A 230,686-nucleotide genomic window follows, 5' to 3' on the forward strand; every position below is an offset into this window, starting at 1 on the left:
ACTGTTGAATCACCTCAACCCGCTCATTCGATTGAGAGAGGTTGGATTCAATTTCGGGGTTAGGCTCAAATTCTAGAAGTGGGTTTTCTTCAGCCGCTTTAGCCAGTTCCTGTTCCAGCTCAGAGTTAGAGAGCTGCAAAAGCTTGATGGATTGCTGTAATTGCGGGGTAAGGCTAACCGTCTGGCTGACTCGGGTATTGAGTGAGATAGCCATAACTTATAGAGCGCTCAAGAGGGTGAGGAAAAAGCAGTAGTTCACAGAATGAGTGTAATTGCCAAAGTACTGTAAAAACCCCTAAGTGGGAACGGCAAAACAAGGCGCTGGATCGCAACAATGTTGCCGTAGTCTTTGTCGTCGTAACTTTTAGGTTTGGGTATCTCCATGTTTTTCTTGTTTTATTGAAAAGAGAAGTATTCATCATATAAATAAAATCTATATAAATCAATGATATAGATAAATATTGATGCCAAATTCCCCTTGGGAATGTATAAAATAGGTAATCAATCGGCGAGATTTGTCCGTTTACAGTTACCCTGTCACTGAAAAAGAGGGATTTCACATTATGGAATATCCTGTTATTACTGAGCATCGAATCCGAGGTGAGCGTTTCTACACCATCGAAAAAAGCAACAAAATTGCTTTTTATACAACCAATATTGCTGCCGCTCGTTATTGGGTAAAGCATGTGGTTGATGGCGAGAATGTCGCAATTCCCCAAGCTGATTCCATCGCCAACGAAGTCCAAACCTCTTCATAGACTCCCGTTACAAGACCTCGAATTTTGTAAGGTCTTGGTAGGCTTTAATCTGGGCTTTTAACGCCCCTCAAATCAGAGGGTTGCGAAGATTTTAAGCAGCGTTTAGAGGGCTATAAACGCAGGATATCCGTATAATGACCCATTTAATGTGGGTTAGTTGCATGAGCCGCTTCCTTTTCCGAATTACCACTTTTATTGTGCTTTTTGCCACATTTGGCAGTGGTTTCGCATTGGCTCAAGCAAATGAAGATTTGGTGACTGTGATCGATGGTCGCCAGTACAGCGTCTCTTATTACAAGAGCTCAATTAAAAATTTACCCCCTGACTGGAAAAAAGTTTGGACTATTACCAATCGCAAGCAAGAACCTGGCGCTGCACCAGAGCGAATTCAATCTATTCGCCGAAATATTTTGTTCAATTGCGCACGTAATACTTACTCCACTCTAGCTACCGTTAATTATTCTGAGCCAAATGCAATGGGCAAACCCAATTTGCAGACAGAAACTGGCTTTGAATTAAATGACGATCCAGTTCCGGAGGGCACTCCGATAGCCATTATTTATTCACAAGTTTGCGGTTCTTAATTTATTGATATGAGATTTAATATTTTTCCACCTGAGGGGCTAAGCAGTATTGAGCCTAAGTTTCATGTTGATACTCGACTGATTCAAAAAACCATTGAGCGTGAATTAGGTAAAAAACCATTAGCTGGTTTGTATTCCATTGATGGTGTTGGTGCGCCAATTCCAGTTAGTCTCTTAGATGTAGTCAAGGGCTTGTTGGTGATGAAGCCTGAAACTAAACCAGAGGGTGGCTTTACGAGTTTGATTGGCGGTCAGCGGATTGTGGTGATGTGTGGTGAGAGCGGCAAGATGCAGTTCTTAGCTGCAAACTTACGCTTGAACGAAGAGGGTAATCTGGTGTGCCCATTGCCCGCAGATTTAATTCTGATTCAACGTCGTAAAGAATTTAGAACGCTAGGTCCTGCAGATGACGATTTAAATTTCGTACTTTGCTTGGGCGCTGGTCAAGAGTTGCTTACTAAAGTCATTGATATATCAGACCACGGTATTTTGTTGGATATTCGTTTGGGTGCGACCGAAGTAGAGGTGGGTCGCTATTGGCACTCTGGTTATTTTGAGCGTCTCAGATCTCGTTCCACAACCATTGACCTCGTGATTAAAAACGTACGCCCAGGAGCCGACATTGATCGCATTCGTGCTGGGTGCGAGTTATACGAACCTAAAAAGCAAACACTGAAAGAGTTCGAAAGCACGCGTAGCGCAATTGAAAATGCTCGTGTGCAAGGCCGCTTAAATCGTTGGTACCTTGGAGCCTCTTGGTATGAGTAATTTATCTTTGCAGCAATTAGCGAAATTGGCGAATTAAGCGTTTTGATATTGATATGAACTTCTTCGCATCATTTACTACTGGAAAATTGATCATGATCGTGAGCTTGCTCATGTTCATCGCCTTGGTCTATTTTTTCATCCGCGATTTTTACGGCAAAGTAGTTGATGAGGTTAAGGAAAATCAAGCTAAGCCGATTGAGCCAGTTGCGGTAGCGAGCCTGCAAAAAACACACCAGCTTGAAGAAGTGATTAATCAAAAGATTGCCAACATGAAGTTGGATCTGATGGCTGAGCGCCTACGAATTACTTCTACCGCTGAAGTCTTGAAAAACTTGGCTAATGAAAGACATCTGCCAGAGACGCTGTATCAGATTTATTTTGAGACCCGCGCTTTTCCTAAAAAGAGTTTAGAGGCGCAACAGACAGATTTAGAGTGGCATGCGCAAGCAGGGATCACCGACCTCAAAGTAGAGCCAATGCCACTTGATGATGGCACGCAGATTTACTTCACACTACATAACTACCCATACAAGCTCACCGCAGTGAACCACCGGTTTGCAAGAACCTACTTTGTGGAACTGACCTTGCGTGATGTGGATGATGTCCGTTTGTTTGTTGTGAGAGTCAAGGCAAGCGAGACAAATGGTCGCGATATTTTAGAAACCGCCATCATTGAAATGAAATCAGGTGATTGGATTGATGACATTGCAAGTTGCCGACTGCTTATGGATAAGCGCAAAACTGAAGTCCAGCTGATGGCTGAGCATCGTGAGGTGGAATTGCTCAAGCAGCGATTCATCTTGAATCAAGGCGGCAATAAGTTTATCGGTAGCAAAACGGATAACGGTTTAAAGAAAAAGTAAAAATACCGTGCTAAAAATTCAGTTTCCTCGTACGCAAAAAGGCATTTATTTCTGGTTTTTAGCCTTCTCAAGCTTTTTGCTCTTCGTTTCTTTGGCGACCCTATTAGCAGCCGCTGGTGAATTGTCTAGCTCTTCTTCAGATTTAAAAAATCTAAAAGTAGTTATGCCAAATTTAGAAGAGTACGTTAGCTATCAAGCGATTGATTTTCGGTTGAACAATACGACTCTCAATACACGCCGCTTAAAGCCAAGCGATATTCCTAAGTTGGCTGATGATGCAATTGTTCCAGTTGGTTTAGATGATGCGGTTAATCGCGCATTTCAATACTTCGCCGAATTTGAAAACAAGCGTTCTGGCCCAATTCTGACTGTGACGCCACCCACTGTTGAGTCAGTTGAGGCCGGTTCCTTTGCTGACCAAGCAGGTGTAAAGCCAGGAGATCTGGTGCAGTATGTCAGCTCGATCAAGATCGAGTCAGTGATGGGTTACTACCAGGCTTTGAATGAGAAGTTAGCACCCGAGATCAGTTTGAAGTTACTGCGAAATAAGCAAAACACGATTACGGTTGCGATGAAAAATCCTGCGCGTACTCCAATCACGGGCAGTAATAGTGGCATTACCTTTGCTATTCCACCTGAGGCGGTGTACTTGACCGAGCAAGATAGTAAGCGCATGGCTGATCAATATCGCCGTGAAATGCTGCCTGCTATCTCGGTAGATTGGCGCACAGAAGCTGCTAACAATTTGATGCAAAGCGCAAAACGCCTCAATTTAATTTCTAAAAGTGTGATTGATCCTAATGGACCATCCTCTGCCAAGATTCGTGCTAAAGACGTACTGAATTGGCAGCATAAAAAAGTTTTAGAGGCGATTGATTCTTACTTTTCTCAAAGAAGAAAAATTGAAAATAAAAATGCCTTCTATCTAACGGGTATGGGTGATGCAGTCGTTGGTTTTGTTTGCAGTCTGGTAATTTTTGTTATTGCTGGCGCTCTGTATTGGTATCAACGTCGGATTGCGGGTAAAAAGTCATGAGCTCACTCGAGAATCAAGAGTACTGGCTTGGATTGCGTATCAACGGCGAGCGTTATGCCTTGCCAGCATCTTTGGTGCATTCGGTATTTCTTTGTCCTGAAGTAGAGCAGTCGATTAAAGATTTAAAAATCAGCGGCGTGGTAGTGCATGAGGGCGAGCCCGTTTATTTGCGCAATCATTTTCAGTTACTCAAAAGCAGTCTTAGCGCCAATGGCATGGCTGATTGGCAGCAGGTTTTAAAGAGAGACCAGGCTCCATGGGTGGTTGTGCTTAAAGATGGCGCGGATAAGGGTTTGGGATTTCGAGTAAATAACATTGTTGGACCGTTTCATTCATCCACTTTTCCTGAGGCGGCGTTTTTGCATTACAACGGGTCAGATTTTCATTTGGTAGAGGTTTTATAAAGTTGCTGGGCATGCCACGAAACCTTATAGTTAGAAATTAAATATGCGCAAAATATATAACAATCACGTCTTTCAACGCTCGACCAAGCCTTGGCAGTGGTTGGTCACCATTTCTTTTGCGATTGCATTGCTAGCTAGCATTGGCGCTTATTTATCTGCCCGCAGCTGGTTGACTGATGGGCGTTATCTCCAATCCCTTGATATTGAACAAATCGAGGTATTACGCCTGATTCCCGCGCTCAAAGATCTACAGCAGCAAGTTACTGGCACCCATACGCTTGATTCTGATTTTTTCAACAATATGAAAAAAGCGGACAGACTACTCAGGTCTATGACCGATGATGTGAAGATGCCTGCAGATGGCGTTATTGGGGCAAGCTCTGCAAATTCACAAAAAACAACTTCTACAGCTAACGCTAGCAAGAGTGTTGCAGCAAGTAAAAATGTATCTGAAGGGCCTGTCGCCACGCTTTCAGATAATCCAGCCTTAGCTTTTTTCCAGAAGCTCGATGCAAAAATTATGAAGCTGTTATTTGGTAAGCCAGATAAATATGCTGAACTAGAAAAGGAAGAAGATGTTCCTGCGAGTCCTACAGTAGCAGAGCAAAAAACCATTAATGCGGTAGATATTCAGGATGTATTAATTGGGGCTAAAACTGCTGAGCAATCGATTGTATTAGTGCTTGCTCAAGAGAAAGGTTTAGCAGGCTTGGATATTTTGGCTAAATCTGCTGAGACATTGATTTCTTCTAAAGGTCCGCTTGAGTTAGACAAAATTGCCACAGATTCTCCTGCAAGAAAGTATGCTGAAAGCTTAGCTGAATACATTAAAGCCAATGCAGCATGGCAAAAAAATATCACTAGTGCATCTGCATCAGCAGATCTGCAAAAAGCATTAGGTGCAGTAATTGATCAAAAAGTCTTAATTGAAATCGAGGCAGGCAAGAAGACTGCTGGTAAATCCACTTTGAGTCTCACGCAGGCGATGCCTAAGGTGCATCAAAGTCCTTGGCATACTAAATTGCCACAAGAAAGCGCTTCAGCACTCAAGGCGTATGTCAATAACATTCAGGTTGTGCGTGAATTTGCTTCAGACCACGAAGCATTAAGAGTGGTAGCTCAGAAAAATTCAGACGGCCTTCGTCTCTTTGACTTTGCAGCTGCGGGTGGATTCTTAGGGCTCACTTTGGTCAGCATCATCGGCTTGGTCTGTGCTGGATTAGGCGGTTTGATGTTATTGAAAAATACTCGTGTTCCTGAGGTTGAAGATAAGCGCACCACTAAGCTTGCAGCCCAGGCAGATGAGTTGTTGGGTTCAATTGATCTAGCGCTGAATAAATCTGGAAGTGTCAAAGCTCAGGATGCAAAAACCGCATCCGAGTCCAAATCGAAAGCCTCAGATTCAATTAAAGAGGATATTGATCGTAGAGATTTGGCTGACGCAAGTAAGTCAGAGCTCAAAACAGTTGTTAATGTCATCACTGAACTTAGCCATGACTTAAAAGACAAAGTAGTTGGCATTGAGTCACGCATGAAGACGTTGAGCCAACTCGGTAATAAATTGCGTCACTCAGTCAACACTTTGCAAGATAAAAGCGCCCAAATGCGCTCTGGCTCTAATGGGCAGTCTGATGGAGCATATGGGTCAGGCGCTAATCCAAATCGTGGTGGCCCTTTAGAGCAATTGCAGGACGCATTCTTTGCGCTCAAGCAACAAGGCGTGCGTTTGTACTTGGCTATTTTGGATAATCACTCGAGCAAGCAGTTGGCTATCGAAACCGAGCAATTGAATTTGCTAGTTGAGCGTGTCGAATCAACCGTTTCTAAAATGCGTACTTCATTAGCGCAGGCCCTAGATCAAGCTGCTGATGCACAAGCTTCTGCCCCTCAGGTTTCAGCAGAAGTCATTGAGCTCATTAGCATGGATGCAAAGCAGGTGATGCGCGATTTAGATTTGTGGCAAGAGGAATTTGATGGACTAAATCGCGCTTTTGGTGACCTTAAGCGTGAAATCAAAGAGTGATGAAGCGTAACGTCGACTAAGCACAACTGAACATGGCTGAAGAAAAACCCCTATTTCTAATAGACGTTGATCGAGCAATCGAAGGATTGCTATCAGCCACACCTAAAAACGCATCCAGCCCAATTCAGGTTGAGTCGATTGTGATGCATTGCATTGATCTAGCTAATGCACTTGACGGCGCTGGACTTGAAGATCTCTCTGGATTTGCACAAGAGCTGGCAGGGCAATTTAAGCAAAATCAAGCGCAGTCTCTATTGCTCGTAAACGACTTTGTTGCATTAACAAATGCGGGAGTTACTCAAATTCATCCTGGTGAAGCAACTCACTTAGTTGTCACCGATGAGGTGTTAAATGCTGCTAAGACAAGCTTTGCTAATAAATTGACTCAGTTAAAAGCAGGCAAGCCAATTTCTGCTGAGCCTATCGCGGTAGCTAGCCAGCCCGCGCAAGCAGAGCAAAACACGACCCCAGCTGCAACCCAAACAAAGCCTGCTGAAGAAGTGATTGAAGATGCTTTTCCAAATCAAGAGTTCTCACCCGAACTCTTCCGCGCTTTACAAACTAAAAAAGCAGAAGCTGAAGATCAGCCTTCGGCGCAAGCTCCGGGCCAAGCTCAGGCGCAAGCACAAACTCAAAGCCCAGAGCAAACTACAGCACCAGTCTCTCCCGAGCCAATCTCACGTGAGCAGGCATTGGAGCAAACATTAGATCGCGCTGTGAGCGAGCTCAATCATTTGTTTGCACCTAGAAAAGAATCGCCTCCAGTCTTATTTACCCCGCCAGAGCCTAAGCCATTTGTATTGCCAGAGAATTTAACAAAGCCAATTGATCGTGAAAGTGCTTTTGAATATTCAAGCAAGGCGCGCTATCTCGATAAACATTACACATTAGATCGCTCTACCAACTTAAATCGCATGCAAAAAGCTCGCAGCTTAGTGGGTAAGGGCGATAACTGGAGTGGAGTAGAGGTAGACTTTTTACTAGGTCGCGAACAAGATGAATTAGTGCGCTCAGGCCAGCAATCATTGCGCCACATCTTTGAGAACCTCACGGATGAATTGCTGATTGATGAGGTATATGCCGATCCAGATATTGCTCAGCAGCTTTTAACGATTCTTAGCATTCTGCCGCCATGCCCAAGTATTTTTGCGGTTCAGCAAGAGTTGATGATTTTTGTCGATTTGGATCACGTAACCTTGTCTAACGAGCATCTTTTGGCTGTGAGCAATATGATGGCCGAGATTGGCGGATCGCTGGAGATTCATCACGATGGCGTACGTTTATCTTGTCCATCTAGCTTGCTGCGTATGCCTATGGCTTTCTTTACTCGCCATGGTGAGCAATATGCAGTCTCAGCCATTCAGTATCTTGGCGAAGAGCCGCTGAGCAAAGCTGTGGATTCTAAGGTGGACTTTCTGGGGGAGATCATTCACCCAGCGCGCAATATTTATGTACGGGCAGGTAATCATGATTATGTGATTCATGCTCATGAATTCTTGGGCGTTCAAAATATGAATGTCCATCAAAATATTCCACGCTCCTTAGATCGACCTTATTGGATGGCAGGCGTTGCTCTTGATGGTGCTAATAATGTTTATTCTTGGATAGCTTTGGACCGGTACACTAGATAATGCGTTTTATTGGAGTCATCATAGTTGCCTATTTATTAGGCACAAATGCTCAAGCAGCATTGACGCCTGATCTTGATAAAGAAATCACGCGTTTTATTCAATCAAGCCCAACTGTTAATGGTTTACGAGTTCAGCCAGAGTTAGTTGACCCCAATATCACCGTACCCGCCTGCGTGGGAGGCAATATTGAAATCAGTACACAGCCTGGGGCGCGTATTTGGGGTAGAACAACCCTTCAGTTGCGGTGCGCCAAGGCAGGTTGGATGGTGAATGTTCCCTTCAATATACGGGTATTTGGTAGTTATGTCGTTGCCAGCCAGTACCTTGCCGCTGGTCAAAAAATTGAGCCAACTGACATTCGGGTGATTGACGGGGAGTTAAGTGCCTTGCCCGATGATGTCTTGAGGACCCCAAAAGCGGCATATGACCGTATTTTAAGTAGACCCCTTCAAATGGGGTCCCCAGTTGGGCTAAACGATTTAAGAGAATCATCCGTAATCAAGTCAGGGGATCCCGTAAGACTTGTTCTAAAAGGCAAGGATTTTGAGGTCTCTGGAGAAGGTGTGGCCCAATCCGCAGGCATGATTGGCGATATGGTCCGAGTCCGGATAGCCGATGGTCAGGTCTTGCAAGGAAAGGTTTTAAGGCCGTCAGTAGTTGTAGTGACGGTTGAGTAACGGTGGAGCAAAGGATGTAAAAACCCAGTTTTTGGGTTAGAGTAATAGATATAGGCATTAGTCACCAGATTGGTGCCAAGGGTAGTAAAATGCTGCTAGTACAGAGGAGAAAGCGATGAAAGTAAACGAGAATGGGGCGCTCATTACGCCAAATACAGGAGTTAATAAAACTAACTCTGGCTCGAACTCGACTTCTGTAAACCCAGGCGCAAATAAAGTTGCTACTGACGCAGTTGCTGGCCCAGCAGTCAATTTGGATATCAGCTTGACAGCCAAGTTGGCTGAAGTGCAAAGTGATTCCAAGGCGAACAAGGTTACTGATGAGGCTTTGATTGAGAAGCTTCGCAATCAAGTTGCCAATGGCGAATTTAAGATTGATTACAAAAAGATTTCACAGGCAATGCTCAAAGATGTCGTTGCCGCGATTGGCCAAAAACCAAAGCAGGCCTAAGCAATCCTAAGTTCATCTTAGGATTGTATTAATCCCAGTAATTTCATCTAGTTTATGTCAGGTCAATCCCCATCAATGTCATTTGATGGGATGCAAGCTTTCTTACAAAAAATTGCTGGCGCCGTTTTAGATTTACGCAGTGCGCTAGAAGCAAACGACATGGATCGACTGCCAGCAGCGCTAGATCTAACTAATGTGGCGCTAGATGCAATCAATCAATATCCTGGTGGTGCTGAACAACTCAAAGCCGATATCGGGCAGTTCCCTGAAGAGCAAAAGAAAAGTCTCATGAGTTTGTTAGATGAGGCATCCATTAATCATCAAATTAATGGTGATCTTATTCGCTTGGCTATGCAACGTAGCGCCGCAATGCAATCGTTTATTGCGCAACAAGCGCCTAGCGCGACCTATGATAGTGAGGGCGGTGTCCCAGGCTCTGTTGGTGGAGTTCTATCCCGTAAGGTCTAGATTTAGCTTCGCCTCTAGCACCGGCCGTATTCCATCCCCAAAAATTAACTTCAAGAATGTTTCAGTAATTTTGTTCATAATAGAGACGTTCGCTAATTAGCGGCTAAACATTTTTATTCATTTCGGAAGTTATGCAATTTTTTGATAATGCTCGCCTAGATATTGCTAGGCAAAACTTAAACCGCGGTCGTTATCAAGCAGCCTTTGAGATTTTTTACGAATTAGCTGTCCATGATTTGGACGAAGAGGCGCAGTTTGCGCTCACCAAAATGTGCTTTGATGGGCATTTGGATGCCGAGCAAATTACTAAGCTCTTTGAATGGGTAAATTCCAATAGTAGCCTTGGCAATGGTTATGCTCACTTCAATGTTGCCCTAATGCATGAACGAGGCATGGGTGAGATTAAGCAGGACTATAAAACCGCAATTGAGTATTACGAGAAGGCAATTAAAGAAGACGTTGTCGATGCCTATTGCAATCTCGGTAATATCTACGCATTAGGATTGGCTGAAGAGCAGGGCATTCCTCGTGATATGTACAAGGGTATTCAGTATCTTGCCAAAGGTGCGGAAGAGGGCAGTCGTCAGGCTGCATACACTCTTGGATGCCTTTACGAAAAAGGGGAATACATCTCCCAAAATCACAGCAAAGCTTGTTACTACTTGGTATTGGCGACCTTAGCGGGTCATGAGCAAGCGCATCGGGTTTTAATTATTTTTCAGCACACCAATAAAGGTAACTACAACAAAGAGTTTGACGAGGCTGAGCTGCAGTATGGAAGAATTAAAAATATGCGTAGGCTCTATAAATGTCTATGAGAGCCTATAAATAAAAATAGAGCCAATGCTTACTGAATTTTGAGTTTGGCACGAATTCGGATCATGCCCTGAGTATGAATTTGGCTAATGCGCCCTGGTGTGATATTCATCACTTGGGCGATTTCTCGATAAGACAAATCTTCTTGGTAGTGAAGCGCAAATACTAATTGCTCGTTTTCAGGCAGACCTTCTAAGATGGTTGCAATGCGTTCAGCCAACTGACTCATTGCCACAGCTCTCATGGGGTCTGATGAGTCAGTATCAGAGGGTAAGAGGTCATCTGATAAATCATCAAGCGGCATGAGGTGAACCATATTGGCCATGATGGCGTGGTAAGCCTCAATCGTCATTTCTGCGCTTGCAGCAATCTCTCTTTCAGAGGGGTGACGACCTAAATTTTGTTCGAGCTTGCGGGTAACTTTCTCAAGTCCCTCAAGTTCATCGCGTTGATTACGTGGCAGGATATCGTTTTTGCGGCAAGCATCATAAATGGCCCCGCGAATCCTGGTGCGAGCGTAGACCTCAAAGTTTAAATTCGCTTGAGGCTCATATCGAGTTAAGGCGTCCAATAAACCCGTTAAGCCCTCTTGAATTAAATCGTCTACCTCTACATTAGGCGGCAGGCGCGAGCAGATTTGATGGGCAATACGCTTAACTAGAGGAAGATGTTCTTTGATGGCGAGATCAATATCAACGGACTGGGTATAGCTAGAAGGTTTCAATCACAACTCGCGAGTAAGGACATCAATTGGAATTCAGGCAATTGTATCAAGCCGTGATTTTGGCAGATATTGCTTTAAAGAAATTATGCGGCAGAACAAATTCGTGGCGTGTACCGCGACTAACTGGATTAAAGCTCATGTCATCCAGATCAATTTCAACTCTTTGGGCGGTAAAGGCTTGTATCCAGCCCAAAGACTCAATGTTTTGCTCTAGAGCTCTTTGCGCTGCATCTTGTAACTTTTCAAAAGCAGCAGTTCCTGCTGCCTCATCATGACCGCCAACAATTAATACGGAAAGGGGTTCATCAAGTTGCAATTCAGCCATCTGACGAATCATCACCATCGCTCTTTTTAAGCATGCTTCTTCAGTAGAGGCAACCAAAATGCGTTTGATATTGCTGCCAAAGTAGGCAACCAGATTAGCTTGTGGATCAATCGTTGGGAAAACAACATAATCAATATTGATTTCGTGCTTTATCAAGCGCTCATCTAACTTGGGATATTTTGCGAAGCGGCTAGTGATCTCTTGGCGCAACTTAGCACTGGTGGCGTACCAAAAGTTCTCATCAATTTGCTTAATGGTTCTTAATAAATCAATCGAGTTGGCAAAAACTTGGCCAAGGTCGTAGCGCACTGGGTATAAAAATCCTGACATGGTCTTACGGTCGGCCAAAGGGACTTCATCAATTAGCAGTACGCTGTGACCAAGTTGTTTGATATTGTGGGCAGTGCCATGACCTAGATGAATCGTAGAGTCCGGATCTAGCGTGCTTGCAATACAGATGACACGGCACAACTCGGAGCCAAAAATATCGCGTAAACCTGCGGCCTGGTCTGCGCCGCTAGCAGTGCTTGCCGTATTCATTGATTTACTTTACGAATCCAGTCGCCCAAATGATCAGAAAGTAGGGCTGGAACTTGTTCATCAGTCAAAGAGAATGTCTCAGCAAAGGCGCGCATTGCCATAGCGCGATGGCTTAAATAATTGACATCAGGCTGACTTAAATCTTCAGGCACCCGCTGACCATTAGAGACAAACAAAATAGACAAATCATGGCGGATGACACTGTCAATGACTGGAGCCAAATGAGCGGCTTCATCAATCTTGGTAATGATTACTGAATCTAATTTTTCACCATTGGTGTTTTGCATGGCTTGATTATGCAAATTGATCACTTCTTCTTGGGTGCGCAAATCTGTAGTTGAGCTCATAACCAAAATACGACGCGCCTTACTGGAGCCATGCTCTAGCAAGTGAGATTGTTCAACCATTAAGGTATCTCGCTGGCTCACTCCAGCAGTATCTAGCAAAATAATCTTGCGATTGGAAAAATCTTTAATCTTGGCTGCTAGGTCTTCACTATCACGAACTGCAGTAACCGACAGGCCTAATATTTTGGCAAAAGTCTTGAGCTGTTCTTGAGCGCCAATACGATAGGTATCCGTAGTGAGTAATGCAACTTGATTACGACCGTAGCGCAATACACAACGCGCTGCAATTTTGGCAACAGTTGTGGTCTTGCCAACCCCAGTTGGGCCGATAAAAGCAAAAACACCACCACGATCAAAAATATCAAATGCGCGAGAAGTTTTAAGCATGCATTTCACTTGCTCACGGGCATTTTTGAGTAAATGCAATACGCTTAAATTCTCAGGCAGGTTTTGGGCGATCTCTGCAACCAGTTTTGGTGAGAAGCCGCTATTGAGAAGGTGTTTTACAACCTCAGTGATTTGCGCATTACCTTGCTGAATGTTGCCCCAAAAGCTGCCAGCAACATGGGACTGCAATAGATTTTTAACTTCACTGATTTCAGAAAGCAGTTTTTCTACCTTAGGAGAGCTCTCCGCTTGGGCTATAACGCTAGGAGCAGTGTTACTTGTTGAATTATTGGATAAGCTGCCTGACAAGTTATTGGTTGACTCGACTTGAGCGCTCGGTGCGCGTACTTTTTGAGCGGCGCTTTGTGCGGCACTTTTTAGAGCATTTAATGCTGCAACTTCCTGGGCTGCTTTAGTGTTGGCTGCAAGACTGGCGCTAAAGATAGCATCGTTATTGGACGGGTTAACAACGTTGGCAGAGCCTCTAGGGATACGTTCAGCATTATTAAATGAGGTAGGTAAAAAAGCCTCGGCACCAGGTGCGCGAATCGGGCGTTCTACTCTAGCTGGATTGCGACGCAAAATGCCATTGGGGACATCAGGATGCACTCTGGGTTTAGCGGATTCGCTGGAAGCAGAAGAGGTAGATGGTGCGCGCCGTGCTATGGCATTGGCGAACTTATCAGAAAGGCCGGACTGTTTTAGTGAGCGCTCTGAAAAAGCACCAGCTTCACCAAACTGTGGGTCTAAAGCTTCGGAGCGTGCAGAAAGGTTTGCTAAATCACCAGAGGTAATCGCCATGACCTCCACGCCTTGGTCTGTATCTTTTGTAGAGAGCACCATGGCATCCGGACCCATCTCAGCGCGGATGAGTTTTAGGGCATCAGCGGTATTGGCTGCTATAAATTTTTGGGGGCCCATGCGTTAACTCCGAATCATTCTCTTTAGTAGTGATTTTAGGGGTTTTTGCCCGTCTGGGAACAAAGAACCTTGTAAAAAGCTAGATTTGCAGTGGGGGGCAGCTCGCTGAGGGCCAAAATGATTGCCTGAGGGCAAACCCGACGGGCGATTCTGGAAATCGTCGCTCTAGTGCGCGTACCACTCACAATCACAGGGGGTAGGTTTTCATTTTCCATTTCCTGAACCCCTTGGATCACTTCTTCGCCAAACATGCGTGCTAAAGAAGGCTCAATTAAGCCATCGGGCGCGATAGCGCCAGCTCCAATAGACTGCTCAATCAGGCGCTCAAATTCGGGTTGGATACCAAGGACTTTGAAATTATTGCCATCGCCTAATGAGTCTTGGACGATGGTGCGACGCAGGGCATAACGAATGTGCGGCAGGATTTCCAGTGGATCATTTAACTTGCCTGCGTATTCACTAGAGACTTCCAAAATAGTGCGCAGGTCTTTAATCGGCACATTTTCTTCTAAGAGTAACTGCAAGATGCGCTGTAATTGCGCAACGGTCACAATCTTCGGAATGACATCTTCAACCAATTTTGGATAACTCATCTTGAAGTGATCGAGTAAGTCTTGAGTCTCTTGACGGCCTAAGAGTTCAGCGGCGTGCTGATGAATCAGGTGATCTAAGTGCGTCGTGATCACTACGGCTGGTTCAACAACGGTGTAGCCTTTAGCGATTGCTTCATCACGTTGACGACGTTCAATCCAAACAGCAGGCATGCCAAAGGTTGGATCTTTAACTTCAATACCTGGAATTTTTTCAGTACCACTTTGCTGAATTGCCAACAAGCGATCTGGCAAGCATTGGCCGCGACCAATCTCAGCGCCGTAGAGCAAGACTCGATAACTCTCTGCAGATAGTTGTAAGTTATCGCGAATATGAACCGATGGAATCAGAAAGCCAACTTGCGTGACAAACTTACGACGAATCGCTTTGATGCGCTTGATTAAGTCGCTATCGTCGCCTTTATCTACCAAAGGAATGAGGCGATAGGCAAGCTCTAAGCAAAGCGGCTCAACAATTGGAACATCTTTCCATTCAAGCTCTTCATTGGCAACTGGTTGCGCAGCAGCGATCTTCGCTTCAGCAGCTTCCTTTTTAATGCGCTGATGCGTCATGTAGGCAAGCGTGCCAAAGAGGGTTGCAAAAGCTAGGAAGATGAAGTGTGGCATGCCAGGCAGTACACCCAGAATGCCTAGAACAGCAGCCACAACCCCTAGCGCATTACTGTTAGCTTCAAACTGTTTAGAGACCTGACCAGAAAAGTCATCTTCAGTCGCAACGCGGGTAACCAAAATACCAGCTGCAGTAGAAATGACTAGCGCTGGAATTTGCGCAACCAAGCCGTCACCAATAGTTAATGATGCAAAGGTAGCAAGCGCTTTGCCAAAATCCATGCCGTGTTGCAATACGCCAATCATCAAACCACCAATGAGGTTGATGACCAAAATCATGATGCCGGCCATTGCATCGCCACGCACAAACTTGGAAGCACCGTCCATGGAGCCAAAGAAGTCTGCTTCTTGCGCTACATCAGCGCGGCGCGCTTTTGCTTCATCTTGCTGAATGAGTCCTGCATTCAGATCCGCGTCAATTGCCATTTGTTTACCTGGCATAGAATCCAAGGCAAAGCGAGCAGAAACTTCAGCAACGCGACCAGAACCTTTGGTGATCACCACAAAGTTAATGATGGTGATCACAATAAAGATCACGATACCGACTGCAAAGTTACCGCCAATCAAAAACACACCAAAGGCCTCAATCACCTTACCTGCGGCATCGGTTCCCTTATAGCCATCTAATAAAACGATACGGGTTGAGGCAACGTTTAGCGATAGGCGCAGTAAGGTGGTCAGCAGCAGAACCGTTGGAAAAGCAACAAAGTCCTTAAAGCTTTTGATATTGATCGCCGTAAAGAGCACGATGATCGATAGCGCAATATTGAAGGTAAACAGAATATCGAGAATGATGGCTGGCAAAGGCACCAGCATCATGATCAAAACTAGCAGAACCAGAATCGGGATGGCGCCTTGTGCCGAGGGACTTGGCAGCTTAGAGGTGTCAAAACCCAGAATTTTCATGCGTATAGGTCTTTTGCCCGAAAAATGATCAAAAAAAGCTCAAAATATCTCAAAAACAGCCTTCATTTCGTTAGCAACCATTCACAAGAGGGCTAAATCACCATATCTAGTGGTTGGCGCTAAAAACACCCCTAAATATACTTGATTTCATAGCCAAAAACACCAAAATTGGCAAAATTTGCCGCCTAAATTCGATCTTTTGGGGCACCTTTTACCTATTTGGACTTCTTACGGGGATAAAGTTGCCCAAAAAATGGCTGCCCCCAATAAATATGAGCCCAATATTTTGTATAAGCCCTTGTTTTTATTGGACATATTACATATCTATAAAATAAATATAAAAAGTACTAAACACTTTCAAAATTAATTCCGTAGGTAACGATAAGGAAAGAATTCTTTGGGGGTAAGCCTCCTTGAAAGCTTTATTTAACAGTTTCATGTATTGATCGTTTATCGGATAAGAGAGCGTTTTATGGCTATTTCAGCAATTGCAAATTCAGGGCCTCAGCCACCAACATTGGCTAGCCTGTTGCAAATCAATCGGATTAATCCGATTGCAGGGCGCGACTCTGATGATGCCGATAGCGCATCCAGCGTAGTCTTGCCAAAAGCAGGGGCAAAGCAAGCAGTTGCTCCAAAATTGGTTCAAGATGTCATCAAAACTTTGAGTCAAATGGGCGCAAGTCTGTCTGATAGCAAGGCTGAAGGAGCGCAAGCTAAGGATATTAAAAAGTCGGCTATTGACTTTTTGTCTTCGGTTATTTCTGCGGTGAATCCCCAAGCAAATGAATCTGGGAATAAGGTGGCAAGCCCATTGGAGCAGTTAAAAGCGGGTGTGGCCAAAATGATTAATGAAGTAGCAGGCGGTACATCGGTAGATGCTGCCGTGAGCGAGGCTGCAAATCAGCTATTTAAGGCATCTGGCGTGCCAAGTAATTCAAATACATTGAGTGGATTGCTAGAAGGCGTGCAAAAATCCTTGATGGATGACTCGGGTAGTGGCAGTTTAATTAACCTTTCGGCATAATTTATTTAGGAACAAGCTTAGAAATGAGCAATACGATCAACAGTGCAAACGGAGCAGGAGCGCAATTCGCTAGTAGCGTATTGCCAGCCCCAACTCCGCCTGTTGCTTCTAGCGCTCCTAAGGTCAATATTCCAAGTGATGCCGAGGTTGTATCCAGGGTAATTAGCACCGAAATTAAGCCATCTAATGTGAATGAGATGGCACAGTCAACTCGCATTGCTGTTGAGAAAGCAGCGCAAGAGCTCGAGAGCTTTGTTCATGAAATGGGTCGTAGTATTAGCATCTCCGTAGATGGCAATACTGGATACCATGTAGTCACTGTTACCAATCCAGAAACAGGTGAAGTAATTCGTCAAATGCCCTCTCCAGAGCTGTTAAAAATTGCGCAGAGTTTGCCTAAATTCGATGGATTATTTTTAAATCGTAAGGCTTAAAGCACAGTACTTGATGGGCGCAAACTGAAGACGCACGAACATCATAGGTAATTTTTTGATTTGCTTCTAAGGTATTTGTAATTCACAAATAGAGCGCAACAATTTGAGTGCTTATTAAAAGAACTTTAGAACTATCTTGCATCATATGAAGTTTCAATGCGTCATTATTCCCGTGCTTAACAAGCAAGACCAATCAGTAATGAGGTTCTTCATCTAGCGCTGATAGCAATATTTTTATTATGCTCTCGCAAAATAGCACATAGCGCTTTCATGTTTGATAGCTTGGGCGCAAGCTGTTTATTTTTTATATAAGTGGCTTTTTCTGATCTGATGATGAGTTTAGGTTGATTGTTAATCATGTCGCATAGGGAGTTCACCACTTCTTTAGCGATATGTGGGTGGCTTTGAAGTAATACGGCAAATCCTACGGTTGGCATAAAAATCACTTCTCCAGCCTCAAGCACCTTTACTGATGCGGAGCGATTTTGACCGTCTAAAAGACCCATCTCGCCAACGTACTGGCCGGGATTGAGCTCTGCTAGTACTTTGGGTGGACCACCTGCAAATCCACTGAATACATAAACCTGTAATTTTCCAGACAGCAGGATATAAAGACCATCAGAGGGGTCATTTTCGCTAAATAGGGTTTCGCCTGCTTCAATCGCTCTAGTTGTTGTGATTCCTAAAATTGCCATTAAGTCAGATGCGGGCAGACTTTTAAAAAAAGGAATGCTCGCAATCGAGGCTTCTTTAGAATTTTCCGACATGGATTATCCCTTTAGTAGTTCTATAGAGTGTTTGCGAATGTCTTCCATCCCTAGCATGATGGCATATGGGCTAACAAAGCGAATATTTTGTAAAAATTTTAGGCGCCCTTGATCACTCGCAACTGATACTGCAGCCTTAGGATTGTGGTTAGTCCATTCTTGGCCTAATAAAGTGCCCAAAATTTTGCCGTAGTCCGGTAAGGTGCTTGCAAGTAGGTCAGCCTCGACCATGAGCATACTCAAGCAGTCGGTCTTGGTGGGGTTTGCATTGGGCCCGGTAAATTTGGCTAATAGCGTATTTAAATCGGCTGGGTCGGTTGCCAGAATGATCGGCTCTATTGTTGATTGAAGATCATTTTGCAAGGCAGGATTGGCTGAGTGCTGGCGCAAAAAGAGGCGCGCTTTCTCAATACTGATTTTTTCCAATTCACAAGGCCTTGTATTGGTTAGGCCCGTATGTCCAAAATCATGGGCAATAGCGCAAAAGAGTAAAAGCCAGGCATCCTCACGTGACATCTGCCATAGGTCATTTGTTGGGCGCGCTGCTGAAATTTCTTGAGCTAATAAGACGGTCATTGCAGTGCAGACATCTTGAAAGTGTTTGCGTGAGTGGTAGGCGGGCTCTGAAGGTGCCAATGCGCGGTTATGGATATCAATCGATGAGGCTAAGCCAAGGCAAAGTGCGGGATAGGGATTATTTAAGTAATCTTGCAACTGCCAAAAACTGGTTTTAAGGAGTTCTCCTAGAAAATCCTCAAAATTGCCAATATAGTTACGAGACCAATTAAACAGGGACTCAAGGATAAGTAAGGGTTTCCCCGATGAACTGGATAAGTCCGTGATCTTGAGTTTGGCTAATGCCTCGTTAAGGGGCGATTGGGGCATAAAGGGTAAAGAAATTTGTTAGTATCTACGGACAGTTAGCCATAGCTTAAACCGATTTTATGCGGGCTTAACAAAAATAATTCCTATTGGACAACATAACATGAGCTTAATGAATTCTTTTGTCAGATTAAATCTACGAGCCAAATTGGTAATAGGCTTTACCTTAATCATTTTTTGTACATTGATTATTGCAGTTTCCGCTTACATTGGACTTGTTGATCTTGGCAACTACAACAAAAGGCTTTATGAAAAGAACTTAATTGGCATTAGTTTGATATCTAGCGCTGAAAATGAGCTTAATAAGATTGGCCGTTATACGAATCGAGTAGTTTTGGGAGCTATTGCTGGAAATGATGAGGCAATAAAAAAGGATATTTCTAAAATTGCCAAAGTAAAAAGTCATCTACTCAGTAATCTTGAAAAATCAAAAGCAACTATTGTCATACCCGAACAAAAAGCAAAAATGGATGGCGAGGTTAGCAGGTCTGTGGAGGAAACATTAGCTGCCATTGATAACATTTTGAACGTTGCTAGTGGCAAAGGTGGCGGCTCCGCTGCCTATAAAATGGTTGACTCCAAGGAGTTTCGTGAACTTTTCGATAAAGCAAATGGTGCAATCGAACAAATGGTGGCAGCAAGGCTTGAGACTGCTGAAAAGTTAATGGAGTCAGCCAATTCAGAGGCTACCAAATTAGAGTTAATGATGCTTGTTTTGGTATTGCTGATGATTTTATTTTCAATACTTGTGATTAGTTTGGTAAACAAGTCTATTAATGAGCCAATTAATAACCTTAAAAATGCCTTAGCTGACCTGGCTTCTGCAAAATTAGATACCGAGGTTAAGAATACCGATTACACCAATGAGATTGGGCAGATGGCAAAAGCAGTAGCTGAGTTGCAGATTAGTTTGCAAAAGGCTGAAAAATTGGCAATTGCCGACCGTGAAAATAATCGCAGAGCACAAGAAACCACTAAGCAAATTGGAGAAATTATTTCTGCTGCAGCTGGCGGAGACTTCACGGCTACTGTGCCCTTGCAAGGTAAGGATGGATTTTTCTTAGAAATTTCAAATCAAGTTAACAAATTGATTGAAACTTCGCGCAATGCCTTTATAGCAATTTCTAAAAATGCAACCAGCCTAGCTGCCGCCTCAGAAGAGTTATCTGCTGTTAGCGTGCAAATGAGCTCAAATGCTGAAGAGACTAATGCGCAAGCAGGTTCAGCAGCCACTGCCGCTACTCAAGTGAGTAGCAATATGCAGAGTGTTGCAACGGGTGTAGAGGAGTTAAGTGTCAGTATTCGTGAAATTTCTTCAAATGCAATTGAAGCATCTGCAGTTGCAACCCAAGCCGTAAATGAGGCGCGTGCTACAGGCGATACCATGGGCAAACTTGGTGTAAGCAGCCAAGAAATTGGTAGCGTGCTTAAAGTAATCTCTTCCATTGCAGAGCAAACAAACCTGTTGGCACTGAATGCCACCATTGAGGCTGCTAGGGCGGGGGAGCTTGGTAAGGGATTTGCCGTTGTGGCAAATGAAGTCAAAGAGCTCGCTGGCCAAACATCAAAAGCTACTGAAGAAATTAGCGAGAAAGTGAACAACATCCAAAATGATGTTCAGGGTGCGATTGACTCCATTGCATCTATTTCTGGAATTATTAATAAGATTAATGATATTTCAGGCATTATCGCTAGCGCTGTTGAAGAGCAGGCGGCAACGGCTAATGAGATTGGAAGAACGGTTGCTGAAGCAGCGTCGGGAAGTGTGGAGATTGCTAAAAATGTGGATTCTGTCTCAACAGTTTCTCGCAACACCACTGAAGGTGCGAATAATTCACAACAAGCTGCGCGTGAACTTTCTCAAATGGCAACCGAGCTGCAAAATCTTGTCAATAAATTTAAGGTTGATGCTTAACGGTTCGCTAGCTAATCATTAACAGTCAATATCTAATTTAGAGATATGGACAATAACGATCAGATCCTTGATGAGTTTCTTTTAGAAGCTCAGGAGATATTTGACCAACTAGATCTGGATTTTGTTGCCTTAGAGCAAAATCCAGATGATAAAAAGTTGGTGGGAAATATTTTTAGGGCAATGCACACTCTAAAGGGAAGTAGTGGGTTTTTTGCATTTCATCGCCTAGAAAAAGTTGCGCACGCGGGCGAGTCTTTGTTGAGCAAAGTTCGCGATGGTGCGTTGGCCTTGAATGAAGAAATTACAGATGCGCTATTAGGAACCTCGGATCGACTGCGCGAAATTGTTGCCAATATCCAAAAACAGCGCACAGAATTGGCTGGAGATGATTCTGAGCTCATTGAGTGGCTTCAATTTTTAACTGACGGTGACAAGGAATTTCCAAGGTCAACCAAGCAAAGCGCCATTACATCATCACCGCCTCCTGCAGTTGAGGCGGTGGTTGATGCTAAAGAAGTGCCGCAAGAGTTTAGAGTTGAGTCATCAATTGTTTCGGAAATTTCGCAAGATCTTGGTTCGCTCCCCACAATAGATGCACCCGAATCAATAGAGGCTAAAGAGGGTGCTGAGCCTGAGCGTTCAACAGAAGTTGCCGCTCCCATTAAGGTCAGTGTTGAGCTATTAGATAAGCTCATGAATCTAGTGAGTGAGATGGTTTTGGCTCGCAATCGATTGTTGTCATTCGCTAGGACAAGCGGCGATATGGCCTTTAACAATACCGTTAGAAGAATTGATACCGTCACGCTTGAATTACAAGAGCGCATGATGAAAACGCGCATGCAACCGATTAGCCAAGTATGGACAAAGTTCCCAAGGTTGGTGAGAGATATTGCACAAGAAACTGGCAAAAAGGTCGAGTTAATTCAAAATGGATCTGAAACTGAGCTTGATCGTACTTTGCTTGAAGGCATTCGAGATCCTTTAGTTCACATTATTCGCAATAGCGTGGATCATGGTATCGAGTCCCCAGCAGAGCGTATCGCTAAAGGTAAGCCAGAGTTAGGTAGCGTGAAGCTGCGCGCTTTTCACGAAAACGGCATGGTAGTAATTGAGATTGCGGATGATGGAGCTGGTATCAATGTCCCGCTGGTTGCCAAAAAGGCCGTTGAAAAGGGCCTTGTAACAGCTGAGCGTGTAGCAAAGCTTACCGAGCGCGAAATTATTGATTTTATCTATCTACCAGGTTTTTCAACTAAAGACCAAATTAGCAATTTATCTGGTCGAGGTGTTGGTATGGATGTGGTTAGAACCAACATCCAAGAGATTGGCGGTAATGTTGATATTGCTACTTCAAGTCAGGGCACCCGTCTACGTTTAAGTATTCCATTGACTTTGGCAATCATGCCCGCAGTTTTTGTGCGGTGTAAAAAACACAGTTATGCCATTCCTCAGGTAAATGTTTTTGAAATGCTGCGTTACGAACCCAAAGAAGGTGTTCCTGGGGTTGAAGATTTTTATGGGGTTCCAGTATTTCGTTTGCGCGATAAGCTTATTCCATTGGTGTTTTTAAATCATGAGCTCAAGCTTGATGCCCATTTGCCGCCGCTGGATCAGCCTTTAAATATTGTGATTGTGCAGGCTGCTGGGATTCGTTTTGGAATAGTGGTTGATGAAGTGCTGTATATGCAAGAGGTGGTAGTCAAATCTGTTGGTCCACTCTTAAAGGGAACTCCTGTTTACAGTGGCAGCACGATTTTAGGGGATGGGCGGGTGGCTTTGATTTTTGATATTGCTGCGATTGCAGTGCGCTCTGGAATCATCGCTAAATTAGCTGACAATCAATTTGAGCAAGATATTGCTACGGCAATTGGTGCAAATACAGACGAGCAACAAATGCTGCTATTTGATTTGCTTGGATTAGAGCGATTGGTTATGCCGCTTGACGCGGTAGATCGCTTAGAAATGATTGCTGCCTCTAAAATTGACCGACGTGGCAATGAGGCGGTAGTGCTCTATGGCAATAAGATCATGAAGCTCATTCCGCTAACGCATTATGTAGAGGGCGCTACTCACAAAAGCTTATATGGAGATGAGACCGTTCCAGTCATTGTTCATTATCACAAAGGTCAGCCAGTCGGATTTATTGTGAAGAAGGTTCATAATATTGTGAACGTTCCCACCCAGGCAGTCATGATTTCTCAGCCGCAGCGCGGCATTATGGGCAGTGTGATTGTCAATGATTCGGTGATGAGTATTTTAAATGTTCAAGAAGTGCTCAGTTTGAGCGGTATGGGAAATTTTGATGACCCTGCTTTTGTACACGAAGAAGAAAGTACAAAAGGGGCCCTTTCAATGGATCAGGGGCTTAAATGAATCGCTCGGGAGCCTACGCTACTTTTTATGTCGGCAATCTTTTTTTCGGAATACCGATTGCCATTGGTGTTGAGGTGACTAAAGGGCAAGAGGTCACCCCTGTCCCATTAGGACCTAAGGAAGTTGCGGGTTTTTTTAATTTGCGTGGCCACATCGTTACAGCAATTGATATGCGCGTTCGACTTGGTCTTGAGGCAAGTGCCGAGGGGCCTGATGTGGTGAGTATCTTTTTTCAAGACCAGGAATCTTTGTTTGCCCTGATGGTTGACCGAGTTGGCGATTTTACTCAGGTAACTGAAGCAACCTTTGAAGAGACTCCCAGCAATTTAGATCCTAATGCTAGAGATTTGATTGTTGGTGTTCATAAATTGGCTGATAAATTACTGCTGATACTGGATACGCAAAAAATAGTCTCCGGCATTTCTTTGGTACAGCACTAAGCATTCTTCATTGGGTCGTTTTGGATAAAGTACGCGTTCTGATTGTTGACGATTCTGCGGTAATGCGCAAAATCATCGCAAGCGCTTTACAAAAAGATCCGTCAATTGAGGTGGTTGGCTTTGCCGCCAATGGTTTGCAAGCTATCGAAGCTATCAAGACATATTCCCCTGATGTGATGACCTTAGACATTGAAATGCCAGAAATGGATGGTCTCACTGCGCTACGTGAAATTCGAAAAACTAATAAATATTTACCAATTATTATGTTTAGCTCCCTAACGCACAAAGGAGCTCAAGCTGCAGTAATGGCCTTAACTGCGGGAGCCAGTGATTACGTTGGTAAGCCTGCAACATCTGCTGGTAGCGTTGATGGGGCTTTTAAGGTTTTAGAAACCGAGTTGATACCAAAAATTATTGGCCTTGCTAAACGCGTTAAATCCAGACAGGCAAGAGAAACTGAAGAGGCGCGCGAGATAAATAGTAGCCAGACAAAATCACTTGGCGCCCAATTCAAGCCGCAAGCCGTCTCTGCAGTAGATGCTCTGCCCACTAAAGCTAAGACTGTAGAGTCGAGAACTTTGCAATCAATCATTCCAGTTAAACCGGTGCAAGCAGTATGTATTGGTGTATCTACTGGCGGTCCTATGGCTCTGATGCAGGTGTTCAGCCAAATCACAACGGCTTTGACAGTGCCGATATTTATCGTTCAGCATATGCCACCTTCATTTACGGCTCTACTGGCAGCGCGATTAAGCGCCGCTGGTGTGATGACGGTAAAGGAGGCTGAGGAAGGCGAGGTGGCTCTGTCAGGAAATGGTTATATAGCTCCTGGCGGCTTTCATATGACGCTGGAGCGATCTGGCACTAAAACAATTATTCATTTAAATACAGAACCTCCGGAAAATTCTTGTCGCCCTGCAGTAGATGTCTTATTTAGAGCAGCGGCCGAGGTATACGGTGGCGGTGTATTGGCGGTCATTCTCACAGGTATGGGGTATGACGGCCTCAAAGGATGTCAGGCGATTGCTGTCAAGGGTGGTCAAGTCATTGCCCAGGATGAGGCAACGAGTGTCATTTGGGGGATGCCAGGTGCGGTAGTTCAAGCTGGCTTAGCAAATTCGATTCTGCCAATCGAAAAAATATCAGAAGAAATTGTTTTTCGCTCAAGAAAAATAACTCCCCAAAAATAGATGAGCAAAGAATATCTTCCGCAGTTTTATGCCATGCTTGAAGAGCATATTGGCATTTCTTTAGATGATACAAAACAGTATTTAATTGAGTCGCGCCTGATGCCATTAAGTCAAAAAAGAGGGCATGCTGAAGTTTATGCCTTTGTAAAAGAGCTTGTGCAAACGCCATTAGGCGCGATGCATTGGCAGGCTTTTGAAGCACTCACCACAAATGAAACTTCTTTTTTCCGTGACAAGCATGTGTTTGATGCTCTTAAAAATCAGATATTACCTATGCTCATTAGCAATCGTAGAAAAGAAAAAGCACTGTGTATTTGGAGCTCTGCGGTCTCAGCTGGTCAGGAAGCCTATAGCATTGCCATCCTCATCCGTGAGCATTTTCCTGAGTTACACGATTGGAATATTTTGATTCAAGCTACGGACATATCCGAGGCAATCTTAGATAAAGCTAGGGCTGGAATCTATAGCTCGTCTGAAGTTAAGCGTGGCTTAGACGATCGTTATTTGCAAAAATACTTCCGCGAACAAGGGGATGGCTACCAAATTCATTCGTCGATACGCAGTATGGTGAATTTTTTGCCGCACAACTTAGTAGCAAGCTGGCCGTTTTATCCCAAGTTTGACTTAATTTTGCTGCGCAATGTTTTAATTTATTTTAATCAGGCTACTAAGAATAAGGTTTTAGAAAAAATGCATCGCCAGCTAAATGGTAAAGAAGGCATTTTAATTTTAGGCGCCTCTGAATCAATCTATATGAATGAGTTATTCAAAACCATTCCGCTGGAAAAAATTTCATACTATCAATCTAGTTAATTATTAAGGACATGCGATGGAGCAGAATAACAATACTAGCGAGTCAAAAGTAATTGCAGAAAAAACGATTGATCCTTCATTTGCATCTTTTTGCATTCTCGTGGTCGATGACAGTCGTACACTTAGGCGAATTTTGATTCGAGAGCTCAACACGCTAGGTTTTCAAAATATTCTTGAGGCGGCTGATGGGCTAGAGGCAATTGAAACCGTTAAATCGAAACCAGTCGATTTGATGTTACTGGACATGGAGATGCCGGAGCTTGATGGTTTAGGTGTTCTTGAATCATTAAAGTCTGATGATGTTTATAAATCTTTGCCAATTATTGTTATCTCAGGTGCCGACCAGTTTGATAAGACCATTAAGTGTATTGAGATTGGTGCAGAAGATTATCTGCCTAAGCCATTTGACCCTATTTTGCTGCGGGCTCGTATTTTTTCTTCTCTTGAAAAAAAGCGTTTACGAGATTTGGACAAGAAGCATATGGAAATGCTCAACCAAGAAAAGGAATTACTTGAAGTAGAGCAATTAAAAACCGAAAAATTAATGCTCAACATTCTTCCAAGGCCAATTGCTGAGCGATTAAAGCGAGGTGAAAAGAATATCTCAGGCAGCTATCCAGAGGTCACAATTTTATTTAGTGATCTAGTTGGATTTACCAAAATGTCTTCCCAGACAAGCGCTACAGATCTGGTCAAGCTATTGAACGATCTTTTTACTCGTTTTGATAAAAGAGCTGAGGCTTTGGGCGTGGAGAAAATTAAAACCATCGGTGATGCTTATATGGCAGTTGCTGGGCTTCCCATTCCAAGGCCAGATCATGCGCAATTATGTGCCGAGCTAGCTTTAGGAATGTTTGAGGATCTCAAGGCATTTAATCAAGAAAATGACAAAGAGCTTAATATGAGAATTGGCTTAAATTCTGGGCCTGTTGTGGCTGGAGTAATTGGCTTTACTAAGTTTTCGTATGACCTGTGGGGAAATACAGTTAATACAGCGAGTAGGATGGAGTCGACCTCTCAGCCTGGCAGGGTTCAGGTATCTCCTGCAACCTATGAGGCAATTAAAAATGACTACATTTTGGAAGACGGGGGTCTGATGGAATGCAAAGGCTTAGGCGAAATTTTGACTCACTTACTGGTTTCTAAAAAATAAAGTGCAGCATTAAAAACCCATTTCAAATTTTTGATCTCCATTTTCGTAGTTCAATGAACTTTAAGAGCGCCACTCATCAGGTATCCACCGGATTGATTGTGGGTTTAAGCTCTATTGTTTACGCTATTTCTCATGGTGCTCTCTTATTTTCAGCGGGCGCACCCAATCTAATCGCCGTGGGCATGACGTCTGCGCTAGTTACCGCATTCATTTGTTCTATTAGCAGTTATTTTTTTAAAGAGAAAACATTTGTCATGGGTACGGATTCGAGCACGGTATCTGTTATGGCTGGAATGGTATTTGTATTGGGCTCCTACGCCATTTCTCCTGCAGCGACTCAGGCAACGACACTGACAGCAATATTTTTATTGTCCTGCATTTCCGGCGCCGCCTTTTATTTGGTGGCCCGATTGCATTTGGCTAATTTTGTTCGCTTTGTTCCTTTCTCAGTGATGGCTGGACTATTAGCTTCTACAGGATGGTTAATGTGTAGCGGTGCGTTGATGATTATCTCGAAAATCTCCCTGAGTGCGAAAGGAGTCGAGGGGGTTATTGATAACCCCTATCGACCAGAGTTGCTAGTGGGAATTTTCGTGGCATTTTTATTGCAAAGTTTTTCTAAAAAAATATCTAGTGCGGTATTAATACCGTTAGTCATCATTTTTCTCTCAGTCGTTGTTCATCTATTTATCGCTAGCTCTTATTGTGCTGTGTTTGGCGATATTTGTTCGGCTGATAAATGGCTTTTTTCATTTAGCTCTCACAATGCATGGATTCCATCCTGGCAAATTGATGCTGCGAATATTGATTTTGGAGCATTAGCTCGAGCTCTCCCATCGATGTTTGTTGTTGCGTTTGTTGGTGTTATTACGATTCTTCTGGCTGTAGCCAGTCTAGAGCTTTCTTATAAGAAAGAATTTAACTTAAATCAAGCGCTTAAAGTGCACGCGGGCTCTACATTGATTTCTGCCTTCTTCGGAGGATTTTTGGGGATCATTTCAACAGGTAGAACAACGCTGAATCGAATAGGAAATGGCGGAGTAATCTCCGCCATCATTGCTGCCTTGTTATGTCTTTTAATGTTAGTTGGCGGTGGTGGCCTTTTGGGATATATTCCGCGAGCTGCAATGGGTGGCGTGATTTTATTTTTGGGTATATCAATGCTCAAGAATTGGGTATGGGATCAACGAAAAGTCTTGGAGCGTGGCGAGTTAGTTGAAATTGGTTTAATTTTGATTGTGGTTGCCAATTTTGGATACCTTGCCGGCTTTGGCTTGGGTATCGCGATGGCCTGCATTGCTTTTGTAATTGCTTGCAGCAAAAATCCATTAGTTAGTTTCAAGACCGATTTATCTATATTTTCGAGTTCAGTAGTTCGTCATGAGCGACATCGCGAGCTGATTTGTAGGGAAGGCTCTCAGTCGCTGATTTTTAAGCTGCGAGGCTATATTTTTTTTGGATCGGCTAGTAATTTAGAGCTGATGTTTCACGAAATTGAAAAAAGTGATGTTCAGAATATTCTGATGGATTTTTCAGAGATACTCGGAATTGACCGCTCAGCCGTTGGAGTATTTCATCGTATTTTGCGGCGGGAGAAAATTTCTGGGGCGAATTTTTATTTTGTTTATTCTGAAAAAAATCAAAAAATAGTTCGGTCTTTGTATCCTAATCCAGCTAGCTCTGAAAGATTTGGTTTTTACCCAACCCTAGATCTGGGTGTTGAAGCAATTGAAGAGCAAATTCTTGCAGTGAATCAGGGCAGCGGTACTGCTCATAGTTGTTTTGATTTTCTCAATAACTCGGCTGAAGAGAACGCCTTAATTGAGTTATGTGATTTGAAATCCTTTGTTGCAGGTGAGGATTTATGCAAAGAGGGTGATCATTCTTCAGAAATTTATTTCATCAAAGAAGGTTTTTTGGAGGTCATAAAGGAAGTTAATGGTACAGAGATGCGTCTTACCAAGCTAAGCAATGGTGCCATGTCTGGAGAAATGGCCTTTTACAGCGGTGAACCTCGCTCTGCAACAATTCGCGCAAGCTCACCCTCTTTGGTATACATTCTAAGTGGAGAAGCATTACGCACACTAAGACAATCAAATCCTGTATTGGCTGGCAAATTTGATTTGTATGTTATTAAGAAATTAGCAAGTACCTTAACTAGGGCTAATAAGTTAATTGCATCCCTAAGGTGACCGATCAAATTCAATTACGACTTAATATCGTCCCATAATTTCATCAGTGTTCTGACTACACTAGGCATTTCATTGGCAACCTGATTGGCTTTAGTGGCAGAGTATTCGCGAATAAACCCTTTTCCTAGATTGCCAGCTTCTGCTGCCATATTGGTGTCGATTAAATCCGATTTAGACTTTTTCAGGTTAACACTTTGAGATTGAAGGTTGCTATTGATTTCACTTACCCGATTCATTTGGGATCCGATGATGGCACGCTCACTCGCAATGAAATCAACCGCTTTATCTGATTGAGTGGAGATCGAGTTAAAGGTGCTACGCCAAAGCTCATTTGAGGTATTGGCGTTAAATCCTTTGAGGTTTTGAATCGATTGTGATAACGCAACTAAGCTTGAATTGTTTAGTGCAAGGGCTTCGGCGGGGGTTCCCACGACTATTTTGGCAGACTGAGTTGCATCCCATGGCTGAGTTTTAGTTGTGATATTAAACGCTAAACCAGTTGCGGTGTCGGTAAAGATATTGGTGTCGTTCGTAATGCGCCGACCATTGATGGTGAGATTAGCATCCCTAGCAATATCAATTCCGGCGACAGAATTTTTTAACACTAAATTCGAGGTAAAGTTGGCGTTCCAATTGGCTGAACCATATTGATAAGCAGCACTAGGTGGTTGATCGCGTACCCCTAGATTTTGGAGTTGGTAGTATGGATTTGGTGTGACACCATTTGCTAAAAATTGACTGGTTCTATCGAGCGTTTGGTCATAGAGTGTAGAGTAGGCATTAGCAAAAGGGTAGTAAGGAACATAAGCGGGATTTGGGGTGAGTTCGTTATTTATCACGAGCGTGCCATCTGCTTGCTTGACTCCCGTAGCTACTGCAGAGTAATTGGTATTGAGATACTCCTGACCAGCTGCACCGGTGTAGCTCAGATACTGTCCATTATCTCCCTCAAAAGCCGTAATTCCACCTGTGTAAGAAACCAAAGGCTCGCCTGCGGTGGGACTTTTAACGGAATAATTGAATGTTGTTTGTAAGCGACCATCACTTAGTAAATTCACTGTTCCAGTCACATCTGTGCCGGTCAAAGTATTGTCGGCTACCACCAGAGTCATGCCTTGAAAGGAGACAGCATTTGCGGCGCCAGATTTACCGCCATTGATTTTGATAGCGTATTGTCCGCTGCTAGGTTGGTATAGCCGAGCGGATACGTTGTTGTCATTTAAGCTATTTATCCAATTGGTTAAGTTGCTCAAATTAATGTTAAAGCCGGCAGCGTTGTAGCCCGTCATAGCACTAACTGCGCCAGCGGTTGTTACTCCGCCAGTCACTTTGTCGCCGTTGGCTTTATAGGTGTTAGTGCCTACTGTGAATGAAAAATTGCTATTAATGCCGACTGTATTGTTGGCCGAAGTAAAGTTGGTAAGGTCAAATTCAGTTGCAGCAGCAGATTCATTGATGGTGATGTTATAAGTTCCCTGTGGCGTGCTAGGGGCAGCAAGAACTTGTACCGCGGCAGGGTTTGTATTTGAGATGCCATTTAAGTTTGGTGCGCCAACAATTTCACCATCAGCTTTAGCGGTATTGGTTAAGTTGATTGGACTATAGGCAATTAGGTCGGTATTTTTTGGCCCAGCACCAAATTTAATGGTAGGACCTTCTTGCACAATAATGGGCTTGAAAATATTGCTTAAATTTTTGGCCATCTCTTCGCCGCTATCTGTTAAACCATTGATGCCAACAGTGCTACTATCAAGGCGCATCCAAATGCCAAAATCTCCAAAGTTAAGAACTTGGGACGCTTTGCTGCCACTTAAAGTACCAAGCGTAATGGTTTGTGAGCCAAGTTCGTTATCGTTCCAGTCGGTCTTGGTCATAGTTAAAGCTGGGCCGTTACTAGAAAGCTTATAGATTCCTGGGCGAGCATCATTAACCGCCAGTGTTGTCACAATCGTGTTGTCAAGTGTGCCGATGTTAGTACTTCCAGCTTTAATGCCCGAGTTTGAATCCAGCACACCATAATTGGTTAGCAAGGCTTGATTATTAAAACTTGTGCGATTGATGGTATTTTTAATCTCATTATTTAGGTCGCTTAATTCTTTTGCAATATCAACCTTTTGGGTATTACTAAGCCCATCATTGCCCCCTTGAACTGCTAATTGTTTTACGCGCAATAGAATATCTCCGATTGAGCTTAAGCCCGTGTCGGCAGTTTGTAAAAGGCTAGTTGCTTGGTTTAGATTGACTACAGATTGGTTAACCGCATTGAGTTGACTCACCATGTTTTGAGAGATTGCTAGGCTGGCAGCATCATCTTGAGCTCCATTAACTCGTTGACCAGTCGAAAGTTTTTGTACGGTTGTCGATAATGCTTTTTGGGCCTCCATGAGGCCTTGCTGCGCATATAAAGAAGCTTGATCGATTGTGTTTGACATTTGGCCCGCCTAAAAAATGTATTTGTCCAAAACTGGATACGGCAAAACCAAGAAATGTGTTTAGTGATATTTTGGGGTTAGTTACGGTTTTCATGACCAGGTCATCTGGACTTATCTTTTTCTTAAGTGACTTTTAGTTGGCGTAGGCCCCATTTAACCAATCGCCAACCTCACACATTGCTGTAATGCCCTATGGCGTAGCATCCTTCTGGGCATCTTTTGCCACATATCATTACTGTTGCGTACCTCTACAAAATACTCCCTAACGCTAATGGGCATAATCCGATCCCGTCTATATATTGAGCATTCCATCCATTCAGGTACACCTTCAACTAAGGTATCTGCCTGATTAAAGACTAGACCATTAAATTGAGTATGTTCATTCAGTAACTTAGAGCATCCATCAATACTGATAAATACCTGCCAATTACCATCTTCATATTGAGCAAAGCCTATTTCTTCTTTAAGGGGATCTAGGTGCCAATATTGCATGGTTCGCAGTAAAGCCAAAATCGTCTTTGCTGGCACCTCAATCTGTAAATCAATCCAGGCTTTGAGCTCCAGCTCATTAATCTCTAATGCAGATGCTGCGCTAGCAATCTCTTTTGTAATGAGTTCATGAAAGATCCCAATAGCCTCAGATATATTTTTCGCGGGCTCCACTCGCAAGACCGGTTCATCACCACCAAACTGAACGGTTCTAATATTGACTGTTTGGCTATCAGCCTCAAATGGAAGATCTTCACTAATCTCAATTAGATTGGTTTTCTGCTTTTCTAGTAACTCCTTTAAGACATTACTACGTTTACTGGATCTATTAGCATTCGCTTTACTAGTAGCGGTTTTCATAGTTGTCTCCTAGATTTCAGTTGGCTTGCTTAAGAATTGAATGACTTAATTACCAAGCGCCGACTGTTCTGCACTTGTACTTTGTAGTTGCTCGTGATCTCTGGATGATCGAGTTCTAAGCGTTTGCTATCTAACCTAAATGACGGTTTAGGTGCTTTCCAAGTGGCCAGAACCTTTCCTTGGTGGGTGAGTGTCTCTGCTTCTTGCATCTGATTCATGATGTTTTGCTTGATGGAGGAGATCTCTTCCTCGCGAACTTCGATTTCGCTATTCAGTAGCTGTAATCGATTAGTAAGTTCTAAGGTACCCGTTTTGGCTTCAATGCTTTTACCTGGATCACCTTTGCCAAAGAGGGCATGACAGTCTGACTCGCTTATGGCTGGCGGCGGAATATCCTTGAGAACATGCTCTTGCCAAAAGGTAGTTGCTTTTTGAATCACCATTCTTTCCAGTTCTTGATCTCTAGTGATCTCGTAAATCCGAAAATCACTATTGCCAAATAGAACGGCTAGATCAACTCTATCTATGTTAGTAATAGCCATATACCAAATACATTGGCATAGATAACTCATGGGCACTTCGTCTGAACCTACCTCTCCCCATTCACTACTAGTAAAGAGAGTAAAAGGATTGGCTGTTTTACATTCCAAGATTCGAGAAGGAGTAGATCCACCCTCCAGAACAAAACGATCAACATGGGCACACATATAAGAGTGCTCCGGATGAATATGGATGGATTCATCGTGCAAAAGCTCAAAGCCAGTAGCGCGGGCATATTCAGAAGCGACAAACTCTTCGGCAAAAGATCCAAAGCGTAGGGGCAGTGAATCTAGTTGCCGAGCTTCCTTGCCAGTCTTTTCCATCCAGACCTCTAAAGGCGATCTAAAGCGAGAGAGTCCCAGAATGGCGCCAATGTCTGAACCACCTATATATTTAGTGCGATCTGGGCTAAAATCTTGATTAATAAGCATTTTTGAACTCCTTTTGTTCAATTTAATAAATAATTAATTCGAAAAAGAACTAATTTAGTTCATTATAGGACATAAATAGTTTGATTACAAGCGCCCAGATTCGTGCTGCTCGCGCCATGTTGGATTGGTCTAGGGACATGCTCTCGACAGAAGCAGGGGTAGGCATTTCTGCATTAATGCGCTTGGAGTCCGCGGATGGTGTTCCCTCTGGAAATATCAAGACATTTGAGGCCGTTCAGAAAGCATTTGAAAACGCCGGAATTGAATTCATTGGCACACCCGAGAGTGGGGCGGGTGTGAGATGGAAAACTTAGTAAGATTGCAAAACAAAATCAGAATTTATTAATAAATTCAATGAGTTGCATGTTTCAGTAGCCTCTCTTGGCTAACAAAGACAAATTATCCTAAACAACTTTGGCGGGGCATCCGTTAAAGAGAATACTGGGGAAACAAAACCATGTTGGTTACTCCCTTAACAGAATTAGGAGATTTTAATGGCTACCGTTATTAACACCAACTTGGCTTCTTTGTTTGCTCAAAATAGCCTTTCTAACGCCCAAAACAACTTGGCTCAGTCTGTACAACGTCTTTCGTCAGGCTTGCGCATTAATAGTGCCAAGGATGATGCAGCTGGCTTGGCTATTTCTCAAAATATGCAAAGCCAAATTAATGGCACGAATCAGTCTGTTCGTAATTTAAGTGACGCGACAAATTTGTTGCAGACTGCAGATACATCACTATCTACTATTCATGACATGCTATTGCGTTTAAAGCAGTTGGCTACTCAAGGTTACGATGGTTCACTATCAACAAGCCAAAAACTTGATATTGTTCAAGAAATGAAAGATCTGAATAATGAGATTAATGCAACAGCACAACGCACTCAATTCAATGGCATTAACCTGCTAACTACTGGTTCAAGCATTGACCAAGTGAACTCAGACCTCTACAAAGGCGCAACCCTTACAAATTCAAGTACCAAAGTTGACGTATCAGCTAATACCAAGACTGGCTACTATGCAACTGGCGGCGCTGGTGCTACTACTGGCTTGGGTGATTCTGCTCAAACGGGTGGTTACAACACCACATTCGCTGTTATTCTGGATCCAGCAAAATCAGCAAAAGCCGTAGGTGACTTTACGCTTACAGCTAATGGTGCAAACTTAACATTGACTGGCACATACAACGGGACGCCACAGTCACAGACAGTAACAATAGCGGATGTGGTTGGTGATGCGACATCTACGCGAACACAGGCTCAAACGCTTGACTTTAGTAATTTTGGTATCAGCTTGGCATTAACAACCAAGGTTGGTGCTGGCGTTACTCAAACAGGTATTAACATGGCGGCGAAACTGAGTGATTCAAGTCGTGCGGCCCTCTCTATTACTGGCCAAAATGGTGTAGTAAGTGATGTAAATTTATCTGGAGTTGCCGCTGGTACTTATACATTATCAGCTGCAAACTCTGTGACTGGTGCATTGGCATCTGCTGCCGCCAACGCTGCTCTTGTTACTGGTGCCACAGCCGGAACTTACACTGTGCGTCTTGGTGGCGGAACTGGTGGTGGTGCTACGGCTTCAGTTGTAATCACTAATGCCACTACTGTAGGATCTGTCACATTGAGCGGTGGCGGCGGTTACACTGCTGGGGATACGCTCACAATCGAGGCTGGTTTGTTGGGATCTGGTTCATCTGCGGTTACTTTAGGTGCGTTGTTGGCTGGGAATATTGGAAATTCAGGCACTTCCGGAACATTAACGTTGTCCGGAACTGTGAATGGTATTTCAACTACACAAAGCGTATTATTGGCAGACAACGCCTCAATTAATGCAAAACAATCAGTAAGTTTTGATAGTTTCGGCGTATCGTTTGATGTAACCAGTTACCAAACGCAGGATAAAAAGCAATTAGCTGGTTTGCTTGCTGGATTGAGCAGCGGAGTTAATGCAACCAAAGGTGAGATTATTGTTGCACAAGGCGCAAATAGTGCATTGAAGTTCCAAAGCGGTCCAAATTCTGGTCAATTTATTCAAATTGATACACTAAATGTCCAAACCGGAACTAGTGGCACAACGGCTGGTCAATCATCAGAAATGATGACTATGGGAACCCGAATCTCTCAATCTGGTGTTGGAAATTTGGGAAGCTTGGGCAATTTGGATTCAATTGACACATGGCAGACAGCTTTCAAAAATGCTGCCGCAGCAGTAGATAATGCGATTGAATATATTTCTACAAAACGTGCGACATTTGGCTCGCAAATGAATCGCCTTAGCTACATTTCTACTAACTTGCAATCTCAGAGCACTAACTTGCAAAATTCACGTTCTGCGATTATGGACACTGACTTTGCTGCAGAAACTGCAAAATTGACTAAGGGTCAGATTATGCAACAGGCTGCAACCGCAATGTTAGCCCAGGCTAATCAAATGCCTAACGTGATCTTGTCATTGTTGAAATAAGCATTAATCTAGGTTAAGCACAAAAATCAGGGTAACCTGATTTTTGTGCTCCTAAAGCAGGAATTAGTAGTTCATTGGAGGTAGGATATGAGTCAAGTCACCGCATTAAATTCGGCGCCACAGGTGGTGGTAAATCCGGGAGTGATGCCATCGGCTGGTTCAGTTCCTGAGCGTGCCGTTATACAGCAGCCAGTTCGTACTGATGCTGAGGTTGTTGCAAAGGCCGCAAGCACTGAATTCAAGCCGTCAGGAGTCAATGAAGCATCTGCACCCACTAGAGAGGTGGTAGCAAAAGCTGCTCAGCAAATTCAAAGTTTTGTGCAATCAATGGGTCGTAATCTTAGTTTTTCTGTAGACAGTACTACTGGATACCATATTGTTCGGGTTACCAACCCCGAAACTGGCGAGGTAGTTCGTCAATTACCTACAGAGGAACTCATACGCATTGCTCAGAGCTTCGAGCAGCTAAATGCAGCTCTGATACATCAAAAAGCATGATATTTACGTGCCAAATCAAAGATTTGGCACGTATATTGCTTCATTTTATTTGCCCCTGATAAATTTTGGGGAGATAAATGGTTAAAGTAGTGTTTCACAAGACGGAAAATCTAAATCATGGCGGTTTCATCATCTAGTACAAGCACCTCGGCAAGTACAGGTACAGCATCAATTGATGTTGCAAGCATTGTTGCCCAATTGATGACGGTAGAAAACAAGCCGCTTGATGCCATTAATACCAAGATCACACAGCAACAAGTGGTTATTAGCGACCTGGGTACAGTTAAAAGTAAGGTTTCCGCCTTGGGCGATGCCCTGAAAGCGTTTCAAGACCCTAATTCTTACAATAGCGCGGTTGTTAATACAACTGACGCTACGGTTGTGCAGGCTACCGCGGCTAATGGTGCCCTCATTGGAAGTTATAGCGTTACAGTTGGAGCAACAGCGCAAGCCTCAAAATTTACAATATCAGGATACTCTTCGAGTGCAGATTTAGCATCAATTGACGCACTTGCTGGTTTCTCAATAACAATTGGATCTAAAACTTATAGCACGCTTGGAACGCCTGCTGGAACGCCGGCTTTATCCTCTAATGCTACTGTTAATGAATTGAAGAATTGGATTAATTCGCTTGGTGTTAATGTCAACGCTAGTCTAGTGCAAACAATAGATAGTTCGCATTTTGCATTAATGATTCAAGGAACGCAAACGGGCTTGGCCAATGCTGTTTCTTATTCCGGCATATCTCCATCAGCGTCTCCTGTAATTACGATAACGGCTGGTTCAGCGGCCACTCATTCGGATGATGTGATTGCTTTTTCGGCAATGTCCAGTGGAGATAGCGTTACTGTTAATGGTTTGACCTATACCGCTTCAGCAGCTTTAACGGCTGCCGATGTAGCGGCTAAATTTACTAGTGGTGCAATTTTAGCTGGCGGTTCAGACTATTCGGGTGCCTGGAATGCAGCGTATACAGCCGCCGCAAGTGTTACTAATACAAATCAGATTGAGTTAATAGCAGTCGCTACTGGCGCGGTTGCTGCGCCAGTCTTGTCGGCAACTCCTCGTGCTGCTACTAATTCTGTGGATACGATCTCATTTACTAGTATGGTTAATGGAGATAGCGTTACTGTTAATGGTTTGACCTATACCGCTTCAGCAGCTTTAACGGCTGCCGATGTAGCGGCTAAATTTACTAGTGGTGCAATTTTAGCTGGCGGTTCAGACTATTCGGGTGCCTGGAATGCAGCTTATACAGCCGCCGCAAGTGTTACTAATACAAATAAGGTAGTACTTACTGCTGCAACAGCAGGTGCAGTAGCAGCACCTGCTATCAGCGTTGTTGGAGCAGTTGTTAATCCAAGTAGTAATTTTGTAATTGGGTTAACGGCCGGCGTGGTTTCCGCACCAAGCCCATCTTTTATTGCTGGAACGGCAAATGTCACTGAGTCAGCAGACGTAGCTTTTCATGACTTAACTGCCGGTCAATCCATTACGATGGGCGGACTGACCTTCACGGCTGGCGCTCTTGGGGCTCATGCATCAGATGTGGCTAGTGCGTTTGCGAGCATCTCAGTTGGCACTGTGGCAGCTACCATCAACACTACAAAATCATTAAATGATGCGCGCGGTGGAACTTTTACTGCTGGCAGTATGACAGGTTGGGCAACCGGCGGGGTTAACGGCGGTGCTGGTGTAACTTTTGCTAGTGCCACGGCTAATCAAGACGTCGCTAACTTAACCAGTTCAGGCTCTGCTGGGGGATTGGTCATTACTACCGTCAGCAATGCTCGTGATGCCTCATTTAATGTAAATGGCACTGACTTTACTCGTTCATCTAATGCGGTTAGTGATGTGATAGGTGGCGTTACATTAAATTTAGTCAAATCTTCAGGTGCAGCCCAGGTAGTTAATGTCACACGTGGTGCAGATAATTCACAAAAAACGATAACTAGTTTAATCGCAGCGTATAACGATTTAATCGGTACTTACAAGACCATGACGGCAAACTCAAATAACTCGACCTCCTCAAAGGTGGGAACGTTTGCCAATTCTCCAACAACCTTATCTTTTATTAATGATATTAAGAGTAAGTTTGCGATTGGCGCGACTTACGGCAGCGCTGATCCTGTCACGGGTAAATTTAGCACCCTCAGTATGAATGCGATGGGCATGGATTTGCAATTAGATGGCACTATTAAATTTAATGCCGCTGCCTATTCATTAGCCAGTAGCAAAGGTTTACAAGATATTTTGGCTGCTGGGGTCAGAGTTGGGGGGAGTAGTGCCATCCCGTCTACAGCCCCTTCCATTACAACTACACAAGGTAGTGCTTTAGCTACCGAGACAGCCCAAGTTGTGTTTGCTTCAATGATGCCAGGTCAAACTTTGACGATGGCGGGTTTGACTTTTAAAGCTGGCGGTCAAGGCGCCACTGCGGCTCAGGTTGCAACCGCGTTCTCTAGTATTAATGCAGCTGGCTTAACCGCGGGTTCATTGAACGTCAGTAAATCTCTTGGGGATGGGTCTGGCGGCTCATTTACATCTGGTACATCAACGGCATGGACAACAGCTGCACCAGTAGGTAACTCAGTGATATTTACTAGTACAACGGTCAATACCGATGTTGCTGATTTGGTTGTTACCCAAACTGCTGGAGTAACTGATTTGCTAGCATTTGTAAATGCGCAGATTGGGGCTAATGGCGCCATTAATAGTCAGATCAAAAATGAAGTGACCGAAGGAAATGAGTTGACTAAACGCCAAGCTCAACTTACTGAGCGCCTTAATGTAATCCAAAATAATTTCATCGCTCAATATTCAGCATTAAACGCATTGCTATACCAGCTAAGCTCAACTAGCACCGCCCTCACAAGTGCACTGACTGCTTTAACTAATAGTCAAAGCAGTAAAAATTAATAGGATTTGACATGATCTACAAATCAGCTAAGGCTTATGCAGCAAACGAAGTATTGACTGGGGTACATGGTTCAGATCCTGGTCAGCTGATTATTTTGGTGTATGAGCGTGTATTTGATCATTTGAAGCTAGCAAAACAAGCTTTGGAAAATGGGGATTATGGGATTGAGCCATTTACAAAAGCGCATGATCTTATCCAGCAAGGTTTATTGGCATGCTTAGACTATGAGGGTGGCGGGGAAGTGGCCTTAAGCCTTGGCGCAGTCTATGAATGGGTTTTGCGAGAAATGTTGAGCGCAAGATTAACCAAGTCACCAGAAAAAATTCAGGCTATCTTAGATATCCTGACTCCACTTTACGAAGCCTGGTTAGCGCTATCGCCAAAAGAAATGATTAATCATTTATCCGCTGATGCATCGATGGCGGATGGTAAAACTGAAAGACGGGTCGCCAACTCATAAAGCTGGCATATTTGGATTATGGCAATTCCAATCCCCCCTAATTTGCCGATTAATCCATTAGTTGATTTTCATCGCAACGATTTAATTTCCCCGCCATCTGCACCTGCAGTGGTTGAAAGTTTGGCCGCAATTGATCCTCGAGTGGCGCTCAATATGCCCTTGCCAGTAGTTGATTCTTCTGCAGGAGGATCTTTACAAGATGCTTTGCAAAGTGCTGTGGGACGCGGTCAACAAAGTTCAGTCCTCACTGAGCCTGAAGTAGACCAAGCGGTATTACTGGAAATCTCAAGTCTGACGGCCGATCAAGCTGAGGCTAGCGCGCATCCATCCCAAACACGTATAGATAGTTTGTTGTCGCAAAGTTTGAGTCGAATGGATAACTTGGGTGGCGCAGCTCTGGGTCAATTACTTTCTGACATCTTAGCGGTAGATGTTCCGGAGTTGGGACAAGCGGTAAATTCACAGAATAAAAATTCCGCGCAAGGTGTGGTTGTGAATTGGCCAGGCTCATCTAATACGGGAGCAAACGCCGTTGTCGCAAATACCGCTGACCCCAAAGTGGCCATGAATGTTCTGTATCAAAACTTACAGACATCAGGCATCTTTGCTGCTGACCAATTAAAAAAAGTCTTGTTTCCTGCTAGTGAAGACGGTGATATGCAGGCAAGCGGTATTACTGATGTGCCAGCCGAAGCGCAAAAGCTGGTCTCACAGCTAAGTACCAATGCCCCGCTAGTTCAGGATTCAGTGAAGTTGTTATTGCGTGGTGATTTACTTTGGCAAGGCCAATTAATGCCAAATGTTCAGGGCCGGCTATATAGGGAAGATGCCTGGGAAGCTGATCCGCAAGATCCTAGTCAAATGCAAAAGGGTAGCAAAATCACCATGGAAGTGACTCTCCCAAATTTGGGACCCTTTAAGGTAGTGGGTACGCAATTTGGCGATAGTGTGCATGTTGCAATTGAGGCGTCCCCTGATGCGCAATCTACTCTTGCTAATTCATTTGCGCAGCTATTAGAACAAATGCGGTCTCAGGTTGACCCTGATGCAAAAGTTAGCCTTAAGGGTGAGGCAAGTTCGTAATGGATGATAAAAAGATTCGTAAAGCAGTTGCTCTAGCCTATGAAACCAATAGCGCTGCACCGCGTATCACTGGCCAAGGCGAGGGGTTTGTGGCCGATGCTATTTTGGCCAAAGCAAAAGAGTTTGGTATTCCCACTAGAACCGAGCCTGAGCTAGTGGAGTTTCTCATGCAACTCAAGCTCAATGAATTGGTGCCTCCAAAACTCTATGCTGCAGTTGCTGAAGTGTTAGCGTGGGCATATGAGATTGATGGCAAAACCATCCCTAATCCGAATAACGTCAATATCGGGCGTTAAAGTCACCGGAAGTGATTTTAGGCAAATTCAATTTAGCAAAATGTAAAAAGCAAAAAGCCCGATGACTCGGGCTTTTTAATTATTCAGCGGCAAGAAATTAAACCTGTAAATTGGTCACCTCTTTATAGGCGTCTACTAGGCGGTTACGCACTGCAATCATGCCTTGCAATGAGAGATTAGCTTTTTGCAAAGAGACGATAACATCTTCTAAGGAGGTATCGGAGGCGCCAGTAGAGAAAGACTGGGCTTTTGCCTGAGCACTATTTTGAGCGGTATTGACGTTTTCAATAGCGTTTTTCAGTACAGCAGAGAAGTCGACGCCATTAGCAGCTTGGTTATCGCTAGCAACAGGTTTCCCGCTGGCTGCAGCGGCCAAGGCCTGCATCCGGGTAATCATGGAATCAACGTTGCTTGTACTCATGTGCCTAATTATCTATCAAAAACAGTCAAATTACTTATTCATTTAAAAAGCCAGCATCTTTATAGGATTTGAGCTTGTAGCGCAGGGCCCTTGCTGAAATGCCTAATATCTCTACGGCTTTTGTTCTATTTCCATTTACTTCAGCCAAAACCTTGAGGATGTGTTCACGCTCTACTGACTCAATATCCTGGCTTTCACTTCTGTTTAAAGCAATATCTGTGCCATTTTGCCCAGTTTTGGGGCTTAAATTTGGGTTTTCTGCCGTCTCGGGCGCAGGGGCAGGCTGTCCTTGGGTTGGACTGATTTGGCTGATTTGAGACTCATCTAACTCCAGATCTTGAGCGGAGATTTGATCTCCATCAGCAAGTAACACCGCACGCTGAATAATGTTTTCTAACTCTCGAACATTTCCAGGCCAAGAATATTGTTGGAGCAATGTTTTTGCTGGACCACTAAGAGTCAAAGAATCTCGCCCAATATTCACGCTATAGCGTTTGAGGAAAAATTCAGCCAAAGGAATGATGTCTAGTGGACGATTGCGAAGCTCTGGAACATGGATTGGGAAAACGTTCAAACGAAAGTACAAGTCCTCCCTAAACTTGCCCGCTTTAACTTGGTCTTGAAGATTGAGATTAGTGGCGGCGATGATGCGCACATCCGCTTGAATCGAATCGGTCGAGCCAATACGCTCCACTTTTTTATCTTGCAAGACTCTGAGTAATTTGGTTTGTAACGCTGCAGGCATCTCTCCAATTTTATCTAAAAATAGTGTGCCTTTATTCGCCTGTTCAAACTTACCTGCTTGTGCTTTGGTAGCGCCAGTAAACGATCCTTTTTCATGACCAAACAAAATGGATTCGAGTAGGGTGTCTGGAATTGCTGCGCAGTTAATCGCAATATAAGGGCCGTTTACTCGCTTCGATGTTTTATGAATATGTTGCGCAACCACCTCTTTGCCTGCACCAGATTCGCCGGTTACTAAAACACTTGTATCAGTACCGGCAACTCTCTCGCAACGAGAAAATATTGCAACAGTTTGTGGGTCGACCGCAATGACATTGTGGTCGGCAGATCGAATTTCTGAACCGACAACTTCAGCTTTTTTAGTTTCTGCTGCAGGGGCGCTTGACGTGTTGTCTGCATTTATTGAGCTTGCAGGGCTGCTATCGGATATGGGGTCAGATGAGCGATAACGCGAAATGATTTCAATCAATTGCTGAGGAACAAAAGGCTTAATTAAGAAGTCGCGTGCGCCAGCTTTCAGTGCTTCAACTGCAAGCTTGGCATCAGCAAATGCTGTCATGATCACCACTGGCAAGTCTGGGCATTCTTTTTGCGCAATCTTGAGCAGATCAATGCCAGTCATGCCTGGTAGCTTATAGTCAGTCACTAATACTGTCTTAAGGTCAGGGCGCAACAGAGGCACAACAGTCTCAGCACGTTGGTGTGTGACAAAGTCGATACCCTTCATGCGAAGCGTAACTGCAATGGCTTCTCTGAGGTCTTCGTCATCCTCAACAAGGATGACGGGAAAGCGTTCGTTTACAAGCTCAGTCATAATTTACTCAGACGTAATGGGTAAGGTAATTTTAAAAATAGCACCATGAGGAGAGTTTTCAACGTTAATCGTTCCGCGGTGCGCCTCAATCGTATTTTTGGCAATCGATAAACCAAGGCCAGTACCGTTCGCGCTGGTTGTAGAAAATGGCTCAAACAAAGAATCAATAATCGTTGATGCAATACCAGGGCCTTGATCTTCGATCGTGATCATCAGCTTTTTTGCATCAACTTGCGCTTGTAAAATCACCTTGTCTTTTGGTTTAGAAACACTTAAAGCATTTTCTAAAATCGCTACTAATGCATTGGGTATCGATTTGGGTTCAACCAATAGCATGCTTGATGCAGGAATATCGCTTTGTACATTCAAACCAACATCATTGCTTTCAAAGAGGGCTTGAATACTTGCTTGTGCTTCATCAATGATTTGCTGCGCGCTAACCAACATCGTTTTCGTTGGTCGATTTGAAATAAAGCGCAGCATGTCTTGCGACAATTTTTCAAGATCAAGTAATTGCTTGCGAAGACGATTGGCAAATTCTTTCGACATGTCTGGAGCAAGATTGTCGTCACAAAGGTGAGATGAGTAGAGCAGGGCAGTTGCCAATGGCGTACGAAATTGATGCGCAATGCCTGCCGCCATTTTTCCCATGGCAGTGAGGCGATTTTCTCTTTGGGTCTCTTGATGCAAAGAAATATTGGCAGTGATGTCTTGGATTTGAATAAAGCTGCGACTGCCTTCATCAATACGAATGACCTGCACCGTTTTTTGGGGTTTTGAACTCGATGTTTCCGTATTGCCAATTAAGCCAATTACATATTCCCCAGGGGCAATCGAGGGCTGCCAGTCACTCGGAATCTCAAAGGACTGACCAGCGCTCAGCCCGGGTAGAAAGTGCAAGACTGCAGGGTTGTGCAAAAGCACAATATTGTTTTCAAGCAGGATTACGCCGGCGGGAATGGCATTCATGAGGATGCCTAGCCGTTGGTTGGACTTTTGTAGCTCATCACTTAGCTGATCAATCTTGTCCTGCAGGGCGATTTGCTGAGCCTCTAACTTTTGGGATTCGGCATAAAAAATCGCAAATGCTTCCTCTAGACCCTTAGCATCTAGGCTGGGGCTGCCGGGACTTGCACTTTGTGTGCTTGCGGGTATAGTGGTTTCAGGCTTGGTCAATGGGTATTTGGGGTTATATGTGCAGTTAGTGAGGGTGGCAAATTTTGCCTCTTTTTTCACAATATGGGCATAGGATATCAATATTTAGAGAAAATGGGCAAAAAGGTTCTATATTTAGTGCTATTATCTTTTTTAGAATTTTTGCCTGATTTGACGGAAATGAGCGATTGAGCGAAGAAGCACAGCCCGGAATACAGGAAAGCGAAAAGGACGCGGCAGTAGTCAATATTGGCTCTAAGCCGGCAGCCTCTGCTGTTCCAGCATCAGCCCCGAGAGAGGGCAAGGTAAAACTCCCCTCAAAATTAGGTGAACTCCAAATGCGCTATCAAGCGCTAGGAATGCAACAACGCCTCATTGTTGCCGCTGCCTTGTTTTTATTTATCTCAGCCCTCGTTTTTGTCACGGTCTCGGGCCGTAGCAAGGATGATTATCGGGTTCTGTTCTCTAGTGTGAATGAGCGTGATGGGGCGGCTATTGTGGCGGCCTTGCAGCAAATGAACGTGCCGTACAAGTTCACCGAGGGCGGTGCAGCGATTTTGGTGCCTGAGTCATCGGTTTATGAGACCCGTCTGCGATTGGCCGGACAAGGTTTGCCTAAGGCAGGTAACGTTGGTTTTGAATTGCTGGAAAACCAAAAGATGGGTACTAGCCAATTTGTGGAGCAGGTGAACTATCAGCGTGGTCTTGAAGGTGAGTTAGCGCGCAGCATCAGCTCTTTGGCGCAAGTTAAATCCGCGCGTGTGATGCTGGCCATTCCTAAGCAAACCGCCTTTATGCGTGAGCAAGAAAAACCAACCGCATCAGTTGTGGTCACCATGCACCCAGGCCGCTTTTTGGATTCCCAGCAAGTTGCCGCTATTACTAATTTAGTGGGATCTTCTGTTCCAAATCTAGGCCCTGCCAATGTCACTATTGTTGATGCAGAAGGAAGCTTGCTTGCCCCCAACGCGCAGCGCTTAATGGGTCTAGATAGCAATCAACTCAAATATGTTGCTGAGTTAGAAGGCGCACTCTCAAAACGCGTGCAAGCTATTTTGGAACCGGTAACCGGTAAAGAAAACGTACGCGCACAAGTGACGGTGGATATGGATTTTGGTGAGCTTGAGCGCACCGAAGAAACATTTGGTCGTAACTCACCCCCTAATCAATCATCCATTCGTAGTCAACAATCCAATGAGGCTGCAACGCCGAGTTCATCAGCATCCGGTGTTCCTGGTGCATTGACCAATCAACCTCCAGGCGGTGGGCAAGCCCCGATTAATGCTGCTGGCGGTGCTGCAGGCAATACAGGTCCACAAAATCTCAATGCGCCACCATCAAGCTCAAGCTCAACTGCTAGCAACATTAAAAAAGATTTAACGGTGAACTACGAGTTAGATCGTGCGATTGAGCGTATCAAGTCGGAAAAAGGTAAGGTAAGAAGAGTTTCTGCTGCGGTAGTGGTGAACTACAAACAGCCTACAGGGGTTGATAAAGATGGCAAGCCATTAAAGCCCGTACCGTTTAGCGCTAAAGAGCTTGATCAGATTAATAATCTTGCCCGCGATGCAGTGGGTTACACAGAGAAGCGCGGAGATAGCGTAAGCGTTGCCAACATTCCGTTTAAGTTAGAGGTGCCTGAAGAGCTGGCGTTTTACAAACAGCCTGGCGTCATTGAGCTTAGTAAAGAATTCTTTAAATTTGCCATCATCTTAGGATCTTTGGGCATTATGTTCTTTGGCGTAGTGAAGCCATTGCTCTTTCCCAAGAAAGTCGACGATGCTTTGGAAGAGCAGCGTATTGAGGAAGAGTTTGATGAGAAGATCAAAGCTGAGATGGCGCAGATGGATCCAAAACTTCGCGAGAAGCGACGGATGGAGATGGAGCTGCTAAAGGAGCGTCAGCGTATTGCTGAAGAGGAAGAGCGTCAGCGGGTTGAGGAAGAAAGAAAACGCATGGAAGAGGAGCGTCTTCGCTTGGAAGAAGAGAAAAAGAACGAGTATGAGTCGCTTCTCAAGTACGCAACTGATTTTGTGGCTGAAAATCCGAAGGTGGTATCCGGCATCTTTAAAGAATGGCTCGCTGCTGATGCTGAGAAAACTAATTCAGCAAATGCTGCTGCCGCTGCCGCAGGTTGAGATAAAGAGTAGATAACATGGCTGATGAAGAAGTCGAAGCACCGAAAAGCCTCTCGATAGCAGAGGCACTTAAAGAAGGCGTTAAGGGCGCTACCCAAACTGGTGCCCTAACCTTCGAAGAGCTCGATGGTGCTTCACGCGCCGCGGTGATTCTGCTCGCCGTTGGTGCTGAGTCAGCGGCAAATGTGCTCCGCACGATGACTCCATTTGAAGTGCAAAGACTATCTGGAAAGATGGCGGTGGTGCGCTCACTCAGTCGTGATTTGGTATTGCAAGTGCTACGGCAGTTTAAAGATGTCACTGAGAATAACTCTCAAGTGGCATTCGATACTGATGACTTCATGCAGAACATGCTGACAAAAGCGATGGGTGCAGAGGGCGCATCTGATTTGCTCGGCCGTCTCGAATCAACGCTAGACATGTCTGGTATTGAAACGCTCAAGCGGATGGAGCCTGATGTACTCTATGAGATGATTAAAGGTGAACATCCACAGATTGTCGCAACCGTGATGGTGTTCTTGGAGCCTGGTCAAGCAGCTTCGGTATTAAAGCTCTTCCCAGACGATTTGCGTAACGAACTGATTTTGCGTATCGCCTTGTTAGAAAAAGTCCAACCTGCCGCTCTGAAGGAATTGAACGAAGTCATGTCACGTTCTGCTGGTCCGGATGCGGACTTCCGCAGAAGTACTGTTGGTGGCGTAGTGCCTACGGCTGAGATTCTGAATATGCTTTCTGGCGGTCTTGATAAGCAAGCGCTTAAAACCATTCATGACTTCAATGCTGAGTTGGCGGATGCTATTCAAGAGAAGATGTTCGTGTTCGAAGACTTCAACGATATCGAAGATCGTTCTTTGCAAACCTTGCTCTTGGAAGTTCCACAAGAAACCTTGGTTATGGCACTCAAGGGCGCAAGCCCAAAGCTACGCGAAAAGCTCTTCAAGAATATGGCCAAGCGCGCCGCCGATGGCGTACGCGAAGATCTCGAGACACGCCCACCAGTCAAGGTGCAAGAAGTCGAAGAGATGCAAAAAGAAGTTATTCGTATCGCACGTACTCTGGCAGAAGAAGGCCGCATGATTATGGAAAGGGGCAAGTCAGCCGATGCCTTCCTCTGATGAGGACTCTCTGCTGACGAGGTGGGAGCCACCCTCCTTTGATCCTCCAAAGCCCCCTAAACCTCCCAAGGTTCCGCCCGTCCTTTACCCTACGGTTGAAGAAGTAGAAGCTATTCGTGAGAGTGCCTACAAAGAGGCTTATGAGTTAGGCAACAACCAAGGCTTTGTGGAAGGCCGTGATGCTGGATACAAAGAAGGTAAAGAATCTGGTTATCGCGAAGGTTACGAGCGAGGTTATGCAGATGCCGATCAAGAAACGAGGCGTCTGCAAGATGCCCTTGGTCAATTACTGGAGGCGCTAAGGGGAATGCCCGAAGCCATTGCGCAACCCCTGATTGAATTTACTTATGAAACCGCATCACGCCTAACTGCTAATGTTTCAATGGAGCGCGCACCATTTGTAGCAGCAGTTCAAGAAGCGCTGATGCGCTTGCCACGTCCTGGTGAAAATCTGTATCTGCGTCTGAATGCAGAAGAAGTTGAGACCTGGAAAAAAATAGTGGATGATCCTGGCCTGCCATTTAATTGCACGATATTAGTAGATGCCGATGTCAACCCAGGACACGCATATGTTGAAGTGAGTGGTGCACGCATTGACGTAGGTGAGCAGGCACGCATTGCATTAGTAAGAGCTGCGCTTGGTTTGGATCGTGATTCAATTGAGCAAGATTTAAGCGTCCAGAATTTAAGCGAACAAATGTTTAATAATCAAGAAAATGAAGCGGCTCTTGGTTATCAAGATGTTGAGAGTAGTTATCAAGATGACTCTGCTGCAGGCGATGAGGTAAAACCAGAGTGAGTCATTTGCAGCCGGCTGAATTGGCAAATCAGTTAGAGATGCGTAAGCAGCACTTACTCGAAACGCCATTATCCATTCGTGAAGGGAAGTTAAAACGCGTTTCAGGCATCGTGCTTGAGGTAGAGGGTTTGCCGATGAGTATTGGTGCGGGCGCCACCATCCTCTCCGAGTTAGGTGGCAAAACCTATGATGCTGAGTGCATTGGTTTTAATGGCGCCATTACTTATCTCATGCCAATCGATGCGATGGAGGGGATTTCTCCAGGCGCACTTGTTTATCCAACCAATACCCCATTTAACTCGGGTAGTGGTTACACCTCAAATAGCATTGGTGATCCTTTGCCAATTGGTGAGGATTTATTGGGAAGAGTGGTTGATGGCTTAGGTCGTCCAATCGATGGTAAAGGTTATGGTGAAAAACAACTCACGCCTTATATTCAGAGAACGTTAAACCCGCTAGATAGAACGCCGATTCACGAACCCTTGGATGTAGGTATTCAGGCGGTCAATGGATTGCTAACAGTTGGTCGCGGTCAGCGCGTTGGAATTTTTGCTGGTTCTGGTGTTGGTAAGAGTGTTCTTCTAGGAATGCTCGCACGCAATTGCGTTGCTGATGTGATCGTGATCGGACTTGTTGGTGAGCGTGGTCGTGAGGTTAGAGAGTTTTGTGAAGATACTCTAGGACCAGAATCATTTAAGAGATCAGTTGTAGTAGCGGCTCCAGCTGATGCTTCGCCACTTGCTAGATCAAAAGGCGCTTCCTATGCGACTGACGTAGCTATTTGGTTTCGCGATCAAGGCAAGCACGTGGTGTTGATCGTGGATTCATTGACACGTTATGCCATGTCTTTGCGAGAAATTGGCCTAAGCTTGGGTGAGGCGCCAGTTGCTCGTGGTTATCCGCCAAGCGTATTTGCCAGAATGCCAGAGTTGGTTGAACGTGTTGGTAATGGCGCCAATCCTAATGGATCAATCACAGCGTTTTATACCGTTCTCTTGGAGGGAGACGATACAAATGATCCGGTGGCTGATACTGCTCGCGGCATTTTGGATGGCCACTTTTTCCTTTCTAGGGAATTGGCTGATAGTGGCCACTACCCAGCAATCGATGTGGAGAAGTCTATTTCTCGCGTCATGCCTAAAGTTGTTTCAAAAGAACACTTACTATCAGCTCGTCGCTTAAAGCAACTTTACAGCCGCTATATGCGAGGCAGGGATCTAGTTTCTATGGGGGCATATATCGCTGGTACTGACCCAGATTTGGATGCCGCTCTAGCTGCTTGGCCCAAAATTCAGGCCTTTTTACAGCAAGATGCTGAAGTGACGATTCCAATCGATCAAACCGAAAGGTTGCTATTCGAGATTGCTCCGCCAACAAGCCAGTAATTTAATTCCAAGTTAATTTCCTTTAAATGTCCGCCATTGAGCTTCTACTCCGCTTAGCAAAAATCCGTGAGGATCAGGCAATGGCTAGAGCCAAAAGGGCGGCTGGTCAGGTAAATCAGACAAAAGCCTTTAAAAATCAGGTACTTGAATACGCTAAAGATTATGAAATTCAAATGTTGGCAGCTTCTAATGGGAGTGTTCCAGTATCTTTTGTGCAAGATGCAAATGCGTTCAGAGAAAAGCTTATACAAAGCTCTGTAGAGATGGATGGGCAGATTCAGGGGCTCTCAAAAGCCTCTGAGGAGACATTAATGACCGCAACCCAGGCCAGAATGCGCACCCGCGGACTAACAAAATTGGTCGAGAAAAAGCGGCACGAAGCCAGGCAGAAAAGGGCTAAGGCGGAGATGAACCAGTTTGAGGATAACTACGCCGCCAGACTGAATGTGAATTCTGGCACGAAAGATGCATAGTAAGAAGTGTTCCTTTTGGAGAGGCTATGCCAACAGTAAGTCAAATTCGGATGCAAGCAGTAGCTAATAGCGTAAATAACGCTATGGCGAAGCCTGGCGTTACGCCCGGTGGTTCTGCTACGCCCGGTGGCTTTGAGGCTTTCTTAGCTGCACTAGATCAAACTCAAATGTCCCGTCTTAATGCAAGGGCTGATTCTGGAGTCTCGGGAAGCCAAAATACATTGCCTGTTGCTTCTAGAGGGCAAAATTTGCCGCTTTCAGTTCAAAACACGGAAGATACTGCAAAAAATTCCGATCCACTTCAGCTTTTAATGGCTCAATTGGCGGCACAGAGCTTGGCAGCCCAAAATGCAGCTGTGCAAGCATTTGATGCAAAAAATCAGGTAACGCCTGGTATCGCTTCAAATCAGTCTATGAGTGTTGAGGCTTTGATGGCTAACCTCAATGGAAAGGCAAATGGCTCAACTCAGGATTTGGCTGCCTTAATGGGGCAACAAATTGATTCCAAGCAGGCTGCATTAATCAGTCAGGCATTAACCAAGGCATTAAAGGCTAATGGCCAGGCGCCAGATGCTCAGATCCAAAGTCAGGTTGCAAGCCTACTTCAAGCTTTGCAAGCTAGTGGAGCGCAAAATCAAGCTTTTGGTCAGTCTGGCGCACAGAGCCCTGCTCAAATTGCTAGTGCTATTCAGGCTTTTGCGCAAAAGAATGGAATTAATTTGCCCCCAGAGGTTCAAACCCAATTAACGAGCTTGATTAACCAAGGCAATGATCAGTCCTCCGGCATCAAGTTGCTTGGCGTTCAAACTGACGCCACCCTTCAGGCTGGAGCAGTTGACCCCACTAAAGCAACAACGATTCAGAATCTCACTGAGGGTAAGCAGACTCCAGTGATGACAACTGCCGCTGATAAATTACCAAAAGCTAAAACTGCAGATGGTCCGCTCTCTGTTAATACGATTAATGATAAGAATCACGGAGTTAAACCTGGTTCATTAATTGATGATGCTGTATCAGCAATGGCCAAAAATCAGGGTGAGTCTGCGAAGTCTGATCAGGTTGATCAACTGACTTCTCAAAATCTTAAAGATCAGCCTGATTTGAATGCGCTGTCAGCTAATAACAGTGGTCTTGCAAGGATTGAGGGTCATTCATCTGCTGCTCAAAAGATGGAGTTAAAAGCGTCTGAAGTCTCCTTGGCCTCAGGCCCATTGCATTCCGAAGTCATGAGCGCAGCTAAGTCAGGTGGCGGCAGAATTATGTTGGAATTAACCCCTCCTGAGCAGGGCACTATTCGCATTGATTTGCGCATTAATTCCGCTGGGCAAGCCCACTTAATTGTTGAGGGTGCTAGCGATGCAACCAAGTCCCGTTTAGATCAGGGCGGTCAAAACCTGAAAAATGAATTTGCTCAGATGGGCCTAAATTTATCCCTGGATTTAAGACAGGGCGGGCAGTCACAGCAAATGCGCGACCAAGCCTCTTTTGGCGGGCGTCAGCCTGGTTACAACAGTATTTCCTCAAACCCACAATCTTTAAGCCCTTCAATCTCAGTCAATTCCATCGGTTCAGGTGATAATAGGGGCAATAGCAGTGCAGTTCACCTGTATGCTTGATACTATTTAGTAAAGAGGATGAGTAATGGCTGAAGAAGAGCGCGTTGAACCGACCTTAGATCCAAACGCAGCTGCCCCACAGGCAGCTGTTGCTGCTCCTGCAGGTGGTCATGATTCCGAAGAAGAAGCGCCCAAACCAAAAGGTAAAGGCAAACTATTAATCATCGTTGCTTTAGTAGTTTTGATAGCAGGTGGTGTTGGCGGTTACATGTATATGAAACATTCTGCCGAAGAAAAGCACCGTCTCGAAGAAGAAGCTAAGCGCCCAGAGAATATTCTCAAAAAACAACTAATGGAGCGCAAAGAAAACGCGCCTCCAATCTACATTCCTTTGGAAGAAATGGTGGTGAACTTGCCTGGTCGTGGCGGTGAGCACTATTTACAAACCAAAATTGTTCTGCGTACTAATGATTCTTCAACTGAAGGCAAGATTAAAAATTTCATGCCTGTGATTCGTGACAAGATCATTACCGTTTTGTCTTCACGTCAAATGCAAGAATTGGCAACGGTTGAGGGTAAAGTGATGATGGCTCGTGAGATCGCCTTAGTCATTAATTCCATCATTGCGCCACAGCTCACTGCTATTTATGTATTGCAGCAGCAACCGGGCACAGCCGATATGCAAAATCTAGAGCGTATTGGCGCAGTACCTAAAGAAACTTCATCAGGTCAAAAGATTACTGGTGAAGCTGCTAGAGCGGCTGCAGAGTTTTGGAATGTGACTGAAATGGATTTGCCAGTACAGGCAGTGTTGTTTAGTTCTTTTGTGATGCAGTAATCAACCACTTTAGAAAGTCCATTTAGGAAATCATGGCGGCAGAGGAAATAAATGTCGAGATGAATATTGACGCTGAAGATCAGCGTGCAATGTTTGACAAATCGAAAATTATTGCTCGGCGCCGCATGCCGACTTTGGAGCTTATCCATGAGCGCTTTAGTCGTGCGGTTCGCTTAACACTCTTTAATATGATTCGCGCACCGATTGAGGTGCAAATGCATCTTCCGATCGTGAAGAGCTATCAAAAATTCGTAGATGAATTTCCTGAGCGTACCAACATTAATATTGTTGGTATTCGTCCATTACGGGGTGTGGGTTGTTGGATTGTTGATCCAGGTGTTGTTTACATTGCCATTGACAATATGTTCGGCGGTGAGGGGCGTTTAGCGCCACGCTTAAACCTGCGTGAATACACTGCCACAGAGCTACGGATTATTCGCCGCTTGGTTGATGCCTTTTTGAATGAATACGAAAAGGCATGGAAGTCAGTCTATGAAATCAAGTTTGACTTCATGCGCCAAGAGACAAACTTTGGTTTTGCAAAAATTACCTCACCTGGTGAGATGGTGTTGCACTCTAAATTCACGATTGAAATTAATGGTCGCCCAGGTGACATTGATCTGTGTATTCCATTTTGGGTGCTAGAGCCAGTTAAAAGTATTTTGTACAACAATATGCAAGGCTTTGCGACTGAGCCCGATCAGCATTGGACCGATCTACTCAATGATCAAGTTCACGAAGCTCCCGTTACCGCGGTAGCGGTTCTTGCTCGCAAGCAAATGCTTCTGCGCGAAGTTACCTCGTTATCGGTGGGCGACATTATTCCGATTGAAATTAATGATCCAGTTACTGTTTATGTTGATGGCTTGCCAGTGATCAAGGGGCAATATGGCACTAAGGATGGGCGCTACTCTGTAAAAGTGGGCACTATTCAACACCCTGCTGAGTTCCTGAAGAGCCCATTAGAGAGTGCTCGTTTGGGTCCCAGCATGATGCGTAGCGCTGAAAAGGGTGAGCTTTATGAGCAGTTACCTGAAGGCAGTCAAAGTCACCCAGAAAATTTAGGCTCTATGCCTGCTGGAGATACAATTAGCACCATTGCTGATGGCTTAATGCCAGACGGCCCTAACGCATAAAGAAGGCGAAGAATAAGAGGATTACGATGGCTGAAAATGACAATGATTTAGCAAAATCGCTTACCAGCACCGACGTATCCGGATCATTACGTAAAGCCACCTTTAATAATTTAGAGGATGGCGCTAAGGCAGGCGCTGATTTCAACGAAATTGATTTAGTGATGGATGTGCCAGTTCAGGTCACGGTTGAACTGGGTCGCGCCAAAATGCAAATTCGTAATTTGCTCAACCTGACTTATGGATCGGTAATCGAACTCGATATCTTGGCAGGCGAACCACTCGAAGTAGTGGTCAATGGTTGCTTGGTGGCTCAGGGTGAGGTGGTGATTGTCAACGATCGCTACGGTATTCGTTTAACCGATATCGTTACGCCTGCTGAACGCCTCCGCAAAATCAACCGCTAATTAGCATGGGCTCCTCGGTGGGAGGTATGTTGCTCTTTTCCTTTATTTGGCTTGCCCTTGCTGCAGCGCTCATTTGGGTCGTTGCGTATTTGGTGAAGCGCGATTCAGCAATGCGTGCTAGTAATCCCCATGTCAAGATTTTGGCGCAGCAAGCCTTAGGTCCGAGAGAGCGTGTAGTGGTTCTCAATGTATTGAATCGAATTTTAGTTGTGGGTCATACACCATCGCAAATTTCACTGATTACTGAGTTAGAGCCAGAGGATGTGGCTAATCTAAAACCACAAACTGCTAGCGTTGATTTTGCAAATAATTTGCGACAGTTTGTTAAAAGGAAATTGGGTTGAAACGCAAAATATTCTGGTGGTCGTTTGCAATCACAGCCCTTATCGGGCTGTTTCCTTTAGTTGCATGGAGTCAAACACTGCCTTTGGTGACTGCCAAGCAGGGCGGCGGCGGCACCATTTATGCAGTTCCAGTTGAAACCGTTTTAGCATTAACGGCTCTCAGCTTTTTGCCAGCTGCACTTGTCTTAATGACAAGCTTTACTCGGATTCTGATTGTGTTTTCATTGTTGCGTCAGGCTCTGGGTTTAACAACCATGCCTCCCAATATTGTCTTGATCGGACTCTCATTCTTCCTAACGCTGTTCATCATGAACCCAGTGTTTGAGTCTATTTATAAGAACGCATATCAACCATACTCTGCTGGCAAGATGGGATTTCCTCAGGCGGTAGAAGTGGGTGCTAAGCCATTAAAAGAATTCATGCTCAAGCAAACGCGCCGAGATGATCTGAATTTATTTGCTAAGCTTTATGGAAAAGAAATCGAGGCGCGTGAAGATGTGCCTTTTACTGTTTTGATTCCTGCATTCGCTATCTCAGAAATCAAAACGGGATTTTTAATTGGCTTTGTTATTTACTTGCCATTTTTGGTTATTGACTTTGCAGTGGCTAGTATTCTGACTTCACTTGGTATGGTGATGGTCTCGCCGATGATGTTTTCTTTGCCGCTGAAGTTGATTGTTTTTGCATTGGCTGATGGCTGGGCTCTATTATCTACTTCTCTCGTGCAAAGCTACATTAACTAAGCGCTATGGAAAGCGGAGTCATTATCGATTTGGTGTATCAAGCTCTGCGCATGGCAGCAGTGTTGGCGGGCCCAATCCTAATGGCGCTCTTGGTGATTGGTTTGGTGATTGGTATTTTGCAGGCTGCTACATCTGTGAATGAATCAACCGTGGCTTTTGTACCTAAGTTAATTGTTTTTGGCGTTGTCATTTTACTCATCGGCCCAGTGACTCTTTCATTATTCACTGATTACATAAAAGAGCTTTTTGCTCGCATACCGGGTTTGGTGAACTAAATCATGCTGACCATCACGGGTCTGCAGATTGAGCAGTACATGGCAATCTTTATGTTTGCCTCGCTACGTGTGTTCGGCATGTTTCTCACTACCCCGATGTTTGCTTTTAGAACATTTCCGATGCAATTTCGATTATTGATTGCATTGTCATTTGCTTTTTATGTCATGCCTTTGGTTGGGGGCGAAAAGATCCCCAGTCCTGGCAGCATTACCTTCTTTGCATCGATGATTGAATTGGCCATTGGCGCGTTTATTGGCTTTGTGATTCGGATAGGCTTTATGGTGGTTGATGTGGCCGCAGAGGTGCTGTCTTTTCAGGCTGGATTTAGTTTTGCTTCAACCTACTTTCGTGATCCCACGCTTGACTCTGGTTTGGTCGGGCAATTTTTAGGATTGATTGTGATTGCTTTGGCATTTGCTTTAAACATTCACTTGATATTGATTGACATTATTTTGCAAAGCTTTAAAACAATTCCTGTTGGGGTGTGGCCAAGTGCTTGGTCATCAAAAGGCGTAGTGGACTTGGTGTCGGCATCGTTTCGATTGGGCTTAATTTTGTCTATGCCCATCTTGTTGGTCTATATGATGTTTAACTTGACGCAGGCTTTTTTAGGAAGAACCAGTCCACAGATGAATTTGTTCTCTGTAGGCTTTGCTGTTAGCATTCCTCTAGCATTCTTAGTTATATTTATGATTCTTCCAGATTTGCAAATTGTTTTGGAGCGTTCCCTTGAAAACCCTATGCAACTTATTCGCCAAGGCGTAGAGACTCCTTATGCAAAATAAATCTTTATCTCATCTATTGTCTGTCAGTCTATTTTGTTTGGCTACAAGCATTAGTGCATTAGTACATGCGCAGGCGAACTCGGAAGTACCGTTGAATGGATCGGTGGAAGAGGGGCTTACAGCCGCACAAAAAAATAAGTTGAATCAGAATTCATTAGATCAAGCGCCAACTGGTCCCGAGGACTGTGAATTAAAGTATCCATTTCCACCATCTACCTCAAATAATCCTTATGCTGAAAACGGTAGCGATATCTGTAAAAAGCTAGAAATTCGTGGCAAAAGAATGATTTGTGAGATCAATGCATTAGTTGCAGAAAAGCCATCAGGGGGAAGCACAACCGGGTCCAAAATCGAGTTAGCGGCTTGGGCTCGATGTAACTCCAGTGTTGCCAATATTTTGGTCGATGGCTATTACATGGCAGCCAGTGAAATTGAGCGCCGCCTACAAATCTGTAGTTCAAACTTTTATGCCGATCCAGGAAGAATGCCAAAGCAGGGCTGGTACCAGCGTTTTCTGAGATGGGCTACGAGTAATGATCTAACCCCACCACCATCAGACGAAGCTTTGGAGATAGCGTTAAAGCAGTCCACCCCACTGGAAAGTAAGCAAGATATCGCAGGGCTGATGAAATGCGAGTGGATGTTTTCTCGGAGTCGATCACCCGTAATTGATGTGCTGCCTGGAGGTAGCGCGATGGACGCTGGCTCAGCTCCTGCTGTAGCGCCTATTAAAAAGACCGCCCCTAAGAAGCCCGCCAATAAACAGCCCTAATAACAAGCCTTAAGTATGGGATTAAATTAAGCCAAAAAATTGGCTTAAGCATTGATTTATATGGCAATATAAACATTATTAATACAAAAGCCGTTAGCGAACTTATGAAAACTAATAATCTACACCCCCGTTTGATCGCCTTGGTAGGTGCTTTGTCAGCCACGTTGATTGCAGGTAACGCGCAATCAAGCGACTCACATGACGCTCCTGCAGCGGCGCCAGCTGCGGCTGCACCGGCAGCCCCAAAAGCAAAGCCGGCAGTGCCAGCTGCTTCAGGTGATGATCAAATGAGTAAAGCCTTATTTGACAAGATCAGTAAGGGATCGGGCGACATTGTTATTCGTACGGGTGATTTGCCAGCGGGTGCAGCCCTAAGTGAGACCAAGCCAGCCGATAAGCCAAAAGTTGCTAAAGCAGGAAAGCCTGCTGAAAAAGAAGCCCATCATGACGTGCATTGGTCTTATTTTGATGGTCCTGGCGGCCCTGAAAACTGGGGTAGCCTTAGTAAAGCTAATTTGGCATGTTCTTCAGGCAAGACCCAATCGCCAATCAACATTAACGTGGATCGGGCGGTAAAGGCAGAACTTCCTCCTTTAGAGTTCCTCTACAGACCATCACCTTTATCGATTGTGGATAACGGTCACACCGTAATGGTCAATTATGGCGAAGGCAGTAATTTATTAGTCGACGGTCGCCAATATCGCCTTGTTCAGTTCCACTTCCATAAGCCTAGCGAAGAAGCCATTAACGGTGAGCGCACCGATATGGTGGTGCACCTAGTACATCAACACTACGATGGTAGCTTGGCGGTAGTAGGTGTTTTAATGAACACCAAAACACTTGGCTCAGCCAAAAAGTCATGGTTTGGCAGTGAGGCTGGCAAAGAAAACCCAATGATTCAGACCCTCTGGAATAACGTTCCATTGGTAAAAGGCAAGACAGAAACCCCTGGAGTGATGATTGATGTAAATCAGCTTCTACCAAATGACAGAAGTTATTTCACCTACATGGGCTCTCTAACAACCCCTCCATGTAGTGAAAACGTACTGTGGTTTGTAATGAAGAACCCCATTTACGTAAGCGAAGAGCAGGTGAAGAACTTTGATCGCATCTACCCGATGAATGCTCGCCCATTGCAGCCTAAGGGCGATCGTCTGATCAAGGAAACCAAGGGTAGCTAGTAAAACACCCCAAGCCTTGTTTGGCAGCTTTTGCCCGATAGGTTGGTGGTTGATTCTGATAAAACGGCAAAATTTGCCACCCTCAGTAAAAAAGCCCTAAAAATAGGGCTTTTTTACTATTTAGCCTTGCTATTTTGCTTTTAGGCTTGTGATTAACCAAACCCTCGAGAGTTGTCTCCGGGATATAAATCCATAAATTGCTAAATCTGGCACGGTCTTTGCATATTCATACCTGAGGACTTTCCCCTCAGGTTTTTTCGTCCCCGTATAGGGAGGAGATTAGATGAACGCAGTGCCGCAGTACGACCCACTTACTTTTGGCGAAACCGCATTTAAATTGCGGACTTTCCGTCAACAAGTGCTGGGTAACAATTTGGCAAATTCTGATACCCCAGGGTTTAAGGCTCGGGATATCAAGTTTGCTGACGTGCTGAAGGCCCAGTTAGCGGGTGTTGCACCTTCTAATGCGATTAGTTTGGCCAATACTCATTCAGCGCACATTCCAGGGAAAGTGCCACAAGAAGATCCTCGCTTGCTCTATCGCATCCCGAATCAACCATCCATGGACGGCAATACGGTTGATGGAGATATTGAGCTAAGTGAATTTACTAAGAACTCTGTATTTACTGAGTCTGCATTAAATATGTTGGGTAGCACGATCCGCGCGCGGATGTCAGCGATTACAGGACAAGCCTCATGAGTTTATTGGGCGCCTTTGATATCGGGTCTACTGGGCTGACAGCGCAATCCATGCGTATGAATACCACCGCATCCAATATTGCCAACGTCGAGAGCGTGTCGGGTCCTGATGGTCGTCCTTATCGCGCACGTCAGGTTGAGTTTAGTTCTGTATACAAAGCAGGGCAGCCGGGTGCAGGTGTTGAGGTCAGCAAAATTATTGAGAGCAATGCTCCGATGCGCATTGAATATCGCCCTGGACACCCAAAAGCGAACGCGGCTGGTTATGTAGAGATGCCAAACGTCAATCCAGTTGAGGAGATGGTGAACATGATTTCAGCATCACGCTCATACCAGATGAACGTTGAAGCAATGAATGTCTCGCGTCAGTTGATGTTAAAGACTTTGGATTTAGGTAAGTAATCAGTAGCGCCTGAAAAGTAAGAGATAAGAGGAAATTATGGCAACAAACCCATTAAGTGGAATTAGAGTTTATGACCCAGCAACGGCGAATAAGCCTGCTGATGCTACGACAAACTCCACTACAGGTGGAACTGCTGCTGAGCAAACACAAAACTTTTTAAAGTTATTGATTGCGCAAATTCAGAATCAAGACCCTATGGCGCCGATGGATGCCTCAACAATGACATCACAGATGTCTCAGCTCAACATGGTGAGCAGTATGGGCAATATGAATACATCCATGACTGCAATGCTTGCGCAAATGCAAAGTGTGAACTTTATTAATCAGGCCGCATTGATTGGCCATAGCCCGTTAGTTGCTGGTAGCGGTATTGCATTTGATGGAACCAATCAGGTGATGTTAGGGGCTAATGCAACAAATCCACTTACCTCAGCAGTTGCAACTATTACTGACTCTAGTGGAAATGTAGTTAATAGCGTTGACCTCGGTGCGTTAAATGCTGGCATTTCAAACTTTATCTGGAACGGTAAGGATGCCAATGGAGATACAGTTCCCGCAGGAATGTATTACTTAAACCTCTCCGGAAAAAATGCTGATAACGCCACAGAGAATCCAACTGCATATGTCGCATCTGCGGTAGCTTCTGTCACAAAGAGCTCAACAGGTGATGCGATATTGAATTTATTGGACGGTAGAACTGTGAAGTCATCAGAAGTACAGCAGTGGATTAGTTAAAAGTTATACAAATTAGCAGCGATCAATTAACAGAAAAAGACAAAGTTAGACAAAGGAAACAAAATGGGATACGGAATCGGACTATCAGGTTTAATGTCAGCCTCACAGGCAATTGACGTAACCAGTAATAACATCTCGAATGCACAGACCATTGGTTACAAGTCTGGCGAGTATGTTTTTTCTGATCAGTTTTTTAGAGCACAAGATCCCCAATCGGTAGATCGAGCTGGTATGGGTGCGTACCGAATGGTTATCCGCCGTCCCGGAAACTATGGAACGGTGGTTGCCTCGCAAAATGCATTAGATATGGCAATTACTGGCCCTGGTATGTTTATGTTGGCAAAAACTGTAGACGGCACTGTTCCAACAGAAAATCCGACCAAGTTTCAATACACCAGAAACGGACAGTTTGCAGTTGATAGCAAAAATAGGATTGTTAATGAGAATGGAATGTTCCTTGTTGGATATCCCGCTGACTCATCAGGGAAAATCATTTCCAGCTCAAAATCAGTGTTGATTTTGGATCAAACCCCGTTGGCCCAACAGGCAACACAGAATTCAACAATCAATCTCAACCTTGATAACCGTGTAGCCCCAGCAACAGGAAATCCATTTAACAAGACTGAGCCAACAAGTTACAGTCAATCAACATCACAAACGGTTTATGACGATAAGGGTACGGCTCATACCTTATCTATGTATTACAAAAAAACCAACTCCGCTAATTTGGAGTTGACTGGTGACGGAAGTGGTACCACTTTTACATTTAACCCACAGCAAGATTTAAAAACTACTTTGCAGGGTGAGCAAACAAATTTAATTGCTACAAGTTCTAAGCCATTGGCAACGCCTGCGCCTACATCTGAGACCATCTCCAATGCAACCCTTACCTATGTTAGCGGTGGAAGTGAGTTATTGGATACCGAAATTGCCACATTAGGTGGGATTACTGGCGGCAGTAACTATACCACTGGTGTCTATAACGGAGTAGCGCTAAGTGGCGGCTCTGGCACTGGGGCAACAGCAAACGTGACAGTTAATAACGCTGGCGTAGTAACAGGCGTGACAATTGTTAATCCTGGTGTGGGATACAAGGCTGGAGATTATTTAACTGCGGTTCCTAATGTAATCGGTGGAACTGGGGCTGGATTTTCTGTGCCAATTGCCACATTAATGACAAATCGTATTGGCACTACTGGGACCGTTACCGGTGGAGCTGGATATGCGAATGGCGTTTATAACAACGTACCATTAACAGGTGGATCTGGAGCTGGTGCAACAGCTACTGTTACGGTAGCGGGTGGAGTAGTAACAACGGTGGCAATTGCTAATCCAGGTTCTGGTTATAAAGTAGGTGACTCATTATCGGCGGCTGTGGCCAATATTGGTGGGGGTGCAGGTGCAGGGTTTAGTGTCCCTGTCTCCACGCTCCGTGCAGGCGTAAAAACATTGGGTGCAATTACAGCTGGTAGCGGTTATGCAGATGGTATTTATACAAATGTACCCTTTACGAGCGGGACTAATACTGGCACAGGCGCTAAGGGAACCGTCACGATTTCCAATGGGGCCATCACAAATGTCACATTGACTGATGGCGGCTCAGGATATCTAGCAACAGATACATTGAGTGCGACAGCTAATTCAATTGGCGGAACTGGAGCAGGCTTTTCTGTAGCCATTGGTTCTGTGTACTCTCAAATTGCTGGAGGAAGCGGTACTAAGGGCTCAACATACGTCATGAAGTTGAAAGATGGAACTAATTTATCGGTCACTCAAACTAGTGAAGCAGGTAATGGAACGCCAAAATATTCAGTGAACGTTGACCGCTATTCAGTTTTTGCAACATTAGATGGTAATGCGGTTGGTCAAAGTGCTACTGGTTCGGGTATTACCAAGGTAAAAATTGGTGGCGTATTAACGGATGAACAAACTTCACTTGGAACTGTGGCCTTTGTAGGCGGCAAGAATTTAGATTCATTGGCCCGTGACCAATTTAATACACCACAATTTGATACCCAATTTAAGATTGATGCTAGTGGTGGCAAGGGTACTGGATGGGGCACAACTACTAATGGTGGTGTAGTGCAATTTACCCTTAAGAGCACAGATATGACCGCATACTCTTCTGCCGGTCAAACCTATGCCAACAATCAGGACGGATCTGCTACCTCTCAATTAGCTTCCTACAATATTGATAATAGTGGCAGGCTTGTTGCTCAGTATGACAATGGAAAGTCGGTAGTTAAGGGCCAGGTGATTCTTGCAAACTTCAATAATCTAGAAGGTCTGATTCCAAATGGCAACAATACATTTGAAGCATCATCAGCCTCCGGCGATCCTCTTCTAAGTTTTCCCGGGGATGGTACTTTGGGTGCAATCCGCTCTAAGGCGCTTGAGCAGTCAAACGTTGAGCTTACTTCGGAGTTAGTGAAATTGATGGTATTGCAACGCCAATACTCCGCTGTCTCACAGGCAACTAAAGTAATGGCAGCAACCTTGATTGACGATGCAATCAACATCGGACGTTAATCGAAAAATAGTTAGACATGATTAACCGATACGCTTACACCTCAATGACCGGCGCTACTTCTGCTACGCAGCAGTTGGCTGTGACTTCGAATAACCTGGCTAATTCATTAACACCAGGTTTTCGTGAGGTAATTAGCGCGTTTCGCGCGGTGCCCCTAAAAGGCGATGGCGAACCTTTTACGGGTAATGGTGCTGACACTCGTGTTTTTGTTGCTGACACAACACCAGGTAGTAATTTCACTCAAGGTCAAATACAGACAACGGGAAATTCTTTGGATGTTGCGATTAAAGGTGATGGGATGTTTGCGGTGCGTCGCCCAGATGGCCAGGAAGCGTATACCCGAGCTGGAAAATTTATGACCAATGAGCAGGGAATATTGATGATTGGTAAAGATATTCCAGTGGTCGGAGCTGGCGGAACAATTACGATTCCAGTTGGTGCTTCCGTGCAAATTGCAGAAGATGGATCTGTATATACACAGATTCCTGGTAATCAGTACCTCAATCAGGCGGGTAAATTAAAGCTGGTAAATCCAAATACCAATAGTTTGGTACGCGCTGCAGATGGATTATTTGACATTCCAGGTGAGCAGGCCGCAGCTGATCCAACGGTTCGGGTGGTGCAGGGCGCTTTTGAAATGAGTAATAACAACCCAGCATTGGCAATGGTGCAAATGATTGACCAGAGCCGTATGTTTGACCTTAATACCAGATCCATTACATATGCTGATCAAAATGCAAGATCAGCCACTACATTACTTTCCTTGTCGCGCGTCTAATAACTAAAAGAAAAAAGAGAAAACATGTTACGTTCATTGTGGATCGCAAAAACTGGGATGGATGCAGAGCAATTCAACCTAGATGTCATAACCAATAACTTATCAAATTCACAAACGACTGCATTTAAGCGTGTGCAGCCGATGTTTCAGGATTTACTTTATACAACCTTGCGCTCTGCAGGCTCTGCAGCAAATGCACAAAACCTTTTGCCAACTGGCTTACAAATTGGCGCGGGTGCCGCGGTAACTTCAACTGAACGCAACAATATTCAAGGCACTTTGGTGCAAACTGGTAATCAGTTGGATGTTGCGATTCAAGGTAACGGGTTTTTTCAAATTCAGTTGGCTGATGGTACATTGGCCTACACTAGAAATGGTCAATTTAGCAAAAGCGCAACTGGCCAAATCGTAACCCAGGCAGGTAACGTTGTTGCTGGTGCGGGTGTTATTCCAGCCAACGCAACATCTATTACGATTAATCAAGCAGGCGTTGTTCAATATACCTTGCAGGGAAATCAAACAGCGATACAGGCTGGCCAAATTACGATGGCTAACTTCGTCAACCCGGCTGGTTTATTTGCTCTTGGCGGCGGCAACTTTATTCCAACCCCAGCCTCTGGAACAGCGCAAAATAACATTGCCGGTACAAACGGCATGGGAACGACAAATCAGTACTATATTGAACAGTCAAACGTAAACGTAGCTGAAGAATTGGTTAATTTGATTGCGGCGCAACGTGCGTATGAAATCAATACTAGAGCGGTGACCGCATCCGATCAGATTTTGCAACGTGTTAGCAATATGGGTCAGTAATGCTGCGCTTAATTAGAAACCATCGTCATTTGCTTGTGCTCAGTTTGAGTGCAATCGTACTTTTTGGTTGTGCAAGCGCTGATCGCCCTACCTTATTAACTACACCTGTTACTGCAAGACCTCGTCCTATCCAAGAGACTTCGGCCAATATGGGCAGCTTATATCCAGCTAACTCTGGTGGACCATATGTCAATGCTGTGAGTCACCGGCCCCTGTTTGAAGATCGCCGTGCGCGCAATGTTGGCGATACGCTTACCGTGCTTTTAAATGAAACCACTAGCGCTGCTAAAAATACTGGTATGTCAGCTGCACGAAAAGCCAATGCTGCATCTACATTCTCTAATCAATCCCCAACCTTTAACGGCGCCTACTTTAGCCTGGCCAATGCTGCCAATATTGTTGGAACAGGCGATATTAAGAGTGAAGGTACGGGTGCTAGCGCAGCAAGCAATACTTTTGCAGGTACGATTACCGTGACAGTTGTTGAAGTTCTCTCCAATGGCAATTTAGTTGTTGCAGGAGAAAAGCAAGTTGCCGTTAGTAATGAAGAAGAAATTATTCGATTTGGCGGCGTTGTCAATCCGAATACCCTTGTATTTAACCAAGTTTCATCTCAGCAAGTAGCTGATGCACGTATTGAGTATCGCGGTAGAGGTGCAACAGATGATTCACAAGGCACGGGTTGGTTTACCAGGCTCATGTTAAAGCTGGCTCCTTTCTAATTTCATGATGAAGCCATTTGCCTCTTCGCTCAAAAAAGGCTTGCTATCACTAGTAAGTCTTGCGGTCCTTTCAAGCAATTGTTTTGCAGATCGCATTAAGGATTTTGCAGATATTGCCGGTCAGCGCTCAAACCAATTGGTTGGCTATGGCTTGGTAGTCGGTTTGGATGGAACCGGTGACCAAACAACCCAAACCCCATTTACATTGCAAAGCGTATTGCAGATGATTGGTGTTCTGGGGGTTACTATTCCACAGGGCGGTGGCCAAACTCAGTTGCGTAATACCGCGGCGGTAATGGTTACAGCTGAATTTCCAGCATTAGCGCGCCCAGGTCAGCAAATTGACATCACTGTATCTTCTTTGGGTAATGCCACCAGCTTGAAAGGTGGAACATTGGTCATGACCCCTTTAAAGGCAGCTGATGGCCAAGTATACGCTCAGGGTCAAGGAAATATTGTAATCGGTGGATCAAGGGCTGCAACAGGTGGCGCTGCCACATCGGTGAATCATCTTAATGCCGGGCGAATTCCTTCAGGCGGTTTGATTGAAAAAGCAGTCCCATCACTACTGGCGGATGAGTTTATACAGCTTGACTTGCATAGAGCAGATTTTTCCTTAATGCAAAGGACGGCAGAAACAATCGGCAAGCGTTTTGGATTGGGAACTGCGTTGCCGGTTGATGCTAGAACTCTAAATGTACGCGTGCCAGTTGAGCCACTAAGACGTACTGCATTTATGGCAGCTCTGCAAGACTTGGATGTGCCAATGGTAAGTGGTCCAGCTAGGGTGATTTTGAACTCTAGAACAGGATCGGTGGTAATGAACCAAGCGGTCCAATTATCGCCATCAGCGGTAGCCCACGGAAACCTTACTGTAAAAGTTCAGCAAACCCCCACAACCAGTCAGCCACTTCCATTTAGTCGTGGACAAACTACTGTGACAACGCAAGATACCGCAACAATTAGTGATAGCGGCAAAGAAAATAGCTTGATATCAGTACCCTCAGGCGCTTCATTGGACCAGGTGGTGAAGGCCTTAAATATGATGGGCGCCACGCCGCAAGACTTAATTTCAATTTTGCAATCATTAAAGTCTGCTGGCGCCCTTAGAGCAGAGTTAGAGGTTATCTAATGTCTGCAATTAATCCTATTTCCTCACCGGTGGATCAGAGTAGTTTGCGGCTTGTTACGTCCAATAAAATTGATTTGCCAACATCGAGCAATGAAGAGAAGCTAAAAAAAGCCGCCCAAGGTTTTGAGCGCACGCTAATTCGCCAAATGTTAAGCACAGTCCGAAGCACCAATTTGCGCGGAACTGATGAAGCGAGCAATACATCAAAGTCCTATTTAGAAATCATGGATGATCATGTGGCCGATATGCTTTCTAAGGGCAATGGTATTGGTTTTGCAAACAAGATGGCTGAGCAATTAATTCAACAAGCCAATGCAGGAAAACTAATCGGATCGCCAGAAATAGCCGTTAAACCTTTAAATGCACCAAGAGAAGCTACGGTGTCCGCTGAAACTCTAAATGCCCTGAAAAGACCAGATGGTTTTATGGGTCCAGCGAAATAAGTAAGGAAGCAAATGGGTATCTATTCCATCACTGAATCGGCAATGGCTGGCTTGAATATTGCTCAAGCTGGGATTCTGACGACCTCGCAAAACGTAGCAGGCACTTCGGTTGAAGGATATTCTCGTCGCAATGCAAATGCATTAATGGATGCGCTTGCACCAAATTCATTGATGTTAAATGGTTCTAGTTTTGCGGTAGAGGGATTTACACGTCAATACTCATCTTTAATTGGGTCTCAATTATTGAGTCAGCAGGCAAAGTCGAGTTACTCTGACACCTTGGTTCAGTACACTAATTCCGTTGATAGTTTGGTTGCTGATAAATCTGCCGGTTTAAATACGGCTATCAGTGATTTTTTTAATGCTATGGGTGCCTATGCAGCCGACCCAACCAATAAGGCTATGGCTGGTGCAATAACTGGAGCAGCAAATGCGGTTGCTCAGCGCATGACTGGTATGAGTAATTTGGTGAGTCAAATAAAAAGCGATGCTCGAAGTGCGCTTGCAGATACTGTTGCTCAGGTGAATACGCTTTTGCCATCGTTGGCCAGTGTTAATCAAAAAATTGTAGAGGGAAACAATCCAGGCGTTAGCGCGCCTTCTGCGGATTTATTAGATGAGCGAGATCGATTGCTGTCTCAACTTCAGCAATTAGTTGGCGGTCAAAGTCTGATTAACTCGGATGGAACTGCAACTCAATTGGTTGCTGGCATGCCTTTGGTTGAGCGAGCAGTTGCCAATAAGGTAACTGTCAATACTGATCAGCAGCATGTTGCCCTAACATTTAATTTACAAAATGGGCCAACTAAAGGTGTGCTGCAAACTGTACAGACTTTAGATGGTGGACAGGCGGGTGCCTTGCTGGAGCTTGCTAATAATTTTGTGCCATCTGTCCAAAAGCGTTTAGATACCATTGCAATGGGTTTAGTTAAAGTTGCCAACAGCGCCGCCCAAAGTGGGTCTGGAATTGCAACTAATTTGGCAATCTTTGGGTTTAAAGTTTCTGATAAAACATATTCCAGTCTTGCTACTAACGACCTTACGGGGCAGTTGCCAACAATCAGTAATGAAAATGATTTGCTTGACTTGTATAGCAGTCTTGGCAATGCGATTGCCTCAGATAGTGGGGTTAAAGTAGCAAATAGTATTGGAACCTACACCAAAGTTAGTTCGCTTACTGCTTCAACAACAACACTGGCTGGCGACTACACTTTAACCAAAGTTGGAACAGATCAGTTGCAATTGTCGGATGCTTTTGGAAAGTCGCAAATTGTTTCACTAATTAACAGCGTATCTGGGGGCTTGCAGACTGTAGACTTTAATCAGATGGGCATTACGATGCAATTGGCTAATATTAGCCCATCACTCAGTGCCATCAGTACTGCAAGTGTGATTAAAAATAATGCCACCTTGCCTATTGGTGGCCCTGCAACACAAACGATCACTGAAGTGGTGGTGCAAAATAATGTTCAGCCCGGGGAACTTAACTTCACTAGTGTAGGCGATAAGCTAACCCTGACAGCTGCTAACGGCGGAAGTCAAACGATTACGGTTCAACCGGGCGCTGCTGCTGGGCAGGTTTTTAACTTTGACCAAATTGGCGTTTCATTTAAGGTTACAGATACTGGTAATCCTGTAAAAACTGCAAGTGACATTGCAAGTTACTTTAGCAACATTCGAGTTTCTACTGGCGACATCAAATCCGGAACAACGTTACCAAGCCCAGGTCCAACGCAGACCATATCGAATGTGTCGGTTTTGGGGGGTGTAAAAGCAGGGGATTACACCTTTACTGTTAATGGGGCAGATTTAACTTTGACTGGAAACGGAAAGGCGCAAACTCTTACTGTGGGCGCTGGATTGGCGGCAGGTCAAACACTGAACTTTAATCAACTGGGCATTTCTTTTGTTGTATCCGATACAAGTGCTCCGCTTGCAGTTCAAACCGCAGCAACCATTGCTGGTTATTTTACGAATAAAAAGATACAAGTATCCGCAGGAATCACTTTAGATAGCGCTCAAGATACAAAAGAAAGCATCGCTACAGCACTGAATGGGCAAAAAATTCGAGTCAGCGGGATTTCAAATCCGCTGGTGAACTATGGCCTAAATGCGTCAAACTTTATCTCATTGGCGCCTAGCAATTTTGCAAGTTACTTTAATGGCAATACCCCGCTGATTAGTTCTGATAAAGCAAACGCAACCCAACAGATGGGTTCGATATTTGGTACTTCTGTTTCAAATCTCGTAAATGAGGTTGGAGTGCGAGTTGCCACATGGAAAAATAATCAAAAAGCAGATTCTGTCGTGCTTTCAAATTTGAAAGCGCAGCGGGATTCAGTATCTGGCGTAAATTTAGACGAAGAGGCTGCTAATCTTTTAAAGTATCAGCAGTTGTATACAGCCTCAACAAAAGTCCTGCAAGCAGGCAATCAAATGTTCAACACCCTTTTATCAATCATGAACTAAGGAGTAAATGATGACTGTACGATTTAGTTCAAATCAAGTGGTTGATGCAGGTGTTCAGGGTATGGACAATGCTTTGGCAGATGCAATGTCATGGAATCAAAAGGTTACTTCAGGCAAGCAATATAGCAAGGCCTCGGATAATGCTTATGCGGTCTCCAGGGGGGTGCGCTTAGATTTTGATATTTCTCGCCTAGATATGTTTAAGGCCAATCAAAATTTTGTTACCAGCAGTCATGCCAATGCCCAAACCCAAATGGATAGCATGATTAATGAAATGAATAGCTTAAAACAGCTATTTGTGCAGTCCCAAAGTGGTGCGTTAAATAAGTCCAATTTTGCCGCCCTAAAGGTTCAGGCTGAGCAGATTCGCGATACGATCAAAAGCCAAATGACCGCCAGGGATGCCACTGGAAACCCCATTTTTAATAATGATGCAGAAATAAATAAAGTTCAAATTGAGCCCAATGTCATGGTGGAGTCTGGGGTAAGTTTTCAAAAAGCCTTTGGTTCAGATGGTAACTTGACTTATCCGGAAAGCTCCTCTTTGTACAAAAATATCAATAATTTTGTGACCTATTTGGGTGAAATGGCTTCCGGAACAATGCCAACTAAGGCGGCCACAGTCGTTTCTGACGGCCTAAATGCCTCTTTTGACCAGTTAACCATGGCCGAACAGCGCAGTGGTGGGGTTTCATCCCAGGTCGATAACGCCAGAAACGCCATGACCGCCTTTGGCACCCAAATGGCTGCTTCACAGTCCGCCCTTTTGGATACCGACATGGCGGCAGCCACAGCGTCTTATACTAGAGCTCAGACCTTACTTAATGCAGCCCAGGCAATGTTTGCTAGACTGCAGCAAAGTAACTTATTTTCAAAACTATAAAAACTGAGTTGATCGAAGTATGAATATTCCTTTAGGGTGGATTATTGCGCTTGCTTGTGCCCTGGGAGGCTATGCCTTGCACGGCGGCCATATCATGGTTTTATGGCAGCCAACTGAGGTTCTAACCATTGTGGGTGCCGCAGTTGGAACAATGATTGCTTCAAACAGCATGATTAACCTAAAGAAGACGCTCTCTGCTTTGGGTGGTGCATTTAAATCAAAAAGCAATATCAAGCAGATGCACTTGGATTTGCTCTGTTTGATGTTCGAGATTTTGCAAAAGATTAAGCGTGATGGCTTGATGTCCTTAGAAGGTGACATAGAGGAACCAGAGGCCAGCCCTCTGTTTGAAAAATATCCCCTGATCATGAAAGACCACCACTTGGTCGATTTCATTACCGATTACCTGCGCATGATGTTAGGCGGCTCCTTGGATGTGATTCAGATTGAGAGCTTGATGGAACAAGAATTAGACGTGCACCATCAAGAAACTCATATTCCAGTGGCGTCAGTTACGAACGTCGGTGATGGTTTGCCGGCTTTCGGTATTGTGGCGGCGGTTATGGGTGTGGTTCACACCATGGGATCTATTGGTTTGCCACCGGCTGAATTGGGTAAGTTAATTGGTGCAGCGCTCGTGGGTACCTTCTTGGGTATTTTGCTCGCTTATGCGATTGTTTCTCCAGTGGCGAAAGTATTGGAGCAAAACGCAGAAGCCGATAGCCGTGCATATATGGCGGTTAAAGCGATTTTGATCGCAAGCTTGAACAATTTCCCTCCTGCAGCAGCAGTTGAGTTTGGTCGCAAAGTGCTCTTTAGCTATCAACGTCCAACATTTGCTGAGCTTGATGAGGGTACCAAAGCCGTTAAAGGGAAATAAGCAGTATGGCTAAGAACGACGCGCCCATTATTGTCATTAAGCGCGTTAAGAAGGGCGGTCATGGACATCACGGTGGCGCCTGGAAAATCGCTTACGCTGACTTCGTAACGGCGATGATGGCCTTCTTCCTGTTGATGTGGGTTCTTGGATCTACAACCGCAGGTGACTTGGCTGGTATTTCTGCTTACTTTCAGAACCCATTACGTGTCTCCTTGTCTGGTGGACAGGGTTCTGGCGATGCCACCCGCATCATCAGGGGTGGTGGCGACAACATTACTAAAACCGTTGGTGAAGAATCCCGCGCTGATGCCGATACTGAACAGCGCCGTATCAGTGATTCATCGGTAACCGATGTTGAGAACGCTCGTAAAGATAAAACCAAGAACGAACAAGTCAAAGAAGATATTCAGAAAAAGATTGAGGCTGATGCTGAGCTAAAAAATGCTAAGGGCCAAGTCTTCATGGATATTAATAGCGAAGGCTTGCGCATTCAGGTTGTGGATGAAAAAGGTAAACCGCTCTTTAGTAGCGGCGGTACTGTTCCGAGTGTTTCAGCGCGCAGACTATTACGCATTATCGGCAAATCGATTCAGATGGCCCCGGGCCCTGTCCGAATTGAGGGGCACTCTGATGGCGCCAAGTTTGGCAATGGCGAGACTGGTTATACCAACTGGGAGCTTTCTACAGATCGTGCCAACGTAGCGCGTCGTGAGTTGATCGCGGGCGGTCTTGATCCTGCTTTAATTGTTCAAGTTATTGGCTTTGCTAATACCGTTCCACTTAATCCTGAGGATTTGAATGACCCCTTGAATCGTCGTATCTCAATAACTTTGCTCAATAAGAAGCCTAAGCAAGAAGAGAAAAAATCGGTTGTTCGTCCAGTTGAAAAAGTGCCTGAAACGATTGAAAAAGGCGCTCAGGAAATACCGCCGAACTTGCGTGCACCGGCTCAGTTCCTGTCAAAAGACAATGCACCTAAAGCGCCAGTAATGGAGATTCCTTCGAAGTTAAGCCCGCCTGCGGATAAGCCTGCGAGGTAAAGCCTTGTCCACAATCTCCAGGTTTGGCTTATTTCTGATAATCGCTTTAATTTGCAAGACGAGCTTTGCAAGTGACGCTCACTCGCCAGCAGAAGCGCCCCATGGAGAAACCTCTAAAGCCAGCTCATCCAATAACGGCGAGCCATTCGTAGGCCCTTCATCTGAAGCAAAAAAACTCTACAAGCGCTATAAAAAAGCGACTGATAAAGCCATCATGGCAATTGCTTGTGTTCGTAGTCCTAAGTGCGTTGAGCCAGAGGATGAGGTTTTGCGCTACAGCAAGGAAGCCTTGCGAATCTTACAAAAGCTTGATGAGTTATCCGCCGAAGGAGATATTCAGGCAAATTACTATCGCGGCTTAATCGCTTATGAGCGCGGTATTTATTATGATTCTCAAGCTGAGATCATTACGCACCCTGATTTTATTTTGACAGCCACAGTGTATCGTCGCTATGCCAAGCAGCAGTTTTTGCTAGCCGAGAAATATTTGGCAGTACCTGCTAAAGAAAAGAACCCCTTTGCCTGCCAGTACATGGGCAATATTTATAGCTCAGATATTCTAGGGCCACCACGCAAAGATAAGGCAACCAATTACTATTACACTGCTGCAATTGAGTTTATTAATCAAGGCAATAAGATTGAGGGCGCTAAGATGTATAACGCCATGAAAGAGAATGCCAATCCAGCGGATTCTCGTATTGTTCAGGTTTATGCAAAACTGCATAATGAGGAACCGATTGCCTCTTGGAGAAAATTGCCTAGTGATCTAGTACAAAAGCCTGCAAGTAAAAAAACACAACAGCATTAATACTGAATACTTTGGAGATTGCATAGCATGAATGAAAAACTAGAACGTATTGTTGGCCTTCTTAAAAAACTCCTGCTATGGTTCATTTTGCCTTTAGTGCTACTCATTTTTTGCTTTATCTTGGGCGAGCAATTTGAGGTAGGTAGACTTTCTGCAATCGCTAGTTGCGAAGGTGCGATGAATAACGCTGCATGTATTCGCAGTAAAGGTTATTTGGCAACTGCACCTTACTATCCTGATCTCAGTCGTCGTTATTTTGGTGCCTATGCCAGAATGATTGGCGGTGATCTTGGGGCGAGCTATCGTGTTGAGCCACCAGCACCCGCTCTGAATTTGAAGGCTGCTGATGCACCTGCAGAGGATGAGGAAGATTTGGAAGATACCAAGCCTGCTGCAGCTAAAGACAAGCAGGCTCCTGCTAAAAAATAATTTCGGGTTTTATGAGATTGGTAAATTGGCACTCCGTGATACGAGTGCCGTTTGTTTTCTTGCTGGCGACTTTATTGATTGCCTGCTCGGATTATCGTAAAGCTAGATCAGCTTACGAGGCTGGTGAATACACAAAAGCCTTACATATCTTTGAGCAGCTATCTAATGCCGGCGATAGTCAAGCGCAATACGACTTGTCGCAAATGTATCTGCAAGGTATAGGTACAAGCAAAAATCTAGAAAAAGGGTGGATCTGGATGAATCGAGCTGCTAATGGCGGCAATGTTCAGGCTATGCTGGAGTTGGCAGTTCGCTATCAAAAAAGCCCCTCCTTAGAAAATTCTGAGCAGATGGCATTTATGTGGTTTCAGAAGGCGGCAATGGCCGGCAGTGCGGCTGGTCAATACAACTTGGCGCATCTGTATGAAGATGGTAATCAGACCCCAGTCGATTTAACGCAGGCTTATGTTTGGATGGTGCTATCTCACAATTCTGGCAATCCAATGGCCGCTTCAGAGGCCAAGCAATTAAAGATGAAATTAAGCCCGGCAGAGCTGGATAAAGCCGACGCAATGATTTCTAAGCTCAAGAAGGCTTTACCTTAGGTCTTTAGTTTCAAATCGTTTATCCTCTACTGGAAACGTATTCTTGAAGAGGTAAGAATTGGCTGAAGGCGGAGATAACGCTCAAGAACGGGAACTAGAGCCGAGTGAACGGCGAATACTACGTGCCCGTGAACAAGGCCAGCTTCCACAGTCCAGAGATATAGCCACCTTTGCGCTATTGACAGTTTTCATTATCTTTTTAATTGCTGCTGGCCCATTGCTCTTACAGCAGTTGGTTTTGATGACTAAGTCTAGTTTTGTTTTTTCTAAGCCAGTAGAGCTTTTGGATCATATTCGTGAGTGGTTGGGTGGCTCATTCCTGGTGGTCTTACTGTTACTGAGTTTGATTTTCTTGCCGATTTGGCTGGTAGCTGTGTTTGCGCCCTTATCTTTAGTCAATTTTCGCGCTTACTTTGCGCCCAAATTTGATATGAGTCGATTGGATTTTATTTCTGGGCTGGGCAGGATGGTTTCCTTAAATGCTTTAACCGAGCTCATTAAAAATATCCTAAAAACGACCCTAGTTCTGGGAATAGGAATGGCCTATTTATCTGGGTTGTTTGTTTATATTAGATCTATTGTTAGCCAAGATTTTGATGCTGCGCTTTTACATACCTCTTATTTCATATTAAATGGCTTCTTGCTATTGATGGTGCCCTTGCTATTGATTGCTGTTGGTGATGGTTGGTTGCAATGGTTTAACTTTCGCAAGCAAATTCGGATGAGTCCAGAAGAGATGAAGCAAGAGATGAAGGAGTCAGAGGGCTCGCCTGAGATTAAGCAGCGACTGCGTCAACGACAACGTCAAATTGCTTCGTCACGCATGATGGCTGCTATTGAACGTGCTGATGTGGTTCTAGCCAACCCAGACCACTACTCCGTTGCATTGCGTTATGACATGGAGAAAATGTCAGCACCAATTGTGGTGGCTAAAGGTATGGACTTGGTTGCGCTACGTATTCAGGAAGTGGCTAGAGAGCATGATGTACCCGTCGCGCAAATACCGCCATTGGCTCGTTACCTATACAGTCAGTTGGAGATCGGTGAGGCTATTCCAATGTCACTCTTTGAAGCCGTTGCAAGGATCCTTGCGTGGGCCTATGAAGTAAAAGAGTCGGGCGGAGTTCAGGGCGAAATACCCGAAGTCAGCTTTATTCCAGAACAACTCAGGCCAAACAGGCCACTACTTTAATTCATCACGCTTTTAGCAAAAGTAGTTCCAACATCTTCTGGAAAGAAGTAAACCAGCATGAGTTCATTGCGATTATTTAGACTACGTCCAATCTGAAAAGCAACTTGACCGCCACCAAACACATAGGTCTTTGATTTACGAATGCCCGCAGCAAATGCGCTCTCTTGTCCCTCGGAAGGGGTGTAGTCAAGACCATATTTAATGGTGAAGCGCTCAATAATCGTATCGGCAACTTGCTTGTTGTAGTAACCCAATTCTTTTTTCATCAGAACCAGACGACCAGCCTCGTTGTAAATGAGCCAAATTGCTTCTTCTTTATCGTCTACCTTTACCTTGCAGCTAAATGACAGTTCATACGCCGTGCAATTGAATTTTTCTTTAGCTTCTTCACGGGTGGTATTAAATGGAATCCCAGCATAGTCATCCATGGGCATTTTGACTACTTTGGTATCTGGCAGCCAAATCTCTGCTTTTGCCTGCTCTTCCTTATTGCCGCAGGCGGCAAGGGAGAGCACTAATCCAGTAGCGAATATGAGGTAAATCCAGGGTTTAATAATTGTCATGGCAGTCTCGGCTCGGTTGACAGGGGTAACGAAGGTTAGGGTTAAGCAGGGTTTAGGCGGGAATGGGTTAAACGCGTACAAATGACTTTATGTTCTGATAATCATACCCCAGTAAATCTGAAAATTTGCTTAATATGCAAAGAGGCTTTGGTGCCAAATTTCCCCCTTTAATCGAGATAATCCATGGGATTATTTGTTAATATAGTCCTTAATTCACTTTATTCTGCGGCGTTCCTTGGATAAATTAAATCTACAGGCTCAGTATTTAAATACCTCTTCTCAGAAGAGCGGGGGCACCATTCACGAGCGCCAAACGACTATTCCTAGGGCCGCTGTGAGTAGATCTCACCCAGCCCCCCAAGATTTAAAAGTGGCTGAGCCAGGACCGTCACTAAAATCAGTCAATCTAGATATAAAGGTAAATAGTCCCAATCCCTTGGATACCATCCCCATGAGTGCTGATAGGCGAATCAGCGCTTACCAAAGAATCACGAAGTTGCTTTAGGCTAAAACACACAGACGCCCATGCGGCACAAAGGAGTGGAGATGGACGATCTGGTGTACACAAAATATAAAAAGCCACGGCCAAGTCCTAGCGACGATTCAATACCAAGCTTGGCGCAGCTCCAGGAAAAGCAAGAAAGAGAGCTGATTGATATTGCCCAAGTGCGTTTTGGTATTAAGGGTGGTAGCGTGAGCATCAATCTGACCCCGTTGCAATTCAATATCAGTATGAGTGAGGCGGAAGTTTTTAAAGTATTACTAGGTGCGCCCGAGCATGAAAGGGCAGATCAGGTGCTCTATGGATTGGCTAAAGGCAATTTAGCTGGGTCAATGGCTAATAAAATTTTAGCCAGCCTAGCGCTATTGGGTAAGTTTAAAAAGATGAAGGTTGATTAAAGCTAAATGCCTAAATAGGGCCTTTAATGCTGAGCCTCTTTAAGCCAATTGAAAACTACCTAAGACCTAGCTAAGAACTGATTAAAAATAACCAAGCAATAACTAAGCACCTTTATCTTCGGCTTTGTTTTCTGCTGTAGTGCCTTGTTTTGAGCCTTGGGTAGTGTTTTTTTCGTGCTCAGCAAGCTTTTGCATTATCCTCTGAGCCATTGGGGATAATTCATTTTGGGCAGAAGAGGCGGTAGGTTTTGGTGCACTTTCAACCTTTTTTCTTTTCCGCAGAAGGGTTTGAATGACTGTTTGAATAAACATGGGTAATTCCAAAAAAGTTGCAAGGTATTTCAATTAAATATACAGCAATTAAAAGCGGCATGATAGCTGCAAAAATAAGTAGAGTTTTGGGAGATTGGTTTGAGTAAAAAAAGCTATGGAATATTTCGGGGAATGCGATATTCCGATTTTTTATTCCTATGGGTGTTGTTCGCAAATTTACTCTTGGTTGCATACCTTGGGGTTGGTGACCATCAAAAAGCACTCAAGATTGCTTATACCCAAACTAGTGGAGAGCAAATCATTGCTTGGTTTGAGGGGTTTAATCAAAAACTTCAAGAGAAAGAGTCGGTAGCAGAACAAGCCTGCGTTCCCTTTCAAGAGGGTGCGGCAAGCCCCGAAGGTTCTCAGGTAAACACCTGGAAAGACTGTATTGGTACTCTATTTGCAACTAGCGGCCCCTTTCACGAGTACACCAATTTGCTGATGCCCGAAGATCCTCCTTATGCAAATAAATGTGACAAGCATGAGCTTGGCACGAGTGGCGCCTTCATTTTTGAAAAAATGACAATGAATCCAGCCGGACCTCCATCAGTGAGTCCAATAGAGCCAGGCGAAAAGTTGGTTAGCGGTATGAATATTCGCTTGAGCGTTTGTGACACAGGCTACTACCTAGTCAAAATCGGGGAGTTCAAATTATGAGCATCAAGATCCCCTTGTTTTCCAGTTTGAATTTGCGTTTGCGCAAGAAGGTATATGACTTACTCTTTAACGCCCATTTAAAAAATAATTATCACCATCAGTTTGAGCATTTCATTACTTACATGATTGTGCTCAATATGGCAGGTCTGGTGCTTGAGCATATTCCAGTCATTTACGAATCTCGCCAACACCTTTTTCACCTTTTTGATGTCTTTTCTCTAGGTGTCTTCACGGTAGAGTATGCATTGCGTCTATATGTTGCCCCTGAGGATCCTGCTTTTAAATCGGCAAAAGTTCCGCGCTTTGCATTCTTTAAAAGCCCGTTTGCTTTAATCGACTTGATCTCGATACTGCCGTTTTACCTTGGCGCATTCTTTGAGGCTGACCTGCGCGTTCTACGGGCATTACGACTTCTTCGTTTATTCAAGTTATTCAGAGCGGTTGCGCCAGCGGTGAGGGATTTTCTGGAACAGAACAAAGACAAATCATTTCGCTACAAAATTTACGCCTTAGTAAACGAAACCCCAACAAGCGGTGAGCTCCATCACGTATTTGATCTCACGATTGTGATTTGGGTGATCATTTCTGTGTTGTGCGTGATTTTGGAATCAGTGCATAGCGTTAACTACTATTTGCATTCTGAGTTTGTGATTCTAGACATCATGGCTGTCGCAGTATTTTCAACCGAATACTTGATGCGACTATATAGTTGTCCTGAAGATCCGCGATATAAAGCTTGGTTTACGGGGCGCCTTAAAAATGCGACCAGCCCAACAAGCATTATTGATTTGTTAGCGATCTTGCCCTTTTATTTAGAGAGCCTACTGCACCACTTATTTGATTTGCGATTCTTGCGAGTCTTTAGATTGATGCGATTACTCAAGCTTGCCCGCTACTCAGGGGCTACGCAATCCCTCTTTGTGGTGATCAAGCGCGAGTGGCCAGTGATGAAGGCTTCAGCATTCATCATGATTTTGTTAGTGATGCTAGCGGCATGTTTGGGTTATTTGTTTGAACACGAAGCGCAGCCTGATAAGTTTGAGAACATTCCGCAATCTATTTACTGGGCAGTTGTAACGCTAGCCAGTGTTGGCTATGGAGATATCTCGCCAGTAACGCCTGCGGGTCGTGCGATGACTATCGTACTCGCTCTCTTGGGTATTGGTATCTTTGCAATTCCTGCGGCGATTCTGTCATCTGCGTTGAGTGATCAGTTGCGTATTGAGCGCGAAAAGATGATGAACGAGCTCTATCACATGCTAGAAGATGGTGTGATTTCTGCAGAAGAGCAAGAGCTGATTGAGGCTGAAGCGAAGCGATTGCATCTATCCAAAAGCGAGTTAGATCGCTTGCTTGAAAAAGCGAGGGTGCAAATGGGTGTGGAGCATGCGAGTAATAATGGCGCTCATGGAAAATTTCATGAAATTAACCTCAGCTTTTTATCGAAGCATCCAACGGTGGCTGCTGAAGAACTCAAGATTGCCATCTCTAAGTTGCAGCAAATAATGAGTGTAAGTAATGCTGATGAATTGGTGAAATACTTCTCTGATCCAAATAATGCAACGCCATTACAAGCTGAGTTGATCAATCTCTTATTAGAAAACGCACACAAGCAAAAACTTAATTAGGCAAAGGACTTAAGCGTAATCCTTGCTGAATCTTTACCAGTAAGCAGAGGGTGGTGCGTAAACCAGAATTTTTGCTGGGTTTAAGTAGCTATTGTTTTGATGAATTTCGTAATGCAAATGCGGGCCAGTGGAACGACCAGTAGAGCCAGAGTTCGCAATGAGTTGACCGCGAGTAATGGTTTGACCAGGCTTTACAAATATCTTGCTGTTGTGGGCGTATTTGGAAACGAAGCCATCGCCGTGAGCAATCTCAATAAAGTTGCCATAGGCAGGATCGGAGCCAGCCTTGATAACAGTGCCATCGCCGGTTGCCACAATCGGGGTGCCTGAAGGCGTGACAAAGTCGATACCAGAGTGCTGAGCAAGCTGTTTGGTAAATGGATCAACCCGAACACCGAAGTTACTTGTCATCCCTAGGCGCGCATCAATGGGTGGCCCAATTGGTAGGGTGCGCAACCATTGATATTGTTTTTCCCACTCAGGTTCAGATTTCTCAAAAATCTGCGCCATTTCAGTGGACTTAGAAACAAAGTCCTCGAAATTCTCAACTAAGGTTTTGGTGGGATCCACTTTAAAGCTCAGTGGCTTGAGAGGCCCGCCAACGCTACTAGCCTCATTGAATTTGTTTTTGATGGTGTAGGGAGTTGAGATAGCGAGGTAACGGTCTTTAATAGACTTGAGCTCATTAAATTGCATCGAAGCTCTAGCAAGCTGATCTTGAATAGACTTCAATTGTTTTGCGTACTTGTTATCTAGTGCCATGCGCTCTTTAACGGTCACGACGCCGCTAACTTCTCTCGCAAAGTCTGGGCTAACCTCAAGGGCAATATGAATACCAGTAGAAAAGATCAATATTCCCAAGAGCAGGAATGAAGCACCCGTAATCACCGCAACGCGAGTGAGGCGCTCTTTGGTGATATTGATTTGCTTAATGGCCCCTGTAGAGCCTGATACCCAAAATAATTGCATTTAGTGAGTATAAGTGCCTGATCTATATAAATTATTTACTAAGTTTTGGTCTCTTAAAGGACCTATAATTGCTAGCTTGAATCTGACTGCGCATGTGATTTTAGCCTTAATATAGCCCTGTGAACAAATTAAAGACCCTTTTGGGTATGTATAAATCCTCTTTTTGGCTATTTGCCCCCCTCTTGATGGCAGTCGTTTTGCCTGTAAAAGCCGCCATCATTGGCCAAATGCCCTCTTTTAGCGAGGTTTTGTACATTACTTCCGAGCCTTGCACATCAGAAACGGGCAGGGTGGAGCCCAATTGGTACTTTTCTTATTCGGTCAACGCGGTGGGCACCGTTACTCGCAGTTGTTACGTGCGCTACAACGACCAAATATGGCTCAAAGGCCCATATGGCTCGGAATCCACGTTTCCGATGAGTTATTTCACTAAACCTGCTGAAGCCAGCAAAACGGATGCCCCTGCAGAGGTCAAGCAGTAGGGGATTTCACCCCATTAGCTTGGAATATTGGGTGGTTTGCAGAAAAACTTGTAGAGCACATAGCTCATGGTGTCGGGTATGACCCTTTCCCAGTTCGAGTTTGAGGTATCGACTTGATCAACGCTCACGCCAGACCCTTGTGGACCAGAGTAATAACCAATATAGAACTGCTTATAGCTCTCATAGCCCACCCTGCAGTAATACGAGACGTCCTGAATTACTGACTGGGTAGGCTCGCCATTGGGCGCGGTCAGGGTTTCGGTATAGCTGATGAGCTGCCATGTGCTGACCTGCTCATTCCCTGGGTCATTTACTGTCTTGCTATCGTCGTAGTAGTAGGTATTTCCGACATTGTCGTTAGATAAAAACACCCATTTGGCATGGCTGGGGGTAACCGGATTGAGCAAAAATGCCGTTATGCCTATCAGGGTCAGATTTTTGAAAAATGGCAGTATTTTTAGGCGCATAACGAATACAGGGTTTTATTGGTAATTTGTGCATTTTAAAGCCCAAAAACGAAGATCAACTGATAGAATTGCCTAAATCTTTATTAATGACATTGCGCGCTAAGGAGTGCTAAGTATGGCTGAAGTAAATCAACAAGGTTGCCTATTTGTAGGTGAGGGCGTAGTTCTCAAGGGTAACTTTGAGGTACCTGATATCGCGTCAATTTCTGGAACTGTTGAAGGTGAGCTCACCGCTAAACAAGTTTTAATTGAAGCCACTGGTACTGTGCGCGGCAAACTCACTGGTGAGTCAATCGATATTCGTGGCGAAGTGAACGAGTATGTTTCCTCATCACGTAGCTTAATCATTCGATCTACAGGCAAAGTGACTGGTTCTATTAATTACTCTGAAATTGAAATTGAGAAGGGCGGTCACCTGCATGGTGATTTGCATAACCTCAATCCGCATTCTTAATATTTTTCATTCATTTCAACCTATTAATTTCATTACCTAATACATCACGATGTCTATCTTTTCAAAAAATACTCCTGCTACAGAAAACGAGTCAACCAGCAATCAAGAAGCTGCTGAAGAGCATATTGCATCTGAAGAGCTTGCATCCAGCGCAAGCGTTTCTGAGCAAGTAACAAGACTCGACTCGTCAGCTCGATCAAGCGTATTGACTAAGCCATCCATCATTAGTGAAGGCTTTACATTTGAAGGCACAATTACTTCAGATGGTGTTCTTAATATCGCCGGTACGGTGCGCGGCAAAATTACTGCTAAGTCTGTATTGATTGATTCCAGTGGTCAGGTTGATGGTGAGCTTAATTCAGAGCAGTTGGTAATTAAAGGTCAGCTCAAGGGTGACGTCAATTGCGATGACCTCAATGTTGGGCCACTGGCTCACGTAGATGGCAACATTAGTTATAAATACATTCATATTCAGCGCGGTGGTAGAGTGGCTGGAAAATTTATTAAAAACTAACATCCAAATCTCATGGCCATCAGACAAAGTCATGCGATTCGAGTATTAGATCCCTCAAGGGAAACATTTGGTTCAATCATTGGATCAGATTTAGAGATTTCTGGCCGCATTGTTGCAACTAAGAGTCTGCGTATTGATGGCACCATTATTGGCGATGTTGTAACCAAGCAAGGCGCAGATGTGTGTGTGGCGCTTGGTAAGACCGGCCTAGTTCAAGGCAATATATCTGCAGGGCGAGTATTGGTGGCGGGGCGCGTTGAAGGTAATGTTCGCGCCACCGAAAGAGTGGAATTGCATAGTGGCGCTGACGTGCATGGCGACATTATTTATGCCCAAATCGGCATTGAGCAAGGCGCTCGTTTAAGTGGGCTGTTATCAAAGATTACCGAGCAGGATATTTTGCTCGATGATCATTCAGATCGTTAATTTTCATACTAGAAAAATATGACATCTAGCGAACCGATCAAGATACTAGTCACCAATCAAAAGGGTGGCGTTGGCAAAAGCACCATCTCAGCAAATCTAGCTGCCTATTTTGCTTTGCAAGAAGGTTTACAAGTTTCGCTCGTTGATTTTGATAAGCAAGCATCTTCATCACGTTGGACTAAAAAAGCGCCAGATGTTGGCATTCGGGTCAGTCAAGTAGAGATTAATTATCAAAGCGCTGGTATGGCATTGCTTAGCGCTCGCGCTGGGGTTCGCAAGTATTCATCTGGCGTGGATATCAGCATCTGCGACTTTACTTGGACTCCTGCAATGTCAGAAGACTTTATGTCTGATTTTGATATTGTCCTGATTCCAAGCTCTAGCGCCAAGTTTGAAATGGCTAGCACTGAAATTTTCATTTTGGAGTACGTGCAAAAGAGAATGGCTCGTTTGGCAGCAAGCAAACAAAGTTTGATTGTGGTTCCAAGTAGGGTCGATCCAGGCTATGCAGCAGTTGGTGCGTTTACCAATTTAGATTTTTTGGCAAATTGCCATATCGCCCCACCGATACATCGTACGCCCCAAGTCGATAGTTACGTGTACGAGGATTTCTTCTGTGTTTGCCCTGATAAGGCGGTAGCTGATAATTTTTGTGCCTTTGGTAAATATATTGCCAACAAAATTGCAGAGCGTCGTGAGACCAAAAAGACCTTATCGATTAACGGTCAGTCGGTGAATCGCGAGATTGCAAAAAAAGTCAGCGTATTAGACGACTACCGTAAACGTGCTCACAATCTTGGTTTTTATGGTGGCGCCGCAATGGCTGAAGTAAAGCCAGTAGCAAACCAAACAGTAAGCCCTGAGGCCCCTCAGGAAGCGCCACTCAGTCGCTCAATTGGAGAGCGCTTCATTCCGAGCTTTTTGCGAAAGTCTACTGAGCAGGATTAAAGACTGCTTGGCAAGGCTAGTAAAGCCGTTTGCAAGTGCCCCAAGATGACTTTGCTCATCTGAATAATCAGCATCAATACCAACGCTGACAAATCAAGCCCTGAAATTCTAGGACTGATTTTTCTTAAGGGTTTCAAAAGAGGTTCAACCATTTGGACAAACAATTCTTGTGTGGGAGAGTATGTTTGTACCCAACTGAAAATGACATAAACCAATAGCAGGCCAATTAAACCTGATAGCGCTAAGTCAAATAGATCAAATAGCGCGATCACTAGTATTTGCACATTGAGATGCCCTGGGTTTGATAAAGCCTGAAGCAAGAGCACTTTGACTAAAACAAGCAAGTAGCTAGCAAACAAAGAATTGATATCAATGCGGGCGCCAAAAGGAATGATTTTGCTCAAGGGGCGAATCAGCCAGTTAGTGAGCGGGTACAAAATATGGCTAAAGGGATTGCCCGAGGTGGGTGAGAAATTGATTTTTAAATAATGCAAATAAAAACGCAAAAGGCATGCTGCTACCAAAATGGTGGTGCAAGCTTCAATGCAAAGTGAAAATAGTTCGAAAAACATGGCTGTGATTGGCCCTCTCATTTTCTATATTAAGTCCCATATTAAGCTCTTTAAGCCTTAATTGACATTTCAGTTCAGGCCATCGAAAATGATTTGACTGTGAGATAGAAGGGCGATACTAGACCTTCTTCAATCTAAAACTGAGTTAGGGCTAGGATGAGCGATCCCCAAAGACACGATATTTTTGAAGACGAAAATGGCACTCGCGTAGCTGTTAGGCAGATATTTCCTCCAAATGCGATGGGAATTGCTTATATCGAGTACAAGAATCTTTCAGACTCCAATCTTCGTTTTTTGCCGCATGCAGAGTTTCTAGAAAAATTTAAGTGGGTGGATAACTTTGGGGCAACGGATACTTTTGCCAAAACAAACGTTCATGCCGCAGTAGTTGCTCCTCCTCATGCTGAAGGGGGTGAAGAAAAGGGTGCTGAAGAAGCGAAAACGGCGTCTGCAGATTCAGAAAAGCCTACAGCCGAGCAGGCAGAGGAAAATCAGGCCGCAAAGCCTTCTAGAACCGAATAAATTGGTTGCTTGTGGTTAAAATTGGTGCATCTCAAATATAGTTATTGAGATGTAGCTGCCGATCCTCTGGCTTGGTTTGTCAGAGTTTTTTATCCCACAAGGAAACCGATGCAAGATACTGCCACCCAATCTCGGGGTCTTCAAGTAGCATTAAAAATTACCGCCATTATCTGCGGGAGTATTTTGTTGCTGGTTTCCGCGCACTCCGGAAGTGCGTCCTTGGACTTTGGCGTACTTTCTCAGTTTGTTGCAAGCCAAGTGCAAAGTTCACAACAGTTGCAATGGTTATTCGGGATTATTTTTGTCACTGCAGGCATTTTCTTTGTGCCAACAAAGGCGAATACGGCAAATCCGCCAAGATCATTTTCTGGCGCCAAAGAATTAATTAACGACTCTTATGTTTTGTACTTAGTTGAAAAATACAGCATTGAGAAGAATCTAGTGCTGGATCAATTAATAGTAGGCGACAAAATATTTTCTAATGTTGACGATGCTTTGGCATTTGTACATGCCATTGAGTGCCCAGCTCAAATGCTTGAGCCAGTTGCAAGCTTTGCTTCCTCGGAAATCGTCCCATCGACTCTAGAAGAGCCAAGTCCTCAGCCAGTCAATCCAAATGGCTTTGCAGATAATCTTAGAAATCCGTTTGCCAATTCTCAATCTTTATATTCACAAACGGGAACATCATCTATCCAGAGTTCAGCATGGAGTGAGGCTAAGCGCATCAAGGTTACTGCGATCGCTGGAGTTCTGTTATTTGTCATTGTGTTAGGCGGGCTCTTTTATGCCAACTCCCAAGCTGTACGCAAAGTCGTTCAACCTGTTGCTGTCATTGATCCGGCTTCAGTTAATGCTACTGCTTCCGCTACTGCAAGCGCTAACTCCGATCAAGTTGTCTCTGGCACTATAACAACTCAAGATACAAATAGTGCGCCTGAAGTAAAAGAGGCTGGTAAGCCATCAGCGACTGTACCAATCAATGAGAGATGGATTGGTCTGTGGATTCCAGAGGGTGGTGGCAAGCAAAAATTATTAGTTACTGCTAGCACGATGAAGTTTGGTGATGAAGAGTTTTCATGGGCGGGCGTTCGACCCAAAGGTATCGTGCAATGCTGTTTAGCTTTTTACGAGGGAGCCACTACTAAAGCCGACTTGCTCGCCCGAATTTCAGGGGCGCAAGATTCAGGCGCCACTTTAAAGCCTGAGGCACAAAAGACACTGGCTTTAATCAATGGTTTAAGTGAGGGTAACTTTAAGCGAATTGTATTTGCGGATCCTTTCCTCAAAAAATACTTCTTTATCTATGATCAAAATTACGTCTATCGCATTAGTCGAGATCTAGGCGATAAGGTTGATGTAGTCATTGAACAGTTTAAGAAACAAGAGTAAGTTAATGACATCCCCGTCTGAATTGGATACTTCTTCAAGCGCTAAGTTGCAGCCGTATGAGCAATTGCGCCTATTGCGGGAGCAGACTCATATTCGGACCATTACCGATGAAATCGTCGGTAGGCAATGCATCTTCTTTTATAGCCGTAATTGGGTGTTTGATTACTCTCTTAATAGCTCTGATAAGCAATGGGACATCACGCAGCAAGTCTACTTTCGCAACGTGCGCAAGCACAAGACCCTCGCATTTGCTTTGCCGTACATTGTGATTCAGTTGGCTTTTGCTAATTCTCCTGGTTACTTGCGCGCTATCGTCACTTACGGTGGCGAAATTACCAAAATGATTGGATCTATGGATCACTTCATTAAGCGTGAAGAGGGGATTCGTGCTTGGGTAGAGCAACCAGACTTTAGTTGGCAGCCATCGAGCATTGCTGAGTTATCTAACCGAATACTGGAAGAAGACAATCAATTTAAAGACATCGAGTTTTATCGATACCACGAGCCCTTTCATGCGAAATTGAGCGGTACGTGGGAACAAATCACGGTCTAAGCTAGCCCCCTTATGTCAATGCAAAACTCTGATTTTTATCAAGCCGAAGAGTATCTGAAGTTGGGGCTATACCCCCAAGCTTTTGAGACTTTTATGTCGCTTGAGATAGGTAATTTTGAGTGCACCTTTTTAGCGCCTTGCAAAATGGCTTTAGATGGCCAACTCAATGAGTCTCAATTAGAAGTGTTATTTCATGAGCTTGAACGCGAGTTAAAGAATAAAAACCCACAAGCGATTTACAACTACGGGGTTGTAAAAAGCCACTTTGGGGACGTTCATAAGGCAACTGAATTACTGCAATTGGCGATGGATTTAGGCGTTGCCGAAGCCCGTGGTGCCTTAAGTCGTTTGCTACTGAAGTAGTAAAAAGCCCAAAAGCGGGGAGCCAGAGCGTAGCACCAGGGCAGCAAGAACACCGTAAAGGGGCATTTTCTAGCCCCTTTTTATTCAAATTATTTAGATCAATTGGATATGAGCCTGATCGCCTTTTGCTACTTTTACTTATATCAAGTCACCTAAATGGGCAAAATTTATATTCTGATCAATAACTTAAAGATCTATTCTCAAGTAAGTCTTAGTTTTACTGTGCACCCCTTTGTAATCTTTGGGATTAATTGCTAACTGCTTCTTTGCCTAGTTTTTAAGCAAAAAAATTGACCAATATATCTAAATAAATCAGATGGTTAGAGCGAGATTTCAACTGGTAAGAAATCCCCTAAAACAAGGGTTTTTCCCTTTGAGAAGACATTGATTCCGCCTACGATGTAGCAATCAGCATTGCTTATCTGGATGGAGGTTATATGGGGCAAAAAGAGGCACTTAATCAATCGCAACACAAATCAGAACAGGCTGCGCAGCAGTCTTCAGAGTCTTTTGTGGAGTTGCATATTGAGGACCTCGTTAAGGATCGCCTTTTATGGCAGGCGCAAGTCGGTAGACGCGCCTATCCCAGTGACACCCTTCCTAGTGTGATTCATATTATTGAATCTAGCCTGACAGCGATTAGGTAAGAGCATGAACCTCAAGAGTTATATTGCCCCCACCGCTTTGGCTGTATTTACTGCCATCGCTGGTTTTTATCTATTGATGGGATCTAGCCCAGCGAACACTCGCTCGCATTCCGAGGTCAGCACCTTGGATGCGGAAGTTCTGCGGTATTTTTCAGCAAAAGCGGAACAATACGCTAAAGAAGACGCTGAGGCTAACAGCGCCAAGCCAGTCAAAAAAGCAGACCAGATTTAGGTTGCTTACTTTAGGTTGACCGCCTTCTAGTTATACCCGCAAGGATAGAGTTTGCTCAGTTTCTTGAGCAAAATGTCATCAACGTTCGGCTTAACTGGGTTATCAGCAATCTCTTTAATGCCAGTAGCAACGATCTCTCGATAGTCGGAGATGCTCAGCTTTAAATAGGGTGGAAAGCAGTACAAAGGCACCTGTTTATTGGCAACCAGCACCTTGTTTGCAGTATTGAAGCCAGAGCTAAGGCCCAGTAAATAAGTATTTGTGGTTTGCACTTTACTTTTGTTCTCAAAATCAGCAATGGATAAATCAGCCCAGGCGTTAAAGGAAGTGAAGGCCCCAATCAAAAGTAACAGGAGTAGCGGGAATGGCGATAGTGGTGATTTTTTGATCATGGTCTTTAAGTAAAGCTAAAGTGAAATGAATGAACGCGTAGGAATAATTTAACAGATGCCTAAGGAAATTCCATGCTTTTTCAAGCCATAGTAAGCTATGAGCAATAGATTATTAACAAGGATCATTTATGGCTGATATTGACTGGGATTTTTGGTTCTCAAAGCCCTACATATATACCTGGCAAGCTGCCGCTTTGATCCATGGAATTAACCCCAAGCAAGTGAAGTTTCCGGTGCGCGATGCGGCGGGTGAGCTGCACTTTGATCGCTCCAATTTTGAAGGTCAGTACGATGAATTTAAGGTCAAGCTGGATTTGCTGACTGAGCATGCTTGGATACAAAACTTTTCTGCGCAAAATATGCGAGTGGATTTCAAGCGGTTTTTGTTTTGGGCGCGCCACATTCGTAAATGGGATATGCCACCAAGACTGGCAGCATTTGCGCAAGGGGTTGATCTAGATTCTTTAGATGAGAATGCAGAAGAAAAAGCAAACCTATTAAGAGATGAACGCAATACCCTACAGCTCATTTGGGCACTAAGGACTTTACTCAAAGAGCATCAGTACGGCAAAACAGATCGTGAGCTCATTTATTACCTATCTAAAACTTACCCAGATAAACCTGGGTTTAAGCGACTCGCTTTAGAGATGAAATTTGCGGAAGCACAGGTTGCTTCAGAAATCTAAATTATTTTGGGTAGGCTGTCGCCTTAGGAATGTCATCAGCCGTCCAAGTCTTGCTTAGATCGCCGGTTGGACCAAACTTCACAAATGAATACAAGACGCCCAGAATCAAAGCCACAATGGCGATGGTTTTTGTGATCTTGTGATCGTGTTCTTCTTTAATGACATATTTAGCAGCCGGCTGACGCACTTGAAACACTTCAGGAAAGGCATCTTCAATGGCTTCTTTGGCTGATTTAATAAAGCGGTAAGGTATTTCTTCAGATTCACCGATTTCAATTGCGCGGGCAGCTTTGAAGTATTGTTCGCTAGCTGCACTCAGTATTTTGGCTTTGCGAATCAGGTCAGCATGTCTCTCAAGTTCTTCTGGTGTCATTGTTGTCGTTCCTTATCAAAGACGTCCTTTAGATTGCATGATTCTTAGCGCTTATTTTTGGCTAAAGCCTTATGTTGTTTAATCATTTGATTGCGAAATTTGACAAAAGCCTCGTTAGAGTCAATTGCTTCAATCGCCTCTTTCTCAATCTCACCATTACCGATTTTGTAGCTGATCACCCAATACTGGGCTAAATCGCTAGGTTCAATCGAGATAATCTCAAACTTTTTCACAGTTGATTTGGCTCCTTACATTTAAATGATCATACTCCCAGTAAAATAAACCGTATGGCCTATGAAACCTATCCCCCAGAGCTTGGAAAAATCGATCCTAAATTCGCATTAGACCCACGCTTTATTTTTAAAAACTTGGAGAGGATGTTATCCCCAGGGCCAGTATCAGCAATCTTTAATGTAAAAACCTCTGAAAAATTTCCGGTTAGTGTTCAGAGTTTAGATCCCAAATTGGGTATCAAATTCAAAGTAGAGGAGCCGCCCAAGAATGGTGTGGGTTCGTATCTTCAAGAGTCATACTATTTCGTTGCCGGTCTTGAGAGTGGCAAGCTGCAATTCCCAATTGAGGGCTTAAGATCTGCTGAATCAGGCGCATTGGCTTGCGACGTACCTAAGGGGGTAACACTCATTCAAAGACGGGAAGACTTCCGAGCAAAAGCGCCGCCTGACCGCGCTTTTAAAGCGCTGATTTTCTTTACCGTTGGTAAGGAGATGATTGGGGATATTGTTGATATCTCGGACAAGGGGATGCAGTTAGATCTACGCCTTGGGGCAACCGAGATGGAAGTGGGTACTATTTGGACAAATTGCTCATTAGAACGATTAACCGCAAGAACTGCCAAATTTGATCTCATCATTAAAAACATCAGGCCAAGCCCCTTGGAGAGCTCCCGAATCCGGGTGGGCTGTGAGCTGCATGAACCAACCAAGCTCAATTTAAATGAATTCTTGAGCACCAGAACGGCCATTCAAAGTGCCAGACTAAATCGCCGAATTAACTATTGGTACCAGGATGTTTCATGGAGTTAGGGTATTAATCGCTAGCCCCCCTTAAGGTGCAAACCCCCTAATGCACTAGATGTGTGTGGTAACACTCCCATATTACAATCAACTCTTTACCAATAATGGCTTGCAAGAGTCTAGGAATAGGTTATGGGATACGGCGCACTAGATTTAGCACAATTGAATATGCAAAGAGGCAAGTATGAGGTTGCCTTTGATATTTTGTTTGATGCTGCAGTTAATGATCAAAATGATGATGCGCTCTTTTTGCTGACTAAGATGACCTTTGACGGCAATCTTAATGCCGAGCAGATGGAAAAGTTTTACGAGCTACAAAATGGCCATACCAGCTTAGGTAATGGTTATGCTTTATTCAATGTTGGCTTGATGCACGAACGAGGCCTTGGCAAGGTGCCACAAAGCTACAAAATTGCTGTTGAGTATTACCAAAAAGCCATTAAGGAAGAAGTAAAGGATGCGTTTTGTAATTTAGGTAATATTTACGCCTTGGGTCTCGGTATGGATCAGGGTGTTCCTAGAAATGTTGATCTTGGCATTAAATATCTTACGATTGGTGCTGAAGAGGGCAGTCGTCAGTGCGCATACACCCTAGGATCGCTCTATGGCAAAGGTGAATTTGTGCCGCTAGATCTCAAAAAGGCTTTCTACTTTTTATCTTTGGCCGCACTGCAGGGTCATGATCAAGCGAAACGCGTACTGCATATTTTTGTGCACACCCATAAAGAAAATTATGATGCCGAGATGGAGGCTGCTCAGTATCAATTTGGCAAGATTCAAAATCTTCGACTGCTGTATAAGTGCGTCTAACTCGCTAACTTAATCAATTCGAAAATTCAATTTAAGTTAATGACGATATGATAAAAAAAAGCGTATTCAAAAAATTGAATTTTCCAGCATATGTATTTCACGCTGTTCATACTTTCGTTGTCAAAAATAAAGGCAGAACCTTTCGTCAGAAGGTTTACTCGCTTTTAAATCCAACCCCAACATCTGGAGAGCTGCATCACATCATTGACCATGTGATTGTAATTTCAGTATTACTGTCAGTTGTCTCAATCATTTTGGAGACAGTTCCATGGATTCATGGACCTTTTCAAAAAGAGTTTTATGCCATCGAGTTGTTCACTGTAGCCGTATTCTCGGTGGAATATATTGGGCGCGTGTATTCTTGCTGTGAAGAACCTAAGTACCAAGAGCCTATCTTGGGAAGACTTAAATATATGTTTACGATTGGCGCCTTGATTGATTTGGTAGCAGTGGCGCCATTCTTTGTGGGCCTGATATTCCACGAAACCTTCGACCTGCGCTTCTTGCGAGTCTTTAGGCTGTCACGATTACTTAAGTTGACGCGCTATACCGGTACGCTCAATACTATGTACAAGGCTATCTATCGTGAGCGCCGTGTTTTATTTGCGGCAGCATTTATGATGGTCTTGTTAGTGATTCTGACGGCAAGCCTTGGTTTTGAATTCGAGCATGCCGCGCAGCCCGATAAATTTGACACCATTCCTGATGCAATGTACTGGGCTGTAATTACTCTAGCAAGTGTGGGGTATGGTGACTTAACGCCAATCACCCCAATGGGTAAAGCAATGACTGTGGTAATCAGTCTGATTGGAATTGGTATTTTTGCAATCCCAGCGGGTTTAATGGCATCGGCTTTTACCGATCAGTTACGCATCGATCGCGAAGCATTTGAGAATGAATTCAGAGATGCGATTGCTAAGGGAAGGCTCTCTCCTAGTGATCGACTTGCTTTAGAGGCTGAGGCAGAGCGCTTGCACTTATCGATGGAAGATGTGGATCGCATTACCGATAAGGTTAAGAGTGAGATCATGAGTAATACGGGTGCCTTGCCAGAAGGTATTGCTCCAGAAATCGTATTTGAAAAATATCGCCAGCAAATTAGCCACCTCAAAGTATTCTCTCTGAGTAAGCAATCTGAGCATGTCGAGTTGATGCTCCAAGAAAGCGGCAATGCAACGGAGTTAGAGCGCCAAATTTGGCTCTTAATCAAACAAAAATCTAATTAGATTGCTCAACTTTTAGTAGCTGATAAATCGACTCATGAATTGGGCTAGGCAGATCTTGCTGGCCAGACTCAGTAAGCTCGATACTAATTTTTCCACGCAAAACGATTAAGCCCTTCAGGGTCTCACGCTTATGAAAATGATCGTGCTCTCGATCAATCTCTTGGATTAAAAACTGGTGCAAAAAAGTGTGATTGGATAGGTCGAGCTTTAGTGCAAATGCTAAGCGATCAATCTCCTGATTGAGTTCATGTACAACTTTATGCAGCTCGTTATCAAGGTAAGGCTTATCAATTTGGCTCATATGATTTCAGTGCTTAGCCAATCCATTTGTCCGGGATCTTTCCCGATGGTGTATTGGCAGTTTCTACAGCCCTCCATTATAGGTAAGGCCTTGTAAATACGTCATTTTTTGGCCTTATTTGCGACTTATAATGCTCCATGGTGCTCTTGACGATGGGTTTGACCCGTTGGTTAGTAGAGACATATACCCTTGGTAGTCAGGTTTTACTCAGAAATGTGGATTAAAGAATGAATCAATTATTGAATTTAAGTGGCAAAAAAGGACTCATTCTTGGGGTGGCCAACGATCAAAGTATCGCTTGGGGATGTGCGCTCATGGCAAAGCAGCTGGGTGCTGATGTGATGGTGACTTGCCTTAATGAGAAAGCAAGAGGATATGTAGAGCCACTCACTAGGGCAGAGCAAATCGATCTTGAGATCTGCAATGTGGAAGATCCGGGCGCTTTGGAGGCGCTAGTCAATACTGCGGTAAAGAAATTCGGTCAATTGGATTTTGTAATTCATTCGATTGCGTGGGCGCCACTAGAAGATTTGCATGGACGAGTGGTGGATAGTTCCAGCATGGGATTTGCCAGAGCGATGGAGGTGTCATGTCACTCCTTTGCTACCTTAGCTAAGTTATGTGCACCTCATATGCCCAAAGGAGGCACTTTGCTAACCATGACGTATTTAGGCGCTGATGAAGCAGTGCCTCACTATGGTTTGATGGGTCCTGTGAAGGCTGCGTTGGAATCGTTGGTTCGATATATGGCAGTTGAGTTGGGCGGCAATGGAATTCGGGTGCATGCGGTTTCTCCGGGGCCGATATTGACTCGAGCTGCTTCGGGCATTGATCACTTTGATGAACTGATGCGCGAAGCAGCGCAAAAATCACCATTGGGAAGACCGGTGCGCTTAGAGGAGATTGCTAGCTTGAGTACATTCTTGTGCTCAGATGCTGCATCCGGAATGACGGGTCAAACGATTTATGTGGATGGCGGTTGCCACGCCGTTGCTTAAGGAAAATGAGATGAACGCGCAGTTAGACGACAACGATTTAATAGAGAACATCACGTACGACGAGCTTAGTATTGGTCAAAGTGCTCGCTTATTGCGTACTCTCACACTTGAGGATATTCAGGCATTTGCTGCGGTCTCTGGCGATACAAATCCAGCTCACTTAGATCCTGAGTATGCTAATGACACGATGTTTCATGGCGTCATTGCTCATGGCATGTGGGGCGGGGCTTTAATTTCTGCGCTACTAGGCACCAAGTTTCCGGGCCCTGGAACCATTTATCTGCAACAGGATTTGCATTTTTCAAAACCCGTTCGGATTGGTGACACCTTAGCGGTTGTGGCAACAGTGCTCTCTAAAGATGATGAGAAAAAGCGGGTTGAACTTGATTGTGTCGTGCAAAACCAAAACGGTGAAAAAGTACTGCATGGCACGGCTCGCATCATTGCGCCAACGCAAAAAATATCTAGACCTAGATTGAGTACGCCCCATATTCAGATCTTTGACCCTGAAGCCCGGTTCCATGCGCTATTAGAAAAAACACAAAACTTAGAACCTGTGTTTTGTGCGGTAGTCCATCCATGCGATAAAGAGTCTTTAGCGGGCGCAGTTGATTCTGCGATTGCAGGTTTAATCAAACCGATTTTGATTGGACCAGCTAAGAAAATTTTATCGACTGCAAGTGCTGCTGCTATTGATATTTCGCCATATGAGCTGATTGATGTTCCGCATAGTCATGCTGCTGCAGATAAGGCGGCTGATTTGGCAGTAGAGCGCAAAGTAGAAATGATGATGAAGGGTAGTTTGCATACAGATGAACTCTTGCATGCAATCTTGGCTCGCCCTCAATTAAGAACGGGCAGAAGAATGTCGCACGTATTTCGTTTTGACATCCCGATGTATAGCAAGCCTTTGTTGGTAACTGATGCTGCATTAAATATTCATCCAACACTGATGGAAAAAGTCGACATCATTCAAAATGCAATCGACTTTAGCGTGATCATGGGGGTTACCAATCCCAAGGTGGCGATTTTGTCAGCAGTGGAAACAGTAAATCCCGATATTCCATCAACGATTGAGGCGGCAGCACTTTGCAAGATGGCTCAGCGCGGACAAATTAAAGGCGGGATTCTAGATGGACCATTAGCATTTGATAACGCTATCTCGACTCATGCGGCGCAAATTAAAGGCATTGATTCACCAGTTGCAGGTGAGGCTGATATTTTGAATGTACCTGATTTAGAGTCCGGCAATATGCTTGCTAAACAACTGGAGTATTTTGCTGGGGCAAGTGGAGCTGGCTTGGTATTGGGTTCCAAAATTCCTGTGGCGTTGACTAGTAGAGCCGATAGTGCTCGCACGAGAGTGGCATCTGCCATATTGGGCCTGCTCGTCGCCCATGCGCATCGCCAAAAGAGCTAGCTGCTAGCATTACTTAAATACCAAACTGTACATTTATTATGGCAATTCTTTCTGTCAACGCGGGATCTTCAACTTTAAAGTTTTCGATTTATCCCGTTGATCAAGGTGTTGTTCAGCCCTCGGTCTTGGTAGGTAGTTATGAGGGCTTAGAGCCAAATGGTGCGCCAACACTTAAGTATGGCTTTGAAGGGAAGTTCAAATCCATTCCGCTAGAGTGCGCATCAGGCGATCCTTTTGCTTGCGCCTTAAATCAACTCAAAGAGTTGGTTCTCACTCTTCCAAATATTCCAAAGATTCAAGCAATCGCGCATCGTATAGTGCATGGCGGCTCACTATTTACAAATAGCGTGATCTCCACACCATCGATACTCAATGAGTTATCAAAACTCAATGCATTGGCGCCTTTGCATCAACCGCATAATATTGAAGGGGTGCGCGCATTTGCCACAGCGTTTCCTGATATTCCGCAGGTGCTTTGCTTTGATACTGCTTTTCATAAGACAGTTTCTGAGATTGAATCTGCTTTCGCCCTGCCAACGGAAATTACTTCTGAAGGCGTGAGGAGGTATGGCTTTCATGGCCTTTCTTATCAATACATCATTGGCGCGCTCTTAGATTCCAGCAAGCGCGCTCAGGGTAGAGTGCTCATGGCGCACTTAGGCAATGGTGCGAGTCTTTGCGCCGCTCTTGGTGGTCGGAGTATCGCCACAACAATGGGATTTTCTGCTTTAGATGGACTCATGATGGGAACAAGAGCTGGTTCTTTGGATGCTGGCGTTCTCTTGTATCTCTTGGATAAGGGTTATACATCTGAGCAACTAGAAAAATTACTCTACAAGAAGAGTGGCTTACTGGGGGTATCTGGAATTTCAGCAGACATGCGCAAGCTCAGAGCAAGTCATGATCCATCTGCAATGAAGGCAATTGAAATCTTTACTCATCGAGTAGTGCGCGAGTCAGGCGCAATGATTGCCTGCCTTGAAGGTCTGGATGTGATCGGCTTTAGCGGCGGAATAGGGGAGCACGATCATCAACTACGACAAGCCGTTTGTGAAAAACTGTCTTGGTTGGGCATCAAGCTAGATCAAGATCTCAATTACTACGCGACTAAGGATGAGATATCCAAAATTAGTACAGAGGATAGTCCGATTGAGGTATGGGTTGTGCCAACAGATGAAGGCTTAGTGGCTGCACGCGATGCTCAAGCACTATTAGCTATGTGTTGAGCATCGCCAACAATGATGCAAAAAGACGATTGATTACTAAATAGTTAATTCCTTGGTTTTGGGTAGGCAGTGGATTTAGCAACATCGTCTGCAGTCCAGGTTTTACTTAAATCACCAGTTGGCCCAAAGGCAACAAACGAATAGCAGATCCCCAAAATAACCGCAGCTAAGCCCACAATTTTGAGAACCTTGTAGTCACGCTCTTCCTTGATGACATATTTTGGAGCGGGGTGACGTACCTCAAATACTTCAGGGAAAGCTTCTTCGATAAGTTCTTTTGCTGATTTGATATAGCGATAGCGCTCATCCTCAGGCGCCCCAGCCTCAATGGCTTCAGCAGCCTTGAAGTACAACTCACTAGCAGAGCTCAAAATCTTTGATCTTTGGACACACTCAATGTGTCTTTCTTGCTCGAATGGTGTCATGGCCATGGAATATTCACCCCTTAATTTGAATAGTTCAATTTTACTTTCATGGGGTCAAAAAGTCATCTTTTGGGCATAGTCAAAGTGCTATTAAGTAGGCCAATTCTAGATACGCGCTTGGATTCTTGTAGACTTACCCAAACCAAATTAAATCGATTACAGTTAGGCATATCGAACTCAATCAGCTAGTCTCTTTAATAGATTAGGAGGGTATCAAATGCATTACTCAAGGTATTTTGCGTGGCTCTTTACATTGGTATTGGCAACCCTCTTTTTGCCCTACAGCATTCCGCTAGCGATTCTTTTTGGAATGCTATTTTTAGTTGGTCTTTCTGATGTGATTCAGGGTCGTCATTCGATTTTGCGCAATTACCCATTAACTGGGCATCTGCGTTTTATGTTGGAATACATTCGCCCCGAGATTCGTCAATACTTCTTGGAAGATGATGAAGAAAAAATTCCGTTCTCCAGAAATCAGCGGGCGATGGTCTACAGCCGCTCTAAACAAGTCAATGATAAAAGAGGGTTTGGTTCAACCAAACTCATGTATGGTCAAGATGGGGAGTGGCTTGGGCATTCCAATTGTCCGCAGCATCCCGATCCAACAACCTTTCGCATTCAAATAGGTGGCCCTAGTTGCTTGCAACCCTACTCATTATCAATTTTTAATATATCGGCAATGAGTTTTGGTGCGCTATCTTCCAATGCTATTCGAGCGCTCAACAAAGGCGCAAAGCTCGGTGGATTTGCGCATGACACTGGCGAGGGCTCGATCTCCTCCTATCACAGAGAATTTGGGGGAGACATCATTTGGGAGATTGGTTCAGGTTATTTTGGTTGCCGTAATCCAGATGGAACTTTTTCAGAAACTAAATTTACTGAGCAAGTTGTTGATCCTCAAATCAAGATGGTGGAGATTAAGTTATCTCAAGGCGCTAAGCCTGGGCATGGTGGCGTTTTGCCCGGCCCTAAAGTCACCGCAGAAATTGCTCTAACGCGTGGCGTTCCCGCTGGAGAAGATTGTGTATCACCAGCTAGCCACTCGGCATTTTCTTCGCCGCTAGAGTTAATGCAATTTATTGCGCGTTTAAGAAAATTGAGTGGTGGCAAGCCCGTTGGCTTTAAGTTATGTATCGGTCAACCATGGGAATTTTTTGGGATTGCAAAAGCAATGCTTGAGACTGGTATCTGTCCAGACTTTATAGTGGTTGATGGCAGCGAAGGCGGTACTGGCGCCGCGCCAGTCGAGTTTACGGATCACGTGGGCATGCCCTTGCGCGAAGGTTTACGCTTAGTGCATAACACTTTGGTTGGGATTGGTAAAAGAAAAGAGATCGCGCTAGGGGCCTCCGGAAAAATTATCTCTGCTTATGACATTATTCGGGCTATTGCCCTAGGTGCGGATTGGTGCAATTCAGCGCGGGGCTTTATGTTTGCCTTGGGATGTATTCAGTCAAGATCTTGTCATACCGATAAATGCCCAACGGGTGTTGCCACCCAAGATCCGCTTCGTCAAAGAGCGCTGGTGGTCCCTGATAAGGCAGAGCGTGTTCATGCATTTCATAAAAACACCATGCACTCGCTAGCTGAATTGATTGGGGCGGCAGGGCTCAAGCACCCAAGGGAAGTGACATCGGACTACCTGATGTGCAGGGATGCTACTGGCAAAGCTATTCCATTTTTCTCTAAACTGCCGATCGTGCCTGCAGGCGCTTTATTGCAAGGGGTGAATAGTCAATCAGGCCTGCCTCAAGAATTTGAGCTGTATTGGAATAGGGCGCTGACTAACCAATTTGGATTGGCGCCTTTGATATGATTGTTAAGCACTATTAATGAACAATCTTTTGTTGTCCTGACGATCAGCTTTGATATAACGCATATTAATATTGCTAATATTTACAATATGAAGAGCAAGCATCTATTTTTATTCGGCATCCTTATATTGGCCAATGTGTTAGCAGATGCTAGTGCTAGCTCAACTGCAAACACTCAAAGCAATCAACCTCAAAGTGCGAATAAGGCTAAACAAGGCGCAGTGAGAGATATTTCCTACACTTGTTCAAATGAATATGTAAAGCCTCAAAGTATCAAAATCTTATGGTCTGAAGTGAATCACAATTTACCGATTTCTGTATTGGATGGATTTAATTTGGAAACGTGTATTGGTAAGGTGACTAAAAATACGTTTACTTGGGATCGGGGCACTAGTCAGGCATCTTTAGATCGGCGCACAGGGGCATTAACGATTAAGCCTAAAAAAGATGGTATTTCAATTTCTTTGAAATGTACTGTAGTAGAGTAGCATCAACCCATTTGAGAGATGGGTTGATATTTATCTAAATCAAAATTTATTGCCGAATGATTGCCTCAACAAGAGGATGCTCAATTTTTTTCTCAGACCGAATGGCATAAAAATATTCGTATATGTCTTCGCAATTACCCAGTAACTCCATGCCGTAGGTATCTTTAAGTTCTTTTTCAATCTGCTTGGCCGCAGGGAATGCGCCAAGACCACTGGCAGCAAAGGTTTTTAGGAGAGCGCTATCTTCAAATTCACCAACGACATTAGGCGTGATGCCTTGTTTGTTAAACCATTGATCAATGAGTAATCGTACGGTGGAGTGTGATGTGGGTAAAAGAATGGGTAATTCACTAAGAAGTTCAGGAAAGCGTTTTTTTGAACCCTTTACTAATGACTTTGGGCAATACCAAGCAATCGATGTTTTGGTGAGCTCTTCACTATAGACATTCAGATTTTTATTATTCGGTGCAGGTCGATCGGCCAAAACGATATCTAAGCGATGAAGTGCTAGATCGGCTAATAGATCTTCAAACTCACCTTCATGAGCAATTAACTGAACATCTTGATGCTTGAGAACAGGTTCAAGCAATTTTCTGGTGATGAGTTTTGGTAAACCGTCAGACACTCCAATCGTAATTTTGGTTTTGGGTGATAGGGCCGCATCACGAACGGCTTCAGGCAGCTTCTCGCCAATGGAGAAAATTTGATCTGCAATTTTGAGTGCAGCGTAGCCAGATTCAGTGAGGGTAATGCCCCGGCCTGCCGGCTTGAACAACATATAACCGAGCGATTTTTCGAGTTCGTGGATTTGCGCACTGATGGTTTGGATAGCCATATCCAGGCGCTCTGCAGCCTTAGACATGCTGCCTTCCTTGGCGGCTACCCAAAAGTAATACAAATGGCGGTAGTTATAGGAATTGCTCATATTCAGATTTTTACGAAATTATTGTCAATATATATCTGCTTTTTCCTAAAGACAAATCCTCATAAATTGACCCCATCGGAAACCATGGCATTTATGCCGTACACATAGAGAGGTCAGTCAATTGGAACTATTTAGCCCCGAGTTTTTCTCAGCCTTAATGGCAATTATTGTGATTGATTTGGTCTTGGCTGGAGACAATGCCATTGTGATTGCAATGGCCGCCAGAAATTTGCCAGCCCACCTTCAGAAAAAAGCGATTGTTTGGGGCGCGGTTGGCGCTATTGCGGTTCGTAGCGCCATGACATTAGCAGTGGTGTATTTACTGAATATCCCAGGCTTGATGCTGATCGGTGGTCTGCTGCTAGTTTGGATTGCTTACAAACTACTGAACCCTGCAAAAGATGAAGACGGCGGTCATGACAATGCCTCAACCAGTTTTTGGGGCGCTATGAAAACCATCGTCATTGCTGATGCGGTGATGGGATTGGATAACGTATTGGCAGTTGCAGGTGCATCACATGGAAGTTACTTATTAGTGGTTCTTGGTTTGCTCATTAGCATTCCAGTGGTGATTTGGGGATCGACGCAAATCTTGAAATTAGTTGAGCGCTTTCCATCGATTACCTATGTGGGTGCTGGTGTGCTCGCATGGACCGCTGCCAAGATGATGACCTCTGAGCCAATCGTGCAGGAGTGGCAGGTATTGAGTAACCCAGTGGTGGAATATGCAGTTCACGCATTAGTAATCTTGGGTGTCTTAGGTATTGGATTTATCAAGAGCAGACTAGCGCTTGAAGAGGTGATTGCGCCAGCTGTCGTTGTTCCGGATGCTTCAGAAATATTGCCTCTACAGCAGTCTCAGCAGTCTCAATCCTTAGGAGGAAATGCCATGAATAAGGTTCTTATTCCAGTTGATGGTTCTAGCAATGCACTATTAGCACTAAAGCATGCAGTCAAGATTTACGGCAAAGATACGCACACAGAGATTCATATTTGTAATGTGCAGCCCAAAATTTATCGCCACATTGGTAAGTTCTTTAGTAAAGGCGATATTCAGGAATGGCAAGCAGAGAGAGCGAAGCAAGCTGCCAAATCTGCGGCCGACTATCTTGAAAATGCAGGCGTGAGTTTCTCATTCACTTACGTGACTGGCGATAAGGGTGAGGCACTGCGAGATGAGGCCCAGCGTTTAGGCTGCAGTCGTATCGTCATCGGCTCTGCGAAGAAGAACACGCTAAGCCGACTATTTGAAAACTCAACTACTGCAAAATTGCTTGAGATCAGCGACATCCCAGTCGAGGTGATTACTGGTAAGTCGATCCCAGCGCTAGAGCGTTGGGGTATCCCAGTCATTGGTGCTGGCGCTGCAACCGCCTTGGTTGCAGCAGTCATTGATTAACTAATTGATTCACCAACTGCTTAATTAATAGTCATAACAGTTCAGCGGTACTCCCATTAGCCCTCCTCGCGAGGGCATTTTTTTAAACAATTATCATTAAAAAACAGAATTAAATTCATTAAATATCTGCTTTATTAAGAATATAGAGATCTCTATATTGACCACATGAAGTTCAAAAAGGAGATCAACATGGATGTGATTTTGGAATCAAAAGAAGTGGCAGAGCCAGAACTCAAGACCTTTACTGAGAATCGCGTCAAGTGCTCGTTAAAGCGGCTATTTTGGCTAGTGAGAAAAATCAAGGTCAGCTATAAGGCAGTACCTAGCTCCAAGAACTTATGCAATCAAAATTGCTCGATTGAGTTGCAAACCTTTGATCATCAAAAGGTCGAGTTCAGCGTTACGGCGCGGGACAAAAAGACTGCCCTAGAAATGGCTGTGAAGAAAGTCTACAAACACGTACAAAAAGTCTTTAACAAGGCGCAAAAATATGGTCGCTTATCGAGACATGTGTATGTTTAAAACTTCTTCAGTTCAACCTATAAAAGATGATTGTGATCTAATAGATAAATAAGAAAATTAATAAACGGGGAGTAGCCTGCCCAGCAATGGGTCCCATACATCGACAATCCGACTGTAAAGTCCGGTGTATGGGTAAGTTTTTTAAGGCAAGACCATTTACTGCTGATATAGAAATGGCCTATTTACACAACATACTCCGTTTTTGGCAATCTAGCCTGATATGGTGCCTTGCTGCCCTAAATTGGGGAGGTTTGCGAGGTTTAGCTCCGCGTTTGAATATCACCATGTCTACCATGGGTAACATAAAAATCAGCAATGTCAAAAAGCGGGGGATCCAGGTAGTGTCTCGATGGTTTGCGGCCATCTTTGTCAGCAGTATTTTGCTCAATCATGCTGTTGCCCAAAATCAAAAGTCGTATTCACTCAATGAGCTCATCTTGCTGGCGTTGGAGTCAAGCCCTCAAGTTTTGGCTGCGCGTGATCAGTCCAAAGCGGTAAAAGGACAACTCTCTACAGCAAGAGCGATTCCCAATCCTGAGTTTGAAGTGGGCACTGGTCAGCAACGATCCGTGACTGGGCCACTCACAGTGGGCAACGTTTCTTCTTGGTCTGTGGTGCAGCCACTTGATATGCCCTACACCCGATTTCCACGAGTCAATGCAGCAGAGGCATCGCTAAGATCTGCTGAAGCAACCCGAATCGCATTTGAGATTGAAACGATTTCAAAAGTACAGCAACGCTTTTATGAGTTAATGCGTCGCGAAGCAGAATCTAAGGCAACCGAAGAAGATTTAAGTCTGACCAAGCAGATCCGTGATCGTATGCAGGTGCGCTATGACGTTGGTGAGACTGCTCGCTTTGAGTTGATTCGCTCGCAAACAGAGTTCCTCAATGCGCAAATCGCTGCTGAGTCGAGCAAATTAAGAGTCGAGCAAGCAAGAAGTGCTTTGCGCCAGGCTGTAGGACATGCTTTGCCAGCCAATTTTGTGGTGCTTGCTGAGCAACCCATAGTAGAGACATTGCCCCCATTAAATATCTTGCTATCTGAGTTGCAAGCTCAGAGCCCTGAATTACAAAAAGCAAAAGCAGATGTTGAAGCGAGTGAATCAAAACTCAGTTTTGAGAAAAATGCACGCTTACCAAAGCTGGCATTTAAAGCCTCGCAGTACAACGACCCTAACTTTACGGATCGACTCTATGGTCTGCAAATCTCCATCCCGATTTGGGATTTCAAGGGCGGCCAGATAGCAGAGGCCGAAGCCAATGCTTCAAAAGCCAGAAATCAATTAAATGCCCAGAGTCAAAGCTTGGATCAACAGTTAGAAACTGCTTACAAGCTTTATCAAATGGCCAGCTACCAAGTGAAAATTTTGGAACAAGAGGTGGTGCAGTTGGCTGCCAGTGCACAAAAGATTGCCGAAGTATCTTATCGCTATGGTGAGAGGGGCATGCTTGAGTATCTCGATGCTCAACGAACCTTTCGTGCGGCAAGAAACGACTTAATTAGAGCTAGATTTGATTTAGCTTCTGTGACAACCGAGATTCAACGATTACGTGCAAACCCAGATTGGGTTGCCAAAATTGAAGGTACAAAGCAATGAAAGAAAAAATTGCACAACTGATTAAATTCATCAGTCATTGGAAAGCGGTTCTGCTTGAGCAGGCAAAGCGCTACTCAACAGAATGGTTGAGCCAAGTGACCCAGACACAAAACCAGTATTACCAATTAGCTCATGATTGGTTGGGCACTCGCGTGCCTGTAGTCACTCAGCGCTATGATGCTGGACCAGCTTGGCTGAAAAAGGGGTTGTTTTATTTGCCATGGGTATTTTTATTCCTGATTACGCTCAATTACTTCAATGTATTTGATCGCAGCCCTGCAATTAAATCAGTGCAAGATCCAAACGTAGTAGTCGTAAATCCAGATTTGCACAAAATGATTTCCGATGGCAAGGTGCAAATTGCTCCGTTCGTTGAAGAGCTACGCGCTTCCGGAAGAATTGACTTTAATGAGCTCTTTCTCTCACGGATTGGTGCAAATGTGACGGGCAGGGTTTCTGAAATCCTGGCAGTGCCTGGCCAAATAGTAAAACAAGGTGATGTACTAGCCAAAATTACTTCTACTGAGCTCACCCAATCACAGCTTGCTTACTTAAAAGCCAAAAGTGCTAGTCAATTAGCTGATCAAGCTGCAAACCGCGCCAAGATTCTATATAAAGAAGATGTGATTGCTTTAGCTGAGTTGCAAAAGCGTGAAGCAGAATCTAGTAGTGCTCGGGCAGAGTTTCGCGCTGCGAATGATCAACTACGCGTACAAGGCATGGATCAAGCCAGTATTGATCGCCTGGCTAAATCAGGTGTGATTGAATCAATCAACAATGTGATCGCAACCATCCCTGGAGAAATCGTTGAGCGCAAGATTAATAAAGGCCAAGTGGTGCAACCAGCCGATGCCTTATTTACCGTGGCTGACCTGAGCACGCTTTGGGCAATTTCTGAAGTTCCAGAAAGTAATTCCTATTTAATTCGTAAGGGTCAAAAAGCTTCCTTATTTATTCCAGCTTTGCGCAATCAAGAGATAGAGGGCACGGTTGCGCATGTGGATTCAATCGTCAATCCACAAACCCGTACCGTGGTTGTGCGGATGGAGTTGCCCAATAAAGAAGGGCAAATTAAACCAGGCATGTTGGCAACCATGTTGATTGAAAGTCAGCCTGTTGAAAAAATGGTGGTGCCAGTAGGCGCGGTAGTGCGAGAAGATAACCATGACCATGTCTTTGTCAGAATCGATGATGATCTCTATCGCATGGTGCCAGTCAAGCTTGGCCCTGAAGGCAGGGGATATCGCCCTGTGATTTCGGGATTAAAAGATGGTCAAGAAATTGCGATTTCTGGCGCATACCATCTCAATACCGAACGTAAGCGTCAGCTTAGTGGTGGATAAAACATGATCGAAAAAATCGTTCGCCTCTCGCTACAGCAACGCCTATTGGTAGTGATTATTGCCATCGTGCTGCTAGTGGCAGGATTGTTAGCAACCAAGCGTTTATCAGTTGACGCATTTCCGGATGTGACCAACGTGCAGGTGCAGGTAGCTGCTGAGGCGCCAGGTAAATCACCGGAAGAGATCGAACGTTTTGTCACAATTCCGATTGAGCTGGGTATGACGGGATTGCCCGGTTTAACGGAGATGCGCTCATTAAATCGCAATGGTATTGCTGTGATCACGCTCGTCTTTACCGAAAAAACCGATATTTATTTTGCCCGCCAATTAGTGACTGAGCGCTTAATTGAAGTAGCCTCCAAAATGCCGGTGGGTATTACCCCTGTATTGGCGCCACCTTCTACTGGATTGGGCGAGGTCTATCAATACACCTTAGATCATCCATCTGATCGCCATCGTGAGTTAACAGTGGATGAACTCTCTGAGCGTCGCGCCGTGCAAGACTGGATTGTTAGACCCATGTTGCGCTCGATTCCGGGGGTTGCAGAAATTAATACTCAAGGTGGCTATGCCAGAGAGTACCAAGTCTTAGTCAATCCAGAGCGCTTAAGACACTATCAAATTAGTTTGCATGATGTGTATCAGGCTTTAGCCAGAAATAATGCCAACTCTGGCGGTGGGCAGATGCCTAGTTATGCTGAGCGCTATTTAATTCGAGGTCTAGGTTTAATTACTAAGCCTGAAGATATCGGCAAAATTATTTTGAAAGAAGTAAAGGGTATTCCGGTCTACGTAAAGAACGTGGCCGAGGTCACCATTGGTAGTGAGATTCGTCAGGGCGCTGCTATCAAAAATGGTTATACCGAAAGTGTTGCCGGTATTGTGCAGATGATTCGTGGAGGCAATGCCCGCGAAGTAGTCAATCGCATCAAACTGAAAGTTGCTGAGATCAACGAAGGCAAGTTATTGCCTGATGGCTTACAGATTGTGCCCTTCTACGACAGAACGGATCTCGTTAATGCAGCGATGTTTAACGTTGCCAAGGTCTTGATCGAGGGCGTGATCTTGGTGATTATTTTGCTCTTCTTATTTTTAGGGGACGTGCGATCCTCTTTAATTGTGGTGGCAACGCTCTTGCTAACACCACTGCTGACATTCTTGGTCATGAATCGCTATGGCATTTCAGCAAACCTGATGTCATTGGGGGGCTTGGCCATTGCGATTGGCATTATGGTCGATGGCTCAGTCGTAGTTGTCGAAAACACTTTTGCCAAATTGGGTGAGCGCTTAAAGTCAGGCGAATCAAAAAACCGGATTATTTTGGAAGCTGCAGCTGAAGTTGGTAAGCCAGTACTCTTTGGTGTGGGCATCATTATTTTGGTGTTTATGCCCTTGCTATCTTTAGAGGGTATGGAAGGCAAAATGTTTGCCCCTATGGCGATTACGATTGCCATTGCGCTAGCGATCTCCCTAATTTTGTCATTTACCTTATCTCCCGTACTTTGCTCATACATCTTGAAGGGTGGTAGCGAAGAAGATACCAAGATTGTGAAAAAACTGCGCACGCCATATGACCGTTGGCTGAACTGGAGCTTGAGCAATCCTAAATTGGTCGTTAAGCGCTCTTTAATCGCTTTGGGTCTGAGCTTAGTTGGATTTATGTTCCTAGGAAAATCATTTATTCCAGTCATGCAAGAGGGCTCGATTACGCCGGTGATTGTGCGCGCTCCGAATATTTCATTAGATGAGTCGATCAAGCTCGAGTTTGAAGCGATCAAACGCATTATGACTATTCCAGGCGTAGAGATGGCGGTATCGCGCTTGGGTAAGGGAGAATCTCCTGCCGATCCTGGTCAGCCCAATGAATCCGATCCAATTGTGACGCTCAAGCCTTTAGGCGATCGAGATCACACGCAAGAAGAGATTGCCCAGCAAATTCGTGACAAGTTAAAAACACTGCCAGGTATTGAGTTAGCAATTTCTCAACCGATTGCTGCGCGGGTTGATGAGATGGTCTCGGGAGTGCGCTCACAAGTGGCAGTGAAGATTTTTGGTGAAGATCTGGCTACCTTGCAAAAGCTGGGTTCACAAATCGGACAAATTCTCACCAAGATGAAAGGTAGTAACGATTTGCGCATAGAGCAAGCATCAGGTCAAAATTATCTCAATATCAAAATTGATCGAGATGCGATTGCAAGGTATGGCATAAACGTCTCTGATGTGAATGAGGTGATTGAGACGGCAATTGGTGGCAAACAGGCCAGCACAATTTATGAGGGCGAGCGGCGCTTTCCATTGGTGCTGCGCTACCCCAGCACCTATAGAAACAATATTGATGCTATCGAAAATATCATTTTGCATTCAGCAGATGGCGCGCAGGTTCTGCTACGAGATCTTGCTGAGATTACCTTAGTAGAAGGCCCAGCACAAATATCGCGTGAGTCTGGAAGGCGTCGCCTAGTAGTTGGCGTAAACGTTGAAGGCCGAGATCTTGGTGGCTTTGTCAAAGAGGCGCAAGAGCTTATTGCAAAAAATGTGGAGTTGCCACAAGGCTATAACTTGCAATGGGGTGGTCAGTTTGAAAACATGCAAAGAGCGATGGCGCGCTTGATGATCATTATTCCGCTAACGATTTTGGCCATCTTCTTCCTGCTCTTTATGTTGTTTAAGTCGCTACGGTTAGCTGCACTCATTATTTTGGTGCTGCCATTCGCTTCAATTGGTGGCGTATTTGGCCTATTCTTTGCGGGCGAGTATTTGTCGGTCCCGGCGGCAGTTGGGTTTATCAATCTGTGGGGTATTGCAGTCTTAAATGGAGTCGTGCTGATTTCGTTTATTAAGCAATTGCGTGAAGATGGCTACAGCATGGAAGAAGCGTTACTGCATGGCTGTGGACATCGCTTTAGGCCTGTGATGATGACTGCATCGGTTGCGATGCTGGCATTAGTGCCAATGTTATTTTCTGGTGGCCCTGGATCGGAGGTGACTCGTCCTTTGGCTGCAGTGGTGATTGCGGGCTTGATTACATCAACAGCGCTGACTTTATTGGTGCTACCAGTCTTGTATAGGTGGTTTGAGGAGAGGGAGGTGGAAGCATGATGGAAGTGAAGGCGGTTATTCGCCCCAATAAATTAGCTGCACTGAGAGCCGCGCTGCTAGATTCACCAGGCTTTCCTGGAATGACTGTTTCCAAAGTAGAGGGTTGTAGTGCGCCTTCTAAATCTGGAAAAGCCACCATTAAAGATGAGCTAACCGATTACTCGGCTAAGGTTCGTATTGAGATTGTTTGCAATGCTGAAATTGCCCCTGCCTTAATGGACAAAATTGTTTCGGTTTGCCAAACAGGGCAGATGGGTGATGGCGTTGTCTGGTGTACCCCGGTGCCAAAAGCATTTTTTATTGCTAAATCATCAACTTAAGCGGTCTGTAGGATGATTTGACGCATGTATTTGAAAGGCTTTTATTCAGTAAATAGATGAATTAACATCAATATAAATCTGCTTTATACGAATGATTTGAGTAGTAGTATCTACATAGAGTCATATTAGAAGTAAATAAGCAGCAACTGAGAAGCAACTGAGAAGTAACCTCAATAGGAGAAAAGAATGTTCATGGTTAAACGATTTTTAAAAAGTAGATCTTGGTTGCGAGTTGCGGCCGTCTCACTTTGCTCATTGGGTATCACCGTTACCGGTGCTCAAGCTGCTGATTTCCCTGGTGATCGTCCAATCACTTTGGTTGTGCCATTTGCAGCAGGCGGCCCAACTGATAAAGTAGCTCGCGAATTAGCGCTAGCCATGGGCAAGCAATTAAAAGGTCAAGTGATTGTTGATAACAGCCCTGGTGCCGGTGGAACGATTGGTGCTAAAAAAGTCATCAATTCTAAAAATGATGGCTATACCTTGTTGATTCACCACATTGGTATGTCTACTGCTCCAGCACTCTATAAGAATCTAGGTTTTGATCCCCTCAATGATTATGAGTACGTGGGTCAGGTGGCAGACGTACCAATGGTACTAGTGGGTAACAAAGATTTGCCTCCTAAAAACTTCCAAGAGCTGCTCCCTTATATGAAAGCCAATGTAAGCAAAATTTCTTATGCCAATGCAGGCGTTGGTTCAGCTAGTCACTTGTGTGGTTTGTTATTTATGAGCCGTATTCAATTAGATCTCACTACCGTGCCATACAAAGGTACAGCCCCAGCTTTAACGGATTTGATTGGCGGTCAGGTGCAATTAATGTGTGATCAAACAACCAATATTTCTGGTCAACTTGCTACTGGGTCTATTAAGCCTTATGGCACAACCACCATGCAACGCATAAAAGCGTTTGACAAGATTCCGACTCTGAATGAGCAGGGCTTAAAGAATTTTGAAGTAAAAGTATGGCATGGTGTCTACGCACCTAAAGGTACGCCTAAAGCAGAGATGGATAAATTATCTAAGGCATTGCAAGGCGCTATTCAAGATCCGCTTTATAAACAGCACATGGCTGAACTCGGCGTTGAAATCCCATCTCAAGCCAATGCTAGCCCAGAGGGGTTGAAAAAACATCTCAAGGCGCAAATTGATTTATGGTCACCCATCATCAAGGCTGCAGGTGTTTACGCAGACTAAGCGGGATTCAACAAACGACATCTATTAGTCTATAAGACTGAAAACAACGTAATAAAACCGCCTTCGGGCGGTTTTTCCTTATTTGAGTTAACCATATGGGTCTTTGATAAACTGATGCGACCCTATGACCTTATTTACAAATACTATGAAAACGTCATCAAAAACTATCTTTTTTCTTAGCTTAGGAATTTTTGCCGGTTTGGTTCAGGCGCAAACTACTAGCGAAGCTTCTCCCATTCCTAAGATTGCCGATAGTTGGCGTTATGAAGTAACTCCATACGTTTGGGGTCCTGGCATCAAGGGAACATTGAACTTTAACAATAGCCTGGCCAGGTCAGCCGATATGAATACGAGTAATGTTCTGAGCGCTCTGAAGTCTGGCGGAATGATTGCGGCTGAGGCTCATTACGGACACTGGGGGATCATGGGTGACCTGGTTTCTGCAACCTTGCAACACTCTGGCTCAGTTCCGGTTTACGGGGGGCAAGCCACTATTGCTGATAAGGTCACTTTGCAGCAGACTGTTTTGACAGGCGCGGCAACATATACATTAGTTAACAACATAGATGCTTACCTTGATGGATTGCTGGGCGTTCGAGCGATTGATATTACTGCTACATTGAACGGCAACTTGGACGGCACTAACATCTCTAAAACGATTTCTAGCAAAACTTCCACAGTAGACCCCATCATTGGTGCCAAAGGGCGCTATCGTATTGCAGACTCTAGTTGGTATCTTCCAGCTTATGCTGATATTGGTAGCGGGGGCGGTACTACTAATCTGACATGGCAGGTAGCTGCCGGCATTGGTAAAACTTTTAATCAATTAATTGATGCATCTTTGACTTATCGTGCACTTTACTACGATATGAAATCAAGCGCTGTGCTACAAAAGACCACAATGCAGGGCCCACAGCTCTCCGTGACATTGAAGTTCTAATTTTTTTACTTATCACCGATTGCCAATTATGATTTTGAAATACATCAGTGTCGCCTTAGCTTTTGCAACCTTATCTAGCATTACATATGCTCAAGACGTTCCAGCGCGTGCCGGTACTGTTGCTGTAGAGAATTCGGGCGCTTTAAAGCCTGCAAAAAAAGAAGTGGATAAGGAAGACATTGCAAAGAAATTAGCAAATCCGATTGCGAATATGATTTCTGTACCATTTCAATATGAATTTAGTCGTGGGGTAGGTTTAAATCAGGGTGGCTCAGAACAAACGCTATTATTTCAACCGGTTGCCCCATTTGACTTGGGTGGTGGCGATATCTTTATCGTGCGTCCGATTGTTGCTGGTGCGCGTGAGACTAGTATTGAATATGCGCCAGGCAAATCCTTCTCGGGGTACGGTATTGCAAGTGTGACACTCGAGTCCTTCTATGCCCCCAATACGAATTCATCATGGATCTGGGGTATTGGCCCTTATGCTCAATCGCCTTCAGGAAATAGTGGTAGGTTTGGCTCACAGCAAACTGGCGCTGGCGTAACTGCAGTGGTACTGAATCGTCAAGGACCATGGACTTATGGTCTATTGGGTTACCAGTCTTGGAATGTGGGTGGTAATCCAGCTTTTGGCACGCAGAACAACCTTTATGGTCAACCATTTGTTGCATACACCACCAAAGATGCTTGGACTTACACAGCCAACATGGAAGCGCAATACAACTACGATACGCATCGCACTACCAATCCGCTGTATGTTGGCGTTTCGAAGTTGGAAGTCTTTGATGGCGTACCTATTTCCTTTGGGGCGGGCCCAATCTATTACGTTAGCAATACGCCTGGCGGCCCTTCAGGATGGGGTGGTCGCGCTACGGTTACCTTAGTAGTGTTGAAATAATTCAATTTATATAAAAACGCTGGGGGATTGTATTGGAAAGTCCAAGAAGTCCCCTAGCTCTCGTCATGCTGGCCGATGGAAATTAAAGCCACCCATTACATGTTTAATCTAGAGGCATTTGCTTTAGGCTGCCTTATTTTGATCGCTTGCGTGTTGATACACGCATTATTTTTGTTATTCATCACCTACAGAAGTAAACGGGAGTTACTAGTAGCAGTTCATAAAGGTCAAATTGCATTCATTTATTTGTTGTTTGTAGCCTGCGTACTGGTATTGCTTATCTCCCACATGATTCAGATTTACCTATGGGGTGTGGCACTGTATTACTTTGATGTAATTCATCATTTTCATGCTGCCATGGTGTATGCGGGAAGTACCTATACAACCGTTGGCTTTGTTATTGACCCACTGCCACTTCAATGGCAATTGCTCTCCGTCATTATGGCAGTCTCAGGAATTTTTTCCTTTGCATGGAGTACGTCAATCATGTTTTCAATATCGCAACAACTATTTAAAACCCATCAATAAAAATCTATTTAACTAATTTAGTACATGGAGATGAAATGAATAAGAAATCTGTTCTCAATTTTGGCAAGCGTGCGCTATTTGCTTCAGTAGCACTTGCGCTACTGGGTAATGTCAACGCTACTGAATTTCTTGATCCACCAACAGTTGCTACACCAAAGAACATCACAGTCTTTGTGGCTAAAAAAGTGGTCACGATGGATCCCTCTAATCCCACTGCTACTGCAGTGGCTGTTTCTGATGGCAAGATTCTCTCAGTGGGCTCTTTAGATGACTTAAAGCCATGGACTGATAAATATCCAACGCAAATTAATCGTCAATTTGCAGATAAAGTCATTTATCCAGGATTTGTAGATCCACATGAGCACCCTTTGCTAGGCGGCCTAACGTCTACTAGCTATCCATTGACTTACTTCCCACTTCCAAGCCCTTGGGGTAAACCTTTTCCGGGGGTGAAGACTTTGCAAGATGCAATGGCAAAACTGAAAGAATATTCAGTCGGAATTGCTGATCCAAATGAGCCACTATTGGCTTGGGGGTGGGATCTTGTAGGTTTGAAGCAGACTCCGAATGCCGAACTCTTGGATCAAATTTCTAGTACAAGACCTATCTTTGTGTGGGATGCTTCTGAGCACAATATGTTTATGAACTCAGTTGCTCTCAAGAAATACATTAATGTAGAAACCGCAAAAAAAGTTTTTGGTGTGGGCGTGAATTCGAATGGATCTTTGAATGGACAATTTATGGGCGTAGTAGCTCTTGCCTATGCTGTTCAAGCCACTGGTAAGGATTTGTTTAGCAAAGAGAAAATTGCTAAAGCTTTAATCTTCTCCAATGATTTAGCACAGCAAGCCGGCATTACTACTACTTCTGAATTGACTCTTGGTGCTTTTGATCTTGATCTTGAGGTGGAATTACTACAAAAATTTACAAGCTCTGATGTAACTTCCCTGCGCGTTGAAGGGATCGCATACTATCCATCTGTCTCTGCTAAGTATGGCGATCAATCGATTGCAAAAGTGAAAGAATTGGAAAAGCTAAACACTGATCGACTTTATTTTAAAGGTATTAAATGGATTAATGATGATGCCTTTTTGGCAAACACCATGAAAATGGGCAATCCCGGATATACCGATGGTCATCAAGGCTCTATCTTTTATGCAAGCTCTGAAGCATTTGCGAAAGAGATGAAGCCGTGGTGGGATGCAGGTTTCCAGATTCACGTTCATTCCAACGGTAATGAGAGTAATGTTCAAGTCTTAAACGCTTTACAAATGCTTCAAGATGAAAAGCCTCGCTTTGATCACCGCTTCACTGTAGAGCATCTTGGGATGCCAACCACAGCGGGGATTCGTAAATTAAAAGCCTTGGGCGCTGTAGCCAGCGTAAACCCTTCCTATTTTTATGTGCGAGCAGGCCTATCAGTTGATGGACTGGGTGCCGATCGAGAGTCATATGCAACGAGAGTAGGTGCTTTGATGCGTGAGGGAGTTACCGTTGCCTTGCATTCAGATACCCCGGTAACGCCGCCAGCTCCGCTGACTCAAGTTTGGTCAGTAGTAAATCGTCAGGGTTTGTATACCGGCAATAAAAAATGGGCCCCTGCCGAGGCGGTTTCGGCAGAGCAGGCTATGAAGATGATCACGATTGATGCTGCTTATGTGATTGGGTTAGATAGCAAGGTAGGCTCGATTGAGCCAGGTAAGTATGCCGACTTTACTGTGCTAGCAGCAGATCCCGTGACTGTGCCAAAAGAGAAAATTAAGGATGTCCCGGTAATTGGTACTGTTTTGGGTGGGAGATATATCCCAGTTTCTGAAACCAAGCAGCCAAGACCATTTTGAGTTGATATTAAGAAATAGTTGATTGCTCAAACCCTCATAGGGATCATGGGGGGTTTAGCTTATTGCTTTCATGTCTGTAAAAATATCTTTCACTAACCCTATGGGCCTATAAATGAAAACGCTTTATCAATACCTTGTACCATTCCTTTTATTAATCTCCGCTCAAGCCATTGCAAACAATGCAACGGTGTATTTCAATGGCGATATTCTGACGATGGAAGGGTCTGAGCCGAAATACGTCGAGGCTGTTGTGGTGAAAGATGGCAAGATTGCTTTTACTGGCAATATGCAAGATGCCATGAATCAAGCTGGCAATAATCCATCGCTCCAAGATTTAAAAGGGAAGACCTTATTGCCCAGCTTCATAGACGCGTGGGGCCACTTTACTTTAATTGCTCAAAATACCTTGAGCGTTAATCTTGGCTATTTTTCAAGTAAGCCTCCCCATACCACTCAAGAGTTAATCGCTCGGCTTAAGGCTGAGGCAAAGCCATTAAACGGTTGGGTTGTTGGCTCAGAGTATGCCGATGCTTTTCTTACCGATGGCCCACTGACCATTGAGCAGCTAGATAAAGCATTTCCGAACCAGCCAGTGTTTGTCAATAATATTTCTACCATCACAGGCATTGTTAATACTGCAGGACTGAAAAAACTTGGGTTTACCAAAGCCACTAAAGTGTCGCAGGGGATGCTTCCAGTAGATCCAAAAACTGGCAAATTAACGGGAGTATTGATAGGCGATCCCAATTTTGAAGCAACCGCAAAGGTATTTGGTAAATTTTCTGCCGACTTAACGCTTCAAACTTATCGTAATGCCGAGAAGATTTATCTCTCCAATGGGTTTACTACTGCGCAAAGTTATCAAACTACCGCTCAAGATATCCAGAACATGCGTCAAGCATCTGTTAATAAGAAAGTGAACATCGATCTGATTGCTTTGCCGACTTACGATGTAGTCGATAAGCTATTGGCCGCCAATCCTCAGTATCCATTTGGTGTCTACACCGATGTCAAAGGGGGATTTAAAGTTGCCGGAATGATGGTTCCTACAGATGGCGCGCCACAATTGCGCTTGGCGTATTTCAGTAAGCCTTATGCCGACACCACTGGATTACCAAAGGACTGGCGCGGCATCGATGCAGCGCCACAAGACTTGGTAGATCGTTATGCAAAATTGGCCTACGAGAAAAATATTCAGTATTTTGCTTACTCTAATGGCGATGCCGGTATTGATATAACGCTTTCTGCAATTGCAAAGGCTATTCGCGAAACCGGCATTAGCGATGATCGCAGGACTACTATTTCGCATTCGTTTTTTGTACGCAATGATCAATTAGATCAATATAAGAGCAATAAAATCATTGCCCAATTTATGCCTAACCATATTTGGATGTATGGCGATGTCTATAAAAAGATCTTAGGGGATGAGCGGGCTAATAATATGGTGCCGTTAGCTTGGGCCAAAGCAAAAGGGCTTCAAGTTGGCATTCATAATGACAACCCATCTTCGGGGCCGAGCGCCTTATTTACGATGTGGACAGCAGTCAATCGTCAAATTTATGACGGCCAAACCTTAGGTGCAGATCAACGAACTGATCCCTATTCAGCTTTGCGCGGCTTTACTGTCGTGCCAGCCTATATGTATCGGGAGGAAGCATACAAGGGCAGCATTACCCCTGGCAAGCTTGCTGATCTAGTGGTGCTAGATCGCAACCCTTTGAAAGTTGATCCAATGACTATTAAGGATATTCAGGTACTTGAAACAATCAAGAATGGGAAGCAGTTGTATGTTCGCCAGTAATTCATAGTTCATAACTTTGAATACTGAGCACCCAACTCTGAACCCTCAACCCTAACCCTCAACCCCTCAGTCTTTAAGTTAAATTAATCTATCAGTATTGTGTAATGAAGCATCCAGTTAGTTAGGAAGAATATGAAAAAAGTCACTACAGCTTTAGCTTTTAGTATTTGTTTGGGTAGCGCCTCTGTATCTGTCCTCGCAGATCCACCAGTAGCACCTTTTTATGAGTCTGTGATCAAAATGACTCCCAATGGAAAATTGGGTCAAGTCATCAAAAAAGAGCAAGTTAAGACTTCTATTCAAGGAGCTCAAGCATGGCGGATTGCCTATATTTCCTCGGATGTTAATGATAAGAAAACCATTGCAACGGGTTTGATAGTAGCACCGACTGGTCCAGGGCCAAAAGAGGGCAGACCAATCATGTCATGGGGGCATGGCACAACCGGGACAGCTCAAAATTGCGGCCCTTCACAAGTATTAAATCCAGCAGAGCCACTCAATGAGTATTACCTAGTTGGTGGAAATTCTTGGACTGATTACGGCATTCCGAGTTTGCAAGAGTTTATTAATGAAGGTTATGTGGTTACCGCAACAGATTACCAAGGCTTAGGTGGCGGTGGTCGTCATCAATATGTTGTTGCAGCAACCAATGGCATGGATATGATTAATGCAGCAAGAGCAGCTGCCTCTCTGAAAGAGCTAAATGCCGGTAAAAAAACTATCGTATATGGATGGTCTCAGGGTGGTGGCGCTGTCATCGCGGCAACGAGCTTGCCACAGTATCTGGCTAGGCAGGGCACAGCTGCAGATAATTTACAGTTAATCGGTGGGGTCGCTCTAGCGCCACAAGATGTTGCTATCGTGATGCCTGGAGCAACGGCAAATGAAGCCATCGCTCAAAAATCTTTAACAAATACCTTGGGCATGTTTACCGATAATGTCTTTAATTTCACCCACATGGCAATGGGTATGTGGGGTACTCAAGCAGCTAATCCGCAGCTAAAGATGAGCGATTTATTTACCGATGATGGTGTCAAGGTATTAAATGAAGTATTTAGCAATAAGTGCATGCATGCTGGCGCTGATACCTTAAATTTCAATTACGGTGCTAACTACAAATCTTTATTAAAAGATCAGCCAGATAATTCTTTGGAGTGGACAAAGGCGATGATCAAGGCCAGCGTGAACCCAGTTCCCCCTGTGGCACCTGTCGTGATTTATTGGGGCACAAAAGACACTACCAACCCGCCAGTGATGGGTAAGTTATATCAAGAGCAGATGTGTAAATTAGGTGGTAATGTGAATCGGGTGCAGTTACCTGGAGAGCAATCGCACTTCACAACACCAGGTTCATCTAAGCCTTTTTATATTCAGTGGATCAAAGATCGTTTGGCTGGTAAGCCTGCTGAAAATAATTGCGCAATTGCGGCCACATTAGGTAGTTAGATAACGAGATTAATTTAAGAAAAATTAATGAGTTCATTATCAATGGAGCTTGCATGACTCAATCTTCTCGTCGCAACTTTTTAAAAACTACATCTGCTGGTGTAGTTGGATTTGCTGGCTTGGCTGATTTGGAAGCGAAGGCCTCATCTGCCCCTTCAAAAGAAATCATTGCGCAAGTAAAGGCTTTAGAAGCACGTAAAGACTTAGCTTCAACAGCAGATTGGAATGATCATTTGGCGTATCCAATTCCCTACAAAAATCCTGATGCCCAAGGTAAAGAGCGGGGCTTAGCCCTTGGTGGTGGCGGCATGCCTTTGATTGCTTGGTATGCAGGGTATTTCACAGCATTAAAAAAGCAGGGCATTGATTTAAGTAGTGCTGATGTCATGGTTGGCACTTCAGCGGGCGCGGTCATGGCGGCAATGCTAAAAGCAGGTCATTTATGGCGCCTAGCTGACGAGATTGATTTTTTTGCAGACTTTCCGACCTTGCTTGGCAAGATGATGCCTGCTGTTGAACTTAACCCATCACAAAAAAGAGCGATTCATTTAGATGTAACTGCTAAAGATGCTTTCCCCCAAACTATTCAAGGGATAGGTCGAGCAGCGATGGCATCTTTAAATTTGGATGGAGTTTCCAAGTATTACGAAGTCACTAAAAAGTTGCTGACCTCTAGTGAATGGGCGCAGGGTGTATTTATAACGGCAAACGATTGCTATACAGGAGAGCGAATCGTTGTCTCAAAGGCAAATAATCTCCCCATTAATGTTGCATGCGCCGCTAGCTCCTCGCTTCCTGGTCAATTGGGCCCAACCTTTTTAAAAGATCGACTCTGTATGGATGGGGGAATATGTCAAACCAGCACGCACAGTGATGTCATTGCTGGTGTGAAGCGAGCCATCGTGATTTCCTTGGGTGATGGCACGATTAATGAGCAACGACAAGGCCTGCGCACCTCAACGATGCCCAATACCGTGAATCAAGAAGTCAAAGATCTAGAGGCGGGTGGCACCAAAACAAAACACATTGTGGTGGGCTTGCCACCTGGCATTTCTAAAGTTGAAAATCTAGTTGACCCCAAATGGATAGCGCCGTTTCTAAAATACGGCAACGATAGAGGTATCGCTGATGCTCAGATGATGAAGGCATTCTGGATCTAATTGGAGTTTACATCTTAGTCTCTATTTGATTCACCATGAATTTCAGAAGGCTTCTACACAACCTTAGGTCAGTATTTTCATTTAGGATAAGACGATTTTATATACTGCAAAACTATCAAGGATGTTTTAAGATAAGCTTAAATTACCTGAGGAAGAAAATGAATTATTGCTTTTTTGGTGTTCGAGGTCTTATAGGATTAACCTTTGCTGTACTCGTATCCTTACTCAGTCTTAGTAGCCCCGCTCAAGCCCAATTTAAACCTGATGTTAAATATGCTCTGGTTAATGATATCAAGTTAGCGTATTACACTCGTGGCCAGGGTGAGCCATTAATGATGATTAATGGATTTATTTCTAGCATGTCATTGTGGGATCCAGCCTTACTCGAAGCCCTTTCAAAGAACAACACATTAATCCTATTTGATAATCGTGGCGTTGGTCTTTCCTCGGATACCAAACAAAACAACACAACGATTCCTCAAATGGCTGATGATGCCGCTGGTCTGGCAAAAGCACTGGGGTATAAAAAAGTAAATATCCTTGGATGGTCAATGGGCGCTCGCATTGGACAACAGCTATTAATTCGTCATCCCGAGCTAGTGAGTAAGGCAATTCTTTGCGCTGCCAACCCCGGGGGTATTTATCAGATTCCAGCATCAAAAGATGTTGAGGCTAAATTAAACGATCCAAATGTCCCCGAGATGGATAAAGTTACGCTCGTTTTTACAAATAACGATGCCGGTAAAAAAGCTGCTCAGGAAGTTTTAGGTCGTTTAAAGACGGCTGTTGCAGCAGGCACTGTTCCAAATGACTTTGCGGTTTCTAAAGAAACAACTATTCGTCAGGATAGGGCGCGAACTACTCTGTGGAAGAGCAATCTAGATAATTACAAAGAGCTAAAAAATATCAAGGTGCCAGTGCTCCTCGCGGACGGTATGTACGACGTTGTGGATATGCCAAAGAATTCACAAATCATTGCAAATCAAATTCCATTTTCTTGGCTGGCATATTTTGATGGCGGTCATGCATTCCTATTTCAACAGTACAAACGTTTTGCAGATACCGTTAATGCATTTTTAATGTAATTTGATTTCTCCAAAAACAGGTCACCCGCGAAGGATTTGATTGTGTTGGTTTGCTGGTAATTATTTTTATGGCTTATCTAGAGATGCTAGCAGTGCAGCTAGTAGTGCATGAGTTTTTGCTTAAGTTAAATGAGGCATAAATAAATCAATATATCTAACTCATGCAATGGCGATGGCTATTTATCGAGGTGATCAAGTTGGTCTTCAGAAATATCTACTTTAGGATTGAGGCTTAGCTGATAGGTTAAGTAATATTTATAGACATTTCGTACATAGTCTAAAGGCTCGATTCCGAATAACTCTGCGGCAACTATTTCTACATTTAAAAACCACTGATTAGGATCAAAGCCGCGTATTTGAGCTTCTTTCCTTGCTTTGTTAATGTTTGCAGGACCCATGTTGTAGGATGCAATGGCAAACAATGCTAAATTATTTTTATTGAAATCTTCTTTTTTATAGTACTGCGTGGCAAGTTGGCTAAGATATTTTGCCCCAGCATGAATGTTTGGATCTAAATTATGTATATCACCAACATTCATTGCCTCTCCAGTAGCTGTCATTAATTGCATGACGCCAATAGCTCCGGTAGGACTGATTAGGCTTTGATTTAGCATTGTTTCTTGAAAGCCGAATGATGCCAAAAAAAGGGGGTTCAAGCCGTATTGTTGACCATACTTTTCAAAGATTGGCCGCATGGCAATAAAGCGACTCCACGCCTCTTTTGCTTTAGGGTCTTTTAGCGCATTTTTTCTTGAGCTAAAGTCATTTTTGCCAAACTGTATCAGTGCCTCATCATTAAAAGCGCTTCTTGAAAAATCCAGAATATCACTTTGCAATGTTTTATCTGCGCTGCGTATTGCCCAACCAATATTGCCCTTAATATCAAATTCGATGTTTGGACTAATTCTTGCGTCAGGAATGTACGGCTTCCAAAGTTCTGTGCGCCATTTAACGGCAAGCACATATTCAATCAATCCATCATTTACCATTTGCAGCATCTCTTCGTCATCAAGCGCCAAACGATCCTGATAGATAATGACCGGGGGTAGGCCTTTATGAGCGAGTTCTGCGTTAAGCTGCTTAAGTGCTGCACTGCGAGTTTGCCTACCAAGACAGACCACTTTTCCTGATAGGTCCTCGGCTGAGTTAATCGGCCGTGCATGCGAGGAGGAAACCAGTACTTGCTTTTGATGCTCTGCGTGTTGAAGCGAAATGTACTTATCTGACTTTAGTTTTCTAGAATAGCCCCCTAAATAACCCATGGCGATATCTGCCTCGCCTGAATCTAATGGGTCAATCAACTTGCCTTCTGGCATGGGAACTAGTTCAACACTTATAGGTCTTTGGTACTTATTTGATAGCCATTTACCAAAGTATTGTGCAATTGGGACTGATAGGCCTGTAGATTTATTTTTAGAGTTAAGGTAGATGGTGGGGTCATAAGGAACCGCCATCCGAATCTTTCCAGCATTAAGGGCTTGCTGATAGCTTAAGTATCTTTGTGGGTTTGCATTATTTGATTCTTTTGCGTTGGCAGATAGGCATAAGAATGCAGTAAGTAATAAAAATAGTGACTTTAGGCGAATATCTCTATTAGTAGAAAAGTGGGTTGAAAAAGGAAAAAATAGAGAAATATTCATTGCCGAGCTTTATTGAAAATTTATTTAATGCTTTTAAATATGTCTTAAAGCAGATTATATAAAACGATGGGGCTAGCAACTATCTATTTACGCGCCAAAGAAAAAGCCTCTGAATTTTTCTAATGGCCCGACTATTTGCGAGATAAAAAGGCCGCCATCAAAGATGGCCGTGAAGAAGGTCTACAAACACGTACAAAAAGTGTTTCATAAGGCGTAAAAAATTGTCGAGTATATAAACGTGTGTTTGCTTGAGCTTGCCGCTTAGTAACTTGGACTTGGAAAAATCTGTTGCGAAATAAATTTGCCATTCTGATCAACCTTAACTAAGACCATGTCACCCACATTGACGACTTTGCCTGTGAAGGCTTCAATATTGACATGATGCGTTACTAAAATCAGCGGTTTATTAGGGTTGTCACGAAGTTGACTGCTAATCAATTTTTCTAATTCTTGGGTTCGCCGCTTTGCAAGATTCATGTCATCAAAAAAAGAGCCTAGTGCATCTGACTTGATAACAGGACCCTTATTTAAGAGCCTTGCAGTATCTAAGCATCTACACCAAGGGCTGCTAATCACTTTTGCAGACTGTATGCCTTGATTGCTGAGCCATTCACCGATTAATGCCGCCTGTTTTTTTCCTTTATCACCCAGATTTCTTTGGCTTGAGCAGTCATGAAGTTGGTAGCCTGCAGGATCCCCGAAACCAGGGGCATCTGCATGGCGCATGAGCAAAACATGCTGGCCATCATGAAGCTCACTTTTTAGGCTTGCCTTCGCAGGGAGGGTAAGCAGGGTGCATAAAAGGCCTACCAGTAAAGGGGTAATTAGATTGAGATATTTCATGTTTTGAGCCTTGCTAAGAGCTTCAGTGTATTCAAAATGCACAAATTTTGCAGACATTTGCTATCTCATTAAGGCTTATGCAAAGACTCTTTGATTGTGTCAAACTTGACGTGCAATCACCCCTCAACTTCATGGCCTCATCTGCAAAGGAGCCCAATATGAACCTTAATAAAAAACGATTAATCATTTCACTTTCTGCAGTCGGCTCACTCTTATTAGTAGCCTGTCAATCGATGGAGCAGGGTACTGGTCAAAAGGCAAGTGCGACATTGGATTCTAGGTCTGGATCGCAGGCTAAAGGTGAGGTTACCTTTGTTTGGCAAGGCCATGACGTTCTGGTAAGTGGAAAGTTTTCAGGTTTAAAGCCTAATGCAGAGCAAGGCTTTCATGTGCATGAAAAAGGGGATTGTTCTGCGCCAGATGCAACGAGTGCTGGCGGACACTTTAATCCCGACACTAAGATGCATGGCATGCCTAACAGCGGTATGAATCATGCTGGTGATATGCCGAACATCAAATCGGATGCAAATGGGAATGCGGTTTACTCAGCAAAGTTACATGGATTTGCTGTCAATAGTGGTGCCAATGGCATTGTGGGTCGTTCGGTTGTAGTACATCGCGACCCAGACGACTACAAATCACAGCCAGCGGGAAACTCTGGTCCTCGGATCGCTTGTGGCTTGATTAAGTAAGCAAGCAAGTATTTAACTAACTAAATTATGAAGCAATCAACTACATAGTAAGTAATTCACTAACTCACTCAGTTGCATTGGGTTTAAAAGCTTAAATGAGGCGTCTTTTTGCTTTGATCTCATTAGTCTTGGCAATAGCCCCCTTGGGGGCTATTGCCAAGACTAATATCTACCAGTGCGAGGTAGTCAGTGATCTTTACATTAAACAAGATGGCTCTCTAGATCTAATGCAGAGCAGCCCGCGCATTGGTCAGAGATTTACAGTGATTAAAAAGACCGGTGAGATTATTGGCGATGTGATGGATTCATTAAATAAGCCAAGAGTCATCGTCTCGGGAGTTGATAAAAATTCATATAAGCTACTCTGGCAGCAAAAATCTTCTGCAAGCAATGGCGTCTACATTGACTATTTGAGTATCGATGGCTCGATCAGTGGCAGCAAAAAACCATTTGGATTTTTCTCTGGAAGCTTGCTTATGTCAGGATGGTGTGAGTAGACCAATCTAGCCACAAGTCTTGAGCATCCTTAATTGGGCTTTAGATAGGGTTCACTTGACGATGAGAAGTTGCCTCATGAGTTCAAGTGCTTGATCGGCAGTCTTGACGGGCTTTCCCTCGCCAGATTTGCCGATTACAAAAGATTTATCTTTGCGAATATAGACATGGACAAAGGTTTCGTTCTTATTAGCCCCGATCACCACTTGTAGCACTGGTTCAGCGCTAGCCCGATCATAAGATTCAGTAAAACTGGTGTAATCAAGTTCATCAGGGCGATCTTTGGCAATTTCCCGAATGAGTTGAGTAATACCTTCTATGAGTTTGCAGTACTGCCCATGAAAGCTAGGATCAGATTGTCTGAGCTCTTCAATTGCGATGGCGTGAAGTGCGCTATTGGCCATGATTATTTCAAGATTTCCAGATGAACAAATGCATCTAACTCTTCAAGTGAGCCTCTGCCATCAATGGCAGCAAGAGTGAGCGCTTCTTGTTTAAAGTCTTCAAGACTAGGGTGGGTGCCATCGCCACCTAAGTTGACAATGTAAGTCCAGAGCACACGCTCTGGTTGATGCTTACGGTAGACGTCAACAATCCGTTTCATTTACACTCTCCATTTAATCAATATACGCCTGCGAGCTGTAAATGGCATTCATTTTTAATAGTGCAGTGCGACATTGATTTTGAGTTGAGTTGCACGCTATTTTTAGCTTTCTTGGCTATTAAGCTCATCCTATGAGCCTCACCTTCCGTAATCTGACCTTCAGTACATAACCGCCTGTATTTGTCATTTCTGCAAATTTAGGCAAATACAGGAGGAAGTCATGATTAACGGAAAAGCCCTAGAAGTCGTTTTAAATACCCGTAAACAAGTATTGGCTAGTAATTCAGGCGAAAGCTTGGCTGTCTTGCTACGCCTACGTGCCCCACTGCAGGAGGCAGATGCATTGGCACGCAGAGCTCAAATTGCAGTCTCTCTAGTGATTGATCGCTCAGGCTCCATGAATGGCGGCAAGCTAGATGAAGCAAAACGATGTGCTCTAGATTTGTTATCTCGCCTTAAGGATGGCGATTGGGTCTCTGTCGTGATTTATGACGATCAGGTAGAAGTCTTGCTTGAGACTATGTCAGTTCGAATGGCCAAAACACTATTGCCTCTCCGCTTGGACGAGATACAACCACGCAATATGACCAATTTGCATGGTGGTTGGCTTAAAGGTGCTGAAACTCTTGCCCCAAGAGCAGGGCGCGGGATGGTGAGCCGAGTGATCTTATTATCTGACGGCCAAGCCAATCGAGGTTTGCTAGAAAGAGAATCGATCTACCAACAGGTTAGAGATTTGGCTAGCGCTGGAGTCACCACAACCACAGTAGGCATTGGTTTTGATTTCAATGAAGAGCTCATGACAGGTATTGCTACTGCTGGTCAAGGTAATAGCTGGTATGGCCAACGCGCAGAAGACCTTGCTGAATCATTTGATGCTGAACTTGGCTTCTTAACAAACCTGGTTTGGCAAGATGTACGGGTGCAACTCGACTCACCACTATTGCCTCGTATGGGACAGATCAAAGTTCGCAATGACTATGTTCAAAATACTGTAGGACAGTATTGTTTACCTGCGATTGCTCAAGGCTCAGAAGTATGGATGGCGATATCGCTATCGATGTCTGAAGTCATTCATTTGCAAGATAACGGCTCTCCACTACGTTGTGTCATTTTTGTAAGAGACCAAGACGGCATTGAGCATGAGTTCACTGTCAGTTTGCCTCAAATGCGAGTGGTATCTCTAGTGGATTACCAGATGGCGCAAGAAGATGAGTTAGTAGCAAGGCGCTTTAATGAAGTAGAGGCCGCAGATATTCAGAGAGAAGCCCGCTTGTTTGTAAGGGATCGTAATTGGTCTGCAGTAGAACGCTTGATGGCTAAGCTTGAAGAGCGTGCGCGTGAGAACCCATGGCTAGCAGAAACAGTTAGCTACTTACGTAAGTTGCTAGAGAGACGTGATCACGAAGCAATGGAAAAAGAGCTGATGTATTCCTCAGATAAGCTAAAGAATCGCATTGCTGAATTAGATGATGTGATGATGTTCTGCGCGGATGCTGAAGCAGTCAAACCGGCGTTCTTACGCAAGAAGGCAGTGCAAGGTCGCAATACAGACTCACAAAAGTAAAAATTGATGTGAAGTAGATCAATAAAAATAAACAATATCAACCAATGGCTGTAGGAAGAGGTAATACTTTCCTACAGCTTTTTCATCTTTTATCTCTATTTATTTCTCGCTGAAGTGACTACGCTGAACCTTTCTATATAGAGGAGGGTTTCTTATGCAAGTATCTGTTGAGTGCACTCATAAAACATTGCGTCTCTTTAAGATTCAATTAGACGTAAGAACCGTCATGGTCTTACTCATTATTTGGTTCATTTGGGGAATTTTGAGCTTTTTAAAGATACTCTAGATAGTCATACCCCTAGCTTCTAACGGCAATTTAAAAATAAAATAGTCGTATGCCTGAAAGCCTTCAAACTTTGCGCTCAACTAAACCACCTAAGGTCAAAAAGACCTTGGATGATTTATTGGGAGAAGGGCAAGTCAAAACAGGTAAAGCAGTGTTAGATGAAAAAGCCAAAAAAGCAAAAGAAGAGGAACTCTTTTTAGCAGCCGCGCAAGAAGAATTACGTATGCGTCAATTTGCAACGAAAAGACGCGCTAGGTAAATCATGTCAAAGCCATCAAATCGAACGCCCAATCAAACGCCCAATCGAACCCTCAAATGGTTGATCGTATTTGCCGTATTAGCGCTGGCTCTATTTGTTTTGGTTGATCAGGGTATTTGCAATCGCTGGGTGTATCACGACTATGCTACCGGAATCGATCGGAAAATGGAGTGTTTCTGGAAGTAAATCAGCAATAAGGGTTGGTGTGCATTGCCCCAGATTCAGGGTAGTATTTGGCTTGAACCCATTAATTTTTTGATTGCAGTGAATTCCCGCCATGTCTGATTTGTCTTACTTTAATAACCCCGACTTTGCAGAAGGTTTGCGTTGTCAAAACCTGGGTCTATACCCCCAGGCATTTGATCTCTTTTTTACGATTGAGAGTGCAGGGTATGAGCGCACCTTTCGCAAATGCTGTGAGATGGCTTGGAGCAATCAATTACAAGAGCGTCAATTAGATCGACTCTTTTATGAGCTCGATTTAGAGGTCAAGCGTAAAAATGGCGTAGCTATTTATAACTATGGCTTAGTCATGGAATTTAAGCGCAATATTGCCAAGGCAACAGAGTTACTGAATCTAGCCGATCAGCTCAAAGTGCCAGAAGCACGCGATGCATTGATGCGTCTCTTATTACTGCCAAAAAAATAAGCTGGCTGTGCAGTTGTGGGGCAGAGGAGTTGTAGATTGTGCAGGGGAAGGGTGGATGAGCCAAACCCCCGGCACTGGCAGAAATTGGGTTTGGCTGCTTCGTTCCCGACCTGACCAGGTTATCCAACCCACCATGCGGGGAGGCCCATCCAGTTCCCATTTTAGCTTGTTAGAATGTAGAACATGACAGCACTGGCATTAGCCCGTTCGTGGCGCCCCAAAACATTTACTGAACTCATTGGTCAAGACCATGTGGTTAAAGCTTTAACCCACGCACTCGATCAAGGTCGTTTGCACCATGCTTGGTTGTTTACCGGTACTCGTGGAGTCGGTAAGACCACGATTTCTCGAATCATGGCAAAAGCGCTCAATTGCACTGGTACCGATGGTTCCGGAAAGATGACTTCAGAGCCTTGCGGTAAATGCCCAGCTTGTATGGAAATTGATGCTGGTCGCTTTGTTGACTATATTGAGATGGACGCCGCTAGTAATCGTGGTGTAGATGACATCGCATCTCTATTAGAAAAAGCAGCCTACGCACCAAGTAGTGGTCGCTATAAGGTTTACATGATTGACGAGGTGCACATGCTCACCAATCATGCCTTTAATGCCATGCTCAAGACTCTAGAAGAGCCGCCAGAGCACGTTAAATTTATTCTTGCGACAACTGATCCGCAAAAAATACCAGTCACGATTTTGTCTCGTTGCTTGCAGTTCAATCTTAAACAAATGCCAGTACCGCTGATTGTTGAGCATTTAGAAAAAGTACTGGCCGCAGAAAAAGTCGATTACGAAGTGAATGCCTTGCGTGTTCTTGCAAAAGCGGCGCAAGGCTCCATGCGCGATGCGCTCTCACTAACCGATCAAGCAATTGCCTATGCTGCCGGTAAAGTTACCGAAGAATCTGTGCGAGGCATGCTTGGTACTCTCGATGATGCATATTTGATTCGCATTCTGGATTGCTTAATAGCTAAAGACGGTGCAAGTCTTCTAGCGGTTGCCAATGAAATGGGTGAGCGCAGTATGTCTTTCTCATTGGCCTTGCAAGATTTATCAAGTTTGTTACAAAAGATTGCAGCAGCACAAGTAGTGCCAGAGTCTGTATTAGATGATTGGCCAGAAGCGCCAGAGATTCGTCGCTTGGCAGGCCAACTCACTAAAGAAGAAGCGCAGCTCTTTTATCAAATCACGATTACCAGCCGCCCAGACTTATCGCTCGCACCGGATGAACAAACCGGCTTTGCCATGACTTTGCTGCGCATGTTGGCGTTTCGTCCAGGTAGCAGTTCGGGTAGCCCAGCACCATCAGCGCCGCCAGTAAACACTGCGCGACCAGCGGCAACGTCAGCAGCACCAAAGTCAGCGGTGCCAGCAAATCGCGTTGCTCCTTCGACTCCTGCAGCACCAGTGCCTAAGGCTTCCACTCCAGCACCAACTGCACCGGCAAATACTGGTCCAGTAGATCGTCCTGATTGGCATGGCTTAATGCGTCAATTACCTGTACGCGGTTTAGTGCAACAGTTGGCATTTCAGACAGAGTTACAAGATTGGAATGATTCGCCCAATGGCATCAAGGCAGTCATTGTCACGCCGATGCCCCAGCTTGCTTCAGATTCATCGATTGCTCGCTTAGCTGATGCACTCACTGCCCACTTTGGCAAGACTGTCAAAGTCATCATTGAAAAAGGTGAAGTAGAGGGTAAGACTGTAGCCAAGGTAGATGCGCAGATACACCAAGAGAAAAGATTAAATGCAGAACAACTGATTGCTGCTGATCCATTTATTCAGCAATTAGAAAAAGAGTTTGGCGCCAAAGTAGTTGGTGGCTCAGTAAAGCCACTATGAGACCACTGTAGTGCAAGCTCTTTAACTCAATAGATATTCAACATATTCATAGCACTAAGGAAAAGAAGTCATGATGAAAGGTGGACTGGCTGGCTTGATGAAACAAGCTCAGCAGATGCAAGAGAAAATGAAAACCGCGCAAGCGGAGTTAGCTGCGTTAGAGGTTACTGGTCAAGCTGCTGGTGGTTTAGTTAAGGTGACTGTCTCTGGTAAGTACGAGCTCAAGCGCGTACAGATTGATCCAGGCGCCATGGATGATCGCGAGATGCTAGAAGACCTAATCGTGACTGCATACACCGAAGCATTTAAGCAAGTAGAGGCCGCTAGTGCGCAACTCATGTCAGGCGCAACTGCTGGTATGCCAATGCCTCCTGGCTTTAAGCTGCCTTTCTAATTCAGTTACTTAGTAAGTAGCTCAATAACCTAAATTCATGGCGCGTCACGAAGCTCCAACCGATGCCCTTGGTCGTTTGATTGAGGCATTGCGAGTATTGCCTGGAGTGGGTCCTAAGTCTGCACAGCGCATGGCTTTCTATTTATTGCAGCATGATCGCAATGGCGCTGCACTCTTGGCGCAGTCTCTCGGTGAAGCAGTAGAAACTGTAGGGCATTGCGCTCGTTGCAATACTTTTTCTGAAACGCAGATTTGCACGACTTGTTCGGATGGTCGTCGTGACCCATCACTGCTGTGTATTGTCGAAACGCCAGCCGATCAAGTCATGATTGAGCAAACTTTGAGCTTTAAAGGTAATTACTTTGTGCTCATGGGTCGCATCTCACCACTAGATGGTATGGGTCCTAATGAAATTCATTTTGATCGTTTGCTAGCTCGTATTGAAAACCCCGATACAGGCGTGCCGATTCGCGAAGTCGTGCTAGCAACTAACTTTACGAGTGAAGGTGAGGCTACGGCTCACTACATTGGTGAAGTACTCAAAACTAAAGGAATTAAAGTCACACGTATTGCCCGCGGTATTCCGGTGGGTGGTGAGCTTGAGTATGTTGATGCGGGCACTTTGGCTCGCGCCTTGATGGATCGTCGTTAAGCCTAGCTTAGGTTTACCCAAATATGATTGCAGTTACCCATTGATATTGAATTTAGAGACCCCATGAAAAAAACGACCATCGCTTTACTGTTTGCTACCCAATCCATTTTGCTCGCATGTAGCTCTAATCCCACTGCAAATTTAGGTGTGAGTGCGCAGCGAATTGCAGTCTCTAATTTTGATCGTGATGGTATTCGAGTAACGTATACGCTCGATGGCAAAGTGACTAGTGTTGAGTCGATTGTGTATATGCCAATTTGGGGTACTGATGCTAGTGCAGTGAGTGATGCGCAAAAGCGTAGTGAAAAAGCGGCCAAGGTTCAGATCAAAAATTTTGCTGATAAAAAGGCTTTTACCAGTGCGCTCTCAGCTAGCATCATTTCGATAAATTTAGAGCATGCCAGTGAGCAAAAGAAAAGTGGCGCGACTGATACGCAAAATCTCATTGCTTCTGATCGCGAGGTATTTTTAGATAAGAATGGCAAAGATATCAACGCTCGGGCGGAGAGCTCCAAAGTCTTGGATGATGCAAGTAAATTAGCCCAGTTAGTCGACAAGAATATTGATTGGCGTGATGTTGAGGGCAGTATGGTGTTGTCTACCGCTAAGCCAATTAATAATGGCCAAACCCTTGAGGCGATCTATCGCTGGTCTGCTAAGCGCTCTAACTAAGCAGGCTAACTAACCGGGCCAACTAAGCGGGCTAACTGAGTAACGTAACTAGCAATTACTTAGACTGCGCTTTTATTGATTGTCGTCTCGATGTCACGGGCACGACATAAACACTAGGTAAATTCACTCTTTTTGAGGATAATTTGGGCTGCGCAACCTTTGGGCTTCACTTCCTAAGTTCTCAATGGTGAGTTGCTTGAAATTTCCTTCAATCTGTTGCCCCTTAATGTCTTGATGACTAGGCAACCCAATCTGAAACTGTGAATGACCCGCAAACTTTTGCTCATTCTCCTGCTAAGTTTGATGATTGCTTTTGCGCATGCGCAAAGGGCAGGGTCAGGTGCTGACCAGATTGCCAGTTTTGCCGGTGATCTTTCTTGGTTGCCAACTGAAGGCGAGATTTTTGGTTTGCCAGTAAACGTACACGGTCAAACCACTTACATTAATCAGCGCTATAACAATTTCACTTCGAGTTACTCTGGTGTGAATAGCCTTTCTGCACAAAAGGCGATGAGCTACACCTGGTCAGGTACTTTGTTTCTAGGTGCACGCTTAGCGCCAAACACGGATATTTATTTCAACCCAGAAGTGATTTCAGGGGTGCCATTTTCTGGTCTAGTGGGTTTAGGTGGATTTACAAACGGTGAAGCCACTAAAGCTAATGGTGCGCAGGCCAAGTTTTATTCCGCTAGAGCATTCTTGCGTCAGACCTTTAATCAAGAGGGTGACAAAGTCGTTTTAGAAAATGATGCCAACCAAATTACCCAAACTGTCAGTAGCAATCGGGTAGTGGTAACTGCTGGCCAATTTTCTACTTTAGATATTTTTGACGATAGTCGCTACGCTAAAGACCCCCGTATTCAGTTTATGAACTGGGGCAATATGACTTACCTAGCCTATGACTACGCGGCCGATGCGCGTGGCTACAGTACAGGCCTGGCAGGTGAATGGTACTTAGATAACTGGGTGATGCGCGCCTCACGCATGATTACCCCAAAGACCCCAAACGGACGTGATCTGAACTGGCAAATCTTTAACGCTTATGGCGATCAATTTGAAGTAGAGCGCCAGCATCAGATTGGTGATCTGCCAGGTAAAGTCTCGGTACTAGCCTATCGCAATAAAATGATTTTGGCGCGCTTTGCTGATGCAACCAATTATGTGATTGCCAATAATGCGCAAGGTACTCAAGCGCTTAGTAATGTTCGCAACAACTATCAATATAAAACGGGTATTGGTATTAATGGCGAACAAGCCCTAACGAAAGACTTAGGAATCTATGGTCGTGCCTTTACATCAGATGGGCATACGGAAACCATGTCTTTTACGGAAGCCGATAATTCTTTATCCGTTGGTATGAGTTTGAATGGGATGCGCTGGAATCGTGCATACGACACGATCGGAATTTCGATGATGCAAAACGGACTGTCGAGCTTTCGTCGTAACTACTTGCAAGCGGGCGGCGTGTCGTATTTCATTGGAGATACATCTAATCCCTATAACGGTCCAAACCAGACAATTAACTATCGACCAGAGCGCGTAGGGGAGATTTACTACAACGCTTTGTTGGTAAAGAACGTGCTGTTGGGTGTGAACTTTCAGCACATCAATAACCCCGCCTACAACTCGGCTCGCGGACCGGTCAATATTGCTTCATTCCGTATTCATGCCGAGTTTTAAGGGCTAGGGGCCATTGGCCAGCCTTGCTAATTGATTATTGTCTTTAGAATCAATGGGATAGGAAATGTCAATAATTCGACATTTGTGTTTTCTACCCTATAATCGATAAAACCCCCTAAAACGGGTGCTTCATGGAAGCAAAACCGCATTAGGGGTTAAAAAAACAGCATTATTGAATTAAGAGGCAGCCGCTTTTGTTGAGTTTCGGCATACGCACAATTCGTTTAATTTCACCTCACGGTGCTGCCTTGCTGATCAGTGCAATTGCACTAGCCTCCCCATCTGTTTTGTGTACCAGCGCGTTTGCCCAAGCTACGAGTAATTTGGTGACGCAAAGTGAAGGCGAAGTATCGAGTCCAGTACAAGCGGGCACAGTGACGCTGCCAACAAGTTCTGCTGCAAATGCATTGGGAACATCGCCTTCAACTGAGAAGGCAGGTGCTAGCGTGACAGTGGTCACCAGTAATGAAGTCTCAACGGATTTATCGATGCCACCATCTATTGGTTCGCAGCTCAATGCACAACTGATCGCTCAAGATAAAACGAAGGCATCTGAACTATTCGTGCCAGTAACAAAAGCCAATACTCCAAAGACCTACGTTAAGAGCGCGCCATCAGGCCCGGTAGAGATGGATTTGCGTCAACTTTGGAATGAGCTCAAACTGAACAACCCACAGTTAGCTGCTTTGCGTGAGTCTTACTTATCAGCAAAAGCCACCGTGCCACAAATTGCTGCGCCAGCAAACCCACAAGTCGGATTAGTCTGGTCTGGTATGCCAGTTAACTCACCATTTGCTTTGGGCGGTGCCAATGCGCCGACGCCACAAAATCCAAATGGCATTAGTAGCAATAACTCAATCTCGGTAGCGCAGCCACTGCAGTTTCCAGGCAAAAAGAGTCTGGCTGCCGATATTGCAGATACCAATGCCGAATCTTTGTTGGCTCAGTCTGAATCGACTTACTTGCAACTCGGTGCGCAACTCTCAACGCTGTACTACAACACCTTAGCAACTCAAAAGCAGTTACAGGTTCTTAAAGAAACAGTGATGCGTCTGGAGATGATTAAGAACGTGGCTAAAGCAAGATATGCCAATAACGCTGCAGCTTACGTAGAGTATCTCAACGCACAAGTAGCCCAGAGCGCCGCGCAAGCCGATCAATTTAATTTAGAGCGCCAACTTGAAGTGGGTATTAAAAACATTAATACCTTGATTGGACGTCACTCCAGAGAGAGGCTCATTCTTAAAGGGGATAATCGCCGCGCGATGGCGCCAGTGCCCACATTGGTAGAGCTTGAGGACTACGCCGAATCAAGTCACCCCAGTTTGAAAAGTTCTGCTTTGCAGCTTGATGCCGCTCGCAAAGGGGTGACCTTAGCCAAGAAAGCCTATCTGCCCGATTTTCAGGTGATTGGTTCTTCGTACACGCCTAGGGGACCATTCTCGGCTAATAATGGCGCGCTGTTTTATCAGTTTGAATTAGATCTCATCATTCCGCTGTATTTCTTTACCAAAGAAAAGTACGGCGTTGAGCAGGCAATGCGCAATCAAGCTTCTGCTGAAGCGAGTGATATATCCAATCGCCAGCAAATTATTCTGGCGGTGAACTCAGCCTATGCCGCTTATCAACAAGCCAAAACCGCCACCACCTTTTTAAAAGAGCGCCAGGTGCCTCAAGCTGACGCGGCGTATAAGGTGGGCTTGATTCAGTATTCAAATAATGGGCAGGGCTTTAATGATTTGTTGACAGCCCAAACACAGTTGCGTAACTTGGAGGTGCAATTGGCATTGGCTGAAGCAAACCTCCTACAAGCACAAGCCACGTTGATGGTTACTGCTGGAAAAGAACCTTTTTAAGGAGTCGCTTTGAAAGACAAAATATTGTCGCTTCTAAAACAGTTGTCTGAAAAGGCAAAACCGATCTTGCATCAGGTCGCCCATTTTGGGATGCACCATGCAAAAGTGGCTGCTGCAAGTTTGTCTGGCCTCTATTGGAATTTGACTCCACAAAATCGCCATCGGGTTCGGATGGCAGCATACGTTTTTGCTATTTTGTCTTTTGGTATTGTGGTGGGACGCCTGACTGACGTAAACCGCGCTGTCAAGATTGAAGCTTCAGACAAAGCACTGAAAGTTGAGAAGACTGGCGTACTGGAATTGAAATTACCTGGCGTAAAACTCAACCCCGAGATTTATGTTTTCCAGACCGCAGAAAAAGTGCAAGTGCCAGTCAACATTAAAGTGCCAGGACGCTTGGCATTTAATGCAGAAAAATCAAAAGTACTTTCAGCGAGAGCGCCTGGTAGGGTAGAGCGTATTTATGCCTTTGATGGTGCCTTGGTTGATAACGGCTCGCCCATTGTGGAGCTCTATAGCCCTGAGTATCTATCTGCTCAGCAAGAGTATTTGCTCTCATCAAGAACAGCGAGGGTGTTGCAGGGCAATAGTACGATGAGTGATCTGCTGGGTGATGCACGCATTACGCAACAGGCTGCAGCCAATCGCATGCGTAATCTCGGTGCTAGCGAAGGGGATATTCGTAGCATCGAAAATTCTAGTAAGACCACAGCCAATCTCATCATGCGCTCACCGCTCAAAGGCGTCGTAGTTAAACGCAATGTTGAGCCTGGTTCAGTAGTAGCTTCAGGTGATGTGATTGCAACCTTGGCCGATCCAAATCAACTATGGTTCTTGGGTAATGTCTTTGAACAAGATTTTCGGATGGTAAAGCAAGGGCAGAAGATGATCTTGCGTCTAGAGGCTTACCCAGATAAAGAGTTTGTGGCTTATGCAAACTATATTGCCCCAACCATTGACCCACAAACACGGGCATTACTCATTCGTGCCGATGTTGAAAATACCGATGATCTGCTGCGACCCGATATGTATGTCTCTGGTTTGCTAACTACCGGTCAAGCTGATGCAGTGGTGGTGCCACAAACTGCTATCGTGCGTGTGCGCGAGAACCGCTATGCAATTATTAAAGTGAGTGCAGATACGTTTCGCCGAGTGCCAGTTAAAGGCTACGATCTAAACAGTAAAAGCTTTGCGATTACTGAAGGTGTAGAGCAAGGTTGGCAGATCTTGGCAGAGGGTGCTGTCTTGTTAAATGACCGCTTTGCGAAGCAGGAGGACTAAGTGAGCGCTTTTACCTCCTTTATTCGAGGAGTAGTTGAGAAGCGCGTGCTTGTCATATTCGCTTCGGTCGTGCTTTTAGGTTTGGGTATGTTTAGCCTGAGCAAGCTGCCGATTCAGCCATACCCAGGCGTTGCACCATTAACGATTCAAGCGATTTCTCAATGGCCTGGCAGAAGTACCACCGAAGTAGAGCAGCAAGTCACAATTCCCGTTGAAAATGCCTTGGCAGGTATTCCTGGATTGCAAGCATTTCGCTCAGTATCTCTATTTGGCTTGTCAGTTGTCACGCTCAAGTTCAACGACACCGCCGATCCATTTAAAGCGCGTCAGATTTTCATTGCCAATTTATCGAATGTCAGCTTTCCGCAAGGCGTCACTTCTAGTATTAGCCCAGACTCGGATGCTACAGGCGAGATCATGCGTTATGAGGTGCGTTCAGATTACGCGAACTCAACCACTCTAAAGACCTTGCAAAACTATGAGATCTATAAAGAGCTCAAGCAAACTCCTGGTGTAGCAGACGTCTCATCTTTTGGTGGCAAGGTACGTCAATACCAAGTGATTGTGAGCCCAGAGAGCTTGCATGCAAAAGGTGTCACGATTAATGAACTGATTGCTGCGCTTGCCAATGCCAATAGCAATACCGGTGGCGGATTGTTGCCTAGTGGCGAGCAGCAATTTGTGGTGCGCGGAGTTGGCCTCTTAAAGACCATTGATGATATTAAGCAAGTGGTTATTACCAATAACAAAGGGGTGCCGATTCGCATTGGTGATGTCGCGACTGTGCAAATTGGTAATGCGCCACGCTTGGGTATGTTCCAGTTCAATGAGAATCCAGACTCAGTCGAAGGCATTGTGTACCTGCGTCGGGGTGAGAATGCGACCGAGGTCTTAGCGCGTGTGCGCAGTACGGTAGAGAGTATTAATAAACATGTTCTACCGCCTGGTATTGAAGTTAAACCTTTCTATGACCGTCAGGTGCTCTTAGATATTACGATTGGCACTGTGAAGCACACCTTGTTCTTTGGTATCTCATTAGTGCTAGCAGTTTTATTCTTTTTCTTAGGCAATATTCGTGCAGCCGCAGTAGTAGCTGCAGTCATTCCATTGGCCTTGTGCGTTTCGTTTATTCAGATGCATTTATGGAGCGTGCCAGCTAATTTGATTTCTTTGGGCGCGATTGACTTTGGTGTGATCGTGGATTCTGCGGTGATTCTGACTGAGAACGTCATGCGTCACTTAGAAGAAGGTGGCAAGCGTCTTAATCAAAGCATTATTTTGGCCACGAGCGAAGTGCAGCGCGCCATGATTTATTCCACTGGCATCATTATTGTGGCGTACTCACCATTGTTCTTTATGGGCGGTGTTGAGGGCATCATCTTTAAACCAATGGCTTTCACTATGGGCTTTGCTTTGATTGCGGCGATGGTGCTCAGCCTAACTTTCTTGCCGGCGATGATTTCTTTGGTGTTTGGTGAGAACTTGCATCACAAGCCGCCTTCATTCATTACCAAGATATTAGATAGCTATAAGCCTTTATTGAGAAGGTGGATGGATCGCCCACTAACGGTGTTTTCGGTAGCAGTATTTGTTCTAGGTATTACCTTGCTCAGCATGACTCGTTTAGGTACGGCATTTTTGCCAACCTTAGAAGAGAACAATATTTGGTTGCGAGTGACTTTGCCAAACACAGTGGATTTAGATTACTCAGTAAAAATCGCTAATCAATTGCGCGAAACCTTTATGAAGCAACCCGAGATTGATAAGGTTGCTGCGCAGATTGGTCGTCCGGATGATGGTACCGATTCCACTGGGGTATTTAATCAAGAGTATGGTCTTTATCTCAAGAGCCCTGATCGCATGCCTTCTGGAACTAGTAAGAAAGATCTGATTGCTCACCTAGAAGCTGAGCTGAATCAGATTCCCGGTATTACTTATAGCTTTTCTCAGTACATTCAAGATAACGTGAACGAGGCTCTCTCAGGAGTGAAGGGTGAGAACTCTGTCAAGATCTATGGCACTGATTTAGAGGTCTTGGATCAAAAAGCGCATGAAGTGATTGATCAGTTGAAGAAAGTGCGTGGGGTTGCCGATGAAGGCATTTTGAAAGAACTCGGTCAGCCCACTTTAAATATTCAGATTGATCGAGAGCGCGCTTCTCGTTACAACATTAATGTGAACGATATACAGACGGTCGTAGCCAATGCGATTGGTGGAGCAGCAGTCACAAACTTGCTCGAAGATGAAAAGACCTTTGGGATTGCGGTTCGCTTAAATGAAGGTAGTCGCAATGACGTGGCAGATATTCGTAGTCTGTTAGTTGACTCACCAGATGGTGCAAAAGTGCCGCTATCGATGGTCGCAAATGTGCAGTTAACCGACGGCCCATTCTTCATTTATCGTGAAGCAGGTAAGCGCTATATTGCTATTAAATTTAGCGTTCGCAATCGTGACTTGGGTAGTGCAGTAGAAGATGCACAGTATTTGGTAGAAAAAAATATTACCTTGCCTCCAAACTACTCGATTAGCTGGGATGGTCAGTTCAACCAGATGAAGCAGGCCCAGAAAAAACTGATGGTGATCGTTCCTTTGGCATTGATGGGCATTTTCTTATTGCTTGTGAGTGCCTTTGGCAATTTCCGTGACGCTTTCATTGTCATGATTAATGTGCCGTTTGCTGCGATTGGCGGGGTGATCGCTCTGCACCTAGCGGGGGAGACCTTGAGTATCTCGGCATTCTTTGGATTCTTATCCTTGTTTGGTATTGCGATTCAAGATGGCGTTATTTTGATTTCCTTTATTAATAAAACTGCCGCAACGGAGCATGGCCAAATGAAAGACGTGATGGTCGAAGGTGCATCACTACGGGTACGCCCAGTATTGATGACTGCCGCACTGTCTGGTTTGGGATTATTGCCAGCTGCCTTATCGCATTCGATTGGATCAGAAGCTCAGCGCCCATTGGCTTTGGTGATTGTGGGTGGAATGGTAACGACAACCATTCTGACACTTTTAGTATTGCCGGTGATTTATGGCTGGTTCAGAGCAAGATCGCTTAATAATGCGAAAACTATTTAATTGAGTAAGCAGATTGGATAACTTTGAATAAGCAAACATCATGAGTCAGCAGCAACCCCACATTTTGGTATCAAATGATGATGGCTATTTAGCCCCAGGCTTATTGGCGCTCGTTAATGCCGTTCGTCCATTGGGTCGCATTACGGTGATTGCGCCAGAGCAAAATCACAGTGGCGCATCAAATTCGTTAACGCTGTCTAGGCCGCTCTCGATTCATCGGGTTGCAGGCGGTGAGCGTGATGGTTTCTTCTTCATTAATGGCACGCCTACTGATTGTGTGCACGTCGCCATGACGGGTTTCTTAGATGAAAAGCCAGATTTAGTCATTTCTGGAATTAATCAAGGTGAGAACATGGGTGAAGACGTTCTGTATTCTGGAACCGTTGCTGCGGCCATTGAAGGGGTGATGTTCGGCGTTCCTGGTATCGCGTTTTCGCAAATTGATCGCGGCTGGAATCGTATTGATGATGCTGCTAAAGCGGCGCACGACATTGTTAAGCAAATGCTCTCATCAAACCTCAATCAGAATCACACTGATGGCATGGCTGCGCTGCTCAATGTGAATATTCCCAATCGTCCATACGATGAGCTACATCGTTGGCGTGTCACGCGTTTAGGTAATCGCCATCATTCACAACCCGTGGTAGTGCAAGATAGCCCGCGTGGTGAGAAAATTTACTGGATAGGCGCAGCAGGGCATGTAAAAGATAATTCTGAAGGCACAGACTTTCATGCGATCGATGATGGTTGTATTTCAATTACGCCAATGCAACTTGACTTAACGCATCACGCTCGTTTGGCAGCTATGCGCGCACAAGGTTGGGGTCGCGGTTGAAACAGCCAGTTGAGCGCTTTGCAGCCTACCGTCAAGCCTTAGCCGCCAAAGTACATGCTGGCGGTGTTAAGCATGGAAAAACATTAGAGGCGATTGCAACAGTGCCCCGTCATGCTTTTATGGATCCGGGTCTGCATGTGCAGGCTTATGAAGATACTGCTTTGCCAATTGGGCATGAGCAAACGATTTCTAAGCCATCTGTAGTTGCACGCATGATTGAGTTGTTGCACAAGCCGCGTCATCCATTAGGTAAGGTGCTCGAGATTGGTACAGGCTGCGGTTACCAAGCAGCGGTATTGAGTTTGCTGGCCGATGAAGTCTATTCCATTGAGCGCATACGACCGCTGCATGATTTAGCACGAGCCAAGTTGCGACCATTTCGGATTAATAATTTGCGCTTAATTTATGGCGATGGCATTTTAGGTTTGCCACAAGCCGCACCATTTGATGGGATTATCTTGGCCGCTGCTGGCTTAGGGATACCGGATGCTTTATTGGATCAATTGGCGATTGGTGGTCGTTTGGTTGCCCCGGTAGCTAAAAATGAAAAAGAGCAGCAGTTGGTGATGGTTGAAAGAATGAGCTCACAGCGCTATCAAAGAACCGTTTTGGACGGGGTCTTTTTTGTCCCCTTACAATCAGGGGTAGTATGAGATTGAGAAAGAATTCCGATTCCATGACCTGGTTATTTAAAACATTATTTTTGACAATGCTGTCGGCTGCAGTGCTGTTTGTGACTGGGTGTTCAACCCCGCGCACTAAACCAGCGAGCGTAACCGATCGCACCGCAGGCGCATCATCTGAGCCTGCACCTCCTGGCTATTACCGTGTGAAGCGTGGTGATACCTTAGCGCGAATTGCTTTAGATCATGGTCAAGCACCGCGTGATGTCGCGCAATGGAATAAAGCCGAAAACCCTAACTTCAACCCAAACATTATTGAAGTGGGTGATTTAGTTTTGGTTAAGCCACCTGTAAATACTAAAACTGCTGCAGCTAAGCCAACCGACAAAAAACCATCTGCTGATAAAGCCGATACCCCTGCGCCTGCGGAGGCAGCCAAGGCTGAAGTGGTGGCAGAGCCTGGGATTCGTTTGTCATGGCCAGCTAAAGGCAAGGTGACTACTGAATTTAACGAAACCAATAAAGGTATTGATATTGCTGGTAAGGTTGGTGAACCAGTTTTAGCCGCTGCCGATGGCAAAGTGGTTTATGCAGGCAATAGCTTGCGTGGCTATGGCAATTTAGTCATTGTGAAACATGACAATACTTATTTAACTGCCTATGCCCATAACAGCAAACTCTTAGTTAAAGAAGGTGATAGTGTGCGTAAGGGTCAGAAGATTGCTGAGATGGGTGATACCGATACCAATTCACCAAAACTGCACTTTGAGTTGCGTGTAAACGGTAAGCCAGTAAACCCAACGCCGTATATACAGTAAGACCAGCGCGGCGTTTTTTGTTTATGGCCACTGTTCTTGTCTTCGATATTGAAACTATTCCAGATGTAGCGGGTCTGCGTCGGGTTGAGGGCTACCCCGACTCGATGAGTGATGCTGAGGTTGCTGCCAAAGCAATGGCTGAGCGTGCTGAAAAAACCGGTAGTGAGTTTTTGCCATTGTTTTTGCAAAGAGTAGTTGCTATCTCTTGTGTGATTCGCAGAACCACTAAAGAGGGTGCCCCTCAAATTAAAGTAGGCACCCTAGGAAACCCAGATGATGATGAGAAAGTGATTGTTCAGGCTTTCTTTGACTTGGTTGAAAAGTACACCCCACAATTGGTTTCATGGAATGGCAGTGGCTTTGATTTACCCGTTCTGCACTACCGTGCGCTAGCCAATCACATTCAAGCATCTCGCTACTGGGAGATGGGTGAGAGCAAAGAAGTCGATAGCCGCGACTTTAAGTGGAACAACTATATTGGCCGATATCACATGCGCCATCTAGACATGATGGATCTTTTGGCCAAATATAACGGCAGAGCGAATGCACCCTTGGATGGTTTAGCAAAGCTGTGCGGCTTTCCTGGCAAGATGGGCATGGATGGCAGTCAAGTATGGCCTGCTTATCAAGAAGGCAAGATCAACGATATTCGTCGCTATTGCGAAACCGATGTGGTGAACACGTATTTAATGTACTGCCGCTTTCAGTTGCTGCGCGGTGGATTTACTTTGCAAGAGTATCAAGAAGAGATTGCATTTGTTAAAAGCTATTTAGAAAAAGAAGCCAAAGAGTCCAATGGCGGCCAGTGGCAGGAGTATCTACAAGGTTTCGCACCGGATGCGTAGAGGGGATAAGCCAGTCAATATTGAGGTGACTGAACCCATTACCGTTACGTCCCTCGATTTAGATGCACAAGGGATTGCGCGCCTCGCTGCAAATCCTGAGGCTGAGGAACTTGATCCTGAATCTAGTAGCAAAGTCATTTTTATCAAAGGTGCACTGCCTACCGAGTTAGTGACCTACACCATCACGAGTGACAAAGCACGGTTTGCAAAAGCCAAGGTGCGCGAGATTCTTAAACCTGCAGTCTTTCGAGCAGAGCCTAAATGCGTTGCCTTTGGTGTCTGTGGTGGTTGCACTATGCAGCATTTGGATATTCGGGCGCAGGTTGCAATGAAGCAACGCGTTTTAGAAGATGATTTGCGTCATATCGCCAAGGTATCTCCAGAAGAAATTTTCCGACCGATGGGCGGACCTACTTGGGAATATCGGCATCGCGCGCGTTTGAGCGCAGTCAATCGCTCGATTAAAAAAGGCACAGTCTTAATAGGATTTCATGAGGGCAAAAGTGGCTATGTAGCCGATATGCTCGCTTGTGAGATCTTGCCTAAGCATCTCTCTGATTTGTTGCCGCAGATGCGCAAATTAGTAATGGGTTTATCAATTGTCGATCACATGCCGCAAATTGAGATTGCAGTGGGCGAGCCTGAAGATCCAAATTCAGATGACCCTAAAAAGGCTGCCCCAGTTACCGCACTCGTCTTTCGAAATCTCAAACCGCTCACTGCTGCAGATGAAGACTTACTCCGCAAATTTGCAGATCAGCACCATGTGTGGATTTGGTTGCAACCTAAGGGTATTGAAACGGTTGCGCCGTTTTATCCAGAAATCGGCAAGCTTTGCTATCGACTGCCTGAATTTGAAATCGAGATGCCATTTAAGCCTGCAGACTTTACGCAGGTTAATCACATGATGAACCGTGCTTTGGTTAGTAAGGCAATTCGTTTGCTAGAAGTTAAAGAGAGTGATCGTGTGCTCGACTTATTTTGTGGCATTGGTAATTTCACTTTGCCCTTAGCGCGTAAAGCAAAAGCAGTATTGGGTATCGAGGGTTTAGCTACGCTTACTACCCGCGCAAAAGCCAATGCAGAGCACAACGGCTTGGCTCATAAAGCGAGTTTTATGCAAAGTGATTTATTTGAAGTTACCGCAGAGACTATTGCTGAGTGGGGCAGAGCGGATCGCTGGTTGATGGATCCACCGCGTGAAGGCGCCATGGAAATTTGCAAAGCGATCTCACAATTACATACGATCAATAGTGAGCTATTGCCACAGCGCATTGTCTATGTCTCTTGTAATCCCAAGACCTTGGCTAGAGATGCAGATATTCTTTGTCACCAAGCTGGCTATACCCTAAAAGGCGCTGGCATCGTTAATATGTTTCCGCACACCTCTCATGTGGAATCCATGGCCGTATTTGACCGTTTGCCAGTCTAGTTAATCATTTGCACCAATTTAGAGCTTAATAAATGCCTTGATGGTGCTTAGCCATGATGCTTGGTGCATGCAGCCCCAACTCCAATTTGTTTGAAGAGTAGATTAAAAGTGTGCGGTGGAGTGTTGCCGTTAATTGTTCAGGCAAATACTAGGAGTACATCATGAGAGCCTCAGATAGTTTTGCAATCTTGTTGATCTTGATTGCGCTGTCATATGCGGTATCGATGTTTGTAGCAAATTAATTGCTACAGGTATCTAGGAGACAGAGCTAGGGTATTAGGTAACTAGCAAACTATAAAAGACAAAAAAAGAAAAAAGAAAAGGCGCCCGTAGGCGCCTAGAGAATTGCACACTAAATTTAATGTGCGTTACAAGTTACAAAAACAACTTTAGTCGCGATCACCACCAAAGATGCCCAAGAGAGCTAAGAGGTTGGTGAATACGTTGTAGACATCTAAGTAGATTGCAAGGGTGGCCATGATGTAGTTGGTTTCACCACCATTTACAACACGCTGCACATCAACCAAGATGAAAGCAGAGAAGATGGCGATAGCCAAGACCATCACAGTCAACATCAGGGCTGGTAATTGCAACCAGATATTTGCCAAAGAGGCAACGATCAAGAGTAAAACACCCACCATCAACCATTTGCCCATGCCAGCAAAGTCACTCTTGCTCACCGTAGCGATTGTTGCCATGGTTGCGAAGATTGCCGCTGTGCCACCGAATGACAACATGATGAGTGCTGCGCCATTGCTGTAGCTGTTGAGCGTAAAACCAACGAGGCGAGAGAGCATGATGCCCATGAAGAAGGTGAAGCCCAATAAGAGCAGAACACCGACACCAGTGTCTTTATTCTTATCAATTGCCCAGAAGAAACCAAAAGCAACCGCCATAAAGACGATGAAACCCAAGAATGGGCTGCCAGCAAACAGGTCAAGACCCATAGCAACACCTAGCCAAGCGCCAATGACGGTAGGCACCATGGAAAGCGCTAAGAGAGCATAGGTATTGCGCAGTACGCGGTTGCGTACTTGAACGGTACTAATTGAGCCAGCCTGGCCAAAGCCGTAAGAGTTAAGGTCACTCATATAGACTCCTTCTTTCGTAGTAATTACATGAGCCCATGAAGGGCTGTTGTCATTAAGTATAGACAAAACACCTTAATTTCAAGACCTGGCATAAAAAGACTACAAATCGAGGGGTTATACCCAGTAAATTCAAGACCTTAGCCCTATAGATATAGGGGTAAATACGGTCAGACAATGTATAATTCGGGGGTCGTTGGAGTGGGGTGCCTATTTATTAGCACATTAGCAATCTTCACCTTACCCAGCAAATACCTTTGAAATCACTATTGGAGTCCTGAATGGCAATCGAACGCACCCTATCTATTATCAAACCTGATGCTGTCGCTAAAAACGTCATCGGCAAAATCTATGACCGTTTTGAATCAGCTGGTTTGAAGATTGTCGCGTCCAAAATGGCACATCTTTCTCAATCTGAAGCAGAGCAGTTCTATGCCGTTCACAAAGAGCGTCCTTTCTTCAAGGATTTGGTGAATTTCATGATTTCTGGTCCAGTCATGATTCAAGTATTGCAAGGTGAAGGCGCTATCGCTAAGAACCGCGACTTGATGGGTGCTACTGATCCTAAGAAAGCAGATAAAGGCACTATCCGTGCAGATTTTGCTGACAGCATCGATGCCAACGCGGTACACGGTTCTGACGCTCCTGAAACTGCTGCTGTGGAAGTTGCATTCTTCTTCCCTGGCATGAACGTTTTCAATCGTTAATCGTTACTTGTTATTCAATCACCCGACTTAATTGAAAAGTAGGCGCATTGACCTCCCCGCGCGTAAATCTCTTAGATTTTGACGCTGACCAACTGGCGGCGTATGTCGCGGGGTTAAACGAAAAGCCCTTTAGGGCAAAGCAACTCATGCAGTGGATACATCAACGTGGTGTATCCAACATTAATGACATGAGTGATTTAGCAAAGAGTTTTCGGGCTACCTTGCTCGATAAAGCTGAAATACTCTCTTTACCTGTTATCAAAGACGAGCATGCCCAAGATGGCACCCGCAAGTGGCTATTGGATGTGGGCGCAGGCAATGCGGTGGAGTCGGTTTACATTCCAGAAGATGATCGTGGCACATTGTGCATTTCTTCTCAGGCTGGCTGCGCTGTCAACTGCCGTTTTTGTTCCACCGGACATCAAGGCTTCTCACGCAATCTCAGCTCAGGTGAAATCATCGGTCAACTTTGGTTTGCTGAACATCTATTGCGTAATGATCCAGATGCGGTTCGCCGTATTGAAAAATATCCAACACCAGGTTGGGAACATACCGGTCGTGTGATTTCGAATGTGGTGATGATGGGTATGGGCGAGCCCTTGCTCAACTATGACAATGTCGTCTCGGCATTGCACCTGATGCTAGATGATCGAGCATATGGGCTATCTCGTCGTCGTGTGACAGTATCCACATCGGGTGTCGTGCCCATGATTGATCGTTTAGCGCAAGATTGCCCTGTAGCACTAGCAGTCTCTTTGCATGCACCCAACGATGCCTTGCGTGATCAACTCGTGCCACTCAATCAGAAATACCCTTTACGGGAATTGCTCGATGCTTGCGAACGCTATTTGCCATTTGCGCCCAGAGACTTTTTGACTTTTGAATACTGCATGCTTGATGGTGTAAACGATTCTGATATTCAAGCAAAAGAATTAGTGCGTTTATTAAAGAACATTAAGTGCAAGATCAATCTGATTCCATTTAATCCATTTCCAGAGTCAGGCTTAAAGCGTTCACCAGCGCAACGCGTGAATACCTTTGCCAGCATTCTTTTGGATGCGGGCATGGTGGCAACTGTACGTAAGACTCGGGGCGATGATATTGCCGCTGCTTGTGGCCAATTGGCAGGAGATGTGGTTGATCGCACTCGTGTTCGAGAGCGCGCAGTTCATGATGCTGAGATCATCGTTGACACTCAATCAAATGAACAGCCAATTGAATGGCTCAAGAAATTAAATTGATATGAACGATTCATATGAATGATTCTTTAATACAAGCTCAATTACCTTTGGGTCCATCACCCAAGCGTGCTACTCGCCAAGCGAAAGTGGTTTGGAAAACCAACATCATTACCGTTGGTGGCGATGCGCCAGTGCGTGTGCAATCAATGACTAATACCGACACTGCTGATGCAGTTGGCACGGCAATACAGGTAAAAGAATTAGCACGCGCTGGTTCAGAGATGGTGCGTATCACTGTCAATACGCCCGAAGCGGCAGCAGCGGTTCCTTATATTCGTGAGCAGTTAGACAAGATGGATATCTTGGTGCCGCTGATTGGTGACTTTCATTACAACGGCCACACTTTATTAAATGATTTTCCAGATTGTGCAAAAGCACTCTCTAAATATCGCATTAACCCAGGTAATGTGGGTAAGGGTGCTAAACGCGATCCGCAATTTGCACAAATGATTGAAGCGGCTTGTAAATATGACAAGCCAATTCGGATTGGCGTGAACTGGGGAAGCTTAGATCAAGATCTATTGGCCTCCATCATGGATAGCAATGCAGCGCTAGAAGTGCCTAAGACAGCGCAAGAAGTAATGATTGAGGCGCTGATTCAGTCAGCGTTGCAATCTGCCGAGAAAGCGGTGGAGCTAGGCATGAACCCTGATCAGATTTTGCTTTCTTGCAAAGTGAGCAATGTCCAAGATTTAATTGCCGTATATCGTGACTTATCGCGCCGCTCAGACTACCCATTGCATTTGGGATTAACTGAAGCAGGCATGGGTAGTAAAGGTATCGTTGCCTCTACTGCGGCAATGGGAATTTTGTTGCAAGAGGGTATTGGCGACACCATACGGGTTTCTTTAACACCAGAGCCTGGTGCACCTCGCGAGAATGAAGTGATTGTTGCGCAAGAGATTTTGCAAACCATGGGCTTGCGTAATTTCACGCCAATGGTAATTGCATGCCCTGGTTGTGGCAGGACTACCAGCACGACTTTCCAGGAGCTCGCTGCCAATATTCAGTCTTACTTACGTCAGCAAATGCCAGTTTGGAAGAAGACTCATCCAGGCGTTGAAAATATGAATGTAGCGGTAATGGGTTGTATCGTGAATGGCCCTGGTGAGAGCAAGCATGCCAATATCGGCATTTCTTTGCCAGGCACAGGGGAGACCCCCGCAGCCCCAGTGTTTGTAGATGGGGTTAAAGTAAAGACATTGCGTGGCGACAATATTGCCCAAGAGTTTCAGGTAATCGTAGATGACTATGTCAAACAACACTACGCCCCAAAATAAAACAATTAAATAAAAGAACAAAGCAAGAACACAGTAAGAACAACAAAGATGACCGACCAGAACAACAAAGCGAAAGTTCAAAAAATCAACGGCGTGCGCGGCATGAATGATTTATTGCCAGCCGATGCTGCGCAGTGGGCGCATCTAGAGCATGTTTTGCGTGATCTCACTCGTGCTTATGGTTATGAGTTTTTAAGAACGCCGATTGTGGAAGCGACTGCAGTATTTCAACGAGGCATTGGTGAGGTAACCGACATTGTTGAGAAAGAGATGTATTCCTTTGAGGATAGACTCAATGGTGAGCAACTCACTTTGCGCCCTGAAGGTACTGCCGCACTCGTGCGTTCTGTGATTGAGAACAATCTTCTCTATGAAGGACCAAAGCGTCTTTGGTATACCGGCCCGATGTTTCGTCATGAGCGCCCACAGCGTGGTCGCTATCGTCAATTCCATCAGTTTGGTATCGAAGCCTTAGGATTTGCTGGGCCTGATATTGATGCTGAAATTATTCTCATGGGTCAACGCTTGTGGGATGAGTTGGGTCTTAAAGGCGTGCGCCTAGAGATTAATTCATTGGGCCAAGCTAATGAGCGCGCAGAGCACCGCGCAGCACTAGTGGCTTATTTTGAGAAAAACCAGTCACAACTAGATGAAGATTCTCAACGCCGTTTACTAACCAATCCATTGCGCATTTTGGATTCTAAAAATCCCGAGATGCAAGCTTTAATAGAGGGCGCGCCAAAGTTATTGGATTTCTTGGGTGAAGAGTCCCTCAAGCACTTTGAAGCAGTTCAAGCCTTGCTTAAAGCAAACAATATTCCATGCAAAATTAATCCACGCTTGGTGCGTGGCTTGGATTATTACAACCTGACGGTCTTTGAATGGATTACTGATGAGTTGGGAGCGCAAGGCACGATTGCTGGTGGTGGTCGTTATGACCCATTAATTGAGCGTATGGGTGGCAAAGCAGCACCCGCATGTGGCTGGGCAATGGGCATGGAGCGCGTTCTCGAGCTGATGAAAGTGTCGGGTTCACTGCCTGAGCCCCAAGCGCAATGCGATATTTTTGTTTTACATCAGGGTGGCGAGACATTGACTGCCGCCATGATTATTGCCGAACGTTTGCGTAGTGCAGGAATTGACACGATTTTGTTCTGCCCTCCAGACGGTCAATCAGCCAGCTTTAAATCCCAGATGAAGAAGGCGGATGCCAGTGGGGCAGCATTTGCCGTCATTATTGGACCAGATGAGCTGGCTAAAAATGAGGCCTCTCTAAAAGACCTGCGTGGTACCGGTGAGCAAAAGACCGTTTCCTTGGATGGGGTGCTTGAGGTTGCAATCGATGCCTTGGTGGGCACCTCCGAATAGAATAGCAATATATATAGAACCTGAATTGTGAGTTTGGATTGATATGCCATTAGATTTAGAAGAACAAGAACAACTAGACCAACTCAAAGCGTTTTGGCAAAAGTATCGCAACCTGATTACGGGTGTTGCAACGGTCGCTTTATTTGCCTATGCCGCCTATAGCGGATATCAATGGTGGCGCAATAGCCAAGCATTAGAAGCATCGAAGTTATATGAGACGATGGTAAGTGCGATTGAGAAGGGCGACAAAGAACAAACCTTGCGCGCTGCCGATGACTTGCAAAAAAGTTTTGCAAGTACGCCATATGCACCCATGTCTAGTTTGATTGCCGCTCGTATTGCTTCAGATGCAGGCGATGCTGCCAAGGCATTAGATTATTTACGTTGGGCTGCCAAGAATGCTGCCAATGATGCTTATCTTGCTTTGGCCAAGATGCGTTTGGTTTCTCAATTGATCGAGCAGGGCACTGAAAAAGATTTTGCTGAAGCAGATCAGATTTTGCAGGGTAAGCCTATTGCAGGCTTTGAAGCTCTTTGGCTTGAGCGCCGCGGCGATTGGTATTTAGCCCAAAAGAAAAATGAACAAGCAAAAACAAGTTATCAAGATGCTTGGAAAAAATTAGATCAGGCTAAAGAGTTTCCAGAAGAGGCGCGCCGTCTCTTGAAAGTGAAGCTAGATGCTGTTGGAGGGGTTGCACAGTGATAGTGGCTAAGCACGCAGTAAAACTTGGAGTAAAGCTCACAAGCAAGGTTTTAGTACTTGGATTAATTAGCGCGGCCTTAGTTGCGTGCTCTGGAAACTCTCGTGTTCGTAAACCCGCCGAATTAGTTGAGGTGAAGAACCAGTTTGATTTGCAGCCAGTATGGTCAACCAGCGTAGGTTCATCTGAATCGTTTAATTTTCATCCTGTGGTCGCGGGTAATTCAGTGTATGCAGCATCACATCGCGGCAATCTAACGAAGATTGATTTGGCCTCTGGCAATAAGGTATGGGAAGTTTCTGTACCAGAGCGATTGGCGATTGGTCCTGGGTCAGATGGTCGTACAACTGTGGCGGTCTCGATTAAGGGCAATGTCTATGCGTATGACGACACTGGTAAAGCTCTCTGGAATGTCAACGTAGGTAGTGAAGTGCTCAGTGAGCCTGTTGTTGCTGGTGGCGTTGTGGTGATTCGCGCGCTAGACAATCGCTTCATTGGCCTAGATGCGCAAACAGGCGCACGTAAATGGAACTACCAACGTCAACAATCTGCCTTGTCATTGCGTGTGGGCTACGGTATGTTGCCGATTAATAATGAAGTCATCGTCACGGGCTTTGCTGGCGGTCGCTTTGGCATGATTGCGCTGGCTAATGGTGGATTGATTTGGGAAACCCCTGTGTCTTTCCCAAAAGGCTTCTCTGAGATTGAGCGTTTGAATGATGTGACTGCAAAACCGAGTATGGAAGGTGAGATTCTGTGTGCGGTGTCTTATCAAGGTCGCATTGGTTGTGGTCAAGCACGTACTGGTAATTTGCTCTGGTTTAAAGACTTCTCCAGTTACACCGGTACTGCGCAAAGTTCAGACTTAGTCTTCTCCGCTAATGAAAAATCCCATGTCTTCGCATTTGCGACAAAAGATGGCGGTCAGTTTTGGGAGAACACACAACTCACGTTCCGCGATGTAGGTGAACCACTTGCAGTAGGTAGAGTATTGCTGATGGGCGACGCCCAAGGTTATGTGCATGCATTCGCTCAAGCAAATGGGGAGTTAGTTGCTCGCATTCGTCATGACAGTAGCCCAATTTCAGCGGCGCCGATTGCAGTGGGTGGTCTGATTGTGATTCAGTCTCAAGGTGGCAAGATCGCCGCTTATAGCCCCAAATGAATCCAGTCATCACTATCGTTGGTCGACCTAACGTTGGGAAGTCCACGCTCTTTAATCGCTTAACCCGTTCACGCGATGCACTCGTTGCAGACTTCTCTGGTTTAACGCGCGATCGTCACTATGGCAAAGGTCGCATCGGTGACCGTGCATTTATCTGTGTCGACACAGGCGGTTTTGAACCCGTTGCCAAGACTGGCATTGTGGCCGAGATGGCCAAGCAAACCAAGCAAGCAGTTGCTGAGTCTGACATTGTGATCTTCTTAGTTGATGGCCGTTTAGGCTTGGCGCCACAAGATCGAGTGATTGCGGATTTCTTACGCAAATCAGGCAGACCTGTTATTTTGGCAGTCAACAAAACGGAAGGCATGCAAGCTGGTGTTGTCACGGCTGATTTTCATGAGCTTGGATTAGGTGAGCCATTCCCGATCTCTTCTGCGCATGGTGATGGTGTTAGAGGTCTGATTGATGATGCTCTAGATTCTTTAGGAATCGCAGAGCCTGATGAGGAAGAGCTCGCAAACGATCCTAATCGCCCTATGAAAATTGCAGTAGTGGGACGTCCGAACGTAGGCAAATCAACACTGATTAATAAGTTGATTGGTGAAGAGCGTGTCATTGCATTTGATATGCCAGGTACTACACGAGATGCAATTGAAGTGCCGTTTGAACGCAATGGCAAACCTTATATTCTGGTTGATACGGCTGGTTTGCGTCGTCGCGGTAAGGTCTTTGAAGCGATTGAAAAGTTTTCCGTAGTCAAAACATTGCAAGCAATCGCTGATTGCAACGTCGTGATTTTGATGCTCGATGCCCAGCAAGATATTTCTGAGCAAGATGCTCACATCGCTGGCTTTATTGTGGAAGCAGGGCGTGCTCTAGTGGTTGCCGTCAACAAGTGGGATGGCATTGATTCCTATGTCAAAGAACGCGCGCGTTTAGAGATTGCGCAAAAGTTGCGTTTTCTAGATTTTGCAAACGTGCACCCTATCTCCGCTAAGAAGGGAACGGGCTTAAAAGAACTCTTTAAGGATGTGGATTCTGCTTATGCGGCGGCAATGGCAAAACTGCCAACCCCGCGCTTAACTCGTATCTTGCAAGAGGCAGTTGAACACCAGCAACCCAAGCGAGTTGGTATGGGTCGACCCAAATTGCGCTACGCCCATCAAGGCGGCATGAACCCACCGATTGTGGTGATTCATGGGACCTCTCTGAGTGGCGTGACCGATAGCTATAAGCGTTACTTGGAAGGTCGCTTTCGAGATGTGTTCAAGTTGCGTGGAACCCCTTTACGGATTCAGATGAATACCGCCAAGAACCCATATGTGGACGCGGATAAGGGTAAAAAAGGGAAAAAGCGCTAGTTTTCTGCCCTTTAAACCCTAGATTTCAGTAAGGGCTTGATTTTTATAAAATTAGGCTCAATATAACGAGTTCGATGATTGATAACTTCTTTTTCGAGACAACCTTAAGATACATTGAAATAAAAGCAAGACTCCCATAAAACAAACCAATAAAAAATTAAAAATAAATTAGGAGCGGTATGAGCAATAACAAAATCCAATTACTTCAAGATCCATTTCTGAACGCTTTGCGTAAAGAGCATATTCCAGTATCGATCTATCTGGTCAATGGCATTAAATTGCAAGGCAATATCGAGTCATTCGATCAATACGTTGTGCTCTTGCGCAATACCGTGACACAGATGGTTTACAAGCACGCTATTTCCACGATCGTTCCTGCTCGTGCCATTGACTTTCGTATAGAAGAAGGCAGCTCTGTATAAAACTGGAGTAGATGCGGCACGCGCGGTTCTGGTTGGTGTAGATACAGGGCGCGAAGATTTTGCAGATAGCATGGCTGAGCTTAGCCTTCTGGCTGACAGCGCAGGCTCAATACCCGCAGCTAGCGTAATTGCTCGAAAGGGCAGAACCGATCCCGCTTTGTTTATTGGCTCTGGAAAGGCCAATGAATTAAAGCGTGCGATGGAGGAGCAAGGTGCAGAACTTGCGATCTTCAATCATCCTTTATCTCCAACCCAGCAGCGCAATCTAGAGCGACACATTGGACGTCATGTGATGGATCGCACTGGCTTGATTTTGGATATCTTTAGTCAACGTGCGCAAAGTCATATTGGTAAGACTCAAGTGGAACTGGCGCAAGTACGGTATCGCATGTCGCGATTAGTCAGAGCGTGGAGTCACTTGGAGCGTCAACGAGGTGGTATTGGTGTGCGTGGCGGCCCTGGCGAAACACAAATGGAGTTGGACCGCAGGATGTTAGCGACCAAGGCTAAACGTCTTGAAAATGAATTAGAGAAACTGCAACGTCAGCAGCGTACCCAACGCCGTGCGCGCAATCGCAAGGATGTGTTTTCTGTATCTTTGGTGGGTTATACCAATGCTGGCAAGTCAACTTTATTTAATGCACTAACCAAGGCAGGCACTTATGCTGCTGACCAGCTTTTTGCTACTTTAGATACCACTTCTAGAAAAGTGCATTTGGATGGGGTGGGCTCTATTGTGGTGTCTGATACCGTGGGTTTTATCCGGGAATTGCCACACCAACTGGTAGAGGCGTTTAGGGCAACTTTGGACGAAACCATTCATGCTGACCTGATTTTGCATGTGATTGATGCCTGTAGCCCTGTAGCCAAAGAGCAAAAGGCGGAAGTTGAGGCGGTTTTGGCTGAAATCGGGGCAGATGACATCCCTCGCATCGAGGTGATGAATAAGATCGATTTGATGCCACAAACCTTTACCCGTGGGGCGGTTTTAGAGCGGGATGCTCAGGGCTTCCCAGCCCAGATTTTCCTATCAGCCCAATCGGGCATGGGCCTTGATTTGCTGCGTTCAACCCTAGCGGAATGTAGCCAAATGACTGATAAAATGAGGGCTGAACAAAATCGTGCCAAAACTCAGATGACTCCTGAGGAGTTTTTAGCTCCTCTACCTGAAAGACCCGAGTCTTCTGAATTTAATCCGATTCCTAACCGAAACTATTTGTCGAATGATGCGTAAATTCTTGGGCCTGTTTTCGGTCAATGATCCAAATTGGGGCAACAGCGCCAACGGGGGATCTAAAGATGCCAAAGATGGGCAGGGAAGTGATCAAGCTCCAAAAGTAGATCCAGAGCAAACGAATAAACCTGCGGATAAACCTACAGGTCAGCAAACCAAGCCAGATGGTCCGCCAGATTTAGATGAACTGTGGCGTGATTTCAATGATCGCATTGCAGGCATTTTGGGTGGTAAGAAAAAGCCTGGCAAGAGTGGCAGTGCGAACCCCAATTCAAGCTCAAATACCAACAAACCCAACAGCACAGATATTCCTCCGCCATCACAACGCGGTAATTCAGGAAATGGTGGTGGTAACAACGGTTTCTCAGCGCCGAACTTTGATTTCGTTAATCCATTTGAATCCAAAAAAGGATTTTTTATTGCTGGCGCGATTGCTGCATTCATTTGGTTATGCAGTGGCTTTTTCATTATTCAAGAAGGGCAAGCTGGCGTTGTTCTGACTTTTGGTAAGTACAGCTACACCGCTAAGTCAGGAATCAATTGGCACTTGCCTTGGCCGATTCAGACAGAAGAGACTGTCAACCTTTCGGGTGTGCGTTCAGTTGAAGTGGGTCGCCCAGTATTAATTAAGGCAACCAATCAAAAAGATTCTTCTATGTTGACGGAAGATGAAAACATTATTGATGTGCGTTTTGCTGTGCAATATCGCTTAAAAGATCCAACCGATTATTTGTTTAATAATCGTGACCCTGATGCTGCCGTAGTACAAGCAGCAGAGACTGCTGTGCGTGAGATTGTTGCGCGTAGCAAGATGGATACCGTTTTGTATGAAGGGCGCGAGAAGATCGGCATCGATCTAGCAAACTCAATTCAAAAAATCCTCGATAGTTATAAAGCTGGTATTTATGTCACCAGCGTTACGGTGCAAAACGTCCAGCCCCCTGAGCAGGTTCAAGCTGCATTTGATGATGCAGTGAAAGCAGGTCAGGACCAAGAGCGTTTAAAGAGTGAGGGTGAGGCTTATGCCAATGACATCATCCCGCGCGCTAAAGGTACCGCTGCACGTTTAATTCAAGAGGCAGAAGGATATAAAGCCCGTGTAGTAGCTACTGCAGAGGGTGATGCTGCACGCTTTAAGCAAATTTTGACGGAGTACTCAAGAGCACCACAAGTAACGCGCGATCGGATGTACATCGATACGATGCGCGAGATCTATAACAATGTGACTAAAGTCTTGGTGGACACCAATAAGAGCAATAGCCTTTTGTATTTACCGCTTGATAAGATTGTTGCGCAAGTAAATGCCGAGAGTGTGCAAGCTACTGGTGTGTCATCTACATCTGGAACAGCAACCCCCACAGGTTCTGTCAGCGTTGGCGGAGCAACAGGTAACAACACAGCACCATCAACCACCACAACACCGCCTCCTGCATTTAATTCAGGTAATAGCAACTCCAATAATGCGATAGGTAAGTCAGCTGATAAACGCGATGGCTTGCGTAGCCGTGATCGGGATTCACGCTAATGAATGCTAATCGTCTGATTGCCTCGATCTTTGGTTTTATTGCGCTGATCTATGTGCTCTCATCGAGCGTATTCGTAGTCGATCAGCGCAAGTTCGCCGTGGTATTTTCATTTGGGCAAATTGTGCGTGTGATTGAGAAGCCTGGTATTCAGGTGAAGTTTCCTGCACCTTTTGAAAGTGTGCGCTTCTTTGATCGTCGTATTTTGACAATTGATAACCCAGAAGCAGAGCGTTTCATCACTGCTGAAAAGAAAAACTTACTAGTAGATTCCTATGTCAAATGGCGCATTGTCGATCCTCGCAAGTTCTTTATCAGCTTTAAGGGCGATGAGCGCTTGGCACAAGACCGCTTAACCCAGTTAGTTCGCTCTGCATTAAATGAGGAATTTACTAAACGCACGGTTCGTGAATTGATTTCCGATCAGCGCGAGCAAGTGATGCAGGGTATTCGTAAGAAGGTCGCTGATGATGCTGCAGATATTGGCGTAGAGATTGTGGATGTGCGCTTAAAGCGCGTGGACTTGTTAGCTGAAATCAGTGATTCTGTATACCGTCGCATGGAAGCTGAGCGTAAACGGGTTGCAAATGAATTGCGCTCGACTGGTGCTGCGGAATCGGATCGGATTCGTGCCAATGCTGAGCGTCAGCGTGACACGATCTTGGCAGAAGCATATCGTGAAGCGCAGAAGATTAAAGGTGCTGGTGATGCTAAGGCAACCAGCATTTACAACGAAGCCTTCTCAAAAGATGCCAGCTTTGCAGAGTTTTATCAAAGCCTAGAAGCGTATCGCAATACCTTCAAAGACAAGAGGGACGTGATGGTGATGGAACCCAATAGCGATTTCTTGAAGTTTCTGCGTAAAAAATAAGAAAGCGAATAGTTCACATCATGAATCGTTGGTTACTTCCGGAAGATATTGCTGATGTATTGCCAGCTCAAGCTCGCAAAGTGGAAGCCTTACGCCGTTCGATTTTGGATCTATATCAATCCTATGGTTATGAGCTCGTAGCGCCGCCTATCTTGGAGTTCTTAGATTCCTTATTAACTGGCACAGGTTCTGATCTCAATCTGCAAACCTTTAAGTTGGTGGATCAGTTATCAGGCCGCACCCTTGGTTTACGTGCAGACATCACCCCTCAGGTTGCCCGCATTGATGCGCACTTATTAAATCGTGCTGGTGTTACTCGTCTTTGCTATGCCGGCTCTGTGGCACATGCACGAACCCCAGTAGGTAGCTCTTCTCGTGAACAGTTGCAGTTGGGTGCAGAGATCTATGGATGTGCTAGCTGGGAAGCTGATTTTGAAGCGATTACTTTGCTTGTCAAAACACTCGATGTTGCGGGTCTCAAGAAGGTTTACTTAGATCTATCGCATGCCGGAATATTGACTGGCATCTTGGCCGACCAAAAACTCGATAAAGCGACTATTGAATCTTTATATGAGCTCTTACAAACCAAGGATCGCCCACGCTTGCGTCAATGGGCTACCTGCTTGCCAGCAAAAGTAGCTGATGCTTTACTTGCTTTAACAGAACTCAATGGACCCTGTGCAGAGGTTTTAGCTAAGGCTAAGAGTACGCTGCCAAAACACGCAGCTGTAGATCAAGCCCTAGCAGATCTAGATCGCATTGTGTCTGCTAGCAAGGCGGCTCACAGTTTAGAGCTCAGTATTGATTTGGCCGATCTGCGTGGTTATCAATATCACAGCGGTGTGATGTTTGCCGCCTATGTGGATGGATTGCCTCAACCAATCGCTAGAGGTGGTCGCTATGACCAAGTGGGTCAGGCCTTTGGTCGTTCACGTCCAGCAACCGGGTTCTCATTAGACTTGCTGACTCTAGCAAGCTTGTCGCCATTCAATATTGGAAAGAAAGCGATCTTGGCACCTTGGGTACAAGATCTTGCGCTCGAGAAAGTCATTGCTGATCTACGCAATCGTGGTGAAGTCGTGATTCAAGTGCTTGCCAATGAAATGGTGGAAGCAGCCGAATACGAATGCGATCGAGAGTTGGTCAAGCAAGGCAGCTCTTGGGAAGTAAAGAAGAAATAAAAGAGCGGTCATTTAAAAACAAAGCAAATTTTCACCATTAACTTATTTTTGTCATTATCTTTTTGGATTAAATATGTCTTCAAAGCAGCAAGCACATGGTCGTAATGTCGTTGTCATTGGCACCCAGTGGGGTGATGAAGGCAAAGGAAAAGTAGTCGATTGGTTAACTGACCATGCGCAGGCGGTGGTTCGCTTTCAGGGTGGACATAATGCTGGCCATACCTTGATCATTGGCGATAAGAAGACGATTTTGCGTTTGATTCCATCTGGAATCATGCACAAGGATGTGATTTGCTATATCGGCAATGGTGTGGTGCTTTCGCCAGAAGCCCTCTTTAAAGAAATTGGTGAATTAGAAGCAGCGGGCTTAGATGTCCAATCGCGCTTAAAGATTTCTGAGGCAACTACATTGATTCTGCCTTATCACGTAGCAATTGATCATGCGCGTGAGAAAAAGCGTGGCGAAGCGAAAATCGGCACAACCGGTCGAGGTATTGGCCCAGCGTACGAAGATAAAGTAGCGCGCCGTGCCTTGCGAGTACAAGACTTGTTTTACCCAGAGAAGTTTGCTGCTCAATTGCGTGAAAACTTGGAGTATCACAACTTCATGCTCAGTAATTACTACGGAGCTGAACCGGTCAATTATGAGAAGACGCTTGCTGAAGCAATGTCTTATGCGCAGCGCCTCAAGCCTATGGTGGTAGATGTCTCTAGTGCTTTGTATGCTGCAGAACAGTCAGGCCAAAATCTGTTGTTTGAAGGTGCGCAGGGTACGTTACTCGATATTGACCATGGCACCTATCCGTATGTGACCTCTAGTAACTGCGTTGCTGGTAATGCAGCAGCCGGATCCGGAGTTGGCCCAGATTCATTGCAATACATCTTGGGCATCACCAAAGCGTATTGCACTCGTGTTGGTGCTGGTCCATTTCCAAGCGAGTTGTATGACCATGACAATCCTGCAAAACAAGACCCGATTGGCGTGCGCCTAGCAGAAGTCGGTAAGGAGTTTGGTTCTGTAACAGGCCGTCCACGTCGTACTGGTTGGTTAGATGCTGCCGCACTGAAGCGTTCGATTCAGATTAATGGTTTGTCTGGTTTATGTATCACTAAGTTAGATGTGCTTGATGGCCTCAAGACGATTCGCCTCTGTGTAGGTTACAACTTGGATGGCAAAAAGTTGGATGTATTGCCACGTGGCGCTGAATCAGTAGCTCGCTGTGAGCCAATTTATGAAGATTTTCCAGGCTGGCAGGGTACGACCTTTGGTATACGCGAATGGTCAAAGTTGCCCGTGGAAGCCCAAAACTTCCTGCGTCGTATCGAGGAAGTGGCTGGTAAGCCGATTGCTATGGTCTCTACAGGCCCAGAGCGTGATGAAACCATCTTGCTACAGCATCCTTTTCAGGATTGATGGAAAATAATCGTTTGCCCTGTAAATATTTGAGTTTTTAACAATTTTTAAATAATTTTTTATATTCCAAACTAAGGTTTAAACATGACTGCGCGTACTACCTGCAATAGCCTTCAAGTGGCAACCCCTCTATATCGTTTTATCGAAGACAAAGTGCTTCCTGGAACTGGCATTAAGAGTGCCGACTTCTGGAAGGGTTTTGATGAAATCGTTAAAGACTTAACACCAAAAAATGAAGCATTGTTGGCAAAACGCGATCGTATTCAGTTGGATTTGGATAAATGGCATCAAGCCAATCGTGGTCCGATCAAAGATATGCCTGCATATCGCAAATTCTTAAAAGAAATTGGCTATCTCGATGAAGTTCCAGGCAAGGTTGCTGGTACCACCAAAAACGTTGATGATGAATTAGCACTTCAAGCTGGTCCTCAATTAGTCGTACCAGTACTCAATGCACGTTATGCATTGAACGCAGCCAATGCGCGTTGGGGCTCTTTATATGATGCTCTGTATGGCACCGACGTTATCTCTGAAGATGATGGCGCTACCAAAGCGGGTGCATACAACCCGATTCGTGGTGCAAAAGTAGTTGCTTATGCTCGTAACTTCTTGGATCAAGCAACGCCGTTGGCAAAAGGTTCGCATCGTGATTCAGTGGCCTACACAGTAGATGGCAATAAATTATCTGTGAAGCTTAAAGATGGCTCAGTTACTGGCCTTGCAGATGAAAAGCAATTCGTAGGTTATCAAGGTGATGCAGCAGCTCCAAGCTCTGTACTACTTCGCAACAATGGTGTGCACATTGATATTGAAATCGATAAGAGCAAAACCATTGGCGCAGGCGATCCAGCAGGTATTAATGATGTCGTGCTTGAAGCAGCACTTTCTACCATTTTGGATTTGGAAGACTCGATTGCTGCAGTTGATGGCGATGACAAAGTACTCGCTTATGAGAACTGGCTTGGTATTTTGAAGGGTACTTTGGTTGAAGAAGTGAGCAAGGGTGGCAAAACTTTCACTCGCGCACTAAATCCAGACCGTCAGTACAAAGCAGGCATCGGTGCGGTCAATGCTAAAGATGGTGTGGTGACTTTGCATGGTCGTTCACTCTTGTTCCTCCGTAACGTTGGTCACTTAATGACAAACCCAGCAATCTTGACTGGTGATGGTAAAGAGATTTACGAAGGCATCTTGGATGCAGTGGTCACTGTATTGATTGCTTTGTATGACATTAATCGTCCGGCAACTCAAGCGATTGGCAATACACGTAAAGGCTCTGTATACATTGTGAAGCCAAAAATGCACAGCCCAGAAGAAGTGGCGTTTGCAGCTGAGCTGTTTGGTCGTGTAGAGAAGTTACTTGGCTTGCCAGCAGATACGGTCAAGCTTGGCATCATGGATGAAGAGCGTCGCATGAGTGCGAACATCAAAGCAGCAATCGCTGCTGCAGGTGCACGCGTAGCCTTTATTAATACTGGTTTCTTGGACCGCACAGGCGATGAGATGCACACCTCGATGTATGCAGGTCCAATGATCCGCAAGGGTGATATGAAAACCAGTAAATGGTTATCTGCTTATGAGCGTCGCAACGTATTTGCTGGCTTAGATTGCGGCTTGCGTGGCCGCGCACAGATCGGTAAGGGTATGTGGGCAATGCCAGACATGATGAAAGCGATGGTTGAGCAGAAGATTGTTCATCCAAAGGCTGGTGCTAATACTGCATGGGTGCCATCGCCAACCGCAGCAACCTTGCACGCACTTCACTATCACCAGGTCAATGTAGCCGAGCTCCAAAAAGAAATGGAAAAACTCGACACAGCAGCTGAAGCAGAAGCCTTGATGGATGATTTGTTGTCGATTCCAGTAGCTGAGCAGGCTAATTGGTCTAAAGAAGAAATTCAGCAAGAATTAGATAACAACTGCCAAGGTATTTTGGGATATGTGGTGCGCTGGATCGATCAAGGTGTTGGTTGTTCCAAAGTTCCTGATATTCATAATGTGGGCTTAATGGAAGATCGTGCAACCTTGCGTATCTCTAGTCAGCATATTGCTAACTGGTTATTGCATGGCATTGTGACTGCAGATCAAGTAAACGAAACCTTGCAACGCATGGCTAAAGTGGTTGATGGTCAAAATGCTGGTGATCCACTTTACAAGCCAATGATGCCTAATTACAAAGACTCATATGCATACAAAGCGGCTAGCGATCTGATATTCAAGGGTCTTGAGCAACCAAATGGCTATACAGAGCCACTTTTGCATGCATGGCGTTTGGAAGTCAAGAAGGCTGCTAAGTAATATAGGCAATCTAGTCAATCTAGAATATTTTTCTAGTGCGCATGATGTTCAAATGGATTTGTCGAGAGGCAAATCCATTTTTATTTTCATGAGCTAGAGTAATAAGCAATAAAGCATGTTCCGTTTTCTAAGTCGGCTTACTCGCACTTATCCAACTTACCCTCTGCAGATAAATGATGGCGGCCGGGTTGCAGCTGGATTTGTAGGTGGGGCAGGGGATTGTGTAGTGAGGTCAATTGCAATTGCCGCTAGGCTGCCTTATAGGCAGGTTTATGAAGACTTGCGGGAAGCAAACACACGTTATGCTCAGGAGCGCGATAACAAGCTTTCTAGAATGCTTCAGCAACGAGGGTCATCGCCTCGCAATGGTAACCATCGCAATGTATTTCACGAATATATTTTGCGGCAAGGGTTTGAGTGGGTGCCGACGATGAAAGTGGGGGCTGGTTGTCAGGTTCATCTCAGGCCAGATCAACTACCTAGCGGAACCTTGATTGTGAAAGTTTCAAAACACCTCACCACCTTGATCGATGGAGTGTTGCACGATACGCATGATCCTTCTAGAGGAGGTACGCGCTGCGTTTATGGGTATTACCTCAAAAAGTGAATAGCTAGCCACTGCTGGTCTATTGATTAGGTGCTTGGCGACCGTATTTAAGATTCCAGGCTGCTTTATAGGTGTTGGTCATGCCAATCATGACGGACGTCGTCCACGCTAATGAAAATAAGCCAGTGAATGCAATAAAAAATGCCAGAGTTTTCCAGCCCACCGGCAAAATGTCATTAATAAACCCAACGGTTGTGTAGCAACTACCTGCAAACAGCATTGCTTGTAATGGATCTTCAACTAATCCTAAGATCAACAGATAAAAACACCACAAGACAATTTCGCAAATATGCACAATTGCGATAAACAGAAAGGTGGCATAAAAATGGGCAAATACGCGGTTGTATTGGTTTAAGTTCAGATTTGCATCCGTCTTGCGTTCGAAGCGCATGATGAGATGATTGATGCCAATGCCATGAAAAATTAATACAATTGTCATGCCAACTAAACCAAAGAAGCTATCGGTGATCAGCGGCAAGATTGGGAGCCCCAAGATCGATGAGTTGGCTATTTGGTCTGGGAGTATTGGCATCGGCATAGTCTGCAAGTATTGATATCAAGAGCGATAATGTCACATGAATATGACGATGTAAAGCCAGCCTTGAATCAATCCAACCATACCCAGAGCCTATTCTTATCAAATAAGCATGAACGATTTTTTCTGCTGGCGCTTGCAGGAATTCAGTTTACGCACATCTTAGATTTCATGATCATGATGCCATTGGGGCCTCAGTTCATTACAGCCTTATCAATTAATACGCACGAATTTGGCTTATTGCTTTCTTCCTACACCTTTGCAGCTGCGATTGCAGGAGTATTTGCTACCTATTACATTGATCGGTTTGAAAGAAGGCAGCTTTTAATCCGTCTGTATGTCTGTTTTATTGTCGCGACGGTAGCATGTGCTTTTGCCCCGAACTATCACATGCTATTTATCGCAAGAGCATGCGCTGGTGCATTTGGCGGAATCTTGGGCTCTTTTGTGCAGACCATTGTTGCTGACTCGATTCCGTTTGAGAGAAGGGGTAAAGCTCTGGGAACGGTAATGGCGGCTTTCTCTGTATCAACAGTTGCGGGAGTGCCGCTGAGCTTATTTCTAGCAAACCACATTTCCTTTTTGGGCTGGCGCGCCCCTTTTCTATTTATTGGTCTGATCTCTATAGCAATTCTGCTGATCGCTTATCGTAATATCCCCAAGATCTCTGGTCATCTGCATCATGTGCAAGTGGGAAACCGTTTTAAACAAATTTATGAGATTGCTATAGCGCATCACCATGCGCGCGCATTTCTATTTATGGCCTTGATCATGATTACCGGATTCTCAGTGATTCCATACATTGCGCTATTTTTAACTTCAAATGTAGGCGTAGCGAATTCTTATATTTCTCTCATTTATTTATGTGGCGGGATTGCGACCTTGATGAGCTCAAGATTGATTGGCCACATGGCTGATCAATATGGCAAGGTGCGGGTATTTCGGGTGCTTGCCATAGTTAGTCTGATTCCATTATTGGTTACGACTAATTTAGTGCCGGTGCCGCTGTGGGTCGTATTGATCAACTCTACGGCATTCTTTATTTTGATTTCAGGGCGAATGATTCCAGCGATGGCTATTGTGAGTCAGTTGGTTGAGCCAAAAATCAGGGGAACATTTATGAGTTTGGTGGGCTCTACGCAGATGCTTGCCTCTGGCATTGCATCTGTTTTGGCGGGGCTAGTCGTCACGATTACGCCAGACGGAAAAATGGAGCATTACAACCTAGTGGGTTATGGAGCTGCGGCTTGCGGCTTACTGACCTTTTGGCTGGTAGGATATATTCACTCTGATACAAAGAAGACGTAAGAAACAATTTGAGCAATTAAGGGAGGCAACATGATTGAATACAAGAGACCCGATGGCAAAACAGTGAATGGATATTTGGCAGAACCTGGTCAGCAAGGAGCCCCTGGAGTAGTCGTGATTCAGGAATGGTGGGGCTTAGACGATGAGGTGAAAGCGGTTGCGGATCGTTTGGCAAAAGCAGGATATCGTGCTCTGGTTCCGGATCTCTATCGCGGTAAGCTAGCTTTGGAAGCAAAAGAGGCTGAACACCTCATGGGTGATCTGAATTTTGGTGATGCCGCTGGGCAAGACATTCGCGGCGCCGTTCAATATCTCAAGGCTAGCGGCTCTTCTAAAGTTGCGGTGACTGGATTTTGTATGGGCGGGGCATTGACAGTATTGTCAGCGTGTAATGTGCCTGAACTTGATGGCACAGTTGTTTGGTATGGTTATCCACCTCTAGAGTATGTAGATGCAAAGGCAATTACCAAGCCTATGATGGCGCACTGGGCAACCCATGATGAATTCTTTGCGATCTCAGGGGTTGATCAGTTGGCAGTCAAGTTAAATGAAGCTGGTGTTCAGCATGAGTTCTATCGCTACGATGCAAAACATGCTTTTGCAAATCCAAAGTCGGATGCTCGCGGATTGCCGCCTTTGGAATACAACGCTGAAGCAGCCAAATTGGCTTGGGATAGAACGATGGAGTTCCTTAAAAAGAACTTGAATCATTAAAAAACTGGCCGATACATGATTTTTAATTGGATTTATAAGCGAAGCAATGCACAGATTCTGATCTTGTTGGTGAGCTGTTTTGTAGTTTTGTTAGACATCGTCCCTAGGGTCTTGCAATCTATTCCAGCACTAGCGCCATCGCAAGACAGTACTCGTCTTGGGTTGAGTCTATTTGGATCAATCATCACTTTAAGTGGACTACTAATTGGTTTTCTTTTAAATCAAGCTCAAATGAATTTGCGTGAAGTGCAATCCTTGGTTTCTCAAGAGGCGGGAAGGATTAATAATTTAGACCGTTTGCTAACGCGTTATGGGGATCCTGCTGTAGCGGTAATTCGAAAAGAATTATTTGAGTACATGAACTCCATTGTTGATGATGAATGGGTCAATTTAGAGAGAGGTCAAGGTAGTAGTAAGACTCACATGCTCTGGCGAGGGATTTCGCGCAAGATCATGTCTTTAGAGCCAGTTACAAATCGTCAGATAGCGATGTATACCGACATTATCAAAAAGTCAGAAGAAGTGGCGGAGAGTAGAGAGGCTCGCATTGAAAGGTCTAGCATACGCTTGCCAGGATTATTCTGGATCGTGATTTTAATTTGCATATTCTCTCTGCTAGCAATTAATACATTGTTTTTGCCATCCGATTCCTTTTTCTTTGGCTTAAAAATCTTACCTGTAACATTAGGTGCATTAATTTCGCTATTGGTTATTACGGATCAGCCATTTAAGGGTCAAAGCTCTGTTAAACCAGATGCCTTTTATAAGATTATTGAGTCTATTAAAACTCGAACTGAATAGAGCCCCTAAATTGGCTACATAGAATAAACACAAATTAATATGCATCTTTTTTCAGAAAATCTCGCCGTCGAAGTCTCTCACTATTACCGCAATATTGTTTTGGGTCATGGGGCTACACCTAAGGTGTTTACCATGGTGAATGCTGATGGTGATCAGTATTTGTTCTTTATTAATGATTTACAAATGGAGCGCGCTGATGAAGATCATTTTTTGGCCTACATTGTCAAAGAACACGATGCCGTTACCTATGCCAGGGGAACTTTAGTTATCGTCGAAAAAAATCAGCAATTTATTGAATTTGCTGTGGTGGATCGAGACGACCAGCAGGCGATTGTTTGCTCAGCTGAATTGACGCGGGATATGGAAGATAAGCCGATTGCGCTCTCTGAGTTCGAGAAGACTTTGGTTAAACGTGAGTCGATTGTGTTTGGTCACCTTTATGACCCCGTCAAACTCTCGGACGAAAAGATCGAGGATTTTGAAAGCCTTTGGGAAGAAATGAAGCCCAAGATTCTTCACCGTACCATGGGGCTCTAGAGCGCCTTGAAATTTCGGTATTTGACCCTATATAAGAGGGGTGAGGTAATTAAGGTGAATTGATGGTGTTTGGTGCCCAGGAAGGGACTCGAACCCCCACAACCTTGCGATCGCCAGCACCTGAAGCTGGTGCGTCTACCAATTTCGCCACCTGGGCATCTGTTCATTATAGAGGGCTGGGCGCTTTAGGCTAGGCTATGAGGTTTGCCCAGGTGCATTTAGGCTTTTTCCCTTCGGACTTGGTGGTTTGATACAGTAGCCTTATTCATCACAATAATAGATATCAATAGATATAAATAAGGCAGGAATTGCCAGAGGAATTAAATGCGTAAAGCAAAAGACTTGATGCCCCGACAGGCGGATCGTTTAGGTGCGATTCAGGGGCATCGAGATGGATTTGGATTTGTAATCCCCGATGATGGTGGTGAAGATATTTTTCTCTCTGAGAGAGAAATGTCTCGCGTCATGCATGGTGATCGAGTCAATGTAAGGGTTATCGGTACTGATCGACGGGGTCGTCCTGAAGGGCAGATCGTTGAGGTGATGCAACACGTCAATAAAGTAGTCATTGGACGGCTCTTGAATGAAAACGGTGTATTAATTGTTGCGCCTGAAGATAAGCGTATTGGTCACGACATTCTCATTCCGCCTAAAGCACAGGGCCAAGCAAAGCTAGGTCAGGTCGTTAGCGTTGAGATTATTGATTACCCAGACAGTTATCGCCAAGCGGTAGGGCGTGTTGTTGAGGTACTGGGTGAAATTGATGATCCTGGTATGGAAATCGAAATCGCCGTACGTAAATATGGCGTTCCTCACGAGTTCTCCGCGGCAGCCATGAAAGAGGCTGCAGCATTGCCCGATGGTGTTCGGCAAGAGGATCTAGAGGGTCGTGTCGACTTACGCGATGTGCCATTGGTTACGATTGATGGTGCCGATGCAAGAGACTTTGATGATGCCGTCTATTGCGAGCCAGTGATGTATGGCAAAACAAAAGCATGGCGCCTGATTGTTGCGATTGCCGACGTTTCTCACTACGTAAAGCCAGGCCATCCTCTAGATGATGAAGGTTTATTGCGCGCTACCTCTGTTTATTTTCCTCGGCGCGTTATTCCCATGCTGCCCGAGAAGATCTCCAATGGCTTATGTTCACTGAACCCAGGCGTAGATCGCCTCTGTATGGTTTGTGATTCTGTAGTTGATAACAATGGCGTTGTGCTGGCTTACCAGTTTTATCCAGCGGTCATGCATTCAGCGCAGCGATTTACTTATGATGCTGTTTGGGAGATTCTATCCAACAGCAAAGGGCCTGAAGCTGCGCGCTTTGCACAATTTCGTCCGCTACTCACCAATTTGTATTCATTATTCAAGATTCTCTTAGCTGCCCGCGAGAAGCGGGGTGCCATTGAGTTTGAAACAACCGAGACACAAATTATTAGCAATGAGCTTGGTAAGATTTTGCGAATTGAGCCTCGCATTCGGAATGACGCGCACCGTTTAATTGAAGAATGCATGCTGACAGCAAACGTCTGTGCAGCTGACTTTATTGAAAAGAATAAGCATTTGAGTCTTTACCGTGTTCACGGAGAACCCTCTGAAGAGAAGTTAATGACTTTGCGTCAAGTACTCAGAACCTCAGGCTTGTCATTAGGTGGAGGTGAGAAACCTAAGCCAAGAGATTTTGCAAAATTGATGCGCGAGATTAAAGATCGCCCTGATGCCAATATGCTGCAATCGGTTGTGTTGCGATCAATGCAGCAAGCGATGTATCAGCCTGATAATGAAGGACACTTTGGATTGGCGTACCCAGCGTACTCTCATTTCACGAGTCCGATTCGTCGCTACCCTGATTTGCTGACCCATCGTGTCATTAAATCGATTTTGCAGAAAAAACCCTATGTTCCGGTTCTGCCGCCAAAAGTGCCACTGAACCTATCTCTGCCCCGCAAAGGTAAGGGCAGGGAGAATGCAGTAAATGCCAAAAAATCTCAAAGTGATGCCAAAGCAGGCCCAGCAAAAGGCGCCAAAGTACCCAAGGGTGCTAATGCCGCATTGCCGATATGGGGTCAATTAGGAGTTCACTGTTCATCGAATGAGCGCCGCGCTGATGAAGCTTCTCGTGACGTTGAGGCATGGTTAAAGTGCTACTACATGCGCGACCATCTAGGCCAAGAGTATGCCGGCACAGTTACAAGTGTGGCTAGTTTCGGTTTATTCGTTCAGTTGGAAAACCTGTTTGTCGAGGGCATGGTCCACGTTACCGAATTGGGTGGCGATTATTTTCAATATGATGAAGCGCGTCAAGAATTGCGTGGTGAGCGTACGGGTATTCGGTATCGTTTAGGCGATAGAGTGCATGTACTGGTTAGCCGTGTAGATTTAGATGCCCGCAAAATTGAATTTAGTTTGGTAAAAGCTTCTGGCTCTGACCTTGGTGGATCCTTTGGTCGACGCCAAATGATATTGGCCAACGATACTGGAAGACCAACTAAGAAAGCGGCTTCTACTAAGAGTAGGCCGGCTCATAAAGCCCCCCAAAAGTCAGGCGGAGTAAATGTCAATGCAGCTAAATCTGCTGGCACATTAAGCGCTAGTCAGTCTAAAAGCAAAGCCAGTCGCAAGAACAGTAAAGCGGGCAAGCCAAGTAGGTCTGCCGGAAAGCCGGCCAGCTCCAAACCGCCAGTTCGCAACACCAAAGCTAGACGTAAATAAGGCATTAGAGCAATAGAACATGAAACAAATATTAGTTGGATTCCATGCAGTTCAGGCGCGCCTACGAGTTGATCCGGATAGCTTAAAGTCGGTTTATTTTGATCCAAGTCGTCGCGATCGACGTATGGGGGATTTTCTAAAACAGGCCGAAGATATTTTGGGCGAGCGTTTACATGCTGCTGATGCTGAACGACTGCATAAATTAACTGGTCACGATCGTCACCAAGGCGTGGTTGCCTTGGCAGAAAAAATGACCATGGCACGCACGATTACCGAGGTTGTTGAAGATGTCGAAGGCAGCAAGGAAAAACCATTGTTTTTGGTATTAGATGGCGTAACAGATCCTCATAATTTTGGTGCTTGCCTGCGAGTTGCCGATGGTGCTGGTGTGAATGCAGTGGTAATTCCTAAAGACCGTTCTGCCTCAATCAATGCCACAGTGAGTAAGGTATCTAGTGGCGCCTCTGAAGTCATGCCCGTGATTACGGTTACCAATCTGGTTCGCAGCATGAAAGAAATGCAAGAAGCGGGTGTATGGCTAATTGGAACCGACGATGAGGCAGAAAAATCGATTTACGACATTGATTTGACGGGTTCAATTGCGATAGTCATGGGGGCCGAAGGCGAGGGAATGCGCCGCCTCACTCGTGAAACGTGTGATGAGCTCGTGCGTATACCGATGCAAGGGGTCGTGTCGAGTTTAAATGTATCGGTAGCAAGTGGCGTATGCTTGTATGAAGCCTTGCGCCAGCGTCAGGCGAAAGCAGCGAAGTAAAGTCATTAATCATCCAAGTAACGAACAAGGGGTCCTTATGAAATGCAATATCGGTCACACAGATCGTGTTTTGCGCATGACTGTTGGTGTAACACTCATGGGCTTAGCGGGCTTTGGGATTACAGGCTCTTGGGCTTGGATTGGGGTGGTCCCATTACTAACCGGAATGATTGGTAATTGCCCAGCCTACAGCTTGCTGGGTATCAATACCGCTAAAAAATAAGTTCTTACTAGGTCGGGTGCAAGAACTAGCAAATTAACCTGCTAGTAATGCTTCCAGTTTTTCAGTATCTACGCAGAAATTACGAATACCTTCGGCCAATTTCTCGGTTGCCATTGCATCATTATTCAGTTGCAATCTAAAGCTTGATTCATCGAGCTTGAGCGGAGTGATCTTTTCAGCGATCAATGCGCTTTGGGCATTCATCGGATCTAGCTTTTTGCTGATGGTAGAGCTGTTGCCGTTCAATTCAGCTAATAATTCCGGGCTGATCGTCAAAAGGTCACAGCCAGCAAGCTCTAGGATTTGGCTGGTATTACGAAAGCTAGCACCCATAATCTCCGTCTGAATGCCAAGGTGCTTGTAGTAGTGAAAGATGCGTTTGACTGATGTCACACCTGGATCATTGGCTCCGCCATTGTTGGCATCACTCCAATTGCTGCCTAACTTTGCTTTATACCAATCAGTAATGCGCCCAACAAAAGGGGAGATGAGTTTTGCATTGGCGGCGCCGCAAGCAGCTGCTTGAACTAAAGAAAAGAGTAAGGTCATATTGCAGTGGATGCCAGAGGCTTCTAATTCTTTTGCTGCTGCAATGCCTTCCCAGGTGCCGGCTAGCTTAATCAGAATACGCTTGCGATCAATGCCATGTGACTCATAAAGGGCAATTAAATGTTTGGCCTTGGCTACAGTCGCTTTGGTATCAAAAGATAGGCGCGCATCCACTTCGGTAGATACGCGACCAGGAACGATCTTCAGAATCTCTAGACCAAAGGCAACCAAGATGTAATCAACTAAAGCCGTTGCGCTTAATCCTGGGTGAGCCACTTTGACTGACTGGACTAAAGATTCGTAATTACTTTGTTGAGCAGCCTTGAGAATCAGAGAAGGGTTGGTGGTGGCATCTTGCGGCTGAAACGCCTGCATCCGCTCAAAGTCTCCGGTATCAGCCACAACGGTAGTGAATTTTTTCAGTTGCTCAAGTTGGCTCAAGGCTGGGGCGCTATTCATAGAAGAATTTATGGGGTCAATATCGTGAATATCATATGATAGATGTATTACATACGATCTTCCAGCAAACGGCGAATATATGAATCAGGATCAATTGAAGCAAATGGTAGGTAAGGCAGCCTGTGACGAAGTATTAAAACTGCCCGCTGGCCAGATTTTGGGGGTGGGTACTGGCTCTACCGCCAACTGTTTCATTGATGCACTGGCTCCACATAAAGATCACTTTGTTGGCGCTGTATCGAGCTCAAATGCGACTACTGAACGACTGCTAAAGCATGGCTTTAAGGTCTTAGATCCTAATGATGTTCAAGGTTTGCCAGCCTATGTAGACGGCGCAGATGAGATTGACCCAGCAGGCAACATGATTAAAGGGGGTGGTGGAGCGCTTACCCGTGAAAAAATTATTGCCTCAATGGCAAAGCAATTCATTTGCATTTGTGATTCATCAAAGCAGGTGCCCGTTCTTGGTAATTTCGCATTGCCCGTAGAAATTATTCCATTGGCCAAAGGTGTGGTCAGTCGCGAACTAGAAAAGCTCGGAGGCAAAGTCACTTTGCGATTAGCTAAGGCTACTCGTGCCGATTTAAATCAAACGCTAAGCGAACCTTTTGTTACCGATAATGGTGGCTGGATACTAGATGTAGCAGGACTACAGATTGCGAATCCGATTCAAATGGAGTCACAAATTAATCAAATTGCCGGCGTCATTACGGTAGGGTTGTTTGCTAAGGAAAAAGCCAATGTGCTTTTGGTAAGCAATGCCACAGGCGTGAGTCGTATTACCTTTTAGATTTCAAGATCAAATTAAAAAGCCCGATGACAGATATTCATCGGGCTTTAGTCACTTTGGTCATTTTGTGAGTGACGCTGTATTGCAAATTACTCTGCAGGTGGAACGTAACCTTGAGCTGTATCTGCACCACCTTCAAAGAAATGCTTCTCAACTTGCTTTAATAAATATTGACGGGCACGAGGGTCAGCCATATTTAAACGATTTTCATTGATGAGCATAGTCTGTTGCTTAAGCCAGCCTGCCCACGCTTCTTTAGAAACTTGATTCCAAATTTTTTTGCCCAACTCTCCAGGAAGTGGAGCGAAATCCAAGCCCTCCGCTTCTTTGTTGAGTTTGATGCATTGAACCATTCTTGCCATTTGTAATGCCTTTCCTGATATCGCTTATAGGTCTTTAGTTAACACCATGGACTTGCGGTCCCAGTTGTAAATTTGTTTTCTCTCTTCAGGCAAGTCTTCTACTGTCGCCCGTTTAAAGCCGCGCTTTAAAAACCAATGTTCTGTTCTAGTAGTTAGAACAAATAACTTTTTAATGCCTTCTTGTTTAGCACGCATCTCAATACGCTTGAGCAAGCGCTCGCCGTCACCAGAGCCCTGAACATCGGGATCAACTGCTAAGCAGGCAAGCTCACCAACCCCATTGGGAAATGGAAAAAGGGCAGCACAACCAAAGAGTACGCGGTCATGCTCAATTACGGAGAAGCGCTGAATATCCCGTTCGATCACATCTTGACCGCGAGCGGCTAAGATACCTTCTTCTTCAAGTGGCATGGTGAGCTGCAAAATACCACCAACATCATCTTGATTGGCTTCGCGTAAGTTTTCAATATCAGATGAAGCCAACATCATGCCGATACCATCGTGGGTAAAGAGTTCTTCTAAAAGGGCACCATCTTGATTGCAGGGTAAGAAATGCACGCGGCTAACACCAGCACGAATCGCTCTACCAGCAATATTGAGCATGCCCTTCATACCAAGATCTAAATCTTTATGCTGCATCACGTAGTCTTGCATTTGCGGCATTGAAAGTTCGGTAATGAAATCACCCTCATCATCCCGTAGGCCTTCGTAAGGGCTCAGGAAGATGAGCTTGTCAGCTTTGAGTGCTGCAGCAGTAGATGCAGCAACATCTTCAAAAGCCAGATTAAATGCTTGACCTGTTGGAGAGAATCCTAAAGGGGAGAGCAAAACGATCTTGTTACTGTCGAGCGAGAGTTTGATCGAGGTGGAGTCGACTTTACGCACTAAGCCAGTATGAATGTAATCAACACCATCTACAACACCTACTGGCATTGCAGTAATAAAGTTTCCTGAGATCACTGAGATGCGTGAGCCAGCCATTGGGGTATTTGGTAGACCGCGACTAAATGCTGCTTCAATATCTAGACGCAATTCACCGGCAGCTTCTTTGACACACTCTAGGGCGGCTGCATCAGTAATCCGATAGCTATGCATTGCACTCTTGCCAAACTTGCTCTTAATTTTGCGCAATTTGAGCTGTTCTTCAATTTGAGGGCGAATACCATGAACCAAAACAATCCGCATACCCATGGCATGCAACATGGCGATATCTTCGATAAGGTTCTCAAGACCCGCTTCCTGTACAAGTTCACCAGCAAAAGCGATGACAAAGGTTTTTTCGCGAAAGCTATGAATGTAGGGTGCGACATCGCGCAACCACCCTACGAAAGGGAAGTTGGAGGTAGATTCTTCGGCGTTGGACGCCTGGTTTGGTGCATTTGTCGGCATAGTGAGAAAATTATAGGGTGCAAGAGCCCATAAACCAACAAAAACCCAAGTCAACTCCAAAGCCTGTGCCTGCTTCCAACACTGGTCGAAGGCTTGAGATCCGCTTTCCAGAAGAATTGCCAGTCTCTGGTCAGCGCCAGCTGATCAAAGATGCCCTGCACAGCCACCAGGTAGTGATTGTTTGCGGTGAGACTGGTTCTGGTAAGACAACACAGCTACCCAAGATCTGCTTGGATCTTGGTCGAGGCACGATCAATGGTGGAAAGTTAATTGGGCATACCCAGCCTCGCAGAATCGCTGCAACTGCAACAGCCAAGCGTATTGCTCAAGAGCTGGGTTCACCCATCGGGCAAGACGTTGGCTATCAGGTTCGCTTTGCGGATAAAACTAGCAATAGCGCCTCTATTAAATTAATGACAGATGGCATCTTGCTGGCTGAGACCCAGCGGGACCCTCGGTTGCGAGCCTATGACACGCTCATCATTGACGAGGCTCATGAACGTAGCCTCAATATTGATTTTTTATTGGGTTACCTCAGGCAACTGCTACCCAAGCGCCCAGACCTCAAGTTGATTATTACCTCGGCCACGATTGATGCGCAGCGCTTTGCTGAGCATTTTGCGATCGATGGCAAAGTGGCGCCAGTGATTGAGGTGAGTGGTAGGTTGTTTCCAGTGGAGCAGCGCTACTCTCCGCTTGAGTCAGATCTTCAGCCTGAAACAAAACCGGATGCAAAAAGAGAATCTAAGGCGGCAAAAGAAATTCCAGAGGCGGTAGCCGAAGAAATTGCCAAGCTTTGGCGGGAGGGTGCAGCAGGTGCTGGAGATGTCTTGGTATTTTTGCCAGGTGAGCGAGAGATTCGGGATTGTGCCGAAGCCTTGCGAAAGGACCATGTTTTACACCAACGCTTTCATCCAGAGGTATTGAGTTTATTTGCACGCCAATCTGTAGCAGAACAAGAGAGGGTATTTAGTCCCGGTAATGGACGTCGCATCATCCTGACGACAAACGTTGCGGAGACTTCGCTGACAGTTCCCAATATTCGTTATGTGATTGATAGTGGTTTAGCCAGAGTGAAGCGCTATTCCTATCGCAATAAAGTAGAGCAATTACAAGTCGAGCCAATATCACAGGCTGCCGCCAATCAACGAGCGGGTCGTTGCGGTCGCGTATCAGATGGTATTTGCGTACGTCTCTATAGCGAGCAAGATTTTCAGGGAAGACCTAAATTTACCGATCCTGAAATTCTTCGTAGCTCTCTAGCCGCAGTGTTGCTTCGCATGAGTGCATTACGTCTGCCGACAATTGCGCAATTCCCATTTATCGATAAGCCTCTTGGAAGAGCAATTGCAGATGGTGTGCAACTTTTGGATGAGTTGGGAGCCATTGAATTTCATGAACAGCAAATAGCATCCAATAAAGATAGCAAGGAGCAATCTAGCCAGTTTAGGTTAACGCCTATTGGTAAGCAGTTGGCAGATCTGCCGCTTGATCCTCGCATTGGTCGAATGCTTTTGGCGGCCAAAGAGCAAAATGTCTTAAAGGAAGTCACTATTATTGCCTCGGCTTTAGCCACTCAAGATCCGCGTGATCGCCCAATCGATCAAGCTGCGGCTGCGGATCAAGCACATTTGCAGTTTGCTGACGAACGTTCTGAATTCTTAAGTTTTGTAAAGCTGTGGAATTGGTATCAGGATGCTTTACAGCACAAGCATAGTAATCGTCAGTTAGAGAATCTTTGTCGCAGTAAATTCTTGTCTCCGCGTCGAATGCGTGAATGGCGTGATGTGCATGGTCAGTTGCACACGATGCTTGGTGAAAAGGGCTGGAAAGAAAATGCGACTCCTGCTACCTATGAGCAAATCCACTTAGCACTATTAACTGGCTTACTGGGATTTATTGCTAAAAAAGAAGAAGACGAGAAGTCTCAGGACCGCAATAGCAAGACTGGCGGCTATGTAGGGGCTCGAGGCATTCGTCCATTTATTTGGCCAGGCTCTACGATTGGTAAAAAAGCGGGTGCCTGGATTTTGGCAGGAGAGCTACAAGAGACTAGCAGAATGTATGCGCGCACGATTGCCAAAATAGAGCCGCAGTGGGTTGAGAAAGTCGCCACCCATCGATTGATCAAATCTTTGAGCGATCCTTTTTGGGATAACCGTCAAGGTGAGGTATTGGCATTTGAGCGCGGCACTTTATATGGATTACCGATTTATCACGGACGTCGTGTACGTTATGAGCCTCATGATCCGCAAGAAGCACGTGAACTATTTATTCGTCAGGCATTGGTTCAGGAAGAAATGTTTGGGCGCATGGATACTCCTGCACTTCAACGCGAAACCGAGGCGGATGCAAAACGTAAATATTCCAATGCTTTTGGGTTTTTTTGGCACAACCACCGATTAGTAAAAGAGATTGAGGCGTTAGAGCATCGTTCACGTCGCCCCGATGTGTTGGTAGATGACGATTTACTATTTGCTTTTTATGACTCCCGGATTCCGAAAGATATTTGTAATCGCGAGAGTCTAAGAAACTATTTGCATAAACACCCTGATCTAGATGTCCAGCTTCGTCTAGAAAAGGCAGACCTGATGCGCCATGAAGCGGCAGGCATTACCGTTGATCGCTATCCCAAGGTAATGAAAGTAGGTGGTGCACAACTGAATTTGACGTATCACTTTGAACCAGCTAGCCCTAAGGACGGAGTCACCTTGGTAGTGCCATTAGCACAGCTAAATCAAATTGATGGACGTCGTTGTGAGTGGCTGGTGCCAGGAATGTGTGAAGAGAAGATTTTGTTGTTACTCAAGACGCTCCCACAAAAACTTCGACGCCATTGCGTTCCCTTGCCTGATTACGCTAAGTCTTATCTTGAGCGCAAGCTAGATAGCAATCAATTTGGCATAGGTGATTTTTTGGATAGCCTCATTGAAGATATTCGGCGAGAGCGCGGTCTGGAAATCAAGAGAGTGGATTTCAGGCCAGAGGCATTGCCTTTGCATTGCTCTATGAATTTTCGTTTAATCGATGAGCATGGTCGCCAACTCGAGCTTGATCGTAATCTGGCGCGCTTGCGATCAGAGTATGGGCAAACGGCCCGTGAGGCCTTTCAGGCAGTAACTCAAGAGTTTGCCAATGCCGAATTGGGTATTGATCAAGTGAAACCCCAAGTCTCTGCTAAAAAGAATGCACCAGAACAAGTTCGTAAAGTAGAGCAGGGTGGATACCGAAGTTGGGATTTTGGTGAACTTCCAGAAACCCTCGAAATCGCTAAAGGTAATAAGACTCTCTTTGGTTACCCCGCTTTAATTGATCGTGGGGACTACTGTGATCTAGAAGTGTTTGATGATTTATTAGAGGCACGCAAGCAACATGCCCAGGGTTTATTGCGCCTCTTTGCCTTAAACAACAAAGACACCCTGAAGGCACTGCAAAAACAATTACCTGGCATTCGTGAGATTGGTTTGCTCTTTATTAATGTCGGATCGGTAGATGGGCTGATTGAGCAAATACTAAATCTTGCTGTAGAGCGAGCGTTTATGGCGGAGCCATTGCCCAATACAGCGGAGTTATTTACACAACGACTTCAAGAGGGTAAACCAAGACTGGCCCTGATTGCACAAGAGATTGCCCGACATACTCTGGCCGCATTGCAAGCCTATGCCGATCTTCAAAAGAAGATGGCTCAGGCAAAAGCAGTTTCCCCGACCGCCTATGCTGATATTCAGACACAAGTGCAGGGTTTAATCTTTGCAAAGTTCGTTGCCAACATACCCTATGCCCAATTGGTGCATTTGCCGCGCTACCTCAAAGCCATTGCATTGCGAATTGATAAGTTGCGATCTAATCCAGCCCGAGATGCACAGTGCCAAAAGGATTGGGAGTCGGTAGCAAGACCCTGGCAAAAGCTTCTGCAGGGAAGCAAGGGTTCCGCTTCCTACGCGATGGAGGGTGATCAGGCCCTCATGGATTTTCGTTGGCAACTAGAGGAACTAAGAGTGGCTTTGTACGCCCAGGAACTGAAAACCCCGACACCAATGTCCCTTAAGCGCTTAGAAAAAGTTTTGGCCAGCTTGCGCTAGGTCAAATTTGAGCCCCGAGAAGGGTTTTTAGGCATTTTGCATTGCTTACAATGTGACTATGCACACATTTATCAAGATTAGAACTTTTAGCGCTATTGCCTTATCTTTGGGCTTTGTATTTGCCAACTTGCAAATTCCTGTCAATGCACAATCGAGTGCTAGCACTAGTGCAACAGCAGCTGCTCCCACACAACCAAAGCTAGCCGTAATCCTAAACTCGGGGTCAGCCTCTGTCAGCTTGATCGATATGCAAACTCGTCAAGTCACCAAAACAATTCCGGTGGGCAAAGAGCCGCATCACTTGATGATGACGCCAGATCAAAAAACCTTGTTGATTGCCAATGCCGCAGGTAATGATGTGGTCTTGATGAATCCAGTTAGCGGTGAAATCACTGGGCGCGTTCCCAATATTATTGACCCATACCAAATTGGCTATTCGCCAAATCACAAATGGTTTGTGGCTAACGGTAATCGCTTGGATCGTGTGGATATTTATGCTGCTAATGGTGCCGATCTCAAATTGGCTAAGACAATTAAATTAGCAAAGACGCCAAGCCATATTGCTTTTACTGCAGATAGCAAAATTGCCTTTATCACTCTACAAGACTCAAGTGAGCTCGCTGCAATTGATTTAGAGACGCAAACTGTTTTATGGGTCATGCCAACAGGGAAGGTTCCTGCTGGGTTATGGATGACGCCTGGCGATCAGTATCTATTGGTAGGCATTACTGGTGAAGACAATGTACAAGTCATCGATTGGAAAAATCGCAAAGAGGTAAAGCGAATCTTTACTGGTAAGGGCGCCCATAACTTCCGCCCGCTTGGGGATAAGAAGCATGTCTTTGTAAGCAACCGAATTGCTTCCACAATTAGCATGATTAATATGCAAACCTTAGAAAAGGTGGGCGATATTACTGGTCTTCCTTCGGGTCCGGATGATATGGAAATCACTCCCGATGGTAAGAACCTGTGGGTGACCTTTCGTTTTGCCAAGAAGGTTGGTGTGATTGACATTCCGACCATGAAATTAATGACTGCTATACCCGTAGGTAAGTCTCCTCATGGAGTCTTCTTTTATCCCAGGGCTTCTTGGGAGTAAGAAAGGAGTCAATCGGGTGAGTGCTAAGCGGATGAGTGTCAAACGGAATCAAGATGAAGCCTCGTAGCATGATTCAATTTACAGCCGCGCTGATGCTCGGCTGTTTTTCATTGTGCGTCAATGCACAGGCACCCGCATGCAATAAAACCGTTTATATGACTTTTGATACAGGCAATATGTCGGTAGCCCAAAAAGTCGCCGAGATCTTAAAGCGTCAAAATATTAAAGCCACTTTTTTTCTGGCTAATGAGAAAACCTTTCGGGGTGATTACGCACTAGAGGATTCATGGAGGCCCTATTGGGAAGAACTCGCTAAAGAGGGGCATCACTTTGGTAGTCATACCTATGACCATACTTATTTTGTAAAAGACGGCCCTAAAGGTGAGGTTTTTGAGAAGCCTCAGTTTGGGCCCAAGGCGGGTATGACGGTTTTGTATAACGAGGCGGCAATGTGTAAAGAAATCCGCCGTGTCGATCAACGCTTTGTGGAGCTAACTAACCAGCCATTGCAAAAGATCTGGCGAGCTCCCGGTGGAAAAACTTCTCCGACTTTGATTCGGATGGGTGAGATGTGCGGGTATCAGCATATTGCTTGGGCACCAGCTGGCTTTTTGGGTGATGAGCTCAATTCAGATAAATATCCCAATCAAGTCCTGCTAGAAAAAGCCAGCACGGCTATTCAGGATGGTGACATTACCATGGCGCATCTTGGTATCTGGTCAAGAAAAGACCCTTGGGCGCCTGCTGTACTTGAGCAATTAATTGTCAATTTGAAGCAGCGCGGCTTTTGTTTTGGGCTTCTACCCAAAAGTTCAGGGAATCAGTCAAAATAAAGCATGAATTGGACTGATATCACCTCGGGTATTGTTGCTGTATACGGCAGCATTCAAGAATGGCTATTCACGAATGTCGTTGGCCCAGCGCTTTACCAATTTGATTTAATGTCATGGGCTGAAGATGCCTTTGATGGCATTGATTGGTTTTTATTTGGCTGTATTCAGATTGCGTTGATCATTTTGGTTCTTCGAACATGGGAGCGCTTCCAGCCAGCAGAAGTGCAGGAGCGTTTTTCATCGTCAACAAAGGCCGACGTGTTCTATACCATCTTTCATCGGCTTGGGATATTTCACGGTTTGGTGTTTATCGCTTTATCAGGATTCTTTTTTGAGATCGACTCAGTCTTGCATGATTTTCGCTTTGATCGCCTGAATGTCGAAAATTGGTGGCCTGGAGTTACCTCAATTCCAGTGGTGAGTTTTCTGATTTATCTAGTATTGCTTGATTTAGTCGACTACCTCTACCATCGCGCCTCTCACGCTTTTAATTGGTGGTGGCAATTGCACGCTTTGCATCATAGTCAAACAGTGATGACCGCTTGGTCAGATAATCGTAATCATGTATTAGATGACATCATGCGCGCATCAGTGATGTCATTTGTTGCATTGTTGTTTGGTGTTTCGCCAGGTCAGTTTGTTACTCTAGTAGCAATCAGCCAATTTATACAAAGCTGGCAACATGCCAATATCAAAAGCGATTTGGCTATTACTCGATATTTGTTGATTTCTCCGCTGTACCATCGCATGCATCATGCCGTTGGATATGGGCATGAAGCGCAAGGCAAACCAGGGGTATTGGGCGGATGCAATTTTGGGGTTTTGTTTCCTTGGTGGGACATGATCTTTAGGACGGCCATATTTCCGAAAGGGGTTTATCCCACTGGCGTGCGAAACTTAACGGTATCGCAAAATATCATTACGCAACAATGGCAGGGATTAGTCCATGCTGCGCGCGAGTTGTTTGCTAAGTAATGATCTAAGTTCTAGCCGCTAGTAAGGAGTTATATGGTTGGTATTCAGCAAGTGTTTAAATCATTCGGACTTGCATTGGTCGGTACGATGCATCCACGAATGTTGTGGCTAAGCTTGCGACCTTTTTTGATAGTCTCGATTCTTTGGGGTTGCCTCATTTGGCTTACTTGGACTCCAGCCTTAGAGGCTTTGAGTATTTTTCTGACGAGCTCTATCTTTACTAGCTGGATACAAGATGGTCTAGTTTGGGCTGGCTTTGATAATGCGAGAGCATGGATAGCGCCCTTGTTTTTTGTGATGCTCATTATTCCTTTGATCACAATCAGCTTATTAGTGCTCATTGCTTTTTCTACCGTACCCTCGATTGTGAATATTGTCGCAAGACAAGCCCAATACCAAGACTTAGAACGCAGACATGGGGGCGGTTTGATTGGTAGCTTGGTCTACACCTTATGGTCCGCTTTAATCTGCTTGGTACTGGTCATGCTCACTTTGCCGGTATGGTGGGTGCCGCCTCTTGTGGCCATTCTCCCACCTTTGCTTTGGGGTTGGTTAACGATGCGCTTAATGTCTTATGACGTATTGGCTAAACATGCTAGCGCAGAAGAGCGCGATCTCTTAATTGAAAAATATCGCTGGCCATTATTAGTTATGGGCGTTGCTTCTGGCATGTTAGGGGCTGTACCAACATTCTTCTGGGCTACCTCTGCTTTAGCTTTGGTACTTTTTCCTATCGTGAGCTTTGTGGCTTTGTGGATTTATTCCTTGATCTTTGTGTTTGCGGCTTTATGGTTTAGCCATTTTTTATTAGATGCTTTAAAAACGCTCAGGCAAGAGGAGTTGGACAAAGCTTTAACGGTGCCAACACGCGTGATTGAAGCGGAGCTTCCTCATCATGACTAATGAAATGGTAGATGCGCTAAAAAAAGTGGAGGTCGATGCTCCGCAAGGTGATGTCAAAGCTGCGAGACGTTTTGGCTTAATCGTGATTGGTGATGAGATTTTGTCAGGGCGCCGTCAAGACAAGCACATGAGCAAGCTGATTGAGTTATTGACTGAGCGTGGCTTGAGTTTGAGTTGGGCAAGGTATGTAGCAGATGATCCTGAGCAAATTACCGCGACTTTAAAAGAAAGCTTTGCAAGCGGGGATGTGGTTTTTAGTACTGGCGGGATTGGTGCGACGCCTGATGATCACACTAGGCAATGTGCCGCATTGGCCTTGGGAACAAAAACTGAATTGCATCCTACTGCGCGAGAGTTAATTGCTGGTCGCATTCAGTCGATGGCAGAGGGCGACCCAATTAAAGCGGATCTCAACACTCCAGAAAACCAACATCGCTTCAAGATGGGTGAGTTTCCGATTGGTAGTGACATTATTCCGAATCCATACAATCAAATTCCGGGCTTTCGGACCAAAGAACATCACTTTCTTCCGGGCTTTCCGGTGATGGCAGCCCCAATGATGGCTTGGTGTTTAGATACCCATTACCGAGATTTATTTCATCAAGAAAAATGGGCAGAGCAGAGCTTTATAGTGCCTAAAGGCATTGAGTCGACTTTGACACCCCTGATGGAGCGTATCGAAGCAAATTTCCCAGGGGTAAAGGTCTTTAGCCTGCCCTCGGTGGGTGATGCCAGCAAGGGCGGTGTATACGCCCATAGGCATATTGAATTAGGGATTAAAGGCAATGCCAATCTACTAGAAAGTGCTTGGATTGCCCTAAGAACAGGAACCCAAGAGCTGGGTTACGAGATTCACGATATAACCTAGTCATTCATGCCCTAAAAAGGTGCAAAATAGCCATTTTTATAGGTTAATGCGGGTATTCGGGCACTTAAACAGTGCAATAATGACTATTCCCCGTTGTTTGCTTCAGTAAATTACATACATCCGAGAGGCATGTTGCATGCCTGGAATAAACAAGGGTGTATGCCTTAGTTTTGAATTCCAAGTTTAGTTAATAGAGGAGAGTTGCATGACGAAAACCGTCGCTGATGTGATGAAGTTAGTTAAAGAGAAAGAATGTACTTTCGTTGATTTCCGCTTTGTAGACACAAAGGGTAAAGAGCAACATACAACTGTACCTATCTCTGCATTTGACGAAGATAAGTTTGAGAGCGGTCATGCATTTGACGGTTCTTCTATTGCTGGTTGGAAGGGTATTGAAGCTTCTGACATGTTGTTGATGCCAGATCCAACAGCTGCGTATATTGACCCATTCTATGAAGAGCCAACTTTGGTTCTCACTTGTGATGTGATCGAGCCATCTGATGGCAAAGGTTACGACCGCGATCCACGTTCTATTGCTAAACGTGCTGAAGCCTACCTCAAGAGCTCTGGTTTAGGTGACGCTGCTTACTTTGGCCCAGAGCCAGAGTTCTTTATTTTTGATGGCGTTCGTTGGGGTGCCGACATGCAAGGTTGCTTCGTGAAGATTGATTCCGAAGAGGCTCCATGGTCTTCATCTAAAGAGATCGAAGGTGGTAATACTGGTCACCGCCCAGGCAAAAAGGGTGGTTACTTCCCAGTTGCTCCTGTGGATACATTCCAGGATATGCGTTCTGAAATGTGTTTGATTCTCGAATCATTGGGTATTCCAGTTGAAGTGCATCACCATGAAGTTGCTGGCCAAGGCCAAAACGAATTGGGTACAAAGTTCAGCACATTGGTACAACGCGCTGACTGGACTATCTGGCAAAAGTATGTAATTCAGAACGTTGCTCATGCTTATGGCAAGACTGCAACCTTTATGCCTAAGCCAGTAGTTGGCGATAACGGTTCTGGTATGCACGTTCACCAATCTGTTTGGAAGAATGGTGAGAACTTGTTTGCTGGTAACGGCTACGCAGGTCTGTCAGAGTTCGCTCTCTACTACATCGGCGGCATCATCAAGCACGCTCGTGCTTTGAACGCAATTACTAACCCAGGTACAAACTCATACAAGCGTTTGGTTCCAGGCTTTGAGGCTCCAGTGAAGTTGGCTTACTCTGCACGTAACCGTTCTGCTTCAATCCGTATTCCACACGTTGCGAATCCTAAGGGTCGTCGTATTGAGACTCGCTTCCCAGATCCATTGGCTAACCCATACTTGGCATTCTCTGCCTTGTTGATGGCTGGTTTGGATGGTGTACAGAACAAGATTCATCCAGGCGAAGCTGCGGATAAGAACTTGTATGACTTGCCACCAGAAGAAGATGCAAAGATCCCAACCGTTTGCCACAGCTTAGATCAAGCTTTGGAAGCTTTGGACAAAGATCGTGAGTTCTTGACTCGTGGCGGTGTATTTACAAATTCAATGCTCGACGCATACATCGCGTTGAAGAATGAGGATGTCACACGTTTCCGTATGACTACTCATCCAGTTGAGTTTGATATGTACTACTCCCTGTAAGCGAAGGAGAGAACTTGAGCGCAGGTTTGTTGCGCAATTCGTTCAAAGGAGCAGCTACGGCTGCTTCTTTTTTTCCGACATTGCTCGATCAGATGCCCAATGCCATCGTGGTTTTTGAGGCTGAGAACCAACAATTGGTTTATGTGAATCCCGCTGCAGAGTCTGCACTGGATCTCTCACGTAAGTCACTTGAAGGCCAATCTGTGCACGATTTGTTTGGTGACAATCAAGCTTTAAACGGCATGATTAATGACATTAAGCAAGGTCATGTGATGGCGCAACGCCAAGAGATGGTGTTGCACTCATTGCCTGGCAGTATTCATCAAGACTCTATTCCTGCGCATGTGGTAATTGCAGCTTTAGAGGATCCCACTTTGATCATGATGGAATGGTTTCCAATTGATCAGCAGTTGCGTAGTGAGCGCGATGAGCGTGTGACGCAACAAGTAGAAGCAAATAAGCAGTTAATGCGCAATTTAGCGCATGAGATTAAAAATCCCTTGGGAGGCATTCGGGGGGCGGCTCAGCTTTTAGAGTTTGAGTTACCTGAAAAGGGCTTACGTGAATACACGCAGGTCATCATTAAAGAATCAGATCGCTTGCAAACATTAGTCGATCGATTACTGGCGCCACACCGTAAAGCGCACGCACTTGAGTCATTTAATGTGCACGAAGCGCTAGAGCGAGTACGCAGTTTGGTTTTGGCAGAGTTTCCGAAAGGCTTGCGCATTATTCGTAACTATGACACCAGCTTGCCCGAGATTATGGGTGACCGTGAACAATTAATACAGGCGGTATTGAATATTGTTCACAACGCAGCTCAAGCACTCTCAGAAGAAATCAGTCAAGGCACTGCGCAAATAGAATTAAAAACCCGCGTAGCCCGTTCAGTCACTATTGCCAAGAAGCGCTACAAGTTGGCAATGGATTTACATGTCATTGATAACGGGCCGGGTATTCCAAGAGAAATTATTGATCGCATCTTCTTCCCCCTAGTATCGGGACGCGAAGGCGGTAGCGGTTTGGGTCTTACCTTAGCGCAAACATTTGTGCAGCAACACCAAGGCTATATCGCTTGTGATAGCCGCCCTGGGCGCACCGATTTTCATATTCAAATTCCATACCGTAAGCGGGAGAAAGCATCATGAAACCAGTCTGGATTGTCGACGATGATCAATCTATTCGTTGGGTATTAGAAAAAGCATTGGCACGGGAAAATGTTCCGTTCAAGAGCTTTTCTAATCCGAATGATGTCCTCAATGCTTTGGAGAAAGAAGCTCCACAGGTATTGATTTCAGATATTCGGATGCCACGGGGCAACGGTTTGGATTTGTTGCAGCATGTCAAAGTGACGCATCCTCATTTGCCGGTGATCATCATGACAGCTTATTCAGATTTGGATTCGGCAGTCTCCTCATTTCAGGGCGGTGCATTTGAGTATCTGACAAAACCTTTTGATGTTGAGAAAGCAGTAGAGCTGATTCATCGGGCGGTAGAGCAAGGATTGCAAAGTGACTCGAATGCTAGAGAGGCTGCAGGCTGGAGACAAGATTCGACAGAAATCATTGGTCAAGCTCCTGCCATGCAAGAGCTATTTCGTGCAATTGGTCGTTTAGCCCAGTCACATGCAACCGTCTTAATTACTGGTGAATCTGGTTCTGGAAAAGAATTAGTCGCTCAGGCTTTGCATCGACATAGTCCCCGTGCAAAAGGACCATTTGTATCGCTCAGTACTTCTGCCGTTCCAAAAGATCTGTTGGAATCTGAATTATTTGGTCATGAGCGCGGTGCATTCCCTGGCGCACAGACATTGCGTCGTGGCCGCTTGGAGCAGGCTGATGGCGGGACATTATTTTTAGGAGAAATTGGCGATTTGCCATTTGATCTACAAACGCGTTTATTGCGAGTTTTGACGGATGGCCATTTCTATCGCATAGGTGGTCAAGATCCAATTAAGGCAAATGTGCGGATCATTGCCTCAACCCATCAAAATCTTGAGCAAAGGGTAGCGGCAGGTTTATTCCGCGAAGATCTCATGCATCGCCTCAATGTCATTCGCTTACGGATGCCTCCCTTGCGCGAACGTTCTGAAGATATTCCTGCGCTTGCTAAACATTTCATGATGATTTGCGCAAAATCTTTAGGCGTAGAGCCGAAGAAACTTTCTGATGAAGTGCTTAAGGAAATGACCGCAATGGCATTTCCAGGCAACGTGCGTCAACTTGAAAACCTTTGCCATTGGCTAACCGTCATGACACCTGCAAATGTAGTGGGTGTCGGTGATTTGCCTGCCGATACTATTTCGCAGTTAAGTGATCAGCCGATCCTGGTTCAGGGGGAATCATCGCCATCAAGTCACGGTGCTTCAACGAAGATGGGTGCGGGTGATTGGGAGAGTGGTTTATCTCGCCTAGCGGTGAAGATGTTGCAAGATGGTGATGCGGCGGTATTTGATGCTTTAAATTCGCGCTTTGAAAAGGCAGTATTGCAGGCAGCCCTTGAGGTTACCCGTGGGCGTCGAGTTGAGGCAGCACAGCGACTGGGTATTGGGCGCAATACCATTACTCGTAAATTGCAAGAGCTCGGAATAGATGACTGATTCCATTCGGATTGCGGCGTGGAATGTGAACTCTTTAAAAGTTCGCCTTCCGCATCTACTGCGTTGGTTGCAAGATCAGGAGCAAAAGCAACAAGCGATTGATGCGATTTGTTTGCAAGAGCTTAAGCTAACAGATGATAAATACCCACATCAAGAGCTGGAGGCTGCAGGGTATCTCAGTCTTGCCGCAGGACAGAAAACCTACAATGGCGTAGCAATTATTGTGCGCAAAGCTGCTTTGGCACCCATTGCGAGTGATGCGAACACAACATTTTTAAAACCTGTGCGTAATATGCCAAACTTTGAAGATGAGCAACAACGCATCTTGGCAGCAACTATTCCGTTTGCAGGCATGCCGCCGATACGTTTAGTGTCGGCATATTTTCCGAACGGCCAATCACCTGATAGTGAAAAGTTTGCTTACAAGCTCAATTGGTTAGGCTCCTTGCAGACTTGGTTGGAGTCAGAGCTCATACAAAATCCACGTTTAGCATTATTGGGCGACTTTAATATCGCACCTGCAGATGAGGACGTGCATGATCCTAAAGCTTGGGAAGGTCAGAATTTGGTTTCACCTCCTGAGAGAGATGCTTTTCAAGCTTTACTTGGACTTGGTTTGCATGATTCTTTCAGAATGTTTGAGCAGGCGCCCAAAACATACAGTTGGTGGGACTATCGTATGATGGGCTTTCGTCGAAATGCAGGGCTGCGAATCGATCATATTCTGTTAAGTGAAGCGCTTAAAGAAAAATGTAGCGCCAGTATGGTAGATAAAGAGCCAAGAGCTTGGGAGCAACCCTCTGATCATGCGCCAGTGATTGCACAAATCAAAAAGTCTTAGGTGCTAGGGTAGTCGGTAATAAGCCATGGCCGCAATTTTGTATTCCTATCGTCGCTGTCCTTATGCAATGAGAGCGCGCATGGCATTAAAGTATGCCAGCATTGAAGTGGAAATACGCGAAATCTCATTGCGAGATAAGCCGGCATCTATGTTACAAATTTCACCCAAAGGGACGGTACCCGTTCTACAGCTTGGTGATCTCGTTATAGAGCAAAGCGTTGAGATTATGCATTGGGCTCTTGAGCAGTCCGATCCCGATGGTTGGCTAACAGTAGATCAGCAGTTAGCCAATGACTGGCTAAATACCAACGATGGCCCATTTAAGAACTTACTGGATCAATATAAATACCCGAATCGCCATCCCGAGCTCAATCCACAAGAAGTTCTCGATAGTGCTGTTGCCTTGATGCTCGATCCCATGGAAACGGCGCTAAGTAAGCAAGCTTTTTTAATGGGTGAGCATCTTAGTTGGATCGATGTTGCAATCTTTCCTTTTATTCGACAGTTTTCTATGGTGAATTTGGAGCAATTTGAGGCATTACCATTGCCAAAATTAAAGCACTGGCTTGCCAAGCGACTGGAATCAAAGCTATTTCAGTCGGTGATGTATAAATACCCTGTTTGGGTTGGATAATCGACCGACTGATTGATATCCAAATCTAGCTTAAGCAAGACCTCCATGACGCAAGAGTGCATCAATACTTGGCTCGCGACCACGAAATGCTTTAAAGGACTCTGCAGCAGGGCGACTGCCACCCACCTCTAGAATTTCTTCGCGATAACGTGCGCCAGTGACGGGATCGAGAACAGAGCCCGTGAGTTTCGCAGCCTCTTCGAATGCGGAGTACGCATCAGCAGATAAAACTTCTGCCCATTTGTAGCTGTAATAACCCGCAGCATAGCCTCCTGCAAAGATGTGGCTGAATGTATTAATCCATCGCGAAATCTCTGGTTGCGCAATCACATTGAATTCTTCAGCGATTTCACGGGAGAGATCTAAGACTGCTTGACCTTCTGCATTTTTTGCATCAAAGCGTGAGTGCAGCCTCCAATCAGTCAATGACATCACGATCTGCCGTAAGGTCATCCAGCCATTTTGGAAATTCTTGGCAGCTAACATTTTGTCAAACAGCTCACGCGGTAAGGGCTTACCAGTTTCAATATGAGATGTCATCTTTTCCAAGACTTCCCATTCCCAGCAGAAGTTTTCCATAAACTGGCTTGGCAATTCAACGGCATCCCATTCCACGCCATTGATGCCAGATACCCCTAAGGCACTCACTTGAGTTAAGAGATGGTGTAAGCCATGACCACTTTCATGAAAGAGAGTGATGACATCATCATGGGTAATGGTGGGTTGACGTAGGACGCCATCAACCTTTACAGGCGGTGCAAAGTTGCAAACTAAATATGCAACCGGAATCTGAATTTCACCATTAGGTAATTCTCTACGACCGCGCGCATCATCCATCCAGGCGCCGCCACGCTTGCCATTACGAGCATAAGGATCTAAATAGAAATACGCACGCAATTTGCCGGATAAATCTTTTACGGCAAACGATTGCACATCCGCGTGCCAAGTTGGCAAGTTAGCCGACTCAATCTTGACGTTAAATAAAGTTTGAATGAGACCAAACAGTCCTTCCAATACCTTGGGTAGAGGAAAGTATTGCTTTAATTCATTTTCAGAAAAGGCATAACGAGATTGCTTCAAGCGCTCAGAAACAAATGCGATATCCCAAGGCTGAACGCCATCTGGTATGCCAAGTTCATTTTTGGCAAATGCGCAAAGTTCATCCCAGTCGCGTTTGGCAAATGGTTTGGATTTGATGGCAAAGTCGGTCAAGAAGCGATCAACCTCCTCAACGGTGTTGGCCATTTTGGGCGCAAGGCTCAGTGCAGCAAAATTGGCAAAACCCAACATGCGAGCTTCTTCATCGCGTAGACGTAGCTGCTCGAGCATATTTTGTGTGTTATCCCAATCTAATTTGCCCTTACCGTATTGAGGCGCCAGCTCAGAAGAGCGGGTGATGTATGCCTCATACATCAGGCGACGTAAAGCCCGATTTTCTGAATACTGCATGATTGGGTAATAAGATGGAAAGTGCAAAGTAAATGCCCAACCTTTTAAACCTTTTTGTTCAGCAGTATCGGCGGCGGCTGCCTTTACATCATCAGGTAGGCCGACTAATTCAGATTCATCGTTAATCAGATGAACAAAGTGATCGGTCGCATCTAAAACGTGATCTGAGAATGCTTTACCCAAAATTGCTTGTTCATCCTGAATTTGAGCAAAGCGGGGTTTATCCGCATCGCTTAACTCTGCACCACCAAGGCGAAAGTCTCTAAGGGAGTTCTCAATCACTTTTTTCTGTGCACGATTAAGCTTGGCAAACTCAGGGCTTTTGCTAAGTGCTTTGAACTTTTGATACAGTGCCAAATTTTGTCCAAGACTAGAGAAGAAGGCGGTTACCTCTGGCAGCATTGCGCCATAGGCTGCTCGAAGCTCGGGGGTATCCGCAACGCTGTTGAGATGTGAGATGACCCCCCATGATCTGCCAAGTGCTTCGGTAGCATCTTCCAATGGTTCGGCTAATTGATTCCAGGTGGCAGGCGTATCAGGGTCGGTTGCAAGATCAACGGCGGATTGAGCACGCTTCAATAAGAACTCAATCGCCGGGGTAATGTGTTCAGGTTTTACTTCGGAATACGAAGCAATTCCTCGGCCAAAGTTCAGCAGAGGATTGTTTTGTAATTCAGGGCTTAGTGCAGTTTGAGGGGATGATGTATTCATCCCTCTAGCTTAACGGATCTAAGGCTTTGCTGCTTTTTCTGCTGCTTCTAAAGTGTTCATTAAGAGCATAGTGATTGTCATGGGGCCGACACCACCGGGAACAGGGGTAATCCAACCTGCTCTATATTTAGCCGCATCGAAATCAACATCGCCACAGAGCTTACCATCTGGAAGGCGATTAATGCCAACGTCAATTACTACTGCGCCATTCTTAACCATGTCACCAGAAATCATTTTTGGTTTACCAGTGGCAACGACAAGAATATCGGCGTCTTGAGTGTGGTGAGCGAGATCGCGCGTTTTGCTATTGCAAATCGTAACGGTAGCGCCTGCCTGAAGTAATAGCATGGCCATTGGCTTGCCGACAATATTCGATGCGCCAACGATGACAGCGCGAGTCCCCCGAATAGGGTAGTCAATACTTTCTAAAATTTTCATGCAACCGTATGGTGTGCAAGGCTTAAATTCTGGTTGCCCCACCATGAGCGCGCCTGCATTAGCAACGTGAAAGCCGTCCACATCTTTTTCAGGTGCGATTGCTTCTAGTACGCGTTCAGCGGCAATATGCTCTGGCAGAGGCAGTTGTACCAAGATGCCATGAATAGCAGGGTCGGCATTGAGCGTTGCGATGCGCGCCAACAACTCTTGTTCGCCGAGATCGGCTGAATAGCGCTCAAGCACTGAATGAAAGCCCACATCTTCACAGGCTTTCACTTTATTGCGGACATAGACTTGGCTAGCAGGATTATCACCAACAACAATGACCGCTAGACCAGGGCGCACACCTTTGGCAGTGACAATGGCGCCGCGGGCAGCAATTTCAGTGCGAAGTTTTTTGGAGAGTGCGTTTCCGTCGAGTAGTTGGGCCGGCATTACGAGTCGAACTAAAAATTAATTGGGTTGTGGGTCAGAGAGCGCAAGACGCAATAGATCAGCTACGGTGTTGACGTTAAGCTTTTCCATAATGTTGGCGCGGTGGGCTTCAACTGTTTTGATAGAGATGCCAAGATCATCGGCAATCTGTTTATTCAAACGGCCAGCAACAATACGTTCTAGCACTTGACGCTCACGACCAGTCAGTTTACTGAGCAAGCTCTGAGTAATTTTGCGTTGGCTAGCTTGTGAATAGTCCACGCGTGCTTTTGCCAACATGCGATCAACAAGTCCACACAGATCGTTTTCTTTAAATGGTTTTTCAATGAAATCAACTGCACCTCGTTTCATTGTCGATACCGCCATGGAAACATCGCCATGACCAGTAATGAATGCAACAGGCATTGGTAGATTTTCGCTAATTAAGCGCTCTTGTAATTCAAGACCAGACATACCAGGCATACGCACATCAAGAATGGCGCAAGAGATGGTGGACTTATCAGTACTTTGCAGTGATTGCAAGAAACGTTCTGCACTCGCATGGCAGCGAACCACATAACCATTGCTCTCTAATAGCCATGTTAGAGAATCACGAACGGCTTCATCATCATCGACGACATAGACAACTTCAGCCTGGTTGGGTTTAGTGTTGGCGCTTAAGTTCATAACGGGTCTCACAAATAAATCAGTAGTACGGCAGTTATACATTTCCACTAGTATCGGGGGATTCTAGGGGTAGCAATATTGTAAAGGTGCAGCCGACAAGCTTGGTATGTTCGGCATCCATGGAATTAACGGCCCATAGTCGACCATGGTGGGACTCGATAATTGAACGGCAAATATTGAGCCCCATGCCCATTCCATCAGATTTTGTACTAAAAAAGGGCTCAAACATGCGTTGTGAGACCGATTCGGGAATTCCGGCGCCCCCGTCCTTGACCTGAATGCGCAGCATGGCTGGAAAAATACTGGTATCCAAATCAGCGCTAATCGAGACTGGTGGGGCCGACCAACGAGAAGAAAGGGGATAAGCCTCTCTGGAGCTATCTAAGCCATTTTTTAGAAGATTGACCAGAACTTGCAAGATCAGAACGGGGTCGACGTTGACCTCGGGAAGATCTTCGGCGATGCTTGAGTTGATCGTCAAGCGATGACGGTGTGCCTCAATTTCAACTAGTCCCACGGCATCATTAATGATTTCGTTGATAGCAATAAATTTGCGTTGCGGTTCACTGCGCTTTACAAATCCCCGAATTCGCTGAATGATCGTGCCAGCGCGATGTGCTTGCTCAGATGCTTTTTCTAGCGCGGGCAAAATCTCTTTATTGATGGTTGGATCAAGACTGCCCTCCAATCTCTTGGCGACGCCCATGCAATAGTTCGAGATTGCGGATAAAGGTTGATTGAGTTCGTGCGCTAGTGAAGAAGCCATTTCACCCATGGTGGTTAAACGACTGGTAAATTGCATGCGCTCTTCTTGCTGTCGTGCCAGATCCTCAGCTTCTTTACGCAAAGTAATGTCTGTTGCAATGAGAAGTTGTGCAAGATGTCCATCAACCCAGGGTATAAAGCGACGGCGCACTTCATACCATTTATTGCTGCCATCACTTAGTTGAACATCTTCAGACTCAGACTCTTGATAGAGGTATGAAGTAGGGATGCCATCACGTATGTAATCTTGTAGATCTTGCGCAATATTGTGCAAAGTATCAATGCGGTTCTCTTGATGCGCTAGTTGGAAGTGACCTTTAGAGTCGTTACCAAAGTTCTCGCGGTAGAAGCGATTCGCAAAGAGAAGTTCATCTGTTTCTAATGAGACAACAGAAACCGCAGCATCTAAACCTTCTAAAACGGTTGTAAAGCGCTCTTGCGAAGCTGCCAGCTCTTCTCGAATCTTTTTAGGCTCAGAGATGTCAATCAATGAGGTGACCCAACCTGTTTGTTTACCGCGCTCGTTAATGAGTGGGGCAATAAAAGTTCTCGTTTGAATTAAAGAGCCATCTTTTCTGAGAATGGCGCCTTCAATGCCTTTCTTTAAACCGCTGTTGATATCAGAATGAAGTGCTCGATTCATTTTATCGACCAGTTCGTCCCTGCGGCTATCAGGCCAGAAGGGGAATGGGGGCTCAAGCCCAATGAGTTCTTTGGCGTCCCATCCAGTCATTTCACAAAAAGCACGATTGACGTAGGTGATGCGCTTTTCCATATCGTGTGCACGAATACCTACAGGCGTAGAGTTTTCCATGGCACTACGAAAACTGGTTTCGGTGCGTAGATTTGCTTCCGCTTCTTGCCTCACTTGCATTTGTTTCAATACAGACCAGAGGCTCCAGATCACGAATGCAGAAAGACCAATCACTACACCAATCAGCATCCGAAATGTTAGATTGGTGGGAGGGGGGTAGGTGTCAATACGCAACACCATATTGGGGCTGAGCACCCCTATATCTAAACTGGTTTGATTACTAAACGCGCGTTTTGGAGTATTGCGATCAGAGGAGATAGCAAGCACTCTCTCGTTGTCGGTCATTAAGGTGAAGCGATAGTAGGCTTTCAGCTCTCCTGGAATGATTTCAAGTACGCCTTGAGCCGTATAGAGGGCAGCTAAAAAGCCAACCGTCTGGCCACCAATAATATTAGGTACGACTTGCCAAAACACTGTCCGCCTTTCTTTAGCTATGGGCTCTTCAGTTGGCGAGCTCAAGGTTATGAATGCGCTAAATGCGGCTCTGCTGGTTGCTTTGCTTAATTCAATTGTGCTTGCCAGATTCTCATTGGCAGTCTTGTCATCCTGGGTTCTGCTAATGAAATCAGATTTATTGTTCTTAACTGGTACCGACCAAATGGGTTTGCTTTCAGCATCTAGCCAAATAATTTTGACGATTTCATGATTATTCATAATCAAATCGTCAGCTTGATCACGAACTAACTGTCTTAATTTCGCATCCTCAGCGCTGGCAGCAATTTCTCGATTAATCGAGTTGAGCGTTTCTGTGTTGTTTGCAAAGCGCAATTGAATACGCTGTTTTGCAAAAGAAAGTTCTCGAAATAGAGCGGATTCTTGTTGATTTTTTTCTTGAAGATGTAACGTTCCTAAGATGACGCTCATCACCATGGTGAACAGCACAATAGCCAGTAAAGGGGTGTAAACCAGCTTTAGACCCCGTATTTTTCGGAGCCATAAAAAGGGCTTAACAAATAAGCTAATTAATGCCGATGATTTCATAGATATAAGCTCATTTTGCCTGATGAGGGGGTCTAATTATTCATTTTTGACCACCCAAGCCTATTATCTGTGCATCGCAACAAAATACCACATTATGAGAAATATTATCATTATGTGGAAAATTGCTTGTTAACACCCATATACCTTCCTAGAATGTTGCCTATAGAGTGAATGACTAAAAATGAATTAACTGAAGTAATCAAGTAACTAATGGAGACGAGTTATGGCTGCAGTTCCAGATCAAGTTTTAGGTAAACAAAATCCTCAGGATGCGGATCCTGTTGAGACTCAAGAATGGCTGCAGGCGCTCGATGGCGTAATTCATAACGAGGGACCAGAGCGTGCAGCTTATTTAATTGATCAGCAAATTTCTCACGCACGCGTCAATGGGGTAGATCAACCCTTTCATGCGGAAACTCCGTACATCAATACGATTCCAGTGGAGAATCAAGCTCGTTTGCCTGGCGATCAAAATGTAGAACATCGCATCCGTTCATATACGCGTTGGAACGCAATGGCAATGGTGTTGCGTGCCAATAAAGATACCAATGTTGGCGGCCATATTTCTTCATTTCAATCTGCGGCAACTTTATATGATGTGGGCTACAACCATTTTTGGCATGCACCATCAGCAGAGCATGGTGGCGACTTAATTTTTGTTCAGGGACATTCAGCACCAGGCGTTTATGCACGTGCCTATATGTTGGGTCGTTTAAGTGATGATCAACTCAATAACTTCCGCCAAGAAGTGGGTGGTAAAGGGATATCAAGTTATCCGCACCCTTGGTTAATGCCAGATTTTTGGCAGTTCCCAACCGTATCTATGGGTCTTGGACCCATTATGGCGATTTATCAAGCGCGTTTTATGAAGTACTTAAGAGATCGCGGCTTTATTCAGGAGCAAGGTCGCAAGGTATGGGCATTCCTCGGCGATGGTGAAACAGACGAGCCTGAATCTCTTGGTGCCATTGGTATGGCTGGACGTGAAAAGTTAGACAACCTTATTTTTGTCATTAACTGTAACTTGCAACGCTTGGATGGCCCGGTACGTGGTAACGGAAAAATTATTCAGGAGTTAGAGAGCGAGTTTCGTGGTGCAGGTTGGAATGTAATCAAGGTAGTGTGGGGCGGTCAGTGGGATGCGCTCTTTGCACGCGATAAGAAGGGTATCTTGATGCAACGTCTTGGCGAGATCGTTGACGGTCAGTACCAAACTATGAAGGCCAAAAATGGCGCCTATGTCCGTGAGACAGTATTTAATACTCCTGAACTCAAAGCTTTAGTAAGCGATTGGAGCGATGAGGAAATCTGGCAACTCAATCGTGGCGGACACGATCCTCACAAAGTGTATGCCGCCTTTCATGCAGCAGTAAATCACAAAGATCAACCCACAGTAATCTTGGCACATACTATTAAGGGTTACGGCATGGGCGGTTCTGGTGAGGCAATGAATATTGCGCACCAAGCGAAGAAGATGAATGATGACGACGTACGTCGTTTCAGAGATCGCTTCGAAATCCCAGTCAAAGATGAGGATCTGCCTGAAATGCCTTTAGTCAAATTTGCTGAAGGCAGTCCAGAGCTCGAGTACATGAAGGCGCGCCGCCAAGAGTTGGGTGGTTATCTACCGCAGCGCCGAGCCAAGGCGGAGAGCTTGCCTGTGCCAGCTTTGAATGCATTCGCTCCTTTGCTTGAAGCAACAACAGAAGGGCGCGAGATTTCAACGACGATGGCATTTGTGCGCATGCTCAATACGATTGTGCGTGATCAGACCATTGGCAAACGAGTAGTGCCGATTGTTCCAGACGAGTCACGTACCTTTGGTATGGAAGGCATGTTCCGTCAATTAGGTATTTGGAACCAATTAGGACAGCTCTACACACCAGAAGACCATGATCAATTGATGTTCTATAAAGAGGACAAGTCCGGCCAAATTTTGCAAGAAGGCATCAATGAAGCTGGTGGTATGTGTGATTGGATTGCCGCTGCTACGTCGTATTCAACACACGGTGTTCCGATGTTGCCGTTCTATATTTTCTATTCCATGTTTGGTTTCCAGCGGATTGGCGACTTAGCCTGGGCGGCAGGTGACATGCGTAGTCGCGGTTTCTTGCTTGGCGGTACGGCTGGTAGAACTACATTGAATGGCGAGGGACTACAACACGAAGATGGGCATAGTCATCTTTGGAGCGCTGCAGTGCCAAACTGCATTAGCTACGATCCAACCTTTGCTTTTGAATTAGCAGTAGTGATTCAGGATGGTATGCGTCGCATGCTAGAGGCTCAAGAGGATGTGTACTACTACGTCACGCTAATGAATGAAAACTACGCTCATCCAGCAATGCCCAAAGGTGTCGAAGGAGACATTATTAAGGGCATGTACAAATTGAAGTCTGTTGGTGACGATAAAGCGAAACTTCGTGTACAACTTTTAGGATCAGGCACCATCTTCCGTGAGGTAATTGAGGCTGCTGAGATACTGCAAAGAGATTGGGGTATCGCATCTGATTTATGGGGTTGCCCAAGCTTTACGGAGTTAGGCCGTGATTGGAATGCTGCACATCGCACCAATTTACTCAACCCAACTGTTACGCCAATGCTGTCCCATGTTGAGAAGTGTCTCAGAGATACGACGGGCCCAATTATTGCTGCTACAGATTATGTGCGCATGTTCGCTGAACAAATTCGTCCAGCAATTCAGCATATGGGTCGTCGCTATGAGGTGCTTGGTACCGATGGATTTGGTCGTTCAGATACTCGCGAGAAGCTACGTGACTTCTTTGAGGTAGATCGTCGCTGGGTTGTGATTACCGCATTGAGATCTTTGGTTGATTCTGGTCAGCTTGATCGTCAAAAACTGGCTGAGGCTATTAAGAAGTATGGCATCGACACTAACAAACCAAACCCGATGACGGTTTAAGGCGAGATCATTTCATGAGTCAAATAATCGAAATCAAAGTACCGGATATTGGTGACTATAAAGATGTGCCTGTCATCGAAGTTCTCGTAAAAGCGGGCGACAAGATTGATAAAGAACAATCAATTGTTGTTCTGGAATCCGATAAAGCGACTATGGATGTGCCTTCTTCACATGCGGGTGTTGTGAAGGAAGTCAAAGTCAAAGTGGGCGACACCCTATCAGAAGGTTCTGTCGTGATTACTTTGGAAGAGGGCGCCGCAGCAACCGCTCCTGCTGTAAGTGCAGTTAGTGCGCCTGCAGCTCCAGCCACTTCAGCTGCTCCAGTCAATTCAGGTGGTGCACCGATCGAAGTAAAAGTGCCAGATATTGGTGATTACAAAGATGTTCCTGTGATTGAAGTCTTAGTAAAAGCGGGCGACAAAGTAGAAAAAGAGCAATCGATTGTTGTTCTAGAGTCTGACAAAGCGACGATGGATGTGCCATCGTCTCATGCAGGTGTTGTGAAAGAGGTGAAGGTTAAGGTTGGTGATAATCTGTCTGAGGGCTCAGTGGTAGTTATTTTGGATGGTGTATCAAGCGGAGCCTCTGCTCCTGCTGTAGCAAGCCTAGCCGTATCTGCAGCTCCAGCAACTAAAGCGGTTGAGCCTCCGATTGCAAGAGCGCCAGCGCCTCCACCAATCAGTAATGCTCCTCCTGCAGCAGATGCTGCTGTTAGTCATGCAAGCCCTTCAGTTAGAAAGTTTGCTCGCGAACTTGGTGTCACGATTGGACAGGTCAAGGGATCTGGTCCTAAAGGTCGCATCACTCAAGAAGATGTACAAGCCTTTGTGAAGGCGGCAATGAGTGGTGGTGGCGCCGGCTCTTCATCTGCGGTGGCAAGTGGCGGTAGCTTGGGCGGTCTGAATTTGATTCCATGGCCTAAGGTGGATTTCACGAAGTTTGGTGAAATTGAACGTCAACCATTGAATCGCATTAAGAAACTTACTGCCGCAAATTTAGGCCGTAATTGGGTAATGATTCCTGCGGTAACGTATCACGAGGATGCTGACATTACTGATCTTGAAGCATTCCGCGTGCTGACCAACAAAGAGAATGAGAAAAAAGGCGTCAAGATTACGATGCTTGGATTCCTGATGAAAGCTGCTGTGGCAGCCTTGAAGAAGTATCCAGAATTTAATAGCTCCTTAGATGGTGATGATTTAATTCTGAAGAAATACTTCAATATTGGATTTGCTGCTGATACGCCAACTGGTCTCGTTGTTCCAGTCATTAAAGATGCGGATAAGAAAGGTATCTTTGAGTTGGCAAAAGAGACTTCTGAGTTAGCTGCATTGGCGCGTGAAGGAAAGTTAAAGCCAGATCAGATGCAAGGCGCCAGCTTTACGATCTCGTCTTTAGGTGGTATCGGCGGAACTTATTTCTCACCCATCGTGAACGCGCCTGAAGTAGCTATTTTAGGTGTTAGTAAAGCTGCCATGAAGCCTGTTTGGGATGGCAAACAATTTGTACCTCGCTTGATTTGCCCGCTATCTCTCTCTGCGGATCATCGCGTGATTGATGGCGCTCTTGCAACTCGATTTAATGTGTATATCGCTCAACTCTTAGCCGACTTCCGTCGTGCTTCGCTATAAGGGGGACTTATGGCTAAGCAAACAATTCTTGTGCCAGATATTGGTGATTACTCAGATGTGCCAGTCATCGAAGTATTGGTAAAGGTAGGCGACACAATTCAAAAAGAGCAGCCACTATTGGTTCTTGAGTCGGATAAAGCAACCATGGAAGTTCCAGCAGATGCTGCTGGAACTATTACGAGTATTGCCGTGAAGTTAGGCGATAAAGTGAGTAAGGGTTCTTTGATCGCTGAAATCGAAGCTAGTGCTGCGGCTGCTGCATCTCCTGCACCAGTAGCGCCTAAGCCAGCAACCCCAGCAATACCTCCAGCAGCTATCGCCCCAGCACCAAAAGCAGGGCAGTACAACGGTAAGGTTGATCACGAGTGCGAGATGTTGGTGCTTGGCGCAGGTCCAGGCGGTTATAGCGCTGCATTCCGAAGTGCTGACTTGGGAATGAACACGGTTTTAGTAGAGCGTTATGCAACCTTGGGTGGTGTGTGCTTAAACGTAGGTTGTATTCCATCAAAAGCATTGCTTCATACAACTGCCGTGATGGATGAAGTGAAATCAATGGCCAAGCATGGCATTACATTTGGCGCACCAAAAATTGAAATTGATCAATTACGCGGATATAAAGAATCTGTCATTGCAAAATTGACAGGTGGATTGGCTGGTATGGCTAAGGCGCGCAAGGTAAAGGTGGTGCGTGGTCTAGGTAAGTTTTTAGATGCCAATCACGTAGAAGTCGAATTAACCACTGGATCTGGTCAAGACTTAACAGGACAAAAAGAGGTCGTGCGGTTTCAGAAAGCAATCATCGCTGCTGGAAGTCAACCAGTGAAATTGCCGTTCTTGCCAGAAGATCCTCGTATCGTTGATAGCACAGGAGCTTTGTTGTTAAAGAACATTCCAAAAAGAATGTTGGTTATCGGCGGCGGCATTATTGGTTTGGAAATGGCTACGGTTTATAGCACGCTTGGTACACGCATTGATATTGCCGAGATGCTGGATGGGCTCATGGCCGGCGCTGATCGAGACCTAGAAAAAGTTTGGGAAAAGTTCAATGCAGGACGCTTTGAAAACATCATGCTTAAGACTCGTGCCGCAAAAGCCGAAGTAAAGCCTGATGGCATTCAAGTGACATTCGAGGGTGAGAATGTCCCCGCTCAAGCACAAACTTATGACTTGGTATTGGTTGCAGTAGGGCGTACTCCAAATGGTAAAAAAATTGCTGCCGATCAAGCGGGAGTTCAAGTGGATGAGCGCGGATTCATTCCAGTGGATCAGCAGATGCGCACCAACGTAGCAAATATTTTTGCGATTGGTGACTTAGTAGGGCAGCCGATGCTAGCTCACAAAGCTGTTCATGAGGGGCATGTTGCTGCTGAGGCTGCTGCAGGAGAAAAGTCTTACTTTGATGCCAAGCAAATTCCATCAGTTGCCTATACCGATCCAGAGGTTGCATGGGCGGGTCTTACTGAGGAGCAGTGCAAAGCCAAAGGTATTGCATATGAAAAAGGTTTATTCCCATGGGCGGCTAGCGGACGTGCGATTGCAAACGGTCGCGATGAGGGTTTCGCAAAACTGATTTTTGATGCCAATACCCATCGCATCATAGGTGGTGGAATTGTGGGTACGCATGCTGGAGATTTGATTGGTGAGGTATGCCTTGCTATTGAAATGGGTGCTGACGCTGTCGATATTGGCAAGACCATTCACCCGCATCCTACTCTAGGAGAATCTGTTGGCTTGGCTGCAGAAGCAGCGCATGGTCACTGTACAGACTTACCACCAGTAAAAAAGAAAACTGCCTAATGTAATCTAATGTGACCAGTTGTTGGCAAGATGAGGTTGTAGCAACAAAGAAAAAGCCCCAATGAGTGTATTCACAATCGGGGCTTTGTCTTTTTAATGCTGAATACTTAAAAACTGAATATTTAATACTTATTGCTTACTACTTGGTGCCGCATTTATTTTTTCTTTGAGGTCTTAGTTGCATAACCAGCATTTTTACTTACCGCGTCTACTGCAGTATTGATGTTGGTTTGAGCAACCTCAACAGCGTGCTTCACTGCCTTTTGGCTGGTTTCATAGACATTATTAGCGGAGGCAATCGCTTGCTTGAGTGCTTGTACCGCAGCATCTGAACCTGGAGGAGCATTCTTAGTCCACTCTTCAACCAGCGCATTCATTTTCTTTTGATTCGCTGCAAATTCTTTTTCGGCTGACTTAGTAAAGCTATCTTGTGTTTCGTGCGCCAACTCATAAAGATGACGGCTATAAGAAATAATTTTCTCAGCGATAGGTTGAACAGTTTCCGCTTGATGTGCAAGAAGTTGTTGAATGTCTTTTACCTCTAATGCCTTCTTGGCATTGTTTACGCTATCACTCAAGCTTTGTTTAGCAATTGCTAAATTCAGCTCGACTAATCTTTCAATGCTTTGTAGGGCTTGGTTTGTTAGGCCGCTTAAGGTTTCTAAGTTGGCTTTTTGCGCTGCTGCGAGTTGTTCTGGAGTTAAGTTCATCGTGGACCCTTTCCTTTGGGTAAGTTACTTTTCTTAGTATGACCCTCGGGGTTAATTGGATCAACTAACTTATACGGACAATTATAAGGCTTATATATTGCGTCGCATCATTCATGGGTTAATTCCAGTGGTCCTTTGCGGATGGCGAGGGCATTATGAAAAAGCCTAAAATGAGGGATTCAATTAAAAAAATCAATTATTTCAGTAAGTTACCCATGAAGCTAGGCTTAGACAGTTTTATCGCACCCATTTTTGTATTGATTTGGAGTACCGGGTTTGTGATTGCGCGTCTGGCCATGCCTTATGTAGAACCCGCAACCTTTCTATTTTGGCGTTTTAGTGGGGTGCTAGCCGCCATGGCAGCGCTCAGTCTAGTTTGGCGCATTACATGGCCTAGTTGGACCCAGATCAAGCATATTGCGATTGCAGGTATTTTGTTGCAGTTTGGTTATTTGCTTGGGGTTTGGTTTGCAGTCAGACTTGGTATGACTGCAGGATTGGTGGCAATCATTGTTGGCTTGCAGCCGATCTTGACGGCATGGTTTGCAGCCTGGATCTCAGAGAAGGTTACGCCTCGCCAATGGATTGGCTTGTGTTTTGGATTTGCTGGGGTTGCTTTAGTGGTTGCTGAAAAAATTGGTTTTGCGCACATTCCATTTGTCAGTTATGTATTGGCGTTCATAGCGCTTTTATCAATCACATTTGGAACGCTTTATCAAAAGAAGTATTGCCCAGTTTTCGACTTACGGGCAGGCTCGTCTATTCAGTTTGGAGTTTCTGCCATTCTTTGCTTCTTTTGCATGTACTACTTTGAGAGTGGCGTGATGGTCTGGAATGCCCCAGTGATTACTGCTTTGCTGTGGGCCATTTTCCCTCTTTCCATTGGATCAATCAGCTTGTTATTCATGATGATCCGCAAGGGTGCGGCTACCAAAGTCACGAGCCTGTTGTATTTAACGCCCCCAACAACTGCTTTGATGGCATGGCTCTTGTTTGATGAACCATTTACCCTAATGATGGCTTTAGGGTTGTGCCTGACCATGACGGGTGTAGTGCTAGTAAATGCCCGTCAGAATAATACTGTTGCTACGATTGCTGAATAGGTATCAATAAATGAATAATTTCGGTGTCCATTTAGAAATTATTTATCATTCCGTATATTGAAAGTTTTTGAGGGTCTTTTTCGGATGCGCTTAAGTCGAACTTGCTTGTTTGCTGTAATTTTTGTTTTTGCCTTTGGCGCATTGAATATTGCTCAAAGTATTGCTGCCAGCAAGGATAAAGAGAAGCAAACCAAGTCCACAAAAGTTGTGGTGAAGTCCCCAAAGAAACCGAAAGCAGTTCGTGTTACCGTGACCCGTGCGAATGCCCCAGAAGTTGCTAGTCCACCTTCATTCGCCACAGCGCTTGGTCTACGTGGACAGCATGATGATTTAAGTTTGAAATCCAGTGTCGCCATGGTTGTTAACCAAGACACCAAAGAGGTTTACTTCGAGAAAAACCCAAATGTGAGTTTGCCCATAGCGTCGATTACCAAGTTGATGACGGCAATGGTGGTCTTGGACTCTAGATTGCCATTAGACGAAACAATCGTGATTAATCCAGAGGATGCACATATTTATCGTCGTTCACGTTTAGCTGAAGGCACAGCAATGACTCGCGAAGATGCTCTGCATCTTGCGTTAATGGCTTCTGAGAACCGTGCGGCTTATACCTTAGCGCGTAACTATCCTGGCGGCGTGCCTGCCTTTGTGGATGCGATGAACCGCAAAGCTAGAGAGTTAGGAATGGAGCATTCGCACTTTGCTGATCCAACCGGTTTGCTCAGCGAGAACGTTTCTACTGCAGAAGATTTAACGCGCATGGTTAATGCAGCGTATCAATATAAGTTAATCAGAGAGTATTCCACTTGGCCAGATTTAACGATGGTGATTGCCAAGCGTCCTCAAAAGTTCTTAAATACGAACCGCTTAGTGCGCTCTGGCGACATGGATATTGGTTTGCAAAAGACGGGCTTTATTAATGCTGCTGGCAAATGTTTAGTGATGCAGGCTAGGGTCAATAACACGCCACTCTTACTCGTTTTCTTGGACTCAGTCGGAACCCAATCACGTTTTGCTGACGCGGTGCGTGTGCGAGATTGGTATGAGCGCATGCCAACAGGCACTCAACCGATACGTCGTTTGATGTAAGGGTGCAGATTAAGCTGGGCTACCGGTCTCAGTTAATTTGGGTTTGTACCCCATGCCTTTAGATATCTGCAGGGCAGTATCTTGCAGTGATCGGAGCCAGTCTGCCTGAATACGATCAGTAGGTGCGCTCAGTGACAAGCCAGCCACTAATTTACCAGTGTCATCTAATATCCCTGCCGCAAGACAACTCACGCCAAGTTCAAGCTCTTCATCATCGCGCGCACTGCCTACTCTGCGTACGTGATTGAGTTCAGACTCTAGTTTTGCTAAATCAGTAATGCTATTGCGAGTGTGACCAGATAGTCCAGTGCGAGTGACATATGCGCGTACCTGGTTAGCATCATCACTTGCTAAAAAGAGTTTGCCTACAGAAGTGAGGTGAAGGGGTGCGCGTCCACCAATGGCTCGCACAACTTGCATGCCTGAGCGCTCGCTATATGCACGATCGACGTAAACAATTTCATCACCCTGGCGTACCGAGAGATTTACCGTTTCCCCAGTGAGTTTGTGGAGCGTGCGCATCGGCCCTTGAGCGGCTTCGCGGACTGATAATCTCGCTTTAACGAGATTGCCTAATTCCAATAACTTGAGCCCCAGTCGATAAGTGCCACCATCGCCACGCTCAACTAAGCGGCAAGCAACCATGTCATTGAGGATGCGGTGAGCGGTTGAAGGGTGTAAGCCTGTTTGTTCCGCTAAGTTTTTAAGGCTGCAGGATTCTTCATGCTCTGCTAAGGCATCTAGCAAATTCATCATGCGCTCAACCACCTGGATGGCTGTTTTGGCAACCTCCCCGGTATTTTTAGAGTCTTTGACAGATTTGCTGGTATTCATATGGCATATTGTAGCGATTCCATGCCATATTGCATATTATGAAATCTACAACTGCTGATTTTCAGCAGCCAAATCGCTAAATTAGAGGCTTTAAATGCTAATTTAGGCGCTTCTTAGGGCTCTAGCGCATTCATTAACAAGATCAGGACCTCTGTAAATGAGGCCGCTATAGAGTTGCACCAAACTGGCCCCAGATCTGATTTTTTCTCTGGCGTCAGCTCCAGATAGGATGCCACCAACACCAATAATCGGGAGTTGATCTCCAAGTCTCGCTTTGAGGGCTTTAATGACGATGTTCGATGGGGTGCGAACCGGGGCTCCAGATAAGCCCCCAACTTCTTTGCCGTGTTCGATGTCTTGTACTGCATCGAGTGAAATAGTGGTGTTGGTAGCGATCACGGCGTCCATGCCAAACTCCATCAGCAAATCCGCAATGAGATGAATATCGCCCTGATCAAGGTCGGGAGCAATCTTTAAAAATAAGGGTTTGCGAATTCCGGTGCGATCGCTTAAGCGCTTTCTTGCATCATCTAAATTACGTAACAAATCTCGCAACATGTCTTCGCCCTGAAGAGCGCGCAGGTTTGTTGTATTTGGTGATGAGATATTTACGGTGATGTAGCTTGCAATATCGTAGACAGATTCCATTCCGAGTACGTAATCGCTAGCAGCATCTTCTATCGGGGTGCTAGCATTTTTGCCAATATTGAGCCCAAGAATGCCACCGTTTTGCCAGAATTGAGATTGGCGTACTCTAGCAACGCAGGCTTGAACTCCATCATTATTAAAACCCATGCGATTAATAATGGCCTGGGCTTCTGGCAAACGAAACATCCGTGGCTTTGGGTTGCCAGGCTGAGGGCGGGGTGTAACAGTACCAATTTCTAGGAAACCAAAACCCAGAGTTGCTAATGCATCGATGTGTTTTCCATCTTTGTCTAGCCCTGCAGCTAAACCAACAGGGTTTGGAAATTCGATACCGCAAACATGCTGAGGATCAGCAATTGGTTTGCTGACTAATTTATCTAAAAAACCCCAACGCTGTGCACGATCTAAATTGGTGAGTGTGAGATTGTGAGCTTGTTCTGGGTCTAAGCAAAAGAGCCAGGGGCGTAAGAGTGAGTAGCGATCAATCATGGCGCATATTATGAACTAGTCAGCTTTTGCCAGTGATCTTCAATCAGCCCTTCCATCGGCTGATATTTTGCTTTGTAGGACATCTTCTCGCTCTCCTGAATATAGTAGCCAAGGTAGAGATAGGGTAGATTTAATATCCGAGCCTGCTCAATTTGCCACAAGATGCTGTAACTGCCAAAGCTAGCTGTACGATCCGATGCGTCGTAAAAGGTATATACCGAGGAGATGCCGTGTTCCAGAATGTCGATCATGCTGACCATGCGCAATCTTCCGGGATGGGGGTCATTGGGGCCATCCCTAAATTCAACGATACGAGAATTGACTCTGCTTTGAAGTAAGAACTGCATGTACTGATCTTGGTCATCACTATCCATGTCGCCGCCAGCATGTCGATCATTTTGATAGCGCTGGTAGAGTTGATAGTGTTCTTCTTGATAGCCCAGATTCAAAACAGAGGCTTGAAGACCTGAGTGTTTTTTCCAGGCGCGACGTTGGCTGCGATTGGGATTGAATTGATTGACTAAAACACGTGTAGCAATACAAGCATTACAAGAATCGCAATAGGGCCTATAGGTGTAAAGACCGCTACGACGAAAGCCCGCATGAATCAGTTCGTTATAGACATCTGCATGAATTAAATGCGATGGTGTGGCAACTTGAGAGCGTGCGGTTTTATTTGGCAAATAACTGCAAGGATAGGGTGCAGTCGCGTAAAACTGGATGGTTGTGAGGGGTAGTTCTTTTAAACGCGTCATAACCAGTGAGTCAGTATTTGCTTGTTAAATTTCCAGGATGGAACAATATTAGATTGATTTAAAGAAATTTGCAGTTGCTGTAAAAATTCTAGTCTTGGTAAAGGTCTGGCACCCATTGAGCGCAAATGCTTGGTTTCTTGTTGGCAATCAATCATTGCTACTTGATTCTCTATGCACCAAGCGCTAAGGGCAGCTAAGGCGATTTTAGAGGCATTGGGTTTGCGACTAAACATCGATTCACCATAAACCATCCCGCCAATTGCAACACAATATAAACCCCCAGTGATTTCACCTTGCTCTACAAGTGCTAGGGAATGAGCATAGCCCTGCTCATGAATGGTGGTGTAAGCATCCATAATTTCATGGGTAATCCAAGTTCCATCTTGATCTTTGCGGGCACTTGTTGCGCATGCGCGAATGACTGCGCCAAAATCGGCATCGACAAGAAGTTCAGCTTGAGCATCTTCATAAAAATGCCGAATGCATTTTTGCAAAGAGTTGCTACAGTGAAAGTCATTGGGTTTAAGTACCATTCGTGGGTCAGGCGACCACCACAACACTGGTTGTTCATCTGAGTACCAGGGAAAGATTCCCAGTTGGTATGCCTGAAGTAGTTGTGCAGGATAAATGCGCTCACTGACGGCAATGAGACCAGGTACGCTTGGGTCTGGGTCTGGAGTCAGTAGGGGGTTAGGAAAGGAGTCTTGGGGTCCAAGCCAACAAATTTGACTCATGCGCTAAGCAGTACAGCTGATTTAGATTTTCTCGGTACGCAGGACATCGCGACTGCGCACATGGAACTCACCAGACAATATCCCAGCAGCACGATCAGCAAAGAACCATTCTAGGGTTTGTTTAACTGTCGGAAAGGCAAGTTCACCCCATGGTATTTCATGTTCATTAAATAAAGCCACTTCTAAGCTTTCTTCACCAGCTGAGAAATCTGGAGTCTTCATGGTCGCTAGATAGAACAAATGCACTTGTTCGGCGTGAGGAACATTTAGCAAGGAATACAAAGGCCCAATATCGACTTCTGCACCAGCTTCTTCAAGTGTTTCGCGAGCAGCACCAGCGCTAGTGCTTTCGCCTAATTCCATAAAGCCTGCCGGTAAAGTCCAATAACCATGGCGAGGCTCAATAGCACGACGACAAAGTAAAACTTTATCTCCATAAACAGGAATGCTGCCAACAACATTTCTGGGGTTCTGGTAATGAATGCTTCCGCATGCTTCACACACATGGCGTTCCCGCGAATCATCGGCTGGTATTTTTACCGTGATGGTGGCTGCGCAGTTTGGACAATACTTCATAGTACTTTCTAGAAATGGGCCTTGATAGAGCCTCGCAGGGCATTGCTAAGCATAATCTCTTTTGCATTCAATACCTCCTGAATAGTCAGGTTAGCTTCGCGGGAATTAAAGGCGGGATCATTCAGTAAAGCCTGTCGCATGACTCCAGGTAACACTCCTGCAGATAAAGGTGGTGTTAGCCATTCATCGCTATGGTGAGATTTGATAAAAATGCTACTTCTGCCACCCTCAGTCACATGACCTTGTTCATTCACAAAGAGGGCATCAAAACCACCTAATTTCACTGCTTGTTGCCAGGCGGCATCATATAAACCACGCGCACTAATTTTGTGGGTCAGCAGGAGGTTATTGGAGTGCATTTCGCAGTTCACAGACAAAATATCTTTTGCCCAAAAAATCTTGACTGGTTCATCGATCTGATCAAAGACTGCGCATTGAGTACTTAAATCTCCGTTGGCAGCGAGGTCAAGTCGTAGGCGCATATAAGGGAGTGGCTCGAGGGTGGCGCATGCTTTTGCAACAACTGCATGAGCTTGCTCTTTGCTAAATGGGATCCGCAACGTGCGTGCCGAGCGCTCCATTCGATTTAGGTGTGATTCAAGTCGTTGAGGCGCTTGATTGAGAACGGCAATTGTTTCAAATAGACCAGTATTGCTGGGAAGTTCTGTTAGGAAAGCTGATTTAATGCGACATTCATGCCACTCTTGCTCAGCATCGGAGTCAATTGTGATACCGGCACCAACGCCGAGAGTAAAGCTCATTGCCTGAGATAAAGAATCTTTCTCTATTTCAACGGTTCTAATGGGGACGCTAAAGGCAAAATCGCCATTTGGATCAAGCCACCCTAAAGCGCCGCAGTAATAGCCCCGATCGGACTGCTCAAGTTCTTGAATAATTTCCATGCTACGTTTCTTGGGCGCGCCTGTGACTGAACCGCAGGGGAAGACGGCATTCAAAATGTCACGCAACTTCACATTCGGTTTGATTTGCCCTTCAACAGTAGAGGTCATCTGCAATACATCACCATGTCTTGCCACTTGAAATAAGTGAGGCACCTTAACGGTGTTTGGCAAACAAATACGACTTAAATCATTGCGCAATAGATCGACAATCATTAAATTTTCTGCTCGATTCTTAGGATCGTCGGACAAAGAACTTGGGGTATCCAGCAGGGCACTAGCAGTGCCTTTCATGGGCATTGCTTTTAATGTATTCCCTTGACGCTCAATAAATAGCTCAGGCGATTGGGAGAGTAAATAGTGATTGTCTTGTGCGATGTAGGCACCAAATCTACCAGGTTGGCGCTTGCGTAATTGGCTATACAAGGCTAGCGGTGCACCATAGACTTTGCCGGTGATGCGATAGGTATGGTTGATTTGATAGGTATCGCCACTACGAATCCATTCCTGGATCTTGGCGATGTCATCACAAAAATGCTCTTGATCTATTGATTCATGCAAATCCATTACGCCTGCAAGTTGTTCGGCATTTGAAAGTGCTTTTAATTCTGTTGCAATATGGTGATCCATTTGCTCTTTAGAAAACTTTTGGTATTCCTGAAAAGCCCACGCCTCAATTAGCGGATGAGGATTTACTATCTCTGGTGATTTTGGAGTAGCCTGCTTTAGATGATGAATTAATTGACCTAGTTCGTAAGCCAGAGCGGTAACGATATGTTTGCCTTCACTTAATGCAAGAGTGATTCCTTCCAAGCAGTCGACCACTGCTTGACGATCAACTTCGTGATTACCACTCGGAAGAACGCGCCAATATTGCAAAGGCGCGTTATAGACTCGACTTGACGGATTTGCCGCCGTGCTTTGTGCGTCATCGAGCAAAATCATGACGCTCACTCTATCAATTACTTGATGATGGAGGCCGATTCAATGACAACTGGCTTGGTGGGTACGTCAGCCATTCTGCCAATGCGTGGGGCTGGCGCAACCATCGTGGGCACTTTGCGAATGGCGTCAATGGTTTGAGTGCCAGAAATGACTTTGCCAAATACGGTGTAACCGTTACCCATTGCATTTGGGTAGTTTAGGCCTTCATTATCTTTGACGTTGATAAAAAATTGAGCAGTTGCTGAATCTGGATCAGAAGTGCGTGCCATGGCAATGGTGTAGGTATTATTTTTTAATCCATTATTTGCCTCAGAAGCAACTGGCGCATCAGTTGGCTTTTGCACAAGGTCTGGCGTAAAGCCGCCACCTTGAATCATGAAGCCATCAATTACTCGATGGAAGATCGTGCCGTTATAAAAACCGCTTTTTACATAATTCAAAAAATTAGCTGTTGTTTTGGGAGCCTTCACATCATCTAACTCCACTACAAAGTTACCCATAGTGGTTTTGAACTCCACCTTCGGTCCAGCGATTGCCATTTGAGTTGCAAAACAGGTAATAGCAAAAACAAATAGGGTAAAAAACTTACGCATAAAGGCTCCTCAACCGAAATAATGTAATTAGTATGAATAAAGTATTGTATTGCCCTAGGGACTTAAGCCATTGGGAAGCTTGCCCGCTTTTGCATAAGGCGCTTCTTCAAACATGTCTGGGCGAGAAAGGTAGTCCAGTACCCAGTCCATCGTATCTACACCCCAAAAACAGCGTTGATTTATGACTAGTGCAGGCACACCAAATGCACCATCTGCTTTAGCCTGCTCAGTATTGGCAATGAGCTGAGCTTTCACCAAGGCATCATCTGGTTTTGGTGTATCCAGAGATAAACCTAGGTAAGCACAAAAGTCAGGCCAAGACAAATTAGGATCTTTTCCTTCTAGCCATACGTAGTCAAAAGCTTTTTCCACCATTGCCCAATTCGCCTTTTCTTGAACCAAAAGACGTTGGGGTGCAACTGTCATAAATGGATGGTGATCTGGGAAGTGAAAAGGGATCCCTAATTTTTCTGCCTGCCATACGCAGAACTGATAAGTGTGAGGACGTTTAGCTGCAATTTCGCCAGGCCCCTTATTGTCAGTAGCCCTAAAGAGGCCTCCCAATAAAATAGGCACGGGAGTGATCTCCAGCTTTTCCTCTAGACGTTTACGTTGCTTGATATACAAATAGGCAAACGGGGAAATAATGTCGTAATAAAAACGCGCAGGCAATTTAGAAGACATTTCTAATCTAGTTCCCGATATTATTTTTGATGCTCGGCATCTAACTGACGCAAGAATGCCATCTTTTCCTTGATCTGACTTTCAAGTCCGCGCTCAACCGGTTCATACCAATGGGGTGCTGCCATACCCTCGGGTAGATAGGATTCACCAGCAGCATAGGCGTGAGGCTCATCATGGGCGTAGCGATATTCCTTGCCGTGACCAAGTTCTTTCATCAACTTAGTAGGTGCATTACGTAAATGATTGGGTACAGGCTTAGATTGATCATTTGCTACAAATGCACGAGCGGCATTAAACGCTTTGTAGCTCGCATTGCTTTTTGCCGCTACAGCAAGATAAACCACTGCTTGACCAAGAGCTAGCTCTCCCTCGGGTGAACCAAGGCGTTCGTAGGTCAGGGCCGCATCATTTGCCAGTTGCATGGCACGTGGATCAGCAAGCCCAATATCTTCCCATGCCATACGAATAATGCGACGGGCCAAGTAACGAGGGTCTACTCCGCCATCTAACATACGACATAACCAGTACAGAGAGGCATCAGGATCAGAGCCTCTCACAGATTTATGTAGTGCAGAGATCTGATCATAAAACTGGTCACCACCTTTATCAAATCGTCTAGCCTGAGTGGAAAGCGCATTTTCAATAAAGGCTTGATCAACAATTTTGGTATTGGAGTCTAGTGCAAGCACAGCGTTGAGAACCTGCTCAACCAAATTGAGCAGCCTTCTTGCATCACCATCCGCATGGTGAATAAGCGTATCAATTGCCGCCGCTTCGAATTGAACTTCTGGCATGGCATACTGATGTGCACGTTCAAATAACTGCTTAAGTTCTGTCTTGTTTAAAGATTTCAAGACATAGACCTGTGCGCGTGAGAGTAGTGCAGAGTTCACTTCAAAAGAGGGATTCTCAGTAGTGGCGCCGATGAAGGTGAATAAACCAGATTCCACATGCGGTAAGAGTGCATCTTGTTGGCTCTTGTTAAAGCGATGAATTTCATCGACAAACAAAATTGTTTGTTTGCCAGATTGCGCTAAGGTTTGTTCTGCTTGTTGAATCGCTTCCCGAATTTCCTTAACTCCCGCTAGAACTGCAGAGATGGCGATGAACTCCCGATCAAAGGCTTTGGCGGATAAACGAGCCAAGGTTGTTTTTCCTACACCTGGCGGTCCCCATAAAATCATGGAGTGAGGCTTGCCAGATGCAAAAGCCAGATTTAACGGTTTGTTCGAAGAGAGTAGGTGAGTCTGCCCAATGACCTGATCGATGGATCTTGGGCGCAGTGCTTCCGCTAAAGGGGGCGGAGGTGCACTATCAAAAAGACCACTCATTGATCAAGCTTGAATAAACAGAATCACAACCGCCGCCCAAGCTAAGCAGAAGGCAGCAATATACGTTAAGCGATTGCGCATAGCCATAAAGGCTGCGCATGCAGTTTCATCTGAAAAATAAAGACGATAGGTATTTTGATCAATGTTGCGCTGAATGATCAAGGTCGAGGCCATGATAAATAAGCCAACTGGAATGTAGATGTGTAAAGCTACCCAAGCAACTAAAGCAGGGATCACGCCCCAGATCCAAGCATTTCGGTCTAACCAGCGATCGCCTGTTGTTGCTTTACCTAAATTGTGTAAATTGGCGCCCCAATGCAATGCGCCCATAAATGAGGTGATCACTGCCCCATATCCAGCCAGCGATTCAGCGCTCAAGTAGTTAATGGGCGTTGGTGCAAGTTGTACTAGCAAGGCTAAACCAACAAATGGAATTAAGCCTGCATAACCAAGTTTAAGAACTAATGGAGGTAAGGGGTTATTACTCACGACAGATTATTTTTTATGAGTTGTATGGGTTAGAAATTATTTATCGTATGTGTAAACACCGCGTCCGGTTTTGCGACCAAGGTAACCGGCGGCGACCATTTCGCGCAAGAGTGGGCAAGGGCGATATTTTGAGTCGCTAAAGTTTTCAAAATACACTTCCATGACTGCAAGACAGGTGTCTAGGCCGATGAGATCTGCCAAAGCAAGAGGGCCGATAGGCTGATTGCAGCCCAGCTTCATGCCTGCATCGATATCTTCTGGACTTGCTAAACCCTCTGACAAAACGAAGAAAGCTTCATTAATCATCGGCAACAAGATTCGATTTACAACAAACCCTGGAGAGTTTTTGACGGTAATCGGCTCCTTGCCAACGCGTTTAGCCATTTCAATAATGGCAGCATGAGTTTCGTCGCTGGTTTGTAATCCGCGAATCACTTCAACCAACGCCATTAGGGGCGGTGGATTAAAGAAGTGCATACCAATAAAGCGTGCTGGGTTAGAGTCGAGCGCCGCAAGTTTAGTGATAGAGAGTGATGAAGTGTTGGTGGCGATGATGGTGTCTTTGCTGACAATCTCATCGACTTGCTTCAGAATTTTTTCCTTAATTGCTTGGTTTTCTGTGGCAGCTTCAATCACTAATCCAAGACCCTTGAAGTCTGCATAAGAAGTGCTTCCTTTGATGCGCTTGAGCGCGGCATCTTTCGCTTCTGCGCTAAGTGTTTCTTTTTTTACGAGACGATCTAAACTCTTGCTAATTTGATCAAGACCGCGTTGAACCGCAGCTTCATTGATATCCACCATCACAACGTCAAGTCCTGCAACAGCGCACACTTGTGCAATGCCATTACCCATGGTGCCTGCACCAATTACGCCGATTGACTGAATCTTCATCTTATTTCCTTCGTTGATACTGGGTTGAACCAAATAACTGCTCTCTAGCTTTGTCGTCATGCAAAGGCTTGCGTAACGCTGTTAATACTTCGCATCCTCGTTTAACCGCGGGGCGTTCACCAATCATTTCAAACCAGTGCTTGAAATGCGGATACGCATCGATATCGATGCCTTGATTCTTCCAATTCCTTGTCCAAGGAAAAATCGCAATATCGGCAATCGAATAGGTTTTGCCCGCAATATACGTATTATCTTTCAGTTGGCTATCCAAAACCCCATAAAGTCGTTTGGCCTCGTTGGTGTAGCGATCGATGGCGTACTGAATTTTTTCAGGAGCGTAAAGCCGGAAGTGATGGTTTTGACCAAGCATTGGTCCAAGACCGCCCATTTGGAACATCAACCACTGTAAGACCTTATACTTGCCTCGGGTGGTTTTGGGTAAAAACTTGCCAGTTTTGGCGGCAAGGTAGAGCAAAATTGCGCCTGACTCAAAGATGCTGATGGGTTTGCCATCGGGTCCCTGAGGATCAACCAAGGCTGGGATTTTATTGTTCGGGCTCATTTCCAAGAATGCTTTATCAAATTGGTCTCCGGCACCAATATCAATTGGATGGGCTATCCAGTCGCGCCCCAATTTATAGCCACACTCTTCGAGCATGATGTGGACCTTGTGGCCATTTGGAGTTGGCCAGCTATAAACATCAATCACATTACTATTTTTACTTTTCTTGATTGCCATAAGAATCTCTATAGTTATTGAGTATTAAAAGTATTTAAAGTTTTTGTAGGCGGTCTAAAGCCGAGGAAAGCGTTTGTTCTTGCTTTGCAAAACAAAAACGAATGACGCCTGACTCCGTAGGTTTTTCATAAAAGGCAGAAACTGGAATGGCAGCAACGCCGATTTCAGTGGTTAGCCATTTGCAAAAATCTGCTTCATTGAGTTTTGCCTCGGGAATCGCGAGCGCGGTGTAATCAACACATTGAAAGTACGTTCCTGGTGTGGGCAACAATTTGAATGCTGTTTTTTCTAGCCCCGCTCTAAAAAAGTCTCGCTTGGTTTGATAAAAGGTAGGCAGATTTAAGTAATGCGATGCATCAGATAGGTAAGTGGCTAAACCAAATTGCATTGGTGTGTTTACCGTAAACACATTGAATTGATGCACTTTACGAAACTCTGCGCTGAGCGAGGTAGGTGCAGCAACATAACCGACTTTCCAGCCAGTGACATGATAGGTTTTGCCAAAACTAGAAATCAGAAAACTGCGCGCAGCTAACTCAGGGTGAGAGGCAACGCTATGATGATGCGCTCCGTCATAGACCATGTGCTCGTAAACCTCATCACTCAAGATCAAAGTGGAAGTGTTTCTGAGTAAGTCTGCCAAGCGATCGAGGTCAGACTTTTGCCAGACCATGCCTGTTGGGTTATGCGGTGTATTAATGATGAGCAAGCGAGTATTGGTATGTATCGCCTTTGATAGCGCTTCCCATGGAATTTGATAGGAGGCTACTTTTCCATTGCCATTGCGAATTGCCTCAAGAGCAACCGCAATAACTTTTCCGCCAGCTAATTCAATGGATGGTCTGTAGCTGTCATATGCTGGCTCCAGAATGACAACCTCATCACCAGGGCTAACGCACGCAAGAATAGTAGTCAGAATTCCTTGTGTGCCGCCTGCGGTGATGGTGATTTCAGAATCCGGGTTGTATTGATGTCCATAGAGTTGTTGAATCTTGTTTGCGATGCCATGACGTAAATTGGGAACCCCAATCATCGGAGGGTATTGATTGTGATCAGCGAGCATCGCTGCATTGACGTCCGCAATCAATTTACGATCACACGGAAAATCTGGAAAGCCTTGGCCCAAGTTAATGGCTTGATGTTCGGTGGCCAGGGCAGACATTACCGTAAAGATTGTCGTACCCACTCTGGGAAGGCGACTCGGGAATGAGGGCGGCATAAGGGCGGAGTTCATTTGGTCAAAACGAGCCAAAAGCGGTCCCATAGCCTTTTTGGCGAATAATTTGGGCAGTCGCTAGAATGGAAACAATACATCTTTAAATTGTGCCATGTTGATCGTACTTTCACCTGCTAAATCCTTGGATTACAAGACGCCTGCAAAGGTTAAGGCGCCAACCCTCCCAGAGTTTGTTGCGGAGTCGGCTAAGTTAATAGCCGATCTCAAGAAATTAGCCCCCCAGGATGTCGCTAAGCTAATGGGTTTGTCTGATCAATTGGCAGTACTTAATGTTGGTCGCTACCGAGATTGGTCAAAAAAATTTACTGAAGAGAACAGTAAACCTGCAATCTATGCATTTGATGGCGATGTCTACGATGGTTTTGACGTTAAAACCCTCAATGCCAAGGCGGTTGATTTTGCCCAAGACCACATTCGAATTTTGTCTGGACTTTATGGCGCTTTGCGACCCTTGGATTTAATGCAACCTTATCGCCTAGAGATGGGAACTGCTTTTAAGAATGCGCGTGGTAAAGACCTCTATGCTTTTTGGGGTAACAGGGTGACAGATTCTTTAAAACAGCTACTTGAAAAACAAAAAAAGCCAGTCTTGTTGAATTTGGCATCCGAGGAATATTTCAAAGTATTGCAGCCCAAGGAATTAGGTTGCCCAGTGATTTCTCCTGTATTCCAAGATGCTAAGGATGGCAAGTACAAGATCATCTCGTTTTACGCAAAACGCGCACGCGGTTTGATGGCACGCTATGTTGTGGAGAATCGGATTACCGATCCAGCCGATTTAAAGGGCTTTAATTTGGATGGCTATAAGTACTATGCTGCTGATTCAAAACCTGAGAAACCTGTATTTAGAAGGGCGGAGAAGAAGTAATGGCTGTGCATCGCACTAAATCCTCGCAACGCACCTCACCTGAAGTGGAAAAGCTCGTGGCCGATGCCATCTCTTTGGCTGCTTCAGGCAGTCAAATCGAAGATCGTTATTGGGAAGAGCGCTTGAATGTGCGTTTGATGCGCTTATTAAAAAGCCAAAATCAGAATGTGATTGATGCAGCATTAGATCAAACCTTCCGCATTAATACAGTTGCGTTCGAAGTGCTAGCGGATACAGCAGAGACTCTGGCAGAGTCACTCAAGATGGAATACGAAGGGCAGCAGTGGGACGTGCTGTTATTGGCTATGCCAATCGTTGCTCATACTCGTTATCAAATTCCATCAGGGCCTTTGCCGGCAAAAATGGTGGAAGCAACCGCGAGCGCTTTGCATAGCGCTATCGCTGCTACCGACACGCGTATCGCCATTATTCCCTGGCTCTACAGCATTGATCAAATGCCCCATTCGCATTGCCAAACGCGTGTGCTCACTGAGGCACTTGCCAATGCTGCAATCTCTGGCAAGGATGTCAAATTAGAGTTGCGCGATATGTCAGAAACAATCGCTGTCTTGGCTGATCCCCGTTTTATTGTTGCGGCAATTAGCGCTCCTAGTGGCTCACCAATCTTTAAATGGCAAGAAGAGTCTCCTGCAAGACAAGAGCGTGGAGTGAGTTTGATTGGCTGGCAAAATGCCATCCAAGAACCGATTGCTTCGATGTTGCCGGGCTGTGAATTTGAGTTATTACTGCCTGAAGCCTATTTCACAAACTGTCGTTTGGCAGATAAGCATGTGCGCCCACTAAGCATTCGTGCTGCTGTGAACTTTCTGGAAAGTACCTTGGGTATTCTGCCGGCTGGCTTGTCCTGTGTTGTGGGTGCATTTGGTGAAGAACAGGCTGATGAGTACCGTATTTCATTTAGCGCAAAAGGTTCGTCTGATGTGATGTATGGTGTGATTTGGCCTTTGTATGATCGCGAGAGCGTGGCCAATGACGCACTCAACGATTTATCAGATGACGAGAGTCCAATTAAAAAGATATGCGATGCATTGCATGATGCTGGAGTAGAGGATGTATTTCGACATGCGATGCTATTTGATCCAGAGCTTTGCGATGATTGTGGTGCACCATTGTTCCCAGATCGTTCTGGAGAGGCAGTGCACGCGGAAATGCCTGAAGACACTCCGACCCAGCAACCCTTATTTCACTGAACATTAAAAAACAAAACAAGAAATAAATAGCCGAGAAAAAAGCCGAGGATCACTCGGCTTTTTATTGAAGGCTACTTAAAACTAAAAGAAGCTAAGAACTTAGTTGAACTTAGTTTTGCACAAAGGGTTCAGCGCCTGCAAACAAATGCGGTAATTTGCCGCCTTTCATTTCTGCTGTTTGGCAAAAATCAGCAAGCCTTGTTCCAACCTTGATGTTGAAAAGCATTGCTTTGTTACCTAGTACAACTAAGTCAAAACCAGAGTTCGTATTTTTGTAACGCAAGCTGCCCGGTAAGGAAGTTTGGCGCTCCAAATCATAGGTCTTTGATTCCCAAGTAAGGCGAACTTTCTCGGTAGTACCAGTAGTTTTGAATTGTTTGCTTTCGCTACAAGTCCAAGTAAATACTTCTTCATTGGCACTTACGTTTGCAGCCCCAGAGAGGCATGCGAACGTAAGGCTAATGGTGAGAAGAGACTTCTTCATAAGTTGTATTCCTTAGTGAATTAAGGGAGCAAATGTTTGACGCCTGCTTGCTCCTCAAGCAATTCATTGAGGGTATGAGTCATACGCTCGCGAGAAAACTCATCGATCTCTAAGCCCTCAACCATTTTGTACTCACCGTTTTCGCAAGTAACAGGGAAGCCATAGATGACTTCAGCTGGAATGCCGTATTCACCTTTAGATGGGATGCCCATAGTGACCCACTTGCCATTCGTGCCAAGTACCCAGTCATGGATGTGATCGATCGCTGCGTTAGCTGCTGAAGCTGCAGAAGAGAGACCGCGTGCGTCAATAATTGCAGCGCCACGCTTGCCAACAGTAGGAATAAATACATCTTTGTTCCACGCTGCATCATTGATGGAATCTTTTACTGACTTGCCGTCAACCGTTGCAAAACGATAGTCGGGATACATGGTTGGGCTGTGGTTACCCCAAACAACTAACTTCTCAATACCAGCAACCGGTTTGTTCAGCTTAGTAGCTAATTGTGAGAGCGCGCGGTTGTGATCGAGGCGCAACATTGCTGTAAAGTTTTTCGCAGGAATATCTGGAGCAGATTTCATGGCGATGTAAGCATTGGTGTTTGCTGGATTGCCAACAACCAATACTTTGACAGTTTTCTTAGCAACAGCATTTAATGCCTTACCTTGAGCGGTAAAGATTTGAGCGTTAGCAGAGAGCAAGTCTTTGCGCTCCATACCAGGGCCACGAGGACGTGCACCTACCAACAGGGCAACATCGATATCTTTGAATGCGGTGAGTGGGTCAGAATGTGCGGTAACACCAGCCAACAATGGGAATGCGCAGTCTTCGAGCTCCATAATCACGCCAGCCAAGGCTTTTTGTGCTTTTTCATCAGGAATTTCAAGCAATTGCAGGATGACAGGCTGATCTTTGCCTAATAAGTCGCCATTGGCGATGCGGAATAGAAGGGAATATCCGATTTGACCGGCTGCACCGGTTACGGCGACACGCATTGGGGCTTTTGCCATTGCTGATAACTCCAGAGGAAGGTTAATTGGGTTGATTAATAAAAACTTTTCTATTATCCATTCAAGTGTATGGACTTTGCCTTTACACTGTCAATGATGTCTTATATAAGACTAGAATTACTCAGAATTTTATCCAATTGATGTCCTTGTGGAGTGAATTTGTCAGAAGTAAATTTGCCTATTGCTTCATTTAGCCCGCTGTATGAGCAGATCAAAGCCATGATTTTGGCTAGTTTGCAGGCTGCAGAATGGTTGCCAGGTGATGCCATTCCTAGCGAAATGGAGCTTGCTGCGCGTTATGCAGTGAGTCAGGGTACGGTTCGCAAGGCAATTGATGAGTTGGCTGCCCAAAATTTACTGGTTAGGCGCCAAGGGAAGGGTACTTTCGTCGCCACCCATCAAGAAGATGATTGGCAATACCGTTTTTTACGCCTTTCTCCCGATTCTGGTGAAAAGTTCCATCTGATTAGTCAATTTTTAGCCTGTGAGCTAACTAAGGCTACTGATTATGTAGCTAATTTGCTTAAATTAAAGGCAGGTGACCCAGTCATTTATATAGATCGTATTCAGACATTTGCAGGGCAACCCGTTGTTTTTGAAGAGATTTGGCTTCCAGGAAGCCGCTTCAAGGGCTTAGATCTAGACACACTCAATGATTGGCATGGACCAGTCTATGCGCTCTACGAGAGTCAATATGCCACCCATATGGTACGGGCGGAAGAAAAAATTAAGGCGGTTTCGGCTGACGAGAGTCTAGCTAAGCACCTCCAGTTGGCAATCAGCGCGCCATTGCTCTCAGTGGAGCGGGTCGCCTTCACCTACGGGAATAAACCAGTAGAAATTCGACACGCAAGATACGACACTTCTGAGCAACATTATGAAAATCGATTGAACTGAACTTATCCGTAAAACCCCTTTTTAACCCTTATAAACCCTTAAAAGCCCCCACCATACCCAAGGTTTCCAATAGAATATGTTGCGACACAACAAAATCAAACTGAACCTCCACCGAAAGATAGAGATTGCCCATGGTTGATGCACAGCAAAACGTAAAAAAAGATAGACCGGTTTATCGAAATATTGGTCTAGCCCAGTTGGTGAAATACCGCCTTCCTTGGGCTGGCAAAGTTTCCATTCTTCATCGTATTAGTGGAGCAGCATTGTTCCTCTTGTTGCCATTCATTTTGTATCTCTTTGATCAAAGTTTGGCCTCTGAATTAAGTTATCAAAAATTCCAAGCTTTCACCAGCAACATCTTGGTGAAAATCATTTGCTTGGGCTTGATCTGGTCTTTCTTGCACCACTTCTGCGCTGGTATTCGTTACCTCTTGCTCGATCTTGAGATCGGGGTAGAGAAGTCTGAGTCCAATCGTTCAGCGATCATTGTTTTGGTGGTCGGTCTGGCGTTGACTGCGATTGTCGGTCTTAAATTATTCGGCTTGTACTAAGCGTTTCTTCATTAAGGAAATTTCATGCCTATTTATCAAATTGGACCAAAGCGCTTAGTTGTAGGCGCACATTACGGCCTTAAAGAATGGATTATTCAGCGCGTCACTGCAATTGTGATGGTGGTGTTTACGGTTGTACTGCTTGTGGATTACTGCATCACTGGTAGCGCTACTTATGAAGGCTGGTCTGGCCTGTTTAGCAATCAGTTGATGAAGTTATTAACACTCTTGGCTTTGTTTAGTCTTTTCTATCACGCATGGATTGGTGTGCGTGATATTTGGATGGACTACATCAAGCCAGTTGGTATTCGTTTGACACTGCAAGTGTTAACTGTTTTGTATCTCGTGGCCTGTGCGGCCTACGCCGTTCAAATTTTGTGGAAAGTGTAATTCGATGACTGCAATTCAAAAATCATTGCCACGCCGCCGTTTTGATGCGGTGATTGTTGGTGCGGGTGGTTCAGGTATGCGTGCTTCATTGCAGTTGGCGGAAGCTGGCTTAAATGTTGCTGTACTAAGTAAAGTATTCCCAACGCGTTCACACACTGTTGCAGCGCAGGGTGGTATCGGCGCTTCACTCGGTAACATGAGTGAAGACAATTGGCACTATCACTTCTATGACACCATCAAAGGCTCTGACTGGTTGGGTGACCAAGATGTGATCGAGTTTATGTGTCGTGAAGCTCCAAAAGTGGTTTATGAGTTAGAGCACTTTGGTATGCCATTTGACCGTAACCCTGACGGTACAATCTATCAGCGTCCATTCGGTGGTCACACTGCAAACTATGGTGAGAAGCCAGTGCAACGCGCTTGTGCTGCGGCTGACCGTACTGGTCATGCGATGTTGCACACTCTGTATCAGCGCAACGTACGTGCAAAGACCAACTTCTTTGTTGAGTGGTTGGCGCTCGATTTAATTCGTGATGATGAGGGCGATGTCGTTGGTGTAACTGCTCTCGAAATGGAAACTGGTCAGGTATACATCTTGGAAGCCAAGATTGTGATGTTGGCTACCGGTGGTGCAGGCCGTATTTGGGATGCATCTACTAACGCGTTTATTAATACTGGTGACGGTATGGGTCTTGCAGCGCGCGCCGGTATTCCATTGGAAGATATGGAGTTCTGGCAATTCCACCCAACTGGCGTTGCTGGTGCAGGCGTGTTGTTGACGGAAGGTTGCCGCGGTGAAGGCGGTATCTTGCGTAACAAAGATGGCGAGCGTTTCATGGAGCGTTATGCGCCAACTTTGAAAGACTTGGCTCCACGTGACTTCGTATCACGCTCGATGGACCAAGAAATTAAAGAAGGGCGCGGTTGTGGTCCGAATGGTGACTATGTTGTGCTTGATCTGACACACATTGGTGCCGATACGATCATGAAGCGTTTGCCATCTGTTTATGAGATTGGCATTAACTTTGCGAACGTTGACGTCACCAAAGAGCCAATTCCAGTTGTGCCAACCATTCACTATCAGATGGGTGGTATTCCTACCAACATCAATGGTCAAGTGGTTGTGCCAGCTAATGGGAAACACAATGAGGTCATTAATGGCTTATATGCAATTGGTGAGTGCTCATGTGTTTCAGTGCACGGTGCAAACCGCTTAGGTACAAACTCATTGCTCGACCTTTTGGTATTCGGTCGTGCAGCGGGTAACCATATCGTTAGCTTGGATCTCAAGAATCGTGAGTTCAAACCATTGCCTAAGAATGCTGGTCAGCAAACCATGGAGCGTATTGCGAAGTTGGATAGCTCGACTTCTGGTGAGTACGCACAAGATGTTGCAAACGATATTCGTAAGTGCATGCAGAAATACGCCGGTGTATTCCGCAATCAAGAGTTGATGGACGAGGGTGTCCGTCAAATGGCGAAGTTGACTGAGCGTGCGAAGCATTTGTGGGTTAAAGATAAATCTGAGATTTTTAATACCGCGCGTATTGAAGCTTTAGAAGTGGCTAACTTGGTTGAGACTGCAAATGCAACGATGACCTCAGCAGCTGCTCGTAAAGAAAGCCGTGGTGCTCACTCTCATGATGATCACCCACATCGTGATGATGCTAACTGGATGAAGCACACGCTCTGGTATAGCGAAGGCAACCGCTTGGATTACAAGCCAGTGCAGCTAAAACCATTAACTGTTGATTCAGTTCCTCCAAAAGAACGTACTTTCTAAGCAAGAGAGATAGAAGATGAGCGATACCCGTATATTTGAAATCTACCGTTACGATCCAGATGTCGATGCAGCGCCACGCATGCAGCGCTATGAGTTAGAGCTGACTGGTGAGCGCATGTTGTTGGATGCGTTGATTTCTTTGAAGAAACAAGACGAGACAATTTCTTATCGTCGTTCATGCCGTGAAGGTGTGTGCGGTTCTGATGCGATGAACATCAATGGTAAGAATGGCTTGGCTTGCTTAACCAATATGTTGACTTTGCCTAAGGTCATCACCTTGCGCCCATTACCTGGCTTGCCTGTAGTGCGCGATTTGATTGTGGATATGACTTTGTTCTTCAAACAATATTTGTCAATCAAGCCTTACTTGGTAAACGATAATCCACCTCCAGAAAAAGAGCGTCTCCAGAGTCCTGAAGAGCGTGAAGAGTTGAACGGTTTGTATGAGTGCATCTTGTGTGCTTCATGCTCAACTTCATGCCCATCATTCTGGTGGAATCCAGATAAGTTTGTAGGCCCAGCTGGTTTGTTACAGGCATATCGCTTTATTGCTGATAGCCGTGACGAGGAAACCGCAAAACGTTTGGATAACTTAGAAGATCCGTATCGTTTATTCCGCTGCCATACCATCATGAATTGTGTGGATGTATGTCCTAAGCATTTGAACCCAACGAAGGCGATTGGCAAGATCAAGGAGTTGATGGTTCGTAGGGCGGTATGACCCTCGGCAATGCAGAGTTATATCGCTTAAAGAGTGATGCTCGTAGGGGCTTGCTCGAGAATGATCTAATTCTGCAGCGTTTCTTTGCTCGTTACGGCGATCAGTTAAGCGTAGAAGATGGAAAAGTATTAAGCCAGTTATTGGCCTTAGATGACAACGATTTGATGGATTTATTGATCGCTCGAAAAGATTCTGTGGCTGGATTGGAAAAGGAGATGCAGTCTGACTCCTTTAAGAAAGTTTTACAAAGGCTGAGAGAGAAGTAATTCAGCGTGCAGTCGAAGAAGTAGTTGCAGTGCAAGCGTGTGATCGAATAGTGAAGTAATCATAATTTTGAATGACTAAGGATTAGAAATGATTGAATCGGACATCAAGGCAAAACTCTCGTTTTCGGATGGCACCCCAGATATTGATCTGCCAATTTACAAAGGGACAGTTGGCCCAGATGTAATTGACATCCGTAAGCTTTATGGTCAGACCGGTAAGTTCACTTACGATTCCGGCTTCCTTTCTACTGCGTCATGCAATAGCAAAATTACCTATATCGATGGCGATAAGGGTGAATTGCTCTATCGTGGTTACCCAATTGAGGATTTAGCAGGCAAGTGCGACTTCTTGGAAGTTTGCTACCTCTTAATCAATGGTGAATTACCAAACGCAAAAGATAAAAAAGATTTTGAGAATATGGTCATGCACCACACGATGGTTCATGAGCAAATGCAATTCTTCTTGCGCGGCTTCCGTCGTGACGCTCACCCAATGTCTGTGCTGACTGGTTTAGTTGGTGCGATGGCTGCTTTCTACCACGATGAGATCGACTACAGCGAGCCCTATGCTCGTGAAGTAGCGCAGATTCGTTTGATTGCCAAGATGCCAACTTTGGTAGCAATGGCTTATAAATATTCTGTAGGACAACCATTTATCTATCCTGATAATTCTTTGTCATACACTGCGAACTTTATGCGCATGATGTTTGCAACACCATGTGAAGAGTACAAAGTAAATCCTGTGCTGGTTCGTGCTTTGGACCGTATCTTCACGTTGCATGCAGACCATGAGCAAAATGCTTCCACCTCCACAGTGCGCTTGTGCGGTTCTTCAGGCACCAATCCATTTGCTGCGATTTCTGCTGGTATTGCTTGCTTGTGGGGTCCTGCACACGGTGGTGCTAACGAAGCTTGCTTGCAGATGCTCAATGAGATTCAGGCAAATGGTGGCGTAGATAAGATCCATGAATTCATTGCACAAGTAAAAGATAAGAATTCTGGCGTTCGTTTGATGGGCTTTGGTCATCGCGTTTATAAGAACTTTGACCCACGCGCTAAATTGATGCGTGAGACATGCTATGAAGTCCTGAATGAACTTGGTTTGCAAGATGATCCATTGTTCAAGTTGGCAATGACTCTTGAGAAGATTGCATTGGAAGACGATTACTTTGTAAGCCGTAAGCTCTATCCAAACGTTGACTTCTACTCTGGAATCGTTCAGCGCGCACTCGGCATCCCAACTGAAATGTTCACCTGTATTTTTGCATTAGCAAGAACAGTAGGTTGGATTGCTCAATGGGAAGAAATGATTACGGATCCTGAATACAAGATTGGACGTCCACGTCAGTTATATGTTGGCGAAACTTCACGTAAGGTCCCAGATATTTCTACACGTAAATAAAGGTTTTAAGGTCACTCATGTCTCGTACGCTTTATGACAAATTGTGGGATGACCACGTTGTTTACTCTGAAGAAGATGGCACAGCCACGATCTACATCGATCGTCAATTGCTGCATGAGGTAACTAGCCCTCAGGCATTTGAAGGGCTTAATTTGGCTGGCCGTCCTGTTTGGCGCATCTCCGCCAATTTGGCCGTTTCTGATCACAATGTGCCAACGACCGATCGCAGCCAAGGTATTACTGATCCTATTTCCAAGTTGCAAGTAGATACCTTGGATCAAAATTGCGATGCATTTGGTATTACGCAATACAAAATGAATGACACCCGTCAGGGGATTGTTCACGTGATTGGTCCTGAGCAGGGCGCAACTTTGCCAGGTATGACAGTAGTTTGTGGTGATTCGCACACCAGCACCCATGGTGCATTTGGTGCATTGGCATTTGGTATCGGTACATCTGAAGTTGAGCATGTTCTCGCTACACAAACTTTGCTCATGAAGAAAAGCAAAAACATGTTGGTGCGTGTAGATGGTCGTTTGCAGCCAGGCGCTACCGCTAAAGATATTGTGTTGGCAGTGATTGGCAAGATTGGAACTGCGGGTGGCACGGGTTACACCATTGAGTTTGCGGGAGAGGCGATTCGCAATCTATCCATGGAAGGTCGCATGACAATCTGCAACATGGCTATTGAAGCGGGCGCTCGTTCTGGTTTGGTTGCTGTGGATGAGACCACAATTGAATATATTCAAGGTCGTCCATATGCTCCAAAAGGGGCTGCCTTATTGCAGGCTTTGCAGTATTGGAGAACCTTGCACTCTGACGCAGATGCGAAGTTTGATGAGGTTGTTGAGTTGCGCGCCGAAGAGATTGCTCCACAAGTGACTTGGGGTACTTCTCCGGAGATGGTTCTCTCGATTAGTGATCGAGTTCCAGACCCTGAAAAAGAACGTGACCCAAATAAGCGATCTGCAATGGAGCGTGCTTTGGAGTACATGAATCTGACTCCAAATACCCCGCTGAGCAGTATTACAGTTGATAAAGTATTTATTGGTTCCTGCACCAATAGTCGTATTGAGGATATTCGCGCGGCCGCAAAAGTAGTGGATCGCATTGGCAAGAAAGTTGCGGCGAATGTGAAACAGGCGCTGGTTGTTCCTGGCTCTGGCTTGGTGAAGGCTCAGGCAGAGCGCGAAGGATTGGATCGTATTTTTAAGGCGGCTGGTTTTGAATGGCGCGAGCCAGGTTGCTCTATGTGCCTCGCAATGAATGCTGATCGCCTTGAGCCTGGCGAGCGTTGTGCTTCAACCTCGAATCGTAATTTTGAAGGCCGTCAGGGCAATGGTGGTCGCACTCACTTGGTGAGCCCTGCAATGGCTGCCGCCGCGGCAATTGAAGGTCACTTTGTAGACGTTCGTAAGATTTCGTAAAGGTAATTGCAATGAAGTTTTCTTCTGTTTCCTTAATCGCTCGTTTGGCCATTGTTGGTATCGCAGGTCTCGTGATTGCAGCATGTAGTAGCACTCTTGAGGGCATGGGAAAAGATTTGCAGACTATGGGTAATGCAATGGGTGGATCTGGCGCAAACACAACCCAACAAAATCCATCGCAGACGCAGGGTAAAGATGTTGTTGTTACTCCTGTGAAGTAAGCAGATTTAGTTTATATATTTAACGAAGTCAGAATTATGGAAAAATTTACGGTATACAATGGACTGGTTGCTCCGCTCAATCGTGAGAATGTGGATACCGATGCAATTATTCCCAAGCAATTTTTAAAGTCGATTAAGAAAACAGGTTTTGGTCAAAACCTGTTTGATGAGTGGCGTTACCTTGATCATGGCGAACCAGGTCAAGATTGCAGTAAGCGCCCAATTAATCCTGATTTTGTTTTAAACCAGCCGCGCTATAAAGGTGCCGGTATTTTGTTGGCTAGAAAGAATTTTGGTTGCGGTAGTTCGCGTGAACATGCTCCTTGGGCATTGGATCAATTTGGCTTTAGGGCAGTGATCGCTCCTAGCTTCGCAGATATTTTTTATAACAATTGCTTTAAGAACGGACTTTTGCCAATTGTTTTGTCTGAGATGCAGGTAGACCATCTCTTTAACGAAACCATGGCATTTAGCGGTTATCAGTTAACGATTGATTTAGAGGCTCAGCAGGTCATTACCCCTGATGGCACTGGCTATAGCTTTGAGGTTGCTCCCTTTAGAAAATATTGTCTCCTGAACGGTTTGGACGATATTGGCTTAACTCTGCGTCATGCAGATAAAATTAAGGCTTTTGAAGCCGAGCGCATTCTGAAGATGCCTTGGTTGGCAACCCAGTTGCCATAATTTGTTGATTTAAAGGCCTTTTCATGAAAATTGCAGTTCTCCCGGGCGATGGGATCGGCCCGGAAATCGTTGCACAAGCTGTCCGCGTACTGAAGGCGCTAGGGCCAAATTTTGATTTAGAAGAAGCCCCAGTAGGTGGCGCTGCCTACGATATTGCTGGGCATCCACTGCCGCCAGCTACTCTTGAGTTGGCCAAAAAAGCCGATGCAATTTTATTTGGTGCCGTAGGGGATTGGAAATACGACACGCTTGCTCGTGAACTGCGTCCAGAGCAAGCAATCTTAGGTCTACGTAAACATTTGGAATTGTTTGCGAACTTTAGGCCTGCCATTTGTTATGCAGAGTTAACAGCCGCCTCTAGCCTTAAGCCGGAAATTATTGGCGGTCTTGATATTTTGATAGTGCGTGAGCTCAATGGTGATATTTACTTTGGTCAGCCACGTGGTATTCGCTCTTCTGAGTTGCCATTATTTAAAGGTGCTCGTGAGGGCTTTGACACTATGCACTATAGCGAACCTGAAGTAGAGCGTATTGGACGTGTTGCATTCGAGGCAGCGCAAAAGCGCGGCAAGAAGGTATGTAGTGTTGATAAAGCAAACGTGCTGGAAACATCTCAGTTATGGCGCGAGGTGATGATTCGGGTCGCAAAAGACTATCCAGATGTAGAGTTGTCTCATATGTATGTTGATAACGCTGCGATGCAATTGGTGAAGGCACCAAAAGCATTTGACGTTGTTGTTACTGGCAATCTTTTTGGCGACATCTTATCTGACGAGGCCGCAATGTTGACCGGCTCTATTGGTATGTTGCCTTCAGCCTCTTTGGATAAAAATAACAAGGGCTTGTATGAGCCCAGCCATGGTTCGGCCCCAGATATTGCGGGCAAAGGTATTGCAAATCCTTTAGCAACCATCTTATCGGCAGCCATGATGTTACGTTACTCATTGGGCATGCCTAGTGAGGCGGATCGGATAGAAAAGGCAGTTCAAAAGGTTTTAGCACAAGGCTTGCGCACTGCAGATATTTACACTGAGGGCACGAAAAAAGTGTCTACTGTGGAGATGGGTGATGCAGTTGTAGCGGCATTGGCATAAGCGAAGATAGAAGTTGCAAGAAAGTGTTCTAAAGTAATCGAATTCAATAAATAGTTGATGATCATGGCAAATACAAAAACACCTTTAGTAGGTTTAGTAGGCTGGCGAGGAATGGTTGGTAGCGTGCTGATGGAACGCATGCTCGCTGAAAAAGACTTTGATCTAATCGAGCCAGTTTTCTTTAGCACTAGTCAGGCAGGTGGTGCGGTTCCTCTGTTAAATGGTCAAAAAGTGACCAAGAGTGAGAGCACGCTGCAAGATGCTAATGATATTCAGGCCCTTGCGCGTTGCGACATTATTCTGACATGTCAGGGTGGCGATTACACCAACGACATTTTTCCAAAACTGCGCGCTGCAGGATGGAATGGTCATTGGATTGATGCTGCAAGCGCATTGCGCATGAAAGATGATGCTGTATTGATTTTGGATCCAGTGAATCGTCCAGTAATCGATAAAGCGCTTGCTGCTGGTGGCAAAAATTGGATCGGTAGCAACTGCACCGTTAGCTTGATGATGATGGCTATGGGTGGACTTGTTAAGGCGGATATGGTCGAGTGGATTAGTGCCATGACTTATCAAGCAGCCTCTGGTGCAGGCGCGCAAAATATGCGCGAGCTTCTTTTGCAAATGGGTGCATTGCGTGACAGCGTTGCCGCAGAATTGGCTGACCCTTCTTCCTGGATTTTGGATATTGATCGTAAAGTGACTGAGACATTGCGCTCGGCTGATTTTCCGAAAAAGAACTTTAGGAATACCGCTTTGGCAGGCAGCCTAATCCCCTGGATTGATGTGCCTGTAGAAAATGGTCAAACTAAAGAAGAGTGGAAGGGTGGCGCTGAGTTCAATAAGATTCTTGGACGTCCTGCATTCCGTACGCCAGGTAGCATTCCAATTGATGGTTTATGTGTTCGTGTGGGTGCAATGCGTTGTCACTCACAGGGACTTACAGTCAAGCTCAAGAAAGACATTCCGCTCAAAGAGATCGAGACCATTTTGGCTAATGACAATCCATGGGTGAAGGTGGTTCCAAATGATCGAGAAACTACCGAGCGTGACTTATCCCCAGCGGCTGTTAGTGGCACTTTAACGGTGCCGATTGGTCGTTTGCACAAATTGGCTATGGGCCCTGAGTACCTTGGCGCCTTCACTGTTGGCGACCAGTTGCTATGGGGTGCTGCTGAGCCTTTGCGCCGCATGTTAAGAATCCTACTTGAGTGATAATGCCAGCATGACACGCGTCAGCCGTTTATCGCTTATCAAATTACTCTGCTTGACTGGGTTCTGCTGGGCTGGTGCGTCTTGGGCATTTACATTAGGCAGTCCTCAGGTTCAATCATTGGCGGGTGAGCCTCTTCGTGTAGAAATTCCAATTAGTGTTACTGCAGATGATCAGGTGCTATTGCAGAGCTTGACTGTGGATATGCCCAATCGGTCGGCATATGAGCAACTTGGTGTTTCCGAGAGGATTATTCAGTTCAATCCTCAGGCGATGATCTATCGGAATCGTCAAGATGATTTGATGGTATTGATCGAGACGGTTAATCCCGTGCCCATTGCTGAAGAACCATTTATTAATGTGTTGCTGAATTTGAGCTGGGCTAGTGGTAGTCAGCTAAAGACGTTCACTTTTTTATTGGCGGACCCTCAAAAGATTTTGGTTAAGCCAGGTCAAACTCTCTCAGGTATAGCGGCTAGTATGCTTCCTGAGTTTGATGGCGCAACATTAGATCAAACCATGATTGCCTTGTTTAAGGCGAACCCAGATGCCTTTGCGAGCGGCAATATTAATGTTCTATCTGCAGGCGCAGAGCTGAAGAAGCCAAGTCAGTCTGTGCTGGGCTCGATTAGTCCTACACAAGCTAGCCAGATAGTCCTAGAGGCAAATCAACAATGGCGCGCAGAACGCGAGTCACAGGGTAAGGTTGAAGTTCGGTCAGATCAGGATCAGACCCAAGTTGCCAAAGGTGCGACCAAAGATACATTAAAGATTGGCTCAAGCACTGATAACAAAGACCTTGAAAAGCAATACGTGGAGCAATTGGTTGCCGAAGAAAAGCAACTGGAGCAAACCAAATCTCGAATAGCGACCCTAGAAAAGAATATTTCTGAACTTCAGGCTTTGCTTGATAAACCAAAGGATGAAGAGAAGCCTGTTCAGCAGAATAAATTTAGCTTACCTAAGCTACCTAATATTCCCGATCTTCCAGGACTATCCAAGCTGCCCAATATTCCTGAGTTGCCTAATGTGCCTAAGCAGGCCATGTATGTGCTGGTGGCTTTAGCGGCTCTTGCAGCGCTTGCACTGGTAGCAATTTTGCTTTGGGGTGTGATTCTGTTTGTGCGCAAATCAAAATCAAGTGATGTTCACCATCCCGTGCATGTTGATGATGTGCCATCTGAACCTGCGAAAGCGCAATTGGGATCTGAGTACAACATTCCTGAGCGTGCTCAAGCAATATTTTCTGGGCTCAATCTTGATCTAGGTTCCCCAAGCAAAAAGGAAGAGCCTAAGCCTGACTTCAGTTCAGAGGATTCTAGGGCCTTGGCTGATGCCTTGCGGGTGAAGTTGAACTTAGCACGCGCGTATATCACTATCGAAGATTTTTCTGCAGCCAAGAAATCTTTAGAGGAAATATTGAATACAAGTAATGCTGTTGACCCAGCAATCACCATTGAAGCTCAGGGCGTATTGTCGGAGCTCTCGCATCGTCAGACATAGGTTTGGGCTATGCGTATCGCGCTTGGCCTTCAATACGACGGAAGTTCATATGCTGGTTGGCAAGTCCAACCTAATCAACTTACATTGCAGGGTGAGCTCGAGAGGGCGATTGCAGCATTTATAGGTGAGTCGCCAGATAGGCATGCACCCATTCAGACGATTACTGCGGGTAGAACGGATGCAGGTGTTCACGCCTTGGGTCAAGTAGTTCATTTTGATACTCATGTGGACCGTGAGATGTTCTCATGGGTTAGGGGGGTTAACTCCTACTTACCAAAATCCATTGTGCTCAATTGGGCAAGCGAAGTTCCTGAGGACTTTAGTGCACGCTTTAGTGCAATAGAAAGAACTTATATTTACGCCCTACATGCTGGTCCTTGCAGTTCTCCTATGGTAAGCGGCAGGGCTGGTTATGTGATGCTGCCTCCTAATACTTGGTTTGATATTGATGCGATGCGTGTTGCAGCAACTTATTTGATTGGCGAGCACGACTTCAGCTCATTTAGGTCATCAGAGTGTCAAAGTAAAACGCCTATAAAAACGCTGTACTCAATTGAGATTATTTCAAGTGAGCCTTGGCTGTATTTTCGGATCCGAGGAAATGCGTTTCTGCATCACATGGTGCGTAATTTAGTCGGCACTTTTTTGATGATTGGCCGTGGCAAAAGAAGGTCCGAATGGATGGCGGAAGTGCTGGCGGCAAAAAATCGCCAAATGGCTGCCCCGACATTTATGCCTGATGGCCTCTATTTGGCCAAAATTGCTTATCCCGAGGAATTTGCCATACCGGGACCATGGCTCAAAAACTCCTGGTTCCCAGACGGGGTAATTGGGGATTAGGCGCTATTTAAGCCTTATTATTTAGCCATGGGCTTACTGACATACTCCCCCAGCCGCACGAGGATCAAAATCTGCGGCCTACGCACTCCTGCCGATATTGATGCTGCAGTGCAGGCGGGCGTTGATGCGGTTGGATTTGTTTTTTATCCCCCCAGCGTGCGTTCTGTTAGCCCCAATATTGCTGCCCAGCTGATTTCCAGGTTACCAGCTGGAATTGATGCGGTTGGCTTGCTGGTGAACGCAACCGATGCAGAGTGTGCCGCAATTCGTGCTGCAGCACCCATTACCCTTTGGCAGTTTCATGGAGATGAGACGCCAGAAAGGTGTCGTGAGATAGCCCAAAATGACCCTTGGATGAAGGCCGCCCGGATAGGCAAGCAATTCGCTTTTAACGATTTTTCCCTACAATATAGGGATGCAGACGCTTTTCTGCTCGACGCCCTAGTTGAGGGTTATGGCGGCGGAGGCGTTCCTTTTGATTGGCAGGAGATTCCACAGACATGGGTAAGCGAAAACGCGCCTCGGGTCGTTTTGAGTGGTGGATTGAACGCACACAACGTGGGCGAGGCGATTGCTCGTCTTCATCCTTGCGCAGTTGACGTAAGTAGTGGTGTCGAAAGCAGCAAGGGTGTAAAAGATGCCGCACTCATGACGCAATTTGTTCAAGCCGTGCGTGTGGCTGATGCGAAAGCATCTCCCCAATAAATTGCTGTAAATAAATCAAAAGAGGTAACTATGTACGACAAGCCAGATGCTCGAGGACACTTCGGTCCTTATGGTGGCGTATTTGTTTCTGAGACATTAATGTATGCATTGGATGAGCTCAAAGAAGCTTATGCAAAATATCAGCATGACCCAGAATTTTTGGAAGAGTTTCATTACGAGTTAAAGCACTTTGTCGGTCGTCCTTCGCCTGTGTATCACGCAAAACGCTGGAGTGAAATGTTGGGTGGTGCGCAGATTTACCTCAAGCGCGAAGATTTAAATCACACTGGCGCTCACAAAATTAATAATGTCATTGGTCAAGCGATGCTAGCAAAGCGTATGGGTAAGCCACGCATCATTGCTGAGACTGGCGCTGGACAGCATGGTGTTGCTACT

General features: G+C 45.1%; 227 protein-coding genes, 1 tRNA gene, 1 other RNA gene and 2 pseudogenes (2 of these 231 running past the window's edge). 176 read left to right on the forward strand and 55 right to left on the reverse strand.

What is annotated here, in order from left to right; genetic code table 11:
- On the reverse strand, positions 1-214 hold the start of the coding sequence (rpoN, locus tag NHB34_RS02940) for an RNA polymerase factor sigma-54 (protein ID WP_353428119.1). The gene continues 1,172 nt to the left of window position 1, outside the view; the window shows 214 of its 1,386 coding nt (coding positions 1-214); it begins with the start codon at positions 212-214; the stop codon falls past the left edge of the window.
- Positions 215-563: 349 nt separating this feature from the next.
- Here rpoN and NHB34_RS02945 point away from each other — a divergent pair, with 349 nt between their 5' ends.
- From NHB34_RS02945 to NHB34_RS03000, 12 genes are all read left to right on the forward strand, one after another.
- Positions 564-758 (forward strand): hypothetical protein, encoded by a 195-nt coding sequence (locus tag NHB34_RS02945; RefSeq protein WP_353428121.1) that lies wholly within the window; start codon positions 564-566, stop codon positions 756-758.
- A gap of 161 nt (positions 759-919) precedes the next feature.
- Entirely contained in the window at positions 920-1,342 is a 423-nt protein-coding gene (locus NHB34_RS02950; RefSeq protein WP_353428122.1) for a surface-adhesin E family protein, read from the forward strand.
- Between the two features lie 9 nt (positions 1,343-1,351).
- Positions 1,352-2,110 carry a hypothetical protein gene (locus tag NHB34_RS02955; RefSeq protein ID WP_353428123.1) on the forward strand — a complete coding sequence of 253 codons (759 nt, stop codon included), beginning with the start codon at positions 1,352-1,354 and terminating at the stop codon, positions 2,108-2,110.
- A gap of 53 nt (positions 2,111-2,163) precedes the next feature.
- Positions 2,164-2,973, forward strand: a complete 810-nt coding sequence (locus NHB34_RS02960; RefSeq protein WP_353428124.1) for a hypothetical protein — start codon at positions 2,164-2,166, stop codon at positions 2,971-2,973.
- A gap of 7 nt (positions 2,974-2,980) precedes the next feature.
- Positions 2,981-4,009 carry a hypothetical protein gene (locus NHB34_RS02965; protein WP_353428125.1) on the forward strand — a complete coding sequence of 343 codons (1,029 nt, stop codon included), beginning with the start codon at positions 2,981-2,983 and terminating at the stop codon, positions 4,007-4,009.
- Positions 4,006-4,413 (forward strand): hypothetical protein, encoded by a 408-nt coding sequence (locus NHB34_RS02970; RefSeq protein WP_353428126.1) that lies wholly within the window; start codon positions 4,006-4,008, stop codon positions 4,411-4,413. Before NHB34_RS02965 ends, NHB34_RS02970 begins: the two co-directional genes overlap by 4 nt.
- Before the next feature lie 43 nt (positions 4,414-4,456).
- Positions 4,457-6,436 (forward strand): hypothetical protein, encoded by a 1,980-nt coding sequence (locus tag NHB34_RS02975; RefSeq protein ID WP_353428127.1) that lies wholly within the window; start codon positions 4,457-4,459, stop codon positions 6,434-6,436.
- A gap of 32 nt (positions 6,437-6,468) precedes the next feature.
- Positions 6,469-8,067 (forward strand): hypothetical protein, encoded by a 1,599-nt coding sequence (locus NHB34_RS02980; RefSeq protein WP_353428129.1) that lies wholly within the window; start codon positions 6,469-6,471, stop codon positions 8,065-8,067.
- Entirely contained in the window at positions 8,067-8,744 is a 678-nt protein-coding gene (gene flgA, locus NHB34_RS02985) for a flagellar basal body P-ring formation chaperone FlgA (protein WP_353428131.1), read from the forward strand. Before NHB34_RS02980 ends, flgA begins: the two co-directional genes overlap by 1 nt.
- A gap of 115 nt (positions 8,745-8,859) precedes the next feature.
- The gene (gene flgM, locus NHB34_RS02990; RefSeq protein WP_353428133.1) at positions 8,860-9,195 is read left to right on the forward strand and encodes a flagellar biosynthesis anti-sigma factor FlgM; all 336 of its coding nucleotides are present in this window, start codon (positions 8,860-8,862) and stop codon (positions 9,193-9,195) included.
- Between the two features lie 54 nt (positions 9,196-9,249).
- Entirely contained in the window at positions 9,250-9,663 is a 414-nt protein-coding gene (locus NHB34_RS02995; protein ID WP_353428134.1) for a hypothetical protein, read from the forward strand.
- 131 nt (positions 9,664-9,794) lie between these two features.
- Entirely contained in the window at positions 9,795-10,481 is a 687-nt protein-coding gene (locus tag NHB34_RS03000; protein ID WP_353428135.1) for a tetratricopeptide repeat protein, read from the forward strand.
- Positions 10,482-10,510: 29 nt separating this feature from the next.
- On the opposite strand, the gene NHB34_RS03005 is transcribed toward NHB34_RS03000, so the two are convergent.
- Genes NHB34_RS03005 through flhA form a run of 4 tightly spaced genes read right to left on the reverse strand, consistent with a single transcriptional unit; the run spans position 10,511 to position 15,849 of the window.
- Positions 10,511-11,203, reverse strand: coding sequence for a FliA/WhiG family RNA polymerase sigma factor (locus tag NHB34_RS03005; protein WP_353428137.1), 693 nt, complete (start codon positions 11,201-11,203; stop codon positions 10,511-10,513).
- 46 nt (positions 11,204-11,249) lie between these two features.
- On the reverse strand, positions 11,250-12,068 hold the full coding sequence (locus NHB34_RS03010; RefSeq protein WP_353428139.1) for a hypothetical protein: 819 nt from the start codon (positions 12,066-12,068) through the stop codon (positions 11,250-11,252).
- A complete protein-coding gene (flhF, locus tag NHB34_RS03015; protein WP_353428140.1) occupies positions 12,065-13,723 on the reverse strand; it encodes a flagellar biosynthesis protein FlhF in 1,659 nt (552 codons plus the stop codon). The genes NHB34_RS03010 and flhF overlap by 4 nt, the downstream gene beginning before the upstream one ends.
- 35 nt (positions 13,724-13,758) lie before the next feature.
- On the reverse strand, positions 13,759-15,849 hold the full coding sequence (flhA, locus tag NHB34_RS03020) for a flagellar biosynthesis protein FlhA (RefSeq protein WP_353428141.1): 2,091 nt from the start codon (positions 15,847-15,849) through the stop codon (positions 13,759-13,761).
- A gap of 472 nt (positions 15,850-16,321) precedes the next feature.
- Between flhA and NHB34_RS03025 the strand changes: the two genes are divergently transcribed.
- Positions 16,322-16,876, forward strand: coding sequence for a hypothetical protein (locus tag NHB34_RS03025; protein WP_353428143.1), 555 nt, complete (start codon positions 16,322-16,324; stop codon positions 16,874-16,876).
- A 23-nt stretch (positions 16,877-16,899) separates the two neighbouring features.
- A complete protein-coding gene (locus NHB34_RS03030; RefSeq protein ID WP_353428145.1) occupies positions 16,900-17,310 on the forward strand; it encodes a flagellar protein FlaG in 411 nt (136 codons plus the stop codon).
- Positions 17,311-17,519: 209 nt separating this feature from the next.
- On the opposite strand, the gene NHB34_RS03035 is transcribed toward NHB34_RS03030, so the two are convergent.
- Together NHB34_RS03035 and NHB34_RS03040 are read right to left on the reverse strand one after the other, a co-directional pair.
- Positions 17,520-18,077 carry a cyclic nucleotide-binding domain-containing protein gene (locus NHB34_RS03035; RefSeq protein WP_353428147.1) on the reverse strand — a complete coding sequence of 186 codons (558 nt, stop codon included), beginning with the start codon at positions 18,075-18,077 and terminating at the stop codon, positions 17,520-17,522.
- A gap of 3 nt (positions 18,078-18,080) precedes the next feature.
- Entirely contained in the window at positions 18,081-18,962 is an 882-nt protein-coding gene (locus tag NHB34_RS03040) for a hypothetical protein (protein ID WP_353428149.1), read from the reverse strand.
- A 100-nt stretch (positions 18,963-19,062) separates the two neighbouring features.
- Here NHB34_RS03040 and NHB34_RS03045 point away from each other — a divergent pair, with 100 nt between their 5' ends.
- The 7 genes from NHB34_RS03045 to NHB34_RS03075 are packed head-to-tail and all read left to right on the forward strand — an operon-like array spanning position 19,063 to position 29,035.
- Positions 19,063-20,874: a methyl-accepting chemotaxis protein gene (locus NHB34_RS03045; protein ID WP_353428151.1), complete on the forward strand. Its 1,812-nt coding sequence runs from the start codon at positions 19,063-19,065 to the stop codon at positions 20,872-20,874.
- Positions 20,875-20,919: 45 nt separating this feature from the next.
- Positions 20,920-23,247: a chemotaxis protein CheA gene (locus tag NHB34_RS03050; RefSeq protein ID WP_353428153.1), complete on the forward strand. Its 2,328-nt coding sequence runs from the start codon at positions 20,920-20,922 to the stop codon at positions 23,245-23,247.
- Positions 23,244-23,687: a chemotaxis protein CheW gene (locus tag NHB34_RS03055; protein WP_353428155.1), complete on the forward strand. Its 444-nt coding sequence runs from the start codon at positions 23,244-23,246 to the stop codon at positions 23,685-23,687. The genes NHB34_RS03050 and NHB34_RS03055 overlap by 4 nt, the downstream gene beginning before the upstream one ends.
- Positions 23,688-23,707: 20 nt before the next feature.
- Complete coding sequence (locus NHB34_RS03060) at positions 23,708-24,877, forward strand: chemotaxis response regulator protein-glutamate methylesterase (RefSeq protein WP_353428156.1); 1,170 nt, start codon at positions 23,708-23,710, stop codon at positions 24,875-24,877.
- Positions 24,878-25,690 (forward strand): protein-glutamate O-methyltransferase CheR, encoded by an 813-nt coding sequence (locus NHB34_RS03065; protein WP_353428158.1) that lies wholly within the window; start codon positions 24,878-24,880, stop codon positions 25,688-25,690.
- Between the two features lie 16 nt (positions 25,691-25,706).
- On the forward strand, positions 25,707-26,843 hold the full coding sequence (locus NHB34_RS03070) for an adenylate/guanylate cyclase domain-containing protein (protein WP_353428160.1): 1,137 nt from the start codon (positions 25,707-25,709) through the stop codon (positions 26,841-26,843).
- Between the two features lie 53 nt (positions 26,844-26,896).
- Positions 26,897-29,035 carry a cyclic nucleotide-binding domain-containing protein gene (locus NHB34_RS03075; protein WP_353428161.1) on the forward strand — a complete coding sequence of 713 codons (2,139 nt, stop codon included), beginning with the start codon at positions 26,897-26,899 and terminating at the stop codon, positions 29,033-29,035.
- Positions 29,036-29,049: 14 nt separating this feature from the next.
- Here NHB34_RS03075 and NHB34_RS03080 read toward each other — a convergent pair whose 3' ends face one another.
- The 3 genes from NHB34_RS03080 to NHB34_RS03090 all read right to left on the reverse strand — a co-directional run bounded on the left by NHB34_RS03080 (position 29,050) and on the right by NHB34_RS03090 (position 33,287).
- The gene (locus NHB34_RS03080) at positions 29,050-31,467 is read right to left on the reverse strand and encodes a flagellin (protein WP_353428163.1); all 2,418 of its coding nucleotides are present in this window, start codon (positions 31,465-31,467) and stop codon (positions 29,050-29,052) included.
- 153 nt (positions 31,468-31,620) lie between these two features.
- Complete coding sequence (locus NHB34_RS03085; RefSeq protein ID WP_353428164.1) at positions 31,621-32,316, reverse strand: recombinase RecT; 696 nt, start codon at positions 32,314-32,316, stop codon at positions 31,621-31,623.
- Between the two features lie 29 nt (positions 32,317-32,345).
- On the reverse strand, positions 32,346-33,287 hold the full coding sequence (locus NHB34_RS03090; protein ID WP_353428167.1) for a lambda-exonuclease family protein: 942 nt from the start codon (positions 33,285-33,287) through the stop codon (positions 32,346-32,348).
- 80 nt (positions 33,288-33,367) lie between these two features.
- Between NHB34_RS03090 and NHB34_RS03095 the strand changes: the two genes are divergently transcribed.
- The 7 genes from NHB34_RS03095 to NHB34_RS03125 all read left to right on the forward strand — a co-directional run bounded on the left by NHB34_RS03095 (position 33,368) and on the right by NHB34_RS03125 (position 41,009).
- Positions 33,368-33,601 carry a helix-turn-helix transcriptional regulator gene (locus NHB34_RS03095; protein WP_353428169.1) on the forward strand — a complete coding sequence of 78 codons (234 nt, stop codon included), beginning with the start codon at positions 33,368-33,370 and terminating at the stop codon, positions 33,599-33,601.
- Positions 33,602-33,781: 180 nt separating this feature from the next.
- On the forward strand, positions 33,782-35,752 hold the full coding sequence (locus NHB34_RS03100) for a flagellin (protein ID WP_353428171.1): 1,971 nt from the start codon (positions 33,782-33,784) through the stop codon (positions 35,750-35,752).
- A gap of 87 nt (positions 35,753-35,839) precedes the next feature.
- Positions 35,840-36,250 (forward strand): flagellar protein FlaG, encoded by a 411-nt coding sequence (locus NHB34_RS03105; protein ID WP_353428172.1) that lies wholly within the window; start codon positions 35,840-35,842, stop codon positions 36,248-36,250.
- A gap of 117 nt (positions 36,251-36,367) precedes the next feature.
- Positions 36,368-39,169 (forward strand): flagellar filament capping protein FliD, encoded by a 2,802-nt coding sequence (gene fliD / locus NHB34_RS03110; protein WP_353428174.1) that lies wholly within the window; start codon positions 36,368-36,370, stop codon positions 39,167-39,169.
- An 11-nt stretch (positions 39,170-39,180) separates the two neighbouring features.
- Entirely contained in the window at positions 39,181-39,630 is a 450-nt protein-coding gene (fliS, locus tag NHB34_RS03115; protein ID WP_353428176.1) for a flagellar export chaperone FliS, read from the forward strand.
- An 18-nt stretch (positions 39,631-39,648) separates the two neighbouring features.
- The gene (locus NHB34_RS03120; RefSeq protein WP_353428177.1) at positions 39,649-40,713 is read left to right on the forward strand and encodes a hypothetical protein; all 1,065 of its coding nucleotides are present in this window, start codon (positions 39,649-39,651) and stop codon (positions 40,711-40,713) included.
- Positions 40,713-41,009 carry an EscU/YscU/HrcU family type III secretion system export apparatus switch protein gene (locus NHB34_RS03125; RefSeq protein WP_353428178.1) on the forward strand — a complete coding sequence of 99 codons (297 nt, stop codon included), beginning with the start codon at positions 40,713-40,715 and terminating at the stop codon, positions 41,007-41,009. Before NHB34_RS03120 ends, NHB34_RS03125 begins: the two co-directional genes overlap by 1 nt.
- A gap of 97 nt (positions 41,010-41,106) precedes the next feature.
- Here NHB34_RS03125 and fliE read toward each other — a convergent pair whose 3' ends face one another.
- Genes fliE through NHB34_RS03140 form a run of 3 tightly spaced genes read right to left on the reverse strand, consistent with a single transcriptional unit; the run spans position 41,107 to position 44,164 of the window.
- Positions 41,107-41,430 carry a flagellar hook-basal body complex protein FliE gene (fliE, locus tag NHB34_RS03130; protein ID WP_353428181.1) on the reverse strand — a complete coding sequence of 108 codons (324 nt, stop codon included), beginning with the start codon at positions 41,428-41,430 and terminating at the stop codon, positions 41,107-41,109.
- Positions 41,431-41,464: 34 nt separating this feature from the next.
- Positions 41,465-42,988, reverse strand: a complete 1,524-nt coding sequence (locus NHB34_RS03135; protein WP_353428183.1) for a sigma-54 dependent transcriptional regulator — start codon at positions 42,986-42,988, stop codon at positions 41,465-41,467.
- A 3-nt stretch (positions 42,989-42,991) separates the two neighbouring features.
- Positions 42,992-44,164, reverse strand: coding sequence for a HAMP domain-containing sensor histidine kinase (locus NHB34_RS03140; RefSeq protein ID WP_353428184.1), 1,173 nt, complete (start codon positions 44,162-44,164; stop codon positions 42,992-42,994).
- Positions 44,165-44,331: 167 nt separating this feature from the next.
- Between NHB34_RS03140 and fliF the strand changes: the two genes are divergently transcribed.
- From fliF to NHB34_RS03300, 32 genes are all read left to right on the forward strand, one after another.
- A complete protein-coding gene (gene fliF / locus NHB34_RS03145; RefSeq protein ID WP_353428186.1) occupies positions 44,332-46,281 on the forward strand; it encodes a flagellar basal-body MS-ring/collar protein FliF in 1,950 nt (649 codons plus the stop codon).
- A gap of 17 nt (positions 46,282-46,298) precedes the next feature.
- A complete protein-coding gene (fliG, locus tag NHB34_RS03150; RefSeq protein WP_173955340.1) occupies positions 46,299-47,396 on the forward strand; it encodes a flagellar motor switch protein FliG in 1,098 nt (365 codons plus the stop codon).
- On the forward strand, positions 47,383-48,195 hold the full coding sequence (locus tag NHB34_RS03155; RefSeq protein ID WP_353428187.1) for a FliH/SctL family protein: 813 nt from the start codon (positions 47,383-47,385) through the stop codon (positions 48,193-48,195). The genes fliG and NHB34_RS03155 overlap by 14 nt, the downstream gene beginning before the upstream one ends.
- Positions 48,192-49,580, forward strand: a complete 1,389-nt coding sequence (locus NHB34_RS03160) for a FliI/YscN family ATPase (RefSeq protein ID WP_353428188.1) — start codon at positions 48,192-48,194, stop codon at positions 49,578-49,580. Before NHB34_RS03155 ends, NHB34_RS03160 begins: the two co-directional genes overlap by 4 nt.
- 26 nt (positions 49,581-49,606) lie before the next feature.
- Positions 49,607-50,053, forward strand: a complete 447-nt coding sequence (locus NHB34_RS03165; protein WP_353428189.1) for a hypothetical protein — start codon at positions 49,607-49,609, stop codon at positions 50,051-50,053.
- Between the two features lie 26 nt (positions 50,054-50,079).
- Positions 50,080-51,669 carry a flagellar hook-length control protein FliK gene (locus tag NHB34_RS03170; protein WP_353428191.1) on the forward strand — a complete coding sequence of 530 codons (1,590 nt, stop codon included), beginning with the start codon at positions 50,080-50,082 and terminating at the stop codon, positions 51,667-51,669.
- Positions 51,670-51,694: 25 nt separating this feature from the next.
- Positions 51,695-52,447, forward strand: a complete 753-nt coding sequence (locus NHB34_RS03175) for a flagellar basal body-associated FliL family protein (protein WP_353428192.1) — start codon at positions 51,695-51,697, stop codon at positions 52,445-52,447.
- Positions 52,448-52,479: 32 nt separating this feature from the next.
- Positions 52,480-53,583, forward strand: a complete 1,104-nt coding sequence (gene fliM, locus NHB34_RS03180) for a flagellar motor switch protein FliM (protein WP_173955345.1) — start codon at positions 52,480-52,482, stop codon at positions 53,581-53,583.
- Positions 53,584-53,609: 26 nt separating this feature from the next.
- Positions 53,610-53,987, forward strand: coding sequence for a flagellar motor switch protein FliN (gene fliN, locus NHB34_RS03185; RefSeq protein ID WP_353428194.1), 378 nt, complete (start codon positions 53,610-53,612; stop codon positions 53,985-53,987).
- A 26-nt stretch (positions 53,988-54,013) separates the two neighbouring features.
- Entirely contained in the window at positions 54,014-54,331 is a 318-nt protein-coding gene (gene fliO / locus NHB34_RS03190) for a flagellar biosynthetic protein FliO (RefSeq protein WP_353428196.1), read from the forward strand.
- Positions 54,328-55,074 (forward strand): flagellar type III secretion system pore protein FliP, encoded by a 747-nt coding sequence (gene fliP, locus NHB34_RS03195; RefSeq protein ID WP_353428197.1) that lies wholly within the window; start codon positions 54,328-54,330, stop codon positions 55,072-55,074. Before fliO ends, fliP begins: the two co-directional genes overlap by 4 nt.
- A 5-nt stretch (positions 55,075-55,079) precedes the next feature.
- Complete coding sequence (locus NHB34_RS03200) at positions 55,080-55,349, forward strand: flagellar biosynthetic protein FliQ (RefSeq protein WP_353428199.1); 270 nt, start codon at positions 55,080-55,082, stop codon at positions 55,347-55,349.
- A 3-nt stretch (positions 55,350-55,352) separates the two neighbouring features.
- On the forward strand, positions 55,353-56,135 hold the full coding sequence (locus tag NHB34_RS03205) for a flagellar biosynthetic protein FliR (RefSeq protein WP_353428200.1): 783 nt from the start codon (positions 55,353-55,355) through the stop codon (positions 56,133-56,135).
- Positions 56,125-56,907, forward strand: coding sequence for a hypothetical protein (locus NHB34_RS03210; protein ID WP_353428201.1), 783 nt, complete (start codon positions 56,125-56,127; stop codon positions 56,905-56,907). The genes NHB34_RS03205 and NHB34_RS03210 overlap by 11 nt, the downstream gene beginning before the upstream one ends.
- Before the next feature lie 104 nt (positions 56,908-57,011).
- Positions 57,012-58,088 (forward strand): carbonic anhydrase family protein, encoded by a 1,077-nt coding sequence (locus NHB34_RS03215; protein ID WP_353428202.1) that lies wholly within the window; start codon positions 57,012-57,014, stop codon positions 58,086-58,088.
- 283 nt (positions 58,089-58,371) lie between these two features.
- A complete protein-coding gene (gene flgB / locus NHB34_RS03220; protein ID WP_353428203.1) occupies positions 58,372-58,788 on the forward strand; it encodes a flagellar basal body rod protein FlgB in 417 nt (138 codons plus the stop codon).
- The gene (flgC, locus tag NHB34_RS03225; protein ID WP_353428205.1) at positions 58,785-59,189 is read left to right on the forward strand and encodes a flagellar basal body rod protein FlgC; all 405 of its coding nucleotides are present in this window, start codon (positions 58,785-58,787) and stop codon (positions 59,187-59,189) included. Before flgB ends, flgC begins: the two co-directional genes overlap by 4 nt.
- A 37-nt stretch (positions 59,190-59,226) precedes the next feature.
- On the forward strand, positions 59,227-59,925 hold the full coding sequence (locus NHB34_RS03230; RefSeq protein WP_353428206.1) for a flagellar hook capping FlgD N-terminal domain-containing protein: 699 nt from the start codon (positions 59,227-59,229) through the stop codon (positions 59,923-59,925).
- Between the two features lie 63 nt (positions 59,926-59,988).
- On the forward strand, positions 59,989-62,454 hold the full coding sequence (locus tag NHB34_RS03235; RefSeq protein WP_353428207.1) for a flagellar hook-basal body complex protein: 2,466 nt from the start codon (positions 59,989-59,991) through the stop codon (positions 62,452-62,454).
- A gap of 17 nt (positions 62,455-62,471) precedes the next feature.
- Positions 62,472-63,233 (forward strand): flagellar basal body rod protein FlgF, encoded by a 762-nt coding sequence (gene flgF / locus NHB34_RS03240; protein WP_353428208.1) that lies wholly within the window; start codon positions 62,472-62,474, stop codon positions 63,231-63,233.
- Positions 63,234-63,257: 24 nt separating this feature from the next.
- On the forward strand, positions 63,258-64,046 hold the full coding sequence (gene flgG, locus NHB34_RS03245; RefSeq protein WP_353428209.1) for a flagellar basal-body rod protein FlgG: 789 nt from the start codon (positions 63,258-63,260) through the stop codon (positions 64,044-64,046).
- A complete protein-coding gene (locus tag NHB34_RS03250; protein WP_353428210.1) occupies positions 64,046-64,768 on the forward strand; it encodes a flagellar basal body L-ring protein FlgH in 723 nt (240 codons plus the stop codon). Before flgG ends, NHB34_RS03250 begins: the two co-directional genes overlap by 1 nt.
- Positions 64,769-64,772: 4 nt before the next feature.
- Positions 64,773-65,900: a flagellar basal body P-ring protein FlgI gene (locus NHB34_RS03255; RefSeq protein ID WP_353428211.1), complete on the forward strand. Its 1,128-nt coding sequence runs from the start codon at positions 64,773-64,775 to the stop codon at positions 65,898-65,900.
- Positions 65,900-66,343 carry a hypothetical protein gene (locus tag NHB34_RS03260; protein WP_353428212.1) on the forward strand — a complete coding sequence of 148 codons (444 nt, stop codon included), beginning with the start codon at positions 65,900-65,902 and terminating at the stop codon, positions 66,341-66,343. Before NHB34_RS03255 ends, NHB34_RS03260 begins: the two co-directional genes overlap by 1 nt.
- Positions 66,344-66,355: 12 nt before the next feature.
- On the forward strand, positions 66,356-68,812 hold the full coding sequence (gene flgK / locus NHB34_RS03265; protein WP_353428213.1) for a flagellar hook-associated protein FlgK: 2,457 nt from the start codon (positions 66,356-66,358) through the stop codon (positions 68,810-68,812).
- 10 nt (positions 68,813-68,822) lie between these two features.
- Positions 68,823-69,695 carry a flagellin gene (locus NHB34_RS03270; RefSeq protein WP_353428215.1) on the forward strand — a complete coding sequence of 291 codons (873 nt, stop codon included), beginning with the start codon at positions 68,823-68,825 and terminating at the stop codon, positions 69,693-69,695.
- Between the two features lie 19 nt (positions 69,696-69,714).
- The gene (gene motA, locus NHB34_RS03275; protein WP_353428216.1) at positions 69,715-70,575 is read left to right on the forward strand and encodes a flagellar motor stator protein MotA; all 861 of its coding nucleotides are present in this window, start codon (positions 69,715-69,717) and stop codon (positions 70,573-70,575) included.
- Positions 70,576-70,580: 5 nt separating this feature from the next.
- Complete coding sequence (gene motB, locus NHB34_RS03280) at positions 70,581-71,615, forward strand: flagellar motor protein MotB (RefSeq protein WP_353428217.1); 1,035 nt, start codon at positions 70,581-70,583, stop codon at positions 71,613-71,615.
- Between the two features lie 4 nt (positions 71,616-71,619).
- Entirely contained in the window at positions 71,620-72,423 is an 804-nt protein-coding gene (locus NHB34_RS03285) for a hypothetical protein (protein WP_353428218.1), read from the forward strand.
- A gap of 27 nt (positions 72,424-72,450) precedes the next feature.
- Positions 72,451-72,852, forward strand: coding sequence for a hypothetical protein (locus tag NHB34_RS03290; protein WP_353428220.1), 402 nt, complete (start codon positions 72,451-72,453; stop codon positions 72,850-72,852).
- Between the two features lie 11 nt (positions 72,853-72,863).
- Positions 72,864-73,457, forward strand: coding sequence for a tetratricopeptide repeat protein (locus NHB34_RS03295; protein WP_353428221.1), 594 nt, complete (start codon positions 72,864-72,866; stop codon positions 73,455-73,457).
- Positions 73,458-73,515: 58 nt separating this feature from the next.
- Positions 73,516-74,649, forward strand: a complete 1,134-nt coding sequence (locus NHB34_RS03300) for an EscU/YscU/HrcU family type III secretion system export apparatus switch protein (protein WP_353428222.1) — start codon at positions 73,516-73,518, stop codon at positions 74,647-74,649.
- On the opposite strand, the gene NHB34_RS03305 is transcribed toward NHB34_RS03300, so the two are convergent.
- Entirely contained in the window at positions 74,646-75,212 is a 567-nt protein-coding gene (locus NHB34_RS03305) for a hypothetical protein (RefSeq protein WP_353428223.1), read from the reverse strand. The two genes, NHB34_RS03300 and NHB34_RS03305, sit on opposite strands and share 4 nt — an antisense overlap.
- A gap of 546 nt (positions 75,213-75,758) precedes the next feature.
- Here NHB34_RS03305 and NHB34_RS03310 point away from each other — a divergent pair.
- Positions 75,759-76,112 carry a hypothetical protein gene (locus NHB34_RS03310; RefSeq protein WP_353428224.1) on the forward strand — a complete coding sequence of 118 codons (354 nt, stop codon included), beginning with the start codon at positions 75,759-75,761 and terminating at the stop codon, positions 76,110-76,112.
- Between the two features lie 102 nt (positions 76,113-76,214).
- Here the strand turns inward: NHB34_RS03310 and NHB34_RS03315 are convergent, their stop codons facing one another.
- Positions 76,215-76,424 (reverse strand): hypothetical protein, encoded by a 210-nt coding sequence (locus tag NHB34_RS03315; RefSeq protein ID WP_353428225.1) that lies wholly within the window; start codon positions 76,422-76,424, stop codon positions 76,215-76,217.
- A 99-nt stretch (positions 76,425-76,523) separates the two neighbouring features.
- Between NHB34_RS03315 and NHB34_RS03320 the strand changes: the two genes are divergently transcribed.
- On the forward strand, positions 76,524-77,084 hold the full coding sequence (locus NHB34_RS03320) for a hypothetical protein (protein WP_353428226.1): 561 nt from the start codon (positions 76,524-76,526) through the stop codon (positions 77,082-77,084).
- Positions 77,081-78,712 carry an ion transporter gene (locus NHB34_RS03325; protein ID WP_353428227.1) on the forward strand — a complete coding sequence of 544 codons (1,632 nt, stop codon included), beginning with the start codon at positions 77,081-77,083 and terminating at the stop codon, positions 78,710-78,712. Before NHB34_RS03320 ends, NHB34_RS03325 begins: the two co-directional genes overlap by 4 nt.
- A 33-nt stretch (positions 78,713-78,745) precedes the next feature.
- Here the strand turns inward: NHB34_RS03325 and NHB34_RS03330 are convergent, their stop codons facing one another.
- Positions 78,746-79,681 carry a M23 family metallopeptidase gene (locus tag NHB34_RS03330; RefSeq protein WP_353428228.1) on the reverse strand — a complete coding sequence of 312 codons (936 nt, stop codon included), beginning with the start codon at positions 79,679-79,681 and terminating at the stop codon, positions 78,746-78,748.
- 119 nt (positions 79,682-79,800) lie between these two features.
- Here NHB34_RS03330 and NHB34_RS03335 point away from each other — a divergent pair, with 119 nt between their 5' ends.
- Positions 79,801-80,163 carry a hypothetical protein gene (locus tag NHB34_RS03335; RefSeq protein ID WP_353428229.1) on the forward strand — a complete coding sequence of 121 codons (363 nt, stop codon included), beginning with the start codon at positions 79,801-79,803 and terminating at the stop codon, positions 80,161-80,163.
- A gap of 14 nt (positions 80,164-80,177) precedes the next feature.
- Here NHB34_RS03335 and NHB34_RS03340 read toward each other — a convergent pair whose 3' ends face one another.
- Entirely contained in the window at positions 80,178-80,630 is a 453-nt protein-coding gene (locus NHB34_RS03340; RefSeq protein ID WP_353428231.1) for a surface-adhesin E family protein, read from the reverse strand.
- 115 nt (positions 80,631-80,745) lie between these two features.
- Between NHB34_RS03340 and NHB34_RS03345 the strand changes: the two genes are divergently transcribed.
- Genes NHB34_RS03345 through NHB34_RS03360 form a run of 4 tightly spaced genes read left to right on the forward strand, consistent with a single transcriptional unit; the run spans position 80,746 to position 82,972 of the window.
- Complete coding sequence (locus tag NHB34_RS03345) at positions 80,746-81,084, forward strand: polymer-forming cytoskeletal protein (RefSeq protein ID WP_215317405.1); 339 nt, start codon at positions 80,746-80,748, stop codon at positions 81,082-81,084.
- A gap of 49 nt (positions 81,085-81,133) precedes the next feature.
- A complete protein-coding gene (locus NHB34_RS03350; RefSeq protein WP_353428232.1) occupies positions 81,134-81,598 on the forward strand; it encodes a polymer-forming cytoskeletal protein in 465 nt (154 codons plus the stop codon).
- 12 nt (positions 81,599-81,610) lie between these two features.
- The gene (locus tag NHB34_RS03355; RefSeq protein ID WP_173955380.1) at positions 81,611-82,024 is read left to right on the forward strand and encodes a polymer-forming cytoskeletal protein; all 414 of its coding nucleotides are present in this window, start codon (positions 81,611-81,613) and stop codon (positions 82,022-82,024) included.
- Positions 82,025-82,042: 18 nt separating this feature from the next.
- The gene (locus NHB34_RS03360; protein WP_353428233.1) at positions 82,043-82,972 is read left to right on the forward strand and encodes a ParA family protein; all 930 of its coding nucleotides are present in this window, start codon (positions 82,043-82,045) and stop codon (positions 82,970-82,972) included.
- Here the strand turns inward: NHB34_RS03360 and NHB34_RS03365 are convergent.
- The gene (locus tag NHB34_RS03365; protein ID WP_353428234.1) at positions 82,969-83,544 is read right to left on the reverse strand and encodes a YggT family protein; all 576 of its coding nucleotides are present in this window, start codon (positions 83,542-83,544) and stop codon (positions 82,969-82,971) included. The two genes, NHB34_RS03360 and NHB34_RS03365, sit on opposite strands and share 4 nt — an antisense overlap.
- Positions 83,545-83,700: 156 nt before the next feature.
- Here NHB34_RS03365 and NHB34_RS03370 point away from each other — a divergent pair, with 156 nt between their 5' ends.
- From NHB34_RS03370 to NHB34_RS03395, 6 genes are all read left to right on the forward strand, one after another.
- A complete protein-coding gene (locus NHB34_RS03370; RefSeq protein ID WP_353428235.1) occupies positions 83,701-84,066 on the forward strand; it encodes a hypothetical protein in 366 nt (121 codons plus the stop codon).
- Between the two features lie 108 nt (positions 84,067-84,174).
- Positions 84,175-85,455 carry a hypothetical protein gene (locus tag NHB34_RS03375; RefSeq protein WP_353428236.1) on the forward strand — a complete coding sequence of 427 codons (1,281 nt, stop codon included), beginning with the start codon at positions 84,175-84,177 and terminating at the stop codon, positions 85,453-85,455.
- 4 nt (positions 85,456-85,459) lie between these two features.
- Positions 85,460-86,008 (forward strand): hypothetical protein, encoded by a 549-nt coding sequence (locus NHB34_RS03380; protein WP_353428237.1) that lies wholly within the window; start codon positions 85,460-85,462, stop codon positions 86,006-86,008.
- Positions 86,009-86,020: 12 nt separating this feature from the next.
- The gene (locus NHB34_RS03385; protein ID WP_353428238.1) at positions 86,021-86,371 is read left to right on the forward strand and encodes a hypothetical protein; all 351 of its coding nucleotides are present in this window, start codon (positions 86,021-86,023) and stop codon (positions 86,369-86,371) included.
- Between the two features lie 437 nt (positions 86,372-86,808).
- Positions 86,809-87,018: a hypothetical protein gene (locus NHB34_RS03390; protein WP_353428239.1), complete on the forward strand. Its 210-nt coding sequence runs from the start codon at positions 86,809-86,811 to the stop codon at positions 87,016-87,018.
- Positions 87,019-87,022: 4 nt separating this feature from the next.
- On the forward strand, positions 87,023-87,250 hold the full coding sequence (locus tag NHB34_RS03395; protein WP_353428240.1) for a hypothetical protein: 228 nt from the start codon (positions 87,023-87,025) through the stop codon (positions 87,248-87,250).
- Between the two features lie 26 nt (positions 87,251-87,276).
- Here NHB34_RS03395 and NHB34_RS03400 read toward each other — a convergent pair whose 3' ends face one another.
- Positions 87,277-87,642, reverse strand: a complete 366-nt coding sequence (locus NHB34_RS03400; RefSeq protein WP_353428241.1) for a hypothetical protein — start codon at positions 87,640-87,642, stop codon at positions 87,277-87,279.
- A gap of 128 nt (positions 87,643-87,770) precedes the next feature.
- Between NHB34_RS03400 and NHB34_RS03405 the strand changes: the two genes are divergently transcribed.
- Positions 87,771-88,328 carry a hypothetical protein gene (locus NHB34_RS03405; protein ID WP_353428242.1) on the forward strand — a complete coding sequence of 186 codons (558 nt, stop codon included), beginning with the start codon at positions 87,771-87,773 and terminating at the stop codon, positions 88,326-88,328.
- A gap of 1 nt (position 88,329) precedes the next feature.
- On the opposite strand, the gene NHB34_RS03410 is transcribed toward NHB34_RS03405, so the two are convergent.
- Positions 88,330-88,701, reverse strand: coding sequence for a hypothetical protein (locus NHB34_RS03410; protein ID WP_353428243.1), 372 nt, complete (start codon positions 88,699-88,701; stop codon positions 88,330-88,332).
- 44 nt (positions 88,702-88,745) lie between these two features.
- Positions 88,746-88,934 carry a hypothetical protein gene (locus NHB34_RS03415; RefSeq protein WP_353428244.1) on the reverse strand — a complete coding sequence of 63 codons (189 nt, stop codon included), beginning with the start codon at positions 88,932-88,934 and terminating at the stop codon, positions 88,746-88,748.
- A 54-nt stretch (positions 88,935-88,988) separates the two neighbouring features.
- On the opposite strand from NHB34_RS03415, the gene NHB34_RS03420 reads away from it, so the two are divergent.
- From NHB34_RS03420 to NHB34_RS03430, 3 genes are all read left to right on the forward strand, one after another.
- Positions 88,989-89,744 carry a hypothetical protein gene (locus NHB34_RS03420; protein ID WP_353428245.1) on the forward strand — a complete coding sequence of 252 codons (756 nt, stop codon included), beginning with the start codon at positions 88,989-88,991 and terminating at the stop codon, positions 89,742-89,744.
- A 123-nt stretch (positions 89,745-89,867) separates the two neighbouring features.
- Entirely contained in the window at positions 89,868-90,545 is a 678-nt protein-coding gene (locus tag NHB34_RS03425) for a tetratricopeptide repeat protein (RefSeq protein WP_353428246.1), read from the forward strand.
- A gap of 47 nt (positions 90,546-90,592) precedes the next feature.
- A complete protein-coding gene (locus NHB34_RS03430) occupies positions 90,593-91,771 on the forward strand; it encodes an ion transporter (protein ID WP_353428247.1) in 1,179 nt (392 codons plus the stop codon).
- Here the strand turns inward: NHB34_RS03430 and NHB34_RS03435 are convergent.
- Positions 91,764-92,072 (reverse strand): hypothetical protein, encoded by a 309-nt coding sequence (locus NHB34_RS03435; RefSeq protein WP_353428248.1) that lies wholly within the window; start codon positions 92,070-92,072, stop codon positions 91,764-91,766. The two genes, NHB34_RS03430 and NHB34_RS03435, sit on opposite strands and share 8 nt — an antisense overlap.
- A gap of 227 nt (positions 92,073-92,299) precedes the next feature.
- Between NHB34_RS03435 and fabI the strand changes: the two genes are divergently transcribed.
- Genes fabI through NHB34_RS03450 form a run of 3 tightly spaced genes read left to right on the forward strand, consistent with a single transcriptional unit; the run spans position 92,300 to position 95,716 of the window.
- Positions 92,300-93,070, forward strand: a complete 771-nt coding sequence (fabI, locus tag NHB34_RS03440; RefSeq protein WP_353428249.1) for an enoyl-ACP reductase FabI — start codon at positions 92,300-92,302, stop codon at positions 93,068-93,070.
- 10 nt (positions 93,071-93,080) lie between these two features.
- Positions 93,081-94,490 carry a bifunctional enoyl-CoA hydratase/phosphate acetyltransferase gene (locus tag NHB34_RS03445; RefSeq protein ID WP_353428250.1) on the forward strand — a complete coding sequence of 470 codons (1,410 nt, stop codon included), beginning with the start codon at positions 93,081-93,083 and terminating at the stop codon, positions 94,488-94,490.
- Positions 94,491-94,528: 38 nt separating this feature from the next.
- Positions 94,529-95,716: an acetate/propionate family kinase gene (locus tag NHB34_RS03450; protein ID WP_353428251.1), complete on the forward strand. Its 1,188-nt coding sequence runs from the start codon at positions 94,529-94,531 to the stop codon at positions 95,714-95,716.
- A gap of 44 nt (positions 95,717-95,760) precedes the next feature.
- Here the strand turns inward: NHB34_RS03450 and NHB34_RS03455 are convergent, their stop codons facing one another.
- Positions 95,761-96,147: a hypothetical protein gene (locus NHB34_RS03455; protein WP_353428252.1), complete on the reverse strand. Its 387-nt coding sequence runs from the start codon at positions 96,145-96,147 to the stop codon at positions 95,761-95,763.
- 211 nt (positions 96,148-96,358) lie between these two features.
- On the opposite strand from NHB34_RS03455, the gene NHB34_RS03460 reads away from it, so the two are divergent.
- Both NHB34_RS03460 and NHB34_RS03465 read left to right on the forward strand, forming a co-directional pair.
- Positions 96,359-97,957, forward strand: coding sequence for an FMN-binding glutamate synthase family protein (locus tag NHB34_RS03460; RefSeq protein ID WP_353428253.1), 1,599 nt, complete (start codon positions 96,359-96,361; stop codon positions 97,955-97,957).
- Between the two features lie 87 nt (positions 97,958-98,044).
- A complete protein-coding gene (locus tag NHB34_RS03465) occupies positions 98,045-98,443 on the forward strand; it encodes a hypothetical protein (protein ID WP_353428254.1) in 399 nt (132 codons plus the stop codon).
- A gap of 46 nt (positions 98,444-98,489) precedes the next feature.
- Here NHB34_RS03465 and NHB34_RS03470 read toward each other — a convergent pair whose 3' ends face one another.
- The gene (locus NHB34_RS03470; protein ID WP_353428255.1) at positions 98,490-99,368 is read right to left on the reverse strand and encodes a LysR family transcriptional regulator; all 879 of its coding nucleotides are present in this window, start codon (positions 99,366-99,368) and stop codon (positions 98,490-98,492) included.
- Between the two features lie 157 nt (positions 99,369-99,525).
- Here NHB34_RS03470 and NHB34_RS03475 point away from each other — a divergent pair.
- The 16 genes and pseudogenes from NHB34_RS03475 to NHB34_RS03550 all read left to right on the forward strand — a co-directional run.
- A pseudogene (locus tag NHB34_RS03475) lies at positions 99,526-100,143 on the forward strand (TerC family protein); the annotation flags it as partial.
- Positions 100,144-100,257: 114 nt separating this feature from the next.
- A complete protein-coding gene (locus NHB34_RS03480; protein ID WP_353428527.1) occupies positions 100,258-100,767 on the forward strand; it encodes a universal stress protein in 510 nt (169 codons plus the stop codon).
- A 165-nt stretch (positions 100,768-100,932) separates the two neighbouring features.
- Positions 100,933-101,289, forward strand: coding sequence for a hypothetical protein (locus NHB34_RS03485; RefSeq protein ID WP_353428256.1), 357 nt, complete (start codon positions 100,933-100,935; stop codon positions 101,287-101,289).
- A 128-nt stretch (positions 101,290-101,417) separates the two neighbouring features.
- The gene (locus NHB34_RS03490; protein ID WP_353428257.1) at positions 101,418-102,890 is read left to right on the forward strand and encodes a TolC family protein; all 1,473 of its coding nucleotides are present in this window, start codon (positions 101,418-101,420) and stop codon (positions 102,888-102,890) included.
- Positions 102,887-104,233, forward strand: coding sequence for an efflux RND transporter periplasmic adaptor subunit (locus NHB34_RS03495; protein ID WP_353428258.1), 1,347 nt, complete (start codon positions 102,887-102,889; stop codon positions 104,231-104,233). Before NHB34_RS03490 ends, NHB34_RS03495 begins: the two co-directional genes overlap by 4 nt.
- Before the next feature lie 3 nt (positions 104,234-104,236).
- Complete coding sequence (locus NHB34_RS03500; RefSeq protein ID WP_353428259.1) at positions 104,237-107,332, forward strand: CusA/CzcA family heavy metal efflux RND transporter; 3,096 nt, start codon at positions 104,237-104,239, stop codon at positions 107,330-107,332.
- Complete coding sequence (locus NHB34_RS03505; protein ID WP_353428260.1) at positions 107,329-107,652, forward strand: P-II family nitrogen regulator; 324 nt, start codon at positions 107,329-107,331, stop codon at positions 107,650-107,652. The genes NHB34_RS03500 and NHB34_RS03505 overlap by 4 nt, the downstream gene beginning before the upstream one ends.
- A gap of 186 nt (positions 107,653-107,838) precedes the next feature.
- Positions 107,839-108,849 carry a tripartite tricarboxylate transporter substrate-binding protein gene (locus NHB34_RS03510; RefSeq protein WP_353428261.1) on the forward strand — a complete coding sequence of 337 codons (1,011 nt, stop codon included), beginning with the start codon at positions 107,839-107,841 and terminating at the stop codon, positions 108,847-108,849.
- A gap of 145 nt (positions 108,850-108,994) precedes the next feature.
- Positions 108,995-109,789 carry a hypothetical protein gene (locus tag NHB34_RS03515; protein WP_353428262.1) on the forward strand — a complete coding sequence of 265 codons (795 nt, stop codon included), beginning with the start codon at positions 108,995-108,997 and terminating at the stop codon, positions 109,787-109,789.
- 28 nt (positions 109,790-109,817) lie between these two features.
- Positions 109,818-110,690: a hypothetical protein gene (locus NHB34_RS03520; protein ID WP_353428263.1), complete on the forward strand. Its 873-nt coding sequence runs from the start codon at positions 109,818-109,820 to the stop codon at positions 110,688-110,690.
- Positions 110,691-110,789: 99 nt separating this feature from the next.
- Positions 110,790-111,218: a hypothetical protein gene (locus NHB34_RS03525; protein WP_353428264.1), complete on the forward strand. Its 429-nt coding sequence runs from the start codon at positions 110,790-110,792 to the stop codon at positions 111,216-111,218.
- A gap of 35 nt (positions 111,219-111,253) precedes the next feature.
- Entirely contained in the window at positions 111,254-113,059 is a 1,806-nt protein-coding gene (locus tag NHB34_RS03530) for an amidohydrolase (protein WP_353428265.1), read from the forward strand.
- A 112-nt stretch (positions 113,060-113,171) separates the two neighbouring features.
- Entirely contained in the window at positions 113,172-114,860 is a 1,689-nt protein-coding gene (locus NHB34_RS03535) for an amidohydrolase (protein WP_353428266.1), read from the forward strand.
- A 132-nt stretch (positions 114,861-114,992) separates the two neighbouring features.
- A complete protein-coding gene (locus NHB34_RS03540; protein ID WP_353428267.1) occupies positions 114,993-116,306 on the forward strand; it encodes an alpha/beta fold hydrolase in 1,314 nt (437 codons plus the stop codon).
- Between the two features lie 53 nt (positions 116,307-116,359).
- A complete protein-coding gene (locus NHB34_RS03545; protein WP_353428268.1) occupies positions 116,360-117,466 on the forward strand; it encodes a patatin-like phospholipase family protein in 1,107 nt (368 codons plus the stop codon).
- A 158-nt stretch (positions 117,467-117,624) separates the two neighbouring features.
- Positions 117,625-118,551 carry an alpha/beta hydrolase gene (locus NHB34_RS03550; RefSeq protein ID WP_353428269.1) on the forward strand — a complete coding sequence of 309 codons (927 nt, stop codon included), beginning with the start codon at positions 117,625-117,627 and terminating at the stop codon, positions 118,549-118,551.
- Positions 118,552-118,727: 176 nt separating this feature from the next.
- Here the strand turns inward: NHB34_RS03550 and NHB34_RS03555 are convergent, their stop codons facing one another.
- Positions 118,728-120,191 (reverse strand): transglycosylase SLT domain-containing protein, encoded by a 1,464-nt coding sequence (locus NHB34_RS03555; protein WP_353428270.1) that lies wholly within the window; start codon positions 120,189-120,191, stop codon positions 118,728-118,730.
- Between the two features lie 261 nt (positions 120,192-120,452).
- Complete coding sequence (locus tag NHB34_RS03560) at positions 120,453-121,091, reverse strand: histidine phosphatase family protein (protein WP_353428271.1); 639 nt, start codon at positions 121,089-121,091, stop codon at positions 120,453-120,455.
- A gap of 101 nt (positions 121,092-121,192) precedes the next feature.
- Between NHB34_RS03560 and NHB34_RS03565 the strand changes: the two genes are divergently transcribed.
- Together NHB34_RS03565 and NHB34_RS03570 are read left to right on the forward strand one after the other, a co-directional pair.
- The gene (locus NHB34_RS03565; protein ID WP_353428272.1) at positions 121,193-121,726 is read left to right on the forward strand and encodes a superoxide dismutase family protein; all 534 of its coding nucleotides are present in this window, start codon (positions 121,193-121,195) and stop codon (positions 121,724-121,726) included.
- Between the two features lie 95 nt (positions 121,727-121,821).
- Positions 121,822-122,223: a hypothetical protein gene (locus NHB34_RS03570; RefSeq protein WP_353428273.1), complete on the forward strand. Its 402-nt coding sequence runs from the start codon at positions 121,822-121,824 to the stop codon at positions 122,221-122,223.
- 51 nt (positions 122,224-122,274) lie between these two features.
- On the opposite strand, the gene NHB34_RS03575 is transcribed toward NHB34_RS03570, so the two are convergent.
- Both NHB34_RS03575 and NHB34_RS03580 read right to left on the reverse strand, forming a co-directional pair.
- On the reverse strand, positions 122,275-122,625 hold the full coding sequence (locus NHB34_RS03575) for a hypothetical protein (RefSeq protein WP_353428274.1): 351 nt from the start codon (positions 122,623-122,625) through the stop codon (positions 122,275-122,277).
- 2 nt (positions 122,626-122,627) lie between these two features.
- Entirely contained in the window at positions 122,628-122,825 is a 198-nt protein-coding gene (locus NHB34_RS03580) for a hypothetical protein (RefSeq protein ID WP_353428275.1), read from the reverse strand.
- 220 nt (positions 122,826-123,045) lie between these two features.
- On the opposite strand from NHB34_RS03580, the gene NHB34_RS03585 reads away from it, so the two are divergent.
- From NHB34_RS03585 to NHB34_RS03605, 5 genes are all read left to right on the forward strand, one after another.
- Positions 123,046-124,392 (forward strand): VWA domain-containing protein, encoded by a 1,347-nt coding sequence (locus NHB34_RS03585; protein WP_353428276.1) that lies wholly within the window; start codon positions 123,046-123,048, stop codon positions 124,390-124,392.
- Positions 124,393-124,546: 154 nt separating this feature from the next.
- Entirely contained in the window at positions 124,547-124,678 is a 132-nt protein-coding gene (locus NHB34_RS03590) for a hypothetical protein (RefSeq protein ID WP_353428277.1), read from the forward strand.
- A 49-nt stretch (positions 124,679-124,727) separates the two neighbouring features.
- Positions 124,728-124,937 carry a hypothetical protein gene (locus NHB34_RS03595; RefSeq protein ID WP_353428278.1) on the forward strand — a complete coding sequence of 70 codons (210 nt, stop codon included), beginning with the start codon at positions 124,728-124,730 and terminating at the stop codon, positions 124,935-124,937.
- 3 nt (positions 124,938-124,940) lie between these two features.
- Positions 124,941-125,123 carry a hypothetical protein gene (locus NHB34_RS03600; protein WP_353428279.1) on the forward strand — a complete coding sequence of 61 codons (183 nt, stop codon included), beginning with the start codon at positions 124,941-124,943 and terminating at the stop codon, positions 125,121-125,123.
- Between the two features lie 91 nt (positions 125,124-125,214).
- The gene (locus tag NHB34_RS03605) at positions 125,215-125,586 is read left to right on the forward strand and encodes a hypothetical protein (protein ID WP_353428280.1); all 372 of its coding nucleotides are present in this window, start codon (positions 125,215-125,217) and stop codon (positions 125,584-125,586) included.
- 51 nt (positions 125,587-125,637) lie between these two features.
- On the opposite strand, the gene ffs is transcribed toward NHB34_RS03605, so the two are convergent.
- An RNA gene (gene ffs, locus NHB34_RS03610) (signal recognition particle sRNA small type) lies at positions 125,638-125,736 on the reverse strand.
- 33 nt (positions 125,737-125,769) lie between these two features.
- Here ffs and dnaX point away from each other — a divergent pair.
- From dnaX to rlmD, 13 genes and pseudogenes are all read left to right on the forward strand, one after another.
- Positions 125,770-127,431, forward strand: a complete 1,662-nt coding sequence (dnaX, locus tag NHB34_RS03615) for a DNA polymerase III subunit gamma/tau (protein ID WP_353428281.1) — start codon at positions 125,770-125,772, stop codon at positions 127,429-127,431.
- 70 nt (positions 127,432-127,501) lie between these two features.
- Positions 127,502-127,825: a YbaB/EbfC family nucleoid-associated protein gene (locus NHB34_RS03620; protein ID WP_173955967.1), complete on the forward strand. Its 324-nt coding sequence runs from the start codon at positions 127,502-127,504 to the stop codon at positions 127,823-127,825.
- Positions 127,826-127,862: 37 nt separating this feature from the next.
- A complete protein-coding gene (recR, locus tag NHB34_RS03625; protein ID WP_353428282.1) occupies positions 127,863-128,477 on the forward strand; it encodes a recombination mediator RecR in 615 nt (204 codons plus the stop codon).
- A gap of 63 nt (positions 128,478-128,540) precedes the next feature.
- Positions 128,541-129,149, forward strand: a complete 609-nt coding sequence (locus tag NHB34_RS03630) for a hypothetical protein (protein ID WP_353428283.1) — start codon at positions 128,541-128,543, stop codon at positions 129,147-129,149.
- A 264-nt stretch (positions 129,150-129,413) separates the two neighbouring features.
- Positions 129,414-130,829, forward strand: a complete 1,416-nt coding sequence (locus NHB34_RS03635; RefSeq protein ID WP_353428284.1) for a carbohydrate porin — start codon at positions 129,414-129,416, stop codon at positions 130,827-130,829.
- A 197-nt stretch (positions 130,830-131,026) separates the two neighbouring features.
- Positions 131,027-132,685 carry a TolC family protein gene (locus tag NHB34_RS03640; protein ID WP_353428285.1) on the forward strand — a complete coding sequence of 553 codons (1,659 nt, stop codon included), beginning with the start codon at positions 131,027-131,029 and terminating at the stop codon, positions 132,683-132,685.
- A gap of 9 nt (positions 132,686-132,694) precedes the next feature.
- On the forward strand, positions 132,695-133,966 hold the full coding sequence (locus NHB34_RS03645) for an efflux RND transporter periplasmic adaptor subunit (RefSeq protein ID WP_353428286.1): 1,272 nt from the start codon (positions 132,695-132,697) through the stop codon (positions 133,964-133,966).
- Positions 133,967-137,044: a CusA/CzcA family heavy metal efflux RND transporter gene (locus NHB34_RS03650; RefSeq protein WP_353428287.1), complete on the forward strand. Its 3,078-nt coding sequence runs from the start codon at positions 133,967-133,969 to the stop codon at positions 137,042-137,044.
- Between the two features lie 40 nt (positions 137,045-137,084).
- Positions 137,085-137,879, forward strand: a complete 795-nt coding sequence (surE, locus tag NHB34_RS03655; protein ID WP_353428288.1) for a 5'/3'-nucleotidase SurE — start codon at positions 137,085-137,087, stop codon at positions 137,877-137,879.
- 29 nt (positions 137,880-137,908) lie between these two features.
- Positions 137,909-138,532, forward strand: a pseudogene (locus NHB34_RS03660) (protein-L-isoaspartate(D-aspartate) O-methyltransferase); the annotation flags it as partial.
- 23 nt (positions 138,533-138,555) lie between these two features.
- Entirely contained in the window at positions 138,556-139,320 is a 765-nt protein-coding gene (locus NHB34_RS03665; protein ID WP_353428289.1) for a peptidoglycan DD-metalloendopeptidase family protein, read from the forward strand.
- Positions 139,321-139,343: 23 nt separating this feature from the next.
- Entirely contained in the window at positions 139,344-140,165 is an 822-nt protein-coding gene (locus NHB34_RS03670) for a 3'-5' exonuclease (RefSeq protein WP_353428290.1), read from the forward strand.
- Positions 140,158-141,597 (forward strand): 23S rRNA (uracil(1939)-C(5))-methyltransferase RlmD, encoded by a 1,440-nt coding sequence (rlmD, locus tag NHB34_RS03675; protein WP_353428528.1) that lies wholly within the window; start codon positions 140,158-140,160, stop codon positions 141,595-141,597. Before NHB34_RS03670 ends, rlmD begins: the two co-directional genes overlap by 8 nt.
- A gap of 389 nt (positions 141,598-141,986) precedes the next feature.
- Here the strand turns inward: rlmD and NHB34_RS03680 are convergent, their stop codons facing one another.
- Positions 141,987-142,688, reverse strand: a complete 702-nt coding sequence (locus tag NHB34_RS03680; RefSeq protein WP_353428291.1) for a Bax inhibitor-1 family protein — start codon at positions 142,686-142,688, stop codon at positions 141,987-141,989.
- A 278-nt stretch (positions 142,689-142,966) separates the two neighbouring features.
- Here NHB34_RS03680 and ndk point away from each other — a divergent pair, with 278 nt between their 5' ends.
- The 15 genes from ndk to NHB34_RS03755 all read left to right on the forward strand — a co-directional run bounded on the left by ndk (position 142,967) and on the right by NHB34_RS03755 (position 160,058).
- A complete protein-coding gene (gene ndk / locus NHB34_RS03685; protein WP_353428292.1) occupies positions 142,967-143,392 on the forward strand; it encodes a nucleoside-diphosphate kinase in 426 nt (141 codons plus the stop codon).
- 47 nt (positions 143,393-143,439) lie between these two features.
- Complete coding sequence (gene rlmN / locus NHB34_RS03690; RefSeq protein ID WP_353428293.1) at positions 143,440-144,633, forward strand: 23S rRNA (adenine(2503)-C(2))-methyltransferase RlmN; 1,194 nt, start codon at positions 143,440-143,442, stop codon at positions 144,631-144,633.
- A 14-nt stretch (positions 144,634-144,647) separates the two neighbouring features.
- The gene (gene ispG, locus NHB34_RS03695; RefSeq protein WP_353428294.1) at positions 144,648-145,913 is read left to right on the forward strand and encodes a flavodoxin-dependent (E)-4-hydroxy-3-methylbut-2-enyl-diphosphate synthase; all 1,266 of its coding nucleotides are present in this window, start codon (positions 144,648-144,650) and stop codon (positions 145,911-145,913) included.
- Positions 145,914-145,961: 48 nt separating this feature from the next.
- Positions 145,962-147,281, forward strand: a complete 1,320-nt coding sequence (hisS, locus tag NHB34_RS03700; protein WP_353428295.1) for a histidine--tRNA ligase — start codon at positions 145,962-145,964, stop codon at positions 147,279-147,281.
- Positions 147,282-147,324: 43 nt separating this feature from the next.
- On the forward strand, positions 147,325-147,984 hold the full coding sequence (locus NHB34_RS03705) for a tetratricopeptide repeat protein (RefSeq protein ID WP_353428296.1): 660 nt from the start codon (positions 147,325-147,327) through the stop codon (positions 147,982-147,984).
- 2 nt (positions 147,985-147,986) lie between these two features.
- A complete protein-coding gene (gene bamB / locus NHB34_RS03710; protein ID WP_353428297.1) occupies positions 147,987-149,147 on the forward strand; it encodes an outer membrane protein assembly factor BamB in 1,161 nt (386 codons plus the stop codon).
- Positions 149,144-150,508 carry a ribosome biogenesis GTPase Der gene (gene der / locus NHB34_RS03715; protein WP_353428298.1) on the forward strand — a complete coding sequence of 455 codons (1,365 nt, stop codon included), beginning with the start codon at positions 149,144-149,146 and terminating at the stop codon, positions 150,506-150,508. Before bamB ends, der begins: the two co-directional genes overlap by 4 nt.
- 179 nt (positions 150,509-150,687) lie before the next feature.
- Positions 150,688-150,930: an RNA chaperone Hfq gene (hfq, locus tag NHB34_RS03720; RefSeq protein WP_353428299.1), complete on the forward strand. Its 243-nt coding sequence runs from the start codon at positions 150,688-150,690 to the stop codon at positions 150,928-150,930.
- Positions 150,923-152,164 (forward strand): GTPase HflX, encoded by a 1,242-nt coding sequence (gene hflX / locus NHB34_RS03725; protein WP_353428529.1) that lies wholly within the window; start codon positions 150,923-150,925, stop codon positions 152,162-152,164. Before hfq ends, hflX begins: the two co-directional genes overlap by 8 nt.
- A complete protein-coding gene (gene hflK / locus NHB34_RS03730; RefSeq protein WP_353428300.1) occupies positions 152,154-153,689 on the forward strand; it encodes an FtsH protease activity modulator HflK in 1,536 nt (511 codons plus the stop codon). The genes hflX and hflK overlap by 11 nt, the downstream gene beginning before the upstream one ends.
- The gene (gene hflC, locus NHB34_RS03735) at positions 153,689-154,558 is read left to right on the forward strand and encodes a protease modulator HflC (RefSeq protein ID WP_353428301.1); all 870 of its coding nucleotides are present in this window, start codon (positions 153,689-153,691) and stop codon (positions 154,556-154,558) included. Before hflK ends, hflC begins: the two co-directional genes overlap by 1 nt.
- 20 nt (positions 154,559-154,578) lie before the next feature.
- Positions 154,579-155,739, forward strand: coding sequence for an ATP phosphoribosyltransferase regulatory subunit (locus NHB34_RS03740; RefSeq protein ID WP_353428302.1), 1,161 nt, complete (start codon positions 154,579-154,581; stop codon positions 155,737-155,739).
- 73 nt (positions 155,740-155,812) lie between these two features.
- The gene (locus tag NHB34_RS03745) at positions 155,813-157,153 is read left to right on the forward strand and encodes an adenylosuccinate synthase (RefSeq protein ID WP_353428303.1); all 1,341 of its coding nucleotides are present in this window, start codon (positions 155,813-155,815) and stop codon (positions 157,151-157,153) included.
- Positions 157,154-157,237: 84 nt separating this feature from the next.
- A complete protein-coding gene (locus tag NHB34_RS03750; protein WP_353428304.1) occupies positions 157,238-159,451 on the forward strand; it encodes a malate synthase G in 2,214 nt (737 codons plus the stop codon).
- A gap of 115 nt (positions 159,452-159,566) precedes the next feature.
- The gene (locus NHB34_RS03755; protein WP_353428305.1) at positions 159,567-160,058 is read left to right on the forward strand and encodes a hypothetical protein; all 492 of its coding nucleotides are present in this window, start codon (positions 159,567-159,569) and stop codon (positions 160,056-160,058) included.
- Between the two features lie 19 nt (positions 160,059-160,077).
- Here the strand turns inward: NHB34_RS03755 and NHB34_RS03760 are convergent, their stop codons facing one another.
- A complete protein-coding gene (locus NHB34_RS03760; protein WP_353428306.1) occupies positions 160,078-160,590 on the reverse strand; it encodes a hypothetical protein in 513 nt (170 codons plus the stop codon).
- Positions 160,591-160,626: 36 nt separating this feature from the next.
- Between NHB34_RS03760 and NHB34_RS03765 the strand changes: the two genes are divergently transcribed.
- From NHB34_RS03765 to NHB34_RS03780, 4 genes are read left to right on the forward strand one after another with little or no spacing between them, the layout of a single operon-like run.
- Positions 160,627-161,901: an MFS transporter gene (locus NHB34_RS03765; protein ID WP_353428307.1), complete on the forward strand. Its 1,275-nt coding sequence runs from the start codon at positions 160,627-160,629 to the stop codon at positions 161,899-161,901.
- A 30-nt stretch (positions 161,902-161,931) separates the two neighbouring features.
- The gene (locus tag NHB34_RS03770) at positions 161,932-162,615 is read left to right on the forward strand and encodes a dienelactone hydrolase family protein (RefSeq protein WP_353428308.1); all 684 of its coding nucleotides are present in this window, start codon (positions 161,932-161,934) and stop codon (positions 162,613-162,615) included.
- A gap of 15 nt (positions 162,616-162,630) precedes the next feature.
- Positions 162,631-163,416 (forward strand): hypothetical protein, encoded by a 786-nt coding sequence (locus NHB34_RS03775; protein ID WP_353428309.1) that lies wholly within the window; start codon positions 162,631-162,633, stop codon positions 163,414-163,416.
- A 39-nt stretch (positions 163,417-163,455) separates the two neighbouring features.
- Positions 163,456-163,953: a hypothetical protein gene (locus NHB34_RS03780; protein WP_353428310.1), complete on the forward strand. Its 498-nt coding sequence runs from the start codon at positions 163,456-163,458 to the stop codon at positions 163,951-163,953.
- Between the two features lie 70 nt (positions 163,954-164,023).
- On the opposite strand, the gene NHB34_RS03785 is transcribed toward NHB34_RS03780, so the two are convergent.
- A tRNA-Leu gene (locus NHB34_RS03785) sits at positions 164,024-164,110 on the reverse strand.
- Between the two features lie 167 nt (positions 164,111-164,277).
- On the opposite strand from NHB34_RS03785, the gene rnr reads away from it, so the two are divergent.
- From rnr to NHB34_RS03800, 3 genes are read left to right on the forward strand one after another with little or no spacing between them, the layout of a single operon-like run.
- Positions 164,278-166,662 (forward strand): ribonuclease R, encoded by a 2,385-nt coding sequence (gene rnr, locus NHB34_RS03790; RefSeq protein ID WP_353428311.1) that lies wholly within the window; start codon positions 164,278-164,280, stop codon positions 166,660-166,662.
- A gap of 19 nt (positions 166,663-166,681) precedes the next feature.
- Positions 166,682-167,437 (forward strand): 23S rRNA (guanosine(2251)-2'-O)-methyltransferase RlmB, encoded by a 756-nt coding sequence (rlmB, locus tag NHB34_RS03795; protein WP_353428312.1) that lies wholly within the window; start codon positions 166,682-166,684, stop codon positions 167,435-167,437.
- A gap of 37 nt (positions 167,438-167,474) precedes the next feature.
- On the forward strand, positions 167,475-167,660 hold the full coding sequence (locus tag NHB34_RS03800; protein WP_353428313.1) for a DUF2892 domain-containing protein: 186 nt from the start codon (positions 167,475-167,477) through the stop codon (positions 167,658-167,660).
- Positions 167,661-167,693: 33 nt separating this feature from the next.
- Here NHB34_RS03800 and tal read toward each other — a convergent pair whose 3' ends face one another.
- The gene (gene tal, locus NHB34_RS03805; protein ID WP_353428314.1) at positions 167,694-168,668 is read right to left on the reverse strand and encodes a transaldolase; all 975 of its coding nucleotides are present in this window, start codon (positions 168,666-168,668) and stop codon (positions 167,694-167,696) included.
- 79 nt (positions 168,669-168,747) lie between these two features.
- Here tal and rpiA point away from each other — a divergent pair, with 79 nt between their 5' ends.
- Complete coding sequence (gene rpiA / locus NHB34_RS03810) at positions 168,748-169,458, forward strand: ribose-5-phosphate isomerase RpiA (RefSeq protein WP_353428315.1); 711 nt, start codon at positions 168,748-168,750, stop codon at positions 169,456-169,458.
- A gap of 89 nt (positions 169,459-169,547) precedes the next feature.
- Here the strand turns inward: rpiA and NHB34_RS03815 are convergent, their stop codons facing one another.
- Both NHB34_RS03815 and argA read right to left on the reverse strand, forming a co-directional pair.
- The gene (locus tag NHB34_RS03815) at positions 169,548-169,820 is read right to left on the reverse strand and encodes an oxidative damage protection protein (RefSeq protein WP_215389380.1); all 273 of its coding nucleotides are present in this window, start codon (positions 169,818-169,820) and stop codon (positions 169,548-169,550) included.
- Between the two features lie 24 nt (positions 169,821-169,844).
- Positions 169,845-171,209 carry an amino-acid N-acetyltransferase gene (argA, locus tag NHB34_RS03820; RefSeq protein ID WP_353428316.1) on the reverse strand — a complete coding sequence of 455 codons (1,365 nt, stop codon included), beginning with the start codon at positions 171,207-171,209 and terminating at the stop codon, positions 169,845-169,847.
- Between the two features lie 65 nt (positions 171,210-171,274).
- Between argA and hrpA the strand changes: the two genes are divergently transcribed.
- The 11 genes from hrpA to NHB34_RS03875 all read left to right on the forward strand — a co-directional run bounded on the left by hrpA (position 171,275) and on the right by NHB34_RS03875 (position 185,664).
- The gene (hrpA, locus tag NHB34_RS03825) at positions 171,275-175,291 is read left to right on the forward strand and encodes an ATP-dependent RNA helicase HrpA (protein WP_353428530.1); all 4,017 of its coding nucleotides are present in this window, start codon (positions 171,275-171,277) and stop codon (positions 175,289-175,291) included.
- A gap of 58 nt (positions 175,292-175,349) precedes the next feature.
- Positions 175,350-176,390: a cytochrome D1 domain-containing protein gene (locus NHB34_RS03830; RefSeq protein ID WP_353428317.1), complete on the forward strand. Its 1,041-nt coding sequence runs from the start codon at positions 175,350-175,352 to the stop codon at positions 176,388-176,390.
- Positions 176,391-176,443: 53 nt separating this feature from the next.
- The gene (locus tag NHB34_RS03835; protein WP_353428318.1) at positions 176,444-177,223 is read left to right on the forward strand and encodes a polysaccharide deacetylase family protein; all 780 of its coding nucleotides are present in this window, start codon (positions 176,444-176,446) and stop codon (positions 177,221-177,223) included.
- Between the two features lie 3 nt (positions 177,224-177,226).
- Entirely contained in the window at positions 177,227-178,198 is a 972-nt protein-coding gene (locus NHB34_RS03840; protein WP_353428319.1) for a sterol desaturase family protein, read from the forward strand.
- A 33-nt stretch (positions 178,199-178,231) separates the two neighbouring features.
- Positions 178,232-179,101 (forward strand): EI24 domain-containing protein, encoded by an 870-nt coding sequence (locus NHB34_RS03845; protein ID WP_353428320.1) that lies wholly within the window; start codon positions 178,232-178,234, stop codon positions 179,099-179,101.
- A complete protein-coding gene (locus NHB34_RS03850) occupies positions 179,094-179,969 on the forward strand; it encodes a molybdopterin-binding protein (protein WP_353428321.1) in 876 nt (291 codons plus the stop codon). Before NHB34_RS03845 ends, NHB34_RS03850 begins: the two co-directional genes overlap by 8 nt.
- Positions 179,970-180,174: 205 nt before the next feature.
- Positions 180,175-181,590 (forward strand): type I glutamate--ammonia ligase, encoded by a 1,416-nt coding sequence (gene glnA, locus NHB34_RS03855; RefSeq protein ID WP_353428322.1) that lies wholly within the window; start codon positions 180,175-180,177, stop codon positions 181,588-181,590.
- An 80-nt stretch (positions 181,591-181,670) separates the two neighbouring features.
- The gene (gene glnL, locus NHB34_RS03860) at positions 181,671-182,738 is read left to right on the forward strand and encodes a nitrogen regulation protein NR(II) (protein ID WP_353428531.1); all 1,068 of its coding nucleotides are present in this window, start codon (positions 181,671-181,673) and stop codon (positions 182,736-182,738) included.
- A complete protein-coding gene (gene ntrC, locus NHB34_RS03865) occupies positions 182,735-184,189 on the forward strand; it encodes a nitrogen regulation protein NR(I) (RefSeq protein ID WP_353428323.1) in 1,455 nt (484 codons plus the stop codon). The genes glnL and ntrC overlap by 4 nt, the downstream gene beginning before the upstream one ends.
- The gene (gene xth / locus NHB34_RS03870; protein ID WP_353428324.1) at positions 184,182-185,030 is read left to right on the forward strand and encodes an exodeoxyribonuclease III; all 849 of its coding nucleotides are present in this window, start codon (positions 184,182-184,184) and stop codon (positions 185,028-185,030) included. The genes ntrC and xth overlap by 8 nt, the downstream gene beginning before the upstream one ends.
- A 25-nt stretch (positions 185,031-185,055) precedes the next feature.
- A complete protein-coding gene (locus tag NHB34_RS03875; protein ID WP_353428325.1) occupies positions 185,056-185,664 on the forward strand; it encodes a glutathione S-transferase in 609 nt (202 codons plus the stop codon).
- Positions 185,665-185,694: 30 nt separating this feature from the next.
- Here the strand turns inward: NHB34_RS03875 and NHB34_RS03880 are convergent, their stop codons facing one another.
- The 4 genes from NHB34_RS03880 to NHB34_RS03895 are packed head-to-tail and all read right to left on the reverse strand — an operon-like array spanning position 185,695 to position 191,923.
- Positions 185,695-187,824, reverse strand: coding sequence for a M3 family metallopeptidase (locus tag NHB34_RS03880; RefSeq protein WP_353428326.1), 2,130 nt, complete (start codon positions 187,822-187,824; stop codon positions 185,695-185,697).
- Positions 187,825-187,842: 18 nt separating this feature from the next.
- Complete coding sequence (gene folD / locus NHB34_RS03885) at positions 187,843-188,697, reverse strand: bifunctional methylenetetrahydrofolate dehydrogenase/methenyltetrahydrofolate cyclohydrolase FolD (RefSeq protein ID WP_353428327.1); 855 nt, start codon at positions 188,695-188,697, stop codon at positions 187,843-187,845.
- 18 nt (positions 188,698-188,715) lie between these two features.
- Positions 188,716-189,363 carry a response regulator transcription factor gene (locus NHB34_RS03890; protein ID WP_353428328.1) on the reverse strand — a complete coding sequence of 216 codons (648 nt, stop codon included), beginning with the start codon at positions 189,361-189,363 and terminating at the stop codon, positions 188,716-188,718.
- Between the two features lie 34 nt (positions 189,364-189,397).
- A complete protein-coding gene (locus NHB34_RS03895) occupies positions 189,398-191,923 on the reverse strand; it encodes a PAS domain S-box protein (RefSeq protein ID WP_353428329.1) in 2,526 nt (841 codons plus the stop codon).
- 223 nt (positions 191,924-192,146) lie between these two features.
- Here NHB34_RS03895 and aceE point away from each other — a divergent pair, with 223 nt between their 5' ends.
- The 3 genes from aceE to lpdA are packed head-to-tail and all read left to right on the forward strand — an operon-like array spanning position 192,147 to position 198,271.
- Positions 192,147-194,843 (forward strand): pyruvate dehydrogenase (acetyl-transferring), homodimeric type, encoded by a 2,697-nt coding sequence (gene aceE / locus NHB34_RS03900; RefSeq protein WP_353428330.1) that lies wholly within the window; start codon positions 192,147-192,149, stop codon positions 194,841-194,843.
- A 14-nt stretch (positions 194,844-194,857) separates the two neighbouring features.
- A complete protein-coding gene (aceF, locus tag NHB34_RS03905) occupies positions 194,858-196,474 on the forward strand; it encodes a dihydrolipoyllysine-residue acetyltransferase (protein ID WP_353428331.1) in 1,617 nt (538 codons plus the stop codon).
- A 9-nt stretch (positions 196,475-196,483) separates the two neighbouring features.
- A complete protein-coding gene (gene lpdA, locus NHB34_RS03910) occupies positions 196,484-198,271 on the forward strand; it encodes a dihydrolipoyl dehydrogenase (protein ID WP_353428332.1) in 1,788 nt (595 codons plus the stop codon).
- Between the two features lie 155 nt (positions 198,272-198,426).
- On the opposite strand, the gene NHB34_RS03915 is transcribed toward lpdA, so the two are convergent.
- Positions 198,427-198,981, reverse strand: coding sequence for a phasin family protein (locus NHB34_RS03915; protein WP_353428333.1), 555 nt, complete (start codon positions 198,979-198,981; stop codon positions 198,427-198,429).
- Between the two features lie 155 nt (positions 198,982-199,136).
- Here NHB34_RS03915 and NHB34_RS03920 point away from each other — a divergent pair, with 155 nt between their 5' ends.
- Together NHB34_RS03920 and NHB34_RS03925 are read left to right on the forward strand one after the other, a co-directional pair.
- Positions 199,137-200,084, forward strand: a complete 948-nt coding sequence (locus tag NHB34_RS03920; protein WP_353428334.1) for a DMT family transporter — start codon at positions 199,137-199,139, stop codon at positions 200,082-200,084.
- Positions 200,085-200,168: 84 nt separating this feature from the next.
- Positions 200,169-201,173, forward strand: coding sequence for a serine hydrolase (locus NHB34_RS03925; protein ID WP_353428335.1), 1,005 nt, complete (start codon positions 200,169-200,171; stop codon positions 201,171-201,173).
- A 9-nt stretch (positions 201,174-201,182) separates the two neighbouring features.
- Here NHB34_RS03925 and NHB34_RS03930 read toward each other — a convergent pair whose 3' ends face one another.
- From NHB34_RS03930 to NHB34_RS03990, 13 genes are all read right to left on the reverse strand, one after another.
- A complete protein-coding gene (locus NHB34_RS03930) occupies positions 201,183-202,007 on the reverse strand; it encodes an IclR family transcriptional regulator (RefSeq protein ID WP_353428336.1) in 825 nt (274 codons plus the stop codon).
- A gap of 102 nt (positions 202,008-202,109) precedes the next feature.
- Complete coding sequence (locus tag NHB34_RS03935) at positions 202,110-203,144, reverse strand: quinone-dependent dihydroorotate dehydrogenase (RefSeq protein WP_353428337.1); 1,035 nt, start codon at positions 203,142-203,144, stop codon at positions 202,110-202,112.
- An 8-nt stretch (positions 203,145-203,152) separates the two neighbouring features.
- The gene (locus NHB34_RS03940; protein WP_353428338.1) at positions 203,153-203,899 is read right to left on the reverse strand and encodes an arginyltransferase; all 747 of its coding nucleotides are present in this window, start codon (positions 203,897-203,899) and stop codon (positions 203,153-203,155) included.
- Positions 203,896-204,633, reverse strand: a complete 738-nt coding sequence (gene aat / locus NHB34_RS03945; protein ID WP_353428339.1) for a leucyl/phenylalanyl-tRNA--protein transferase — start codon at positions 204,631-204,633, stop codon at positions 203,896-203,898. The genes NHB34_RS03940 and aat overlap by 4 nt, the downstream gene beginning before the upstream one ends.
- A gap of 21 nt (positions 204,634-204,654) precedes the next feature.
- Positions 204,655-205,209 (reverse strand): NUDIX hydrolase, encoded by a 555-nt coding sequence (locus NHB34_RS03950; RefSeq protein WP_353428340.1) that lies wholly within the window; start codon positions 205,207-205,209, stop codon positions 204,655-204,657.
- Positions 205,210-205,217: 8 nt separating this feature from the next.
- Positions 205,218-207,053 carry a bifunctional anthranilate synthase component I family protein/class IV aminotransferase gene (locus tag NHB34_RS03955; protein WP_353428341.1) on the reverse strand — a complete coding sequence of 612 codons (1,836 nt, stop codon included), beginning with the start codon at positions 207,051-207,053 and terminating at the stop codon, positions 205,218-205,220.
- A gap of 17 nt (positions 207,054-207,070) precedes the next feature.
- Complete coding sequence (locus tag NHB34_RS03960) at positions 207,071-207,592, reverse strand: peptidylprolyl isomerase (RefSeq protein WP_353428532.1); 522 nt, start codon at positions 207,590-207,592, stop codon at positions 207,071-207,073.
- 108 nt (positions 207,593-207,700) lie between these two features.
- Complete coding sequence (locus NHB34_RS03965; protein WP_353428342.1) at positions 207,701-208,330, reverse strand: DsbA family protein; 630 nt, start codon at positions 208,328-208,330, stop codon at positions 207,701-207,703.
- Between the two features lie 20 nt (positions 208,331-208,350).
- Positions 208,351-209,661 (reverse strand): replication-associated recombination protein A, encoded by a 1,311-nt coding sequence (locus tag NHB34_RS03970; protein WP_353428343.1) that lies wholly within the window; start codon positions 209,659-209,661, stop codon positions 208,351-208,353.
- Between the two features lie 3 nt (positions 209,662-209,664).
- The gene (locus NHB34_RS03975) at positions 209,665-210,150 is read right to left on the reverse strand and encodes a DUF3429 domain-containing protein (RefSeq protein WP_353428344.1); all 486 of its coding nucleotides are present in this window, start codon (positions 210,148-210,150) and stop codon (positions 209,665-209,667) included.
- Positions 210,151-210,186: 36 nt separating this feature from the next.
- Positions 210,187-211,041 carry a 3-hydroxybutyryl-CoA dehydrogenase gene (locus tag NHB34_RS03980; RefSeq protein WP_353428345.1) on the reverse strand — a complete coding sequence of 285 codons (855 nt, stop codon included), beginning with the start codon at positions 211,039-211,041 and terminating at the stop codon, positions 210,187-210,189.
- Position 211,042: 1 nt separating this feature from the next.
- The gene (locus NHB34_RS03985; protein ID WP_353428533.1) at positions 211,043-211,750 is read right to left on the reverse strand and encodes a glutathione binding-like protein; all 708 of its coding nucleotides are present in this window, start codon (positions 211,748-211,750) and stop codon (positions 211,043-211,045) included.
- 64 nt (positions 211,751-211,814) lie between these two features.
- Positions 211,815-212,999, reverse strand: coding sequence for a pyridoxal phosphate-dependent aminotransferase (locus tag NHB34_RS03990; protein WP_353428534.1), 1,185 nt, complete (start codon positions 212,997-212,999; stop codon positions 211,815-211,817).
- Between the two features lie 109 nt (positions 213,000-213,108).
- Between NHB34_RS03990 and yaaA the strand changes: the two genes are divergently transcribed.
- Positions 213,109-213,885, forward strand: a complete 777-nt coding sequence (gene yaaA / locus NHB34_RS03995; RefSeq protein WP_353428346.1) for a peroxide stress protein YaaA — start codon at positions 213,109-213,111, stop codon at positions 213,883-213,885.
- Positions 213,885-215,096, forward strand: a complete 1,212-nt coding sequence (locus NHB34_RS04000; RefSeq protein ID WP_353428347.1) for a DUF2863 family protein — start codon at positions 213,885-213,887, stop codon at positions 215,094-215,096. Before yaaA ends, NHB34_RS04000 begins: the two co-directional genes overlap by 1 nt.
- A 109-nt stretch (positions 215,097-215,205) precedes the next feature.
- On the opposite strand, the gene NHB34_RS04005 is transcribed toward NHB34_RS04000, so the two are convergent.
- Both NHB34_RS04005 and NHB34_RS04010 read right to left on the reverse strand, forming a co-directional pair.
- Positions 215,206-215,580, reverse strand: coding sequence for a hypothetical protein (locus tag NHB34_RS04005; RefSeq protein ID WP_353428348.1), 375 nt, complete (start codon positions 215,578-215,580; stop codon positions 215,206-215,208).
- A 20-nt stretch (positions 215,581-215,600) separates the two neighbouring features.
- Positions 215,601-216,590: a malate dehydrogenase gene (locus tag NHB34_RS04010; protein ID WP_353428349.1), complete on the reverse strand. Its 990-nt coding sequence runs from the start codon at positions 216,588-216,590 to the stop codon at positions 215,601-215,603.
- 153 nt (positions 216,591-216,743) lie between these two features.
- On the opposite strand from NHB34_RS04010, the gene NHB34_RS04015 reads away from it, so the two are divergent.
- From NHB34_RS04015 to trpB, 16 genes are all read left to right on the forward strand, one after another.
- A complete protein-coding gene (locus NHB34_RS04015; protein WP_353428350.1) occupies positions 216,744-217,487 on the forward strand; it encodes a GntR family transcriptional regulator in 744 nt (247 codons plus the stop codon).
- 131 nt (positions 217,488-217,618) lie between these two features.
- Positions 217,619-218,038 (forward strand): succinate dehydrogenase, cytochrome b556 subunit, encoded by a 420-nt coding sequence (sdhC, locus tag NHB34_RS04020; RefSeq protein ID WP_353428351.1) that lies wholly within the window; start codon positions 217,619-217,621, stop codon positions 218,036-218,038.
- Positions 218,039-218,062: 24 nt separating this feature from the next.
- Positions 218,063-218,428: a succinate dehydrogenase, hydrophobic membrane anchor protein gene (sdhD, locus tag NHB34_RS04025; protein ID WP_353428352.1), complete on the forward strand. Its 366-nt coding sequence runs from the start codon at positions 218,063-218,065 to the stop codon at positions 218,426-218,428.
- 4 nt (positions 218,429-218,432) lie between these two features.
- Positions 218,433-220,211 carry a succinate dehydrogenase flavoprotein subunit gene (gene sdhA / locus NHB34_RS04030; RefSeq protein ID WP_353428353.1) on the forward strand — a complete coding sequence of 593 codons (1,779 nt, stop codon included), beginning with the start codon at positions 218,433-218,435 and terminating at the stop codon, positions 220,209-220,211.
- 16 nt (positions 220,212-220,227) lie between these two features.
- Positions 220,228-220,932 carry a succinate dehydrogenase iron-sulfur subunit gene (locus tag NHB34_RS04035; RefSeq protein ID WP_353428354.1) on the forward strand — a complete coding sequence of 235 codons (705 nt, stop codon included), beginning with the start codon at positions 220,228-220,230 and terminating at the stop codon, positions 220,930-220,932.
- Entirely contained in the window at positions 220,929-221,198 is a 270-nt protein-coding gene (locus NHB34_RS04040; protein WP_353428355.1) for a succinate dehydrogenase assembly factor 2, read from the forward strand. Before NHB34_RS04035 ends, NHB34_RS04040 begins: the two co-directional genes overlap by 4 nt.
- 88 nt (positions 221,199-221,286) lie before the next feature.
- The gene (gene gltA / locus NHB34_RS04045; protein WP_353428356.1) at positions 221,287-222,600 is read left to right on the forward strand and encodes a citrate synthase; all 1,314 of its coding nucleotides are present in this window, start codon (positions 221,287-221,289) and stop codon (positions 222,598-222,600) included.
- A gap of 17 nt (positions 222,601-222,617) precedes the next feature.
- Positions 222,618-224,027 carry a 3-isopropylmalate dehydratase large subunit gene (leuC, locus tag NHB34_RS04050; protein ID WP_353428357.1) on the forward strand — a complete coding sequence of 470 codons (1,410 nt, stop codon included), beginning with the start codon at positions 222,618-222,620 and terminating at the stop codon, positions 224,025-224,027.
- Positions 224,028-224,038: 11 nt separating this feature from the next.
- On the forward strand, positions 224,039-224,248 hold the full coding sequence (locus NHB34_RS04055) for a hypothetical protein (protein ID WP_353428358.1): 210 nt from the start codon (positions 224,039-224,041) through the stop codon (positions 224,246-224,248).
- Between the two features lie 36 nt (positions 224,249-224,284).
- Positions 224,285-224,932 (forward strand): 3-isopropylmalate dehydratase small subunit, encoded by a 648-nt coding sequence (gene leuD, locus NHB34_RS04060; protein ID WP_353428359.1) that lies wholly within the window; start codon positions 224,285-224,287, stop codon positions 224,930-224,932.
- A gap of 23 nt (positions 224,933-224,955) precedes the next feature.
- A complete protein-coding gene (gene leuB, locus NHB34_RS04065; RefSeq protein ID WP_353428360.1) occupies positions 224,956-226,026 on the forward strand; it encodes a 3-isopropylmalate dehydrogenase in 1,071 nt (356 codons plus the stop codon).
- A 63-nt stretch (positions 226,027-226,089) separates the two neighbouring features.
- Positions 226,090-227,244, forward strand: a complete 1,155-nt coding sequence (gene asd, locus NHB34_RS04070; RefSeq protein ID WP_353428361.1) for an aspartate-semialdehyde dehydrogenase — start codon at positions 226,090-226,092, stop codon at positions 227,242-227,244.
- Between the two features lie 10 nt (positions 227,245-227,254).
- Positions 227,255-228,745 carry a FimV/HubP family polar landmark protein gene (locus tag NHB34_RS04075; protein WP_353428362.1) on the forward strand — a complete coding sequence of 497 codons (1,491 nt, stop codon included), beginning with the start codon at positions 227,255-227,257 and terminating at the stop codon, positions 228,743-228,745.
- 9 nt (positions 228,746-228,754) lie between these two features.
- Positions 228,755-229,585 carry a tRNA pseudouridine(38-40) synthase TruA gene (gene truA, locus NHB34_RS04080; protein ID WP_353428363.1) on the forward strand — a complete coding sequence of 277 codons (831 nt, stop codon included), beginning with the start codon at positions 228,755-228,757 and terminating at the stop codon, positions 229,583-229,585.
- 27 nt (positions 229,586-229,612) lie between these two features.
- Positions 229,613-230,290, forward strand: a complete 678-nt coding sequence (locus NHB34_RS04085; RefSeq protein ID WP_353428364.1) for a phosphoribosylanthranilate isomerase — start codon at positions 229,613-229,615, stop codon at positions 230,288-230,290.
- A 30-nt stretch (positions 230,291-230,320) separates the two neighbouring features.
- On the forward strand, positions 230,321-230,686 hold the beginning of the coding sequence (gene trpB / locus NHB34_RS04090; RefSeq protein ID WP_353428365.1) for a tryptophan synthase subunit beta. It continues 828 nt past the right edge of the window; only the first 366 of its 1,194 coding nucleotides appear in the window; its start codon is at positions 230,321-230,323; its stop codon lies off the right edge, out of view.

The sequence above is a fragment of the Polynucleobacter sp. MWH-UH19D genome (assembly GCF_040409795.1).
Lineage (GTDB): Bacteria > Pseudomonadota > Gammaproteobacteria > Burkholderiales > Burkholderiaceae > Polynucleobacter.

Excerpts from the sequence above, each read along its gene's own strand:
- NHB34_RS02945 (WP_353428121.1), top strand. The coding sequence starts at position 564 with ATGGAATATCCTGTTATTACTGAGCATCGAATCCGAGGTGAGCGTTTC.
- NHB34_RS02950 (WP_353428122.1), top strand. The coding sequence starts at position 920 with ATGAGCCGCTTCCTTTTCCGAATTACCACTTTTATTGTGCTTTTTGCC.
- NHB34_RS02955 (WP_353428123.1), top strand. The coding sequence starts at position 1,352 with ATGAGATTTAATATTTTTCCACCTGAGGGGCTAAGCAGTATTGAGCCT.
- NHB34_RS02960 (WP_353428124.1), top strand. The coding sequence starts at position 2,164 with ATGAACTTCTTCGCATCATTTACTACTGGAAAATTGATCATGATCGTG.
- NHB34_RS02970 (WP_353428126.1), top strand. The coding sequence starts at position 4,006 with ATGAGCTCACTCGAGAATCAAGAGTACTGGCTTGGATTGCGTATCAAC.
- NHB34_RS02975 (WP_353428127.1), top strand. The coding sequence starts at position 4,457 with ATGCGCAAAATATATAACAATCACGTCTTTCAACGCTCGACCAAGCCT.
- NHB34_RS02980 (WP_353428129.1), top strand. The coding sequence starts at position 6,469 with ATGGCTGAAGAAAAACCCCTATTTCTAATAGACGTTGATCGAGCAATC.
- flgA (WP_353428131.1), top strand. The coding sequence starts at position 8,067 with ATGCGTTTTATTGGAGTCATCATAGTTGCCTATTTATTAGGCACAAAT.
- flgM (WP_353428133.1), top strand. The coding sequence starts at position 8,860 with ATGAAAGTAAACGAGAATGGGGCGCTCATTACGCCAAATACAGGAGTT.
- NHB34_RS02995 (WP_353428134.1), top strand. The coding sequence starts at position 9,250 with ATGTCAGGTCAATCCCCATCAATGTCATTTGATGGGATGCAAGCTTTC.
- NHB34_RS03000 (WP_353428135.1), top strand. The coding sequence starts at position 9,795 with ATGCAATTTTTTGATAATGCTCGCCTAGATATTGCTAGGCAAAACTTA.
- NHB34_RS03010 (WP_353428139.1), bottom strand. The coding sequence starts at position 12,068 with ATGAATACGGCAAGCACTGCTAGCGGCGCAGACCAGGCCGCAGGTTTA.
- flhF (WP_353428140.1), bottom strand. The coding sequence starts at position 13,723 with ATGGGCCCCCAAAAATTTATAGCAGCCAATACCGCTGATGCCCTAAAA.
- flhA (WP_353428141.1), bottom strand. The coding sequence starts at position 15,849 with ATGAAAATTCTGGGTTTTGACACCTCTAAGCTGCCAAGTCCCTCGGCA.
- NHB34_RS03025 (WP_353428143.1), top strand. The coding sequence starts at position 16,322 with ATGGCTATTTCAGCAATTGCAAATTCAGGGCCTCAGCCACCAACATTG.
- NHB34_RS03030 (WP_353428145.1), top strand. The coding sequence starts at position 16,900 with ATGAGCAATACGATCAACAGTGCAAACGGAGCAGGAGCGCAATTCGCT.
- NHB34_RS03035 (WP_353428147.1), bottom strand. The coding sequence starts at position 18,077 with ATGTCGGAAAATTCTAAAGAAGCCTCGATTGCGAGCATTCCTTTTTTT.
- NHB34_RS03040 (WP_353428149.1), bottom strand. The coding sequence starts at position 18,962 with ATGCCCCAATCGCCCCTTAACGAGGCATTAGCCAAACTCAAGATCACG.
- NHB34_RS03045 (WP_353428151.1), top strand. The coding sequence starts at position 19,063 with ATGAGCTTAATGAATTCTTTTGTCAGATTAAATCTACGAGCCAAATTG.
- NHB34_RS03050 (WP_353428153.1), top strand. The coding sequence starts at position 20,920 with ATGGACAATAACGATCAGATCCTTGATGAGTTTCTTTTAGAAGCTCAG.
- NHB34_RS03055 (WP_353428155.1), top strand. The coding sequence starts at position 23,244 with ATGAATCGCTCGGGAGCCTACGCTACTTTTTATGTCGGCAATCTTTTT.
- NHB34_RS03065 (WP_353428158.1), top strand. The coding sequence starts at position 24,878 with ATGAGCAAAGAATATCTTCCGCAGTTTTATGCCATGCTTGAAGAGCAT.
- NHB34_RS03070 (WP_353428160.1), top strand. The coding sequence starts at position 25,707 with ATGGAGCAGAATAACAATACTAGCGAGTCAAAAGTAATTGCAGAAAAA.
- NHB34_RS03075 (WP_353428161.1), top strand. The coding sequence starts at position 26,897 with ATGAACTTTAAGAGCGCCACTCATCAGGTATCCACCGGATTGATTGTG.
- NHB34_RS03080 (WP_353428163.1), bottom strand. The coding sequence starts at position 31,467 with ATGTCAAACACAATCGATCAAGCTTCTTTATATGCGCAGCAAGGCCTC.
- NHB34_RS03085 (WP_353428164.1), bottom strand. The coding sequence starts at position 32,316 with ATGAAAACCGCTACTAGTAAAGCGAATGCTAATAGATCCAGTAAACGT.
- NHB34_RS03090 (WP_353428167.1), bottom strand. The coding sequence starts at position 33,287 with ATGCTTATTAATCAAGATTTTAGCCCAGATCGCACTAAATATATAGGT.
- NHB34_RS03100 (WP_353428171.1), top strand. The coding sequence starts at position 33,782 with ATGGCTACCGTTATTAACACCAACTTGGCTTCTTTGTTTGCTCAAAAT.
- NHB34_RS03105 (WP_353428172.1), top strand. The coding sequence starts at position 35,840 with ATGAGTCAAGTCACCGCATTAAATTCGGCGCCACAGGTGGTGGTAAAT.
- fliD (WP_353428174.1), top strand. The coding sequence starts at position 36,368 with ATGGCGGTTTCATCATCTAGTACAAGCACCTCGGCAAGTACAGGTACA.
- fliS (WP_353428176.1), top strand. The coding sequence starts at position 39,181 with ATGATCTACAAATCAGCTAAGGCTTATGCAGCAAACGAAGTATTGACT.
- NHB34_RS03120 (WP_353428177.1), top strand. The coding sequence starts at position 39,649 with ATGGCAATTCCAATCCCCCCTAATTTGCCGATTAATCCATTAGTTGAT.
- NHB34_RS03125 (WP_353428178.1), top strand. The coding sequence starts at position 40,713 with ATGGATGATAAAAAGATTCGTAAAGCAGTTGCTCTAGCCTATGAAACC.
- fliE (WP_353428181.1), bottom strand. The coding sequence starts at position 41,430 with ATGAGTACAAGCAACGTTGATTCCATGATTACCCGGATGCAGGCCTTG.
- NHB34_RS03135 (WP_353428183.1), bottom strand. The coding sequence starts at position 42,988 with ATGACTGAGCTTGTAAACGAACGCTTTCCCGTCATCCTTGTTGAGGAT.
- fliG (WP_173955340.1), top strand. The coding sequence starts at position 46,299 with ATGGCTGATGAAGAAGTCGAAGCACCGAAAAGCCTCTCGATAGCAGAG.
- NHB34_RS03155 (WP_353428187.1), top strand. The coding sequence starts at position 47,383 with ATGCCTTCCTCTGATGAGGACTCTCTGCTGACGAGGTGGGAGCCACCC.
- NHB34_RS03165 (WP_353428189.1), top strand. The coding sequence starts at position 49,607 with ATGTCCGCCATTGAGCTTCTACTCCGCTTAGCAAAAATCCGTGAGGAT.
- NHB34_RS03170 (WP_353428191.1), top strand. The coding sequence starts at position 50,080 with ATGCCAACAGTAAGTCAAATTCGGATGCAAGCAGTAGCTAATAGCGTA.
- NHB34_RS03175 (WP_353428192.1), top strand. The coding sequence starts at position 51,695 with ATGGCTGAAGAAGAGCGCGTTGAACCGACCTTAGATCCAAACGCAGCT.
- fliM (WP_173955345.1), top strand. The coding sequence starts at position 52,480 with ATGGCGGCAGAGGAAATAAATGTCGAGATGAATATTGACGCTGAAGAT.
- fliN (WP_353428194.1), top strand. The coding sequence starts at position 53,610 with ATGGCTGAAAATGACAATGATTTAGCAAAATCGCTTACCAGCACCGAC.
- fliO (WP_353428196.1), top strand. The coding sequence starts at position 54,014 with ATGTTGCTCTTTTCCTTTATTTGGCTTGCCCTTGCTGCAGCGCTCATT.
- NHB34_RS03200 (WP_353428199.1), top strand. The coding sequence starts at position 55,080 with ATGGAAAGCGGAGTCATTATCGATTTGGTGTATCAAGCTCTGCGCATG.
- NHB34_RS03205 (WP_353428200.1), top strand. The coding sequence starts at position 55,353 with ATGCTGACCATCACGGGTCTGCAGATTGAGCAGTACATGGCAATCTTT.
- NHB34_RS03210 (WP_353428201.1), top strand. The coding sequence starts at position 56,125 with ATGCAAAATAAATCTTTATCTCATCTATTGTCTGTCAGTCTATTTTGT.
- NHB34_RS03215 (WP_353428202.1), top strand. The coding sequence starts at position 57,012 with ATGAAAACTAATAATCTACACCCCCGTTTGATCGCCTTGGTAGGTGCT.
- flgB (WP_353428203.1), top strand. The coding sequence starts at position 58,372 with ATGAACGCAGTGCCGCAGTACGACCCACTTACTTTTGGCGAAACCGCA.
- flgC (WP_353428205.1), top strand. The coding sequence starts at position 58,785 with ATGAGTTTATTGGGCGCCTTTGATATCGGGTCTACTGGGCTGACAGCG.
- NHB34_RS03230 (WP_353428206.1), top strand. The coding sequence starts at position 59,227 with ATGGCAACAAACCCATTAAGTGGAATTAGAGTTTATGACCCAGCAACG.
- NHB34_RS03235 (WP_353428207.1), top strand. The coding sequence starts at position 59,989 with ATGGGATACGGAATCGGACTATCAGGTTTAATGTCAGCCTCACAGGCA.
- flgF (WP_353428208.1), top strand. The coding sequence starts at position 62,472 with ATGATTAACCGATACGCTTACACCTCAATGACCGGCGCTACTTCTGCT.
- flgG (WP_353428209.1), top strand. The coding sequence starts at position 63,258 with ATGTTACGTTCATTGTGGATCGCAAAAACTGGGATGGATGCAGAGCAA.
- NHB34_RS03250 (WP_353428210.1), top strand. The coding sequence starts at position 64,046 with ATGCTGCGCTTAATTAGAAACCATCGTCATTTGCTTGTGCTCAGTTTG.
- NHB34_RS03255 (WP_353428211.1), top strand. The coding sequence starts at position 64,773 with ATGATGAAGCCATTTGCCTCTTCGCTCAAAAAAGGCTTGCTATCACTA.
- NHB34_RS03260 (WP_353428212.1), top strand. The coding sequence starts at position 65,900 with ATGTCTGCAATTAATCCTATTTCCTCACCGGTGGATCAGAGTAGTTTG.
- flgK (WP_353428213.1), top strand. The coding sequence starts at position 66,356 with ATGGGTATCTATTCCATCACTGAATCGGCAATGGCTGGCTTGAATATT.
- NHB34_RS03270 (WP_353428215.1), top strand. The coding sequence starts at position 68,823 with ATGACTGTACGATTTAGTTCAAATCAAGTGGTTGATGCAGGTGTTCAG.
- motA (WP_353428216.1), top strand. The coding sequence starts at position 69,715 with ATGAATATTCCTTTAGGGTGGATTATTGCGCTTGCTTGTGCCCTGGGA.
- motB (WP_353428217.1), top strand. The coding sequence starts at position 70,581 with ATGGCTAAGAACGACGCGCCCATTATTGTCATTAAGCGCGTTAAGAAG.
- NHB34_RS03290 (WP_353428220.1), top strand. The coding sequence starts at position 72,451 with ATGAATGAAAAACTAGAACGTATTGTTGGCCTTCTTAAAAAACTCCTG.
- NHB34_RS03295 (WP_353428221.1), top strand. The coding sequence starts at position 72,864 with ATGAGATTGGTAAATTGGCACTCCGTGATACGAGTGCCGTTTGTTTTC.
- NHB34_RS03305 (WP_353428223.1), bottom strand. The coding sequence starts at position 75,212 with ATGACAATTATTAAACCCTGGATTTACCTCATATTCGCTACTGGATTA.
- NHB34_RS03310 (WP_353428224.1), top strand. The coding sequence starts at position 75,759 with ATGGACGATCTGGTGTACACAAAATATAAAAAGCCACGGCCAAGTCCT.
- NHB34_RS03315 (WP_353428225.1), bottom strand. The coding sequence starts at position 76,424 with ATGTTTATTCAAACAGTCATTCAAACCCTTCTGCGGAAAAGAAAAAAG.
- NHB34_RS03325 (WP_353428227.1), top strand. The coding sequence starts at position 77,081 with ATGAGCATCAAGATCCCCTTGTTTTCCAGTTTGAATTTGCGTTTGCGC.
- NHB34_RS03330 (WP_353428228.1), bottom strand. The coding sequence starts at position 79,681 with ATGCAATTATTTTGGGTATCAGGCTCTACAGGGGCCATTAAGCAAATC.
- NHB34_RS03340 (WP_353428231.1), bottom strand. The coding sequence starts at position 80,630 with ATGCGCCTAAAAATACTGCCATTTTTCAAAAATCTGACCCTGATAGGC.
- NHB34_RS03345 (WP_215317405.1), top strand. The coding sequence starts at position 80,746 with ATGGCTGAAGTAAATCAACAAGGTTGCCTATTTGTAGGTGAGGGCGTA.
- NHB34_RS03350 (WP_353428232.1), top strand. The coding sequence starts at position 81,134 with ATGTCTATCTTTTCAAAAAATACTCCTGCTACAGAAAACGAGTCAACC.
- NHB34_RS03355 (WP_173955380.1), top strand. The coding sequence starts at position 81,611 with ATGGCCATCAGACAAAGTCATGCGATTCGAGTATTAGATCCCTCAAGG.
- NHB34_RS03360 (WP_353428233.1), top strand. The coding sequence starts at position 82,043 with ATGACATCTAGCGAACCGATCAAGATACTAGTCACCAATCAAAAGGGT.
- NHB34_RS03365 (WP_353428234.1), bottom strand. The coding sequence starts at position 83,544 with ATGTTTTTCGAACTATTTTCACTTTGCATTGAAGCTTGCACCACCATT.
- NHB34_RS03370 (WP_353428235.1), top strand. The coding sequence starts at position 83,701 with ATGAGCGATCCCCAAAGACACGATATTTTTGAAGACGAAAATGGCACT.
- NHB34_RS03375 (WP_353428236.1), top strand. The coding sequence starts at position 84,175 with ATGCAAGATACTGCCACCCAATCTCGGGGTCTTCAAGTAGCATTAAAA.
- NHB34_RS03380 (WP_353428237.1), top strand. The coding sequence starts at position 85,460 with ATGACATCCCCGTCTGAATTGGATACTTCTTCAAGCGCTAAGTTGCAG.
- NHB34_RS03385 (WP_353428238.1), top strand. The coding sequence starts at position 86,021 with ATGTCAATGCAAAACTCTGATTTTTATCAAGCCGAAGAGTATCTGAAG.
- NHB34_RS03390 (WP_353428239.1), top strand. The coding sequence starts at position 86,809 with ATGGGGCAAAAAGAGGCACTTAATCAATCGCAACACAAATCAGAACAG.
- NHB34_RS03395 (WP_353428240.1), top strand. The coding sequence starts at position 87,023 with ATGAACCTCAAGAGTTATATTGCCCCCACCGCTTTGGCTGTATTTACT.
- NHB34_RS03400 (WP_353428241.1), bottom strand. The coding sequence starts at position 87,642 with ATGATCAAAAAATCACCACTATCGCCATTCCCGCTACTCCTGTTACTT.
- NHB34_RS03405 (WP_353428242.1), top strand. The coding sequence starts at position 87,771 with ATGGCTGATATTGACTGGGATTTTTGGTTCTCAAAGCCCTACATATAT.
- NHB34_RS03410 (WP_353428243.1), bottom strand. The coding sequence starts at position 88,701 with ATGACACCAGAAGAACTTGAGAGACATGCTGACCTGATTCGCAAAGCC.
- NHB34_RS03420 (WP_353428245.1), top strand. The coding sequence starts at position 88,989 with ATGGCCTATGAAACCTATCCCCCAGAGCTTGGAAAAATCGATCCTAAA.
- NHB34_RS03425 (WP_353428246.1), top strand. The coding sequence starts at position 89,868 with ATGGGATACGGCGCACTAGATTTAGCACAATTGAATATGCAAAGAGGC.
- NHB34_RS03430 (WP_353428247.1), top strand. The coding sequence starts at position 90,593 with ATGATAAAAAAAAGCGTATTCAAAAAATTGAATTTTCCAGCATATGTA.
- NHB34_RS03435 (WP_353428248.1), bottom strand. The coding sequence starts at position 92,072 with ATGAGCCAAATTGATAAGCCTTACCTTGATAACGAGCTGCATAAAGTT.
- fabI (WP_353428249.1), top strand. The coding sequence starts at position 92,300 with ATGAATCAATTATTGAATTTAAGTGGCAAAAAAGGACTCATTCTTGGG.
- NHB34_RS03445 (WP_353428250.1), top strand. The coding sequence starts at position 93,081 with ATGAACGCGCAGTTAGACGACAACGATTTAATAGAGAACATCACGTAC.
- NHB34_RS03450 (WP_353428251.1), top strand. The coding sequence starts at position 94,529 with ATGGCAATTCTTTCTGTCAACGCGGGATCTTCAACTTTAAAGTTTTCG.
- NHB34_RS03455 (WP_353428252.1), bottom strand. The coding sequence starts at position 96,147 with ATGGCCATGACACCATTCGAGCAAGAAAGACACATTGAGTGTGTCCAA.
- NHB34_RS03460 (WP_353428253.1), top strand. The coding sequence starts at position 96,359 with ATGCATTACTCAAGGTATTTTGCGTGGCTCTTTACATTGGTATTGGCA.
- NHB34_RS03465 (WP_353428254.1), top strand. The coding sequence starts at position 98,045 with ATGAAGAGCAAGCATCTATTTTTATTCGGCATCCTTATATTGGCCAAT.
- NHB34_RS03470 (WP_353428255.1), bottom strand. The coding sequence starts at position 99,368 with ATGAGCAATTCCTATAACTACCGCCATTTGTATTACTTTTGGGTAGCC.
- NHB34_RS03480 (WP_353428527.1), top strand. The coding sequence starts at position 100,258 with ATGAATAAGGTTCTTATTCCAGTTGATGGTTCTAGCAATGCACTATTA.
- NHB34_RS03485 (WP_353428256.1), top strand. The coding sequence starts at position 100,933 with ATGAAGTTCAAAAAGGAGATCAACATGGATGTGATTTTGGAATCAAAA.
- NHB34_RS03490 (WP_353428257.1), top strand. The coding sequence starts at position 101,418 with ATGGGTAAGTTTTTTAAGGCAAGACCATTTACTGCTGATATAGAAATG.
- NHB34_RS03495 (WP_353428258.1), top strand. The coding sequence starts at position 102,887 with ATGAAAGAAAAAATTGCACAACTGATTAAATTCATCAGTCATTGGAAA.
- NHB34_RS03500 (WP_353428259.1), top strand. The coding sequence starts at position 104,237 with ATGATCGAAAAAATCGTTCGCCTCTCGCTACAGCAACGCCTATTGGTA.
- NHB34_RS03505 (WP_353428260.1), top strand. The coding sequence starts at position 107,329 with ATGATGGAAGTGAAGGCGGTTATTCGCCCCAATAAATTAGCTGCACTG.
- NHB34_RS03510 (WP_353428261.1), top strand. The coding sequence starts at position 107,839 with ATGTTCATGGTTAAACGATTTTTAAAAAGTAGATCTTGGTTGCGAGTT.
- NHB34_RS03515 (WP_353428262.1), top strand. The coding sequence starts at position 108,995 with ATGAAAACGTCATCAAAAACTATCTTTTTTCTTAGCTTAGGAATTTTT.
- NHB34_RS03520 (WP_353428263.1), top strand. The coding sequence starts at position 109,818 with ATGATTTTGAAATACATCAGTGTCGCCTTAGCTTTTGCAACCTTATCT.
- NHB34_RS03525 (WP_353428264.1), top strand. The coding sequence starts at position 110,790 with ATGTTTAATCTAGAGGCATTTGCTTTAGGCTGCCTTATTTTGATCGCT.
- NHB34_RS03530 (WP_353428265.1), top strand. The coding sequence starts at position 111,254 with ATGAATAAGAAATCTGTTCTCAATTTTGGCAAGCGTGCGCTATTTGCT.
- NHB34_RS03535 (WP_353428266.1), top strand. The coding sequence starts at position 113,172 with ATGAAAACGCTTTATCAATACCTTGTACCATTCCTTTTATTAATCTCC.
- NHB34_RS03540 (WP_353428267.1), top strand. The coding sequence starts at position 114,993 with ATGAAAAAAGTCACTACAGCTTTAGCTTTTAGTATTTGTTTGGGTAGC.
- NHB34_RS03545 (WP_353428268.1), top strand. The coding sequence starts at position 116,360 with ATGACTCAATCTTCTCGTCGCAACTTTTTAAAAACTACATCTGCTGGT.
- NHB34_RS03550 (WP_353428269.1), top strand. The coding sequence starts at position 117,625 with ATGAATTATTGCTTTTTTGGTGTTCGAGGTCTTATAGGATTAACCTTT.
- NHB34_RS03555 (WP_353428270.1), bottom strand. The coding sequence starts at position 120,191 with ATGAATATTTCTCTATTTTTTCCTTTTTCAACCCACTTTTCTACTAAT.
- NHB34_RS03560 (WP_353428271.1), bottom strand. The coding sequence starts at position 121,091 with ATGTCTGCAAAATTTGTGCATTTTGAATACACTGAAGCTCTTAGCAAG.
- NHB34_RS03565 (WP_353428272.1), top strand. The coding sequence starts at position 121,193 with ATGAACCTTAATAAAAAACGATTAATCATTTCACTTTCTGCAGTCGGC.
- NHB34_RS03570 (WP_353428273.1), top strand. The coding sequence starts at position 121,822 with ATGAGGCGTCTTTTTGCTTTGATCTCATTAGTCTTGGCAATAGCCCCC.
- NHB34_RS03575 (WP_353428274.1), bottom strand. The coding sequence starts at position 122,625 with ATGGCCAATAGCGCACTTCACGCCATCGCAATTGAAGAGCTCAGACAA.
- NHB34_RS03580 (WP_353428275.1), bottom strand. The coding sequence starts at position 122,825 with ATGAAACGGATTGTTGACGTCTACCGTAAGCATCAACCAGAGCGTGTG.
- NHB34_RS03585 (WP_353428276.1), top strand. The coding sequence starts at position 123,046 with ATGATTAACGGAAAAGCCCTAGAAGTCGTTTTAAATACCCGTAAACAA.
- NHB34_RS03590 (WP_353428277.1), top strand. The coding sequence starts at position 124,547 with ATGCAAGTATCTGTTGAGTGCACTCATAAAACATTGCGTCTCTTTAAG.
- NHB34_RS03595 (WP_353428278.1), top strand. The coding sequence starts at position 124,728 with ATGCCTGAAAGCCTTCAAACTTTGCGCTCAACTAAACCACCTAAGGTC.
- NHB34_RS03600 (WP_353428279.1), top strand. The coding sequence starts at position 124,941 with ATGTCAAAGCCATCAAATCGAACGCCCAATCAAACGCCCAATCGAACC.
- NHB34_RS03605 (WP_353428280.1), top strand. The coding sequence starts at position 125,215 with ATGTCTGATTTGTCTTACTTTAATAACCCCGACTTTGCAGAAGGTTTG.
- dnaX (WP_353428281.1), top strand. The coding sequence starts at position 125,770 with ATGACAGCACTGGCATTAGCCCGTTCGTGGCGCCCCAAAACATTTACT.
- NHB34_RS03620 (WP_173955967.1), top strand. The coding sequence starts at position 127,502 with ATGATGAAAGGTGGACTGGCTGGCTTGATGAAACAAGCTCAGCAGATG.
- recR (WP_353428282.1), top strand. The coding sequence starts at position 127,863 with ATGGCGCGTCACGAAGCTCCAACCGATGCCCTTGGTCGTTTGATTGAG.
- NHB34_RS03630 (WP_353428283.1), top strand. The coding sequence starts at position 128,541 with ATGAAAAAAACGACCATCGCTTTACTGTTTGCTACCCAATCCATTTTG.
- NHB34_RS03635 (WP_353428284.1), top strand. The coding sequence starts at position 129,414 with ATGACCCGCAAACTTTTGCTCATTCTCCTGCTAAGTTTGATGATTGCT.
- surE (WP_353428288.1), top strand. The coding sequence starts at position 137,085 with ATGAGTCAGCAGCAACCCCACATTTTGGTATCAAATGATGATGGCTAT.
- NHB34_RS03665 (WP_353428289.1), top strand. The coding sequence starts at position 138,556 with ATGACCTGGTTATTTAAAACATTATTTTTGACAATGCTGTCGGCTGCA.
- NHB34_RS03670 (WP_353428290.1), top strand. The coding sequence starts at position 139,344 with ATGGCCACTGTTCTTGTCTTCGATATTGAAACTATTCCAGATGTAGCG.
- rlmD (WP_353428528.1), top strand. The coding sequence starts at position 140,158 with ATGCGTAGAGGGGATAAGCCAGTCAATATTGAGGTGACTGAACCCATT.
- NHB34_RS03680 (WP_353428291.1), bottom strand. The coding sequence starts at position 142,688 with ATGAGTGACCTTAACTCTTACGGCTTTGGCCAGGCTGGCTCAATTAGT.
- ndk (WP_353428292.1), top strand. The coding sequence starts at position 142,967 with ATGGCAATCGAACGCACCCTATCTATTATCAAACCTGATGCTGTCGCT.
- ispG (WP_353428294.1), top strand. The coding sequence starts at position 144,648 with ATGAATGATTCTTTAATACAAGCTCAATTACCTTTGGGTCCATCACCC.
- hisS (WP_353428295.1), top strand. The coding sequence starts at position 145,962 with ATGACCGACCAGAACAACAAAGCGAAAGTTCAAAAAATCAACGGCGTG.
- NHB34_RS03705 (WP_353428296.1), top strand. The coding sequence starts at position 147,325 with ATGCCATTAGATTTAGAAGAACAAGAACAACTAGACCAACTCAAAGCG.
- der (WP_353428298.1), top strand. The coding sequence starts at position 149,144 with ATGAATCCAGTCATCACTATCGTTGGTCGACCTAACGTTGGGAAGTCC.
- hfq (WP_353428299.1), top strand. The coding sequence starts at position 150,688 with ATGAGCAATAACAAAATCCAATTACTTCAAGATCCATTTCTGAACGCT.
- hflK (WP_353428300.1), top strand. The coding sequence starts at position 152,154 with ATGATGCGTAAATTCTTGGGCCTGTTTTCGGTCAATGATCCAAATTGG.
- hflC (WP_353428301.1), top strand. The coding sequence starts at position 153,689 with ATGAATGCTAATCGTCTGATTGCCTCGATCTTTGGTTTTATTGCGCTG.
- NHB34_RS03740 (WP_353428302.1), top strand. The coding sequence starts at position 154,579 with ATGAATCGTTGGTTACTTCCGGAAGATATTGCTGATGTATTGCCAGCT.
- NHB34_RS03745 (WP_353428303.1), top strand. The coding sequence starts at position 155,813 with ATGTCTTCAAAGCAGCAAGCACATGGTCGTAATGTCGTTGTCATTGGC.
- NHB34_RS03750 (WP_353428304.1), top strand. The coding sequence starts at position 157,238 with ATGACTGCGCGTACTACCTGCAATAGCCTTCAAGTGGCAACCCCTCTA.
- NHB34_RS03755 (WP_353428305.1), top strand. The coding sequence starts at position 159,567 with ATGTTCCGTTTTCTAAGTCGGCTTACTCGCACTTATCCAACTTACCCT.
- NHB34_RS03760 (WP_353428306.1), bottom strand. The coding sequence starts at position 160,590 with ATGCCAATACTCCCAGACCAAATAGCCAACTCATCGATCTTGGGGCTC.
- NHB34_RS03765 (WP_353428307.1), top strand. The coding sequence starts at position 160,627 with ATGTCACATGAATATGACGATGTAAAGCCAGCCTTGAATCAATCCAAC.
- NHB34_RS03770 (WP_353428308.1), top strand. The coding sequence starts at position 161,932 with ATGATTGAATACAAGAGACCCGATGGCAAAACAGTGAATGGATATTTG.
- NHB34_RS03775 (WP_353428309.1), top strand. The coding sequence starts at position 162,631 with ATGATTTTTAATTGGATTTATAAGCGAAGCAATGCACAGATTCTGATC.
- NHB34_RS03780 (WP_353428310.1), top strand. The coding sequence starts at position 163,456 with ATGCATCTTTTTTCAGAAAATCTCGCCGTCGAAGTCTCTCACTATTAC.
- rnr (WP_353428311.1), top strand. The coding sequence starts at position 164,278 with ATGCGTAAAGCAAAAGACTTGATGCCCCGACAGGCGGATCGTTTAGGT.
- rlmB (WP_353428312.1), top strand. The coding sequence starts at position 166,682 with ATGAAACAAATATTAGTTGGATTCCATGCAGTTCAGGCGCGCCTACGA.
- NHB34_RS03800 (WP_353428313.1), top strand. The coding sequence starts at position 167,475 with ATGAAATGCAATATCGGTCACACAGATCGTGTTTTGCGCATGACTGTT.
- tal (WP_353428314.1), bottom strand. The coding sequence starts at position 168,668 with ATGAATAGCGCCCCAGCCTTGAGCCAACTTGAGCAACTGAAAAAATTC.
- rpiA (WP_353428315.1), top strand. The coding sequence starts at position 168,748 with ATGAATCAGGATCAATTGAAGCAAATGGTAGGTAAGGCAGCCTGTGAC.
- NHB34_RS03815 (WP_215389380.1), bottom strand. The coding sequence starts at position 169,820 with ATGGCAAGAATGGTTCAATGCATCAAACTCAACAAAGAAGCGGAGGGC.
- argA (WP_353428316.1), bottom strand. The coding sequence starts at position 171,209 with ATGCCGACAAATGCACCAAACCAGGCGTCCAACGCCGAAGAATCTACC.
- NHB34_RS03830 (WP_353428317.1), top strand. The coding sequence starts at position 175,350 with ATGCACACATTTATCAAGATTAGAACTTTTAGCGCTATTGCCTTATCT.
- NHB34_RS03835 (WP_353428318.1), top strand. The coding sequence starts at position 176,444 with ATGAAGCCTCGTAGCATGATTCAATTTACAGCCGCGCTGATGCTCGGC.
- NHB34_RS03840 (WP_353428319.1), top strand. The coding sequence starts at position 177,227 with ATGAATTGGACTGATATCACCTCGGGTATTGTTGCTGTATACGGCAGC.
- NHB34_RS03845 (WP_353428320.1), top strand. The coding sequence starts at position 178,232 with ATGGTTGGTATTCAGCAAGTGTTTAAATCATTCGGACTTGCATTGGTC.
- NHB34_RS03850 (WP_353428321.1), top strand. The coding sequence starts at position 179,094 with ATGACTAATGAAATGGTAGATGCGCTAAAAAAAGTGGAGGTCGATGCT.
- glnA (WP_353428322.1), top strand. The coding sequence starts at position 180,175 with ATGACGAAAACCGTCGCTGATGTGATGAAGTTAGTTAAAGAGAAAGAA.
- ntrC (WP_353428323.1), top strand. The coding sequence starts at position 182,735 with ATGAAACCAGTCTGGATTGTCGACGATGATCAATCTATTCGTTGGGTA.
- xth (WP_353428324.1), top strand. The coding sequence starts at position 184,182 with ATGACTGATTCCATTCGGATTGCGGCGTGGAATGTGAACTCTTTAAAA.
- NHB34_RS03875 (WP_353428325.1), top strand. The coding sequence starts at position 185,056 with ATGGCCGCAATTTTGTATTCCTATCGTCGCTGTCCTTATGCAATGAGA.
- NHB34_RS03880 (WP_353428326.1), bottom strand. The coding sequence starts at position 187,824 with ATGAATACATCATCCCCTCAAACTGCACTAAGCCCTGAATTACAAAAC.
- folD (WP_353428327.1), bottom strand. The coding sequence starts at position 188,697 with ATGCCGGCCCAACTACTCGACGGAAACGCACTCTCCAAAAAACTTCGC.
- NHB34_RS03890 (WP_353428328.1), bottom strand. The coding sequence starts at position 189,363 with ATGAACTTAAGCGCCAACACTAAACCCAACCAGGCTGAAGTTGTCTAT.
- NHB34_RS03895 (WP_353428329.1), bottom strand. The coding sequence starts at position 191,923 with ATGAAATCATCGGCATTAATTAGCTTATTTGTTAAGCCCTTTTTATGG.
- aceE (WP_353428330.1), top strand. The coding sequence starts at position 192,147 with ATGGCTGCAGTTCCAGATCAAGTTTTAGGTAAACAAAATCCTCAGGAT.
- aceF (WP_353428331.1), top strand. The coding sequence starts at position 194,858 with ATGAGTCAAATAATCGAAATCAAAGTACCGGATATTGGTGACTATAAA.
- lpdA (WP_353428332.1), top strand. The coding sequence starts at position 196,484 with ATGGCTAAGCAAACAATTCTTGTGCCAGATATTGGTGATTACTCAGAT.
- NHB34_RS03915 (WP_353428333.1), bottom strand. The coding sequence starts at position 198,981 with ATGAACTTAACTCCAGAACAACTCGCAGCAGCGCAAAAAGCCAACTTA.
- NHB34_RS03920 (WP_353428334.1), top strand. The coding sequence starts at position 199,137 with ATGAAAAAGCCTAAAATGAGGGATTCAATTAAAAAAATCAATTATTTC.
- NHB34_RS03925 (WP_353428335.1), top strand. The coding sequence starts at position 200,169 with ATGCGCTTAAGTCGAACTTGCTTGTTTGCTGTAATTTTTGTTTTTGCC.
- NHB34_RS03930 (WP_353428336.1), bottom strand. The coding sequence starts at position 202,007 with ATGAATACCAGCAAATCTGTCAAAGACTCTAAAAATACCGGGGAGGTT.
- NHB34_RS03935 (WP_353428337.1), bottom strand. The coding sequence starts at position 203,144 with ATGATTGATCGCTACTCACTCTTACGCCCCTGGCTCTTTTGCTTAGAC.
- NHB34_RS03940 (WP_353428338.1), bottom strand. The coding sequence starts at position 203,899 with ATGACGCGTTTAAAAGAACTACCCCTCACAACCATCCAGTTTTACGCG.
- aat (WP_353428339.1), bottom strand. The coding sequence starts at position 204,633 with ATGAGTCAAATTTGTTGGCTTGGACCCCAAGACTCCTTTCCTAACCCC.
- NHB34_RS03950 (WP_353428340.1), bottom strand. The coding sequence starts at position 205,209 with ATGAAGTATTGTCCAAACTGCGCAGCCACCATCACGGTAAAAATACCA.
- NHB34_RS03955 (WP_353428341.1), bottom strand. The coding sequence starts at position 207,053 with ATGATTTTGCTCGATGACGCACAAAGCACGGCGGCAAATCCGTCAAGT.
- NHB34_RS03960 (WP_353428532.1), bottom strand. The coding sequence starts at position 207,592 with ATGGCAATCGCTGGACCGAAGGTGGAGTTCAAAACCACTATGGGTAAC.
- NHB34_RS03965 (WP_353428342.1), bottom strand. The coding sequence starts at position 208,330 with ATGTCTTCTAAATTGCCTGCGCGTTTTTATTACGACATTATTTCCCCG.
- NHB34_RS03970 (WP_353428343.1), bottom strand. The coding sequence starts at position 209,661 with ATGAGTGGTCTTTTTGATAGTGCACCTCCGCCCCCTTTAGCGGAAGCA.
- NHB34_RS03980 (WP_353428345.1), bottom strand. The coding sequence starts at position 211,041 with ATGAAGATTCAGTCAATCGGCGTAATTGGTGCAGGCACCATGGGTAAT.
- NHB34_RS03990 (WP_353428534.1), bottom strand. The coding sequence starts at position 212,999 with ATGCCGCCCTCATTCCCGAGTCGCCTTCCCAGAGTGGGTACGACAATC.
- yaaA (WP_353428346.1), top strand. The coding sequence starts at position 213,109 with ATGTTGATCGTACTTTCACCTGCTAAATCCTTGGATTACAAGACGCCT.
- NHB34_RS04000 (WP_353428347.1), top strand. The coding sequence starts at position 213,885 with ATGGCTGTGCATCGCACTAAATCCTCGCAACGCACCTCACCTGAAGTG.
- NHB34_RS04005 (WP_353428348.1), bottom strand. The coding sequence starts at position 215,580 with ATGAAGAAGTCTCTTCTCACCATTAGCCTTACGTTCGCATGCCTCTCT.
- NHB34_RS04010 (WP_353428349.1), bottom strand. The coding sequence starts at position 216,590 with ATGGCAAAAGCCCCAATGCGTGTCGCCGTAACCGGTGCAGCCGGTCAA.
- sdhC (WP_353428351.1), top strand. The coding sequence starts at position 217,619 with ATGGTTGATGCACAGCAAAACGTAAAAAAAGATAGACCGGTTTATCGA.
- sdhD (WP_353428352.1), top strand. The coding sequence starts at position 218,063 with ATGCCTATTTATCAAATTGGACCAAAGCGCTTAGTTGTAGGCGCACAT.
- sdhA (WP_353428353.1), top strand. The coding sequence starts at position 218,433 with ATGACTGCAATTCAAAAATCATTGCCACGCCGCCGTTTTGATGCGGTG.
- NHB34_RS04035 (WP_353428354.1), top strand. The coding sequence starts at position 220,228 with ATGAGCGATACCCGTATATTTGAAATCTACCGTTACGATCCAGATGTC.
- NHB34_RS04040 (WP_353428355.1), top strand. The coding sequence starts at position 220,929 with ATGACCCTCGGCAATGCAGAGTTATATCGCTTAAAGAGTGATGCTCGT.
- gltA (WP_353428356.1), top strand. The coding sequence starts at position 221,287 with ATGATTGAATCGGACATCAAGGCAAAACTCTCGTTTTCGGATGGCACC.
- leuC (WP_353428357.1), top strand. The coding sequence starts at position 222,618 with ATGTCTCGTACGCTTTATGACAAATTGTGGGATGACCACGTTGTTTAC.
- NHB34_RS04055 (WP_353428358.1), top strand. The coding sequence starts at position 224,039 with ATGAAGTTTTCTTCTGTTTCCTTAATCGCTCGTTTGGCCATTGTTGGT.
- leuD (WP_353428359.1), top strand. The coding sequence starts at position 224,285 with ATGGAAAAATTTACGGTATACAATGGACTGGTTGCTCCGCTCAATCGT.
- leuB (WP_353428360.1), top strand. The coding sequence starts at position 224,956 with ATGAAAATTGCAGTTCTCCCGGGCGATGGGATCGGCCCGGAAATCGTT.
- asd (WP_353428361.1), top strand. The coding sequence starts at position 226,090 with ATGGCAAATACAAAAACACCTTTAGTAGGTTTAGTAGGCTGGCGAGGA.
- NHB34_RS04075 (WP_353428362.1), top strand. The coding sequence starts at position 227,255 with ATGACACGCGTCAGCCGTTTATCGCTTATCAAATTACTCTGCTTGACT.
- truA (WP_353428363.1), top strand. The coding sequence starts at position 228,755 with ATGCGTATCGCGCTTGGCCTTCAATACGACGGAAGTTCATATGCTGGT.
- NHB34_RS04085 (WP_353428364.1), top strand. The coding sequence starts at position 229,613 with ATGGGCTTACTGACATACTCCCCCAGCCGCACGAGGATCAAAATCTGC.